Origin of the sequence: Microbacterium gorillae (assembly GCF_000826185.2) — a bacterium.
Taxonomy (GTDB): domain Bacteria; phylum Actinomycetota; class Actinomycetes; order Actinomycetales; family Microbacteriaceae; genus Microbacterium; species Microbacterium gorillae.
Genome location: NZ_LN648871.1, coordinates 1 through 181,670, shown reverse-complemented (window position 1 = coordinate 181,670; position 181,670 = coordinate 1). Strand labels below are relative to the sequence as shown.

Below are 181,670 nucleotides of genomic sequence, written 5' to 3'. Positions count from 1 at the left end.
GAAGTCCGGCGGTGTCCTACTCTCCCACAGGGTCCCCCCTGCAGTACCATCGGCGCTGAGAGGCTTAGCTTCTGGGTTCGGAATGTGGCCAGGCGTTTCCCTCTCGCTATGGCCGCCGAAACACTATTGATGTGTTCGTTCAGCCACAAACGATCAGTTCGTTTGTGGTGTTCTCGACCGTACATCGAGAACCACTCAGTGGACGCGAATCATCCGCAGGATGAAAGTGTTATCAAGTCATCGGCTTATTAGTACCGGTCAGCTTCACGTGTTGCCACGCTTCCACATCCGGCCTATCAACCCAGTAGTCTGGCTGGGAGCCTCTCACCCCGAAGGGTATGGAAATCTCATCTTGAGGCCGGCTTCCCGCTTAGATGCTTTCAGCGGTTATCCATCCCGAACGTAGCTAACCAGCGGTGCACTTGGCAGTACAACTGGCACACCAGAGGTTCGTCCAACCCGGTCCTCTCGTACTAGGGTCAGATCCTCTCAAATTTCCTACGCGCGCAGCGGATAGGGACCGAACTGTCTCACGACGTTCTAAACCCAGCTCGCGTACCGCTTTAATGGGCGAACAGCCCAACCCTTGGGACCTACTCCAGCCCCAGGATGCGACGAGCCGACATCGAGGTGCCAAACCATGCCGTCGATATGGACTCTTGGGCAAGATCAGCCTGTTATCCCCGAGGTACCTTTTATCCGTTGAGCGACAGCGCTTCCACAAGCCACTGCCGGATCACTAGTCCCGACTTTCGTCCCTGCTCGACTTGTCAGTCTCACAGTCAAGCTCCCTTGTGCACTTACACTCGCCACCTGATTGCCAACCAGGTTGAGGGAACCTTTGGGCGCCTCCGTTACTTTTTGGGAGGCAACCGCCCCAGTTAAACTACCCACCAGGCACTGTCCCTGAACCGGATCACGGTTCGAAGTTAGATATTCAGAGTGACCAGAGTGGTATTTCAACAATGACTCCACACTCACTGGCGTGAATGCTTCACAGTCTCCCACCTATCCTACACAAGCCACACCAAACACCAATACCAAGCTGTAGTAAAGGTCACGGGGTCTTTCCGTCCTGCTGCGCGTAACGAGCATCTTTACTCGTATTGCAATTTCGCCGAGTTCGCGGTTGAGACAGTTGGGAAGTCGTTACGCCATTCGTGCAGGTCGGAACTTACCCGACAAGGAATTTCGCTACCTTAGGATGGTTATAGTTACCACCGCCGTTTACTGGGGCTTAAATTCTCAGCTTCGCCTTACGGCTAACCGGTCCTCTTAACCTTCCAGCACCGGGCAGGCGTCAGTCCGTATACATCGTCTTGCGACTTGGCACGGACCTGTGTTTTTAATAAACAGTCGCTACCCACTGGTCTCTGCGGCCACCACACCCTTTCGGAGTAAATCCTAATAAGTGGGTGGCCCCCCTTCTCCCGAAGTTACGGGGGCATTTTGCCGAGTTCCTTAACCACGATTCTCTCGATCTCCTTGGTATTCTCTACCTGACCACCTGAGTCGGTTTGGGGTACGGGCGGCTGGAACCTCGCGTCGATGCTTTTCTTGGCAGCATAGGATCACCCACTTGATACGCATCGTGTCTCAGCCTTGATGAGAGACGGATTTGCCTATCTCTCGGCCTACGCACTTGCACAGCGACAACCATCGCGCTGCTGGGCTACCTTCCTGCGTCACACCTGTTAATACGCTAGCCGCACCAGAATGGGGTCGTACGCTAGGCCCAGACCGTCACCCCGAAGGGATCAGTGACTGGGATTCAGATACTTAGCACTACTGGATTGACTGGGGCGGTTCTTCGCCGGTACGGGAATATCAACCCGTTGTCCATCGACTACGCCTGTCGGCCTCGCCTTAGGTCCCGACTTACCCAGGGAAGATTAGCTTGACCCTGGAACCCTTGGTCTTTCGGAGGACGTGTTTCTCACACGTCATTCGCTACTCATGCCTGCATTCTCACTCGTGTAGCGTCCACGGCTGGATCACTCCGCCGCTTCACTCGCCACACGACGCTCTCCTACCCATCAACACGGCTGGACCACGAAGGCCTACCAATAATGTCAATGCCACAACTTCGGTGGCGTGCTTGAGCCCCGTTACATTGTCGGCGCGGAATCACTTGACCAGTGAGCTATTACGCACTCTTTCAAGGGTGGCTGCTTCTAAGCCAACCTCCTGGTTGTCTGAGCAACTCCACATCCTTTTCCACTTAGCACGCGCTTAGGGACCTTAGATGGTGGTCTGGGTTGTTTCCCTCTCGACTATGAAGCTTATCCCCCACAGTCTCACTGCTGCGCTCTCACTTACCGGCATTCGGAGTTTGGCTGACGTCAGTAACCTGGTGAGGCCCATCGGCCATCCAGTAGCTCTACCTCCGGCAAGAAACACGCAACGCTGCACCTAAATGCATTTCGGAGAGAACCAGCTATCACGAAGTTTGATTGGCCTTTCACCCCTATCCACAGCTCATCCCCTCAGTTTTCAACCTAAGTGGGTTCGGTCCTCCACGACGTCTTACCGTCGCTTCAACCTGGCCATGGATAGATCACTTCGCTTCGGGTCTAGGACACGCGACTGAATCGCCCTATTCAGACTCGCTTTCGCTACGGCTACCCCACACGGGTTAACCTCGCCACGTATCGCTAACTCGCAGGCTCATTCTTCAAAAGGCACGCTGTCACACCTACCAGGGGTGCTCCAACGGTTTGTAAGCAAACGGTTTCAGGTACTATTTCACTCCCCTCCCGGGGTACTTTTCACCTTTCCCTCACGGTACTTGTCCGCTATCGGTCATCTGGGAGTATTTAGGCTTATCAGGTGGTCCTGACAGATTCACACGGGATTTCTCGGGCCCCGTGCTACTTGGGATACTCACCACGCCAGCACACGCATTTCGACTACGGGGTTGGCACCCTCTATGACTGGCCTTTCAAGACCATTCGTCTATACGCTGCTGTCACGTTGAAACTTCGGCAGAAGAATCCGGTAAGTCCCGCAACCCCCTGCATGCAACGCCTGCCGGCTATCACACACGCAAGGTTTAGCCTGATCCGATTTCGCTCGCCACTACTCACGGAATCACGGTTGTTTTCTCTTCCTGTGGGTACTGAGATGTTTCACTTCCCCACGTTCCCTCTACCCGCCCTATATATTCAGGCGGGAGTCACTAGGTCGGCAAGCCGCCCAGCGGGGTTTCCCCATTCGGACATCCTCGGATCAAAACTTGCTTATCAGTTCCCCGAGGCTTATCGCAGATTGCTACGTCCTTCTTCGGCTCCAGATGCCAAGGCATCCACCGTTTGCTCTTAAAGACTTGAATACATGAGTTAAAGAAATCTCAACCCCCACAAAAGTGAGGGCCAAAAATATTTCAAAAACAATCGACCCCGAAGGGTCAGATCATCTTTAAGATGCTCGCGTCCACTGTGTAGTTCTCAAAGTACGGGCGGTACCTTCCACTCCCCGACTCACGCCGGCTCGAAGAAGGCCCAGAGGTACAAACCCACAACCCGAAGGCCATGGTGTCCGGTCCCTCAGGACCCAACAGCGTGCAAGCACCAGCCCCGCCGGCCCCACGTTCCAACACCGAAGTGCGTACTAGCAGAAACCCTTGGTTCTGATGCCATGTCAAATGTTCCACCCATGAGCTCCCAGCGAAGAACGTGTGCCTTCGAACTGGGCTCTGCAGTCCCGAAGGACTGAGATGCTCCTTAGAAAGGAGGTGATCCAGCCGCACCTTCCGGTACGGCTACCTTGTTACGACTTAGTCCTAATTACCGATCCCACCTTCGACGGCTCCCTCCACAAGGGTTAGGCCACCGGCTTCAGGTGTTACCGACTTTCATGACTTGACGGGCGGTGTGTACAAGACCCGGGAACGTATTCACCGCAGCGTTGCTGATCTGCGATTACTAGCGACTCCGACTTCATGTAGTCGAGTTGCAGACTACAATCCGAACTGGGACCGGCTTTTTGGGATTCGCTCCACCTCACGGTATCGCAGCCCTTTGTACCGGCCATTGTAGCATGCGTGAAGCCCAAGACATAAGGGGCATGATGATTTGACGTCATCCCCACCTTCCTCCGAGTTGACCCCGGCGGTATCCCATGAGTTCCCACCATTACGTGCTGGCAACATAGAACGAGGGTTGCGCTCGTTGCGGGACTTAACCCAACATCTCACGACACGAGCTGACGACAACCATGCACCACCTGTAAACGAGTGTCCAAAGAGTTCCCTATTTCTAGGGCGTTCTCGAATATGTCAAGCCTTGGTAAGGTTCTTCGCGTTGCATCGAATTAATCCGCATGCTCCGCCGCTTGTGCGGGTCCCCGTCAATTCCTTTGAGTTTTAGCCTTGCGGCCGTACTCCCCAGGCGGGGAACTTAATGCGTTAGCTTCGTCACGGAATCCGTGGAAAGGACCCCACAACTAGTTCCCAACGTTTACGGGGTGGACTACCAGGGTATCTAAGCCTGTTTGCTCCCCACCCTTTCGCTCCTCAGCGTCAGTTACGGCCCAGAGATCTGCCTTCGCCATCGGTGTTCCTCCTGATATCTGCGCATTCCACCGCTACACCAGGAATTCCAATCTCCCCTACCGCACTCTAGTCTGCCCGTACCCACTGCAGGCCCGAGGTTGAGCCTCGGGATTTCACAGCAGACGCGACAAACCGCCTACGAGCTCTTTACGCCCAATAATTCCGGATAACGCTTGCGCCCTACGTATTACCGCGGCTGCTGGCACGTAGTTAGCCGGCGCTTTTTCTGCAGGTACCGTCACTTTCGCTTCTTCCCTGCTAAAAGAGGTTTACAACCCGAAGGCCGTCGTCCCTCACGCGGCGTTGCTGCATCAGGCTTTCGCCCATTGTGCAATATTCCCCACTGCTGCCTCCCGTAGGAGTCTGGGCCGTGTCTCAGTCCCAGTGTGGCCGGTCACCCTCTCAGGCCGGCTACCCGTCGACGCCTTGGTGAGCCATTACCTCACCAACAAGCTGATAGGCCGCGAGCCGATCCCAGACCGAAAAATCTTTCCAGTGAATGACGATGCCGTCTCCACTCGTATCCAGTATTAGACGCCGTTTCCAGCGCTTATCCCAGAGTCTGGGGCACGTTGCTCACGTGTTACTCACCCGTTCGCCACTGATCCACAGAGCAAGCTCTGCTTCACCGTTCGACTTGCATGTGTTAAGCACGCCGCCAGCGTTCATCCTGAGCCAGGATCAAACTCTCCGTGAAAAACAGTTGCATAACTCCCAGTCGGAAAAAGACCAGAAGAAAGCGAGTTTGAAACTGACCAAAAAAGGATGTCATTACTGACTTCCATATAATTGATCCAAAGGAATCTCTCACCCCAAAAAAGGGATGACGAGGTTATTTGGCATTTGACAAGTGCACGCTGTTGAGTTCTCAAGGATCGGACGCACCCACCAGACCACCCTCCCAGGCAGCCCAACGGGGCAACTTCTCAATCTTAGGACCGTGTTTCGCAGGGCGTCAAACCGACACGCCGTAACGTCTCAGTCGACCCGGAAACCCGATCCAGCACCTCCCCTAGACCTGAAGGTCAGACCCAGCCGAAACTGTTTCTTCTCAGGGGGTGATGTCCACCACTTGAGGGGAGCCAGGCCCGGAGGCCTTCGCTCAACCCTGTGGGGCGAACAAGATGAAAGCTTACGCGCGCTCCCCCGTCCGCGCGAATCGGGTCAGCACCCCGGGCGTGTCGCCACCCTCGCCCATCGACGGTTGGCCGCCAGCCCCGTACTCTCTCGACATGACGAGCCTGCGCGAACGACTCCGGGCCCTGCCGACCTTCGGCGCGGACCTGCCCCTCTTCGACCCGGACACGGCCCCGGCCGATCCGGATGAGCTGTTCCGCTCGTGGCTCGACGATGCGATCAGTGCCGGCATCCGGTTCCCCCACGCCGCAACCCTCGCGACGACGGACGATGAAGCCCGCCCGGACGCACGGGTGCTGATCCTGAAGGATCTGACTCCACGCGGGTACGAGTTCGCGACGCGTACCGACGGCGCGAAGGCGCACCAGTTGGAGGCACACCCGGACGCCGCTCTCGTGTTCTTCTGGAGCGAGCTCGGGCGACAGGTCCGCGTGCGCGGCGAGGTGCATCGCGCGGCGCCCGCGGTATCCGCCGCCGACGACGCGGCACGCGCGCCGCACGCTCGGGCCGCGGCCCGCCTGGGTGTGCAGAGCATGCCCTTGACCTCCCGGACGGACTACATCGCCGCGTTCGAGGCTGAGGCGCGAGCGGTGCTCGCTGATCCCGCGAGTCCCACCCGGACGTGGGCTGTCCACACCGTCGTCCCGCGCACGATCGAGTTCTTCGCGTCCACCCCGGGTGCCGGACAGATCCGACTGCGGTATCGCCGCGACGGCGAGAGCTGGCCGCGCGAGCTGCTCTGGCCATGACTCCCGTGCCGCTGCCTGCTCGGCTGGACGTCGGGAGGCTCGCATCCGACGCGGTGGCCGCCGCGTCGCATGCGGCCGCGGCCTTGGTCGGAGCGGAACACCGCAATGTGGATCCGGTTCGGGTCGCCGCCGCGTACACGAGTGATCGGCACCTGCGCATCGATGGCCATCCGGCGCAGGCATTCGCGCCGCTGTCCGGCTTCTTCGCCTCCGCCGACGGCTGGGTCCGAACTCATGCGAACTATCCCTGGCATCTGGAGGCGCTTCTCCGCGTCCTCGGGAGGGACGACGAGGACCGTGCGGAAGCCGCCGACGTGATCCGCACCCGGTCAGCGCGAGAAGTGGCCCGGGCCGTGACCGACGCCGGCGGACTCGCGGTGGTCGTCGCGAAGGCGGATCAGCCGACCATGGCCCGACTGCAGACGGAACCGCTGGTCCGGGTCGCTCCGCTCGGCACGGGCAGCCGTGCGGCGCCATCCGGGAGCGCCCGGGCACCCCTGATGGGAGTCCGGGTTCTCGACCTCACCCGCGTGATCGCCGGTCCGGTGGCCACGCGGACGCTGGCGCTGCTGGGCGCGGACGTGCTGCGCATCGACCCGCCCGGTCGGCCGGAGATCCCCTGGCAGCATCTGGACACCGGCCACGGGAAGCGGTCGGCGGTCCTGGATGTGAGCGATCCCCTGTTGCGGGAACTCGCCCGCACGGCGGACGTGATCGTGACCGGCTATCGACGCGGATCATTGGAGGCTCGCGGCTTCGACCCCGTTGCGATCGCTGCGGAGGGCCGCGGCATGGTGGTAGCACGATTGTCCGCATGGGGCGATGAGCGGCGTGGCTTCGACAGCCTCGTGCAGGCATCCGACGGCATCGCGATGATCGAATCCGACGATGGGATGACCCCCGGTGCGCTGCCGGCGCAGGCGCTGGATCATTCCGCCGGATATCGCCTCGCCGAGGCCGTCCTGCGCGCACTCGCTCGTCGCGCGGACGGCGGCGTCCTGATCGAGACGTCCCTGGTCCGCATGGCGGCAGAGCTGCTGCGCCTCGGCGACGGGCCCGCCGTGGGACCAGCTGATCCGAGCGCCATCGAGACCCAGGAGGTCACCGTCGGCGCTTCCACGGTGCGAACGGTGGTCCCGGCCATCGCGTACGACGGCGCACCGGACCGGTTCGCGCCGCCACGGCCCTGGGGAGCGGACGAGCCGGCGTGGCTCTGATCAGCCGCGAGCCCGCCGCGCGCGGCTGATGACGATCACGGCGCACAGCACGACCGTCAGGGCACCCCACACCCCGCACGCCTGCGGAAGGGTGGCGTACGCGAGGTGCTGGACGGTGAAGTCCGCCGACAACGGCCCCCATCGGAGGTAGCCGAAGACGGCGAAAGCGACCAGCAGCACGGGCAGCGCGATCCACCACAGGACCCGCGCGATTGCGGGGATCGTGCGCTGCACCTCGTGCGGACGTCGCCGGGACCACCAGCGATACGCCCAGATCCCGATCACCACCAACCCGAAAACGCTCGATCCGTACTGCACCCACTTGTACCCGAGCAGGGGCCCCCACCGGTCATCGAGCGCGGGAATCAGCGACGTTCCTTCGCGGCCCTCGTGCGTGAACGAGTCCCAGGCGATGTGGCTGAGCACACCCAGCGCGAGGGAGAGCAGGAGGAGCAGGCATGTCGGGACGGCGCCGCGCGCACCGACGAACGTCTCATGCACCGTCGCCGTCGAGGACGCCCTCCACGACTCGGGCAGCCGGTCAGCGGTCCACGTCGGGGCGAGGTCCGACAGCGCCGGACGCAGAAGCAGCCGCCAGCCCAGAAGCAGGACGAGCGCGACGACGACGGTCACCGCCAGCCAACGAGGATCGTGCAGCACCCCGTACGGCAGCAGTCGTCGGGCGTTCACCGGCAGGAACAGCGGGAGGTCCGGTGTCATCGAACCGACGGCGATCGCGCCGGGGATCAGCGGCGTGCGCAGGAACGGCAGCGCCACCACCGCATGGCTCGGCGTGAACGGCATCCGTCCTCCTTCGCGTGTGCCGGCACCTCAGCCCGGTGACGGACGACGCGCACGACGCGTCATCCGTCACCGTCGTTCAGGCCGCGAACAGTCCGGCGAGCGTCTTCTTCCCGCGGCGCAGGACGGCTGCGTCACCGGGAAGGGTGAGCGAGACGAGAGCATCGTCCGAGACGACCTTCTCGCCGTTGACCGACACGCCGCCCTGCGCGATCGCGCGGCGGGCGTCGGACTGGCTCGTGCTCAGTCCGGTGTCCACCAGCGCCTGCGTGACGAGCGTCCCGCCGGCCACGCGAGCGTGCGGCAGCTCCTCGAGTGCGGTGCGCAGGGTGTCGGCGTCCAGCGCGGTGAGGTCACCGCGACCGAACAGCGCCTCGGACGCGGCGATGACCTTGTCCGCGGCATCGGTGCCGTGCACCGTGGAGACCACTTCGAGCGCCAGGCGCTTCTGGGCCTCGCGCCGGAAGGGCTCCTCGGCGACCTTCTGCTCGTACTCCGTGATCTGCGCACGGGTCAGGTACGTGAAGATCTTGAGGCGAGTGATCACGTCGGCGTCGTCCGTGTTGAGCCAGAACTGGTACATCCGGTACGGGCTGCACATCTCCGGGTCGAGCCAGATGGCGTTGCCCTCGCTCTTGCCGAACTTGGTCCCGTCACTGTTCGTGATCAGCGGCGTGCCGATCGCGTGCGCGGCGACACCCTCGGCCTTGCGGATGAGGTCGGTGCCGCTGGTGAGGTTGCCCCACTGGTCCGAGCCGCCGGTCTGCAGCACGCAGCCGTACTGGCGGTAGAGCTCGAGGAAGTCCATGCCCTGCAGGATCTGGTAGCTGAACTCGGTGTAGCTGATTCCGGCCTCGGAGTTCAGCCGCGCACTGACGGCGTCCTTCTTCAGCATCGAGCCGACGCGGAAGTACTTGCCGATGTCGCGGAGGAAATCGATCGCGGACAGGGGCGCGGTCCAGTCCAGGTTGTTGACGATGCGGGCGGCGTTCTCGCCCTCGAAGTCGAGGTAGCGCTCCTCCTGCGCACGCAGGCGGTTCACCCACTCCTGGACCGTCTCGCGGGTGTTCAGCGTGCGCTCCGCCGTCGGGCGGGGGTCCCCGATGAGGCCCGTGGACCCGCCGACGAGGCCGAGGGGTTTGTGTCCGGCGAGCTGGATGCGGCGCAGCAGCAGCAGCTGCACGAGGTTGCCGAGGTGCAGCGACGGAGCGGTCGGGTCGAATCCGCAGTAATACACGATCGGGTCCCCGCCGAGCAGCTCACGCAGAGCTTCCTGATCGGTGGACACGTGCACGAGGCCGCGCCAGACCAGTTCATCCCAGACGTTCTCGAACGAGGGATCCCTGGTGGGCGGCGTCGCGATATCGACTGCGGATGCCATGGGTCCACCCTACCGGCGTGCGCGTCGTCCACCCGCCGTCCGGCGTACGCTCGGACCGTGACCCCGCCCCCGGATCTCGCAACGCTGCGGCTGCTGCGCACGGCGCGGGACACGATCGACCGGCGCTTCGCGGACGACCTCACCGTCGGGGAACTGGCGGCATCGGTGCACCTCAGCCCGGCGCACTTCGCACGCCTGTTCCGCGCGATCTACGGCGAGGCACCGCACCAGTACCTCATGACGCGTCGATTGGAACGGGCGGCGTGGCTCCTCCGGTCCGGAACCGGCGTGACCGACGCCTGCACAGCGGTGGGGTTCTCGTCCCTGGGCTCGTTCAGCTCGCGCTTCCGCGAGGTGTACGACTGCTCCCCCAGCGCGTACGCGCGGCTCGATCATCGCGCCGTGGCGGAGCTCCCGCCGTTCATCGCGTCGCGCCTGACCCGACCGCAGCGACACCGCGGCGAGTCGAGCAGGAACGAAGAAGCGTCCGCTGCGGGCGATTCCTAGGCTGGCGGTATGAGCATCCAGTTGCAGTACACGACCGTCCTGTCCACCGACGTGCCCGCGTCCACGGCGTTCTTCCGGGACGCCCTCGGCCTGACGGTGGAGAACGAGGTGAACTACGGCGACCTGTCGTGGATCACGCTCGGGGACCCGTCCTCGGAGGGTGGCAAGATCGTCCTCACCCAGCCGACGGCCGGAGTGGCCCCGGAGGTCGCGCAGGCGCTCACCGAACTGCTCGTCGCGGGCAACCTGCCGCAGCTCGTCTTCCTCACCGACGACGTGGACGCCGCCTACCGCCGCGCGGTCGACGCGAAGGCGGACATCGTGCAGGACGTCCTGGAGCAGGACTACGGAGTACGCGACTTCGCGCTGCGCGACCCGTCCGGCACCGCTGTCCGGGTGCAGCAGAAGGCGTAAGGACGCCGCCGGGGCTTCCGCGGGGTATCGGCCGCGCGTACGATCGGCCGTGACGCGGGTGCCCTCCATTGCTCTGCATCCGCCTGATGCGAATGGAGACACCTATGGACATGACGGCGGACATGATGAAGTCCATGTCGATGAACGACGCGATGTCGGGTATGGACATGATGTCGATGCAGGAGTGCATGGAGGCGTGCTCGGCCGCCATGCAGGCGTGCACGATGTGTTCGGACGCGATGGCCGGCATGGAGGGCATGGGCATGTGCGCGTCGATGTGCGCGAACTGCGCCGACATGTGCGGCACCATGATGCGCATGATGATGCGGCCGATGAGCATGTCGGCCGACACGATGATGCCCATGATCCAGGCGTGCATGGCGATGTGCCGGGCATGCATGGACGAGTGCAACAAGCATGCGGACATGAGCGAGACGTGCCGCATGTGCGCCATGGCGTGCGATGCCTGCATGAAAGCCTGCGAGAAGATGATGGCCTCGATGGGCGCCTGACTTCCGCTGCTCGATTGACGAACGCCCCTCCGCGGAGGGGCGTTCTCGTGTCAGCGGGCGACGTTGAGGTGGCGGCCGGCGGCGACGAGGACGTCGTAGCGCGCGTGCAGTGCGACGGGCTCACCGATGGCGAGGTCCTCGCTCACGTCGGCGTGGTGCCAGACCCGGACGTTCGTACCGTCGGCGATCGCGACGAGGGTGATCCAACCGTCGGCGGTGACCGCGGTGACGACCGCGTCGCGCCAGGCGCTCGGCGTCGCCAGCGCGAGGCGCAGCTGGATGGCGCTCAACCCGTGTCCGGACCGATCGTGCACGCACATCGCACCCTGCTCGCAAGCGGTCGACAGTGACAGCTCCAGGCGCGTGATGGTGGTCATGATCGGGATGGTCCTTCCGGTTCGGTGGTGCCACGCTACGTGGTGATCCGCCGAACGCCGACTGAGGTGACACACGACGTCACAGAGCGCGTCACATCGCGTCATCGACGGCGGGAGCGGACCGGGAAGACGAGAAGGGGGTAGGTCAGGACCAGGTTTCGCGGAGGAACGGACGAGGGCCGTCGGGCGCGGAGCGCCGGCGCGCGCGGGTGAGCAGGGCGGCGTCCTCAGGCCAGTGCACCTCATGCAGCCGTGCCGGACCGATGTGCTCGCGCCAGGCGGTGACGAAGGCTTCCGCGCCCGCGCGGCGGCGGCCGATCTCCGTCGGAACCGGCAGCAGGACGCCCTCCGGCTCGCGCCGGGCGGCGAGGCGCAGCGCGAGGCGGGTGAGCGGGTCATCCGACTCCCCCCGGTCCACCTCCAGCAGGTAGCGGGGCGTGCGGACCGGCTGGCGCAGTTCCACGATGGCGGCGCTGAACAGGCGCTGCTGCGCGTCCGTGCCGCCGGTCACCCGGACGGCGAGCGAGCCGTCGACTTCGCTGACGGCGATCTCCGTGCCGGCGGGGATCCGCCCGGAGCCCACGAGCCCCGCTCGCACGACCTCGGCCAGCTGCCGGGTTCCGCGCTCCGTGCCCCGACGGTCGCGCCCGTACCGCAGCAGGGAGCGCCACGGGCGCACGACCGCGATGGCGGACACGGCGGCGACGGCGAGCAGGACCCCGGCGATCGTCGGATCCTGGAGCGCGAACCAGCTCATTCCGGACGCGACGCCGAACGCCCCCGCGATCGCCGTCCCGGTCGATGCGGTCTCACCGAGGGCGCGCTCCAGGGTGGGCCGGATCAGCACGGCGCGCGGCGACCGCGCGCCGGTCACGACGCTGCGCCCCACGTCGCCGGCGAACGGCTCGCCCAGCCGCCAGCGCTGCCGCGTCTGCGCGCGTGGCTCGAGCGTGCGCAGCGTCTCGGCCGTGAGCGCCGTGGCTGCGTCGCGATCGGCGGTGCCAGCGCGGATGTCGCGGATGATCGCGCGCTGTGCGTCCGTCAGCGCATGCTCGGCACCGCGGACCACGAGCGGTTCGCCCTCGAGGCGCACGCCCCACTGCGCGGCGAGCTTCTTGCGCGTTCGGGTCAGGTCGCTGAGCGCGGCGTCCGTGCGCGCGCCCGGCAGCACCGTCGTCACGGTCCAGTTGTGCGCGACCTTCTCCGGCCAGTCCGGATCCAGTCGCAGGGTCCGCCCGCGCAACTGCTGCGAGGCGGACGACGTGCTCGCGGTGGTCAGATCGATCAGGGTGTTCGCCGCCGGACAGTCCCATCCCTCGCCGAGCAGTCCGCGCGTTCCGACCAGGACGCGCACGAAGCCCTCGCCGATGAGGCGCGACACCGCGGCGAGCACCGCGGAGCGCGACACCCCGGGCACGGTCAGCTCCGTGACATCCCCCGGTGACTCCCCCGGTTCCGGTGCGACGCCGAGGAGGTCCCGCAGGCGCGGCAGGAGCTCGGTCAGCAGACCGGACGGCACGCGCAGGTGGTTCGCGGTGACCATCACCGGCATCATCCCGGCCAGGCGCGGGTCCGCGACGATGGCGTCGAAGCAGCGCAGGGCCCCGGCCCGCATCGTCCCGCGGCCCGCGCGGTGGCCCTGCTCGGCGAAGTCGCACACCACGACGGCACGCACGCGGTCACCGTCCGGTGCGGCGAGCTCGTGCGCCAGGATGTCGGTCACCGCGGTGTCCTTCGCGGCCGAGCTCGCGAGGATCGCGTCCATCGGCCCGCGGGCTCGGCGGATGCCCCGGTCCGTCAGCGCGTAGCCGAAATCCGCGAGAGTCCGGCGTGCCCGGTTCCAGTCCGTCGCGCGGGACGGGTCCGGGAGCACGTGCTCCAGGAGGAATCGGGCGAGCAGGCGCAGCTCACCGTCACCGAGAAGCAGGTCCGCGGCGGGCAGGTGCGTCAGCAGCGGATCGTCCGGGGCGACGATGCGGAGCATGCCGGCCGCGGACTCGGCGAGGGCATAGTCGGCGGCGAAAGCCTCACCGATGCGGGCCGGGAGCTGTTCGGTGGTGAGGTCAGTGGCGGAGCCGCGCAGCAGGTGGTGAAGGAACGACCGTCCCTCCTGGGACCCCAGAGTGTTCGCGACCAGCGCGGCCAGCAGCTCGTCGTTGCGGTCCAGGAAGATCCGCTCGGCGGCGGTGGGCTCGGTGAACCAGACGGCGTCGCGATACGGCGCGAGGTTCCCCTCGCGCACGACCGCCGGCGTGGGCTGCTCGTAGTCCACGTCACCGAGCAGTGCGGTGTAGTTCTCATACCCGGCGGCGTCCTGCGGGCTCGGCACGGTCGCGGTGAGCCCGATCAGCAGCGGGTCCGCGTCCGCGGCGCGGATTCGGGACTCCAGGTACGCGATCACCAGCGCCCAGTGATCGAGCAGGTGATGGCACTCGTCCAGGACCACCGTGCGCACGCCGTGCGCGACCAGGCTGTCCACCAGCGCCCGGGCGTTCGGGTGCAGCGTCTCGGCCAGGCTCTCCGGGCTCTGCGCCGCGAGGCGCTTGCGGACCGCGGCCGCCCGCCGAGCGATGCCGGCGCGGTGCGCCTTCGTGTTGGTCGTCTCCAGCGCGTCCACCCAGGCTTCTGCGTCCGCGTGGTCCCGTCCGCCCTGGACGAGTTCGTCGATCCAGACCCGGCGCGCGAGTGGGGCGAACGCCTCGGGACGGTCCGGCACGCTGACGCGCTGGTACGTCAGCACCGTGAGGTCCCCCGGAGCGGACGGGTCATCGGAAACCGTGTCCGGATCGGGCGCGAGGGCGCGCGCCTGCGTCACCCACTGGTGCTGGATCGTGGTGGTCGGCGCGAAGACGACCGCGCGCGTGCCCCGCCGGACCGCGAGCAGGAGGCCGATCAGCGTCTTGCCGGCGCCGGGCGGGGCGACCAGGTGCAGCGGGTCCGGCGGGTGCACGGTGACGGCGTCGAGCATCGTGCGTTGGGAGGCGCGCAGGACGCCGTCGAAGTGCCAGAAGCTCAGCGGCTCCGGACTCTCCGCGGCGTCGGCCGCCGCCCGACGGCGGGACAGCAGGTGCCGGAACCACGCCTCGTCCGGCTCCGGCGTGTGCGGCGCGTTCTGGCGCGCCCACTTCAGCCAGGCGTCACGCAGTTCGGCGAGCGTCCGGACATCGCCCGCGACCGTCGCCGCGAACCCGTCCGGATCGGTCATGGTGCGCTCAGGCCCAGGCGTTCGCCAGGTCCTGCGTGCGCGCGATCAGTTCGGCGCGCTGCTCGGCCACCCGGACCGGCGCGGTGCCGCCGACGCCGTCTCGGCTGGCGACCGACCCACCGATGGACAGCACGGTGCGGACGTCCGGCGTGAGGTGCTCGGAGACGGAGGCCAGGAGCGCGTCGTCCGCGTCCTCGAGGCCGATGCCCTGCTCCTCGCACGCGCGGACCAGCGCGCCGGAGACCTCGTGCGCGACGCGGAACGGCACGCGCTGCTTCACGAGCCACTCGGCGACGTCGGTCGCCAGGGAGAAGCCCTGCGGCGCGAGCTCGGCCATCCGATCGGTGTCGAAGCGCATCGTGGCGACCATGCCGGCGAAGGCCGGCAGGACGAGCTCGAGCGTCGCGACGGAGTCGAACACCGGCTCCTTGTCCTCCTGCAGGTCGCGGTTGTACGCCAGCGGCAGGGCCTTCAGGGTCGCCAGCAGCCCGGTGAGGTTTCCGATCACGCGACCGGCCTTGCCGCGCGCGAGTTCGGCGATGTCCGGGTTCTTCTTCTGCGGCATGATGCTCGACCCGGTCGAGTACGCGTCGTGCAGCGTGACGAAGCCGAACTCCCGCGTGTTCCAGAGGATGATCTCCTCTGCGAACCGGGACAGATCGATGCCGATCATCGCGAGGATGAAGGCGAACTCGGCGACGACGTCGCGGGCCGCGGTGCCGTCCATCGAGTTCTCCGCCGGGCGCTCGAGACCGAGCTCCCGGGCGACGAGTGCGGGGTCGAGACCCAGAGTCGAGCCAGCGAGCGCTCCCCCGCCGTACGGCGAGACGACGGCGCGCGTGCGCCAGTCACGCAGGCGCTCCAGGTCCCGGACGAGGGGCCACGCCTGCGCCTGCAGATGGTGCGCGAGCAGCACCGGCTGAGCGTGCTGCAGGTGGGTGCGACCGGGCATGATGGCGCCGTCCGCCGCCTCGGCCTGCGCGACGAGCGCGTCGATCAGGCGGGTGACCTCGCGCGCGATGACTGCGGCATGGTCGAGCAGGTACATGCGCACGAGCGTCGCGATCTGGTCGTTGCGGCTGCGGCCGGCGCGGATGCGTCCCCCGAGCTCCGTGCCGGCGCGCTCCAGGAGGCCCCGTTCGAGGGCACCGTGGACGTCCTCATCCGACTCCGCCGCGACGAACGTGCCGTCCGCGACGTCGGTGGCGAGGCGGTCCAGTGCGGCGTGCATGTCACGGAGCTCGTCGTCCGTCAGGTACCCGGCGGCGTTCAGCGCGGCGGCGTGCGCCTTCGAACCGCGGATGTCGTAGGGCGCGAGCACCCAGTCGAAGTGCGTGGATCGGCTGAGCGCCGCGAGCTCCGGGGACGGTCCGTCCGCGAAACGGGCTCCCCACAGCGCGCCCTCGTTCGTGCCTTCGTGCTTGTCAGTGCTCACCGGACCAGCCTACCGGCGGCTTGCCGCAGCCTCAGCCGCCGATACCCCAGAGCGGCCGCGCGGGGCTCAGGCTCACGACCACGGGGATGGGCAGGAAGCCGATGGTGAAGCCGCGGGTGATGATGTGGACGTCACCGACCGTATCCGCCATCAGGTCGGCCTGCTCAGCGCTCACGGCGAACGTTCCGCAGTCGGTCCACAGCTTGTACTCGGCGGCGGTTCCGCTGTGATCCCATCCGTGTCCGGAGACCGCGCACACGCCACGGTCGACCGGGAGCAGCGGGGCGATGATCCCGGTGGCAAGCGCGAGCGCCACGACGACGGCGGTGACGCGGGCGCGGGGCGTGCGGTCCGTCGCCGACCAGTCGACCGCGAGCACCAGGACGACGATGCCGAGCGCCACCGCGAGCGCGGTCATCGGCACGGCGCCATGCTGCGGCCAGAACGCGGTCAGCACGCAGGCGGTCGTCGCCGTGAGCGAATACATCGCCGTCGTGGCCGCGAACCACGGGCGTCCGGTCACGGCGGCCGGTGAGCCCGAGCGGCGCAGGAGCGCGACCAGGATGAGCACCGCGCCCAGGAGGCATGCGGCGAGCAGCATGCTGGCGCCGAACAGCCCCTCCACGTTCGACCAGGAGCTGGGGATCAGCGCGAAGAGGACCCAGCAGCCGAGTGTGAGGAGCGCGCAGGCCCCGACCGCCAGCACCGGTAGGACGGCCAGCGTCGCCGCGAGCGCAACCAGCCGCAACTCGCCTCCCACTTTTTTGAACACGTTCAGAACCTATCGCAGCGAACCCCTCTGCGCAATGTCCCGGCCCGCAGGACACGATCAGCCGACAGTTGCGGTTTGCCGACGCCTCCGGCCGCCTCTACTGTTTTCGGATGGCATCTCGACCGAACCTCACCGCCCGCGCACAGCCCTCCGCGGGACGGGTGGCCGTCCTCGCCGGACTCGTCGCCGTCGCCCTCCTCGGCGGCTTCCTGATGACGCTGGGCTGGGACTTCCTCGGCGTCGGCCTCGCGGCGGTCCCCGGCGCAGCCGTCGCCGCGGCGGTCGTGGGAGTGCGGCTGCGCGGAGCGGCGGCGCTCACGACGCTCGGGGTGTGCGTCCCGTTCCTCTTCGCCGCACCGGCGGCCCTCACGGTTGTGATCGTGGTGCTCGCCTGCGTGGTCGCGGAGCTGCCGGTGGCGATCGGCGGGTGGCGCGTGTTCAGCATCCCCCGTGCCGTGCTCGCCGCAACCCTGCCCTACCTCGTGGCAGCCATCGCAGCCTTCCTCGATGTGACGATCTTCAACATCTGGTTGGGCGCCGACGCGCTGGACGGGCTCGTCGTGGTCGTCGCTCTCATCGGTTTGGTGAGCGCTGCGATCGGCGCCGTCATCACCGCGCCGATCGTGAGGGCGGTACGCCGCCGTCACGATCATGTCGAGTCCACCGCCGCCCAGAGCTGACGCACCGAGGCGAAACACCACGAAGCGCTCGAAACCCTCATGCGGTGCATGGGGTCTCGAGCGCTTGATGGTGTTTCGTCGGCTGGGTTAGGCCGCGGCGCGGGCCAGGAGCCAGACCAGGAGGGCCTTCTGCGCGTGGAGGCGGTTCTCCGCCTCGTCCCAGATGACGGACTGCGGGCCGTCGATGACGGCTGCGTCCACCTCGTAGCCGCGGTCGGCGGGAAGGCAGTGGATGAAGATCGCGTCCGACGCGGCCTCGGCCATGAGCTCGGTCGTGACCTTGTAGGAGCCGAAGGAGTCCAGGCGCGCCTGCTTCTCCTCCTCCTTGCCCATCGAGACCCACGTGTCGGTGACGACGACGTCGGCACCGGCCGCGGCCTCGTGGATGTCGGTCGTGACCGAGACCGAGCCGCCGGTGGTGTCGGCGATCGCCTGCGCGTCGGCGATGACGTCCGCGCGCGGCGCGTAGTCTGCCGGCGAGGCGATGCGCACGTGCATGCCGGCCATCGCGCACGCCAGGGCGTAGGACTGGCCCATGTTGGACCGGCCGTCGCCGAAGAACGCGAGCGTGCGTCCGGCCAGCTCACCCTTGTGCTCACGGATCGTGAGCAGGTCCGCCAACAGCTGACACGGGTGGAACTCGTCGGAGAGGGCGTTGACGACCGGGACGCGCGTGCCCTCGGCCATCTCCTCGAGACCGGACTGCGCGTACGTGCGCCACACGATCGCGGCGACCTGGCGCTCCAGGACGCGGGCGGTGTCCGCCGGAGTCTCCTTGCCGCCGAGCTGGCTCGACGCGGTCGAGATGATCAGCGGCGAGCCACCGAGGTCCGCGATGCCGACGGCGAACGAGACGCGCGTGCGGGTCGAGGACTTGTCGAAGATGACGGCGACCGTCTGCGGCCCGGCGAGGGGCTTCTCCGACCAGCGGTCGGCCTTCAAATGCACGGCGAGATCGAGGATCTCGGCCTGCTCGGCGGGGGTGATGTCGTCGTCACGCAGGAAGTGACGGGTCATGCGCGTGCCTCCTCGGCAGTGGGGGTGCTCACGTCGGCGAGGGCCGCCGCGAACTGTCGGGTGAATTCTTCGACCTCGGCGTCGCCGATCGTGTAGGCCGGGGCGATGCGGATGACGTCGTCCGTCGGAGCGTTGATGATCAGCCCGTGGCGCTGCGCGGCCTCGCGCAGCTGCGCGGCCACCGGCTCGGCCAGGTGGATGCCGATCAGCAGACCCTTGCCGGACGTGCCGGTGACGCCCGGGAGCGCCTCGACCGCGGCGCGCAGCTGCGCACCGCGCGCGGTGACGTTCGCCAGGAGAGCATCGGACTCGATCGTGTCCACGACCGCCTGACCGACGGCGGTGCCGAGCGGGTTGCCGCCGAACGTGGAGTTGTGCGTGCCCGGGTAGAACAGGTCGCTGGCCGCTCCGAACGTGATCATCGCGCCGAGCGGGAAGCCGGCGGCGATGCCCTTGGCGAGTGTCACGGCGTCCGGGACGATGCCCTCGTGCTGGAAGGCGAACCACTCGCCCGTGCGTCCCATGCCGGTCTGCACCTCGTCGACGATCAGCAGCGCGTTGTGCTCGGTGGTGAGCTCACGAGCGCGGCGGAGGAATCCCTCCGGGTGCTCGACCACGCCCGCCTCACCCTGGATCGGCTCGATGAAGATCGCCGCCACGGTGTCGTCGATGGCGGCTTCCAGGGCCTCGATCGTGTTGTCGATGTGGATCACGTCCGGCAGCAGCGGTCGGAACGGATCCTGGTAGATCGGCTTCGGGGTCAGCGACAGCGCACCGACGGACCGGCCGTGGAACGCGTGGTTCAGGCTGATGATCGTGCGCTTGCCGGTCTTGCCGCCGTGCAGGCGAGCGAGCTTGACGGCCGTCTCGTTGGCCTCGGTTCCGGAGTTCGCGAAGAACACGCGTCCGGACTCCCCCGTGCCGGCGAGGCGCTTCAGCGTCGCCGCGAAGGTGAGCTGCTGCGGGGTGGCGAAGTAGTTCGACACGTGCGTGAGCACGGCGGCCTGCTGCGAGACCGCGGCGACGAACGCCGGGTGCGCGTGACCGAGCGAGTTCACCGCGATGCCGCCGAGGAAGTCCAGGTAGCGGTTGCCGTCGGTGTCCCACACCGCGGAACCGTTCCCGCGCTCGAGCAGCGCGAGCCGCCCGCCGAGGCTCATCAGGTCGCGAGCCGCGTCATCCTGCCAGGCGGTCATTTCGCCACCACTTCCGTTCCGATTCCCTTGCTGGTGAAAAGTTCGACGAGGACCGAGTGGCGCACGCGGCCATCGATGATCGCGGCGCTCTCCACGCCGCCTTCGACGGCGTCCAGGCACGCGCGCATCTTGGGGATCATGCCGCTCTCCAGCTTCGGCATGAGCTCCGTGAGCTCCGCGGCGTTCAGGTGCGAGACCAGCGAGTCGCGGTTCGGCCAGTCCGAGTACAGGCCCGGGACGTCGGTCAGCACGACGAGCTTCTTCGCGCCCAGTGCGATCGCGAGGGCGGACGCGGCGGCGTCGGCGTTGACGTTCAGCGACTGGCCGGGGTGATCCAGGTCCGGTGCGATCGAGGACACCACCGGGATGCGTCCGGCGGCGAGGTGATCCAGGACCGGAGTCGGGTCGACCTTCACGACGTCGCCGACGCGACCGAGGGACTCCTCGACACCGTCGATGAGCACACCGCGCTGGCGACCGCCGAACAGCCCCGCGTCCTCACCGGACAGGCCGGTCGCGATGGGTCCGTGCGAGTTGATCTTCGCCACGAGCTGCGGGTTGATCTGACCGGTCAGCACCATGCGGACCACGCTGATCGCCTCGGTGGAGGTGACGCGGTACCCACCGCGGAACTCGCTGGGGATCGCGAGGCGGTCCAGCATGTCGGAGATCTGCGGACCGCCGCCGTGCACGACGACCGGACGCAGACCGACGTAGCGGAGGTACGCCATGTCCTCGGCGAACGCGTCCTGCAGGTCCTCCGAGACCATGGCGTTGCCGCCGTACTTGACCACGATGATGGCGTCACGGTAGCGCTGCAGCCAGGGCAGCGACTCGATGAGCATCGCGGCGCGGTCCGATGCGGTGACCGGATCGGTGTGCTGGAGATTGTCGGCGTCACTCATGAGGCGTAGGCACTGTTCTCGTGGACGTAGTCGTGGGTGAGGTCGTTCGTGAGGATCGTCGCGGTGGCGTCCCCCACCTTGAGGTCGATGACCAGCTGCGTGGCGCGCGGAGTGAGGTCCACATCCTCGCGCGGAGCGTCCGGGCCACCGTCGGTGCAGACGCGGACGCCGTTCATCCACACATCCACGCGGTACGGGTTGAACTCCGCCTGCGTGGTGCCGATCGCGGCGAGCACGCGACCCCAGTTCGGGTCATTGCCGAAGATCGCGGCCTTGAACAGGTTGTTCCGTGCGACCGAGCGACCCACCTCGACGGCGTCCGCCTCGTTCATGGCGTGCTCGACCGTGATGGTGATGTCGTGGCTGGCACCCTCGGCGTCGCTCTGCAGCTGCTCGGCGAGATCCAGGCACACCTCGGTGAGGGCCATCGCGAACTCGTCCAGGCCCGGGGCGATCTCGGACGCGCCGGATGACATCAGGGTGACCTGGTCGTTCGTGGACATGCAGCCGTCGGAGTCGAGGCGATCGAACGTCAGTGACGTGGCGCGGCGCAGCGCGGTGTCGGCCTCGGCGGCGGTGAGCACCGCGTCCGTCGTGATCACGACGAGCATGGTCGCCAGCCCCGGCGCGAGCATGCCCGCACCCTTGGCCATGGCGCCGATCGTCCAGCCGTGACGCGTGAGGACCGACCGCTTCGGACGCGAATCGGTCGTCATGATCGCGAGCGACGCATCCTCGCCGCCGTCCGCGGACAGCGCGGCCACACCCTGCTCGACGCCGGTGAGCACCTTGTCGCGGAAGACCTGGTCACCCGTGCCGATCAGTCCGGTCGAGCACACGATCACGTCCCCCGAACTGACGCCGAGCAGCTCGGCCGTCTTCTCCGCGGTCTGGTGCGAGGTCTGGAAACCGAACGCGCCGGTGAAGCAGTTGGCTCCGCCGGAGTTCAGCACGATCGCCTCGACGACGCCGTCCTTGATGGCCTCCTTCGACCACAGCACCGGGTTGGCGAGAGCGCGGTTGGACGTGAACACCGCCGCGCCGACCTTCTGCGGACCGCGGTTGACGACCACGGCGACGTCCGGCTTGCCGGTCGACTTCAGTCCGACCGCGACTCCGGCGGCCTCGAATCCCTGTGCGGCCGTGACGCTCACGGTGCGACTCCGTTCACGGTGAGGGCCCGGTCCTCGGGGAGGCAGAGCGCGATGTTCATGGATTGGATGGCGGCACCGGCGGTGCCCTTGGCGAGGTTGTCCACCGCGGTGACCACGGTGACGCGGCCGGCATTGCGGTCGATCACGAGCCCGAGGAGGGCGGTGTTGGCGCCGAGGACGTCCGCCGTGCGCGGCACCTGACCCTCGGGCAGGAGCTGCACGAAGGTCTCGCCCGCGTACGCGTCCGCCCACGCCGCGCGCAGCTGCGCGTCGGTGACGCCGTCAGCGATCTTCGCGGTGGTGGTCGCGAGGATGCCCCGTGCCATCGGGACGATCACCGGGGTGAAGCTGATGCGGACCTCGCCCGTGGCACCGGCCCAGCGCAGCCCCTGACGGATCTCCGGGATGTGCCGATGCGTGCCGCCGACCGCGTACGGGTTCGCACTGCCGAGGATCTCGCTGCCGAGCAGGTGCGGCTTGAGGCTCTTGCCGGCGCCGCTCGGTCCGACGGCGAGCACCGTGACGATGTCGTCCGACTCGATCACGCCGGCGGCGATGCCGGGCGCGAGGCTCAGCTCGACCGTGGACGCGTTGCATCCCGGTGCGGCGATCCGGGTTGCTCCGACCAGGTTCTCGCGCTGCTTGCGCGCCCCGCCGTCGATGAGCAGCTCCGGGACGCCGTACGCCCACGGCTCGTGGAACGCGCCGCCGTAGAAGGCGTCCCACGCCTCGCGATCGGCCAGGCGGTGGTCCGCCCCGGCGTCGATCACCAGCGGTACGTCGGCCAGCTGATCGGTGTACTGCCCGGACTGGCCGTGCGGCAGGGCGAGGAACACGATGTCGTGGCCGGCGAGGACCTCCGGCGTGGTGTCCTGCAGCTGCAGGTGGGAGAGCGAGCGGAGGTGCGGCTGATGAGCGACAAGAGGCTGTCCGGCGTTCGAGTGCGCCGTGACGGTGCGGATCTCGACGTCGGGGTGGTTCGCGAGCAGGCGCAGAATCTCGCCACCCGCGTAACCGGATGCGCCGGAAACGGCGACCGAATACGTCATGTTTTCTACCTTATGGTCAGCGGAACAGGGCCGGGAACGGCGACACCGACCTTCCGCCGCATGCAGGCACGACGAACGCGGGGCCGCCTAGATTCGGCGTGCCGGCTGACGTCGACGCACGATGACGCTCGGAGAGAGCGTGAACGAGGAGTGCGCCTGCGGCATGGAGCGAGGTTACTCCGGACGCGCCGCCGCGACCAAATCGATCGAGGCGGCGCGCGGCGATCACACAGCCGGTTCGACCACCGGTTCGGACGCGTCGGGGCGCTGGGCGAGGATCGTCCGGCGGCTCGTCCGGAACAGGATGAGTCCGAGCAGGAACGTCGCCGCCTCGGCGATGGTCATGGACCAGATCACGCCCTCCATCCCGAGCCACAGGTTCGCGGCGAGCACGACGGGGATGAACACGACGCCCTGGGCGACCGACATGATCATCGCCTGCGGCGCGCGTCCGGTGGCCTGGAACACCGCGATGAGGAGCCCTGCGATCCCGTTGAAGATCGTCGACACGAGCATCGCGGTGAGCACCAGTCCGCCGTCGGCGAGGACGGCCGGGTCAGCACTGAACAAGGCGAGCATCGGCTCGCGGAAGACGAACACCAGGGTGGAGAACACGACGGTGACGGCGAGGATCGCGATCGCGCTGGACGAGATCGCGCGCCGCAGTCGTGCCGTGTTGCCGGACCCGAAGGCGTAGGCGAACAGCGGGATCGCACCGATGTAGATGCCCATGCAGATCATCTCGGGCAGCTGAGCGACCCGCAGCGCCACGCCCATCGAGGCCAGCAGAGCATCGCTGTAGGACGCGGCGATCCAGTTCATGACCAGGGACGTGACGATCAGGAAGCCGCTCATCAGCAGTTCGGACGCGCCGACGCCGAAGACGGTACGCAGGATGTCACCGTCCACCCGCAGGTCGCGGAGCGACAGCGAGACGACCTCGCTGCGACGCATCAGCCACCACACGTAGTAGCCGACCATCACGAGGTTGGACAGCCCGAGTGCGAGACCGGCGCCGAGGACACCCCAACCGAGCACGAGGATGAACAGCACGTCCAGGAGGAGGTTCGCGATGGTCGAGGCGATCAGGCCTGTCATCGACGCCACCGCCGCTCCCTCGGCGCGGACGAGCTGCTCGAGCGCGAAGGCGAGGACGAGGATCGGCGTGAACGCGAACATCGCGCCGACGTACAGCGCGGTCGGGGCGAGGCTTGGTCCGGCCGCTCCCAGCAGGCCGGCGATCGGCGTGGCGAACACGAGCCCGAGGATCCCGACGATGACGCCGGTGAACAGGGATCCCCAGAACGTGAACGAGGAGACCTGGCGCGCACGTCCGGCCGTCGCGGTCGGGTCGGCCGCGACCTCCTCGCTGCCGAGCAGGCGCGAGATGTAGGTCCCACCGCCGACGCCGAACACACCGCCGACGGCCATGATCAGTCCGAACACGGGCAGCGAGAAGGTGAGCGCCGCCAGCAGCGGGGTCGAGTGGAGCGCGCCGATGAACCCGGCGTTGATGATGTTGTAGATGACACCGACGGACATCCCGGCGATCATCGGGATGCAGAGATGGATGAGCGCACGCCAGATGGGGGCGGACGCGAGGACGGTGCGGTTGTTTGAAGACATGGGTGATCCTCCGTTCCGAGAACGGCTTTCGTGAGGGATGGATCAGACGCGCGTCAGAGCGGGCGTCTGTCGGGGGTGGCGGTCCGGTCGAAGTCGCGATACTTCTCCGGCACCAGCCGATTCAGGAGCCCGAGCAACTCGCTCTGCTCCGTCTCGCTCAGAGACGAGTAGAGCCGCTTCTGAGCAGCGGCCATCTTCTCGTCGAAACCCGCGACCACGCGGAAGCCCGCTGCGGTCGGGGTGATCAGCTTCACGCGTGAGTCGGTGGGTGAGGGCGCGCGGGTGATCAGCCCGCGGTCCTCCAGCCCCTGCAGGAGGCTCGCCACCGACGCCGGCGTGGTGTGGGACACCGCGGCGAGATCCTTGGCGATCACGCCGCGCTCGTGATTGGCCTCGATGTAGCCGAGACTCATCGCCTGCTGCGGAGTGAGATCGGTCTCGCCGATCGCCTCCATCATCAGGTCGCGCTGCGCGAACGAGACGGCCCGGACGGCCGTCGTGATCTGTTCCGCGATATCCATAGTTAGAACTCTAACAGTATGAGTTCTAACTATCAACATCTCGACGGGAGGTCACCCTCCTCAGCCGAAGGGTGCGAGCTCCGTGCGGATGGCGGCGAAGGAAGCGGCCATCTCCGGACCGCCGAGGAAGTCCTCCAACGCCGCCGGGTGCTGGTCATCGACGGCCTCCAGCGCGAGCCAGGCGAGCCTCCGGGCGCCGTCCTCCGTGTCCCCCGACCGAACCACCGCATACGCCTCCAGCGCGTCCAGGGCGCGGAGCAGCCCCGGATCCATGTCGCCGTCGGACAGGGTCCCGGCATCCACTGCGGCGAGGGCGGCATGGAGCTCTTCGGCCGTGGCGGTGGCGGCTCGAGCCGCCACCGCCTCGAACGCCGCGCGCGCCGGGGGGGGGGGGTCCTCTGCCCGCACGCGACCGCGGTCCACGAGATCGACCCGCTCTGCCGCCCGCCCCGCCTCCCCCCCCCGCGCGCCGGGGGCGCGGAGCGCCCCGGGTCCCTGGCCGCCGTCGGCCGGGGCCCCGGCACCCCCTGGGGGGGGGGCGGCAGGGGGCTCTGCGGCGGGGGGGGGGGCGGCTCGACCCGCCACCGCCTCGAACGCTGCGCGCGCGGGCGGGGTGAGCTCCTCTGCCAGCACGCGACCGCGATCCACGAGATCGACCAGCTCTGCGACCCGTCCGGCAGCGAACCAGCGCCGCACATCCGGCGATGCGGCGTGCACGAAACGTCGCACGTCATCAACGACGTCTTCGTATCTCATGCCGTCAGCGTGGCATGCTCCCGGTCCACTCTCACGAACAGCCTCGGAGGCCTTCGGCGACAGTTCGATAACGGCGGTGAGAAGTCCCACATCTCGCGGTGCCGTCGGTCTCCGACGGTGGGACCATATCCCCCGCCGGCGGAACGCGGATGTCGCGACCGGAGCTGTCATCCGCACGGGAGACCTGCCTCCGCAGTGACAGAAGACGACGGGCCCGAGTCGCCTCGGGCCCGTCGCAACGTGGTTCAGTCGCGGATTTTCGCGCCGAGGTCGCGTTCGGCCGCGGCGACCCCGGCGAGCTTGGCCTCCGTGGCCTCAGCGGCGGTGAGCGTGCGATCGGCCGCGCGGAAGCGCAGGGCGAACGTGAGGCTCTTCGTCCCGTCCTCCAGCCCGGCACCGCGGTACACGTCGACGAGGCGGGCGGACTCCAGGAGCTCCCCCGCGCCGGCGCGCAGCGTCGCCTGCACCGCGCCCGCGGCGACGTCGGTACCCACGACGAGCGACACGTCCTGGGTGGCGGCCGGGAACGTCGCGAGCGAAGCCGCGACCGGACGGTCAGCCGCCGTGGACAGGAGCAGATCCAGATCCAGCTCGGCGACCGTGACCCGGCCGGGCAGATCGGCGTCCGCGGACACCTGCGGCAGCAGCTCGCCAACGTACCCGACCTCAACGCCGGCAGCGCTCAGCACACCCGTGCGTCCGGGGTGCAGCGCAGCGCGCTCGCCCTGGGCCACGTCGATCGTGACGCCGGCGGCGACACCGATCGCGCGGACCGCGTCCAGCGCGTCGACGAGGTCGTAAGCCTCGGCGGCCTGACCCGGCTGCTTGAGAACGCGGTTGCCCGCCAGGAGCACGGCGACGTGGCGCGGCTGCGGAGGGATGGACGCGTTCAGCGCATCGATCACGTCCTGGCCCGGGTGCGCGCCGAGCGGGGGAACCTCGTCGGTGCCGTAGGTGACGCCGGGCTCGGGGAGGAACACCGCCCCGGTCTCGAACAGCGCGAGGTCCGTGAGGCCGCGTGCGGTGTTGCGGTGCGCGACGGCCAGCAGACCCGGGATCAGCGAACGGCGCAGGAACGGCGCCTGGCCGTCCAGCGCGTTCGCGAGCCGAATGCTCGGCAGGTGCTCCCCGGACGCGGAGCCGTGCAGGTCATTCGCCGCCTCGTTCACGAACGGGAACGAGGGCGTCTCGACGAAGCCCGCGGCCGCGAGCGTGTTCGACACGCGACGACGGCCCTGCTGCGCGGCCGTGAAGCCGCGGCCCGACGGCGGCGTCGGCAGCACCGACGGAATGCGGTCGAGTCCGTACACGCGCGCGACCTCTTCGGCGAGGGTCCACTTGTCGGTGAGGTCCGGGCGCCAGGTCGGCGGCAGGACGACGAGCACGTCGGCGTCCTCACCGGACTCGAGCTCGCAGCCGATGGCTGTAAGAGCGGACGTGACCTCGTCCTCGGTGTAGTCCACACCGATCAGCGCGCCGATGAAGCCGCGCGGCAGATCGATGCCGACCTGCACGATGTCGGCGCCGAGGTGGCCACCGAGGGTGTCCAGCGTGCCACCCGCGTGCTCGACCATGAGGTCGGCGACACGGCGGGCCGCGACGAACGCGATCGCCGGGTCCACACCGCGCTCGAAACGCTTGGACGCCTCGCTCGGCAGCTTGTGCCGGCGGGCGGTGCGCGCGATCGAGACGGTGTCGAAGTTGGCCGCCTCGATCAGGACGTTCGTGGTGGTCTCGCTCATCTCGGTGGTGCCGCCGCCCATGACGCCCGCCAGGCCGATGGCGCCGGACTCGTCGGTGATGAGCAGGTCCTCGTCGCTGAGCGTGCGCTCGGTGCCATCGAGGGTGGTGAGCTTCTCCCCCTGCGCGGCACGGCGGACGGTGATGCCGCCGGTGAGCTTGTCCAGGTCGTAGCCGTGGATCGGGTTGCCGAGCTCGAGCATGACGTAGTTGGTGATGTCGATCAGCACACCGAGCGAACGGATGCCGGCGAGGTTCAGCCGTGAGCTCATCCACGACGGCGTCGGGGCGGAGGGGTCGACACCCCGCACGACACGCACCACGAACTCGTTCACGCCGCTGTTGCCGCGGATCGGACGCTCGTCGTCGACGACGATGGAGAAGCCTTCGCCCTCGCCGATCTCGTCGGCGCTGCGGTCGGCCGGGTCGCGATAGTCCTGGCCCGTCGCCAGGGCGTATTCGCGCGCGACACCGCGGAGGGACAGCGCGTACCCGCGGTCCGGCGTGACGTTGATCTCGAACGCCTCGTCGTCGAGACCCAGGAGCGCGATCGCGTCGGCACCCACGGGCGCATCGTCCAGACCGATCTCGGTCAGTCGCAGGATGCCGTTGTGCTCATCGCCGAGGCCCAGCTCACGTGCGGAGGCGATCATGCCGTCGGACACGTGGCCGTACGTCTTGCGCGCGGCGATCGGGAACGGACCGGGCAGCACGGCACCCGGCAGCGTCACGACGACCTTGTCGCCGGGGAAGAAGTTGCCGGCACCGCAGACGATGCCGTGCACGGCCTCGCCGCCGTCCGCCGCCGTCTGCCCCTCCGGGGCGACCTGGACCTGGCACCAGCGGATGGTCTTGCCGTTCTTCTGCGGCTCCTCCTCGAACGACAGCACCTGACCGACGACGATGGGGCCCCGCAGGTCGGCGCGGTGGATGTCCTCCTCCTCGAACCCGACCTGGACGAGTGTGGCGAGGATGTCCTCGCTGGTCGCGTCGGTGGGAACCTCGACGAGCTCCCGCAGCCATGAGAGTGGGACGCGCATCAGACCACCATTCCGAACTGCTCGCTGAAGCGGACATCGCCCTCGGCCATGTCGCGCATGTCTTCCACGCCGCTGCGGAGCATGAGCGTGCGCTCGATGCCCATGCCGAAGGCGAACCCGGAGTAGACCTCCGGGTCGATGCCGCCGGCGCGCAGGACGTTGGGGTTCACCATGCCGCAGCCACCGACCTCGATCCAGCGGGCGCCACCCGGGAAGGTCGGGTGCCACAGGTCCAGCTCGGCGCTGGGCTCGGTGAACGGGAAGTAGTTGGTGCGGAAGCGCGTCTTCGCGTCCGCGCCGAAGAGCTCGCGCGCGACGTGGTCGAGCGTCCCCTTGAGATTCGCCATCGTGATGCCCTTGTCCACGACGAGTCCCTCGTACTGCGTGAACACCGGCAGATGCGTGGAGTCGAACTCGTCGGTGCGGTACACGCGGCCCGGGCAGAGGATGTAGATCGGCACCTCGCGGGTGAGCATCGAGCGCATCTGGACCGGGCTGGTGTGCGTGCGCATCACCAGGTGACGATCGACGGGGTCGACGAAGAACGTGTCCTGCATCTGACGCGCCGGGTGGTCGACGTCGAAGTTCAGCGCGTCGAAGTTGAACCACTCGTGCTCGAGCTCGGGACCCTCCGCGATCTCCCAGCCCATGCCGACGAAGAGGTCTGCGACCTCGTCCTGGACGAGCGTGAGCGGGTTGCGCGCACCGACGCGGCGGCGCGAACCCAGCGCGGTGATGTCCACCCGCTCGGACTCGAGCTTCGCGGCCGTCTCGGCGGCGGCGAGCTCGGCCTCGCGCGCGACGAACGCCTGCGAGACGCGGCCGCGGGCCTGGCCGACGAGCTTGCCGAACCCGGCCTTCTGCTCGGGCGCGACCTGGCGCAGCGAGGCGTTCAGTTTCGCCAGCGGCGAGCCTTCGGCCTGGTGGGCGGCGCGAGCCGCCTTGAGCGCGGCGGTGTCGGCGGCCGCGGCGACGGCGTCCAGCGCCTCGGCGACCGCGGCATCGACCGCTTCGGGGGTGATCAGGGGTGAGTCAGACACAGTAGACGAGTCTACCGGCGCTCCTCCCCCACCCTGGCACGGCGGCGGGACCGACGACGGGCCCGGAGGAGTTCCTCCGGGCCCGTCGTCGTGCTGTGTGTTCGATCACAGGGGGTTGGCTCCCTGGTTCTTGTCGTACAGAGCCATGTTCTGCAGCCCGATCACCGAGGTCTCGGTGCCGTCGTGGAGCAGCGCCGGGTTTCCGCCGCCGCCGGCGGCGTCCGCCTTCAGCGCCTTCTGCCGCTTGGTCATCCGCATCTCCACGAACTTCGCGATGCCGGAGAGGATCAGGCACATCGCGATGTAGATGATGGCGACCACGATGCCCGCCTGCAGCAGGGGACGACCGGGCTGCGAGCTCAGCTGCTTGGCCGTGTACAGCAGCTCGGGGTAGGTGATGATGAAGCCGAGCGCGGTGTCCTTCAGGGTGACGACGAGCTGCGCGATGATGACCGGCATCATGTTGCGCACCGCCTGCGGCAGCAGGATGAGCGTCATGACGCCCGTCTTGCGCAGACCGATCGCGTAACCGGCCTCCTTCTGCCCGCGTGGCAGCGCCTCGATACCGGCGCGCAGCGCCTCGGCGAGGACGGACCCGTTGTACAGGATCAGTGCCAGCACGACCGCGACGAACGGCGTCATCTTCAAATCGGGCAGCACGGACGGCAGTCCGTAGAAGAACAGCATCATCAGGACCAGCACCGGGATGGCGCGCAGGAGCTCAACGATGCCGGTGAAGATGCCTCGCACCCACGCGTGGTCGGACAATCGCCCGACCGCCAGCACGAAGCCGAGGATGAGGCTGCCGACGGCGGCCACGAGGAACGCACTGACCGTGGCCCAGGTCGCCTTGCCGATTGTGAGCCACACGTTGGTGTACGTGAAGATGTTCCACTTCGCCGCCGAGAACTGCCCGGTCTCGATGAAGCGCCAGACGATGAAGCCGACGGCGGCCAGGACCACGAGGACCGTGACGACGCCGAGGATCCGGTTGCGCGCGATGGCGCGGGGTCCGGGGACGTCATACAGGACGGATGCACCGCTCATCGCACGATCCTCCACTTCCGCTCCATGATTCGCTGCACCCAGGCCAGGAGCAGCACCAGCACCACGAAGATGGCCGCGACCCAGAGCAGGATCTCGAGCATCGTGCCGGGCCGATCGTTGTCGGCGACCGTGGCGCGGACGGTGGCGAGCTCGGCGATGCTGAAGCCCGCGGCGACCGTCGTGTTCTTCAGCAGGGCGATGAACACGCTCATCATCGGCGGCATGACAGAGCGGAACGCCTGCGGCAGGACGACCTGGCTCATCACCTGTCCGAACGGGAGACCGATCGCACGGGCCGCCTCGGCCTGTCCGACGGGCACCGTGCTGATGCCCGCGCGCAGCACCTCGGCGACGTACGTCGCGGTGTAGATGCTGATGGCGGCGATGGCGAGGACCAGTGGCGGAAGGTCCGGCAACCCGAGCTTCGGGTAGCCGAAGACGAAGAAGAAGAACACCAGCGTCAGCGGGGTGTTGCGGATGATGTTGACGTACGCGGTCCCGACGGCGCGGGCGACGGGAATCGGTGACACGCGCATGGCGCCGACGAGCAGGCCGAGAACGAGTGCGATCACCCCGCCCGCGAAGAACAGGATGAGCGTGTTGCTCAGTCCCTCAGACCACAGATCGAGGTTGCCGATCAAGGCGTCCATCGATCCTCCTCTCCAGAGAGATGATCCGGGGAGCTTGCGCTCCCCGGATCATCCGAGTGTCACTTGTCGACAGCGGGCTGTTCGACCTTCAGGCCGGACGCGCCGAGGTTGTTGTCGAAGATCTTCTGCCACACGTCGTGACCGTCGGTCAGCGTCTTGTTGAAGAAGTCCTTCAGCGCGGTGTCGTCCTTGGCGACACCGATGCCGTAGCGCTCCTCCGTGAAGGGCTCACCGACGACCTTGAGCTCGTCCGGGTCCTGTGCGGCGTAACCGAGCAGGATGGCCTGGTCGGTGGTGACCGCGTCGACCTGCTTGTTGATCAGGGCCTCGACGCAGGCCGAGTAGAGGTCGAACGCCTGGGTCTTGGTGTCCGGGAAGTTCTGCTCGATGTTCTGCAGCGGCGTGGAACCCGTCGCGGAGCAGACCGTCTTGCCCTTGAGGTCCTTCTCGCTCTTGATGTCCGTCTCGCCCGCGCGGACCAGCAGGCCCTGACCGGTGATGAAGTACGGACCGGCGAAGGAGATCTGCTGCTTGCGCTTGTCGGTGATCGAGTAGGTGCCGACGTAGTAGTCGATGTCCCCGTTCACGATGGCCTGCTCACGGTTGGCCGAGGCGATCGCCTTGAACTCGATCTTGTCCTCGTCGAAGCCGAGCGAAGCCGCCATCCAGCGGGCGATGTCGACGTCGAAACCGGTGCGGTCACCGGTGGCGGCGTCGAGGTAGCCGAGACCGGGCTGGTCCTCCTTGACACCGATGATGACCTTGTCACGCTTGGTCATCGCGTCGAATGTCGGCGATCCGTCGAGCTTGACGTCGGTGGCGACGGTCCAGGGGGTCGACGATCCGCCGTTGCCGGCGTCACCGCCGTCCGTGGCACCGCCGGTGCCACCCGCCGTCGGGCTGCCGCTGTTGCAGCCGGTGAGGGCGAGTGCGGCCGCTGCGGCCAGACCGAGGCCGGCGAAGATGCGGGACTTGCGCATGTGTTTTCCTCCTTGGTGAAAGTGGATGTGCTCCGAGCCGAGGCTCAGTGCGTCAGAAGCTTGGAGAGGAAGTCCTTGGCCCGATCCGTCTGCGGGTTCGTGAAGAACTCCTCGGGCGTGGCCTCCTCCAGGATGCGACCGTCGGCCATGAAGACCACGCGGTTGGCGGCCTTCCGGGCGAAGCCCATCTCGTGGGTGACGACGATCATCGTCATGCCGCTCTCGGCGAGTTCGACCATGACGTCCAGGACCTCGTTGATCATCTCCGGGTCCAGGGCCGAGGTCGGCTCATCGAAGAGCATGACCTTCGGGTTCATGGCCAGCGCGCGGGCGATCGCGACGCGCTGCTGCTGGCCACCCGAGAGCTGCGCGGGCAGCTTGTTCGCCTGCTGGTCGACGCCCACCCGCTTGAGCAGTGTGTGCGCCTCGCGCTCGGCGTCCGCCTTGGACATCTTCTTGACCTTGATCGGGCCGAGCGTGACGTTCTCGAGGATCGTCTTGTGCGCGAAGAGGTTGAACGACTGGAAGACCATGCCGACCTCGGCGCGCAGATTGGCGAGCGCCTTGCCCTCCGCGGGCAGCGGCTCACCGTCGATCGCGATGGTGCCGGAGGTGATCGTCTCCAGGCGGTTGATCGTGCGGCACAGCGTGGACTTTCCGGAGCCGGACGGTCCGATGACCACGACCACCTCACCCTTGTTGACGGTGAGGTTCACATCCTTGAGAGCGTGGAAGTCGCCGTAGTGCTTTTCCACGTCCGCGACGACGACGAGGGGTTGTCCTGACTCTGCCATGCCCCAACCCTAAGAACTTGCTGGGAAAGCGACGGAATTTCCGCGCAGTGGTTACCGAGCCGTAACATGAGGACACTCTCACGCCGGGGACTCCCCCGCGTAGCGGGCAGCGATCACCGCCGCACGATCGTGCAGAGCGCGACGCACCTCTTCCGGTGCCAGCACCTCGACGGCGGGCCCCATCCCCCACAGCGCCCACACCGCGTGGCGCTCGTCTTCGAAGCTCACCGTCATCCGCGTCCGCCCGTCGTGCTCGAGCGCGGACTCCCGCACGGCGCGCACATGGGCGAGCAGTTCGTCACGGTGCGCGGACGCGACGAGGATGTCCACGTCGAGGCGCGCATCGGCGAGGAAGCGTGCGCTGCGGCGCTCCCAGTCCGCGGCGAGGTCCACATCCGCGGGTCGGACCGCCGCGTCCGGGAGGACCTCCGCCGCGCGAACGCGCGACAGCCGATACGTGCGGTCCGCCCCCACCACCGTCGCGAGCAGGTACGCCCGCCCTCGCACCGTGACCAGACCGAGCGGATCGACCGTGCGCGAGGTCGGCGGACTCTCCGGCGCGGCGTACTCGATCCGCAGGCGCAGTCCCTCGACGACGGCACGCCGCACGGCGGTAAGCACCGCCGGTGGGATCTCCTCCGCCGCTCGCGGGCGTGAAAGCAGATCCGTGGCGGGCTCGACAAGGAAGCGCGCCGACGCGTCCTCGATGCCCTGACGGTGGGCGTCCGGCAACGCGTCGCGCACTTTGAGCATCGCCGCCGCCAGCGACGCGCTCATCCCGAAGTGTCCGTCGGTGTGCGCTCGACCGGCGGTGATCAGCGCGACGGCCTCGTCCGGACTCAGACCCGTCAGTTCCGTCCGGAATCCGGGAAGCAGGGAGAAGCCGCCGTGTCGGCCGCGGTCGACGTAGACCGGCACGCCGGCGGTGGAGAGAGCTTCGATGTCGCGGAGCACCGTCCGGGTGGAGACCTCGAGTTCCGCCGCGAGGGCGCTCGCCGTCATCCGCCCCCGCTGCCGCAGCAGGAGCACCAGGGAGACCAGGCGATCGGCACGCATGGTTCATTCTCTTCGGAATACCCGACAGAGGGTGTCGTGATTATCCGGAAGCGTGATCTCAAGGCGTGGTTCCGGGGCAGAGCACCGGACGCCGAGACGGAGGGTGAACATCATGGAACGACGGACGGTCAACCCCACGACCTGGTCGCTGGCATTGGGATTCACGCAGGGCGAGCTGGTGGCCGACGCCACACGCACCCTGTACGTCTCGGGGCAGACGGCGATGGACACGTCCGGTGTCCCCCAGCACCCGGACGACGTCGCGGCGCAGGCCGCGTTGGCGATGGACAATCTGGAGGCGGTGCTGGCTGAGGCCGGGATGACCCTCGCGCACCTCGTCCGTCTCGCCGTGTACGCGACGGACATCGACGGCCTCATGCCGCACTACGGCGTGATCGCCGGTCGACTCGCGGCGGCCGGAGCGACGCCGACCTCGACCATGCTCGAGGTGTCCCGGCTCGCGGTGCCCGGTCAGCTCATCGAGGTGGAGGGCGTGGCGGTGGCGTGACCGACGTCAGGAGCGCTGTGCGAAGGCGCTCTCGTACAGGCACACGCTGGCGGCGGTGGCGAGGTTGAGCGACTCCGCCCGACCGTAGATCGGCAAGCGCAGAGCCGTGTCGGCGGCGGCGAGAGCGTCGTCCTCGAGACCGCGGGCCTCATTGCCGAACAGCCAGGCTGTGGGCCGAGCCAGCACGCCGTCGGCGCGAGCGGCGAGGAGGTCCTCACCCTTCACGTCCGCGGCCACGACCTGAACGCCGGCGGCGTGCGCGTGTTCGATGACCTCATCCAGCTCGACGCCGACGACGACCGGAACGTGAAAAAGCGAACCGGTCGTGGAGCGGACGACCTTCGGGTTGTAGGGGTCCACGGTGCGCCCGGTCAGGATCACCGCATCTGCCCCGGCAGCGTCTGCGGCGCGGATGATCGTGCCGAGGTTGCCGGGGTCCCGGACCTGCTCGCATACGGCGAGCAGCCGCGGCGAGTCAGCGAACACCGCATCGAGGGACGCGGGCGTCTGTCGGGCGACGGCGATGAGTCCCTGCGGGGTGACGGTGTCCGCCATCGCCGCGAGGACCGCCTCGCTCGCGAACGTCGCACGCACACCGGCCTCGTCCGCGGCGGCGCGCAGATCAGCGTGCTTCTCCCACGCGGCCGGCGTGACGTAGAGGTCGATCACGGCGTCGGGTCGGTACGCGAGCACCTCACGGACCGACTGCGGACCCTCCAGCAGGTACGTGCCGGTGTCCGTGCGCGCGCTGCGCTTGGTGAGCTTCGCGACGGCCCTCACACGGGGCGAGCGGGGGTTCTCGAGCACCCCCTCAGTCTATGTGTCCGCGAGGGAAACGAATGAGGCGCCCTCCCGAAGGAAGGCGCCTCATGTCCGAGACGGATGCTTACGCAGCCGTGCGGGGAGCGTTGACGTCGCTGGGCAGCGCAGCCTTGGCGGTCGCGACGAGCGAGGCGAAGGTCGCCGGCTCGTTCACGGCCAGCTCGGCCAGCATGCGACGGTCGACCTGCACACCCGCGAGGCCGAGGCCCTGGATGAAGCGGTTGTACGTCATGCCGTTCTGGCGAGCAGCGGCGTTGATGCGCTGGATCCACAGACGACGGAAGTCGCCCTTGCGCTTACGGCGGTCGCGGTACGCGTAGACGAGCGAGTGGGTGACCTGCTCCTTCGCCTTGCGGTACAGGCGCGAACGCTGTCCACGGTAACCGGATGCGCGCTCAAGAATAACGCGACGCTTCTTGTGGGCGTTTACCGCCCGCTTGACACGTGCCATGTCTGGATTCCTAACTTATTCCGGACGCGTTCAGCGACCGAGGAGCTTCTTGACGACCTTGGCGTCGGCCGGGGCGAGAACCTGGTCCTGGTTCAGACGTGCCTTGCGACCGCTCGACTTGACCTCGAGGTTGTGGCGCATGCCCGCCTGCTGCTTCATGATCTTGCCGCTGCCGGTGACCTTGAAGCGCTTCTTGCTGCCCGAGTGGGTCTTCTGCTTCGGCATCTTCTCTTCCTTACTTTTCCGCCTCGTGGGGCGCGGTTTTCGCCCTGGGGGCGGGGATCTGTGGGGTTATTCCGCAGTCTCGGACGCCGAAGCGCCGCTGCGCTCGGCACGCGCGTCACGCGCGGCCTGCTTCGTCGCCGCACGCTGAGCGTTCTGCTCGGCCTTGGCGTCGGACTTGTTGCGGTGCGGAGCGATCACCATCACCATGTTGCGGCCGTCGATCGTCGGGTTGGACTCGACAGCACCGAACTCGGCGACGTCCTCCGCGAACTTCTTCAGCAGTCGCACACCCTGGTCCGGACGCGACTGCTCGCGACCGCGGAACAGGATCATCGCCTTGACCTTGTCACCCGCCTTGAGGAAGCCCTCAGCGCGCTTGCGCTTGGTGTCGTAGTCGTGCTGATCGATCTTCAGGCGGAAGCGGACCTCCTTGAGGACCGTGTTGGCCTGATTGCGACGAGCTTCCTTGGCCTTCTGGGCGGCCTCGTACTTGAACTTCCCGTAGTCCATGATCTTGACCACGGGAGGCTTCGAGTTGGGGGCGACCTCAACGAGATCGAGGTCGGCCTCCTGAGCCAGGCGGAGCGCAACCTGGATGGCGACAACGCCGATCTGCTCGCCTGCGGGGCCGACGAGTCGGACCTCCGGCACGCGAATGCGCTCGTTGGTGCGGGGATCGCTGATGCGGAACTCCTCTGAAATGGTGGTTTCGGCCACCACGACGCGATGATCGCGACGTGAGCGGAAGAATGATCCGTTTCCACCCGCCGACGTGTCCCCAGCGTCGGCTCGCACCCTGACTACCCCTGACGAACAGGAGCGGAGTGCTGACCCGGTAGCCTGGAACGGCAAGCGCGGGTGGGAATGAATCCTCTTTCGTCTGAAGCAGAAGCTTCAGAGCCCGCAACAGTCTAGCAGAGAGTGACCCGTGAGCACGATTCCCGTAGATCCGTTCCGCGACGACGCCGCTCGGCACCAGCACTGGGCCGAGCAGGAGGAGGCCGCCGCAGCCGCCACGCGCGACATCGCGAGCGTTCCCGCCGTCGAGGTGATCTCCACCGCCGCCGTCCACCTGCTGAGTGCGGCCGCCGTCAAGACCGGCCTCGCGGACGACCCGGACAACCAGCTCGACCTCGACGAGGCGCGCAAACTCATCAACGCCCTCGCCGGCCTGATCACGGCCGCGGCCCCCGAAGTGGGCGACCAGCACGCGCGTTCGCTGCGCGACGGTCTGCGGTCGGTGCAGCTCGCGTTCCGCGAAGCGTCCGCGATCCCGGACGAGCCCGGCAAGGGCCCCGGCGAGAAGTACACCGGCTCCGTCATCTGACCTTCTCCCCCGGTCCGAGGCATCGGACTGCGGCTCGCGGGCGCTCGCTCGGCGAGGACGGGCCGGGGGCTCAGTCGGTGGGAGCGGGCTCCCAGAGTTCGAGAGGCAGGCCCTCGGGGTCGTGGATGCGGGCGAAGCTGCCGTAGGGGGTGTCGGTCCAGTCGTCGCGGCGCTCGACGGGGATGCCGGCATCGGTCAGCGACCGTGTGAGTGAATCGAGGTCGGACACGCGCAGGTTGAGCATGAACGGTTGGTCGGCGGCGAAGTAATCGCTGTCGGCCGGAAACGGCGCGAAGACGGTGGGGCCGGCGGCCTGCTGCCAGGCGCCGTCCTCCCCCGCCGCGATGCCGAGGTGCACGCGGTACCAGTCCGCCCGCGCCTGCGGGTCCCGACTGCGAAAGAAGAATCCGCCGATTCCGGTGATCGTCATGAACTCATCATGGCGCGGTCGCGAGGCGGACCGTGAGCGAATCGGCGAGGGTCGCGATGCGGTCATCGGCGGCCCAGCGCGCGGCGAGGCGCTGCAGGACCGCGTCGAGCTCGCGCTGATCCAGCCCCGCCATCAGGTGCAACGTGACGACGAGCTCCGGCCCGCGCAGTCGTGCGGACGGGTCGCCGTCGGACACCGACACGTCGATCACGGCCAGCTCCGTCCCGACCGATTCCTGCAGCCCGGTGAACACGTCAGGGTTCTGGTGCGCCGGGACCCACGGCTTCTCCTGCGCGACGGCCCACACCGCGGGGCGACGCACGACGAATTCCGTGTCCGAGGCGGGGTCGATGACGATCAGGTCGGTGCCGTCGGACGCCGCCGACAGCGCGGTGCGCGAGCCGGCGACCGGGATCGGCCGAGCCATCGGGTCCCACGCGGACAGCGCCTGCACGCTGGAGAAGACCGGCAGGACGGTTCGTCCGTCCGGTGCGGCGACCGTGACGAGGGAGAGCTCCTGGGTCTTGTCCACCGTGAGGCCGGTGGGCCCGACCCCCTCATCGCCCTTCTCGGCGATCAGCGGAATCAGGACGCGAGCGCTCCGCAGCGCATCGACGACGGCCTCCGCCGCAGCGGTGCCGTCACGGAAGCCCGTGAGCGCCGCCAGCAGCGCGGGATCCGCCGAACCGTCGTCCCCGGCGAACGGGTTGTCCTCGAACTGACGTCCCTCCCAGGGCACGCCCGCCGAGTCACCCCGGTTCTCAGTCTCCGGCGACATCCAGGGCCTCAGCCAGCGTGAACGCGCCCGCGTACAGGGCCTTGCCGACGATCGCGCCCTCGACACCGAGGGGCACCAGCTCGCGCAGCGCCGCGATGTCATCCAGGCTGGACACGCCGCCGGAGGCGACGATCGGCTTCGGCGTGCGCTGCGTCATCTCGCGCAGCAGGTCCAGGTTCGGTCCGCGCAGCGTGCCGTCCTTGGTCACGTCGGTGACGACGTACCGCGAGCAGCCGGCGTCCTCGAGCCGGTCGAGCACCTCCCACAGGTCACCCCCGTCCTGGGTCCAGCCCCGTGCGGCGAGCGTCGTGCCGCGAACGTCGAGACCGACCGCGATCGCGTCGCCGTAGCGCGCGATGACATCGGCGGCCCACTCCGGATTCTCCAGCGCAGCGGTACCGAGGTTGATGCGGCTCGCGCCGGATTCCAACGCGGCCTCCAGCGACGCGTCGTCGCGGATGCCGCCGGACAGTTCGATGCTCACGCCGCGCAGCGACCGGATGACCTTGCGCAGCACAGCCGTGTTGTTGCCGCGTCCGAACGCCGCATCCAGATCCACCAGGTGGACCCACTCGGCACCCTGCTCGGCCCATGCCTCGGCGGCCGCGATCGGGTCACCGTAGCTGGTCTCGGAGCCGGCCGCACCCTGGGTCAGGCGCACCGCCTTACCGTCCGCGACGTCGACTGCCGGCAGCAGCGTGAGGGCGGGAGTGGACGCGAAATCGTTCATGGAATTCCTCGAATGGGGCGGGAGAACAGGATCAGAGCGTAGTCGCGCCCAGGCTGTCGATCCAATTCGACAGCATGCGGATGCCCGCCTGCCCGGACTTCTCCGGGTGGAACTGGGTCGCCGACAGCGGACCGAATTCGACGGCCGCCAGGAACCGGGAACCGTGCTCGGCCCAGGTCAGCTTCGGGTGCGGGAAGCCCTTCGCGATCTCCAGGTCCCACTTCTGGGCACCGTAGGAGTGGACGAAGTAGAAGCGTTCGTGCTCGATGCCTCGGAACAGCACACTGTCCGGCGCCGCCTCAACGGTGTCCCAGCCCATGTGCGGCAGGACCGGCGCATCAAGCTCGGTCACGACCCCCGGCCACTGTCCGAGACCCTCGGCGCCGACGCCGCGCTCGACGCCGCGTTCGAACAGCACCTGCATCCCGACGCAGATGCCGAGCACCTTCCGGCCGCCGGCCAGACGGCGATCGATGACCTCGTCCGCGCGCTGATCTCGCAGCGCCTCAGCGACGTGCGCGAACGCACCGACTCCGGGCACCACGAGGCCGTCGGCGGCCTGCGCGAAAGCGCGGTCGGAGGTCAGCCGCGCGTCGGCGCCCGCCTCCTGCAGAGCCTTCACGGCGGAGTGGACGTTGCCGGAACCGTAGTCCAGCACCGCGACGACGGGTGCACTCACAACGCACCCTTGGTGGACGGGACGCCCTCCACCAGCGGGTCGAGGGCCTTCGCCTGCCGGAACGCACGAGCGAAGGCCTTGAACTCCGCCTCCGCGATGTGGTGCGGATCGCGTCCCGCGACGACGTTCACGTGCACCGTGAGGCCGGCGTTGAAGGTGATCGCTTCGAACACGTGGCGCACGAGCGATCCGGTGAAGTGGCCACCGATGAGGTGGAACTCGAAGCCGGCCGGCTCCCCCGTGTGAACGAGGTAGGGGCGACCGGAGATGTCCACGACCGCCTGCGCCAGGGCCTCGTCCAACGGCACGAGCGCGTCACCGTAACGCGAGATGCCCACCTTGTCGCCCAGCGCCTCGCGGATCGCCTGCCCGAGCACGATCGCGATGTCCTCGACGGTGTGGTGCGCATCGATGTGCGTGTCGCCGTGCGCGCTGACGGTGAGGTCCGTGAGGGAGTGCTTCGCGAACGCGGTCAGCATGTGGTCGAAGAACGGCACGGAGGTGTCGATCGTGCTGCGTCCGGTCCCGTCGAGGTCCACCTCCACCGTCACGGTCGACTCGCTGGTGGAACGCTCACGACGGGCGGTGCGGGCGGTGGTCATGCGGTCTCCCCGATCGAGGCGAGGGCGTCCAGGAACGCCGTGGTCTCCTCCTCCGTGCCGGCACTCACGCGCAGGCTTCCGGGGAGGCCGATGTCGCGGATCAGGACACCGCGGTCGTACAGCTGCTGCCAGGTCGAGGCGGGGTCGTCCACGCCGCCGAAGAGCACGAAGTTGGACCACGACTCGGAGGGCTGGTATCCCAGGGCCTCCAGGGTCGCGGAGATCCGGTCCCGCTGCAGGACGATGTCGTCCACCATGCGCAGCATCTCCTCGGAGTGCTGCAGCGCGGCCAGGGCCGCCGCCTGCGTGAGCGCGCTCAAGTGGTACGGCAGGCGCACGAGGCGGAGGGCGTCGATGAACGCGGGATCGGCGGCCAGATACCCGACGCGGGCACCGGCGAATGCGAACGCCTTGCTCATCGTGCGCGACACCGCCAGCCGCGGTCGCCCTTCGAGCAGCGTCAGCGCGCTGGGCGCATCGTGCGGCGCGAACTCCGCGTACGCCTCATCCACGATGACGATCGCGTCCGTCGCGTCGTAGACGGCTTCGACGACGTCCAACCCGAGAGGCGTGCCGGTGGGGTTGTTCGGCGAGCACAGCAGGACGATGTCGGGGCTCACCGCACGCACCTGCTCCACCGCGGACTCCGCCGTCAAGGTGAAATCGGCTGCGCGCTCACCGTCGACCCACCCGGTGCCGGTGCCGCGAGCGAGCAGGCTGTACATCGAATAGGTCGGCGCGTAGCTGAACCCGACGCGGCCCGGGCCTCCGAACGCCTGGAAAACGTGCTGGAGGACCTCGTTCGAGCCGTTCGCGGCCCAGATGTTGTCGCTCGTGAGACCGTGACCCAGGTAGTCGGCGAATGCCTCACGGAGGGCCGTGAACTCTCGGTCCGGGTAGCGGTTGACCTCGCGCAGCGCCACGGCGATGCCGTCCAGGATGTCCTCGGCGACGTCATCCGGCACTCGATGAGTGTTCTCGTTGACGTTCAGGGCGACCGGCAGGGGAGCCTGCGGGGCGCCGTAGGGCTTCATGCCGCGCAGTTCGTCGCGCAGAGGGAGGTCACCGAGGGAGACAGTCACAGCTCCCATGCTAGGCCGCACCACGGTCCGCTCTCGACTCGAGTGCGGCACATGGCGTCACACTCGAGGGCGAGGAGGGCTGATCAGTCTGCCGTGGTGTAGGCGGTCGGGATCGCCAAGGTCTGCCCGGCCCGCAGATCGGACGTTCCCAGCGCATTCAGCGAGATGATGTCGGCGACGACGTCGCGCGGGTCCGCGTCGGGAGCGATCTCGGTCGCGATCCCCCACAGCGAGTCGCCCGGCAGCACGGTGACGGTCTGGAAGGTGTCAGCCGGCGCGCCGTGCTCGGACGAAGCCATCGCGTTGCCGCCGGAGAGCGCACCGAAGGCGATCAGTGCGACGATCGGCAGCGACGCCAGCACCGCGAGCACGCGACGGCCGCGGACGGTCATCCGCAGCCGCGTCGGCACGGCGGGCGTCGCGGCGATGCGCGGTGCTGCTGCGATTCCGGTGACGGCGATGCTGATCGTGCTCATGGTGGCCTCCTTGGTGGTGTGGTTCGCCTCCTCGCCTCGGCCGGGAGGATCGGAGGCGAACCTACGTTCCGAATCTATGTTCGATCTTCGATTCCGTCAACCTGTTCTTCGAATTTTCTGTCGAGAAAGTCTTCAACACGCTCGAACAAAGGTGCACGGAAAGCTCGAAACTCGGATACGGTTTCGACAGTGGAAGCACACCACGGGCCACCGACATCGGAAGATGCGCAGCGAAGGAGCCAGGTCATGAGCGAGGTCAGCACCGCCGCGGACGGCACGACGGACGCGCCGCGCGAGCGTCCGTCCACACGTCGTCGGAAGAGCCTGAGCGACAAGCAGATGGCGATCCTCGAAGTGATCCAGCGATCGATCGCGCGCAACGGCTATCCGCCGAGCATGCGCGAGATCGGTGACGCGGTGGGTTTGAAGTCCCTCTCCAGCGTCACCCACCAGCTCGGCCAGCTCGAGCTGTCGGGTTACCTGCGCCGCGACCCCGGAAAGACGCGCGCCATGGAAGTGCTGATCGACCTGCCCGGCAGCTCCACGGAGAACCCGGCCGATTCCGCGCCGTCCGTCGGCGACGCCGCGCTCGTGCCGCTCGTCGGCCAGATCGCCGCCGGCGTTCCGATCACCGCCGAGCAGCAGGTCGAGGAGATCTTCCCCCTCCCCCGCCAGCTCGTGGGCAAGGGCGAGCTGTTCATGCTCAAGGTCAACGGCGAGTCGATGATCGACGCCGCCATCTGCGACGGGGACTGGGTCGTGGTGCGGGTGCAGAACGACGCCGAGAACGGCGACATCGTCGCGGCGATGCTGGACGGAGAAGCGACGGTCAAGGTGCTGCGCCGCCGCGACGGTCACACGTGGCTGCTCCCCCGCAACTCCGCCTTCGAGCCGATCCTCGGCGACCACTCCACGGTGCTCGGCAAGGTCGTCGCCGTCCTCCGCGCCGTCTGAGGACGCGCGTCACATCCCGGGCCCTCCGGACGTGACGGCGAGCCGCCTCAGCTCGGTGAGGACAACCGCCCACATGGTGTCCTCGTCCATGCTCAGAGTGGGCCACACGGCGCGCGTGAGCGCGAATCGCAGCCGAAATGGGTCAGGTGAGAGCGGACCAGACCGGTAGCGCGATCAGGTACAGCGGGTACGCGAGCCCGACGATCATCGCGGCGACACCGAGTCCCGCGAGCACGCCCCGGAGCGGACGCCCCTTGGTGCGGGCGCGGAGCCGTGCACCGAGCGCCAGACCGAACGCCACCACGCCGGGAATCCATGTGCCGAGGAGCCACAGACCGAGGTAGGCGATCGGACGATTGTCCTCGTACGGGCTGCCGGACGGTGTGGTCATCAGCCTGATCGCGAACACCAGGACCACGAGCGCGACGGCGGCGAGCACGATCGCGATGACCGTCGCGACGACGGTGCCGCGTGTCGGCGGCAGCGACGCGCGCGCGGAAGACGCATCCCCCGTCTCGTTCTGCTCCCCCACGCCGCCACGATAGCGCGCTGCGGCGCGTACTGCGCGGCGCCTGGCGGTCCCGCGAACACCGCTGATGCGTCAGCGCGGAAGGAAGGTCCAGACCAGAACGGCGATCAAATACAACGGATACGCTGCCCCGGCAACCATGGTGGCGATGCCGATTCGGTTCCATGCTCCCCGCGGAGGACTCCCCTTCGCACGTGCGCGCCGACGTGCGCCGAGCGCCAAGATGAACGCCAAGACGCCCACGAACGGTGTACCGGTGACCCACAGACCGAGGTACACCATCACGCGCGGATCCTCGACCGGGCTTGCCGACGGCCTGGTGAGCAGGAAGACCGCGAGGCCGAGGAAGAGGACCGAGATCAGCGCAAGGAACTCTGCCACAACCGAGGTGCCGGATTCCGATGGTCGAGACTCGACGGCCGCCGGGATGGGCGGCTCCAGCCCGGCCGTTCCCCCGCTGGCACGCACCGTCGGTCGTCCGGACGTCGGCGGGCTCTGTGCGATCCACCGCCGGTGCTCCCCCGATGCCGTCATGTCGTGAGCATACGGACGACGAACAGCACGCGGCCACAGCGTGCCCGAATCGTTGCCCGCTCCGCCAGCCGCCTTGAGCGCGACCTTCCGACCTGAAGACCCCCGGGGCCGGGACCGGAACAGGCGCGGGCGCAGGCCGAGGGCGGGAACGGCGAACGCCCCGGTCCGCGGACCGGGGCGTTCGGGGGTGAGCGTCAGGCGCCGATGGTGGCGCGGACGTTCTTGGTCGCGGTGACCAGGTTGCGGAGAGACTCGACGGTCTCGTCGTAGCCACGCGTCTTCAGGCCGCAGTCCGGGTTGGCCCAGACCAGCTTGTGCGGCAGGGCGTCCACGGCACGCTGCAGGATGGCCTGCTGCTCGTCCACGGACGGCACGCGCGGCGAGTGGATGTCCCAGACACCCGGACCGACACCGTGCGGGAAGCCGGAGTCGCGGATGTCGTCGATGACCTCGCCGCGGGAGCGGGCGGCCTCGATCGAGGTGACGTCGGCGTCCAGGGCCGTGATCGCGTCGATGACGACGGCGAACTCGGAGTAGCAGAGGTGCGTGTGGATCTGCGTCGCGTCGGCGGCTGCCGCGGTGGACAGGCGGAAGGAGCCGACCGACCAGTCCAGGTACGGCTTCTGGTCCGCGCTCTTCAGCGGCAGCAGCTCGCGGAGGGCGGGCTCGTCCACCTGGATGATCGCGATGCCGGCGTTCTCCAGATCGGTGATCTCGTCGCGGAGGGCCAGACCGACCTGGTTCGCGGTCTCGGACAGCGGCTGGTCATCGCGGACGAACGACCAGGCCAGGATCGTCACCGGACCGGTGAGCATGCCCTTGACGTGCTTGTCGCTCAGGGACTGGGCGTACTTCGCCCACTCGACGGTCATCGGCGCCGGACGGGACACGTCACCCCAGAGCAGGGACGGACGCGTGGCACGTGAACCGTAGGACTGCACCCAGCCGTTCTCGGTGACGGCGAAGCCGTCCAGCAGCTCGGCGAAGTACTGCACCATGTCGTTGCGCTCGGCCTCGCCGTGCACGAGGACGTCGATGTCGAGGTCCTCCTGCAGGTCGATGACGCGCTTGATCTCGTCCTTGAGGAATCCCTCATAGGCGGCGTCGTCGATCTCGCCCTTGCCGTGCGCGGCACGGGCCTTGCGGATCTCGCCGGTCTGCGGGAAGGAACCGATCGTGGTGGTCGGCAGCAGCGGCAGACCGAGCTCGGCGTCCTGCGCGGCGACGCGCTCGTCCTCGTTGCCGCGCTCGAAGTCGGCGGCGGTCAGGGCGGCGGTGCGCTCCCGAACGGCGTCCACGCGGACACCGGGGGCACCGGCGCGGTCCGCGAGAGCGGCGGTCGCGGCATCGAGGTCGGCGGCGATCGCGTCGCGACCCTCCGTGAGACCGTTCGCGAGGATGACGATCTGCTCGACCTTCTGGTCGGCGAAGGCCAACCAGGACTTCAGACGGTCATCGAGCTTGGACTCGTCGGCCACGTCGTGCGGCACGTGCTGCAGCGAGGTCGTGGTGCCGGCCGAGACCTGCGCGGCGCCGAGGCTCTTCAGCTGCTCGAGCGTGTCGAACGCGGCGGCGAGGTCACCACGCCAGATGTTGCGACCGTCGATGACACCGCCGACGAGCACCTTGTCTGACAGGCCCTCAGCGGCGGCCGGAACGGAACCGCGGCGCAGGTCGATCGCGATGCCCTCGACACCGGAGGCGGCGAGCGTCGTCCACGCCTCGGTGGACAGCTGTGCGTAACCGGCGGCGACGAGGATCGACGGACGCTCGGTGGCGGCGGTGAGCGCGGCGTAGGCCTTCTCCGCGGCAGCCGCCAGCTCGGCGTCCGAGTACGGCAGGCTCTGGCTGACCAGGGCCGGCTCGTCCAGCTGCACCCACTCGGCACCAGCGGCGCGCAGGGACGCGAGCAGCTCGACGTAGACGGGCAGGATGTCGTCCAGGCGGTCCAGCGGACGGTAGTCCTCACCGGCCTCGTCGCTCGCCTTGGCCAGGGCGAGGTAGGTCACGGGGCCGACGACGACGGGACGCGTGGTGAAACCGGCCTCGCGAGCCTCGGAAACCTGACGGGCGAAGCGGTCGCTGGACAGGGAGAACGTCGTCTCCGGACCGATCTCCGGCACCAGGTAGTGGTAGTTCGTGTCGAACCACTTCGTCATCTCCAGCGGTGCGTTCTCACCGGCACCGCGCGCGGCGGTGAACAGCGCGTCGAGGCCGAACGTGCCGTCCTCCCCACGGAGGTCCTGGAACCGGGTCGGCAGCGCGCCCAGGACGACCGAGAGGTCGAGCACCTGGTCGTAGTAGGAGAATGATTCCGGAATCGACGAGTCGTCCTTCCCGAGACCCAGCTCGGCCAGGCGCGCACGGGTCGCGGCGCGCAGCTCGGCGGCGGTCGTCTCGAGCTGGTCGAGGTCGGTGCGACCTGCCCAGTACGCCTCGACGGCGCGCTTGAGCTCGCGGCGACGGCCGATGCGCGGGTAACCGAGGATCGTCCCGGCCGGGAATGCGGTCATCGTGCGTTCTCCTTCTGTGAGGTGAGGATGCCGGCCTCGCGGAGCACCGCGAGGACCGTGTCATGGTTGTTGAAGGCGTAGAGATGGACTCCGGGAGCGCCACCGTCGACGACGGCTCGCGCCAGCTTCGCGGCGTAGGCGATGCCGAGCTCGCGCTGTCCCTCGGGGGTCGGCTCGACCTCGAGCGCCACCTGCAGTTCGCCCGGGATCTGCTCGCCGCTGAGCTCCAGCACGCGCTTGAGCCGCGTCGGAGCGGTGATCGGCATGATGCCGGGCAGGATCGGGATCGTCACACCGGCGTCGCGGGCACGGGAGACGAAACCGAGGTAGTCCTCGGGGTGGAAGAACAGCTGCGTGATCGCGAGCGTCGCACCGGAGGCCTGCTTGGCCAGCAGGGCGTCGATGTGCTCGCGCGAGTGCCGCGAGCGCGGGTGTCCGTTCGGGAACGCGGCGACGGCGATCTGCACCTTCTCGCGACGGTCCACGCGGGCCGCCTGCGGGTGTCCCGGAATCAGGCCCTCGGTGTACGGCGCGCGCTCGGCCTGGACGCGGTCGATCAGTTGTGCGAGCTGGGACGAGGTCTCCAGGTCACCGACGAACGCGTCCGCCTCGCTGACGCCTGCCGGCAGGTCGCCGCGGAGAGCGAGGAAGCTGCGAATGCCCGCGTCCAGGAACTCCCGGATCAGCGCCGCGGCCCCGGCGTACGTGTTGCCGACGCACGTGAGGTGCGCGAGGGGCTCGACCGGGGTGTTCTCGCGGATGTAGCGGAGTACGTCCAGCGATTTGCCGCCGACGGACCCACCAGCACCGTAGGTGACCGAGATGAAGCTCGGGTCGACCGCGGCCAACTGCTGGATCGTGTGGTGCAGCGCGTCGAGGGATTTCTCGGTCCGGGGCGGGTACAGCTCGAAGGAGAACGGTACGCCCGCGGGCGCAGTGATCTCACTCATGAATGTGCCTTCGTCGCTGGGTTCGCGTCCGTGCGATTGACGGACGGGGCCGGGACCGGCCGCTGCTCTGGCAATAACCCTAGACGGCGGCTCTGAGCGGCCGGACCATGTGACACATTGTGTCGGCTCCGCCCCACGCATCGACGGGTCACGGCCGCATAGGGTCGAGGGATGACGCACCCCTACGGAACCTGGCCCTCCCCCATCTCCGCGGAGGATGTCGCCGCCTCCTCCCTGCGCCTGGACGGAGCCCGCTACGTCGGCGATGAGGTGTGGTGGGGGCAGGCGCTGGCGGCGGAGGGCGGCCGTGGCGCTGTCTTCCGGGAGGGGTCCGACGTCCCCGTGCTGCCGGCGCCGTGGAGCGCGCGGTCCCGGGTCCACGAGTACGGCGGGGGTGCGTGGACGGCGACCCCCGACGGCGTGCTGCTGTTCGTCGAGGCGTCCGATCAGCGCGTCTACGCCCTGGACGCGGACGCCGCCGAGCCGCGTCCGCTCACCCCGGAGGCGCCGGCCTCCCGGTACGGCGGCCTCGTGCTGAGCGGCGGCGAGCTGCTCGCCGTCCGGGAGACGCACACCGATGCCGTGGTCCCGTCCCGCGACATCGTGGCGATCGCGCTGGACGGGTCCGGCGTCCGATCGCTCGTGGCGGGGTCCGACTTCCTCAGCCAGCCGCGACTGTCGCCGGACGGGTCGCAGCTCGCGTGGATCGCCTGGGATCATCCGTCGATGCCGTGGGATGACGCGGAGCTGCGCGTCGGTCACATCACGGACGCCGGCGTGACGACGTGGGACGTCCTGTCCCGCCAGGACGCGACGCAGGTGGAGTGGACCGGTCCGCGCGAGCTGCTGTTCAGCGACGACCCGACCGGCCGATGGAACCTGTACCGCTCCGCGGCGGGAGCCGTGACGCCGGTGTCCCCCGCCGACGCCGACACGGGTGGTCCGCAGTGGGTGCTCGGCAGCTCCTGGTTCCGTCCGTTGTCGGACGGACGCATCGTCGCGGTGCGCACGAACGGCACGGACGAGCTGGTGCTGATCGGCACGGATGCGGCCGGCTCTGTCACCGTGCTGGATGTCCCCCTGACCGCCGGGATCCAGACGTTCGACGTGCGCGCCACCACCGTGCTGCTCACGGGGAGCAGTTCGCTGCACCCGAGCGGGGTGTGGGAGCTCGACGTGGACGACCCGTCCTCGCTGCGCCGCGTGGTCGGTGGCACGGCACCGTGGGACGCGTCCTGGTTGCCGGTGGCGCGCGAGGTCACGTATCCGGGTCGACTCGGGGACGTGCACGCCTTCGACTATCCGCCGACGAACCCGGACGTGACGGCGGACCCGGACGAACGCGCTCCCTACGTGGTGCTCGCGCACGGCGGCCCGACCTCCCACGTCGCCGGTGAGGTGTCACCCGCGGTGGCGTTCTTCACCAGTCGGGGCATCGGCGTGCTCGATGTGAACTACGGCGGGTCCACCGGCTACGGCCGGGCGTACCGCGAGCGCCTCCGCAATTCGTGGGGCGTCGTCGACGTGGACGACGTGCTGTCCGCCGCCACCGGCCTGGCGTCCTCCGGTGCTGCGGATCCGGCGCGTCTGGCGATCAGGGGCGGCTCCGCGGGCGGGCTCACGGTCCTCGGCGCACTGGCCCGCGGCGACGTGTTCGCGGCGGGCATCGACCGCTACGGCGTCACGGACCTGCGCTCCCTCGCCACCGACACGCACGACTTCGAGTCGCGTTACCTGGACGGCCTCATCGGCCGCTGGCCGGAGGATGAGGCCGTCTACATCGAGCGGTCCCCCGTGACGCACGTGTCCGAGATCCACGCCCCGGTGCTGATCCTGCAGGGCGATCAGGACCCGGTGGTTCCACCGAACCAGTCCGAGGCGCTGCGGGACGCTCTCGTGGCCAACGGTGTGCCGCACAAGTACGTCCTGTTCGCCGGCGAATCGCACGGCTTCCGCCAGCGCGAGACGATCGTCGCGGCGGCGGAGCTGGAGCTCGCGTTCCTCGGCGCGGTCTTCGACTTCACCCCCGCCGACGCCCGCCCCCTCACGCTGGACTGACCCCGTCCGGGAAGCTGATCAGACCGCGAAGGGGCGGAGCTCGGCGGCCAGGCGCTCGCCGACGTGCGCGTGCACGCGGGTGCCACCCTCGGTGTGCTCCGAACTCAGCAGCAACCCGGACTCGTGGATCTGCGAGACCAGGTCGCCACGGTCGTACGGCACCAGAGCGGTGATCTCCACCGCCGGCAGCGGCAGCGCGTCCTCGACCGCGGCACGCAGTTCGGCGACCCCCTCACCGGTGCGGGAGGACACGAAGTGCGCGTCCGGCACCAGTCCACGCAGGACGAGGCGCGAGTCGTCGTCGACGAGATCGGCCTTGTTGAACACGACGATCTCGCGGGCGTCGCGGGCACCGGTGTCCGCCATCACATCGCGGACGGTCTGCAGCTGCGCCGCCGGGTCGGGGTGCGAGCCGTCCACGACGTGGACGATGACGTCGGCGTCACCGACCTCCTCCAGCGTGGAGCGGAACGCCTCGACGAGCTGATGCGGCAGGTTCCGGACGAAGCCGACGGTGTCGGTCAGCGTGAACACGCGGCCGTCCGCGCTCTCGGTGCGACGGGTCGTGGCGTCCAGGGTCGCGAACAGCGCGTTCTCGACGAGCACTCCGGCGTCAGTGAGCCGGTTCAGCAGCGAGGACTTGCCGGCGTTGGTGTAACCGGCGATGGCGACGGACGGAATGGTGTTGCGCTTGCGCTCGGCGCGCTTGGCGTCACGGGCGGGGGCGAAGTCCTTGATCTGCTTGCGCAGCTGCGCCATCCGCGTGCGGATGCGGCGGCGGTCCAGCTCGATCTTCGTCTCACCGGGGCCGCGCGAGCCCATGCCCGCGCCGCCGGCGCCGACCTGGCCACCGGCCTGGCGGCTCATCGAGTCACCCCAACCGCGCAGGCGCGGCAGCAGGTACTCGAGCTGGGCGAGTTCGACCTGCGCCTTGCCCTCGCGGCTCTTCGCGTGCTGGCTGAAGATGTCCAGGATCACCGTGGTGCGGTCGATGACCTTCACCTTGACGACGTCCTCCAGCGCTCGGCGCTGGCTGGCGGCGAGTTCGGAGTCGGCGATCACCGTGTCCGCGCCGAGGGCGGCGACGATGTCCTTGAGCTCGGCGGCCTTGCCGCGGCCGATATAGGTCGCGGGGTCCGGGTGCGGACGGCGCTGCAGCAGACCGTCCAGCACGATCGCACCCGCGGTCTCCGCGAGCGCGGCGAGCTCACGGAGCGAGTTCTCCGCGTCGCCCTGCGACCCCTGCGGGTACACGCCGATGAGCACGACGTTCTCCAGGCGCAGCTGACGGTACTCGACCTCGGTGACGTCCTCGAGCTCCGTGGACAGGCCCGGCACACGACGCAGCGCGTGCCGCTCCTCGAGGTCCCACTGCGCACCGTCGCTGTCGCCGTGACCGGCCGTGCGCGTGTCCTGCAGCGCTTGCGCACTGCCGTGCAGGCTCACGCTGGCGCGGCTGCCCGCTCGCGAGAGCACGCGGTCGATCAGGTCGACCTGCGCATCGTCGTCGCGCGGCTCGGTGGTGGTGTCGTCCGGGGACGGGGAATCGGTGTGCTTCATGGGTCCTTTCGGGGCGCGAAAGCCGCGCTCGGGGAAGTTAACCCTATCCCTCGCCGGACTGTTCCCTGCGGTAGTCTGGCTGGTCATGACCGGTGACCACTACTTCAGCGAGACACCGTCGAGCGAAGCCAAGCCCCGACGCATCTCCGTCACCCTCGCCGGACGCTCCGTGGAACTCACCACGGCCGCCGGAACCTTCTCCCCCGGACACCTCGACGTCGGCACATCCGTGCTGCTCTCGCACACGCCCCCGCCACCGCCCGGCGGAGACTTCCTGGACCTCGGGTGCGGTTGGGGTCCGGTCGCGCTCACCATGGCGATGCTCTCCCCGCACGCCCGTGTGTGGGCGGTGGACGTCAACGAGCGCTCGCTCGAACTGACCCGTCAGAACGCCGCGGAACTCGGGCTCGAGAACATCACCGCGGTCACCCCGGATGAGGTTCCGGACGATGTGTCATTCCGCACGATCTGGTCCAATCCCCCGATCCGGGTCGGGAAGAACGAACTGCACGGCCTGCTCGAGCGCTGGATCCCGCGCCTGGACGAGCGCAGCGACGCGTGGCTCGTGGTCGCGCGGCAGCTCGGGTCGGACTCCCTGCAGCGCTGGATGGCGGCCGAATTCCACGACGGTTTCAGCATCCATCGGGCGGCGACCAGCAAGGGCTTCCGCGTCCTGAAGGTCCGCCACCACGGCACCCCGCGCACGGACAGCATCGAGACGGTCTGAGGTTCAGTCCGCGCGCAGGGCGAGGCTCGCGGTTCCGTCTTCCCCGAGCAGCAGGTGCAGGTTCAGTCCCTGCACCCACGCGGTGTCGAAGATGGTCCGACCCGTGCTCGCGTCCACGAAGACGGTGCCGGAGCCGCCCTCGAGCACGAGCTCGGTCTCGGGTCCACCCACGCAGCCGAACAGTGCGATGTTCGCGGACGACGGAACGACGTCGCTGTGCGCGAAGACCCCGCAGTGCGAGCCGTCGGACATCGTCGCTTCCCACACGATGGCGTTGCCGATGATCCCGGCGAGCTGAGCGGAGACCGAGCCGGAGTCCCCGGACAGGCCCGCCACGGCGCGCGCGAGGGTCGCCGGTGTGGTGTCGGTGCCCTTCGCCGCGGTCGCGTCCGGCGCGGGCATGATCGTCCCGCCGGCGTCTTCCAGGCTTGACGTCAACGCGTTCTCCACCTGCAGGCGGCCGTTGAGCCAGGACGCATGGACCTCGAATTCCGCGACGAATGACGTGACCCCGCCGTTGGCGACGAGCGTTCCGAGACTGCCGAGAACGACAGCGGAGTCCGCGGTGATTCCGCACGTCACCTGCACCATCGCCGGATCGATCGCGACCGACCGCGCCGGGTCCGCGTCATCGGGTACGACGAGCGCGCACGTCGAGGACGCGGCCGGTGCCGACCACACCTCGCCGATGGGTGTCGAAGCGACCCACTCGAGCTTGTCCGGGTCGGCGTTCGCGGTCGCGGCGGCGGCAGCCACGGCCGTGCGCATGGCGGCCAACCGGTCGGCGAGCGCGGAGACCCCTGCCTCGGTCGGCGCGGCCCCCCGGGGAGCGGCGACCCAGCCGCCGACGAAGGCGAGCACGGCGACGGCTGCGATGGCGGCCGCGATGACCGGGCCGGTCCGTCGACGTCGCGGTCCGGCCTCGTCCGGGAGGGCGGCCGCCACGGCGACGGGCGATGCACCGCCGTTCGTCGGAGCCGACGCCGCGTCGGCCGCGGGCGGTGGGGCATCCGCGCGGGCTGCCGGACGGGCGAGCGCTGACGGGCGCGATCCGCGTTCCAGCTCGGCCATCCGCCCGGACTCGGCGTCCGTCAACGGCGTCGCGGTCGCGCCGAACGCGAGGCGCCTCAGCTCGCGCAGCTCTGCGCGTTCCTCATCCGTCAGCATGGGCCCATCCTGCCCCACGCGGACTCCCCATCGTGTTTCGTTGCCTTGCCGCGAAGGGTCCGGCAGGGTGGTCGGATGAGCACGAACGACCTCGACGCCCGGATCCAGCGGTACTACCGCGAACAGTTCGACGAGGACGCGCGCCTGACTTCTCGTTCCGCGCAGGGGCCGCTGGAGTTCGATCGAACGCAGGCGCTGCTGCGGGACCGGATTCCGGACGGAGCGAGCGTGGTCGACATCGGCGGCGGCACCGGACGGCACGCGGCGGCCCTCCAGCGCCGCCAGTGCGTCGTGGAGCTGCTGGATCCGATCCCTGGACACGTGGACGCTGCGCGCGGGCTCGGCATTCCGGCCCGGGTCGGGGATGCGCGGGATCTTCCGTTCCCGGACGGCGCCTTCGACGCCGCCCTCCTGCTCGGTCCGCTCTACCATCTCGACGCCGCGGGGCGTCAGGCGGCGCTGTCCGAGGCGGTCCGGGTGACGCGTCCCGGCGGTCTGATCGCGGCGGTCGGGCTCTCTCGGTTGGTCTCGTTCCAGGCGGTCTCGGCCGAACGCGACGCGTCTGCGCCGTTCCCGGCGGCGTGGACCGAGCTCCTCGCGAGCGGAACCCCGTCACCGACCCTCCGCTTCCCGGCCGGGCACTTCCACACGGCAGAGGAACTCGCGAGCGAGCTCAGCGCAGCCGGAGTGACTCAGGTCGTGGTGCACGGCGTCGAGGGTCCGGCCGGGCTGTTCCTGGAGGGCATCGCCACGGCTGACGCGGAGCTCGTCGCGGCAGCGCGCGTGATCGCCGACGCCGCCTCATCGACCCCGGCCATTCGCGACCAGAGCGCCCACCTCCTCGCCGTCGGCACGGTGGGCTGACGCCACCGGGTCACCGTCCGGACGTGCGTCGAGAGGACCCCGCGAGCGTCGTCCCGACACAGGGAAGGTGTCGACATCCACCCGAGCATTGCGCGATGGGACGCTGCTCCGCGACCCGCGGCGGTTCGCACGTCAGAACTCGCAGACACCTGCCGGGCAGCGGGAGCGGAGCAGGGCGCGGGCGGCGGCGATAGACGCTTCCGGGGCGGCGTCGGGATCGTCCCACAGCGCTGCGAAGGAGGCCAGCTGCGACGGCGCGGACCAGTCGGCGTCCTCCAGCACGTCGCCGAGGAACACCTCCGCCGCCATCGCACCGGTGGCACGGACGCGTCCGCCGACGTAGCGCCGCGCATGTCCGGCCGCACAGGCGACCGGGTCCGGGGCGTCGGTGCCGACAACGGCCGCCGTGTACGCCTCGATCTCACTGATGAGGTCATCGCCGGTGACGCCCGCAAGCGCGATCACGTGGTCATCCGCGTGACCGGAGAGCAGGGCCTCCATCGCGATGTGCACCAGCTCGGCCGCATCGCGACGCTCGTGCGCTCGCCAGACCGCAGCGGCGTCCGCGATGGCCGTGCGTGCGCAGGCATCGCAGCGTCGCAGCTCGTGCGCGTCCTCGACGACGGGCTCGTCGGACATCAGGCGACCACGATGGAGCCGGCGTACACCAGTTCCGCGGGACCGGACAGTGCGACGTGCTCGCCCTCTTCGGTCGGGAAGGCTCGCACCGCGAGCGTTCCCCCGGGAACGTGGACGCGCCAGTGCGCGGGGGCGGAGGGTCCGGCCCAGTGACGCACCGCGAGCGCCGCGGCCGCGGTGCCGGTGCCGCAGCTCAGGGTCTCCCCCACGCCGCGCTCGTACACGCGCATGCGGATCTCGCCGATGCCGTCGGTGACCAGCGGGTCCGACGGGACGACGAACTCCACGTTCGCGCCGCCCGGCAGGGCCGGGTCCAGCACCGGCGCAGTGGTGAGGTCGAGCGCCTCCAGTTCGGCGACGGAGCTCAGCGCGACGACGACGTGCGGATTACCGACGTCGATGCCGAGCGAGGGACGTGCCACCTCGAGTCCGCGGGCGCGCACCAGCACGTCGTCGCCGGACAACCGCCAGCGGCCGAGGTCCACCTGGAAGCCGTTCGTCGAGCGGGCGATGTCCTTGACCCCTGCCCGGGTGCCGATCGGCAGCGTGGACCCGGCCGGGATCTCGGCGAGGCCGTTCTCGAGCAGATAGCGCGCGAACACGCGCGTGCCGTTGCCGCACATCTCGGCGATGGATCCGTCCGCGTTGCGGTAATCCATGAACCACTCCGCGTCCGGCTCCTCCGCGAGGATCTCCGCGCCCGCCGGGATCGCGGATGAGCGGACGACGCGCAGCAGCCCGTCCGCACCGATTCCGAACCGGCGATCGCAGAGCGCCGCGACCTGCGCGGCGGTGAGTTCGAGCTCACCCTCCGGGTCGGCGACGATCACGAAGTCGTTACCGGTCCCGTGACCTTTGGTGAACGCGATGGAGGGCATGGAGTCATCCTATTCGCGCCGTCGGGGCACCTCTTCCGTAGGGTGGGTGCCATGGAGAGCACGATGGCACGACCCGGCGCCCGCATCGCACTCACCGACCTCCCCGGTGACGGTCATCCCGTGGTCCTCACCCACGGTGCGGGGATGGACCGCAGCGCGTTCACCGACATCGCGCGTGACCTCAACGACGCCGGACACCGCGTCCTGCTGTGGGATCTGCGCGGCCACGCGCAGTCGGCGCTGGAACCCGGCGCCCGTTTCAGCGCGCTCGGGGCGCTGGACGATCTGGACGCCCTCATCGTGGACCGTGGCCTGGAGCGTCCGGTTCTCGTCGGACACTCCCTCGGCGGCAACCTGTCGCAGGCGCTCGTGCGACGGCATCCGAAACGCGCACGGGGGCTCGTCGTGATCGGATCGACGTCGAACACCGGGCCGCTGACCGCCTTCGAGCGCTTCGCCCTGCGCCGGCTGAGCGGTCCGGCGCTGGCACTGATCCCGGCGTCGCGACTGCCGGGCATGCTCGCTCGCGCCTCGGCGACGACGACGGACGCGATCACCCGCCTCACCGCCCTGTTCGACCGCATGCCGAAGCACACGTTCCTGGACGTCTGGCACGGCACGGCTGACCTCGTCGAGCCGGACCCGACCTATCGCACTCCCGTGCCACTCACGCTCATCCGCGGCGAGAAGGACGACACCGGAAACATCGCCGCCGCGATGACCGCCTGGGCCGAGCGCGACGACGCCGCCGTGCACGTGATCCCCGGTGCCGGACACGTCGTGATGTGGGATGCCCCCGCTGCCACGTCCACCGCCGTACGCGCAGCCGTCGCCGCCATGACAGCGTGACCCGGGAGCCACGTCCCCTTCACGCTGCGCTGCGCCACTGCTCGGCCAGGTCGGCCGCGACGACGTCCGCCCACCGCTGATACCCGGTCGGTGACGGATGGAAGCCGTCGCGGGCGAAGAAGTCCGCGTCCACGACCACCCGGTCGCGCGTCCCACTCCACCGGACCCGGGGCCGGTGCGCACAGACCGTCCGTGCAGCCCCTTCGAGCGCTCGGCCGCGTTCATCCAGGAAGGACCGCAGCGGCCGCGGCAGCGAGGAGAAGGCGTCGAAGGGTGGAATGCCGCTCACGATCACCGCACCGGCCCCGGCCGCCAACTCCTCGACGACCGCGGTGAGGTCGCCCTCCCACTGCGCGGTCGGCGTGCCTCCCAGAATGTCGTTGACCCCGACCAGAAGCACGACGATGTCCCGGACCTCAGGCGCCTCCGGCACGAGCCGGTATCGCACCCGACCGATCGTCGCGCCGGGCCGGCCGAGAACGGTCCACGCGACGGAACCCGAGATGCGCCGCTGCAGGGCGCGGGCGAATGATCCGGCGAAGGCCCGCTCATGAGTGACAGCGCCGCACCCGGCCGCGGTCGAGTCGCCGATGACGAGAACACGGAGCGGCGCCGCCGCGGATCCCTCGATCCCGCTCGTCGGGCCGGTCGCGGCCGGCAGGACCTCTCGTCGCCGCACCCACCAGCCCTGGACGGCGATGAGCGGAAGCAGAAGACGATTCATGATGCCCTTCCCTCTTCGACGTGTTGCATGCACACCGAATGCGACCTACCTTATAAGTAAGCACTTACTTTCGAAAGGGCATTGTGATGAACACCGTGTTGTGGATCGTCCAGTCGTTGCTCGCGGTCGTGTTCCTGGCGTCCGGCGTGGTGAAGTCGATCGCCGGGAAGGAGCGGCTGATCGCCACCGGGCAGACGGGCGTCGCGCCGTACCCGATCGGCTTCATCCGCGTCATCGCCGCGTGCGAGATCGTCGGGGCGCTCGGTCTGATCGTCCCCCTGGCGACGGGCATCGCTCCCCTGCTGACACCGCTGGCGGCGGTCGGGCTCGCGATCATCATGATCGGCGCGGCGTTCTCGCACCTCTCCCTCGGTGAGTGGAAGCAGGCGCTGACCGTCAACCTGATCCTCTTCCTGCTCTGCCTGTTCGTGGCGTTGGGCCGTATTCTCGGCTGGTGACCATCTCGACTCGCGACGACGATCCTGTCGCCCCCGCCGGATCGGCCGCTCGCCGCCGCGTCCTCGCAGCCGGCATGACCCTGTTCGGCACCCGGGGGTACAACGCGACGAGCGTGGCGCAGATCGAGGAAGCGGCCGGCCTCCGCCCGGGCTCGGGCGGGCTGTACCGGCATTTCGCATCCAAGCGGCAGCTGCTCGAGGACGGAATCCGCGAGCAGCTGGCATCGCAGGGTGAGCTGCTCGACGCCATCGGCGATCCCGCACTCTTCGCTGCGCTCCCGCTGACGGACCGCCTCGCCGCCGTCGCCGGCGCGGCGCTGGACCGGCTGGCATCGGAACGGGACCTGAACCGCATAATCCTACGGGACCTGGACCGGTTCCCAGATCTCCTCGACCTCGTCCGCGCGCACGAGATGGCGCGGATCCAGGCCCTCTTCGCCCGATGGCTTCCGGCTCAGACGGAGCGACCTCCGGAGCTGGACTGGGATGCGGTGGCCGCCATGCTCATCGGGAGCATCTCGCATTTCTGGCTTCTGCAGGACATCTTCGGGACCCATCCGTCCGGTCTCGACGCCGAACGATATCTCCGCGGTGTCGCCGAGACGACGGCTCGTATCCTCGACATGGCAGCACCGCCCTCCGCCGAGATCACCCCGTAGTCGGCGGCGATCGCCGTGGAGCCCCCTGGCGCACGACGAGCCCCGGGATTACGGTCTGGTCATGCCTCCGCCATCCCGCGGGACCATCGCGCTCGGCGCCGGCGCGCTGATCGTCTTCGCCGCGGGCCCCCCACGGATGTCAGGCGTCGGGAATGAGGCGCTTACCCATCACGCGCACCTCATCGGTGCCGTAGCCGAGGGCGTTGTAGAAGCCGATCACGGCGTCGTTGTCGGAGCGGACCATGAGCATGATCTTCGGGCACCCGGCGGCTTCCAGGGCGTGCTCGGCCGCCGCCACCAGAGCCCGCCCGATCCCCGTCCCGCGCTGCGCGTCCGAGGTCGCGAGGTAGCTCATCCATCCGCGGTGACCGTCCCACCCGGCCATCACGGTCCCGGCGACGGCGTCATCGACGGTCGCGACGAGGAAGAACTCGGGCTGCTCGGTGAGCTTGCGCTCGATGTCCCGGTACGGATCATTCCACGGGCGCGTGAGCCCGGCCTCGCGCCACAGCGTCACCACGGCCTCGGTGTCGTCGATGCGGAACGGGCGGATCACGGCACTCATCGCCCCATCATTCCAGAGTCAGAACGAATCCTGGCGGTGGCGGGCCCGGTACGCCGCGGCCTTCACACGGTTACCGCAGGTCTGCATCGAGCACCACTCCCGACGATGGCCGCGCGACCGATCCAGGTAGATCTGCGTGCACTCCGGGCGGGAGCACTGCCGCAGCAGCGCGGCTTCGGACCCCCCGACGATCTCGATCGCCTCGCGGGCGAGGGTCGCCAGGCACGCGTTCGGATCGCCGGTCAGGTCGATGCCGTCCGCACGCAGAGCGGGGGCGATCGACCCGCTTGCGGCCACGGCGTTCACATGGTCCATCGCTGCGGCGGGCAACCGCTCCCCCGCGAGTCGATGCCACAGCAGCGTGTAGACCGCCTCGCGGAGTTCGATCGCGGATGCGAGGTCTGCGCTCGAGCTGTCCGCGCCCGCCGTCCGCAACCCGGACTGCGCGAACCAGTCGTCGAGGGCCTCCGGATCAAGCAGCGCCTCGTTCGGCTCGGCGATGTCGCGAGCGCGCAGCGTGCCTGCGAAATCGAGAGCGCGCGTCCCGCAGGGAAACTGATGAATCACGTAACCATCTTGACAGGTGACGGCGGATGAGGCAATCTCGTAACCAGTTGAACAGGTGACGATTTTCGTCGCCCTGACGAAAGGACTTTTCATGACTCAGTCATTCCTCTCCATCGCCACCTCCACCGGTGACGGGCGCAACGGCCACGTCGCCAGCGCCGACGGCACCGTGGACCTCGACCTCAGCCTGCCCGGCACGGGCGGCACGGGCAGCAACCCGGAGGACCTGTTCGCCGCCGGCTGGGCGGCCTGCTTCCACTCCGCCATGAAACTCGCGGCGCGCGGTGCGGGTGCCAAGCTGACCGATTCGGCCGTCGTCGCCGAGGTGACGCTGACCATCGACCCGACCGAGGGCCCGACGTTGAGCGCGGCTCTGCACGCAGAGCTCGGCGGCGTGGACCAGGCGACCGCGGACGCCATCGTGGCCACCGCGCACCAGAACTGCCCCTACTCCAAGGCCACGCGCGGCAACATCGCGGTCACGGTGGACGCCACCGTCATGTGAGCCGAGCGGGCGCCCGCTCAACGACCGCAACGGACGGATCACCACCGAGCGACCGTCTGAACCGGTCGATGAGCGAGGCGCCTGCGCCGACTCGAATCACGACTCTCGCCTGACGGCGCGTGTCCGGTGATCAGTCCGCGCGCAGCTGGTCGAGGTAGACGCGGAGCGCATCCCGACGCGCGGCCATGCACTCGACGCATCGGCACATGCGTTCATACTCGGTCTCGACAGCGGTCACCGTCTCCGCGGTGACATGCTCGGGATAGATCCCTCCGGCATCGGTCAGCACGTCCAGCAACTGCCGCACCAGGGTGGCCGGCATACCCGAGGCCAGCAACGCCTGGATCTGCCGGGCGCGCGGCAACTGCTCCGGCGAGTAGATGCGGTATCCGTTCGTGTCCCGAGATGCGGGCGCGAGGAGGTCCGTGTCCTCGTAGTGCCGCAGCATCCGCGGTGTCGTCCCGGCCTCTGACGCGAATTCCCCGATCAGCATGCGACTCATTCTCCTGGCAACGACACGGCGCGGCAATTTGACCTTCCCACTAGTGAGAAGCGGGGATCGTCATGGCATGAGCTTCGAACTGCACCGTGTCGAGCACGGCACGGGAAAACCGGCGATCTTCATCCACGGGTTCACCGTGGACCACCATCTGCTCCTTCCGTTGGAGTCTGCGTTCGCTGACCGTCACGGCTGGCGGCGCATCTACCTGGACCTGCCCGGTCATGGCCGGACCCCCGCTGGGTGTCCGGCGACGGCCGATGCCGTCGCTGACGCCGTCTCCGACACGATCGCTGAGGTGCTGGGCGATGACGTCCCGTTCGCGGTCTGCGGGAACTCGTTCGGCGGACAGATCGCCCGCGAGATGGTTGCCCGCTACCGTGATCGTGTTCTGGGACTCGCGCTGATCGCCCCCCTCGTACAACCCCGTTCGCGCCGGCGACGAGGCGTTCGTCGGACTTTCCCTTCCGACGCCCCCGCGGTGGATCTGACGAACGAGGACCGCGAACGGGTCGCTGAATTCACCGACACTGCCGTCGAACACACCGCGGTGGCGTGGGCGAACTTCACTCGATACGTCGCACCGGGCCTGAGCGCCCACGACCGGGGATTCGCGACTCGCCTCCTTGAGAAGTTCGATCTGGCGGTCGCCCCGGAGGACCGATTCACAACGTTTGACCGCCCCGGGCTGATGGTCACCGGCCGTCAGGATGACGGCGTCGGATACGAGGACCAGTTCGACCTTCTCAGCTCTTATCCACGCATGACGTACGTCGCACTCGACCGCGCCGGCCACAACGTGCACCTCGACCAACCCGAGATCACTCGTGCGCTCGTCGGCGAATGGCTCGACAAGATGGCATGACACGGGTTCATCGTGCTGCCGCCGCTGCGGCTGCGAAGGAGTTCCCGCGGGCCGGCGGCCGACCACGCTGCGGGTCAGAGGACGTCGGCGGGACGGAACTCGCGCGGATCCAGCCACTGGGCGTCGCGATAGCGGCGGAACCACGAGACCTGGCGGCGCGCGTAGCGGCGGGTCAGGGCCTGCGTCTCCGCGATCGCTTCGCTCTCGGACTGCGTCCCGGCCAGCTGCGCCAGGGCCTGCGCGTAGCCGATCGCGCGTGCGGCGGTCACCCCGAGGCCGGCGCCGTCTCGCAGGGTTCGCGCCTCGTCCACGAGACCGTCGGACCACATGACCTCCACCCGCGCGTCCAGGCGCTGCACGAGTTCGGGGCGCGGAACATCCAGCGCGAACACCCGCTGCGGCGCCCAAACCGCGGGCTCCTCCGGCAGCGCGGCGCCGTGCGTCGCACCGCCGCTCTCCACGATCTCCAGCGCCCGGACGACGCGTCGACCGTTGCGCGCGTCGATCCGCTCCGCCGCGACGGGGTCGGCGGCGCGCAGACGTTCGAACAGCGGGCCGGGGCCGTCCGACTCGAGCTCGGCCTCGAGCCGGGCGCGCAGTGCCTCATCGCGCGCCGGAAAGCGGAAGTCGAACAGCACACTGGACACGTACAGGCCGGAACCACCGACGAGCACGGCGTCCCGACCACGCTCGTGGACCGCTGTGACGGCCGCACGGGCGGCCTCCTGGTACCAGGCGACGGCCGCGTCCTCGGTCGGATCGAGCACGTCGATCAGGTGGTGCGGGATGCCGCGACGATCGGCGACGGGCAGCTTCGCGGTGCCGATGTCCATGCCGCGGTAGAGCTGCATCGCGTCTGCGCCGACGATCTCCGCGTCGCGGCCGCGGTCCCTCAACGCCTCGACGAGGTCGAGCGCGAACTCGCTCTTGCCGGTGCCGGTGGCGCCGACGACGGCGTACAGCAACGGGTCGGAGCTCACGCCCCCGGGCGCATTCCGGGCAGGCCGAGCCCGATCACGCGCTTACCGTCCTCGGACACGTTCGATGGAGCCGGCACGCCGCAGGACTCCGCCTGCGCCCGGTCCCAGGCATCCCCGGCGCGGGTCCGACGAAGGCGGAACGGCGCCCCCTCCGGCTCGTCCGCGATCAGGTAGTGCGGGGCGGCGCGGCTGACGGTGAGCGTCACGATGTCACCGGGCCGCGGCACCTCCGCTCCCTCGGGGAGCGTGAAGTGCACGAGGCGGTTGTCCTCGGCCCGGCCGGACCGACGGCGGGTGGTGGAGTCCTTCTTGCCCTCGCCGGTGGAGACGAGCACGGCGACATCCGTTCCGACGAGCTTGGCGTTCTCCTCCAGGCTGATGCGCTCCTGCAGGGCGAGCAACCGGTCGTAGCGGTCCTGCACCACGGCCTTGGGAACCTGGTCCGCCATCGTCGCGGCGGGCGTACCCTCGCGAATCGAGTACTGGAACGTGAAGGCGGACGAGAAGCGCGCCTGCTCGACGACCCGCAGGGTCTCGGCGAAGTCCTCCTCGGTCTCCCCGGGGAAGCCCACGATGATGTCGGTCGTGATCGACGCGTTCGGGATCTTCGCGCGCACCCGGTCCAGGATGCCGAGGAACTTCTCCGAGCGGTACGAGCGGCGCATGGCGCGCAGGATCCGATCCGATCCGGACTGCAGCGGCATGTGCAGCTGCGGCATCACGGACGGGGTCTCGGCCATGGCGTCGATCACGTCATCGGTGAAGGCGGCCGGGTGAGGGCTCGTGAAGCGGATGCGCTCCAGCCCCTCGATCTCACCGGCCGCGCGCAGCAGCTTGCCGAAGGCCTGGCGGTCACCGAATTCCACACCGTAGGAGTTCACGTTCTGCCCGAGCAGCGTGACCTCGATCGCACCGTCGTCGACGATGAGCTTGATCTCGTTCAGGATGTCGCCGGGGCGACGATCCTTCTCCTTGCCGCGCAGGCTCGGGACGATGCAGAACGTGCAGGTGTTGTTGCAGCCGACCGAAATGGACACCCACCCCGCGTAGGAGCTGTCTCGTTTGGTCGGCAGAGTGGACGGGAAGACCTCGAGCGACTCGAGGATCTCCACCTCGGCATCGTGGTTGTGCGCCGCACGCTCCAGTAGGCCCGGGAGCGAGCCCATGTTGTGCGTGCCGAAGACGACGTCCACGTAGGGGGCCTTGTCGACCACGGCCTGCTTGTCCATCTGCGCGAGGCAGCCACCGACGGCGATCTGCATGCCGTCCTTGCGCTTCTTCAGCGAGGCGAGGTGACCCAGGGTGCCATAGAGCTTGCCGGCGGCGTTGTCACGCACGGCGCAGGTGTTGATCACGACGACGTCCGCCTCGGCACCGAGGTCCGCCCTGATGTAACCGGCGGCCTCCAGCGAGCCGGACAGCCGCTCAGAGTCGTGCACGTTCATCTGGCACCCGAGGGTACGGACCTCATACGTGCGCGCGGAGCCGTCCGGACGCGTCGCCGCGGGCGAGGCCGGGATGATCGTCGGGGCGTTGGATGGCGAAGTCATGATGGCCCCATTCTACGTTCGGTCCTGATGAGAGTCCGCTCCCGGGAACGAGGCGCTTCGGGAGCGCGGCGATGCGAATCCGCGCACCCCGGCCGATGTCGGTGGTGGGATCTAATGTCACGCCATGGTGTATGCGAGCAAGAGTGTCCGGTTCGACGGCGTCGTGCGCATCGATGATCGCGACATGAAGGTGTACCTCGTCGCGCGCGAGCCCGACCTGGTGTCACGCGACGTGGTGGAAGCGGGAATCGCGGCGGCACGGGGAAGCCTTCCCGCTCCGTCGGAAGACAATCCCGCCGCGGGGTGGCTGATCATCCACCAGTCCGGCACCTCGGCATACGTCATGGCGTACTGCTGGACATGGGGGAACGTGGTCGAGTTGCACGCATTCGCCGCCGGGCAGCCCATGCTCGACACCCCGGATGACGATCCGACCCACTTCGTCGCCGTCACCCGCCCCTGGATCGGCTGCGTGTGGGAGCTCGCGACGCTCGAGCACGAGCGCATCGCGTGGATCCGGCACGTCCACGGGCGTGATGACCCCGACCTTGCCGGTTATCTGAGCGACGTGCGGCCGGATGGCCCCACCGAGCCGGTCGGATCCCTCTGATCGCAGCCGTCCAGCCACCGGTCGGGCGCCGCCGGGCGGGTCGGCAACCGGTCTCGGTGGTCCCTCAGGAGCGCGCGGGCACCGCGGCGCGGGCTCTGATGTCGTCCGCGGACGCCACCCGCCCGAACAGCTCACCGCCGGGCTCCATCGGAGCGCTGTCCGCGATCGTACCGAGCCGGACCGGCTCGAAACCTGCCGCGTCCACGATCTCGCCGGCACGCGCGAGGTCGTCGGCGCCGCCGGCGATCGCCATGCCGACCCGCGCCGGGTCCCCCGGCGGTCGCGCGCCGTGATCGAGGTCGTGATAGCCGAGGTGGTTGAACGCCTTCACCACGCGAGACCCACTGAGGAGGTCCGCCACGTACTGCGTCGAGCGCACCTCGTGCGCGAGGTCCTCGAAGCGCCCGTCCACGCTCTCCCAGTGGTTCGTCGCGTCGAGCACGAGCTTTCCGGCGAGGAGGGCCGCATCCAGGTCCCGGATACGGGACAGCGGCAGCGCCAGGATGACGACCTCCGCCTCCCCCACCGCGTCCGCGAACGCCTGGGCGCGCGCTCCGGGAGCGATCACGTCCAGGATGAAGCCCGTGGCACCCGGACCGGAGGCAGAGGTGACACGAACGTCATACCCCGCCGCCAGCAGGAGCCGGGCGATCGTGGTGCCGAGCTTTCCGGCACCCACGATCGCCACGATCGAACCCATCAGGCCGCGACCGAGGTACGGTCGGCCGCCACCGCCGCGCGAACGCGCGGGAAGACCTCTTCGCCGAGCAGGGTGAGCGTGCGCTCCTTCTGCTCCCGCGTGAGCAGCGACCCGTCGTAACTGAGGATGAGCCGGTCCAGCCCCAGGGCGGACACCGTCTCCGTGATCCGCCGGGTGACCGTGTCGACGGACCCGACGAGCTCCAGTCCGTGATCGACCGACTGTTCGAAGGACTCCCGCGACGGCGGCGCCCACCCACGCTCGGCCCCGATGCGGGTGTTGCGTTCGAGATGGCTCGGCCACAGCTCGTCGCGGGCCTGCGCGTCGGTGTCGGCGATGTGGACGCGGGTGGAGAGCCCGATCCGCCCGGCCGACGTACCGAACTGCTCCGATGCGCGCCGGAACAGCTCGAAGTACTGCTGCAGCCGCGGCACATCCATCCCCAGCCCCGCCATCATCAGATCGAATTCGTGATGAGCGACCCGGACGACAGACTGCGGGTTGCCCCCGACGCCGACCCAGGTCGCGAGCCCTCCGGCCGTGTCGCTGCGCGGGAACACGCGCTGAGCGTCCAGCGGCGGACGCGTCGTGCCGGACCAGCTCGTCTCGGCCTCGGCGCGAAGCTGAGCCCACAGCTCGAGCTTCTCCGCGAAGAGACGGTCGTAGTCGGCCAGCTCGAAGCCGAACAGCGGGAAGCTCTCCGTGAACGAGCCGCGCCCGAGGATCACTTCAGCACGCCCCGCGGACAGGCCGTCCAGCGTCGCGAACCGCTCATACAGGCGAACCGGATCGTCGGTGGAGAGCACGGACACGGAGGACGTGAGGTGGATGTCCTCCGTCACCGCGGCGATCGCGGCCAGAACCACATCCGGTGCGGAGACCGGAAAGTCGGGCCGGTGATGCTCACCTACGCCGAACACATCCATGCCGAGGTGGTCAGCCAGCCGCGCGTGATCGACGATCTCGCGCAGGACCTCCCCATCGCTCGTGTGCTCGTGGTCCGGAAGCACACGGACGTCACCGAACGTCTGCACCCCCAGCTCCAGGGTCTGACCGTTTTCGTTCACTGCTCTCCCGTACGTTCTGCGGCCCGAGTGGGCCTGTACGGTACAACGCGAATCTCCCGCCCTTATTCCTGAAATTGAGTCTTCTGGACTCAACTTCAGAGACGGCGGCGGCACCACGCTCGCCGCACTACGGAGCCGGTTCGCCGGCGCCGGTTCGGGTCGCAAGGAACCCCTCTGCGCCGCACGGGGGCGCGCGGCAGCATCAGCGGAAACGCACGCCTGAGCGGGGGTTCTCCCCCAGCGCCGTCTTCGCCGCCGTCATCGCGACGTTGCCCGGAAACCCTCGTCGGCCCAGCTGCCCGACAAGGCGACGCAGAGCGACGTCCGGATCGAGCTTCGCCATCGCGGGCGCCTTCGAACGGGCGAAATCGAGCGCCCGGTCGGCGTCATCGTCGGGCAGATCCGCCAGCGCGGCCTCCACGGTCTCCCGGTCGATTCCGCGCGCCTGGAGCGTCTGCGCGATCGCCCGGCGGCCCTGGTTCTTGCGAGAGATCGACTGGTAGACGAGCTGTTCGGCCAGCACGGCGTCATCCAGATAGCCGAGGCTCGCGAAATGTTCGACGATCTCGTCCACGACCTCGCGATCCACATCCGTGCCGCGCAGATGGGCCCGCGCCTCGGAGACGGACAGTCCCTTGCCGCGCAGCTTCTTCAGCAGCGCGGCCTCACCCCGCTCCCGCTGCTCAGCGGCACTCTCCGGCGCTTCCGCCACCGTTTCCGTGAAGGCCACCACCGCGCGCAGCCGGGGAGCGGTGTCAGCGCGCCGCTCCGAGCCGCGGACGGGGGCACCCTCATCCGCGCCCGCTGCACTGCTCCGCCCCTCCGCACGCCACGGGAGGACAACCGGGTCGGCCGACCGCGGGCCACCGTCCGCGAGCAGGTCCGAGGCTCGCATCAAGCGGGGTCGGTCCCGCTCGACATCGTCTTCGGGCGCGCGAGGCGCATCGTCTCCGGGCGTGCGAGGCGCATCGTCTTCGGACGCCCGAAGCGCATCGAATCGCCCGGTCGCCGCCGCGGTCGCACGGGCACCGGCGCGCTCACGCGGAGCGGGCCGCTCAGGCCGCGCCTCGGGTGCGTCATCCGTCGCGGCATCGGGATCCACCCACCAGCCGTCGTCATCGAACCCGTCCGCACGAGCGGACCCGGGGCCCCTCGACGAGGTCTCCCCGGCACGCGGTCGAGCTCCGCCGGCCTCGCCCACCGGGTGACGCTCGCCGGCGCCGCGCGCCGGGAGGCGTGGCGAATCCTCCTTCGAGGGTTCGGCCGTATTCGCCGTCGCACGTCGGCGCGTGAACAGATCAGTGACGGGCGCGAGGTGCTCCTCGCGCCCGTCACTCGTGTCGCCGGTCATCAGCGGATCACGTTCCGATCGTGTGGGATCAGGCCGACTTGCGTGCCGGCTTGAGGCCCGTGGGCTTGATGTCCGCCGCCGCGACCTCGGCCGGCGCCTCCGCCGCAGCCTCCGCGTCCTTCTTCGCGCCGATGCCCAGCTTGGTGAGGATCTTCGTCTCGATGTCGGCCGCGATGTCGGCGTTCTTGATGAGGAAGTTCCGGGCGTTCTCCTTGCCCTGACCGAGCTGCTCACCGTCGTACGTGTACCAGGCACCGGACTTCTTCACGATGCCCTGGTCGACGCCGTAGTCGATCAGGCTGCCCTCGCGGGAGATGCCCACGCCGTACAGGATGTCGAACTCGGCCTGCTTGAACGGCGGCGCCATCTTGTTCTTGACGACCTTGACGCGCGTGCGGTTACCGACCGCCTCGGTTCCGTCCTTGAGGGTCTCGATGCGACGGATGTCCAGGCGCACCGAGGCGTAGAACTTCAGCGCCTTACCACCGGCGGTGGTCTCCGGCGAGCCGAAGAACACACCGATCTTCTCTCGCAGCTGGTTGATGAAGATGGCGGTGGTCTTGGTCTGGTTCAGGCCACCGGTGAGCTTGCGCAGCGCCTGCGACATCAGACGGGCCTGCAGGCCGACGTGCGAGTCACCCATCTCACCCTCGATCTCGGCCTTCGGCACCAGGGCCGCGACGGAGTCGATGACGACGAGGTCGATGGCCCCGGAGCGCACCAGCATGTCGGCGATCTCGAGCGCCTGCTCACCCGTGTCCGGCTGGGAAACCAGGAGCTGGTCGATGTCGACGCCGAGCTTCTTGGCGTACTCCGGGTCGAGTGCGTGCTCCGCGTCGATGAACGCGGCGATGCCACCGTTGCGCTGCGCGTTGGCGATCGCGTGCAGGGTGAGCGTGGTCTTACCCGAGGACTCCGGGCCGTAGATCTCGATGATGCGGCCACGGGGCAACCCGCCGATGCCGAGAGCCACGTCCAGTGCGATGGAACCGGTCGGGATGATCTCGACGGGTGCGCGCTCGTCGCTGCCGAGGCGCATGACCGCGCCCTTGCCGAACTGACGGTCGATCTGGGCGAGGGCCGCGTCGAGGGACTTCTCGCGGTCGTTTGCTGATGGCATGTCGGGCTCCTTCTGCTCGCGTTCGTTGGGCCTGTAGGCTGTCGTGCTCCGCCCGCTCGGGGAGCGGATGCTGCGACAAGGCGTGGTGTTCGCTGACCTTGTTCACGCTACGAGGGGGCTCCGACATCGCTGCCGGAGTTCCTGCGACCGTGGCGAAGAGTCGAACGAACGACCTTGTGGAGGAGCCTACGCCGATCTCGAACGGAATTTCGAATGCGGGGCGCTCGGCGTGTCGCGTCAGATGGTCTCGTCGCCGGCGATGAACGAGTACTGGAAGAAGTGCACACCCTCGGCGGCGCCACCGTCGTCGTGCTTGTCCGCGAACTCCGAGACCACACCCTGGATGCGCTCCCACATCTCAACGAACTCGGCTCGCGTGAGATTGACCCCGCCGCCGGCCGCGATGCCACGCACCTCCGGGTCCTCGCCGGAGACGAACCGGGGACCCCAGGCCATCACGCGCTGGGTCAGCTCGAGGACGTCCGCCTGGAACCCTGCCAGCGCCATCGCACCGGCGGCCTCATCCACCATCGGGTGCTCCGGGCTGCCGATGTTCGTCGCACCCCGGACCGCTCGCCACACGCGATCTCGCCGATCGCGCGCCAACTCGGGCGCATCCTCGACCCACCCGACATCCGCCAGAACGCGCAAGTGGAAGCTGATCTGGTTCGCCGGCTTCCCGATCGCCTCCGCGAGGTCTGCGGCACGCGACGGACCGAGGCGCGCGAGCTCGCGCAACAGGCGCCGACGCAGCGGATGCGAATAGGCCTTGAGCATCGCCGTCGTCATGAACGACGCCTCATCCTGCCCCGGCCGCTGCGTCATGTTCCGAGCTTATCGAGGCCGCGGAACTTTCGCACCAAAAATTGCGCACGTATAGTTGCGCAAGTTTGCCTGCGGATCTACGCTTCCCCCATGGACACCCAGAACGCCGCGTCGGACACCCCCGACGCACCCGTCATCGCTCCCCTGCACCGGACGCCCTACCCGTTCTGGCTCGCGAGCAACACGGCGACGACCACGTCGATGGCTCTCCTCGGTTTCGCGGTGCCTCTGCTCGCCCTCATGATCACGAACGACCCGGTCAAGGCGGGCGTGATCGCCGCCGTCACCGTCATCGCGCGTCTTGTCGCCACGCTGGTCGGCGGCGTCCTCGCCGACCGTCACTCCCGCGGGCGCATCATGATCATCGGCGGCATCGTGAGCACGGTCTTCTCCGCCGCGTTCACCGCGCTGGCGGTCACCGGCTCGCTGACCTTCACGACACTGCTGGTCACGAGCGTCGTGATGGGATTCTCGTCCACGGTGTTCGATATGGCGTCCGAACCGATGCTCAAGGACATCCTCCCGTCCGCTCTGGTCGGCCGTGCGAAGGCCGCGAACCAGGGCCGCGATGCCGCCCTCAGCCTCGGCGCGGGACCGTTCGGCGGCCTGCTGCTCGGTGTCGGCGGGTGGCTGGTCGGATTGGCCATGACCGTCATCGACGCGGTCGCGCTGGTGTCCTCCGCGCTCCTCGTCCGTCGCGCGCGCCGGTTGGACGCGCCGGCGCCGCCCGCCGAAGCGGAGGCGCCGGGCCGACGCGGTGGGGGTTCGGCCTTCCGCGAGGTCGGGGCGGCGTTCCGCTGGCTGTGGCGCCGGACGGACCTGATGAACATCACCGTCATCGTCACGCTCATCAATCTCGGCCTCGGTGTGATCATCACCACGACGATCTACGCCCTCCAGCAGCACGGCGCGACACCCGCCGTCATCGGGCTCGTGTCCGCGGGATCCGGTGTCGGCGTCCTGGTCGGGGCGATCGGTGCCGGGTGGGCGGTGCGCCACATCCCGACCGGAACCATCGCGGTCGCCGGCCTGAGCCTGGTCGTGGTCGGCACCGCCGTCCTGACCGTCGTCTCGGACCCCTGGGGCGTCGCGATCGTCCTCGCCTGCACGTGCGTGGTGGTCCCGCCCGTGAACGCGAGCCTCGGTGGCTACACCATGGTCGCCACGCCGTCGGCGATGCTCGGGCGCGTGAACTCCGCCACCGCGGTCCTCGGCGGCATCGTCGCACCGCTGGCCCCCCTCGTGGCGGGCGTGGGACTGGCGACCATCGGTCGTACCCCGACGATCCTGATCGGCTGCGTCTTCACGATCGCCTCCGTCATCCTCATGCTGTCCACGAAGCCCACGCGCACCATTCCGGTGGACACCGGGTGGGAGGCGCACGCGGCGGCGTTCGACCGCGCGGCCTGAGGCCGGATCGGGGCGTGAACACGGGCCCACCACAGGGCGCGAGGCCGCGATCGCGCGGTGCACAACGCAAGGACGACGGCCCCGCATCGGAGGATGCGGGGCCGTCGAAACGTCTCAGTGGCGGGTGGTCTCGGGGGGGGCCCCACCCCAGCGACGACTCTCCCGGACTTCGGTCTCCGCGCACAGCGCGCGCCAGAACTGCCTGGGCGGGGGAACCCGGGGCGTGAACACGGGCCCACCACAGGGCGCGAGGCCGCGATCGCGCGGTGCACAACGCAAGGACGACGGCCCCGCATCGGAGGATGCGGGGCCGTCGAAACGTCTCAGTGGCGGGTGATCTCGGGGCGAGCCACACCGTAGCGACGACTCTCCGGAACTTCGGTCTCGGCGCACAGCGCGAGCCAGATCTGCTTGGGCGGGATACCCGCCTCCAGCGCGGCGACGGCGGTGAGGCCGTCGGCACCGACCAGATGAAGGTCCTGGATCAGAGTCTCACCACGCGCGCCGAACTCGTCCGAGACGGCGCGCAGGAATTCACTGCGGCGCACGTCAGCGCAACGAGAGTTCGGGCTCCAGGGACGCGACCAGCTCGTCCGGCACCATGTCCGGCACGGTGGAGATGCCCTCGAGCACAGCGATGCGATCGCCGACCTCACGCATGATCATCGAGATCGGAACATCGAGCGCGTCAGCGAGCGAGGCGAGGATCTCACTGGAGGCTTCCTTCTGGCCACGCTCGACCTCGCTGAGGTAACCCAGCGCAACACTCGCGCGGGAAGCGACCTGGCGCAGGGTCTGGCCCTGCTGCTGACGGAGGTCGCGAAGAACGTCGCCGATCTCCTGGCGAACAAGAATCATTTCGGGCCTCCCTCTCTGTCCGGTTCCACTCAACCCTCGGGTGGATAACAGTACAACACGGACAGAGGACAGATTATCCGTGCGGTGCTGGGCGATTCCCCAGAACAACAGGTGCAACGCCGGGATACCCGAGCACTATTCCCGACGTGAGCTATCAGTCCGCTGCACGATCCAGGATCGGCTGCATCGAGTCGAAGAACCCCTCATACCCGACTCGCAGGCCGGCCTGCGCTTCCTCCGGCCAGCCCGGGGTCCCCTGCTCGAGGCTCACGCGGGTGCCGTCCCCCTCCGGTCCGAGCGTCACCGTGACCCGCAGCCGCTCGGGCTGCGTGGGCTCGTCCGTGAGGTCGAAGACGACGCGCTCGGGCGCGTCCACCTCGTGGAAGGTTCCGACCCACTCCTTGGTCGACCCGTCCGGCAGGTTCATGACTCCGGACCACGCGCCTCCGGGACGGGCATCCATCGCGAACGTCTCGGCGGGCAGCTCGACCTGGTCCGTGCCGAACCACGTGCGGAAGTACTCGGGGGTGACGAACAGTGCGAACACGCGCTCGGGCGGGGCGGCGAACGTGCGCTGCACGGTGACGGACTCGGTCATCAGGACTCCTCGGTGAGAAAAGACCGCGCCAGCTCCAGCACGGCGGTCACGGTGGCGGTGCGGATCGCGGCGCGATCGCCGGACAAGTGCAGCTCGTGCACCACGGTCGCCGCCGCGGTCGCAACGGCGATGAAGACGGTGCCGACGGGGTGACCGTCCTGGGGATCCGGTCCCGCGACGCCGGTCGTGGCGACGCCGATCGAGGCCGGACCGGCGTCGGTGGCGAGCAGTGCGCGCACGCGCTCGGCCATCTGCCGGGCCACGTCGGGGTCGACGGCGCCGCGCGTGGCCAGCAGGTCGCCGTCCACGCCGAGCACGGACGCCTTCACGGCGGTGTCGTACGCCACCACGCCGCCGCGCACGGCGCGCGACGCCCCGGGCACGTCGACGAGGGCCGAGACGACCTGACCCCCGGTGAGCGATTCCGCACACGCGATCGTGAGACCGCGCGCGACGAGCGCGTCCAGCAGGTCGACGGCGACGCTCACGCGGACTTCTGCGTCCGGCGTCCGCGAGCTTCGCTGACGATGTAGTCGATGCCGCTGGCGATCGTGAGCACGACGGCGATGGTCATGAGCACGCCGTTGACCCACCAGATCCACTCGCCGACGAGGTTCCACAGCGGCAGCAGCGCGAAGGACAGTGCGACGGCCTGGAACACCGTCTTCAGCTTGCCCATCCACGCGGCGGCGAGGACGTGGTCGGAGATCACCACGAACCGGTAGATCGTGATGCCGATCTCGCGGACGAGGACGATGATCGTGACCCACCAGGGCAGCTCGCCGAGGATGGACAGCCCCACGAACGCCAGCCCGGTCAGCGCCTTGTCCGCGATCGGGTCGAGCAGCTTGCCGAGATCGGTGACGATGTCGTGCTTGCGTGCCAGATACCCGTCGATGCCGTCCGTGGCGATCGCCACGATGAACAGCACCGCCGCCCACCAGCGCAGCGGACCCTCCGCTCCCCCGTCGGCGAGGAGCATCCACAGGAAGACCGGCGCGCATAGGATGCGCACGATCGTGATCGCGTTGGGGAGCTGCCGGGGGATGGCCATGAACTCAGCGTAGGGCAGAGTCAGTCGCGGCCGGTGAGGTGCCAGGCGTCCTCATCGCCGTCCTCATCCTCATCGTCGACGGGGTGACCGGAGAACTGCGCCTCGATCGGATCGACGTCGTAGCGCTCGTCGTGCGGCTCGGCTGCGGGTGCCTCCTCGACCGCCGGCGCCGCGGCGGCCGCGGGTGCCGGCGGCGGCGTCTCGCCGCGCAGGGTGGCGAGGATGATCGGCAGCTGATCGAGCGTGACGAGCACGTCGCGAGCCTTGGACCCCTCGGACGGGCCGACGATCTCACGCGATTCCATCAGGTCCATCAGGCGCCCGGCCTTCGCGAAACCGACGCGGAGCTTGCGCTGCAGCATCGAGGTGGAGCCGAACTGGCTGGACACGACGAGCTCGGTCGCCGCGAGCAGCAGGTCGAGGTCGTCTCCGATGTCGGCGTCGACCTCCTTCTTCTCCACGGCGGCCTCGACGTCGGCCCGGTACTCCGGACGCGCCTGCGCGGTGACGTGCTTGACGACCTTCTCGATCTCGGCTTCGGTCACCCAGGCACCCTGAACGCGCAGCGCCTTGGACGCGCCCATCGGCAGGAAGAGGCCATCGCCCTGGCCGATCAGGCGGTCGGCGCCGGGCTGGTCCAGGATGACGCGGCTGTCGGTGACGCTGGTGACCGCGAACGCGAAGCGCGAGGGCACGTTGGCCTTGATCAGACCCGTGACGACGTCCACGGACGGACGCTGCGTGGCCAGCACGAGGTGGATGCCGGAGGCGCGGGCGAGCTGGGTGATGCGGACGATGGAGTCCTCGACGTCGCGCGGGGCGACCATCATCAGGTCGGCGAGCTCATCGACCACGACCAGCAGGTACGGGTACGGCTTCAGCACGCGCTCGGAACCCGCGGGCAGCTGCAGCTCCCCCGCGATGACCGCCTTGTTGAAGTCGTCGATGTGGCGGAACCCGAACGACGCGAGGTCGTCGTACCGCATATCCATCTCCTTCACGACCCACTGCAGCGCCTCGGCGGCCTTCTTCGGGTTCGTGATGATGGGCGTGATCAGGTGCGGGACGCCGGCGTACGCGGTGAGCTCGACGCGCTTCGGGTCGACCAGGACCATGCGCACCTCGCTCGGCTTCGCGCGCATCAGCAGGCTGGTGATCATCGAGTTGACGAACGACGACTTTCCGGAACCGGTGGAACCGGCGACCAGGAGGTGGGGCATCTTGGCGAGGTTCGCCACGACGTAGCCGCCGCCGACGTCCTTGCCGATGCCGATCGTCATCGGGTGCTTGCTGCCGGTCGCGGCGTCCGAGCGCAGCACGTCACCGAGGGTGACGACCTCACGGTCGGTGTTCGGGATCTCCACACCGATCGCGCTCTTGCCCGGGATCGGCGCGAGGATGCGCACCTCGTTGGAGGCGACCGCGTAGGCGATGTTGTTGGTCAGTGCGGTGATGCGCTCGACCTTGACGCCGGGGCCCACCTCGATCTCGTACTGCGTCACCGTCGGACCGCGCGAGAAGCCGGTGACCTTGGCATCCACCTTGAACTGCGCGAGCACGCTCGTCAGCGCCTCCACGACCGCGTCGTTGGCCGACGAGTGCGCGACCGCAGGGGCGCCGGTGCCGAGGCTGGTGATGTTCGGCAGGTGGTACGGCTGCAGCGGTGCCTGCGGTCCGGTCGCGCCGGGGCCCTCGGTGCCGAGGCTGGAGATGCCGGGCAGATCGTCGTCGTCGTCCAGGTCCGGATCGAGGTCGTCCATCATGCCCGTCGCGCCGCCGAGGCCGAGCGATGCGGCCACGGCGCGCACGTCCGAGAGCACCTCGGTGGCGGCATCCGGCGAGGGCATCGGCGCCGTCGGTGCCCCGTGGATCTTCGTCGGCGCGGTGATGGCCTGCTCGAAGCTGCCGTCTGCGGACCCGAGCAGCGAGGTCAGGTCGTCCGAGCCCAGGTGGCCGTCGACATCCTCCTCGCGGCCGGACTTGTTCCGCCGCCACCACGGCAGTGAACCGGATTCCGCGTCGTCGTCGTCATCGTTCGACGTGGTCGCGCGCGCGGCCTTGTCCGGGCGCTCAGCCTTCTCGATGCGCTCGGCGCCGAAGAGCCAGGAGTACAGGTCGCCGAGACGCGAGAACACCCTGTTCGGCGGCGTCTTGGTGAGGATCAGGACGCTGAGGATCGCCAGGATCGACAGCACGATGTAGGCACCGACGTCGGTCAGCAGCGACAGCGGCTGGCCGATCATCCAGCCGAACAGTCCGCCGGCGGCACTGAGCTTCGGCAGGCCCGCGGGCGGCTGCGGCTTGCCTCCGGCGATGTGGCAGAACCCGGCGACGGTGAGAGTGAAGAGGAGGTAACCGATCCCGATGCGGCCGTTGTCGTGCACCGAGGACGGATGACGGAACAGCCACCCGGCCAGCAGGACCAGCATCACCGGGAAGACGAACGCAACTCGCCCGATCAGCCCGCCGAAGGAGTACGCCGAGATGTTCGTGGCCACTTCGGTGCCGATGAAGAACCACTCCACGACCGCGCCGGCGATCGCCAGCAGCACCAGGAACAGCGGCAGTCCGTCGCGACGCTGGTCCTTCTCGAGCGTCTCCGGCCCGAACGCGCGGAACAGTCCTCCGACGGCGTGGCCCATCCCGTTCCACGCGCGGACCAGTCCGCCCGGCTTGTCGACGTCGTCGACGTACTTGCGCGGTGTGGGCTCGGCCTTCTTCGCGCGCGACGACGACGCCTTCGCGGGAAGGCGTTCGGTCTTCGCGGTCGAGGAAGCGCGTGGCATGAGTTCAACGGTACGTCGAAGCACCGACGACGGCCCGGATAGACGCGGCTTTCCGCGGATTCGCTCAGCCCAGTCGACGCACCATCGTGTCGTGCCCGTCCGCGCCCCGCTCCCAGACGAAGCCCTCCGAGCGGTAGAGCACCACGGCGGGATTGTCCTCGTGCACATTCAGGCTCAGCCGACCGTGCCCGGCGGCTCGAGCGGTGTGGCACAGGTCCTGCAGCAGGGCGCGTCCCACGCCCTGCGCGCGGTACGGAGCGCGAACGCCGATGACGAGGTCCGGCACGCGGGATCCGGACGCCGCGCGGAACCAGGCCGCGCCGATCGGTGCGTCCGCCCACTCCGCGACGACGCCGGAATCGCCCGGCCGCATCCAGCCGGTGAGGTAGCGCCGGTACGCCGGGTGAGCCAGCACCTCGTGCCGCGGACGCGGGGATCGCGGGTGCCAGTTGGCCGCCGCGACCAGCATCTCGGCGAGGAACAATCCGTCAGTCGGGTTCGCCGGACGCAGGCTCAGGGTGCTCATGCCGCGACGCTACGCTCGCCATCGGTCCCCGCCGTTGCGCCGGTGTTACGGGGCTGTTGCGGGGCGTCCGGTGCGTTTCGGGACCATGACGCAGGGCTGCTCGGCGGTTATCATGACCGCATGCCGCAGCCTCCGGAAGCCGACGCACCGGCCATCCGCGCCACCGATCCCGCACCCCAGGTGCTGATCTCCGGTGCGATCGCCGTGGTGTCCAGCGTGCTCGCGCTGGTCGCGATGCTCCGCGCGCGCCGTCTGAGCACGGTTCTGCTGGCCACGCCTGAGGACCGGCGGCCGTGAAGCTCCGCACCTCGGTGACCGTCGGGGTGTGCGGGCTGGTCGTGGTCGGCCTGGTCGCACTCGCCGTCCCGGCCGTCGGCGCGGTCGGTGACTTCGTCCACTCCGTGGCCACCGCCGCAGCCGCCGCGCGGGCGTCTGATCCCGCCGACGGGGACCTCGGTGCGGGCATCCCGCACCCGGTGAGAGGACCCGACGGATGCGACTCGCTGACGCTCTTCGTGGTCAGCACGAACGACGAAGGCGAAGCGCATGCGCACGTGCTCGGTGATCTCGTGGACACCGGCGCGACGTACGGCGCCGGTGGAGAGGTCATCCGCGACGCCCACGGCATCCACGCGTACGTCGCCACGACCGGTGACGACCTCGCGTCGATCGGCGATCGGTTCTGCCTGCTGTTCCCGGACACCCGCCAGGCCGCCGACATGCAGGGCGACGTCCGGCCCGACCGGGTCCTGGTCCTGCGGCCGGATCCGAACGAGGCCTGGATCCCGTTCTGGCAGGCCACGGAAGACTGATCCGGCGGTGTGACGAGGCCACCGCCGCGGATGACGGGCATCCGGATCCCCGTCGGCTTGCTCGGCTCGGTTACCATTCCCCCGTGACCGAGCCCACCCCGCGCACCACCCGGCCCGCGCACCGGGTCGCGCTCGTCGTGGTGAGTGTGGTGCTGCTGGCCTTCGTCGCGCAGGACATCGCCGGCTGGGTCAGGCTGTGGCACGACGCGGATGCGATCATCGAGTACAGCCGGCTCCTCTACCGGTACCCCTCGCATGTTCCGCTCGTCACGCTGCTCTGCGTGCTCACGCCCGTGCTGTGGCTCGCGGTCACCGGGCTGGTGCTCGGGGTCGTGCGCTCGAGACTGACTCCGGCCGGACGACGGTGGCTCTGGCCCGCCTTCCACGCGCTCAACGCGCTCGCCGCCATCGTGGTTCTCGCCCTCACCATGTGGCACGCGCACAACGCCGGGCTGCAGCTCGCGCTGTTCGGCGCGATCGCGGTGATCGCCGCCGGACTCGCGGTCATGACCGGGTGGTCCGCCCGCGCCACGAACGCCGAGGAGCGAGCGAATCCGGACCTCGACGTGGACGGTGCCGATGCCTGGTACAACCACCGCGGAGATGCGTCGGGGCCGCGCCCGTCCGAAGACGAACGCGGCCCCGACGGCAGCTGAGGGTGCTCAGGCCTCGATGACCAGCGGCACGATCATCGGACGACGACGCAGGCGCTGGTTGACCCAGCGACCGATCGTGCGCCGGACGATCTGCGAGAGCGCGTGCGTGTCACGGACGCCGTTGCTCGCCGCATCCGCGAGCGCGGCGACGATCTTCGGCTTGATGTCGTCGAAGACGGTGTCGTCCTCGGCCACGCCGCGGGCGTGGATGTCCGGACCGGAGATGATCTGGCCGGTCTTGGCGTCCACCACGACGATGATCGAGACGAAGCCCTCCTCCCCAAGGATGCGACGGTCCTTGAGATCGGCCTCGGTGACGCCGCCCACGGACGAACCGTCGACGTAGATGAAGCCGAGGTCGAGCTGACCGACGACGGTCGCGTCGCCGTCCTTGAGGTCGACGACCGTGCCGTTCTCGCCGATGATGGTGCGCTCGGCCGGGATGCCGGTGTCCTGCGCCAGCTTCGCGTTGGCGACCAGGTGACGGTACTCGCCGTGGATCGGCATCACGTTGCGGGGCTTGAGGATGTTGTAGCAGTACAGCAGCTCGCCGGCGGCGGCGTGCCCGGAGACGTGCACCTTCGCGTTGCCCTTGTGCACGACCGTGGCACCGAGCTTGGTGAGGCCGTCGATGACGCGGTAGACCGCGTTCTCGTTGCCCGGGATCAGGCTGGACGCGAGGATGACGGTGTCACCCTCGCCCGGCTCGATCGCGTGATCGAGGTTGGCCATACGGGACAGGACGGCCATCGGCTCACCCTGCGAGCCGGTGGACATGTAGACGATCTTGTCGTCCGGCAGGTCCTTGGCCTTCTTGTACTCGATCAGGACGTTATCCGGCACGTGCAGGTAGCCGAGGTCCTCCGCGATGGTCATGTTCCGGACCATCGATCGGCCCAGCAGCGCGACCCGGCGGCCGTGCTTCGCGGCGGCGTCGAGCACCTGCTGCACGCGGTGCACGTGGCTGGAGAAGCTCGCGACGATGACGCGACGCTTCGACGCACCGATGGCCTGGTCCAGCGCCGGACCGATGGACCGCTCGGTCGGCGTGAAGCCGGGGACCTCGGCGTTGGTGGAGTCGACCAGGAACAGGTCCACACCCTCCTCGCCGAGACGAGCGAAGGCACGCAGGTCCGTGATGCGGCCGTCCAGCGGCAGCTGGTCCATCTTGAAGTCACCGGTGGCCAGCACCATGCCGGCGGGCGTGCGGATCGCGACTGCGAGCGCGTCCGGGATCGAGTGGTTCACCGCGACGAACTCGAGGTCGAAGGGGCCGAAGGACATCTTCTCACCCTCCTTGACCACGCGCGTGTTCGCCTTGATGCGGTGCTCCTTGAGCTTCGCCTCGGTGAGCGCGATGGTGAGCCCGGAGCCGACCAGCGGGATGTCCTGGCGGGTGCGCAGCAGGTACGGCACGCCGCCGATGTGGTCCTCGTGACCGTGCGTGAGCACGAGTCCGACGACGTCACTCATCCGGTCCCGGATGGGCTGGATGTCCGGCAGGATCAGGTCGACGCCGGGCTGGTGCTCCTCCGGGAAGAGCACGCCGCAGTCGACGATCAGGATCTTGCCCTCGTACTCGAACGAGGTCATGTTCCGGCCGACCTCGCCGAGTCCGCCGAGCGGCGTGACACGGAGAGTGGCGGCGGGAAGTGCGGGCGGGTCGATGACGGGATTCGTCATGAGGTCCTTTCAGCGAGTGGTGCCGTGCACCTTCGGCAGGGCTCCACCCGCCGCCGCGTTGCGATCCGGGCGGAAGTTGGAGAAGTCGACGCCCTCGACATCGCGCACGAGCGAGAGCTCGTCCTCGATGATCGCGGCTTCCCACTCCTCCGGCCCCACCAGGGGAAGGCGAACGCGGGGGCTGGAGATGCGTCCCAGCCCGTGCAAGATGTACTTCGCGGCGATGGTGCCGGGCACGTGCGTCATGGTCGCGCGAACCAGGGGTTCGAGCTTCTTGTGCTGTGCCGTGGCGGCCGCGAGATCGCCGCGGTTGACCGCGTCGATGATGGTCCGATACGGCGCGGCAGCGATGTTCGCCGTCACGCCGATCAGTCCGGTGGCGCCGATCGCCAGGTGCGGGAGCACGTTGGCGTCGTCACCGGAGAAGTACATGAGGTCGGTCTGGTTCAGCACCCGGCTGACCTCGCTGAAGTCGCCCTTGGCGTCCTTCACGGCGAGGATGTTCGGGTGCTTGGCCAGACGCAGAATGGTCTCGTACTTGATCGGGACGCCGGTGCGTCCGGGGATGTCGTACAGGATGACCGGAAGATCCGTCGCGTCGGCGACGAGACGGAAGTGCGTGAGGATGCCGGCCTGCGTCGGCTTGTTGTAGTACGGCGTGACGATCATGATGCCGTCCGCGCCGGCCTTCTCGCTGGCCTTGTAGAGCTCGATGGCGTGCGCGGTCTCGTTGGACCCACCACCGGTGATGATCTTGGCCCGGCCGGCGGCGACGTCCTTGCCGACCTCGACCAGGCGGATCTTCTCGGCATCGGTGAGCGTGGAGGTCTCGCCCGTGGTGCCGGTCACGACGATGCCGTCCGCGCCGGAGGTGATGACGCTGTCCATGTGCTTCTCCACGGACGGCCAGTCGACCTCACCGTCGGCCGTCATCGGAGTGACGAGCGCGACGAGCACCTGTCCGAAGGGATTGCTCGTTTGCGTCATGCCCCCAGGCTACCGGTGATCCGGGCCCGTGATGACCGCGATCTCGGCCGTAGGGTGAGGGCATGACCTGGCAGACCCGCACCACGCGCACCGTGTACGAGAACCGCTGGATCAGCGTCCGCGAGGACGAGGTGACCGGCCCCGGCGGCGACGGCATCTACGGCGTCGTCACGATGCGACGTCCGTCCGTGTTCGTGGTCGCGCTCGATGAGGATGACCGCGTCTGCCTGGTGACGCTGGAACGCTATGCCACCCGGTCCGAGTCGATCGAGGTTCCCGGTGGAGGCACGGACGGCGAAGAACCGCTGCGAGCCGCCCAGCGCGAGCTCGCCGAGGAGACCGGGCTGTTCGCCGCGGAGTGGACCGCGATCGGGCGGATGGATGCGCTCAACGGCATTGCGAACGCTCCCGAGCATGTGTTCCTGGCGCGCGGTCTGTCTCCCGCCGCGTTCGATGTCGCGGCGTCCGATGAGCAGCGGCGTGAGGGCATCACACGAGTGTCCTGGGTCCCGTTCGCCGAGGTCCTGGACCTCGCCCGCACCGGCGCCATCTCCGACGGCGAGACCCTCGCGGCCCTGTTCCTCGCCGCCCTCCACCTCGGCCGCGTGTCCTGAGCCCGGGGGTCAGCGGCCGCGGGTGCCGAGGCGGGTGAGGAGGGAGTCGGGGACCACGGAGGTGAGAGCGGCGAGGACCTTGTAGCGGAGGGACGGGATCGAGACGGACTTGCCGCGGGCGAGGTCGCGGAGGGACTCTCGGACCACGAGCGGGGCGTCGAGCCACATCGCGTCCGGCACGCCCTCTTTCCCGGGCGGCAGACCCAGGCGCTCGTGGAAGTTCGTGTGCGTGTAGCCGGGGCAGACCGCGGTGACCGTCACCCGGTCGTAGTACTGGTTCGCCCACCGACTGAAGCTGATCACCCAGGACTTCACGGCCCCGTACGTGGAGCGCGGGATGAAGGCGGCGATCGAGGCCACGTTGAGGATGCGACCCCCGCGTTCGCGCATGACGGGCAACACCGCGTGCATGAGCCGCATCGGCACCTCGACGTGCAGCGCCAGGTGGTCGATCTCACGCTTGATGTCCACGGTCGCGAAATCCAGCGGCAGTCCGAACCCGGCGTTGTTGATCAGCAGATCGATCGGACGCGACGCGTCACGCAGGCGCTCTTCGACCGCCCGCCGTTGACGCGGCTTCAGCAGATCGGCGACCAGCACCTCGACCTCCGCCCCGCGGGCCCGCAGCTGAGTCGCGAGCGCTTCGAGCGCCGCACGATCACGGGCGACGAGGACCAGGTTTCCCCCGCGCTCGGTCAGTTGCCGGGCGTACTCCGCGCCCAGTCCCGAACTCGCACCCGTGATCAGAGCCGTCTTCGCCATTCGCCCAGCCTAGGAGGTCTGCGCCCTTGCTCCCGAGTTCCGCAGTCCCCGGTGTCCGGAAATGCCGAAAGCGGGAGCGACCCGGAGGTTGCTCCCGCTCACGGCAGAAACAGCGGCACAGAAGTGCCGGGAGTGAGAGCGTTACGGGGCGACGCGACCGTTGGCGTCGAAGACGTCCGCCGTGATCGGCATCAGCTCGCGCCAGAAGTTCTCCATCTTCTCCGCGACCATCTCGATCTCACGCTGCGGGAACGAGGGGAACGTGGAGTCCTCGCGCTTGGTTCGCAGCGACAGGAAGTTCATCAGCGACCGCGCGTTCATCGTCACGTACATCGACGAGTACACGTTCAGCGGCAGCACGATGCGGGCGACTTCGCGAGCGACCCCGGCGTCGAGCATCTTCTGGTACGCCTCGAACGCGTGGATCGACGCCTCTCGCGTGGTCTCCTCGACCAGCGCGGTCTGCTCCGCCGTACCGGGGTGGAAGTCATACTTGCCGGGCCGGCCGACCTGGATCAGGTTGCGCTCGGGACCGGGGACGTAGAACACCGGACGCAGCTCGCGGTAGCGGCCCGATTCCTCGTTGTAGGACGCGATGCGGTGCCGCATGAACTCGCGGAACACGAAGATCGGTGCCTGGACGTAGAACGTCATGGAGTTGTGCTCGAACGGGGAGCCGTGCCGGTCGCGCATCAGGTAGTTCATCAATCCGCGGTCGCGGTCGGTGGCACCGTCACCGGACTGCGCCTGCTCCAGGGTCTTCTCCCCAGCGGTGGACACGCGCGCGGCGAACAGGACGTCCGAGTCGGAGGCGCTGGAACGCACCAGCTCGACGGACACGTCACTGCGGAACTCGATGGTCGGGGCTTCTGCGTCAGTCACGGGTCCAGACTAGTGGCCCCCTCCGACCGGCCCGCACCGCCCCACCGCGGCGCGGGCTTCCGTATGATCCAGGTGTGACCACTCTCGTTCTCACCGTCATCGGCGACGATCGCTCCGGCCTCGTCACGCAACTGTCCGACATCATCGCCACGCACGGCGGCAACTGGACGACCTCGTCCATGGCGCGGCTGGCCGGCAAGTTCGCCGGCATCGTCGAGGTGGACATCGCGGAGGATCGTGCCGACGGTCTGCAGGAGGCCCTGGAACCGTTGGCCGGTCTGCTGGAGATCACCGCGCACCGCGGCGCGGTGGGCACCGAGTCGGGAACGCACGTGCGACTCGACTTCGTCGGCGATGACCGCGCGGGCATCGTGCACGACATCACGGCGATCGTGCACCGCTGCGGCGGCAGCATCGAGTCCCTGAGCAGCGAGATCTCCGAGGCGCCGATGAGCGGCGGCGAGCTGTTCACAGCGCACGCCGTGATCCGGGTGCCCGATTCCGAAGCGGCCCGCACGCTGCGCGCCGAGCTGGAGGGCATCGCCGACGAACTGATGGTGGACCTGACCTTCGGAGCCTGACCCGCGGGCACCGACGGACACCGACGGACACCCGCGGACACATGCGGTAACAGGCGTGACGGCGGCGAGCGCACCGACGTAGCGTGGGCGGCACCCTGCGGCATCCCCCCGCACCGAGGAGCGCTCGTGTCCCCCATCACCGCTGTCCTGGTCCTGATCGGCGTGCTCACGCTCGCCTCCGCCATCGGCTTCTGGCAGCGCCACCGGGCCCGGACCGCCCGCACCGTTCCCCTTGCCGCGGCGCTGGATCCGCACGTCCTCGGCGCGCCGGGGTGGGGGTCGGCGGCAACCCTCGTGCAGTTCAGTACGCGCACGTGCGCCACCTGCCCGGGTGTCCGTCGGGTTCTCGGTCGGGTCGCGGACGAACGTGCGGGCGTGGCGGTGGTCGACGTCGATCTGACCGATCGGCTGGACCTCGCCGATCGCTTCCACGTGCTGCAGACGCCCACCGTCCTGCTCCTGGACGCCGCCGGGGTGGTGCGCGCGCGTCTGTCCGGGGCCATCCCCCGCGCCACCGTCGAAGCCTCGATCACCCGTCATCTGGAGAACGCCCATGCCTGAGAACCCGTCCCGCGGCATCGATCCGCGCGCGCCGCGCTTCGGCGCCGCCCTCACGACCGTGCTCACCGCGATCGCCCTGGTCCTCGCGCTGACCGGGTCCCGCTCGCCCACGATCTCCGGGCGTGTGCTCGACCCGGGTTTCGTCGTGCTCGCCCTCGTCGCGCTGCTGTTCCTCTGGGGAGTCCTCGCCCCGCGGACCGCGCCCGCGGGCGTCCTCTACCGTCGCCTGATCGCTCCCCGGCTCGCGCCGCCCACCGAACTCGAGGATCCGGCCCCGCCGCGATTCGCGCAGGGCGTCGGCCTGGTCATCACGGTCGCGGGACTCGCGCTGCACCTGATCGGGGTGCCGCTCGCCCTGGCGGTCGCCGCCGCCCTCGCGCTGATCGCCGCGTTCCTGAACGCCGTCTTCGGGCTGTGCCTGGGGTGCCTGATGTACCTGGGACTGCGCCGCGCGTTCGGCCGGCGCCCCGTCGCGGGGAGCACGACCGCCGGATAGGCTGGCGAACACTGAACCCCATCGGGAGGAGACAAAAATGTCCGTCACGAGCGAAGCCACCACCGTCTGGAGCGGGTCCCTCGCCGAAGGGTCCGGAACCGTGTCCCTGGACACCTCGCACGTCGGCACGTTCGACGTCAACTGGAAGGCCCGCAGCGAGGGTTCATCCAGCACGACCACTCCGGAGGAACTGCTCGCCGGCGCGCACGCCGCCTGCTTCTCGATGGCGCTCTCGCACGCGCTGAGTGAGAACGGCACCCCGCCGACGAAGCTTTCCACGACGGCGTCGGTGACCTTCCAGCCCGGTACCGGCATCACCGGAAGCCACCTGAACCTCAATGCGGACGTCCCGGGGCTGTCCGAGGAGGACTTCCAGCGCATCGCCGCCGAAGCCAAGGCCGGCTGCCCGGTCTCGCAGGCGCTCTCCGGCATCGACATCACGCTGGAAGCCACGCTTGCCTGAGCTCGGTCTCACGGCCGGCGACCGCGTCGTCATCGGGGGCGCGTCCGGACTCATCGGACGCGCCCTCACCTCTTCTCTGCGCGCGGACGGCGTGACCGTCACCCACCTCGTGCGGCGCACACCGGCGGCAGCGGATGAGGTGCAGTGGGACCCCACCGGCCCACTCGACCCGGACGCGCTGGCCGGGGCACGCGCCGTCATCGGTCTGAACGGCGCCTCCATCGGTCGCCTCCCGTGGACCGCTCACTACCGGAGCGAGTTGCTCTGGTCCCGGCTGTCCCCCACCCGCACGCTCGCCGCCGCCGTCGGGATGCTGGGCGCGGACGCACCGCATTTCCTCTCGGCTTCAGCGGTCGGCTGGTACGGGTCCGCGCCCGCCGGGGTGGTGGACGAATCCTCGCGGCGAGGACGCGGCTTCCTCTCCGATCTGTGCGAGCAGTGGGAGGGCTCGGCCCGGCGGGCCGCCGACACCGCCGCGGTCACCCTGCTGCGCACGGCACCGGTCGTCCACCCGGACGGGGTGCTCAAGCCGCTGATCGCGCTCACGCGAGCGGGCTTGTCGGGGCCACTCGGTCGCGGCACTCAGGTCTGGCCGTGGATCTCGTTGCCGGACGTCGTCGGCGCGGTCCGGCACATCATCGAGCACGGCCTCACCGGCCCGGTGAACCTCGTCTCCCCGACCCGGACGACCGCGAATGACATCGGTTTCGACCTCGCGCGGCACCTGAATCGACCGTACGTCCTCCGGGCTCCGGCGTGGGCGCTGCGCGGCGCTCTCGGCGAGGCGGCGGACGCACTGCTGCTCACCGACGCGCGGGTCCGTCCCGCCGTCCTGGACGCGGCCGGCTACCCCTGGGCGTTGCCGAACGCCGACGCCGCGATCGCGGACGCCCTCCCCGCTGCGGAATGAGCCGGGTCAGGCCGACCGGCTGAGCCGGATGGCGCGGCGGATCGCGTCCCGTGCGCGGCGGCGGTCGCCGGCGCCGTCGTAGACGAGTCCGAGGCGGTACCAGGTGCGCCAGTCATCCGGGTGCTGCTCCACCTCGGCCCGGTACTTCGGGAACAGCGCATCGGCGTCCTCCCGGTGCACGCGACCGGAGGCATAGGTGTTGACCTCCTCCGGGGGCAGCCCGCCCTCGGCTTCGAGCCGGGAGCCGAGCTTCTCGGCCTGCCGGCCGAACAGCAGCTCCCGTCCGATGCCCCAGATCGCGATCAGCGGCAGCACGATCAGTGCCACACCCATGATGATCGCGATCGTGTCGCCCGTGGTCAGCATCAGGTAGGCCCGCTGACCGACCAGACCGATGTACAGCGCCAGGGCCAGCGTCATCAGGATGACGCCGACGCGTGCCCTCACGCCTGAGCCTCCGAAGCACGCAGCCCCAGGTCGATGAAGTGGTCCAGCCCCACGACGATGCCGGAGGCGTCGACCGCGGCGCGCACGGCGATGCGGATGCCCGGCGCGTAGGCGGCTGCGGAGTCGACGGTGTCGTGCACGAGGGAGAGCGTCTCACCCGGTCCGGACAGCAGCACCTCCTGGCGCGCGATCACCCCGGGGCGGCGCAGCGAGTGCACGGGGATACCGGCGACCTGTTGACCGCGCGCGCGCTGGTCGGTGTGCGGCGCGGACACGGGCGTCCGGCGTGCCTCGGCGACCAGTTCGGCCGTCCGGACGGCGGTGCCGCTGGGCGAGTCGATTTTGGTGTCACGGTGCGATTCGATGATCTCGACGCTGTCGAAGAACCGCCCGGCGATCGTCGCCAGCGCGGTGCCGAGCACGGAGCCCAGCGAGAAGTTCGGGATGATCACCAACCCGATTCCGGCGGCCTCGACCTCGGGGCGGACCTGAGCGATCCGTTCGGCCGACCACCCGCTCGTGGCCACGAGTGCGTTGACCCCCGCCGCGGCGGCGGTGCGGACGACGTCCATCGAGGCACCGGGCGTGCTGGCGTCGATCACGAGGTCGACATCCGCGATGACGTCCAAGGAGTCCCGCGAGCCGAGGGTGCGGGCGACCTCGAACCCGTCCAGGTCGTCGACGACGCGACGGATGATCCCGCCGAGCTTTCCGGATGCCCCGACGAGGGCGACGCGCGTGGCCATGCTCACCATCCTACGGCGCGGCGTGCACGGCTCAGACGAGGGGGTTCTCCGGCAGACCGGTGCGCAGTTCGAAGGGCAGGTGGGCCAGATCATTGTGGCTGAGCAGCGTCCACGGGCGCCCCTGCCGCTGGGCCAGCACGGTCAGCCCGCAGTTGGCCTGGTTCAGCGTCATCCATCGCCACTCCGGCGCCTGCAGCACCTCACGGACGAACCACGCGATGACGAAGTTGTGCGTGATGAGCAGCTCGTGGACGTCCCCGGGCTTGCGCACCAGGAACTCCCCCACGGCGTCCTCCATCTGCGCGTGCCCGGCTTCGATCTCCGCCTCCGTGACGGAACCGTAGAACGACTCGTAGCCCGCGGGTGTCTCCGGCGTCATGCCGCTGGGAACGCAGTCGAACAGCAGCGCAGACGGTCGCGGATCAGCGGAGGGCATCCGCGAAGCGATCACCTTCGCCGTCTCCGAGGCCCGCACCAACGGCGAGTGCCAGACGGCGTCGAGGGGCACACCGGACAGGCGTTCCGCGATCGCCTCGGCCTGCCGCACGCCCCGTGCGGAGAGGGGCCCGTCGTCGAGTCCGTGCTCGGCATCCTGCTGCTCACCGTGCCGGACGAGGTAGATGTAGTGCGTCACAATCTCTGCCTTCATTGCCGGTCGGGGGACATTCCCACCCTATCGTGGGGTCCGACACCGTGTCGGTCAGGCGGTGGCGCGGGCGAGATCGGCCAGTTGCGCGCGCCCCAGCGAGACGCCGACGCCCTGCACGAGCTCGTCGACATGCCCGGGTGCGTAGGCGTTGGCGATCGGCGCGACGACGTTGCGCTGCGCGCGCAGCCAGGCGATCGCGATCGCGGCGTCCGGCACACCCAGCTCGGCGCCCAGTCCGTCCAGCACCTTCAGCAGCTTCGTGCCGCGTCGGTTGAACCCGCCCAGCAGCTGCACGCCGCGCGTGCCCTGCAACCGGTTGCGGGAACGGTGGATGCCGGAGAGGAAGCCGTGCGCGAGCGCGTGGGACGGGGTCACGGCGAGGGACTGCGCGTTCGCGACGAGGCGGACGTCCCCCTCGTAGTCCTCACGGCGAAGCAGATTGTAGGGAACGTCCAGCACCGTGATGCGCGGATAGCCGGCGGAAGACAGGATGCGGGACTCGACGAGGCGCTCCGCACGGAAACCGTAGGCGCCCAGCGCCCGGATCTTGCCGGACTCCACGAGCCACTCCGCCGTCGCCAGGGTGTCCTCCGTCGGCGTGACGGTGTCGGTGCCGTCCAGGTAGAGCACGTCGATGTGATCGATGCCCAGGCGGGTCAGCGATGCCTCCACCGCGCGCACGAGGTTGACCGAACCGAGCCCCGGGTGGTCGGGGTGGGTGCCGACCCGGATCGCGACGACGGTGTCGTCGCGGGCTGCGCGCGATTCCAGCCACTTTCCGATGATGTACTCGCTGCGCCCGCTGGCGAAGCCGTCAGCGGTGTGCACGACGTTGCCGCCGTGCTCACGGTAGCGATCCATGATCGCGAAGGCGTGCTCCTGATCGACGGTCCAGCCGAACTCGGCGCCGCCGAGGATCAACGGGAAGATGCGAAGACCGGATTCGCCCAGCGGGACGCGAACGCTGGCGCCGAGGGCGGGGCCCTGGGTCGGCAGCGGAGCGGAGGGGTGGGCCTCAGCGATGACGCGCGTCGGCACCGATTCGGTGGCGCCGGGCGTCTGCATCATCTCCCCCAAAGATCCCCTGGCCATACACAATGGAATGACCTTTCCACAAGAGTAGGCACGAATTTCCTGACATCGGTGCCGATTGGCCGCAGAACGTCAAATTGGTGGTCACGATCCCATCACGGCGAACGCCCGCCCCGCTTGCGCGGGACGGGCGTTCGATGAGGTGACGAGGATCACTCCGCGGCGGGAGCGGCCTCCTCGGCCGGAGCCTCGGTCTCCTCGAGCACGGGCTCGAGCGACAGCTTGCCGCGGTCATCGATCTTGGTGATGCGCACCAGGATCTTCTGACCGATCGACAGCACGCTGCCGAGGTCCTCGACGCGCTTGCCACCGTTGAGCTTGCGGACCTCGCTGATGTGCAGCAGTCCGTCCTTGCCCGGCAGGAGCGAAACGAAGGCGCCCAGGCCGTCGCGCAGGTTCACGACCGTGCCCAGGAACTGCTCGCCGACCTCGGGGTTGGTGGGGTTGGCGATCGCGTTGACCTGCGCACGCGCGGCCTCGGCCGACGGGCCGTCGGTGGCGCCGATGTAGACGGTGCCGTCCTCCTCGATGGAGATCTGCGCGCCGGTCTCGTCCTGGATCGCGTTGATCGTCTTGCCCTTCGGGCCGATGAGTTCGCCGATCTTGTCGACCGGGATCTGCACCGAGATCACGCGCGGGGCGGTCGGAGCCATCTCGTCCGGAGCATCGATCGCGGCGTTCAGCACGCCGAGGATCGTCGTGCGGGCGTCGTGCGCCTGCTGCAGCGCGGCGGCGAGGACCGACGACGGGATGCCGTCGAGCTTCGTGTCCAGCTGCAGGGCCGTGACGAACTCGCTGGTACCGGCGACCTTGAAGTCCATGTCACCGAGGGCGTCCTCGGCGCCGAGGATGTCGGTCAGCGCGGCGTAGCGCGTCTCACCGTCGACCTCGTCCGAGACCAGACCCATCGCGATACCGGCGACGGGGGCGCGCAGCGGCACACCCGCGTTCAGCAGCGACAGCGTCGAGGCGCAGACCGAGCCCATCGAGGTGGAACCGTTCGAGCCGAGGGCCTCGGAGACCTGACGGATCGCGTACGGGAACTCCTCGCGGGTCGGCAGCACCGGCACGAGCGCGCGCTCGGCCAGGAAGCCGTGCCCGATCTCGCGACGCTTCGGGCTGCCCACGCGGCCGGTCTCACCGGTCGAGTAGGGCGGGAAGTTGTAGTGGTGCATGTAGCGCTTGCTCGTCGTGGGCGAGAGCGAGTCGATCTGCTGCTCCATCTTGAGCATGTTCAGCGTGGTGACACCCAGGATCTGGGTCTCGCCGCGCTGGAAGATCGCGGAACCGTGCACGCGCGGGATGACCTGCACCTCGGCGTCCAGCGGACGGATGTCCGCCAGCCCACGGCCGTCCATGCGGACACCCTCGTCGAGGATGCGGCCGCGGACGATCTTCTTGGTGACCGACTTGTAGGCGGCGGAGACCTCACCGTTGGCCGACTCGGGCAGCTCGCCCGCCTCGACGGCAGCGGCGACCTCGGCCTTGACGCGGTCCTTGACGGCGTCATCGGCGGCCTGGCGCTCCTGCTTGTCCGCGATCAGGTAGACCTTCTCGAGGTCCGCGAACGCGCTCTTGGAGACGAAGTCCAGCGTCGCCTGCTCGTACGGCAGGAAGACCGGGTAGACACCCGGCTCCTTCGACGAGTGCTGAGCCATCTCGGCCTGCGCCTCGACGAGCTGCTTGAGGAAGGGCTTCGCGGCCTCGAGGCCACCGGCCACGACCTCTTCGCTCGGCTTGACGGCGCCGCCGCGGATCAGGTTCCAGCTGTTCTCGGTGGCCTCGGCCTCGACCATCATGATGGCCACGTCCTGCGTGCCATCGGCCTTGGTGACCACGCGGCCCGCGACCATGAGGTCGAAGACGGCCTGCTCGACCTGCTCCACGTTCGGGAACGCGACCCACTGGTCGGCGTGGTCGCCGTGGCCCGGGATGAGGGCGAGGCGCACACCGGCGATCGGGCCGGAGAAGGGCAGACCGGAGATCTGCGTCGAGGCCGATGCGGCGTTGATCGCGAGGGCGTCGTAGTACTCACCCGGAGCGATCGAGAGGACGGTGACGACGATCTGGACCTCGTTGCGGAGGCCGTCGACGAACGACGGACGCAGCGGGCGGTCGATCAGACGGCAGACAAGGATCGCCTCGGTCGAGGGACGGCCCTCACGACGGAAGAACGAACCGGGGATCTTGCCGGCGGCGTAGGAGCGCTCCTCCACGTCGACGGTCAGCGGGAAGAAGTCGAAGCCCTCACGCGGGTGCTTGCCCGCGCTCGTGGCCGACAGGAGCATGGTCTCGCCATCGAGATACGCGGCGACGGCACCCTGTGCCTGCTGCGCGAGGCGACCCGTCTCGAAGCGGATCGTGCGGGTGCCGAAGCGACCGTTATCGAGAACGGCCTCGGCGGCGGTGATTTCAGGACCTTCCAAGAGGTCTCTCCTTCTTTGTTTTGACTCGTCCACCCGTATGGCGGGCGAGTGTTCCTCGAAGGAGCAGAGCAGACAGATATGGGCGCGTGCGGACATCGCCGGACTCGCCTGCGCTGGCCACCAGTAGAAGACCACCCGGCTTGCTGACGGGGAACCCACCACAGGGGACCAGCTTCCTGCCGGGCCTGCTCCGATCGGTGTTCAGTTGTGCGGCGCCCACGGCGGGCGCCTCCACGATGCTATCAGCGCGAGGTGAATCCGAGCTGATCGCGGGAATCCTGGCGTCCGGTTCTGAATTGCTCGTCCGAGGTCCGATGCGGCGCATGGCATCCGGCTAGGCTGACGGCATGTCCGAACAGAACGACGCTGCCGACGACGTCAAGCGGAAGTTCCGCGAAGCGCTCGAGAAGAAGAACGCCCAGCACAACGGCGCCGGAGAGTCACACCTCGACGGCAAGGGCGCAGTCACCGAGGCGCACGGCGCCGCGGGAGCCAAGCGGCAGTTCCGCCGCAAGTCCGGCTGACACCCGTGGACGAACGCCGGCTGCCCGCTGCTGCGGCACGGGCACTGGCGTTCGTCGCTCGGCGCGCCGTCGACGGTCCCCCGCTCCCGGAGAACGTCCGCGTCGTGCTCCACTTCCACCCGGACGTCGGCGTCGACGGAGCGCCCGTCCTGGAACGGATAGTCGCCGACGGTACGTACGTGTCGCAGTTCGCGACCGGGACCGGGAACGGCGGACTCACCGCTCGATCGGGCGGCGATCGGTGGTCATGGGAGCAGCGCCTCTTCGACGGAGCGTACGACGACGTCGATCCGAGGCAACGGCCGGTGTACGGCGGCGCGTGGGACGGTGTCGATCCGTATGGTGCCGCACCCCGGTTCGGCTCCGCCTATCTCGTCCTCCGACCGGAGGTGAACCTTCGGACCAGCTTCGCGTACCCCGACAGCGGCGCCTCGCCCTCCACGTTCGGCGTCGCGGAGCGCTGTGCGCCATGGCCGCAGTTCGTCGCCGACCGGCCCGAGGATCCGCTGGATCATTACGTCGAGTGCCACGTGCACGCCGGGATCGCCGTGCCGGACGAAACCGCGGCGGTCGTGCTTGACCCGTCGCACCGTGGCACGCCGCTGGCAGAGGCTGCCGAGCGGTCCGGCCTCGTCGTTCGCTGGCATCCGGGGTATGCGCTGGCGGCCGCCGACCTGATTGAGCGAGCCGACTACCGCGGAGCCGCGGTGGTCGCGCTCGCCCCCCGGGTGGCCGAGGACGGCATGCTGACGCCGGCCGTCCTGGGCCGTGCGCGCGCCACCGGCGCTCACGACCCCCAGACGCTCAAGCAGGTGTGGCACTGCCTGGCGCGCTTCGGGCGCGCCGAGGCCTGACCCGGTCAGCCGGCGGCGACGTCCGAACCGGCGGCTTCTCCCCCGGCGGACCACACCGGCAGCTGCTGGAAGGTCCAGAGGTTGCCGTCCGGGTCGCGCAGTGTGACGAAGCGCCCCCAGGCCTGCTCGTCCACGCCGTCGGCCTCGACGCCCCGCGATCGCACGTCCGCCAGGAACGCGTCCGCGTCCGGGATCACCGCCATCACCGCCTCGAGACTGCCGGGCGCCATGTTCCGGCCGAGCCCCTCACCGATCGCGATCGAGCAGGCCGAGCCCGGTGGGGTGAGCTGTACGAACCGAGTGTTCTCGTCGGGCCGTTCGTCGTAGTCGGCGTGGAAGCCGAGCCCCTCGACGTAGAACTGCTTGGCCCGGTCCACATCCGTGACCGGGACGAACACGACTTCGATCTTGATGTCCATCGGTTTCTCCGTTCGTCGGCGTCGGCGCCGCAGGTTCCAGTGTGCGCCCGGCCACGGACATTCGTGCGGGCGCAGCTCAGGCGTCGGATCGGGTGCGGCGCGGGGTGGACGGGCGCAGGTGGATGTAACGGTCATGCTTCGCGGTCAGCCCGTCGCCGGCGCGGCGACCGCGCACCCGACGCCAGGCCCAGGGCAGCGCATGCTCCCGCCACCACGCCGCCCGCGTCGGCGCAGGAGCGCCGTCGTGGAACGCGTCGTCCAGGCCCGCGAGCACGGATGCGTCCGGGACACCCAGACGCTCGGCCGCACGATACGCGAGGAGTCGGTGTCCGCGCGGGCTGAGGTGGACGAGGTCCGCGCCCCAGTGGCCCGGCTCGGCGAGTTCGGGCGTCAGGTCGGTGTCCAGCAGGATCGCGCCGGTGCGCTCGGCGATGCCGACCACGGCTGTGGCGAACCGTGCGAAGCGTCGGGAGAAGACGCCCGCGGCGCGGTGGCCGGGGAGGAATGGCGTGACCAGCAGAACGTCGGCGCCGTCCGCCCGCAGACGCCGCACGGTGTCCTCGAGGCTCGCCGCCAGCACGGTCGGGTCCGCACGAACACCGGCCAGATCGTTCGCGCCGATCAGGATCGCGACGAGGTCCGGGTGCAACCGGCGCGCGGCGGACAGCTGCTCCCCCGCCACATCACGGACGCGGCGGGAGCGGACCGCGAGGTTGGCGTAGTCCAGGCCGTCCCGCGACGCGAGCAGCAGGGCCAGGCGATCCGCCCAACCACGCAACTGCCCGTCCGCGCCGGGATCGCACAGGCCCTCGGTGAGCGAGTCGCCCAGCGCGATGAACGATCGCCACCGGCGCGGCGATGCGGACGGCCGCGGCTCCGGACGGACGGTCCGGGGTGCCCGGCGCTGCGCGTCCACCGTCTGCAGGTCCCGCGCCTCGGCGAAGCGGTCCAGGAGGTCGTCGCAGACGGATGTCCAGGACCGCCCGGCGACCGCCGCACGCCCGGCGGCGCCGAAGGCCCGGCGCTTGCTCTCATCGCCGACGAGGTCGAGCACGCGGGCACGGAGGTCCGCGAGGTCGCCCGGACGGTAGAGCCAGCCGTCGTTACTCGATCGGACGAGGTCGACGGGTCCCCCACGACCCGTCGCGACGACGGGCACGCCGCTGGCATGGGCTTCCTGCAGCGTCTGACCGAACGTCTCGCTCTCGCCGGGATGGACGAAGACGTCGAACGACGCGATCGCGGTCGCCAGTTCGGCCCCGTCCCGGTGGCCGAGGAAGACGGCGTCCGGGAGCGCGCGCTCGAGCGCCGCGCGCTCCGGGCCGTCGCCCACGATCACCAGTCGGGTGCCGGGGATCGCGCCGACGGCGTGGAGGTCCGCGACCTGCTTCTCAGCGGCAAGCCGACCGACGTAGCCGATCACCACCTGTCCGGGCGCGTACGTGGTGCGCCAGGTTTCGGAGCGGTGGGCGGGATCGAAGCGGCCCGTGTCGACGCCGCGTCCCCAGCGCCGGACCCGGTCGACACCCAGTTCCCGCAGTTGGCGCTCGGACGCCGTGGACGGCGCGAGCGTGAGGGTGGCACGGCGGTGCAGGCGCGTGATGTGCGCCTCGGCGAGCGTCGTAGTGGCTCCGAGACGGTACCGCTCGGCGTAGGCGACGACGTCGGTCTGGTACGCCGCGACGACCGGCAGGCCGAGACGTCCGGCGGCCTGCACGCCGCGCCAGCCGAGCGCGAACGGCGAGGCCAAGTGCACGACGTCCGGCGCGAACGCGTCCAGGATGCGCGTGATGCGAGCGGTCGAGGCGGCGCCGACCCGCACGCTGGCGTAGCCGGGCAGCGGAACCGATGGGACCGCGACGACACGCGTCCGACCGACGGCCGTGGGGGTGCCGGGTGCGGCCGGCGCGATGATGAGCGCCTCGTGGCCGTGGGTGTCGAGGTGGGCGGCGATCTCCAGGCCGGAGCGGGTCACGCCATTCATGTGCGGGAGGAAGGACTCGGTGATGATCGCGACTCTCACGCCTCCAGCGTGCGGGAGCGTGGGGCCTGCATCGTGCCGAATCGGTCTCGGACGGCGACTGTTCATCCGTTGCCCGTCGGCCGGACACCGCCGCGGTGCCTGCCGTATGCCGTACGCGTGCTTGCGTGGTCGTGTGCTGGTTGATGAGCTGCTCAGCGCCGTGTCGGGACCGTGGGGACTGATCGCGATGTCCGTGCTGGTGTTCGCGGACGCGTTCCTCGTGGTCGTTCCGGGCGAGGTCGCCGTGACGATGCTCGGCGCGGTCGCCGCGGTGGCCGAGCGTCCGCCACTGTGGGCGGTGATCGGGTGCGCAGCGCTGGCCGCCGTGCTCGGCGACGTCTGCTGCTACCTCGTCGGTCGGACGGTGGGCCTGGATCGCTGGCGGTGGCTGCGCGGCCCGCGGGTGTCCGGCGCGATCACCTGGGCTCGCGGGCGCCTGGACTCCGGCGCCGCCACGGTGCTTTTCACAGCGCGATTCGTCCCGTTCGCGCGGCTCGCGGTGAATCTCGCCGCCGGCGCGACGCGGCTGCGGTGGCGGAAGTACCTGCCGCTGCTGCTGGTGGCGGCGACGGCATGGGCGGCTTATCAGGCGGTGATCGGCGCGGTGGTGGCGAGCCTCGTGCCGGGTATGCCGGTCATCGCGGTGCTGGTGTCGGTCGCGGTAGCGGTCGGCCTGGGCCTGGTGGTCGACCTCGTCGTCACGCGCCGCGCTCGGCGCGCGCGTCCGGAAGCACGAGGTTCCGGGCACCCCGAACGATGATCCAGACCAGGAGGACCACGAGGGCGACGTCCGTCACGATGTACGCGTAGTGCAGGACGGAATCGCCCGCGTCTCCCCCGGCGATCACGATGTCGCTGCGGGCGTTCAGCGGCGGGCGGACCACGAACGTCTGGACCGCCATGACGACCCAGGTGACCGCGAGCAGCATCCAATCCGTCCGACTGATGCGCGGACGGCGGAGGGCGAGGACGCTCATCACGAGCAGCAGGACCCAGCTTGCGATCTCGAGCGCGAAGAACACCAGGCGGCCGATGCCGAGCCCCAGCGCCGTCGTGATTCCCGGTGCCTGGAACTTCAGCGGCGCCTCCAGGAACGCCAGGCCGATGATGAGTCCCAGCCAGAGCGCGGGCACGACCAAACGGAGGGCGATCACGGTGCGGGACATGGCACCAGCCTATTGACGGTGCCCGTCACCTCCGGACGGCGCGTTCGGCCTCCGCGAGGACGGTGGGGTCCGCGCAGCCGCGGGCGAATCCGGCGATGCGCGCGCGGATCTCACGGCCGAGGATGCGTGCGCCGAGCCATTCCGCGATCGGCGCGAGCCACGCGGGACGGCACGCGAAGTTGTACTTCCAGACCGCGAGGGTGCCGTCCCCGTCCGGAGTGAAGCGCCAGCCGCCGCCCATCTTCGCGAAGAACCACGGCCCGCGTTCCATCGTCATGCCGACGTTGGTCGGCGGGGCGTAGGAGACGTAGCGGCTCACCATCGCGGGGCCGAAGCGCTGGCGGGTGAAGGTGCGGACCCCCTTGCCGGCCGCGGTGGCACCGTCGAGGAAGTGCTGCTCGTGGATGAAGACGTCCCAGCGTTTGCGCGTTTCGCCCGTCGTCTGGGAGACGGCGAAGGCGATCTTCGGGCTCACATCGACGTGCACCCGCGCTTCGACCACCGGCATATCGCCCTCCCCCGTCGTGCGTCGAGCGTAGCAATGCGGGGGGCGGGCGTTTTTGCCCCGGTTGTGTTCGTCCGTCTGCGCATGGGGTGGGGCGGGCGGGGGTTCGGATTCCGACGCGCTTCGACTTCTCTGCGGGGTGGGTTTCCTGCGGCTTAAGACGACACGGGTTTCGCGGGTGGTTCCGTCGGCGTATCGGCGCTCGGATCCGGGGGGTGGGTCGGGTGCGCTCGGCCGTGCGGGGGTGCGGTTGCTGCCGCTGTTCGGGGCGTCGGGGGGCTGGGTTTTTCGGCTTAAGACGGCCCGGTGGATGGTGCGTTCCGGACGCCGGCTCACGGCCCGTTCGCGGTCCGCCGGCCCGGCCGTTGAGCGGCCGTCAGCGAGACGAAACGCAGTGGCGTGCGTGGCGGGATCGGGGTGAGAGAAACCTCATCTCCACAGGCCCAAATCCATCCACAGCCTGGGATATCCACCGCCCAATGTCGGCGCCCCGGCGTAAAATATGGGTTATGAACACCACGATGGAACGGACCCGGGAGACGATGGCTCACGCCGTCGCTGACCTCCGTTCCATCCTGGTTTCGGGCACCCTCGATACGGCCGACCGGGACGACATGCTCGGGTTCCTGATCGGGGTCGGGGACCTGTATCGGCAGGTTGAAGCGACCCTGGTGATCGGCACCGGTGTGATCGAGAAGCGCTCCGCCACGGCGGAGCGCTTCGACGTTTCCTCCGACTGCCGGTCTGCGAACGAAGTCCTGCAACGCACCACCGGTGCCGCCCCCACGACCGTCAAGCGGTGGAGCCGACTCGCCGCCGTCGTGAAGCCGGAGCGCACCCTTTCCTCGGGTGAGGTGCGGCCGGCCGAGTTCCCGGCCCTGCGCGAAGCACTCACCACAGGAGCGATCGGGGCGGACGGTCTTGAAGCCGCGACCCGTCCTCTGCGGGAGATCAAGGATCGCGTCGACGCGGCCGACCTCGCGGAGATCGATGAGGTTCTCGCGGCGATGACGACGACGACCGGTGCGCCGGTGATGTGCGACACGCTCCGCGACCTCTCCCTCCGCCTGGCCACAGACCTCGACATCACCGGCGCTGAGGCGGAAGAGGAGAAGGCTTTCCAGGGTCGGGCCTTGCGGCTCGGCGTCAAGCGGAACGGGCTCGTGCCCGTCTCAGGTCAACTCGTCCCGGATGTCGCGGGTGCACTGTCGGTGTTGTTGGATTCGATCAACAACCCCCACGGCCAGCCCGCGGGCGTGAAGTTCCGACCCTCGGACGAAGCCGACGAGAACGCGGATGCGCGGAGCATGGCGCAACGCAACCACGACGCCCTCGGCACCATCCTCGCCGCCGTCCCCAACGCTCCCGACATGCCGACCAACGGTGGCGGCGCACCTGTCCTCGTGATCCACGCGACCGAAGACACCGTTCGTGCCGGACAGGGGTGGGCCACGATCCCCGGAGCCGATGCGACGGGCACGGATGTGCCGGTGCCGTTCGCCGCGGCGAAGCACGTCGGATGCTGTGGCACCATCCAACACCTCACCACCGCCCCCAACGGACGGATCGTCAAGCTCACCATCGACAAGCGCTTCTTCTCCCCCGACCAGCGGCGAGCGATCACCGTCCGGGACCGGTCCTGCGTGATCCCGGGATGCCACACCCCGGCCCGGTGGTGCGAGATCCACCACGTGAAGGAATGGTCCAGGGGCGGTGAAACGGATGTCGATAACGGGGTGCTGATCTGCTGGCACCACCACCGATTCATCGACCGCATGGGGTGGGACATCCGGATGAACGACGGCGTCCCCGAAGTACGACCACCCGACTGGATCGACACCACACAATCCTGGCAACCTACCGGCCCGAGGGCCGCAGGACTGCCGAAGCGGGGTGCGTGATGTCCAGGGAGAACTCCGTCCACACCACGCCCGCCCAGCACCTCCCGACGGTTCGACCCGCTGGTGCTCGCCTAGCGCCCGGAAATGGGCTCGTCACCGGGATCGCGACCGGTATCGGGATCGTGATCGGTGACGGGACGGTGACCGGCGACGGGATGGCAACCGGTGGGGTGGTGGCCACCTCAGGGACGCGAGCCGGCGACGAGAGCCGATCCGTGACGGGCGGTCTTAAGCCGAAAACGCAACCCCGCCGAAACCCGAAGCGCCGAACCCAACGCACCCACACCACCGCGAGCGCACCCGACGCAACCACCTCGCAATCCGTGCCCCGACAGGTGAACCGAACCACCCCGACAACCCGTGTCGTCTTAAGCGAAAAGAACGCGACAACGCTGGAACGGAAGACGGCCACCCGTACCACGCAAGGACCGACGTTCCGACTCGCAGCCGCTCACCTAACGCCCCGCACGGCGACGCACCCCACGGGAACGCGAGACGGCTCCGATGACCGGGCCGTGACGGGCCCGCCTCACGGAACGACGGCCCCTCACGGAACGACGAAGCGGCCGCGGGGACCGAGGTCCACGCGGCCGCGACAGTCGGGATCACTCCCCCGCAAGACCACCCAGAAGGTGTCCGAACGACTGCCCCTTTCCGAGGTAGCTGGCCGGGTCGTACGGGTCGAGCTCGGTGACGGGCTCTCGCGCGGCGATCGCCTCCGCAAGCTCCCGCGCACCCTTCTCGACCCGCGCGGACAGCGGCGCGACATCATCGGCCTTCGCGCCCCAGTCGCTCGAGGCGGCGAACACACCCGACGAGACCGTGTCGGCGTGCAGGTACGCGAACAACGGCCGCACCGCGTAGTCGATCGCGAGCGAGTGGCGAGCCGTGCCGGCGTTCGCACCGATCCACACCGGCTTCCCGGTCAGCGAATCCGGATCGAGCACGTCGATCCACGACTTGAACAGCCCCGAGTAGCTCGTCGAGAAGATCGGCGTCACCACGATCAGCGCGTCCGCGCCCGTGACGGTGTCGATCATCGCCTGCAGCTCAGGCTGCGCGAACCCGGTCAGCATGTTGTCCGTGATCTGGTGCGCGAAGTCGCGCAGCTCGAACGTCTCGACCGTCACGTCGATCTCCCGCTCGGCGAGCCGCGCCACGACGGCGGCGGACATCCGATCGGCCAGCATGCGCGTCGATGACGGGTTCGACAGCCCCGCCGGGACGACGGCGATGGTCCGCGTGCTCATCGCAGCCTCACTTCCGCGTCGCGGCCGCGCCGAACGCGGACCCGGGCTTGGCGTCGTTCACCGCGGCGGTGTCCTGGTAGGGCGAGCCGTCGGTGAGGTTGTCCCCACGGTTGGCCGACGGCACGCTCTGCCGCGGAGCCTGGTCACCGTACTTGGCGGCCACCAGCTGAGCGTGCGTCGGAGCATCCGGAACGCTCGCCGGACGATTGACCGCGAGCTCCTTGCGCAGCACCGGCACGACGTCCTCGGCGAGGATGTCGATCTGCTCGAGCACCGTCTTCAGCGGCAGACCGGCGTGGTCCATGAGGAACAGCTGACGCTGGTAGTCGCCGAACAGGTCGCGCATCCCGGCGTACCGGTCGATGACCTCCTGCGGCGAGCCGACGGTCAGCGGCGTCATCTTCGTGAAGTCCTCCATCGACGGACCGTGACCGTAGACCGGCGCGTTGTCGAAGTACGGCCGGAACTCGTTCTTGGCGTCCTGGCTGTTCTTGCGAATGAACGCCTGACCACCGAGGCCAACGATCGCGGTCTCCGGAGCGCCGTGACCGTAGTGCTCCCAGCGCTGGCGGTACAGCCCGATCAGGCGCTGGTAGTGCTCGGCCGGCCAGAAGATGTTGTTCGCGAAGAACCCGTCGCCGTAGTACGCCGCCTGCTCGGCGATCTCGGGTGTCCGGATCGAACCGTGCCAGACGAACGGCGGCACGTCATCGAGCGGACGCGGCGTCGAGGTGAAGCCCTGCAGCGGGGTGCGGAACTTGCCTTCCCAGTCCACGACGTCCTCACGCCAGAGGCGGTGCAGCAGGTTGTAGTTCTCCAGCGCCAGCGGCAGACCCTGGCGGATGTCCTTGCCGAACCACGGGTACACCGGACCGGTGTTGCCACGCCCCATCATGACGTCCATGCGGCCGCCGGACAGGTGCTGCAGCATCGCGTAGTCCTCGGCGATCTTCACCGGGTCGTTCGTGGTGATCAGCGTCGTGGAGGTGGACACGATGATGCGCTCGGTCTGCGCGGCGATGTAGGCCAGCAGCGTCGTCGGCGAGGACGAGAAGAACGGCGGGTTGTGGTGCTCGCCGATCGCGAAGACGTCCAGCCCCGCCTCCTCGGCGTGCTTGGCCATCGTCACGGCCGCGGCGATGCGCTCCCCCTCGGACGGCGTGCGTCCGGTCGTCGGGTCCTGGGTGATGTCGGACACGGACATCAGTCCGAACTGCATACCCGGCCAGGTCTGGCTCTCGCTCATGATGATCGCTCCTCGCGTTCTATTCAGATGAATATAACTCCTGTAACGCGGACCCCGCGAATCTATTCCCCGGCTCCCGTCGAACTCTCAGCCTCGTCCCACCAGCGGAGCACGCGGAGGGCCTGCAGCGTCAGCCAGCGCGACGGCTCGCCATCCGCGCCGTCCACGGGAAACCGGACGCGGCCGAGCATCTCGCCGTCCTGCAGCCAGCGTCCATCCGCCTGCCGCTTCGACCGGACGAGTCCGACGGCGTCCGCCATCCGCGGGTCGGGCGCGGTCGCTTCCTCCTGCGCGACGTCCCGGAAATGATCGAGGGCCGCGAGCGCGCTGTAGCGGTACCGATTCGGGTACCGGAATTCGGACACGAACGCCCCCACCGGCTCCCCCGTCGACGCGCGGCTCAGCAGCCATCGGCTGAGCAGGTACTCCTCGCCACCATGACGCGCCGCGCGCACGCTCACATCGCCCGTCGTCCTCTCGTAGGCGAGCAGTCCGCGCGCCGCGTTCAGCGTCGAGTGGAACGACGAGCGGACCGAGTCCCCCTCCTCCGCCTCGCAGTTCCAGCCGCCGTCGGCGAGCCGGTGCTCGACGAACCACTGCGCCAGCGCCCGCACGTCCACGCCGAGCCACGCCCCGGTCGCGAGCGTGAACGAGTTGATGCAGACGTCCACCTCGCCGTCCCAGTACGGCCGGTCCTCGTACTCCCAGCGCGAGTTGCGACGCAGGCGCTCGGCGGTGTCGCCCAGTGCAGACGCGCCCACGCCCCACTCGCGCAGGTCCTTCAGCACCCAGGTTGTGGCCGTGAACGGCTGCCCGGGCGCCTCCCGCTCCGGCGAATCGAAGAAGCCGGCCGGGAAGAACGCCCCGCCCGCCCATTGCCCCACCCAGGTTGTGGCCGTGAACGGCTGGGCGTGGGCCTCCCGCTCCGGCGAATCGAAGTAGCGGGCCGGGAAGCGGGCGCCCCGTGCCCATTGGCCGTCATCGTCCTGGTCAGCGAGAAGCCGCGCGCCGAAGCCCTCGGTCGCGACACGCGCGCGAGTGTCCTGCCAGACGTCCGGCGGTGCGTCGAGCAGGTCACGCTCGACCTGCCACTGCACCGCGGGATCACCCGCCATGAGCCAACCCACGACCGTCTCCTGCACCATGCCCTGACGGTACGCCCGACGGGGGACGCCGAACAGTCCCGGCACAATCGTGACGTTCGGCCTAGGTCCGCACGCGCAGAGGTCGCCACGATGGAACCATGAACTCCCGCCCGCACCCGGACGCTCCGGCGCTCAGCCTCCGCGACGTGACCAAGACCTTCCCGAGTCGCGGTGGCACGGTCCACGCCGTCCGCGGCATCACCCTCGACGTCCGCCGCGGCGAGGTGCTCGCCCTCCTCGGTCCGAACGGCGCCGGCAAGACGACACTGCTCGACATGGTCCTGGGCTTCACCGCTCCCACGTCCGGCACCGTCGAGGTGCTCGGGATGAACGCGGAGAGCGCGGTCCGCGCCGGACACATCTCCGCCGTCCTGCAGACCGGCGGGCTGCTCCCCGATCTCACCGTGCGGCACACCGTCGCGATGATCGCGAAGGTCCAGGCCCATCCCCTTCCCGTCGAGGAGACGCTGCGGCGAGCCGGGGCGCTGGAATTCGCGGACCGACGCGTGTCGAAGTGCTCGGGCGGCCAGCAGCAGCGGTTGCGGTTCGCGCTCGCACTGCTCACTGACCCGGACATCCTCATCCTCGACGAACCGACCGCCGGGATGGACGTGACCGCCCGGCGCGAGTTCTGGGCCACGATGCACGAGCGCGCCGCCGAGGGTCGCACGGTCATCTTCGCCACGCACTACCTGGAGGAGGCCCAGGACTTCGCCGAGCGCATCGTCCTCGTCGCCGACGGTCGGATCGTCGCGGACGGCCCCGTGGCCGAGATCCAGTCGACGATCGCCACCAAGACGATCCGCTTCACGCCCCCGGCGGACTTCTCCGCCGACGCCGCGCTCGCCGTCGTGAGCGCCACGCTCGGCCGCCCCATCGACGGCCGACACAGCGTCGACCAGGGCCGGCACACGATCGTCACCGCGGACGCAGACCCGGTCGCGCTGCACCTGCTCGGCACCGTCGGCGCCACCGACGTCGACATCACCCCGGCCGGCCTCGACGAGGCCTTCATCGCTCTCACCTCTCGGGAAGGTAATTGACATGGCCGTGAACGTCCTCGGTTACACCGCCTACGACCTCCGTCGGCACGCGCTGATGATCTCCAGCATGTTCTTCATCGTCGTGCTGCCGACCGCGCTGTTCCTGATGTTCGGCGGACTGTCCGACTACAGCGACGACCCGGTCGGGCACGGCAACGTGTCGTCGTACCTGATGATCTCGATGGCCCTGTACGGCGCGGTCACCGCGACCACGAACATCGCCGGGTCCGCGGCCGTCGAGCGCTCGCACGGATGGGGACGCCAGCTCGCCCTCACCGCCCTGCGCGGACCGCAGTACGTCCTGTCCAAGGTGACCGTGGCCCTCGTCATCGCCGTCCTCCCGGTGGTCGTGGTCTACCTCGCCGGTGCTCTGGTCGGCTCGAAGTTCGACGAGCCGTGGCTCTGGCTCGCCACCGGCGCGATCGTCGTCCTCGGCTCGGCCGTCTTCGCCCTCTACGGCCTGACGATCGGGCAGCTGTTCCGCTCCGAGTCCGCCGTCGGCACGGCGTCCGGAATCCTCGTGGTGCTGGCCTTCTTCGGCAACCTCTTCGTCCCGCTGTCCGGCGTGCTGCTGGACATCGGCCGCTGGACGCCGCTGTACGGACTGGTCGGCCTCGCCCGCTGGCCCCAGACCGAGGGGGTTCTCGTTGCGGCGAACGGCCCGAGCACCGACTCCGACGAACTGTGGCAGCTGCTGCTCAACGTGGGAGCATGGACCGTGATCTTCGCCATCGCCGCCGTCTACACCGCTCGCCGCGGCACCCGGCGGCAGTGATGCTCGACGCCGGGACGGGGCAGCGCGAGACGCCGGAATACCGGTCTGCGGCGCTGTGGCTGGTGTTCCTGGCGATCCCCGCGATCCTGACCGCGATCCTGCCCGCCACGTGGACCGAACGTCTCCTGGCCTGGGCCGCGATCGCGGTCTTCGCGGTCGTGTTCGTGCTGGCCTTCCGCCGCCCGCGCCTGTTCGCCCGATGGCCCCTCGGGGTGAACCTCGCCATCTGGGTGGCCCTGCTGGTCGGGGCGATCCTGCCGGCCGTCCCGGCGATCGGGTGGAACGTCGCCGCCGTCACGCCGTTCGTCCTCAGCGTGATCGCCTTTCACATGTCCTTGATCCCCGGGCTCGTTCTCGGGATCGGGGTCGCGGTGGCGGTGCTCGGATCGGCGATCTTCAGCGCCACCCTCCATCTCGGGAACAGCTGGGGACTGGGCATCGGGGTCGCGACCGGAACCACGTTCGTGCTCGTCATGCGGTTGGATGCCGAGCACGAGGCCCGAAACGAGGCGATCCGCACCGAACTGGCGCGGGTCCGGGAACGCGCCGACTTCGCGCGCGACGTGCACGACATCCTCGGCCACTCCCTCACGGTGATCTCGGTGAAGACCGACCTCGCCCGGCGCCTGGTCCGCAGCGACCCGGACGCCGCCGTGCGCGAACTCGATGACGTCCACGAACTCGCCCGGTCCGCGCTCGCCGACGTCCGCGGCACCGTCACGGAGCTGCGGACCACGGACTTCGCCACACAGCTGGAGGGTTCGCGGCGGGCCCTGGAGGCCGCGGGTCTGGCGGTCTCCGCCGACGGAGATCCCGACGCCCCACCCGAGGGCGCCCTGTTCGTCGCCGCGCTGCGCGAGCTCACCACGAACGTCGTCCGGCACGCGAACGCGGCGTCGGTGCGCATCGGCTGGGACCCGCGCACGCTGACGGTCACGGACGACGGTGACGGCGTCGGCTCCACCGCACCGGGAAACGGCCTGACCGGTCTCCGCGAGCGCGCCGATGCGGTCGGCGCAACAGTGTGCGTCGGTCCGGCACACCCCGGCGCTCTCCGTCCCGGCACGACCGTGGCGGTGAGTGTCCCGTGACCGAGCCCCTGCGCATTCTCCTCGCCGACGATCAGGCCCTCATCCGCGGCGCGATGGCCGCGCTGCTGTCGATGGAACCGGACCTGCAGGTCGTCGCCGAGACCGGCGACGGAACCGACGTGGTCGACCTCGTCCGAGACCACCGCGTCGACGTGGCGCTGATCGATATCGAGATGCCCGGCATCGACGGGATCGCGGTCGTCGCGCGGCTGACCGCATCCGGACTCCCCTGCCGCAGTGTGATCGTGACGACCTTCGGCCGGCCCGGGTACCTGCGCCGGGCTCTGGCGGCGGGCGCGTCCGGGTTCGTGGTGAAGGACACCCCCGCCGATCAGCTCGCCGCCGTCGTGCGGCGCGTGCACGCCGGGCTCCGCGTGATCGACCCGAGCGTCGCCGAGGAGGACGCGCTCGCCGGCGCCAATCCTCTCACCGGTCGGGAGCGGGACGTCCTCCGTGGTGCGCTCACCGGAGCGACCGTGCGCCAGCTCGCCGCCGACCTGCACCTGTCGGTCGGCACGGTCCGCAATCACCTGTCCGCGGCGATCGGCAAGACGTCCGCGACGACGCGGACCGAGGCCGCTGTCGCCGCCCAGCGCCACGGCTGGCTCTGACCCCGCGCATCCCCGGAAACTCTGCCTATGCGAACAGGCCGGCACCGACGTAGGAGCCCTCGGCGGCGCCGGGTGGCACCGCCCAGAGGCCAGAGCCGATGTGCACCAGGTACTCGCCCATCGCGTCCTTCGCGAGCGAGCGCTGCACCGTGATGAAGTCCTCCGGCAAGTGCTGGAACGCCAGGAAGAACAGCCCCGCGGACAGCTTGCCGAGCGCGTCGTTGCCGTCCACATAGTTGTAGCCGCGCCGCAGCATGCGGATGCCGCCGTTGAGGTCCGGGTGCGCGAGGCGGACGTGACTCACCTCGTCGATGAGCGGCTTGCCGTCCTCGCCGGTGGTGGCGAAGTCGGGCTCCGCGGTCTCCGCACCGTCGGGCGCGGACAGCGGCGCGCCGCTGCCCTTCGCGCGGCCGACCACGCGGTCCTGCTCGGCGAGGCGGACCCGGTCCCACGTCTCGATCGTCATGGAGATCTTGCGCGCGACGAGGTAGCTGCCCCCGACGAGCCAGGGCTGGTCGCCCCCCTTCACCCAGACGTGCTCGGCCAGCGCCGACGTGTCCTCGGCGAGGATGTTCGCGGTGCCGTCCTTGAATCCGAACAGGTTGCGGGGCGTGGACTGGTCGACGGTGGTCTTCGACGTCCGTCCGAACCCGAGCTGCGACCACCGGATCGACGCCCGCCCGAACGCGATGCGGCTGAGGTTGCGGATCGCGTGCACCGCGACCTGCGGGTCGTCCGCGCACGCCTGGATGAACAGGTCGCCGTCGCTGGCTTCCGGAATCAGGTCATCACGGAGAAACGCGGGCAGCCGCTTCAGCGCCGTCGGCTGCCGAGCGGCGATCCCGAAGCGGTCCTCCCCGTCCTTCGTGAACAGCGTCGGGCCGAAGCCGAACGTGATCGTCAGCGCGCTCGCCGGCAGGCCGAGCGCCTCCCCGGTGTCATCCGGCGGGGCCTGCGGCGACCCGCCGACCGCGCCCTTCGCGCTCACCTCGAGCCCCTGCGTCATCCGGGCGGCCGCGTACGACCAGTCCTGCAGCAGCTCGATGAGGTCGTCCCGGGACGTGCGCGCCATCATGTCGAAGCTCGCGAAGTGCAAGTGCTCCTGCACTTCCGTGGCGATCCCGGACTGGTGCTCGCCGTAGAAGGGGTGGACGCCACCGCCCGCGCCGCCCGCCGTGCGGGAACCGGTGACAGCGGCGGTGACGGCGCTGCCGCCGCCCGCCCCCAGCACGAGACCGGCCGCACCGGCAAGACCGAACAGCGCACGGCGGGACAGCCCGCGGGACGGCGAATCGCCCACCGTGGGGGGCACGGCGGGCGAATCGTCGGAGAGACCTTCGGTCACATCACTCCAGAATGGTCGAGGTGAGCTTGGAGAGCGGCTCCGCGAGGGCGTTGACCTCTTCGGTCAGCGTCTTGCGGTCGGCGTCGGTCAGCTCGGTGTAGGAGACGAAGCCCTTGTCCAGCGATCCGTAGTTCGCCAGCGCCTTCTCCAGGTTCGCATATCCGGTGGAGATCTCGGACACGAGCTTCTTCGCGTCCGCGCCCTTGGAATCGGCGTAGTCCTGGACCAGCGAGAAGGCCATCTTCGAGCCCTCCACGTTCGCGGCGAAGTCGTACAGGTCGGTGTGGCTCCACCAGTCCTCTTCACCGGTGATCTTGCCCTTGGCGACCTCGTCGAGGAGACCGATCGCACCGTTGGAGATGCTGCCGATGCCCTGCTCCTCCAGCCCTGCGGCGAACTCGTCGCTGTGCACGTGGTCGTACAGTTCCTGCACGTCAGCGATCAGCTTCGCGCCGAAGGCCTTGCGCTCCTCCGGGGTCGAGGGCGTCCAGTCCTTCGAGGCGTTCTCACCGTCGGAGTTCAGGGCGTCCTTCGCCGGCGGCCACAGGTCCTTCTCGATGCGGTGGAAGCCGGTCCAGTCCAGACCCTCCGCCACGGCGTCGACCTCGCGGTAGTCGATGCGCGGGTCCAGGGTGCCGAGCGCCTCGGCGACCGGCTCGATCCGCTCGTAGAACACGCGCGTCGAGGCGAACAGCGACCGCGCCTTCTCATCGTCACCGGACTCGTAGGCGGTGACGAATTCGTTGACCGCCGGAACCAGCTGCGAGACCTGGTCCTTCACGAATGCCGCGTACAGGTCCACGGCCTTCTTCATCTGCTCGGCGTCGTCGCCGGTGGCGGCGATCTTCTCGCCGGAGACGGTGAACGCGGTCTTGCCGACGCCGTCACCGATCATGCCCGGTTTGCACACCGTGAAGTACGACCCCGGCTGGGCCTGCACGGTGAGGGTGCGGGAAGAACCGGGAGCGATGTTCTCGACCTCACCGACGATGCGAAGTCCGTCGTCCGCGAGCAGGTAGAACTCGTTGACCTTGCTCGAGTCGTTCTTGATCGAGAACGTCAGGGTGCCGCTGGTGGCGCTGTCACCGGAGACGGTGCAGGCATCGTCCGTTCCGGTGACGGACAGGGCGCCGGCTCCGGTGGCGTCGGCTTTGGCCACACACCCGGTCAGGGCGAGCGCAGCGAGGGAGATACCGGCGGCCGCGGCGAGAGCGCGGGGTCGGAACGGGGTCATCGGATTCCTTCCGGGGCGGGGACGGCGGCCCCGATGGCCGTCGCCTTCTTCTGCGCCGGGCGCGCAGCACGCACCCGACGGACGAAAATGGTGCCGACGATGACGATGTACAGCGCCCAGGCGATCACCTGGAGCCATGTCATGACGGGCATGAAACCGATCGTCGCCTGGCCGAGTGTGGCCAGCGTGCCGCCCGGAGCGACGGCGGCGGACACGTCGAACGCGTATCCAAACGGGAAGCCGGCCCACCCGGTCGCGATGCCGCCGACGGCGGCCGCTCCCCCTGCGGCGGCCGGGGCGAGATAGCCCCACGGGCCGGGCAGCACGCCCGCCTCCTGCAGATCATGCATCGCGTACGCGAGCACGCCGGCCGCGACGACGACGAGGATTCCACCGGTCCAGGTGAAGAAGCGACCGAGGTTGAGCTTGACGATGCCGCGCGAGAGCAGCGCACCGGCCGTGATCGAGATGGCGAACCCGATGACCGCGCCGACCAGCGCTGTCGGCGCAGAGCCGGCGGACTGCACGACCGACCACAGGATGAGCGTGGTCTCGATGCCCTCGCGCGCCACGGAGATGAAGCCGAGGACGACGATGCCCCACATGCCCCCGGACGCCAGCGCCCGGTCCACCCCGCCGTGCAGCTCCTTCTTGAGGTTGCGTGCGGTCTTCTGCATCCAGAAGATCATCCAGGTGACGAATCCGACGGCCACCAGCGACAGCGTCCCGCCGATGATCTCCTGCGCCTGGAAGGTCAGCTCGTAGGCGCCGAAGGTGAGCACCGCACCGATGCCGAGGGAGAGAGCGACGGCGAGTCCGACGCCGATCCACAGCCGCGGCAGCACATCGCGGCGACCCAGACGGGACAGGTACGCGACGAGAATGCCGACGATGAGTGCGGCTTCGAGACCTTCACGCAGGCCGATGAGCAGGGAGCCGAGCAACCGAGGAACTTCCGACGAACGGGCAGTCGGCAGGGGCACGGCTGCACCCGAAACGGGCGTAACTAAGGTACGCCTTACCTTGGTCTGATGACAAGTCGAGTATCCCCGACCGGCCGGACGGCACCGTGTGTCCCCCGGTGACGTCACGCGAGGTCACAGTCGTTCCGCTCGCACCGCGCCGCCCGTAGATTCGCCGCCATGACCGAGTTCTCGCTGCCCGTGCTGGACCTGTCCGACCTCGACGCCGGGCCGGACGCCGCCGCACGTTTCCGCGACGCCCTGCGCACCGCGACCCACGAGGTCGGCTTCTTCTACCTCGTCGGTACCGGAGTCACCCCGGACCTCGAGGCGCGCCTGCTGGCCGGGGCCCACGCGCTGTTCGCCCTCCCGGACGCGGACAAGTTCGCGATCGAGAACGTCCGCAGCCCCCACTTCCGCGGTTACACGCGCATCGGCGGCGAACGCACGCAGGGCAAGGTGGACTGGCGCGAGCAGATCGACATCGGCCCGGAGCGCGCGGCCATCACCGACCCCGCCGCCCCGCCCTACGCCCGACTGATCGGACCCAACCTCTGGCCCGAGGCACTGCCGGAGCTGCGCGAGGTCGTGACGGCCTGGCAGGAGCACCTGTCCGGCGTCGCCCGGAAGCTGCTGCGCGCCTGGGCGCTGGCCCTCGGCGCGGAGGAGAACTACTTCGATCGCCACTTCGGCGAGCCCTCCACGCTGACGAAGATCGTCCGTTATCCGGGCACGGAGGACCCGACTCCGCAGCAGGGTGTCGGCGCGCACAAGGACTCGGGCGTGCTGACGCTGCTCTGGGTGGAACCGGGCAAGGGCGGACTCCAGGTGCGCCGCGACGGCGAGTGGGTCGACGCTCCCCCGGTGCCGGGTGCGTTCGTGGTGAACATCGGCGAACTGCTGGAGTACGCCACCGGCGGTTACCTGACCGCCACCGACCACCGCGTCATCTCTCCACGGTTCCCGGACGAGCGCATCTCGGTGCCCTTCTTCTTCAACCCCGCCCTCGATGCCCGACTGCCGATCATCGAGCTGCCCGCCGAACTCGCCGAGCGCGCCCGCGGAGTGACGCAGGATCCGAACAACCCGATCCACGCGCTCTACGGCGAGAACGCCCTGAAGTCCCGCCTGCGCGCGCACCCGGACGTCGCCGCCATCCACCACCCCGACCTGGTCGCCACTCCGGCCTGATCTCCCGCCCGGGAGCGGAGCGCCACGACGACGGCGGGCAGAAGTGCGGCGGTCGTCTGGCGATAGCCCGCGGCCGAGGGGTGGAAGCGGTCGATGCTGAACATCTCGTCCGGGTCGGATCGGAACCGGCGACCCACCGCGCGCCGCAGATCCACCGGCACGGCCCCGGCCCGGAGAGCCGCGCGGCGCTGCGCCCCGGCGAGCACGCGCGAAAGAGTTCCGGCGAGGCGGCGCAGCGGTTGAGGCACCGGACGCAGTGCGCCGAGGTCCGGGCATGTCCCCACGACCACCGCGGCACCCCGATCCCGGAGCGCATCGACCGCCGCCCGCAGATGCGCCGCGGACGTGGCCGGCGGCACGCGATGCGTGACGTCGTTGCCACCCACGACGATGACCGCCACGTCCGGCCGGTACCCCGCCGGAAGCGACGACAGCTGCACGGACAGGTCGGATGACTCCGCACCGACGACGGCGGCGGTGCGCAACCGCACCGGATGCGTGATCGCCCGCGCGAGCCCCTTGGCCAAGCGCCCGCCCAGCGTCTGCTTCGGCCGACTCGCGCCGAGTCCGGCGGCCAGGGAGTCGCCCAGCAGCACGAGCTCGACCGGGGGGCCGGGCAGCTTCGGGCGCCAGACCCGGTCCGCATCGACGGCGTCCTCCCCGAGCGGCTTGCCGATGCGTCGCCGGGCGATCGCCGCCTGGCGCCGCAGCCCGCGACGCGCACCGAGCGCGACCGCACCGACGCCGGCGGCGCCGATGGCGAACACCGCGAGTCGACCCACGTAGCTCATGCCCCTCACTCCAGCCATCGCCGATGAACGGGCGGTGACGGCGGAGTTCACCGGAGGCGTCCGGCGGCCGGGAATCACCCGACACGTACGCTGGCACCGACGAAGGGACACGCATGACGATCAGCACCGCCGACCTGTACGACGAGCACGGAGAGGATCTGCAGTCACTCTCGCTGCAGCTGCGCGACTGCGGCGGACGGACGCGATTCGCCGGCGAGATCCGCACCGTCCGGTGTCACGAGGACAACGCCCTGGTCAAGGCGGTGCTGGCGACGGCCGGGAACGGCGCGGTCCTGGTGGTCGACGGCGGCGGGTCCCTGCAGACCGCGCTGATGGGCGACCTCATCGCCGCCTCGGCGGTCGCCAACGGCTGGGCGGGTGTGGTGATCCACGGCGCCATCCGTGACAGCGTCGCGGTCGCATCCCTCGACCTCGGCGTGAAGGCCCTGGGCACGAACCCGCGCAAGAGCGCGAAGAACGGCGCCGGTGAGACCGACGTCGAGGTCTCCTTCGGGGGCGTCACCTTCCGTCCCGGAGCGCACCTCTACGCCGACGAGGACGGCGTGCTGGTCACGCGCTGACGCGCGTCCGGGAACGGCAAGAGGGCCGCCCCACACCTGGGACGGCCCTCTTCAAGAATGTTCTGCGCGATTGTACGCGGCTGCTGCTTATCGACGCAGGCCGAGACGCTCGATCAGCGAGCGGTAACGGTTGATGTCGACATCCTGGAGGTAACCCAGGAGGCGGCGGCGCTGACCGACGAGCAGGAACAGACCACGACGCGAGTGGTGGTCGTGCTTGTGCTCCTTCAGGTGCTCGGTGAGGTCCTTGATGCGCTGCGACAGCATCGCAACCTGCACCTCGGGGGATCCGGTGTCACCGGGGTGCGTCGCGTACTCTTCGATGATCGCCTTCTTGACGTCTGCTTCCAGTGCCATAGGTGATCCCCTCTCTCGTCATTGCGCGGCGCCCGACACCTGATGTGCGAGCTCTCTTTATCCGCGGCCGATCGAACGGCAACCACACGAGTCTACATCACCTCCAGCCGCACCCGGGACACGGGCGGGGTGCGCGACTAGGGTCGGTTCAGCACCATGGCGAACGGGGACGCGTATGATCCGACAGGTCAGACAGGTCGACACCATCGAGCGGTTCGACCGCCTCATCCCCGCGCATCGCGACCACCCCTCCCTGCGTGGCGTCGTGGTCGACTCGGTCGATCTCACCGACCGTTCCGATGCCCTGCTGCGTTCGCTGGTCTCCGGCGCGATCTTCCTGGGGTGCACCTTCCCGCCCGGTGTGGAAGAACGCCTGCGGGACGCCGGCGCGCTGGTGTTCCCCTCGATCCCGGACGTGCCCTTCGATCCGTACCGCGACGAGGCCTACTCCGCCGACGAGCTGTACGGACAGGGACCCTACGCGTCCGGACTCGACGCCGCCGTCTACGCGTGGTCACGACGTCAGAGCCGTCGGCCCTCGGTGGCCGGTTCTCTGGCGAGCGCCCTGCACGACCATGCCATCACCGCCGCGCTCGATGCGGAGCTCGCCGACACCGCGCCGAACCGGGTGGTCGGCATCATGGGCGGACACGGGGTGGATCGCGGAGAGAAGGCCTACCGCGATGCCGCCGAGCTGGCGCGCACCCTCACCCGGGCCGGACGCACCGTGCTCACCGGCGGGGGCCCCGGCGCGATGGAAGCGGCGAACCTCGGTGCCTACCTCGCGGAGGAATCCGATGACGCCCTCGACGACGCGCTGCGCACGCTCGAGGTGGCCCCCTCCTTCGCACCGGACATCGACGACTGGTCGAACGCCGCGCGCGCGGTGCGGGAGCGATATCCGAACGGCGCGCGCTCGGTCGGGATTCCGACGTGGTTCTACGGGCACGAGCCGCCGAACCAGTTCGCGACCGTCATCGCGAAGTACTTCGCCAATCCGATCCGCGAGGCGACCCTCATCGCACGGTGCGGCGGGGGTACCGTCTTCCTGCCGGGAGCCGCGGGAACCGTGTCCGAGATCTTCGCGGACGCCTGCGAGAACTACTACGCCGAGGGGGCGGACGTCGCCCCGATGGTGCTCGTCGGTGAGGCCCAGTGGACCCGGGATCTCCCCGCCTGGCAGCTGCTGAGCACCCTGGGCCGAGGCCGTCCGATGGCAGACGCCGTGCACCTCGTCGCCGGCGTCGCGGACGTTCCCGCGGCCCTTGACATCGGCGATATGGCGCGTTGACCCGTTTTCGGGCTGATCAGAAATCGCTTACGATCGCAGTCATGACGATGACGGGGCTCGATCAGGCGCGCGCGAAAATGCGTGCAGCCGGAGTGGACGAGGTCGCCACAGCGACGTTCGCCGATCACTACGTCCACCTCCAGCGCGGCGAGACCGGGATGATTCCCGAGTCGAGCATTGAGCCGCTGGAGATGGAATCGCTCAGCGACGTGCGGGTCGACGACGCCGTCGCGGCGGAGGCCATCGGCGCGACCGTGGTCATCAAGCTCAACGGCGGACTGGGCACGTCCATGGGGATGGACAGGGCGAAATCGCTCCTCGAGATCGGGGGCGGGCTGACCTTCCTGGACGTGATCGCCCAGCAGGTGCTGCACCAGCGGGAGCAGTACGGCGCCCGTCTGCCGCTACTGCTGATGAACAGCTTCCGCACCTCCGCGGACAGTCTCGAAGCGCTCGAGCGGTATCCCGATCTGCCGGTCGGCGACCTCCCCCTCGAGTTCCTGCAGAGCAAGGAGCCCAAGCTCCGCGCGGACGACCTGACCCCCGTTGACTGGCCCGCCGACCCGGAACTGGAATGGTGCCCGCCGGGTCACGCCGACATCTACCCGGCCCTGCGCAGCAGCGGCCTGCTGGACCGACTGATCGCGGACGGCTATCGCTATGCGTTCGTGTCGAACTCGGACAATCTCGGCGCGATCCCGGACGCACGAGTGGCCGGCTGGTTCGCCGAATCCGGCGCCCCACTGGCGATTGAAGCCGTCCGTCGCACCGCATCCGATCGCAAGGGCGGGCACTTCGCTCGTCGGCGTTCGGACGGGGCGATCGTGCTGCGCGAGACGGCCCAGACACTGCCGGAGGACCGCGTCGCACTGGCCGACCTCACCCGGCATCAGTACTGCTCGACGAACAACCTCTGGCTCGATCTCGCCGCGTTGCGCGACGTCCTCGACGAGCACGACGGCGTGCTCGGGTTGCCGATGATCGCGAACCACAAGACCGTGGACCCGTCCGATCCGTCCAGCCCTGCCGTCATCCAGCTGGAATCGGCGATGGGCTCGGCGATCGAGGTGTTCCCGAACGCCCGGACGATCGCGGTGGGTCGCGACCGCTTCGTGCCCGTCAAGACCACGGATGACCTGCTCGTCCTGCGCTCCGATGTGTACGCCCTCTCCCCCGAGGCCGCGCTGCACCTCGTCAGCGATGCGGTGCCGTTCGTCGAACTGGACCGCCGGCACTTCCGTCTGATCGACGACTTCGACGAACGCTTCCCGGACGGCGTGCCCTCCCTGCGGGACGCGACCAGTTTCACGGTCATCGGCGACGTGCACTTCGGCGCCGGCGTCCGCGTGCACGGGGCGGCGGTCGTGGACGCGGTTGACGGCACCCGGGTCGCGGAGAACAGCGACCTCGGCGATGCCGCACACTCGTCGGTCACGCCGGATGACGTCGCGACCGACCTCCCCCGCGCCGCCGGGTAGCCTCGAAGGGTGCACTTCCGCCCCCGACACCGCACGGACGCCGCATGAGCGGCGCATTCATCGACCTGCGACCGTTCCGAGCCAGCCCGGCCTTCACGCGAATGTGGATCGGCTCCACCCTGTCCGGTCTCGGCGGTCAGCTGACGATCACGGCCGTCATGCTGCACATGTACCAGCTGACCTCATCGACGTTCGCGGTGTCGATGGTCGCGGTCGCCGGCCTCGTGCCGATGATCATCGCCGGCCTGTACGGCGGAATGCTCGCGGACGCGTTCGACCGCCGCAAGGTCGCCCTGATCGCGGCGTCGGTGACCTTCGTCTCCACCGTGCTGCTGGCCGTTCTGGCGTGGGCGAACGGCGAGACGGTGTGGTGGCTGTACGGGCTGTCGATCGTCAACTCGGCCGCGAATTCGATCGTGATGACCACGCGCAGCGCGATCGTGCCCCGACTCATCCCGCGCGAACTCCTGCCCGCGGCGTCCGCGCTCGGCGGTATCACGATGGGCATCATGGTCATGGCCGGACCGGCGCTGGCCGGCGTGCTGGTCGCGACCACCGGCTACGCGTGGACCTACTCCATCGACGTCGTGCTGATGGTGAGCCTCTTCCTGGGTCTGTGGACACTGCCGTCGCTGAAGCCGGAGGGAGAGATCGTCCGACCCGGCCTGGCGTCACTCAAGGACGGGTGGCGCTTCCTGCGCAACGCCCCGAACATCCGCCTGCAGTACATCCTGGACATCATCGCGATGACGTTCGGTCAGCCCATCACCCTGCTGCCGGCGATCGGGGTGACGCTGCTCGGCGGCGGAGCGGTCACCACCGGCGTGCTCACCGCAGCCGTGGCCGCCGGCGCGTTCCTGTCCAGCCTGTTCTCCGGTCCGGTGGGACGGTACCGCTGGCACGGCCGCGGCATCGAGCGCGCCATCATCGTCTACGGCTGCACGATCGCCGCGTTCGGTCTGATCCTGCTCGCCGCCGCATTCGGTTTCTTCTCCCCCGGCCACGTCGATGCGGACACCCCGAACATCGTGCTCATCGTGCTCGCCAGCATCGTGCTCGCGCTGTCCGGAGCGTCGGACAACGTCAGCGCGATCTACCGATCCACCATGATGCAGTCCGCCGTGCCGGACACCATGCGCGGGCGTCTGCAGGGCATCTTCACCGTGGTCGTCACCGGCGGTCCTCGCCTCGGGGCGCTGTACGCCGGCACGCTCGCGACCATCTCCGCCCTGTGGTTCCCACCCCTGCTCGGCGGAATCATCATCGTGGTGCTGGTCGCCACGCTGGTGCGCCTGTCGCCGCGGTTCCGCGACTACGACGCGCAGCACCCGCAGCCGTGAACGCGGAAGACCCCCGGATCATCGTCCGGGGGTCTTCTGCGCCGGGGTGGTTCAGCCGACCTGGAGCAGGTCGATGATGAAGATCAGGGTCTTGCCACCGAGGAAGTGTCCGCTGCCGGCGGGGCCGTAGGCCAGCTGCGGCGGGATGGTCAGCTCGCGGCGTCCACCGACCTTCATGCCGGGGATTCCCTCCTGCCAGCCCTGGATCAGGCCGCGCAGCGGGAACTGGATGGACTCGCCACGGCCCCACGACGAGTCGAACTCCTCGCCGGAGTCGTACTCGACACCGGCGTAGTGAACCGTGACGGTGTCGCCGGGCTTGGCTTCATCACCGTCGCCGACGATGATGTCGCGGATGACCAGCTCCGACGGAGCGGGACCGGTGGGGGCGTCGAATTCGGGCTTGGTGCGATCAGTCATGAGTCCATTCTGACCGACACCGGCCGGACGTGGGCGCCGACCGCCGCCCGAGGTCTTGACTTCCCCGGGATTGCGTCGCATGCTGAGGGCAGATCAACTGAACGCCCGGAGGACTCGCAGGCATCGCCGCGGCACCGGGCGTTCAGTCTGTCCGCCCCGGCGCGGAACCGCAGGCGCGTCAGCGCGACAGCAGCGCCTGACGTTCGGCGGCGGTGCGCGTGAGCAGCGTCCACTCGTCCTGTCCCGCCTGCGCGTCGCGACCGGAGATCGCGCGCTGCCGCGTCGCCGCGAGCGACGCCGAATCCCGGATGAAGGACTTCATGATGCCACCGCGGTCCCCCGGCAGCGCCTTCGCCCATCGCATCCCGGCCCGTCGCCCGGCGGGCGTAGCGAGCATGTCCACCTCCTGTGGCGTGAACCATCCGGCGGTGGCGTAGTCCCCCAGCCGCGTCCGGGTGAGCTTGGCCTCTTCTCGTCGCAGGATGATGATGCCGACGATGAACAGGAGGAACAGCGGCACCTGCACGACGACGTAGAGCAGGAAGAAGTCGAAGAACATCGGCGAGCCGTTCCAGAACGCGTGCAGCAGCGCCGCGATCAGAACGCCGAGCGCGTACATTCCCCACACGTTGCCGCGACGACCGCGCTGGGCCGCCATGCCGACGAGGAATCCGGTCACCGAGGTGAACATCGCGTGGGCGAACGGCGACATGATCCCGCGCAGGAGGAAGGTGAACGTGATCTGTCCGCCGCCGCCCTCGATCAGGCTGATCGCGAAGTACTGGATGTTCTCCGTGAAGGCGAAACCGGCGGCGATGAGCATCGCGTAGACCACGCCGTCCAGCGGTCCGTCGAACGCTCGACGACCCAGGTAGAAGATGATCACGACCCCGAGACCCTTGATGGCCTCCTCGACCAGGGGCGCCTGCACCACCGTGCTCAGGACGTCGGACAGCTCGTTCTTCGGCACGATGACGAGCAGGAGGAGATCGACCAGCAGGGCGACGACGACACACACGATCGCGCCCCATCCCAGCGCGAACAGCACCAGTGACATCGGTTCCGGTTCCCACCGGTCGATGAGGAACGCGCCGACCAGCACGATCGCGAGCGGGACGAGGGCGACGAAGAACGCGACCGTGGTTGCGGTGGGGCCGAGGAAGACCAGGAAGTAGGCGATCAGGCACAGCAGCAGGATCGCCAGCGGCACGAACAGCCAGATGGCGACGTGGCGGCCCTTCGCCTGTGGGACGGGAAGCGCCGGCTGCGCGAGCGCGGGCGCCGGTGCGGGAGCGGCGTATCGGACCGGCTGGCCATACGGCTGCTGCTGTGGCGGCTGGCCATACGGCTGCTGCTGTGGCGGCTGGCCATACGGCTGCTGCTGGCCATACGGTTGCGGCTGCGGCTGTCCATACGGCTGCTGCGGCTGGCCGTACGGCTGCTGCGGGGTGGAACCGGGCGCTGCGGCGGGATCCGGGCCGTGCTGCGGCGTTCCCCCCGCCGGCCGCTGGTACTGACCAGGCTCGAACGTCATGACATCACCCTAGGTGGTCGATCGGTCGCGCCGCGATCACAATGGCCGCATCGGGCGCCCCCAGGCGCCTCACGGGTAGATTGGAGGCATGCGCTTCGCCCATGTGAATCTGTCGGCGAGCTCGGATCCCACCCTCTGCGTGATCGACGGCGACTTCGCCGTGCCCCTTCCCGAGCTCTACCCGAATGCCCCCACCACTCTCAACGATCTCATCGCCGGTGGCGATGCGGAACTGGATCGCGTCCGCGCGGCGCTGCCGGGCGAGCAGCGCGTTCCGGTCGACGGTCTGACGTTCGCCTCCGCGGTGCAGCAGCCGCCGGTGATCCTCGCGATCGGCCTGAACTACGCCGCGCACTCCAGTGAGCTGGGCCTGAAGACCGACACCGCCCCCACGGTGTTCACGCTCTGGCCGAACTCGCTCACCGGACACGACGCGACCACGAGCTGGCCACGATCGCTCAGCGAGTCCGTCGACTACGAGGCCGAGCTGGGTGTGGTCATGGGCCGCCGGGCGAAGGACGTCACCGAGGCGGAAGCGCTCGATCACGTGTGGGGTTACACCGTGGTCAACGACATCACCGCCCGCAACATCCAGTTCGCCGAGGCGCAGTGGTGCCGTTGCAAGTCCTTCGACGGCTTCACGCCCACCGGGCCGTACATCGTCACCGCCGACGAGGTGCCGAACCCGCAGGACCTGCACATCTGGACCAACATCGACGGCCATCTGGTGCAGGACGGCAACACGGACCAGATGGTGCGGTCGGTCGCCAAACTCGTCGCGCACCTGTCCACATCGATGACGATGCTGCCCGGGACCCTCATCTCCACGGGCAGCCCGGGTGGTGCCGGCTACTCGCGCGACCCGCAGATCTTCCTGCGTGACCGCTCCACCGTCACCGTCGGCATCGATGGCATCGGCGAGCTCACCACGCACTGCCGCATTCTGGACTGAGCTCCCACCGGACGTGACGGACGAGTTCGTCCGTCACGTCCTCACGATCAGGCCGTCGGGGTGTCATCCAGCGAGACGACGTTCTCCGCCGGCTGGATCACCTGGATGAGGCCGGTGGCGGCCTCGAGCCCGGTCAGGCGCGCGGGCGAGATCTGCTTCATGACCTCTTCCCGGCTCATCAGGCCGGCCTCGACCACGAGATCGGCGATGTTGTGTCCGGTCATCAGCGCGGTCTTGGCCAGGGCCGCGGCCGACGCGTACCCGATGAACGGCGTCAGCGCGGTGACCACACCGACGGACGAACCGACCATCGCGCCCAGGCGCTCGGTGTTCGCGGTGATGCCGTCCACGCAGTTCACGCGGAGGGTCCACATCGCCTGACGCATCCACGTGATCGACTGGAAGATCGAGTGCGCCATGACGGGCTCGAACGCGTTCAGCTGCAGCTGACCGGCCTCCACCGCCATCGTGACGGTCATGTCGGCACCCACGACGGAGAACGCGACCTGGTTGACGACCTCGGGGATGACCGGGTTGACCTTGCCCGGCATGATCGAGGAACCCGCCTGGCGGGCCGGGAGGTTGATCTCACCGAGACCGGCCTGCGGACCCGAGGACAGCAGTCGCAGGTCGTTGCAGATCTTCGACAGCTTGATCGCGTTGCGCTTGAGCGAGGACGAGAACGACATGAACGCGCCCGTGTCGGACGTGGACTCGACGAGGTCCGTCGCCGTGGTCACGGGGATTCCGGAGATCTCGCGGAGGTGCCGGACGACCGCTTCCGCATACCCGGGGTGCGCCGTGATGCCGGTGCCGATCGCGGTGGCACCCATGTTCACCTCGGTCAGCAGATGCGCGTTCTCCTGCAGGCGCGTGTAGTCCTCGCCGAGGGTGGTGGCGAAGCCGTGGAACTCCTGCCCGAGCGTCATCGGCACCGCGTCCTGCAGCTGCGTGCGGCCGACCTTGAGGATGTCGTGGAACTCGCCGGATTTGGAAAGGAACGACTTGCGCAGCAGGTCGAGCTCGACCAGCAGGCTGCGCAGGGTCAGCGAGAGCCCGATCTTCACGGCGGTCGGGTAGACGTCGTTCGTGGACTGGCTGCGGTTGGTGTGATCCAGGGGCGAGAGGAAGGCGTAGTCCCCCTTCTCGTGTCCGGCCAGCTCGAGCGCGATGTTGGTGATGACCTCGTTCGCGTTCATGTTCGTGGACGTCCCGGCGCCGCCCTGGATGACACCGACCGTGAACTGGTCGTGGAACTCGCCGTCGATGACCCGCTGCGCGGCCGCATCGATGAGGTCGGCCTTCTCCTGCGACAGCACGCCGATCTCGGCGTTGGCTCGCGCGGAGGCCTGCTTGACCATGGCGAGCGCCGTCACGAGGTCCGGATACACCGAGATCGGACGCTTCGCGATCGGGAAGTTCTCCTGCGCTCGAGCGGTGTGGATGCCCCAGTACGCGTCGGCGGGGATCTCCATCGATCCCAGGGAGTCGGTCTCGGTGCGGGTGCGCATCGTTGCGTCCATATGGCGTGTGTTCCTTGTGGGTCACGGGTGGTTCGGGTGGTGGTGGTCCCAGCGTAGTCCGCTCAGGCGGTGGGCTTGCGCGAGAACCGCTCGAGGCGCTCCTCGGGTGTGAGTGCGGCCATCGTCCGGTACCACTCCGGGGTGAAGGACGGCACGGTCTCGGCTGCCGCGACGGGTACGACGGCGTGCGTGATCGTGTCGTCCCAGACGTGGACGAGGTGGAACGACTGACCCGCGTCCATGCCGTTGATCTCCTCGGTCGGGCGCGCGAGGTCCATCGTGTAGCAGGTGGCCGCGGCCACCGACACCGGGATGCCGGCGAACGTGCCGAACGTCGCGTAATGCAGGTGTCCGGCCAGGATCGCCCGCACGTCGGACCCGCGCAGCACCGCGGCGAGCTCATCCTGGTGCTGCAGTTCGAGGATGTCGAAGAACGGGATGTGACTGGGCAGCGGGGGGTGGTGCAACGCCAGCAGGGTGCCGAGCGGGGCCGGTTCGGCGAGCTGCTCGCGCAGCCAGTCCAGCTGCGCGGCGTCGATGTCGCCGTGGTGCCAGCCGGGGACGGAGGAATCCAGCGCGATCAGGCGCAGGCCGTTCAGGTCGACGACCCTCGTGACCGGGTCCTGGGTCGGCGAGCCGCCGAGGAGGTGCTCGCGGAGGGCCGGCCGCTCGTCATGGTTCCCCGCGACCCAGACCAGCTCACTGCCGAGATCGGCCGCGAGCGGGGTCAGCAGCTCCCGCAGGGTGACGTAGGCCTCCGGCTCACCGAGATCGGTGAGGTCGCCGGTGACGACGATCGCGTCCGGCCGAGGATCGAGCGTGCGGATCCGGGCGATCGCCGCGGTGAGGTTCCGGACGACGTCGAAGTGGTCGCCGAGACGTCGCCCACCGCCCAGGAGGTGTGTGTCGCTCAGGTGGAGGATCACCCGGCGCGCGGGCGCGTGGGATCCGAAGCTCAGCCCCGTCATGGCGGCCAGTCTAGGGGTGCCCTCCCCCGCTCACTTGACGAGCAGGAGCAGCACGCCGACGATGACGGCCACGCCGCACATGGCGAAGCACCCGTACGCGCCGACGAGCGCCCAGCGCTTCTGACCGTCGGTGAGCGGGTTCTTCTTCGCGGCCTTCACGGCGGCCCGCTGGGCACGCTGCGCTTCCTTCTCGGTGATCACCGTGATGGCGTCCGTGAACTCGGCCGGACTGACCACGGGCGCACGTCCGCCCAGCACCAGCAGTCGGAGTCCGACGGCGTAGAAGAACACGAGAGCGGACGCGCCGATGAGCGCCACGACGAAGACGTCGAAGAAGGCCTTCCAGTCGATCTCGATCATGATCAGGCGCCCTTCCCGCTCTTGCTCTTCTTGGCCGGCTTCTTGTCGCCGGTCTTCTTCGCGTTCGTCTTCGTCACGCCGGTGTCCTTCGGGGCGCTGTCCGCGGCCTTCTTCTCACCGCGGGTGTCCGCCGTGCGCTCGCGCAGATGCTTGGCGTTCACGGATGCCGCCGCCGCCTTCTCCTTCGCGGCCTTGGCGCGCTTCTCGGCGTCCTTGGCCCGCTTCTCGGCGTCCTTCGCGCGCAGTTCGGCATCGCGAGCGCGGCGGTCGGCGGCCTTCGCGGAGCGCTCCGCCTCGTCCACCTTGCGCTGCGCGTCCTTGCGCGCGCGCTCCTGATGACGCAGGATCTCGCGCTGACGACGCGTGGGCGGCGGGTTCCGCTTGACCTTCACCGCGCCACCGGACGCGGCGACATCGCTCATCGCGTTGGAGCTGTCCACCTGCTGGCGGCGGGAGTAGAGGAACAGCACCACGATGATGATCAGCGCGATGATCGCGTCCACCAGGACACCCCAGTGTCCCAGGGCGATGACCACGAACGCGGCGAGACCACCGACGATCGCGGAGGCGGGCAGTGTCAGCAGCCAGCCGACCATGATCTTGCCCGCGGTTCCCCACCGCACCTTGGAACCGCGGCGGCCGAGGCCGGAGCCGATGACCGAGCCGGAGGCCACCTGCGTGGTGGAGAGGGCGAAGCCGAGGGCCGACGAGGCGAGGATGGTCGCGGCGGTGGAGCTCTCCGCCGAGAAGCCCTGAGCCGGCTTGACGTCCGTGAGGCCCTTGCCGAGCGTGCGGATGATGCGCCAGCCACCGATGTAGGTTCCGGCGGCGATCGTCACGGCACACGCGATGATGACCCAGAGCTGCGGCTCGGCGTGTGCGGAGCTCTGCAGTCCGACCGTGATCAGCGCGAGCGTGATGATGCCCATCGTCTTCTGCGCGTCGTTGGTGCCGTGTGCGAGGGCGACGAGGGACGAGGTGAAGATCTGGCCCCAGCGGAAGCCGTCGCGGCCGTCCGGCTTGCCGTCGTAGCGACGGGTCACGGCGTACGCGATCTTCGTCGCGACGAACGCGATGATGCCCGCGGTGAGCGGCGCGAGCAGCGCCGGGAGCACGATCTTGCTGATCACGACACCGAAGTTGATGGCGCTGAGTCCGACGCCCACGAGCGTGGCACCGATGAGGCCACCGAACAGCGCGTGGGAGGAGCTGGAGGGCAGGCCGAGCAACCACGTCAGCATGTTCCAGGTGATCGCGCCGATCAGCGCCGCGAAGATCAGCGACGGGAACAGCGTGTGCGTCGGGTCGGCGTCTGCGATCTGACCCTCTTGGATGATGCCGTGCGAGACCGTCTGGGAGACCTCGGTGGACAGGAACGCTCCGACGAGGTTCAGCCCCGCCGCGAGGGCGACCGCCGTCTTGGGCTTGAGAGCGCCGGTCGCGATCGGGGTCGCCATGGCGTTCGCGGTGTCGTGGAACCCATTGGTGAAGTCGAAGAACAGCGCCAGTCCGATGACCAGCACGACGATGAGGATTGCGAGTTCCACCGGTCGCTTTCGTTTTGCGTGAGAGGAGGGGGATGTCGTCAGCGCGACGTGCGAACGAAGAGTTCACCTGGTGTTCGAGAACCGGCAACCGGCCATGGAAATCTTCGCATCCGCGCCGAAACCGGTCAACTCGCCACCCCCGCCGGACGGGAGTGCTGAACGGACCCATAGGGTGTCCCCATGCTCATCGTGATGGCGGGACTGCCCGGGTCCGGAAAGAGCACGATCGCCGCCGCGGCAGGTCGAGCGCTCGGCTGCGCGGTGATCGCCGTCGATGCCGTGGAGGCGGCGATGCTCCGCGCGGGTATCGGGACCGAGCAGCCGACGGGACTGGCCGCCTACGTCGTCGCGGACGCCGTGGCGCGGGAGCAGCTGCGCCTCGGACACGACGTGTGCGTGGACGCCGTGAACGATGCCCCAGCGGCTCGCCTCCAGTGGCGAGACCTGGCGGCGGCGGAGCGCGCATCGCTGCTGTTCGTCGAGGTGCTCGCGCCGGAGCCGCAGGAGCACCGACGACGACTCGAGTCCCGCGAGCGTGACCTGGACGGCTTCCCGGAGCCGACCTGGGAGTCCGTCCTCGCGCGGAGGTCCGGCTTCGATGAGTGGACGGACGATCGGTTGCGATTGGACGCGGGCCGACCGGTCGAGGAGAACGTCCGGCTGATCGCATCGGCCGTCGCTCTGCGCCGGGACGGATCGAGCGACTAGCGTGGGGCGGGTGACTGCACGTTCTGACGCCCCGATCGCCGACCGCCGCCCGCAGGACCGTGTCCACCACGGCGACACCTTCTCCGACCCGTACGAGTGGATGCGGGCGAAGGACGACCCCGAGGTCATCGCCCACCTCGAGGCGGAGAACGCGTACACGGCCGAGCGGACCGCTCACCTCGCGCCGCTGCGCGAGCGCATCTTCGACGAGGTGAAGGCGCGCACGCTCGAGACCGACCTCTCCGTCCCCGCCCGTCGCGGTGAGTACTGGTACTACGGACGCACGATCGAGGGTCAGCAGTACGGCGTGCAGTGCCGCGCACCGCTGTCCTCCCCCGACGACTGGACGCCGCCGGAGCTCGACCCGGCCGTGCCGGTCCCGGGCGAGGAGATCCTCTTCGACGGCAACGTCGAGGCCGAGGGCAACGAGTTCTTCTCGCTCGGCAGCTTCGACGTGTCCCGCGACGGCACGCGCATCCTGTACGGCATCGATGTCGCCGGCGACGAGCGCTACCGCGTGCGCGTCCGCGAGATCGCATCCGGCGAGGTGCTCTCGGATGTCCTGGAGGACACCGCGGGCGGCGCCGAGTTCACCCCGGACGGCACCGGCATCGTTTACCAGACGGTGGATGACGCCTGGCGGCCGGACACCGTCTGGCTGCACCGCATCGGGTCCGGTGCCGACGACGTGAAGCTGTTCCACGAGCCGGACGAGCGCTACTGGGTGGGTTCCGGCTTCACCCGGTCGGACGAGTACCTGATCATCGAGAAGGGCTCGAAGATCACGAGCGAGACCCGCTTGCTGCCCGCGGCGGATCTGACCGCCGAGCCGCAGGTCGTGTGGCCGGCGGAGGAGGGCGTGGAGTACAGCGTCGACCACGCCGTCATCGACGGTGAGGATGTCCTGTTCATCACCCACAACGCCGGCGCGCTGGATTTCGAGCTCGTGCGCGTGCCGCTGGCGGACCCCACGGGTCCGCGCACGCCCGTGCTCGCGCATCTGCCCGGTCGTCGAGTGCTGGACATCGATTGCTTCCGTGATTTCGCCACCGTCGATTACCGGCGCGACGGCCTGGAGCGCGTCGGCCTGCTCGATTACGCGACGAACGAGGTCACCGAGCTCGCTTTCGACGAGCCGCTCTACAGCGCTTGGGTGAGCGGCAACTCCGAGTGGGCACCGCCGCTCGTACGCCTGAGCTACGGCTCGTTCGTCACGCCCGCGAGCGTCTACGACTGGGACATCGCGAGCGGCGAGCTGCTCCTGCGCAAGCAGCAGCCGGTGCTCGGCGGGTACGACGCCGCGGACTATGACCAGCGTCGGATCTGGGCGACCGCTCAAGATGGGACGCAGATCCCGGTCTCGCTCGTCTGGAAGCGCTCGTTCGGCGACGTGTCCGACGGCGTCCGGCCCGTGCACCTGTACGGGTACGGCTCCTACGAGCACTCCATCGACCCCGGCTTCTCGTCCATGCGCCTGTCCGGTCTGGATCGCGGTGTCGTGTTCGCGGTCGCGCACGTCCGCGGCGGCGGCGAGATGGGTCGCGCCTGGTACGAGAACGGCAAGACGCTGAGCAAGCGCAACACCTTCACCGATTTCGTGGACGTGGCGCGGCACCTCGTGGATGAGGGCATCACGACGCCGGAGCGCCTGGCCGCCGAGGGCGGCAGCGCGGGCGGTCTGCTGATGGGAGCGGTCGCGAACCTCGCGCCGGAGCTGTTCGCCGGTGTCCTGGCTTCCGTTCCCTTCGTGGATGCGTTGACGACGATCCTGGATCCCTCGCTGCCCCTGACGGTCATCGAGTGGGACGAGTGGGGAAACCCGCTGGAGAACGCCGAGGTGTACGAGTACATGCGCTCCTACACCCCGTACGAGAACGTGCGCGAGGGCGTGACGTACCCGCGCATCCTCGCGGTGACGTCGTTGAACGACACCCGCGTGATGTACGTGGAGCCGGCGAAGTGGGTCGCGCGTCTGCGCGAGGTCGGCGCGGACGCGCTGTTGAAGTGCGAGATGGTCGCCGGTCACGGCGGGGTCACCGGACGCTACAACTCCTGGCGCGAGCGGGCGTTCGAGCTGGCGTGGCTGTTCGACGTCCTCGGCGTCGCCGACGTGGAGGAGGTCTGAGATGGCGCGCTCGGCTCCGGCAGTGATCCTCAACCCGCTGCGGCAGACGGAAGCGGAGGCGTACGTCGCCCCGCGGCGCCGTACCGCTTTGATCATGGTCTACGCCATGATCAGTGGAGCCCTGGTTCTCGGTGTCGTGGTGGCGTTCGTCACCGAGCTGTGGTGGATCGCTCCGATCGTCCTGGTCGTGGATCTGTTGGCGGCCTGGTACCTCTACCGCACGCAGATGCGCGCGGCCATCGCGCTGGCCCCGGATCTCGTGCTGCCCGGCTCGCTGCTGAAGGGCCTGGAGATCCCGGACCGCGCCCCGGACCAGTCCCTCTGGGAGGCCGCAGCCATCATGCAGACCGACGGCGACCGCTCCCGCGCCCAGCAAGCCCTCGGCTTCTGAGGCCCGCGTCCGGTCCGACGCACCACCGCATCCCGCGAGGCGGACCGGACCACAGGCGTACGGCGGTGTCGGTCAGGTGAGCGTGCCGAGCCGCCACTGGGCGGCAGCGGCGTCCAGGTCCGCCGCGAACGTGGAGAGCCGCAGTGCCTTCGTCGTAAGCGCCGTCGCGCGTTCCGGTTCCGTGCCCTCGTAGTCATCCGCGAGGTGCGTGGCCCCCGAGGCCTCCACGCGACAGAACGACGCCGCCCGCTGCAGTGCGACGCCGAAGTCGCCCGTGAACACCCCGCGCAGGATCGCGTCCGCGAGCTGCGTGATCTCCCCCGGTCCGGCCGGCGTCGGAGCCCCCGCGATGACGGGGTCGACGGTGTGCACCTCGCGGCGTCCGCGCTCGTAGACGAGGCTCGTGGTGTGCGGGTCGTCGTGGACCATGAGCTGCAGCAGGTAGATCCGCCACAGTGCGCCCGGCAGTGTGCGGGCCGGCGCCTGCGACCACAGCTGCGCGATGGTGTCGATGCCGTGCTCGCGCGTGTACGTCACGAGGCGGTCGACGGTGTCCGCGTCCGGGTCCTCGCGCACGCGCGACAGCAGCGCCGTCGCGGTGGCGTGCGCGGCGCGCGAGGCCTCGGCGGGGTCGTCGTTGCCGAACAGGCGATCGAGCATGTCGGACGGCCGTCGCACGGGCTTGTTGAACAGAGCAGACATCCTCACCAGGGTACGCGCGGCTCCGAGCCCGGGACGCGTTGTCCGCCGTCCGCGAAGCCCCGCCGTTGCCCCTAGAGTGGAACCCACGGGCCTCTAGCTCAGTTGGCAGAGCATCGGACTTTTAATCCGCGGGTCGTGGGTTCGAGCCCCACGGGGCCCACCGTGACTGTAGGAAACTCGACCCCAGAAATCGCTGGGATAGAGAGCCGTTCCCTCCTCCGCACCACGTGAAAAACCGCGACAACAGTCCCCAGCCTCATCCGCACAGGGGAGCCCGCTGGCTAGCGGAATAGGACGGCATGCCCTATCGTTGCAGCAAGTGGATCGGGAATGCTCGATCGGCGTATGGTCTCCGGGAAGCCCGGGGGCCTTTCGCTTTATGGGTAGACCTTGAGGCCGTAGCCGTCAATTCGCCCCTCTCTTAACCTTACGAGCTTCGGCTCGATGAGCTGCCAAGCGCGATTTCGCTGCTCGGGCCTCATCTCATGCAGGCCGATGGGCCTCGCTGTCATGTCGGCGATCTGAAGGCCCGAACTGTTGGCGCTCTTGGGCGCGCAATGGAACGCGAGGGTCTCCGGCATCCCCCGCATTGCGGTCGTGTCCATGATTCTTCGAAACTCAAGCTCGAGAGCATGGTCCTCTTTGGAACCCCGACTCTCAAACACGACACGGGTCATGCGACGAGCCTGGCCCCGCTGTTGCAGCTGAAGAAACACGCGTTCGAGACCGAACTCTAGGGCTACGTGATATGGATTCGTGTTCATGCCACGACGCTGACGGAACCGTTCTTTGTCGATCACGCAGGCGACAATCCCGAAGCGCGCAGCCTCGATGATGTCGTTCAATGCCCTCATGAAATCCGCGCGAACGCGCTCATTGAGGAGGATGTCGAACGGCGGCGTGGACTTCCGAATCTCGCGCTCATGGAGGACGACCATGTCGTGCCCGAAGAAGTCGAACTTGAGCCGCTGCACACGCGGTACCACGTGGTCGACATACTCATTGACCGGAAAGATACAGAACGACAGCACGAAGTACGGGAACTGCGGGTTCACGTTCACGAGACTGTGATCACCACTCTCGTCGACATAGACGACGTAGTCGCTGAACCTGGGCACGCCTCGAGGGTATATGAGCGGGACAACGTGAGCGGCCTTCGTCAGCGCCGAATCAAGGCCATCCACGACAGCGACGAGGTCGTCACCCGAATACGTCGTCGCATGCCTCCCCCAGTCGCTCCTCGGGGATGCGACAGCGGAGAGGGTTGAGTTCCCAAGCGCAGCTGGCGGGCTGGGAAGTCGTCGTCGAGGTCTTCGATCCACAGAGGCCAGGACGCCGTGCGGAGAATGTCGGCTGGCGCGAGTCCGTGTGTGAGAGAGGCGTCGTGGATCTTCACGACGCGAATGCAGCGATCGCCTCGCGGATCAGTTCCGACCGTGATTTGTGCTCGCGCGCGGCCCGCGCGTCGAGGGCAGCAAGCTCCTCCGCGGTCAGGCGGAGGGCCACCACTTGCGCTGGGTCCGATCCACGCCCCGGCCGCCCGCGTCCACGCTTCTTGATGGCGTCGATATCGAAACCGGCTTCTGCTTCCGCCGACCAGGCCGCGATGTGCTCCTCGGTGACCGCTTCGCCGTTGATCCTCTCGTCGCCCTCCATGAAGAAATCGTAATACGAAAATAGATGCGCAGCAGCGGGGCGACGTGGGCAGAAGTGCTGTGCCTGACGACGAACGCCTATCTTCCTACGACAGGTAGCTCGCCCAGGAACGGCCTTCAGAGGCTGAAGAGGCCGGGGAGTTTGCGGGAGATGCGGTCGTAGCGGACGGTCCACTCGTCGTTGGAGTTGTCGCGCCAGGCGATCGCGGCGCGGTTGACATCCGCGGACCCCTGCTTCAACGCCGCGTGTGCGGCCACCGCGCCGAGCTCGCCGTCCTTGACGAAGGCGAAGATGTTCACCACGATCTTCACGCGGTCGCTCAGACGCTTGCCGCGGTCGAAGCCGTCGACGTAGCCGAGGCCGCGCTCGTCAAGCACGGAGTCCAGCCACTCGGTCGCGTGGGCGATCAGGCGCCGGTCGTACGCGGCGTTCTCGGTCGGGAACTGCACCACCACGTGTGCCGTGTAGCCGTCGTCCGGGAACTCACGGAAACCCCGCGCCAGGAAGGGCGCGGCAAGCTCGGCGACCGAGACCTCCGCCGGCGTGCGGCCGGTCTCGGTCAGCCGCCCGGTGCGGCCGAGCGTGCCCTCGCGGATCACCCACTCCCCCGTGCCCGCACTCTCCCAGATCTGGACGAAACGGGACGGATCGTCGTCGGTCACGAGTTGCATGTCACACCCCGAGCACCCGCATGTCCAGCGGGACCTCGACGCCGGTTTCACCGTCACGCATCACGCGGCGCGCGATCGCGTCCGGACGCTCCGCCAGCGCCTCCACGACCTCGCCGTCGCGGAACACGACGGCGGCGAAATCGTCCACGGCGTGGCCCTCCGGCAGCGTGCCGTCGCCGACCCAGGCGAGGAACTTCTCGCGCCGACCGGGCTCGCCGAGGTAGTGCGGGCACCCGGCGCCGGACAGAAAGCCGAGGCCGTCGCGCAACGGCGCGAGCGGACCGTACGAGTCCGTGGACGACGCCTCGAACCAGCAGTTCATCCCGGCGCTGATGCCGGCGAGGATCGTGCCGGATGCAGCGACAGAGCGCAGCGTGTCCACGATGCCGTGCAGGCGCCACAGAGCCAGCAGGTTCGCGGTGGACCCGCCGCCGACGTAGATCAGGTCCTGCTCGGCGAGGAGGTCCGCACCGCCGTAGCCCCACGGCCCACGGTTGAACAGCGACAGCACGCTGGTGCGCGCGCGACCGTCGAAGGCCGCCTCGAAGCGCTGCGCGTAGCCCTCGGCATCGCCGCTCGCGGTCGGGATGAAGCACACCCGCGGGTTGTCGACCCCCGTCATCGCGAGCAGCTCGTCATCGATCGCGCTCCGCCCGTCGTCGGACATGGAGAATCCTCCCCCGCCGAGCGCGACCACTGTTCCCTGGAATGCGTCAACCATCCGGCGACCCTATCGCGGCTGACATCATGGAAAGGCATCTCGGGAGGACGCATGACCGAAACCACGCTGACCGCCACGTCACAACTCGCGATCTGGCCGGTCGAGAACGCCGCCACCGCCGTCATCGCGGCGGACGGCACGATCCTCGGCACCGCCGGCGACATCGATCGGCCGTTCCCGCTCGCGTCGGTGACGAAGCTCCTCACCTCGTACGCCGCGCTCGTGGCCGTCGAGGAGGGCGTCTTCGAGCTGGACGACCCCGCGGGCCCACCCGGATCAACGGTGCGCCACCTGCTCGCCCACGCGTCCGGGCTCGCCTTCAGCGAGGACCGCGTGCGCGCCGAGCCGGGCACGCGCCGGATCTATTCCAACCGCGGCATGGAAGTGCTCGCCGACACCCTCGCCGCCCGCAGTGAGATCCCGTTCACGACGTACCTGGACGAGGCCGTGCTCGCCCCGCTCGGCATGACCGCGACGCGCGTCGACGGCTCCCCCGCCGCGGGCGGCATCTCCACGACCGCGGACCTGGCCCGCTTCGCCGCCGAACTGCAGCGTCCCGCTCTCCTCGCACCGGAGACCCTCGCCGCCGCCACGACGGTCGTCTTCCCGGGCCTGGACGGCGTGCTCCCGGGGTTCGGGCGACAGAAGCCGAACGACTGGGGGCTCGGCTTCGAACTGCGCGATCACAAGAGCCCGCACTGGACCGGGGCGAACAACTCCCCGCGCACGTTCGGCCACTTCGGTCAGAGCGGCACGTTCCTCTGGGTGGACCCGGAGGCCCACGTCGCGGTCGTGGCGCTCACCGACCGCGACTTCGGCCCCTGGGCCGCCGAGGTCTGGCCGGTTTACGCGGACGCGGTGCTCGCCGAGGTGTCGCCCGCGCGGTGATCCCTCCTCGGGCTCCTGGTACCGCGCTCGCCGAGTGATCATCATCATGCTCGCCGACGCCAGACCGCCTGATCACAGCTCGAACGCCATCTCCTTCTCGTCCCCGACGACGCTGGTGAACTCCACGCCGGTGTCCCGGAACCCGAACCGCCGATACGCCGCCTGCGCGCGAACGTTGTCGACGTGGACGCTGAGGAACAGGCGCCGGAATCCGGCCTCGGTCGCCCACCGCGCGCACTGCCCGAGCAGACCGTCCACCGCTCCGCCGCCGCGCGCCTGCGGAACCACGAACACCCCGACGACGGTGGCGCGACGCTCCGGTCGCGGCCGGAGGCGTTCGTCGAGGCTCCCCGCCTCCTGCACGATCACCGTCGCGGTCCCCTGCCACACACGTCCGGTCAGGGCGATGAACTGCGCCGAGGGGCCCCCGGCCGCCCCCGCCATCGCGCGCGCCCGCCAGTGATCGTCGGGCTGCCCGGCCGCGACCTCGCGACTGCCGATGAACGCCATCGAGGCGTCCGGGTCGGCGAGAGCCTGCAGACGCAGATCCCGGACCTGTCGCCACTCATCGGCGCGAATCCGCCGAACGCGCATCAGGAAGCCGTGATCTCAGCGCCCGCGTGTCCGAGCTCGGCCAGAGCCGCGGCGGACGAGTCCGGCGCGACGCCCGCGATCATGTCCGTGAGCACCCGGACCGCGATGCCGTGCGCGATCGCGTCCAGCGCGGTCGCGCGCACGCAGTGGTCCGTCGCGATCCCGACGACGTCCGCCGACGTCACCCCGGCCGCGGACAGCACGGCCGCCGTGGTCTGACCGTCCTCAGTCGCGCCCTGGAACATCGAGTACGCCGGTTCGCCGCGCCCCTTCAGCACGTGGTGCGTGATGGCCGCGGGCTCCAGCAACGGGTCGTAGTCCGCTCCCGGCGTGCCGGCGACGCAGTGCACCGGCCAACTGTCGCGGAAGTCCGGCTCCGCGGCGAAATGACCGCCGTTGTCGGAGTCGGCGTCGTGCCAGTCCCGCGACGCGACGATCACCGCGTAGTCGCCGGCGTGCGCGGCCAGGAACGCACTGATGCGTTCCGCGACCGCGTCACCGCCGGCGACGGCGAGGGCGCCGTCCTCGGTGAAGTCGTTCTGGACGTCGACGATCAGCAGGGCGCGGGTCATGTCCCGAGCCTACGACCTCCGCCGATCCCGACGGAGCCCCGTGCCCGGCGCCGGCACGCCCTGCTCGGTCGCTCCGGCGCGTGCCGCATCCTCGCGCTCCCGAAGCACCAGGCCGCCGGCAACGGCGTGCTCGTCGACGTGCTTCTTGGACATCGCGTTCGGCCACCAGATGAAGCGGCCGATGTCATACATCAGCGCCGGGATCAGCAGTGACCGGACGATGAACGTGTCCACCAGCACACCGAACGCCACGATGAAGGCGATCTGTGCGAGGAACATGATCGGGATGACCCCGAGCGCTGCGAACGTCGCGGCGAGCACGAGGCCGGCGGAGGTGATCACGCCACCCGTGGAGACCAGTCCGCGCAGGATGCCGGGCCGGGTGCCGTGCGTGCGCGATTCCTCCCGCACGCGACTCATCAGGAAGATGTTGTAATCCACACCGAGGGCGACGAGGAACACGAACCCGTACAACGGCACCGCCGGGTCCGCTCCGGGGAAGTCGAGGATGTGGTTGAACACCAGCGCCGAGACGCCGAGAGCGGTGAGGAACGACAGGACCGTGCTGATGATCAGCAGCACCGGTGCCACGATCGCGCGCAGCAGCAGCATGAGGATGATCAGGATCACCACGAGCACGATCGGGATGATGAGCTCGCGGTCGTGCTCGCTCGTGGCGATCGTGTCGACATCGACGGCGGTGGTTCCGCCTACGAGGGCGGTGCCGGAGCCGAGCTCACGCGTGAGCGAGCCACGCAGATCGGCGATGGTCTTCTTCGCCGCGTCCGAGTCAGCGGTGTCGGACAGGGTCAGCACGAGAAGCACGTCCCCGTCGCGAACGGTCGGCGTCGGCGCGTCCTGTCCGGGCGGGCCGGGAGCGGTGTAGACGGGCTTGCCGTCCTTGACCTCAACGGTGGCCTGACCAGAGCTCGCGTCCTTGCTGGACGCGGCCACCGCCTCGATGCCGCTGATCTTTTCGATCGCGGTCACGGCATCGGCGACATCGTCCTGCGGCACGATGACGTACGCGGGCGAACCGGACCCGCCCGGGAAGTGTTCGGCGAGCTTGGCCTGGCCGTCGCGCGCCTGGCTGGCGCCGAGCACGAGGTCGCTGGTCGCGACACCATCGGCCTTGAGCTGCGTGACTCCGAGGGCACCTGCGAGGAGGACGACCGTGGTGACGATCCAGACGATCCGGAAGTGCTTGGCGACGAGCTTCGCACTGCGCGGCCAGAAACCCTTCACCGGCGCGTCCAGGTCGTGCGGGACGACGTGCGAGGTGTCATCGCGCTTCGGCGGGAACGGCCAGAACGCGGCGCGTCCGGCGAGTGCCAGCATGGCCGGCAGGAAGGTCAGAGCGGACAGCATCGCGAAGGCGATGCCGATGGAGGCGATGGGCCCCAGCGCCTTGTTCGTGGCGAGGTCGCTCAGCAGCAGGCAGAGCAGGCCTGCGATGACCGTGCCGCCGGAAGCGAGGATCGGCTCGAACGCGCCCTTCCACGCCGTCGTCGTCGCGTTCCAGCGATTGAGGCCGGAACCGATCGCCTCGCGGAATCGCGCGACGAACAGCAGCGCGTAGTCCGTCGCCGCACCGATGACGAGGATGAACAGGATGCCCTGCACCTGGCCGTTCAGCACGAACACACCGGCCTTGGCGAGCCACCACACCACCAGCAGCGCCACGCAGAGCGCGAACATCGACGACAGCAGCACGAGGACCGGCAGCAGCGGTGAGCGGTACACGATGATGAGGATCACGAAGACCGCGATCAGCGCGGTGAGCAGCAACGTGCCGTCAATGCCGAGGAAGCCGTTGACGAGGTCGGCGCTGAAACCCGCCGGTCCGGTCACCCACGCGGTGGTGCCGTCCGGGATCTTGTCCTTGAGCTCGGTGCGCAGCTCCCCCACGACGTCGTCGATGTCGCCGGACGAGTCCAGCGGTACGAACATCTGCACCGCTTCTTCGTCATCGGACGGGATCGGCGGCGAGACGTCGCCGTTCACACCCTTCGTCGCGGCGAGGGTGTCCGGCAGATCGGCCAGCTTCTCCAGCTGCGCAGCGGTGAGCTTCTTGCCGTCCTCACCGGTGATGACGACGACGGCCGGGATGCTGTCCTCCCCGAGGAAGTCCGCCGTCCGGTTCTGCACCTGCGTGGACTCGGCACTCGCCGGCAGGAACGTGGACTGGTCGTTCGTGGAGACTTCGCCGACCTTGCCGAAGTAGGGCCCTCCGATCGCTCCTCCGACCAACCAGATCAGGACGAGCACGATCGGGAGTCCGAGGCGCAACCAGCGTGCCGAAGTAGGGCCCTCCGATCGCTCCTCCGACCAACCAGATCAGGACGAGCACGATCGGGAGTCCGAGGCGCAACCAGCGGGAGGGACGGGAGGGTGAAGCCATACTCGCTAGCCTAGTTAGCGAATCCTGATCACGGACCCACGGCCATGATCACGAGGGACGCGATGGTGCAGGCCAGCCACAGCCCGGCGGCGCTCACGGTCGCGACGGCCACCGGTCGCCACGCCGCACCACGGCGCACCCAGCGGAACCGATCGTGCACGTCCGGGCGGACGAAGACGTCCACCTCGCGCTTGCCGATGACGCGCCCGCGATCCTCGGGGCGGACGCGCGCCTCTCCGACGCCGTCGCGGCCGAACCAGCGCAGCACCGGCCCGCTGTCACCGCTCTCGATCACCGCGCGCGCTGGGTGCCACGGCCCCTGCGACAGCGTGAGCACGATCAGGACGATCGCCCCCAGCAGCGCGATCGCTCCCCCGAGCCAGGACAGAACCTCGGCCACTGCGGAGATGACGTCAAGGGCCGGGGACACGTTCAGATCGTAGCGGCAGCCCGTCTTCCGTAAAGCCAGTGCAGGGCCGCACTGACGAGGAGGAGCACGAGCGCTCCGCCGGCGACCAGCGTCGTGGCCAGCGGAACGCCACCGAGCTGGATCATCACTCCGGCGACCGCGCCGGAGACGCTGGCCCCGAGGTTGTGGCTGGTGTTCACCCACGTCGTGGCCGAGTTCTGCCGACTCTCTCCCCCGGCGGCGTGCGCGGCGACGTACGCGACGATCATCACTGGAGAGAAGAACAGTCCGGCCGCCGCCAGGACCGCGCTCACCGCGACCGCGCCGGAGACGAACGCCACGAGCGAGCTCAGCAGCACGAGCGCACCGGCCAGGATGATCAGCTGCACCGCGGCCGGGCCGCGCACTCGGAGAGCGCCGTAGGCAAGCCCGCCGAGCGCGCTGCCGCCGGCGAAGAGTCCGAGCGCGACACCGGTGGCCGCCGGGCCGCCGACCTCCGCCAGCACGACGGGCACGCTGATCCCGACCGTGCCGACCACGAAGCCGGCCACGACCGCCGGCAGCAGCACACCGACGAATCCAGGGTCCAGGATCAGCGGCCGACCGCGGGTGGTTCCCGCGCTCACGCGCGGCACCATCGCCCCGACGGCATCGGTCAGGCAGAACAGGACCCCGCCGACCACCACCAGGGCGGCCGGGACGAGCAGCGCCACGCCCGGCGAGATGACCGCGAGGGCGACACCGGCGAGCGCCGGCCCGGCGAGGTAGAGGAGCTCCTCGACGACCGCGTCCAGGCTCAGGCTCTTGGTGAGAAGCTCCTCCGGGGCAAGACGGCCCCAGGCCACCCGCATGGTGGGCCCGAGCGGAGGCGCGACAGCCCCGGCGAGAGCCGCCAGGGCGATCAGCACGGCGCCGTCCCCGGGCGCCAATGCCGTGACGGCGATCAGGGTCAGAGTCAATCCGAAGGCGAGGACGAGGACGAGGAGCGTCCGCCGGGCACCGTACCGGTCGATGAGCCAGGCGCGCACCGGAGCGAGGAAGCTCGCTCCGGCTCCGTAGAGCCCGACCGCGAGTCCGGCCAGAGCGATGGATCCGGTCGCGTCGGTGACGGCGAACAGGAGCGGAAGGAAGACGAGCGCGTAGGCGCTGCGTCCGACGAGTGCGGCCCCGAAGGTGGTCGGGACGCGCGGGATTCTGAGCACGTCGACATAACGTGCGGTCCGTGTGGACGGCATGGGAAAGAACTCCAGGCGAAGGAGCACGCCGACGGCGTGCTGGTGATGGATGATCAGGCTCCGCGCGACGTCAAGGGTCGCGACTGCCGATCAATCAGTGCCGTGAAGCATTCCCCCACCCTAGGGGTTGGCGCGCCGTCTCGCCCGGCACGCGGGCCGGGAACGACGAAAGACCCCCGGACATGCCGGGGGTCTTTCTGATGGAGCCGCCTGTCGGAATCGAACCGACGACCTAGTCATTACGAGTGACTCGCTCTGCCGACTGAGCTAAGGCGGCGGGCCGTGTTCCAGAGTACAGCATCCGCGGGGGTGCTCCGTACCGTGGGCGGCGTCCGGGCGTGGCGTCCGACGGCGTCAGCAGGTGAGGCCGTCGGTGGGAACGGTGCGCTTCGTGAAGTAGTCGTTCACGGCGTCGTCGACGCAGCTGTTGCCCTTGTTGTAGCCGGTGTGCCCGTCGCCCTTGCGGGTGATCAGCACGCCGCTGGAAAGCTGATCGGACAGCGCGACGGCCCACTCGTACGGCGTCGCCGGGTCGTTCGTCGTTCCGACCACGACGATCGGCGCCGCGCCGTCGGCGGTGATGCGTCCGGCCTTGCCGGTCGGCGGGGCCGCCCAGTACTCGCAGACGTCAGCACCCAGCCAGTACTTCGCGATCGTCGGGGCGACGGCGGCGATCTTCTTCTCCGCGTCCTCGTAGCTGGACTCGGTGTCGGTCTCCTCGGACGGCTGGTAATCCATACAGTTGTACGCGTTGAACGCCTCGGTCGAGTTGTCCTCGTACTTGCCCGGCCCCTGGCGGCCGTTGTAGAAGTCCGCCAGGAAGAACGCCGTGCTCGGGTCGCCCTCCATCGCCTTGGCCAGCGCTTCGGTCAGGTAGGACCAGCTGTCCTCGGAGTACAGCGCAGCGGTGATCGCCAGGGACAGATCCGCGCCGTCCAACTTCCGACCGTCGGAGTTGGGCAACGGGTTCGCGTCGACCGTGTCCAGCAGCGTGCGCAGGTCGCCGAGGGCCTGGTCCACCGTGCCGGTGAACGGGCACTGGGACCCGTCCAGGCAGTTCTGCATGTAGGCGGTCAACGCGGTCTGGAAGCCCTTCGCCTGCACGAGGCCCACCTCGTCGCCGGTCATCTCCGGGTCCAACGCGCCGTCGAGCACGAGACGACCGACCCGCTCCGGGAACAGCCCGGCGTACGTCGCGCCGAGTTTGGTGCCGTAGGAGTAGCCGAGGTAGTTCAGCTTGTCGTCGCCGAGCACCGCGCGCATCACGTCCATGTCCTTCGCCGCGTTCTCGGTCGTGATGAAGGGCAGGATCTTGCCGCTGTTGGCCTCGCACGCGTCGGCGAAGGACTTCGCCCGCGCGTCCTCGTCATCCAGCCACTCCTGCGACCCGCGCACCCCGGCCACCGGCGCGTACAGGTACTCGTCCATCGCCTTTCCGTCCAGGCACTTCACCGGGGAGGACTTCCCGACACCCCGCGGGTCGAACCCGACGATGTCAAAGGCTGCGCGCACCGGAGCGGCGACGGCGTAGCTCAGGCTCGACTCGACGAAATCCACACCGCTCGCACCGGGACCGCCCGGGTTGACCAGCAACGATCCCTGCGGTGTGCCGGACGGGCGGGCCCGCACCAGGGCGAGGTCGATGGAGGCGCCGGACGGGTCGGCGTAGTCCAGCGGAACGCTGACCGTGCCGCACTGCATCGCCTTCGCGCAGGAGGACCAGTCCACGGTCTGCGAGTAGTACTTCTCCAGCCCCGCCGGAACGCCGACCGTGCTCGGCGTCTTGTCGGCACCGCTGTACCCGGCGGACTCCTTCGGGATCTGCGAGTACAGACAACCCGTGAGGGTCAGCGAGGCGACCGCGAGGGTCACGAGGGCGGCGCCCAGCCGGCGGAGGCGAGTGGCGGTCATGGTGTCCTTCCGGTCCCCACGGTGACGAGGAGGCTTTCGATCGCCAGCAGCGGTGCCGCATTCTGCTGCACCGCCTGACGGGTGGCGGTGATCGCGTCGAGCACGGTCAGGGTGCGCTGGTGCGTCCACTCGGCCGTCCGCGCCCGGGCGGTCTCGGCGAGCTCGACGTTGATCAGGTCGTCCGTGCGGCCGAACTGCATCAGCGCGACGTCACGGAACAGCGACTGCATGTCGGTGAGCACGCGATCGATGCCGTCGCGGAGGCTGCGCGTGGCGCGGCGCTTCTGTTCGTCCTCGAGCGCCGAGATCTGCGAGCGCACCGCCGGTGGGACGGGTGCTCCGGGCGCGACGCCCACGGTGCGCAGCAGCGATGCCCGCTCGGCCTCGTCGCGTTCGGCGGTGAGGGCCTTGGCATCATCGGTCGCGGCCTGGACGATGCGACCGGCGATCTCGACCACATCACCGATGCCGCGGACGGACAGCACCCCGCGCAGCGTCGCGTCCCGCCGCTCACGCGAGGCGGCGTCGGTCGCGAGACGCTGCGCCATGCCGATGTGCCGCTGCGCGTGGCGCGCGGACTGTTCGGCGATCTCGGCCGGGACGCCCGTGCGCTGCATGACCAGTCGGGCGACGTCGGCGACCTCCGGTTCCCGCAGCCGTAGCGCACGCACGCGCGAGCGGATCGTCGGCAGCAGGTCGGCCTCGCTCGGCGCGCACAGCACCCACACGGTCTCCGCCGGCGGCTCTTCGAGCGCCTTGAGCAGGACGTTGGAGGTCCGCTCGGTCATCCGGTCGGCGTCCTCCACCACGATCACGCGGTGGCGACCCGCGGACGGCGACAGGTAACTGCGTTCGACGAGGCCGCGAGCGTCTTTGATCGAGATGATGACGCCCTCGGTCCGCAGGGCGGACAGGTCCGGATGCGTCCCGGCGATCACCTGGCGCATCGTGTTCACGTCCTCCGGGCCGGAGGCGATCAGGGACGCGGCGAACGCGTACGCGAGGTTCGAGCGGCCTGATCCGGGCGGGCCGGTGAGAAGCCACGCATGCGTCATCGCGAGCGGATTCTCGGCGGCCGCACGCAGTGTCGCGACGGCCTCGTCCTGCCCCCAGACGTCTCCCCAGGGGAGGGTGCTCGCGGCACTCTCCGTCACGCTCATGCGTCCAGCCTAACGGCGGGCTGAGACAGCGGAGCTCGACCGTCCACCGGTCAGCTCAGGCGCTCGGCGACGCGCGTGCGGATGACCTCGGCGATCTCCGCCACGGGAGCAGCCGCGTCGACGACGAGGAACCGGTCCGGTTCGGCCGCGGCCAGCTCCAGGTAGGCACGCCGAACGCGCGTGTGGAAGGACTCCCCCGCGGCCTCCAGCCGATCGAACGGTTTGTCGGCCGAATCGAGCCGCTCGCGCGCGACCTGCTCATCCAGATCGAGCAGAACGGTGACATCCGGCAAGGCGCCCTCGGTGGCCCACAGCGAGAGGTTGCGGACCTCCGCCGCATCCAGCACTCGTCCGGCCCCCTGGTAGACCACGGACGAATCCAGGTAGCGGTCCTGCAGCACGACCTCGCCGCGCTCCAGTGCCGGCCGCACCACGGTCGCGACGTGATGCGCTCGATCGGCGGCGTACAGCAGCGCCTCCGCCCGGGGCACGATGTCACCGCGGTGATGCAGCACGATGTCCCGGATCAACCGGCCCACCTCCGTGCCGCCCGGCTCGCGGGTGTGCACCACGGTGCGCCCCTGCCCGGTCAACCAGTCCGCGAGCAGGCGCGACTGCGTGGTCTTGCCGGTGCCGTCACCGCCCTCGACGGTGATCCACAATCCGGCGCTCACGCGTCGTCCGCGGCCTTCTTCGCCGGTGCCTTCTTCGCCGGTGCCTTCTTCGCGGGTGCCTGCTTCGCGGCCGCGGTCTTCGCGGCGGTGGTCTTCTTCGCCGCCGCGGTCGTGGTCTTCTTCGCCGTCGTGGTCTTGCGAGCGGCGGTCTTGCGCTTGGGCGCCGGACCCTTCGCACGCTTGTCCGCGAGCATCTGCACCGCGATCTCGAACGTGATGTCGTCCGGGGTCTGGCCCTTCGGGATCGTGACGTTCGTCTCACCGTCGGTGACGTACGGACCGAACCGACCGTCCTTGACCTTGATCGCCTTGCCGCTGACCGGGTCCGCCTCGAACTCCTTGAGCGCCGACGCGGCACGACGAGCACCGTACTTCGGCTGCGCGTACAGCTCGAGCGCCTGCTCCAGCGTGATGTCGAAGATCTCCGCCTCGGTCTGCAGCGAGCGCGAGTCGGTGCCCTTCTTCAGGTACGGACCGAACCGACCGTTCTGCGCGGTGATCTCCTCCTCCGTCGCCGGGTCGACGCCCACGACGCGGGGAAGCTCGAGCAGCTGCAGCGCGGTGGCGAAATCGACGGTGTCGACGGACATCGACTTGAACAGCGACGCGGTGCGCGGCTTCGGCTCGGCGACCTTCTTGGCACCGCGCTTCTTCGGCGCCTCGGCGACCTCGCCGGTCGCGGTGTCCACCTCGTCCTCGTCCGAGGGCGGGTCGATCTCCTGCACGTACGGACCGAACCGGCCGTCCTTGACCACGACGAGCTTGCCGGTCTCCGGAATCTCGCCCAGGACCCGGTCGCCGGCCACCGGCGCCTCGATCAGCTCGGTGGCGCGCTCGGCGGTCAGCTCGTCGGGCGCCATACCCTCGGGGATGTTGACGATGCGCGGCTTCGCGTCCGGGTTCGCGGCGTCGGCGACCTCGAGGTACGGCCCGTAACGGCCGAAGCGGAGGGTGGCGGCGTCGGTGATCCGGGTCGCGTTCAGGGCGCGGGCATCGATCTCACCGACGTTGTCGACGATGTTGCGCAGGCCGGTGTGGCTGTCCGAGCCGAAGTAGAACTCCTTCAGCCAGTCCGCGCGGCGCTGCTCGCCGCGGGCGATGGCGTCGAGGTCGTCCTCGAGCGCGGCGGTGAAGTCGTAGTCCACGAGCTCGGCGAAGTTCTCCTCGAGCAGGCGGACGACGCTGAACGCCATCCACGACGGCACGAGGGCCTGGCCGCGCTTGGAGACGTAGCCGCGGGCGATGATCGTGTCGATGATGCTGGCGAACGTGGAGGGGCGACCGATGCCGCGCTCCTCCAGCACCTTCACCAGTGACGCCTCGGTGTAGCGGGGCTTCGGCGTGGTGCGGTGGTCCTTGACCTCGACATCGGTGACGTCCACGGACGATCCCACGCTCAGCGCGGGCAGGGACTGGTCGGCGGCCTTGTCGCCGTCGGAGCGCTTCTCGTCGCGGCCCTCCTCGTACGCCTCCAGGAATCCCTTGAAGGTGTAGACGGTTCCGGACGCGGTCAGCTCCGCCTTGCGGCCGTCCGCGTTCACGCCGATCGTGACGGTCGTGGTCTCGAACTTCGCGTCCGACATCTGGCTGGCGACGGTGCGCTTCCAGATCAGGTCGTACAGGCGCGCCTCATCGCGATCCAGTGCGGAGGACACCGACGCCGGCGTGCGGAAGGTCTCCCCCGACGGGCGGATCGCCTCGTGCGCCTCCTGCGCGTTCTTGGACTTCGACTTGTACACGCGGGGCTTCAGCGGCACGGCCTTCTCGCCGTACAGCGAGACCGCCTGCGTGCGCGCCGCGGTGATCGCCTGCGTGGACAGCGCGACCGAGTCGGTGCGCATATAGGTGATGTACCCCTTCTCGTAGAGGCGCTGGGCGGTGGACATCGCCATCTTCGCCGTCATCGAGAGCTTGCGTCCGGCCTCCTGCTGCAGCGTGGAGGTCGTGAACGGGGCGTACGGGCTGCGCGTGCCGGGCTTGGCTTCGACCTTGGCGACCTCGCCGGAACCGGCCGTGGTGATCGCGGACGCGAGCGTGGTCGCCTCGGCCTCGTTCAGCACGACGACGGCCTTCTTCAGCTCACCGCGCTCGTCGAAGTCGGTGCCGCGGGCGATGGGCGCACCGTCCAGGCGCACCAGGCGCACGCGGAAGGTGGAGCCGTCCGCGGCGGCGTCGGCCTCAACGTCCCAGTACGCGGCCGAGGTGAACGCCATGCGCTCGCGCTCCCGGTCCACGACCATGCGGGTCGCGGCGGACTGCACGCGACCGGCGGACAGGCCCGGCTGCACCTTGTACCAGAGCACGGGGCTGACGTCCCAGCCGTACAGGCGGTCCAGGACACGGCGGGTCTCCTGCGCGTCGACGAGCGCAAGATCGAGCTCGCGCGTGTTGTCGACGGCGGCGCGGATGGCGTCCTTGGTGATCTCGTGGAAGACCATGCGCTTGACCGGAACCTTGGGCTTCAGCGTCTCCAGCAGGTGCCACGCGATGGCCTCGCCCTCGCGGTCCTCATCAGTGGCGAGCAGGAGCTCGTCAGCGTTCTTCAGGGCGCGCTTGAGTTCGGCGACCGTCTTGGTCTTGCGGTCGGAGACCACGTAGAGCGGGTCGAAGTCGTTGTCGACGTCGATCGAGTACTTGCCGTACGCGGCCTTCTTCTCGGCCGGGATGCTCTTCTTGTCCGCCAGGTCACGGATGTGACCGACCGAGCTCAGGACCTCGTAGTCGTCACCCAGGTAGCCCTGGATGGACTTCATCTTCGTCGGGGACTCGACGATGACGAGCTTCTTACCGTGTGCCACGGAGCGTCCTTTCGTTGTCGACAGCAAGATACACGCCGCCGAAGCGGTCGCGGCTGTGACGAGGAGTCGGCCGGACGAACGGGTCTCGTCCGGATCGGGCCCGCGGCGCCCAGCGCGGGCGGGCCGTACGGTGCAAGCCTACGTCAGCCGAAGCTGAGCGACGGCTCGTCGTCGACGGACAGGGACAGCACCACGGACTCGACGAGCGGATGCGCCTGGATCTCCTGCTCGATCGCACGCAGGCGTCGAGCGACATCGTGCTCGCGCAGGTCACCGACCAGGTCGATCTCGGCGACGACGAACAGCTTGTTCGGGCCGACGTACTCGATGTGCAGATAGGTGATCCGCTCCACGGCCGGGTTGGCGAGGATCGTGCGGCCGGCGTTGACGCGGATGTCCGCCGGCACCGTGGTGCCGACGAGGAACATGAAGTTGCGCTGGATCAGGATCACCGCGACGATCCCGAGCAGGACGCCGACGAGGATCGAGCCGACCGCGTCCCAGATCGCGTTCCCCGTGATCTGATGCAGCGCGATCGCGCCGCCGGCGATCACGAGCCCGATCAGGGCGGCGAAGTCCTCGAAGAACACGGCCCGCAGTGTCGTGTCGCTGGTGTCCAGAACGAAATCCCACGTCGAGCGATTGCGCTGGTTGGCCAGACGTCGCGAGCGGATCAGCGCCTGCGCGAACGACGCGCCCTCCAGCACGAACGCGATCGCCAGCACGGCGTAGGCCCAGCCGACATCCGAGATCGCCTCCGGGTGCGTCAGCTGCTGGATCCCGTTCATCACCGACACGATCGAGCCGGCCGTGAAGATGCCGAACGCCGCGATCAGTGACCACAGGAACGCGCTGCGCCCGTACCCGAACGGGTGGCGGGCGTCCTTCGTGCGCGTGCTCTGCCGGTCCGCGATCAGGAGGAAGATCTCGTTGCCGCAGTCCGCCCACGAGTGCGCCGCCTCGGCGACCATGGCCGCCGACCCGGTGATCACGGCGGCGACCGTCTTCGCGGCGGCGACGAGGACGTTGGCGATGAAGGCGATCACGACGGTCACCGCGTCAGGTTACGCCCGCCGCGCGTTCGACACGGCGCAGCGGCGACCCGCCTCCCAGCCGGATGGGGTGGAATGGATGGCTGGAGGTATGAGGTGGGGTTTTCGGCGAAACGGGCGCTGGTCGTCCGACGCTTCGAGGCTGGACCGCGCCCGCTGCGGATCGGGATCGGCGTCGCCGCGATCATCGGCGGGCTTCTGGTCATCGTCCGCCCCACCACGTCGTTGGACCTGCTCGCGGTGCTCATCGGCATCGGCGCGATCCTCGAGGGCGTGCTCGCCCTGTGGGAGACGGCCGCGTCCCGTCGCTGGCGGATCATCACGGCGATCCTCTGGGTCGCCACCGGAGTGGTGCTGCTCACCATCCCGTGGTTGACGGTCTGGGTGCTCATCGTCGTGGTGTCGCTCGGTCTGATCGTCGTCGGCGTGGCCCGCATCATGCAGGCGTTCCGTCAACGCGGCCGTCCGCGCAGCCTCGACGAACGCATCTCGTCGGCAACGCTGGGAGTGGCGGCCATCGGCTTCGGGGTGGTGGCCTTCGTCTGGCGCGACGCGTCGATGATCATCCTCGGCGTGGTGTTCGCGTTCTGGCTCATCATCACGGGCGTGGACACGGTGTGGACGACCGTGCGCGGCAGCCGGCGCAAACCGCCCCGCAGCGGCAGCGGGTTCCTGCGTCGGTTCCTCCGCTCCCTGATCGCCGCCGTCGCGGTGATCGCGGCCATCGCGACCACGATCGGGACGGTGATCGCCACGCGGGACTCGGTCGTGACGGACGTGTTCTACGCTGCGCCGCGTGACATTCCGGACGAGCCGGGACAGCTGATCCGGTCCGAACCGTTCGAGAACCCCGAGGTTCCCTCCGGTGCTCGCGCCTGGCGCATCCTGTACACGACGAACGACGGCAACGGGGATGTCCGGGTGGCGAGTGCGCTCGTGGCCGCTCCGGACGACGACCTCCTGCACCCTTCCATCACGTGGGGCCACGGCACCACGGGCTACGCCCCGACGTGCGCGCCGTCGTTGCAGGAGCGTCCGTTCAAATCCGGCGGGATGTTCGCGCTGAATCAGATCATCGCGGAGGGCTGGGCGCTGGTCGCGACCGACTACCCCGGCCTCGGCACGGCCGGCCCGAACCCCTACCTGGTCGGGCGGGACAGCGCCTACGCGATGCTGGACGCCACACGGGCCGCCACCCAGCTCACCGAGACGCGGATCAGCCGCTCGACGGTGATCTGGGGCCATTCGCAGGGTGGTCACGCGGCGCTCTGGGCCTCGCAGGTCGCCGCCGATTACGCGCCGGAGCTGTACGTCTACGGCACCGCCGCGATCAGCCCTGCCGTCGACCTGACCGGCCTGGTGGACTCGCTGAGCATGAAGCTCGGCGGGGCCGTGCTGGAATCCTTCGTCCTGACCTCGTATTCGGAGCGCTACGACGACGTCCGGATCCGCGATTACGTCCGTCCCGGATCGGACTTCGCGATGCGCGCTTACCCGCAGCGCTGTCTGGCCGGTCCGGAGATGCTCGTGTCGGTGGCCTCGGTCGCCGCCCGCTTCGCCGATCCGTCGTTCTTCAAAGTCGATCCGCGCACGGGCCCCCTCGGCGCCCGGCTGCGCGAGAACAACCCGGAACCGGTGAGCGGGCGCGGCCTCATGATCGTCACGGGGATGGAGGATGCGCTGATCAGCCCGGCGCTGCAGAAGTCGTACGTGGACAAGCTCTGCAAGGCCGGGGTCAGCGTGGACTATCGCCAGCGCAAGAAGTCCGACCACATCAGCATGCTCTACGGCAACACCGACTTCATGCGGGACCTCATCGCCTGGACCGACGACCGCTTCCACTACGGCCCCACCACCCCGACCTGCAACTGACACCTACCGACGCCTGCCTCTGCCCTCATCCCGTGAACTCCCAGTGCCAGGCCTCGGGGGCGGTGCCGCCCGGTTCGGCCCACGTCGGGTGCGTCCAGCCGAAGCGGCGCGCGTTCGCGACGAGCCACCGGTAGGTGGCGCTGCCGAAGTCCGTCCGTGCGATGCCGACGTCGATCGCGGTGCCCCAGCCGTGGTTCGAGGTCCCGGGCACCGCGGCGAATTCGCATGCTCCGCGGGCGCACCACGCCCGACGCTGCTCCTTCTGCCCGGCCAAGTCCCGGTAGGCGTCCGAGAGGGGAAGGTCCGCACCGTGCTCCGCGCGGTACGCGGTGTTCATCGCGACCAGGGCCGCCGCGGCGTCGCCGCGCAGCAGGAGGTCCGCCCGCCACGGGATGGACCGCAGTACCTCGCGCGGAATCGCTCCGTTGGGGTAGTCGGCTCCCGCCGATCCGTCGTCGGCCGGCGCGCGCGTTCCGGCCCGTGCCGCACCCCTCACCGGCAGCCCGAGGACGCGGGCGGACACGGAGACGGTCGCGATCAGTCCGTTCAGGTCGCACCGATCCAGCGCCGCACCGTTGCGCCGGGCCAGCTCGTCCGCCCGGTCGCAGGGGTCGCCCGTCGTGGCGCCGGCGAGCGTGTCGGCGGCCGCGAGCGCAGCGGCATCCGCCGCCCCGGCGACGCGCTGGCTCGCGGCGGCCGCCTGCCCCACCGCGATCCCGCCCACCAGCAGCACCGTCACCCCCATCAGGGTGCCGATTCCGGTCACCGTCGTGGACATGCACCCGTCCTCCCATGCAGAGCCAGCCGCCGTCCCCGCGGCACGCGTTCGCCCTCAGCGGCCGGCCCCGGGCATGCACCCCACCTCTCGCGCAGGGTCATTCGCCGTCCCCGAGCGCACAGGACCGCGTTCGCAGGTCGACCGTGATCCCCGGCCAGAGGTCCACCCCGGCCGATGCCGTCGCGCAGACGAGGTCTCCCGTCAGATCGACGTCGAGCTCCGCGCCCGCCACCGCGGTGCGCACCACCGCGGCGGCCCGCGCGGGATCATCGCCTCGGGCGACGAGGCGGGCCGCATCGGCGGATGCGTCCTGCAGCAGCACGCGCTGGGTCTGCGCGTGCAGCGCGCCGAACGCGAGAACGAGGATCAGGAGCACGGCGGGGAGAGTGACGGCGAACTCCGCCGCCACCCCGCCCGCCTCCGCGCGTCGCACCCGCGCGGTGACCGGGCCGGGCACCACCCGGTCACCGATCACGGCACCGTGAGCGCGCGCTGCACCAGATCCGTGAGCATCCCGCGCACCTCATCCGAGCGCATGATGATCACGAGCATCCCCGCGAACGCCACCGCTGCCATCGTCGTGATCGCGTACTCCGCAGTCGCCGCACCGGCGGGGTCCCGCAGGATCTCACGCAGTGACCGCACCCGCGATCCTCCCGGCGAGATCGGGGGGCACGCGATCCCGATCTCCCGGTGCATCCTTCTTCGTCCAGTCACACTCATCATCGGTCCCTTCTTCGGTTCACCACGCGAGCTGCGTGGAGGTGATGACGCTCAGCACCATCGGCGCGACGCCGAGGAGGAAGAACGCCGGTAGGGTGCAGAGCCCGAGGGGCAGCAGCATCGCGCTGCCCAACCGGACCGCTCGGATGCGACCCTCGGTGCGCGTGCGCTGCCGCGCGTCGGCGGCACTCGCCCGCAGCAGCGCGGCCGCCGGCACGCCTGCGCGCCGGGACAAGGCCAGTACGCGCTCCACCGCCGCGTCCTCGTCCTGCCCGAGGGCGTCGTCGACGAGCCGGAGCGCCCGGTCGATCGTGGCCCCGCCGCTCAGCGCGACCGCGGCCAACTCGGCCCGCAACCCGGGCGCGATCGGCAGGTCGCGGGCACGCCGGACCAGACGCCGCGTCCATTGCCGGGCGAGGACGACCAGCCCGATGCCCGCGATCAGGCACGTGATACCGAGCGGGTTGCCGATCAGCACACCGATCGTGTCGAATCCGAGGACCGCCCCCAGGAGCAGGCCGAGGACCGGCAGCCAGAGCATGATGCGCGCGGTGACGGTCGGCTCAGCGAGCGCGACCGTCACGTCGTCGGCCGTCTCGCTGCCGTCCTGCAGCGCGCCCGCGATCGCGCGGAGCGTGTCCGCGAGCGGAGCACCGACGGCCTCAGCGATGCGCCAGGCCGCGGCGAGCGGCACCCAGGGTCCGCCCTGCGCCTCAATGGCGTCAGCCGGCCGCGCTCCCCCACTCATCCGCGCGCTGATCGTCGCGACGGCGCCGCCGTCGACTTCCCCGACGTACGTCCAGGCCCGTTCCGGCACGATTCCGGCGTGCAGCAGGACGGCGATCCGTCTGGCGGTGTCCGCGGCTTCTCGCGTCGCGACCGCAGCGTCGCGATCACGCCGCGCGGTCATCACGCCCGGCTGCTCGCGGTTGCGGGATGAAGCCGCCGCGACCGAGCGGCGGCGGCGGCGACGAAACCCGGTCATACCCCCGCACGATCTCATCGAAGGAGGCGCGTTCGTCCGCCTCCGCTGACAGCGACTCGTCACCGACGGAGGGCCGCGCCGGCTCGGATGCGCCCGAACCCGCCGGGGCCGTCACCATCGGTCGGTCCACTCGTTGCGACGGGTGTGTCGCCGGTGTCCGCTCGTCGGCCGCGGGCGCTTCCCAGAGCGCGGACACGGCGAGCCTGCCCTGCTCGATGCGGAACTCCCCGAGCGCGACCACTCGGCGAACCCCATCGGCACCCTGCTCCAGGTGCACGACGAAATCCATCGCGCTGACGACCTGGCGAGCCAACGCGATGTCGTCGAGACCCGCGAGCGCGCCGAGCGCTTCCAGTCGCGCGGGGACATCGGTGAGGCCGTTCGCGTGCACGGTTCCGGCACCCCCGTCGTGGCCGGTGTTCAGCGCCGAGAGCAGTTCTCGCACCTCGCCCCCGCGGCACTCGCCCACCACGAGGCGATCGGGTTTCATCCGCAGGGCCTCGCGCACGAGACGGGCCAGCGAGATCTCGCCCGCGCCCTCGAGGTTGGCCTGGCGAGCTTCCAGCGCGACGTGGTGCGGGTGTTCGATGCGCAATTCCGCCACATCCTCGATCGTCACGATGCGCTCGCCCGGATGCGCCTCGGCGAGCAGCGCCGACAGCAGCGTGGTCTTCCCGACCCCACCGGCGCCGCTGATCAGGAAGTTCGCTCGTGCGCCGACGGCGACGCGCAACCGCTCCTCGATCTCGGGCACGAGCATGCCGCGGTCGGCGAGCTCAGACAGGCGCGCTCGAGTCAGACGCGGGATGCGGATCGACAGCACGGTGCCGCTGGTCGCGATCGGGGAGAGCACGGCGTGCACTCGGATCCCGTCATGCAGGCGGACGTCCACGCACGGGTTGGCGTCATCGACGTGTCGGTCCCCGGCGGACATGAGCGCGGTGGCGAGCTCGCGCACCTCACGTTCGGACGCACGCCAGCCCGGCTGTCGGACCGCCCCCGCGCCGCGGTCCACGAACAGTCCCGCCGACCCGTTGACGAAGATGTCGGTCACGCTCGGGTCGGCGATGAGCGCGGCGAAGGGGGCGAGCACGGTGTGGCTTCGGGGGCGGCCACGAACGGATCGATCATGTCCGGGACGCTAGGCCGCCGCTCCCGGCGTCGGTCCCGCGAGCCGTGCGGTGCGAACGATCAGCCCACGGACACGGGTTGGGGAGGAAGCGCTCCCATGACGAAGAGGCGGCATCCTGTGTGGGGGGAAACAGGATGCCGCCTCATGCGTCGGTCGTCTCTGGGGATCGGCGACCTCGCGTCATGCCGATGACAGTCAGATGATCGGCAGGGCATCAGCATACGGGGCGACGTGCATCGGGCACAATCACCCCCGCCCGCGCCGAACGCGATCATCGCTCACTCCCTTTCGGCAGTATTGGCTGGACCCCCACCCGCCTAGATTCGGGTCAGCCGCGATGTAGCGGCTTTCGTCATTTCCGCGCGAAGGAGCGTCCGTATGAGCAGCCAGATCGACCACCTGCTGAACGAATCCCGGCGGTTCTCGCCGTCACCGGAGTTCGCGGCGCAAGCGATCGGCACCGCTGAGCTGTACGACGAGGCCAAGGCCGATCGGGAAGCCTTCTGGGCGCGTCAGGCCAACGAGCTGATCACCTGGGACAAGTCGTTCACCGAGGTGCTGGACTGGTCGAACCCGCCGTTCGCGAAGTGGTTCGCCGACGGCACGCTCAACGTCGCCTACAACTGCCTGGACCGCCACGTCGAAGCCGGCAACGGCGACCGGGTGGCTCTGCTGTTCGAGGGTGAGCCCGGCGATTCCCGCGCCGTGACCTATGCCGAACTGACCGATCTCGTCAAGCGCGCCGCGAACGTCCTCGAGGGGCTCGGAGTCACGAAGGGCGACCGCGTCGCCCTGTACCTCCCGATGATCCCGGAGGCGGTCGCGGCCATGCTCGCCTGCGCCCGCATCGGGGCGATCCACTCCGTCGTGTTCGGCGGCTTCTCCGCGGACAGCCTGCGTTCGCGGCTGGATGACGCCGGCGCGAAGCTCGTCATCACCGCGGACGGCGGCTACCGCAAGGGCAAGGTCTCCGCGCTGAAGCCGGCCGTCGACATGGCCCTGGCGGACCGCAACGGCGAGGGCGAGCAGGCCACCGTCGAGCACGTCCTGGTGATTCGCCGCGGTGAGAACGAGGTCGAGTGGACCGAGGGACGCGACCTGTGGTGGCACGAGGAGGTCGAGGCGGCCAGCCCCGACCACACCGCGCAGGGCTTCGAGGCGGAGACGCCGTTGTTCGTCCTGTACACCTCGGGCACCACCGGCAAGCCGAAGGGCATCCTGCACACTTCCGGCGGCTACCTCACCCAGGCCGCGTTCACCAACCGCGTCGTGCACGACATCCACCCGGAGACCGACGTCTACTGGTGCACGGCTGACATCGGATGGATCACCGGACACAGCTACGTCACCTACGGACCCCTCGCCAACGGCGCCACCCAGGTGCTCTACGAGGGCACGCCGGAGACTCCGCACCCGGGCCGCTGGTGGGAGATCGTGCAGAAGTACGGCGTGACCGTCCTGTACACCGCGCCCACGGCGATCCGCTCCTTCATGAAGCAGGGTCGCCAGATCCCGCAGGAGTTCGATCTGTCCTCCATCCGCCTGCTCGGCTCGGTCGGCGAGCCGATCAACCCGGAGGCCTGGGTCTGGTACCGCGACGTCATCGGCGGCGGACACGCTCCGATCGTGGACACCTGGTGGCAGACCGAGACCGGCGCGATCATGATCTCGCCGCTGCCGGGCGTCACGGAACTGACCCCGGGCTCCGCGCAGAACCCGATCCCGGGCATCGAGGTGTCGATCGTCGACGAGAAGGGTGAGGAGGTCGAGGACGGCAACGGCGGGCTCCTCGTCGTGACCAGCCCGTGGCCGAGCATGCTGCGGGGCATCTGGGGCGACCCGGACCGTTACGTGGACACGTACTGGCGCATGTTCGCGGACAAGGGCTACTACTTCGCCGGCGACGGCGCCCGCAAGGACGAGGACGGCGACATCTGGCTGCTCGGCCGGGTGGACGACGTGATGAACGTCTCCGGTCACCGCCTCTCCACCGCTGAGATCGAGTCCGCGCTCGTCGGCAATGAGGCGGTCGCCGAGGCGGCCGTGGTCGGTGCGAGCGATGAGACCACCGGTCAGGCCGTGGTGGCGTTCGTGATCATCAAGGAGAACTACCTGCGCGCGCACAAGGCCGACGGCCTGGCGCAGAACCTCCGGCTGTGGGTCGGCGAGCAGATCGGTCCGATCGCACGCCCGCGGGACATCTACATCGTCGGCGAACTGCCGAAGACCCGCTCCGGCAAGATCATGCGACGGCTGCTGCGCGATGTCGCCGAGGGCCGCGAGGTCGGCGACACGACGACCCTCGCCGACACCGCGGTGATGAGCGTGATCTCCAAGCAGGTCAAGTAAGGCTGACGGCGAGCGGTTCCGCAGCTCCCCGAGTTCCGGGAGGCTGCGGAACCGCGTCGTCTTTCCCGGCGCCGGCACCACGCACGCCCCGGCATGACCTACCGTGAGATCCCGTGACCACTCTCGACATCCGCCGGATCGACCCCTTCGACGACGAGTCCGTCGACGCCTGGTGGCAGGCGTACGCCGATGCCGAACGGGCCGAGCGCGGCGCGCACGCCGCCGTGTGGACGCTCGAGGAGAGCCGTCATGAACTGCGTCAGCAGTCCGAGACGATCGAGCGCCGCGCGCACCTGGTCCGCCGCGACGGTGTGGTCGTGGCGTCGGCCCGACTCGCCCTCCCTCGCCGTGAGAACACCGCGCGGGCGGCGCTCGGCGTGCACGTGCCGCCCGCCTTCCGCCGTCAGGGCATCGGCTCGGCCGTCCTGACCGCACTGGAAGCGGAGGCGCGCGTCGAGGGGCGAACCGTCCTCGACGGCGAGGTGTCGTGGCCGTACGCGCTGGGCGAGGACGGTGCGGGCTCACCCGGCCGCTCCTTCGCCACCCGCCACGGTTACGCCCTCGCGCTCAGCGACGTGCAGAGCACCCTCTCGCTGCCCGTCGACGCGCGGATCCTTGATCACCTCGACGCGGAGGCGTCCGCTCGCTCGGCCGGATTCCGCGTCGAATCCTGGAACGGTCCGGTGCCCGAGGACGTGGTCGCGGGGTGGGCCACCCTCGACGCCTCTCTGGAGACCGAAGCTCCCACCGGTGACCGGGTCCTGGAGGCGTCCACCGCCGCCGTCGAGGACGTCCGCGCCTCCGAGCGCCTCCTTCAGGCTCAGCGGCGCACGAGCTTCGGTTCCGTCGCCGTCGACGCCGACGGGCAGGTGGTCGCGTACACGCAGATCGTCGTCTCGGGTGATGACGGCAACGCCTACCAGTGGGGCACGCTCGTGGATCGCAGCCGTCGAGGACACCGGCTCGGGACGCTGGTGAAGATCGCGAACCTCCGGCGGCTGCAGCGCGAGTCACCCGCCACGAGCCAGGTGATCACCTACAACGCCGGCGTCAACGAGCACATGCTCGAGATCAATCGGCGTCTCGGATTCGTCCCGACCGAACGCATGGGCGAATTCCAGAAAGCGCTCTGACCGCCCGATCGACATGCGCGTGCCCCCGTCCGGATCCGGACGGGGGCACGCGCATTCTCAAGCGTCAGGCCGAGTGGCTGAACACGACCTCGACCTCGACGGGCGCGTCCAGCGGCAATGACGCGACGCCGACGGCGGAACGGGCGTGAATGCCGGCATCCCCGAAGATCTCGCCGAGGATCAGGCTCGCGCCGTTGATCACACCGGGCTGACCGGTGAACTCGGGGACGGAGGACACGAAGCCGACGACCTTGATGACGCGGGTGAGGTTGTCCACTCCCCCGACGGCGGCGGCCGCCGCGGCGATCGCGTTCAGCGCGCACTGGCGCGCGTAGTCCTGCGCGTCCGACGCGGGAACGAGACCGTGGCCTTCGCCGACCTTGCCGGTGGCCGGCAGCGCACCGGAGACCATCGGGAGCTGGCCGGACGTGTACACCAGGTCGCCGTGCACCACCGCGGGAACGTAGGCGGCGACCGGCGCGGCGACGGCGGGAAGCTCGATGCCGAGCTCGGACAGGCGGGCGGAAACGGACATGTTCACTCCTCGAACTGGGTGGCTGCGGCCGCCGCGGAAGCGAGACCGGTGTTGGCCGGGGCGGCATCCGAGAGCGGACGCTTGAAGTAGCCGACGAGGCCTCCCTCGGGGCCCGTGACGACCTGGACGAGCTCCCATCCCTGCTTGCCCCAGTTGTTCATGATGGCGGCGGTGTTGTGAATGAGCAGCGGCGTGGTGAGGTATTCCCAGGTGGTCACTTCGTCTCCGAGGGGTCGCGTGTGCAGGCCGTCTTTCAGCCTTCGGCAGTACGATCAAGCCTATGCCTGGAACGAAACGCACAGCCAGCGGTGTGCTCGGCGGACTGCTCGGCCTGCTCGGCCTCAGCGTCGTCGCCGGAATCCTGATCACCGCGACCGTGACGCCCGCGATCGCGGTGAGCGGCCTCGCGGCCAAGAGCGGCATCGACATGTTCGATTCCCTGCCGAACTCGCTCAAGATCGACAAGATCATGGAACCGACGATCTTCTACGCCAAGGACGCCAGCGGCAAGGACGTCGAGATGGCACGGTTCTACCAGCAGAACCGTAAGCCGGTGGCGTACAACCAGATCGCCCCGGTCATGATCGACGCGATCACCTCGTCCGAGGACAACCGGTTCTTCACCCACGGCGGCGTGGACATGCAGGGAACCGTGCGCGCCCTCCTCAGCAACCTCCAGCACAAGGACACCTCCGGCGGTTCCTCGATCAGCCAGCAGTACGTCAAGAACGTGCTCATCCAGCGCTGTGAGTACACCGCCGTGGACGACACGGCGCGAGATGACTGCTACGAGGCGGCGACGAACGCCAAGGGCACGGATGGCCTCAAGCGCAAGCTGCAGGAGATGCGCTACGCCATTTCGCTCGAGACGCAGTACTCCAAGGAGGACATCCTCCTCGGCTACCTGAACATCGCTTCGTGGGGCGGCATCACGTACGGCATCGAGGCCGCCGCGCAACGCTACTTCAGCACGTCGGCGGCCAATCTGACCCTCAACCAGGCGGCCACGCTGGCCGGCATGGTGCAGTCCTCGAACGCGTTCCGCATTGACCATCCCGATTCTGAGGACAACGGCGCGGCGAACGGTTACGCGAAGACCAAGGACCGTCGCGACACGGTGCTCTTCCGCATGCGCGCGGACGGCAAGATCACCAATGCCGAGTACCAGGCGGCGATCAAGGAGCCGATCGATCCGAAGATCAGCGACCCGGTCGTCGGCTGCCAGCAGGCGGTCGGCAAGGAGTACTTCTGCCAGCTCGTCAAGGGCATGCTCCTGGATGACAAGACGTTCGGGGCGACCCTCGAGGACCGCATCGACAAGATGAACAAGGACGGCCTGCGCGTCTACACGACCCTGGATCCCGGCCTGCAGGAGCAGTCCACGGCGGCCATGCATGACCTGGTTCCGGCCTCGATCCCGGGAATGGACCTCGGGTCGGCCGGCGTCCAGTTGGATGCGGCCACCGGCCGAATTCTCTCCATCACGCAGAACACGAACTTCTCGGACTCGGGCGCACCGGCCGGAGCCGACCCGAACGCGTGGTCGTCCATGGTGTACGCCGGCGACCAGCTGCACCTCGCCACCAACGGCGGTGCCGGCTTCATGACCGGATCGACGTTCAAGGTGTTCACGCTGCTGGAGTGGCTGATCGAGGGCCACTCGGTGAACGAGACCCTGAACGCCGTCCACCGCAACAAGGACTACACCTCCGAGTGCGATGGCCTCATCTACTCCGGAAACTCCGAGAACTTCGACCGGAACCCGGGATACCGCGGCAACGTCATGCGATTCACGCGGGATTCGTTGAACACGGGCTTCCTCTCGATGAGTGAGAAGATCAACGTCTGCAAGGTGCGCGACCTCGCGATCAGTCTCGGCGCCGTTCCCGGTGACGGCAAGCAGCTGGAGACGTCCGGCCTGTTCTGGCTCCTCGGTTCCAACAACATCTCGCCGGTTGCCATGGCCAGCGTGTACGCCACCCTCGCGAACAAGGGTTCCCAGTGCACGCCCTACGCGATCGACAAGGTCACCGACTCCACGGGCACGGTGATCAAGGAGTACAAGCCCACCTGCACGCAGAAGATCGACCCCAACGTCGCCGCGACCGCGCTCTACGCGCTGCAGGGCGTGATGGCCTCGGGCGGAACCGGTCAGGACGGCAACCCGTTCGACGGCACTGAACTCGCCGGCAAGACCGGGACCGCGGAGTCCATTCAGACCTGGTTGATCCAGACGAGCTCGCGTATCACGAGCGCCGCGTGGGTCGGCAACGTCGAGGGCCTTGCGGACGTCTACGATTACGATGCCAACGGCCGGCAGGTGAACAGCATCCGCTACGAACTCGGCCGGCGCATGCAGGCTGCCGCCGATGCGTTGTACCCGGCGGGGCCGTTCCCGCAGCCGGATCAGAACCTGACGCGCCTCGTGTACAAGGACCTGCCCAGCGTGGTCGGAAAGTCCATCGATGAGGCGACCAAGATCATCAACGACGCCGGATTCGAGGTCAACGTCGGCTCCGAGGTCGACTCCGACCAGCCGAAGGGCACGATCGCCACGCAGGACCCGGGCGCCGGGTCGGTGCAGGCCGGCACCACGGTCACGATCAACCCGAGCTCCGGTAAGGGCGCGACGGTTCCGGACGTGTCCGGGCAGTCGCTGTTCGATGCGCGGGACGCGCTGAACGCGGCTGGGTTCTCCTCCGTGACGCAGCAGTGCTCCGAGAAGAAGGACGCGCCGAAGGAGGGTCGAGTGACCGGAACGAACCCGGGCGCGGGAACATCCACGTCGAAGGGCACGTCGATCTCGATCAAGGTCCAAGCCAAGAAGTGCCCGGTCGGGTGACGACCGCGACGCACCGCGGCCGCACCGCCCTTGCGGCGGTCGCGGTCGCCGGTGCCGCCGCGGCGACGTGGGGCATCGGCATTGAACGACACCTGTACACGCTGCGCCAGCACACCGTCGCGGTGCTGCCGGCGGGTGCGGACCCGATCCGGATCCTGCACCTGTCCGACGTCCACATGGCTCCCTGGCAGGTTCGCAAGCAGGCGTGGATCGCCTCGCTGGCGTCCCTGCGTCCGGACCTGATCGTCAACACCGGCGACAACCTCGGACACCCGGACGCGCTGCGCGCGATCCGCGCGGCGTATGCCGGATTCCGCGGTGTCCCGGGTGTGTTCGTGTACGGCTCGAACGACTTCTTCGCGCCGACCCCGCGCAACCCGCTCCGCTACCTGACCGGCCCGTCCCAGCGCGGAAACGTCGAGGAGAAGCCGCTGGACACCGCGGCCTTGGACGCCTTCCTGACGGACACGCTCGGGTGGCACTCCGTGGACAACGGCGCCGCGGCCCTGCAGGTGCGGGGGCGGAGGCTGGACTTCTTCGGCGTCGGGGACGCGCATCGCGACTGGGATCGCCTCGATGAGCTCCCGGCCTACGCCGCGAGCGTTCGCAACGAGGCTTCGGACCTCCCCCGCCTGGAGATCGGCGTCACGCACGCTCCGTATCGTCGGGTTCTGGACGCGTTCGCGGCTGAGGGGGCGGACATGATCTTCGCGGGTCACACGCACGGCGGTCAGGTCCGTGTGCCCGGCTTCGGAGCACTCGTGGCGAACTGCGACCTTCCGCTCGATCAGACCCGCGGTCTGTCCTCGTGGGATGCCGGCACGCGCCGCATCCCGCTGAACGTCAGCGCCGGCATCGGGCACTCGATCTACGCGCCGGTGCGATTCGCCTGCCGTCCGGAGGCGTCACTGATCACTCTGGTCCCCCGCGAGGGGTGAGGTTGGTCATCACCACCCTCTTCCATCGGGTAGACTGAGTGAGTTGTCCGGAACCGCCCGCGGATCCGACAACGGGGTGTGGCGCAGCTTGGTAGCGCGCTTCGTTCGGGACGAAGAGGCCGCAGGTTCAAATCCTGTCACCCCGACCAGATCCGAAAGAGCCGGTCCATCACGGACCGGCTCTTTCGTCGTTCGGCGCCGGCATCACACCCTCGCACTGCTCCCGATTCCGGCAGCTTCACGCTCGTGGAAATGCAGACCCTGGGAGCGACCTTGGCGTTACGCGCGAAGGACCTGGGCCGCGAAGTCGGCGAGGAGGTGATCGCGTTCCTCCTCGTGCGCGGTGATGGTGATGACGGCGCCACGTTCGTCGTCCACGACCACGTACTGGCCGTAGCGCCCATCCAGGCGCCAGCACTGCTGTGGGCCGTCCCAGGCGGCGAGACCGTAACGCTGGAACGGACGAGACGCACCCGTGTCGGTCCACTCGCTGTGCATCCGATCGATCCAGCTCGACTCGACCAGCTGTCGCCCCTCCCATCGCCCGCGATCGCGCAGCACCCTCCCGATCCGAGCGAGCTCGCTCGTGCGCAGTTCGAGCCCGCTGCCGCCGACGATCCACCCGCGCGGACACCGGTGCCACTGCGGGTTGTCGATCTCCAGCGGGTCGAACAGCCGCGGCAGCAACCAGTCCCGAACGTCACCGACGATCGCGCCCAGCATCCGCATGGCGACGTAGGTGCTCGCGTCGCTGTATGCGAACGACTCCCCCGGCCCCGCCGTCGGCAGGCGCAGCATCGCCTGCGCCAGATCCGGTCCCGGCACGCGGTCTCCCCCGAACCAGGCGAAATCGATCCCGCTGGTCATCGACAGCAGATGACGGAGCGTCACCTCCTCGACTCCGGATCCGAGTTCCATCGCCGGGAGAAGCTCCGGAACGCGCGTGTCCAGCGACAGGAGCCGTTCGTCGATCGCCATACCGATCGCCAGCGCGCACACGCCCTTGGACACCGAGTACACGTTCACGCGATCATCGCTGCGCCACCGGTGCTCGGCTTCCTCGTCATCGATCCGCACGTGGACGCCGTACGCACTGAGCCGCTGCGCGTCGACGAGCTTCGCGAAGTCGGTGGCCACGGCGTGAGCGGTCGTCATGGGTTCAGCCTCGCACAGGACACACCGGCCACATGACACACCGGCACCGCGGAATACCGGCGGGGGCGGACCGGTTGGCGACGGCATGGTGACGCAAGACTCCCCCGCCTTCGAGCGCATGCTCGCCGCCCTCGATTGGGAGGTTGCGTCCTCCCGTCGCCACGACCGATTCACGGCCTGGCCGGCGCGCCCGGACCCGGACCGCACCGCGGTCGTCTACGTCCGCTCCGGACGGGTGAGACTGACGTTCGGCTCCCCTGACGGCAGGATGTCCGCGAGCTGCCGCGAGACGCTGGACGCCGGCGACATCCTCATCGTCGCCGGGCGCCTCGGCTTGCAACTGCGCGGGGATGCCGACACGGAGGTCATCGTCACCGAACTCGTTCCCGCGCGCGGCGCCCGCACCATCGCGACATCATTCCCCGACCTCATGGTGGTGCGGGACTTCGCCGACGCCGAACCCGCCGTCGCCGGGCTGGCCGCCGCGATGGGACCGAAATCGCCCGGCGCGTCCCGCGTGGGCGATGCGACGGTCTGCGCACGAATCGCGACGACGATCGTGGCGGCGGCGATGCGTGCGTGGACCGAACGCGGGTGCACGACGGAGAGCTGGCTCATCAGCACCGAGGATCCCCACGTCGGACGGGTGATCGACGCGATCCACGACGAGCCCGGGCGGGCGTGGACCGTCGGCAGCCTCGCCACGATCGCCGCGATGTCCCGGACGGTGTTCGCCGAACGCTTCCGCGACCTCGTCGGGCAGTCGCCGGCGACCTACCTCGCGAACGTGCGGATGGACGCCGCGATGACGCACCTCGAGCGCGACGGGCAGACGGTCTCCCAGACCGCGCATCTGCTCGGGTACGCCTCCGAGGACGGGTTCAGCCGCGCCTTCCGCCGCCACACCGGCCTGACCCCGGCGGCCTGGCGCCGCAATCAGCTCGCCCGCGTCTGACACAGCGACACCCGCCGACGTGCCTCACCCCGCGCAGCGGTGCGTGACACCGTGCACGGCCCGGCCGAACAGCACCGCTCCGACCACCAGGACACCGGCGGCGGCGACGAACGTCACCGTCACGCCGAAGCTGTCCACGAGCAGCCCACCGAGCGCGGCCCCGATCGTGATCGCGAGCTGGAACCCGGCGACCACGAGCCCGCCGCCGGCCTCCAGGCGGTCCGGGACGACGCGACCCAGCCAGGTGTTGACGATCACCAGCCAGCCGCCGAAGCCCGCACCCCACAGGGTCACCGCCACCGCGACCGCGACGAGCGATCCGGGCGCGAAAGCGACCGTCGCGACCGACGCCGCCAGAAGCAGCGGCACCACGAAGGCCAGCACCGCGAGTCGGCGATCGACGAGAAGCCCGATGAGGAGGTTCCCCAGGAACCCACCGACGCCGAACAGCACGAGAACGGCGGCGATTCCGGCGGCGTCAAGTCCGTCAACCCGCTCCAGAGCGACGCGCATGAACGTGTACGCGGTGATCTGGCCGAGCACGACCAGGACGTGACCGGCCAGGCCCGACGCGATCCCCGGGCGGCGCAACGTGTCCCAGAGCTGTCCGAGGCCCGTGCCGGCGGACGCGGGAACCCGCGGCAGGGCCAGGCGCAGGACGATCGCGACGGCCAGGCTCAGCACCGCCGCCCCGATGAAGACATAGCGCCAATCGGCGAGCATGCTGACCGCCACTCCGATCGGGACACCCGCGATGGTGGCCACAGAGGTCCCGAGGGTCACCACGGCCATCGCCTTGCCGATGCGTTCCGGGCTCGCCAGCGTGGCGGCGACCGTCAGTGACATCGCCCAGAAGCCACTGAGCGCAGCGCCGAGCAGAACGCGCGCGGCCAAGGCCACCCAGATGTCCGGTGCGATCGCGACGACGAGATTCGACACCATCGCCAGGAGCGCCAGGATGATCAGCAGCCGGCGACGGTCCAGCCGCGGAACCGCCGCCGCGATCGTCGGGGCCACGATGAAGCCGACGACCGCGGTGACGGTCACGGTCTGCCCCGCCTGGCCCGGCGTCACCCCCCAGGAGGCGGCCATCGGAGTGAGGATCCCGCTGGGGAGGAATTCGGCCGTGACGAGCACGAAGCTCGTCGCCAGCATCGCCAGCAGTCCCGTCCACCGCATGCCCTGGCGTGCCGCTGTCGTGGGGACGCCGTCGGTGGCCGGTTCTGCCTGCTGAGTGTCATTCGTCATCACCCGTTCAGCCTGAGCCGCCGCCGCGCTTCGCACCCGACCGCACGTCCGGCGATCACGACCGAACGTCCGCGACCCGGGGCGGCCGATTCTCTGCGCGAGGTGACGGCGTTCTCCCGCCCGCTCCGCTTCCTCCTCGGAGCCGCGGTCATCCTGTCCCGGGCCGAGGCTTCCCGGCGGGCTCGCATGAATCGGCCGCTTAGACTGGATATTCCGCCTCCGGAAGGACCCGCATGACTGCGCCAGAGCTGGTCGCCTTCGACCTCGACGACACCCTCGCGCCGTCCAAGGCCGTCCTCGACCCCCGCATCGCCGACCTGCTCGTGCGTCTCGCCGAGCGGGTCCAGGTGGCCATCATCTCCGGCGGGCAGTGGGAGCAGTTCCGGACCCAGGTCATCGCACGCCTTCCGGAGACCTCGGCCTCGACGCTGCAGCGGATCCACCTCATGCCCACGTGCGGCACGCAGTACTACCGTCACGATGGCAGCGGCTTCGCCACGGTGTATCGCGAGGATCTCGACGAGGCGCAGAAGGCGGCGGCCATCGCCGCGCTCGAGCAGGAGGCACGCCGCCTGGGGCTCTGGGAGGAGAATCCGACCGGCGATGTCATCGAGGATCGCGGGTCACAGATCACCTTCTCCGCGCTCGGACAGCACGCGGCCCTGGCCGACAAGAAGGCGTGGGACCCCTCCGGCGAGAAGCGCCTGCGGTTGCGCGCCGCCGTCGCCGCCTGCCTGCCGGACCTCGAGGTTCGCGCCGGCGGTTCGACCTCCCTGGACATCACGCGGATCGGCATCGACAAGGCCTACGGCATGACGCGGCTCGCGGAAGCGAGCGGCGTGGCTCTGGCCGACATGCTCTTCTACGGCGACCGGCTCGACGAGGGCGGCAACGACTACCCCGTGCTCGCCCTCGGCGTGCCGAGCGTCGCGGTCGAGGGGTGGGAGGACACCGCCGACCGCCTGGACGCGCTGCTCGCGTCGCTGGACGCACGCGTCGCCGGCTGAATCCGGTTCCGTTCCGCGCGCCGACCCGGCCCGATCAGGCCTTCGCGGTGCGGGCCGGCCTGTTCGCCGGGACCGTCTTCGGCTTGCCGGCCGTCATCGCCTCGGCGGCGTCCGCGACGGGCTTCGCGATCGGCTGCAGGCGGGAGAGCTGCGTGACATGGCTCGGGTTCAGCTCATCGACCGTGGCGACCTCGAGCAGCTTCATCGTGCGCTCGATCTCACTGCGCAGGATGGAGATCGTCTTGTCCACTCCGCGTCGTCCGCCGGCCATGAGGCCGTAGAGGTACGCGCGCCCGACCAGCGCGAAATCCGCGCCCAGGGCGACGGACGCGACGATGTCGGCGCCGTTCATGATGCCGGTGTCGAGGTGGATCTCCATGTCCGCCCCCAACTCCTGCACGACACTCGGCAGCAGGTGGAACGGGATCGGGGCGCGGTCCAGCTGACGGCCGCCGTGGTTGGACAGGACGATGCCGTCGATGCCGGTGTCGGCCAGGAGCTTCGCGTCCTCGAGCGTCTGCACGCCCTTGACCATGATCTTTCCCGGCCACATGGCCCGGATGGTCTCCAGGTCCTCGAACGAGATGGTCGGGTCCATCGCCTGCTCGATGAGGTCTCCGACGGTGCCGCCGGTGGAGGTCAGCGATGCGAACTCGAGCGTCGGGGTGGTCAGGAAGTTGATCCACCACGCCGGCCGTGGGATGGCGTTGATGACCGTCGAGAGCGTCAGCTGGGGTGGGATGGAGAACCCGGCGCGCTTGTCCCGCAGGCGGGCCCCGGCGACGGGAGTGTCCACCGTGAAGAAGAGGGTGTCGAAGCCGGCCTTCGCGGCACGTTCGACCAGTCCGTACGAAATGCTGCGGTCGCGCAGGACGTAGAGCTGGAACCAGTTGCGCCCGCGCGGATTCGCCGCCTTGACGTCCTCGATCGAGGTCGTCCCGAGGGTCGACAGCGTGAACGGGATGCCGGCGGCGCCGGCGGCACCGGACCCGGCGATCTCACCCTCGGTCTGCATCATCCGGGTGAAGCCGGTCGGGGCGATGCCGAACGGCATCGACGAAGTCCCGCCGAGGACCGTGGTGGACGTGTCCACCTCCGGCACATTGCGCAGGATCGAAGGGTGGAACTCCACGTCCTGGAACGCCTGGCGAGCGCGGGCCAGCGAGATCTCGCCTTCCGCCGAGCCATCGGTGTAGTCGAACGGGGCGCGCGGGGTCCGGCGCTTGGCGATGTGACGGAGGTCCGCGATCGTCAGGGCCTTCTCCAGCCGACGGTCGGTCGGGTTCAGCGTGGGAGCCTTGAACTGCATGAGCTGCAGGAGTTCCTGCGGGTTGGGGAGCTGGCGCTTCACCATGCGGCGGCGTCCTTTCCGGGGTCGAGGGAGATGGCGGCGTAGTAGCCGGAGATGTGGTCGCGTACCGTACGCGCGGCGGCGGCGTCGTCGCCGGCGACGATGGCGTCGAGGATGGCGCGGTGCTCAGCGCGCAGGGTCGCGGCGGTGGCGTCCCAATCGGCGAGGCGGCCGGCGCCGTCGTGCGCGTAGCTCTCAATGCTGGAGCGGAGTCCGGCCATCGTCGCCAGGAGCACCTGGTTGCCGTGCGCGTTCGCGAGAGCCAGGTGGAAGGCGGTGTCGAGGGCGAGGAAGTCGGCCGTGTCGAGGTCCGGCGCGTCCATCGCGTCCAGGAGGGCGCGAGCCTCGGCGAGGTCGCCCCCGGTGTGCGCGAGTTCCGCGGCGACGGCGGATTCGACGATGAGGCGCGTGCGGACGATGTCCCGGACCGGGAACCCTCGGGCCGCCACCTGCAGCCGCATCAGCGCGCTCATTCCGCCCTCCGGTGTCGCGACGATGATCGCGCCCGCGCTCGGACCGGACCCGGTGGCGGTGCGGATGAGCCCCATGACCTCCAGCACGCGCAGAGCCTCGCGAACGCTGGAGCGTCCCACGCCGAGCTCCGCGGACAGGGCCCGCTCCCCCGGCAGACGATCGCCCGGCACGAGCTCACCGGCGATCAGTCGCCGCTCGATGTGCTCGAGCACGACCTGCCATGCGCGCGTCGCGGCTTCCTCGCTCACTCGTCCTCCTGTGGTCCGACCACACGGTAGCACATGTGGTCCGACCACAGCCAGCGTCGGACGAACCCGTCTTCTACGACACCGACAGGACTCCGCCGGACTCCTCGAGATAGCAGCGGCCGCAGAGCGACTCGTAGGTGACGAAGTGGTCGTCGCGGACGTCGGCGGTAGCGGCGTCGATCGCCACCTGGTCGCCGTCGAAGACGAAGCGGCCGCCGATGACGCGGCCGTTGAAGACGGCCTTGCGGCCGCAGCGGCAGATCGTCTTGAGCTCCTCAAGGGAGTGCGCGATCTCCAGCAGACGACGCGAGCCGGGGAACGCCGCAGTGCGGAAGTCGCTGCGGATGCCGTATGCCATCACCGGAATGTCATCGAGGACCGCGACGCGGAACAGGTCGTCCACCTGCGCCGGGGTGAGGAACTGCGCCTCGTCCACGAGCACGCAGGCGATGTCGCCGACCACGTCCGGAATCAGCGCGGACTCGGCGTCCTCGCGGTGCCGGCGTCGGTGCTCGGCCACGACGGTGCGCGCGTCGTCCTCGGGTCGCAGCAGGAAGTCGACCTCGCGCGTCATGCCGAGCCGGGACTCGACCTGGTTCGCACCCTTGGTGTCGATCGCGGGCTTGGTCAGCAGGACGGACTGACCGCGCTCCTCGTAGTTGTAGGCGGCCTGGAGCAGGGCGGTCGACTTACCGGAGTTCATCGCGCCGTAACGGAAGTAGAGTTTGGCCACCGAACGAGTCTACGAGGTGGGCACCGACGTCAGCCGCCCTGCCTCGGCGGGCACCCCGGGTTCAGCCGCGGAGGGCGAGCGCGAACGGGAGGACGCGGGTGGCTCCGGCGGCGCGCAGCGCGGAGGTCGCCGCCTGGATCGTCCACCGACTGTCGGCGAGGTCGTCCACGAGCAGGACGGGGCCGGCCGGCACGTCCAGACCGACGGCACTGAGCGTCCCCCAGACCCGGGACAGCCGGAAGGCGCTGTTCCCCGGCGGCGCGGGCTCCTGCCCGGCGACGGAGGACGCCAGCTCGCCGAGGTACGGCAACCTTCCCAGTCCGGCGAGGCCCTCCGCCACCGACCGCGTCAGCATCGGACGCGTGCGGGACGGGATGGAGACCACGGCGACCGGACGTTCCTCCCACGGCCACTCCCCCAGGACACGTGCGCAGGCGTTCAGCATCGCCGGCGGCAGCGGACCGTCCACCGCGGAGGGCGCGAACAGCTCGCGCAGGCTCTGGCCCCAGCCGAGATCCGTCAGCCGCGCCAGCGCACGCCCCTCGTCCGGACGCTCATCGACGGGAATGCGTCCGGACAGGGACAGCCCGAATGCGCTCATGCCGGTCGGCCACTGCGCCCGCGGGTCGATCGGCACGCCGACACGATCGAGCGCGGACCCGGCTTGCTGCTGCGCCGCGGCCGGGATGGTGGCGTCGTACCAGGGACCCGCACACCGATCGCAGCGGCCGCACGGCTCGGCGGTCGGGTCGTCGAGGGCCCGCTGCAGGAACATCATGCGGCACTCGTCGGTCTGCTCGTACGCGATCATCGCGTCCTGCTCCGCGCGTCGGGCGGCGGCGATCCGCTCGTACCGATCGGCGTCGTACGACCACGGTTCCCCGGTGGAGACCCAGCCACCGGACACGCGCCGGACCGCGCCGTCCACGTCCAGAACCTTGAGCAGCAGCTCCAGGCGGGAGCGGCGGATGTCCACGCGCGCCTCCAGCGCCGGGGTCGACATCGGGGCGTCCGAGAGCGTGTCGATCACGCGGCGCGCGCGCTCTTCGTCCGGCATGGACGACGTCGCGAAGTACTCCCAGATCTCCGGGTCCTCCGGGCCGGGCAGCAGCAGGACATCGGCGCGCTCGGTGGCACGACCGGCACGGCCGACCTGCTGGTAGTACGCCACGGGCGAGGACGGCGCGCCGAGGTGCACGACGAAGCCGAGGTCGGGCTTGTCGAAGCCCATACCGAGCGCGCTCGTGGCGACGAGCACGCGGAGGTCGTTGCGCCTCAGGCGGTCCTCCAGCTCCTCGCGCTCCTCGGCCGGCGTCTTGCCGGAGTACGCCGCGGCGTCCACCCCGGCCGTGCGCAGCGCCCGCGCGGTGTCCTCCGCGGCGGCGACGGTGAGCGTGTAGACGATGCCGGACCCGGGCAGGGAGTCCAGGTGCGTGATGAGCCAGGCCAGGCGAGTGACCGCGTCCGGCAGTCGCAGCACGCCGAGACGGAGCGAGGCCCGGGCCAGCGGGCCGCGGATGGTGAGCACGCGGTCGGCTCCCCCGAGCTGTTCGGCGACGTCGGCCACGACGCGGCTGTTCGCGGTCGCCGTGGTGGCCAGGACCGGGACGGACGGGTCAAGGGCGGCGACCAGGTCGCGGAGGCGCCGGTAGTCGGGGCGGAAATCGTGCCCCCAGTCACTGATGCAGTGCGCCTCGTCCACCACGAGCAGGCCCATACGGCGCACCAGGTCGGGCAGCTGACGCTCGCGGAACGCCGGGTTGTTCAGCCGCTCCGGTGACACCAGCAGCACGTCGATCTCGTCCGCGTCGAGCGCGGCCTCCACCTCGCGCCACTCGTGCGCGTTCGTGGAGTTGATCGCGACCGCCCGCACGCCGGACCGCGCGGCGGCGGCGATCTGGTCGCGCATCAGCGCCAACAGGGGCGAGACGAGCACCGTGGGTCCGCCGCCGCGGGCACGCAGGAGCGCCGTGGCCACGAAGTACACGGCGGATTTGCCCCACCCGGTGCGCTGAACCACGAGGGCGCGGCGGCGGTCGTCCACGAGCGCGGCGATGGCCTCGTACTGACCGTCGTGGAACGTGGCATCGTCCCGTCCGACCAGGGAACGGAGTGCGCGGAGGGCGTCGTCGCGGGTCGTCGAGGGCATGCATCCAGCCTGCCGCACGGCGCCGACATCGGCGAACCGGTCAGCCCGCGACGCGCTCCCACGATTCGATCGGCCCGGGCCCCACGACGAAGGACGGCGCCGCCTCCGCGGTGACGCGCTGAGCCCACTCCGGCGCCCGTAGGTCGACCTTGGACCGCAGCCACGTCGTCTCGTACGCGAGTTGACCCTCCGTCACCGGGATCGCGGGATTCGCACCGCCCGGCACCGTGATGCGCGACGCGTCGAAGCGGTAGCCGCGGGCGGTCGCCTCGAGCTGCACCTGCGTCAGGAAGTGACCGATCGCTGTGAGCGGGTCCTCCGTCGCCCGGAAGCGCTCCAGCTGCGGATGCCGGGTGTAGCCGCGTGTGAGGCCGGCCAGCACCTTCTGCGCGAGCAGCGCCTCACGCCAGCACGCGACGAGCGCCGCGCGGTCCAGGACCCGCGGGTGCAGCGACCAGAGGCGCATCGCGACTCAGGCGTGGATTTCCAGGATCTTCGCCGTCGCCTCGGTCTCGGCAGCGGCCGCCGCGGGCTTGTCGTTGAGCGTCTCGCCGTAGCTCGGGATGAGCGCGGTGAGCGTCGGCGCCCAGCCATCGATACGGTCCGGGAAGCAGGTCTTCAGCAGCTTCAGCATGATCGACACCGCGGTCGAGGCACCCGGCGAAGCGCCGAGCAGGCCCGCGATGGAACCGTCGGAGTGCGCGACGACCTCGGTGCCGAACTGCAGCGCACCGCCCTTCATCACCTGCGCGCGCTGACCGGCCTGCAGCAGCTGCCAGTCCTCGTCCTTCGCGGTCGGCATGAACTCGCGCAGGCTGTCGACCTTGCGCTTGTGGTTCTTGGCGAGCTCGCTGACGAGGTACTTGATCAGGTCGAAGTTCGTGAAGGCGACCTTGAGCATCGAGCCGAGGTTGTCCGGACGCACCTGCGTGACGATGTCGGTGAGGTTGCCCTGCTTGAGGAACTTCGGCGTGAACGTCGCGAACGGGCCGAACAGGACCGACGTCTGTCCGTCCACCACGCGGGTGTCCAGGTGCGGGACGGACATCGGCGGCGCGCCGACGGACGCCTGCGAGTACACCTTGGCGTGGTGCTGGGCGACGATCTCCGGGTTCGAGGTCATCAGCCACTGGCCACCGATCGGGAAGCAGCCGTAGCCCTTGATCTCGGGGATGCCGGAGTTCTGCAGCAGCTTCAGCGCCCAGCCGCCGGCGCCGACGAACACGAACTTCGCGCGGATCTCGGCCGGCGTGTGACCGAGCGATCGGCGGTAGCGGACGCGCCACGTGCCGTCGCTCATGCGCTTGAGGCTGCGCACCTCCGTGTTGGTCAGGACCGAGGCGCCGCGCTGCTTCAGGTTCTTGAACAGCTGGTGGGTCAGCGAACCGAAGTCGACGTCGGTTCCGGACGGCACGCGCGTCGCGGCGAAGGGCTCGTCCTCCTTGCGGCGCTTCTGCATGAGCAGCGGCGCCCACTTGTTGATCACGCGGGAGTCCTCGGAGTACTCCATGCCGTCGAACAGCGGCTGGTCCTTCAGGATCTCGTACCGGCGCTTGAGGTAGGAGACGTCCTTCTCGCCGCGCACGAAGGTCATGTGCGGGGCGGAGTTGATGAACGTGGAGGGGGCGTCCAGAATGCCGCGTTCGACGAGCGTCGACCAGAGCTGACGGGACTGCTGGAACTGCTCGTTGATGCCGATCGCCTTCGTCGGGTCGAGCGAGCCGTCCTTGCCCTCGGGCATGTAGTTCAGCTCGCACATCGCGGCGTGCCCGGTGCCCGCGTTGTTCCACGCGTTCGAGCTCTCCAGCGCCACGTCGCTCAGACGCTCGAAGACGGTGATCTTCCAGTCCGGCTGCAGTTCGGAGAGGAAAGTGCCGAGGGTGGCACTCATCACGCCACCGCCGATGAGGACGACATCTACCGTTTCAGTCACCATACGATTCTAGGCCGCGATCGGGCGTGCCTTTGCCGGGGGCGGCCTCTGCGGACGAAAGATGCGCCGTTCTTGTCGCGGACGGAAGCGGCGTGATCCCACCCGGGCGCTCGCGACGGTGCTACCGTCGGGCGCATGACCGAGCACACGGCAGCGCCGCCCGCCCCGATGTCGGTCGAGGTCATCGAGCCGACGGACATCCTGCTGCACAGCGAGGACGTCGAAACGGACTCCACAGCGCGGACCGTCGGCCAGGCGGTGTGGTCCGTGATCGCGATCGTCCTGTCGGTGAGCGCCCTGGCATCGGTGATCATCATCGTCCTGGCCGTCCTGTTCCAGGTCCTCGCTCCCGCGCTGTACCTCAGCTGGTTCGCGCAGTTCATGCACACCTGACCCGGCTCAGCCGCTGACCTCGATCTCCGGCACCACGGTGTCGAGAAGCTCGAACGCGAGGCCGGCGAGGTAGGACGCGATCGCGACGAACAGTCCCGTCCCGACGGATCGCACGACCGCCGCCCGGAGGTTTCCACCGCCCGAGATCGCGGAGAGCATTCCGGTGAGGGCGAGCAGCAGGGTCGCCACACCGATGATCACGACCGCCCGCCAGGGGCCGTGGAAGAACAGCATGAACAGCGCGATGGGCAGGGCCCCGGTCATGTAGCCCAGCAGTGCGCGCAGGGCCGCCCACCAGGCCTCGCGCCGCGGCGGCGGGGCGGCGATGATCCCGAACTCAGCCTCGAGGTTCGCACCCAGCGCGTCGCGCGTCATGAGTTGGCGCGCCACGATGTCGGCCAGGTAGCTGGCCAACCCGCGCCGGACGTAGTGCGCGCGGAGGAAGGCCTCGTGTGTCGCCGGGTCCCGGACGACGTCGTCCTGTTCCTCGGCGATGAGCTGGACCTGCGCGGCACGCTCCTGGGCGATCTCCGAGTAGGCGGAGGCGCCGACCGCCAGCCCACCGGAGACCATCAGGGCGGCGGCGGCGAATACGACCACGTTCTGGCTCGCGCCCGCTCCGGCGAAGCCCTGCACGAGCGCGGTCGTGGTCATGACCCCGTCGTGCGCGTCAAGGACCCAGCGACGCCCGATCGGACTGCGCGCCATGTCGACCTCCGTGTCCCCGTCTCCTGCATTATGCAGAGGCGGCACGGGCTCGCGCCGAGCGCGCGGCTACGGAAATCCCGGGTCACGCTACGGAAACCGACTGGGAACAGGGCTCACGAGACGTCGGACGGCTCCCACGGGACCGGCCGCGCGAGCGCGGAGCCGAGCACGCGGGTGTGGTTCCATTCATCATCGACGGAGGTCGGCGCACCGTCCAGCAGTATGCGGACGTCCGGGATCGGGGCGGGCCGGAGCGCGGTGAGGTCCACGAGCGCCGCACGGTCCTGAGCATCGAAGGACCCGCGGTCCAGCGCCGCCCACACCCGGCGGACCGCCGGGAGGAAGCTGTCCGGCGCCCAGAGCGACTCGACCTCATCCCACTCGATCGTGACCGCCGCACCGACGGTGTCCGTCACCGCCGCGCGCAGCATGTCGGCGTAGGGACTGAGCCGTGCGTCCAGCGCATCTTCGAGGATCGGAACCGCCTCGGCAAGGTGGTCGAGGGCTTCCGCCTTCGAGGTGACCGGAGCCGTCGCTTCGATATCGACGTCGTCACGGTCGTCGGGTTCGTCGTCCTCCTCCTCGTCCTCCCCCCACTCCGGTTCGGTGTCGTCGGGTTCGGGCGGGTCGTAGACGTCGGCCGTCACCAGGTCGTCGGATCGGAACAGCGCGAGCCAGAGCAGCGGGACGGCGTTCGCATCGACGGCGATGCCGGACTCCTCCTGCTCGAAATCCGGCAGCACGACAGAGGGGTAGATCGTGTCCGGCTCGGTGGTCGTGAGGTACGCGTTGTTCGACACGGGGTCACGGTAACCCCGCGTCGAGCGCGTGTCGAGGGTGAAGTCGGTGTCAGTCGCCGATGTTCTTCGCGACGACCTCGGCGATCTGGACCGCGTTCAGCGCGGCGCCCTTGCGGAGGTTGTCGTTCGAGATGAACAGCACGAGTCCCTTGCCCTCGGCCGCGGACTGGTCCTGACGGATGCGACCGACGTAACTCGGGTCCTTGCCTGCGGCCAGGAGCGGCGTCGGCACCTCCTCGAGCGCGACACCGGGGGCGGACGCGAGGATGTCACGCGCGCGGTCCGGCGTGATGTCCTCGCCGAACTCAGCGTGGATCGACAGCGAGTGCCCGGTGAAGACGGGGACGCGCACGCAGGTGCCGGCGACGCGGAGGTCCGGGATGCCGAGGATCTTGCGGCTCTCGTTGCGGAGCTTCTTCTCCTCGTCCGTCTCGTTCTCGCCGTCGTCGACGAGGTTGCCGGCGAAGGGCAGCACGTCGAACGCGATGGGGGCGATGTACTTGTCCGGCTGCGGGAAGTCGACGGCGTCGCCGTCGTGGACGAGACCGAGCACGCGCTCCGGGCCCTGCGCGAGGACACCCTCGACCTGACCGAGCAGTTCCTGCGCTCCGGCGAGTCCGGAGCCGGAGACGGCCTGGTACGTCGAGACGATGAGGCGCTCGAGGCCGGCCGCGTCGTGCAGCGGCTTGATCACCGGCATCGCGGCCATGGTGGTGCAGTTCGGGTTGGCGATGATGCCCTTGGGCGGGTTGACCGTGGCCTCCGGGTTCACCTCGCTGACCACGAGCGGGACGTCGGGGTCCATGCGCCAGGCGCTGGAGTTGTCGATCACGACGGCTCCGGCCTCGGCGAAGCGCGGAGCGTGTGCGCGGGAGCCGGTGGCACCGGCGGAGAACAGCGCGATCTGGATGCCGGCCGGGTCGGCGGTGGCGACGTCCTCGACGATGATCTCGACGCCGCCGAAGTCGATGGCGGTGCCGGCCGAGCGGGAGGACGAGAACAGGCGCAGGTCGCGAATCGGGAACGCACGCTCCACGAGGATCTCGCGCATCACGGTGCCGACCTGGCCGGTGGCGCCGACGATCGCAACGGAGAAGCCGGAATCAGAGATGCGCGTCATGTCAGTCCTTGCGGTGGAGGTTCGCGGACGCGGGAACGTGTGCGTCCGCACACGGCGTCCGTGCCGTTGCGGCGATCCTACCGGCCGCACCGTCGATTTCCGTGCCGTGTGACACTGCGCGGCGCATTCGTCCGGATCCCGGCGACGCTCGGCGGGAATGAGCCGGCGGCATTCCACCAACCTCTATAAGTACAAACCTGAATTTGTGTTAGTGTGTGCGCAGAAGATCGAGGAGGACCGACATGAACGCCGAGGCTGCCGTGGACCTGGACCTGGCACTGCGCGCGCTGGCCGACACCAATCGCCGAGCGATCCTCCGCGTGATCCGCACGGAGCCGCAGCCGGTCGGGGCGATCGCCGAGGCGGTCGGACTGTCGCAGCAGACGACCTCCCACCATCTGGGTGTCCTGCGCAAGGCCGGTCTCGCGGTCGGAACGCGGGAGGGTACCCGCCACCTGTTCGCCATCGACACCGACGGGCTGGCCGCGGTGCGGTCCTACCTCGACGACTTCTGGCCTGCGAAGCTCGCCGATCTCAAGTCCGCCATCGAATCCCGACAGCAGGCCTCCGATGGCTGAGTTCCGGGACTCCATCGACATCGCCGCTCCCCCCGAGACGGTGTTCGAATACCTCACCAGCAACGACGGCATGACGGCCTGGATGGGCCAGTACGCCGATCTCGACCCGACGCCGGGCGGACGCTTCGCCGTGAACATCGCCGGACATCCGGTCCGGGGCCGGTATCTGCACGTCGAGCCGCCGAGCCGCGTGGTGGTGAGCTGGGGCTTCCCGGGCAGCGCGGACCTGCCGGAGGGCGCCTCGACGGTGGAGTTCCGGCTCACCCGGATCGGTGGCGGGACGCGGGTCGATCTCTGCCACTCCGACCTGCCCGACACCGAGGTGCGCGGCCACGCCGACGGGTGGGCGAACTTCCTGCCGCGCCTCGCGATCGCCGGCGCTGGCGGAGACACCGGACCGGACGACTGGCAACCCCTGCCGGACTGATCAAGGAGGATCCCATGGACACCGCTATCGACACCGTGAAGAGGTATCACCACGCCTGGACGAGCGGCGACATCGACGCCGCGATGAGCATCGTCGCCGACGACATCACCTGCCGAGCTCCCGGCGTCGATCTGGACGGCAAGGACGCCTATCGGCAGTTCATCGGCGGGTTCGCACCGAGGCTCACCGGCATCGGCGAGATCGCCGAGTTCGTGGACGGCGACCGCGTGGCACTGTTCTACTACCCGCAGACCGCCGCGACCGCGATCACCCCGGCGGCCGAGCTCTTGACCGTCGCGGACGGGAAGATCACGGAGAGCGTGCTCATCTTCGACCGGCTGTCCTACGGTCCGCCGGCGCAGGCCTGAGCATCAGGCTTGTTCACTCCGCCGCCCGAACGGGCGTGAGGCGCGGCACCTCACGGGCCGCGAGGAAGTCGCGGTACCAGAGTGCGCTTCGTTTCGGGATGCGCTGCTGGGTGGCGTAGTCCACGTAGTACATGCCGTAACGACACCCGTATCCCCACGCCCACTCGAAATTGTCCATCAGCGACCACGGGTAGAAACCGGCCAGCGGAACTCCCGCGTGCATCGCCTGCCGGGCGGCGTCGATGTGGGCGCGGAAGTACTCCTCACGTTCGGCGTCGTTGATCGCCCCCGACGGATCCGCGTAGTCGAACAGGGCGAGCCCGGTCTCGGTGACGTACACCGGGAGGGGCGTGTACTCGCGTGTGACACGCTCCAGCACCTCGCGCAGGCCCTGCGGTTCGACGGCGATTCCCGTGATCGTCGGAGACTCCGGCGGGACCCGGTGCCAGCCGCGCACCGGATCGGCCGGGTTCGCCTCGACGGCGTGACGCTCGTAGTAGTTCACCCCCATGAAATCCAGCGGGGCTGAGATGGCCCGCAGGTCGCCGTCCCGCACGAATGCGAAATCGGTGACACCGGCATAGAACGATCGGGCGTCGTCCGGGTATCGCCCGCGAAAGAGCGGGTCCAGGAACAGGCGGTTCTCGAACAGGTCCACGCGCTGGGCCGCCGCGACGTCGTCCGAGTCAGCACTGGCCGGTCGCACGGAAGTGAGATTGAGGGTGATCCCGACCTCGCCGACGACGTTCGCCGCGCGCAACGCCTCCACTCCTCGCGCGTGCGCGAGGAGAAGATGGTGAACCGCGGTGACCGCCGTCGCCTCGTCCCGGATGCCCGGCGCGTGCAGACCGTCCAGGTGGCCGACGAAGGCCGAACAGTACGGCTCGTTGAGCGTGAGCCACTGCGGCACGCGATCACCGAGTCGGTCGGCCACGACGCGGACGTACTCGCCGAACCTGTCGGCGGTCTCACGCGCAGCCCAACCACCCCGCGCTTGCAGCGCCGACGGGAGATCCCAGTGGTACAGCGTCACCATCGGCGAGATGCCGCGTTGCAGCAGATCGTCGGTGAGCCGCTCGTAGAAGTCCAGGCCCGCGCCGTTGATCCGGCCGGCGCCGTCCGGCAGGATGCGCGACCAGGCGATGGAGAAGCGGTAGGCGTTCACTCCCAGCTCATCGAGGAGATCGAAGTCGTCGTGCCAGCGGTGATAGTGATCGCACGCGATGTCCCCGGTGTCCCCACGCCGGACCGCTCCGGGCCTGCGGACGAAGTCGTCCCAGATCGTCGGGCCACGCCCGTCCTCGGCGACCGCTCCCTCAATCTGGTACGCCGCCGTCGCCGTCCCCCATCGGAACCCCGGAGGGAAGTCCTTCTCCGTCATCACAGCCCCTAACGTGCCCCGCCGCGCGTTTGATCGCGCCGCCGGCCGAGCGCGTCCACCGTGACCGCGAGCGCGAGAATGAGTCCGGTGGCGATGTTCTGGATGGCCGCGGGTTGACCGAGCAAGTCGAGACCGTTCTCGACGCTGCCGACAACGAGCGCTCCGAGCACCGCGTGATAGATCCGCCCCCGCCCACCGAACAGACTCGTCCCCCCGATCACCGCAGCGGCGATCGCGTTCAGTTGCAAGGTGCCCCCACCGAGGGCGCTGGAGGCGGAGAACTGACGGGAGGCTTCGATGATGCCGGCGAGCGCAGCGATCACGCCGACGATCACGAACACCGTCACGGTCGCTCCGCGCACGCGGATGCCCGCCCGGCGAGCCGCCTCCTTGTTTCCACCGATCGCGTAGAGGTGCCGTCCGAACCGGGACAGGCGCATCACCGCGCTCATCACGGCCGTCAGACCCAGCAGGATCAGCAGCACCCACGGAATGCCGAAGTACGCGTTCAACAGCCATGTCACGGCCAGGGTGAAGACGACGACGGCGCCGCCGAGCGCCACCGTCGTGCTCAGCGACCGCGCGGCAAGACCGGCCGCCACCCTCCGGGCGCGCCCCACGATCAGGACAACCACGCTCACCAGCGCCACGAGCACGGCAATGACCCACCCGGCGGCGGGCGCAAGATAGGTCGACGCGATCGCTTTGAGGAATGGGTCGTTCAGGGCGATCTGACCGTTGGATCCGATGAGGATCAACTGCACGCCCTGCCAGATCAGCAGCCCCGCCAGCGTCACGATGAACGACGGAATCCCGATGAACACGATGACCAGGGACTGCAGGAGTCCGATGATCGCGCCGAAGAGGAGGCCGGCGAGGATCGCCAGCCACGCCGGAAGACCGAGGTTCGTCGACAGCAGCGCGAGAGTCGCCGCACTCACTCCCGCGATCGCACCGACCGACAGGTCGATCTCGCCCAGGATGAGCACCAGCACCATGCCCACCGACACGGTTCCGAGCACCGCGATCTGCAGAGTGAGGTTGGACAGATTTCGGGGCGAGAGGAAGTTCTCGTTGAGCAGCTGGAACACGATCCAGACCACAGCGAGGCCCGCGACGACGGCATACGGCCCCCAGTCCTGCGGCAGGCTGACGCGTCGCGGCCGGCGCTCGAGCGGGCGGGCGAGAGGAGTCGTCGTCATCTGCCGTGCCCGCCGTTCAGGGTGTCGGCCCCGGTGATGGCGGCGACGACCTGCTCGGGAGTGTTCCGCAGGGGCGAGAATTCTCCCGCGTTTCGACCCAGCCGCAACACGGTGATGCGGTCGGCGATCGCGAACGCATCCGCCATGTTGTGGGTGACCACGACGACGCCGATGCCCCGGTCTCGAAGCTTGCGCACCAACTCATAGACCATGTGGGTCTGCGCGACCCCGAGGGCCGCCGTCGGCTCGTCCAACAGCACGACTCGAGATCCCCACAGCGCGGCACGGGCCACGGCCACGGCCTGGCGCTGCCCGCCCGACAGCCCGGAGACGAGTCGATCCAGACTGGGGATCGTGGCCGCGAGATCCGCGATGACAGCCTGAGCACTCTTCTCCATCGCGATCTGGTCCATCATCCCCAACGACCGCACCCGCAGCTCACGCCCGAGGTACAGATTCGCCGTCACGTCGAGGTTGTCGCACAGGGCGAGGTCCTGGTACACCGTCTCGATGCCGTGGCGGGAAGCCTCGGCCGGCGAGCTGATCGTCGTGGGCGAGCCGGCGATCAGCATTTCACCGCTGGTCAGCTGGTTCGCACCCGCAATGGCTTTGACGAGCGTCGACTTTCCTGCGCCGTTGTCTCCCAGGAGCGCCACGACCTCACCGGCACGCACCGTGAAGTCAACGTCGGTCAGCGCCTGGACGTTGCCGTAGGCCTTCGATGCGCCGCGCAGTTCGAGGAGGGGCGGAGCGTCCGCGTCTGCGGTGCGCGAACGCTCCCGGTCGGTCATTTCGACGGACACAGTGCCTCCGCCGCGCCGACGCAGATCTTCTTCCAATCCGAGAATCCGTCCTTGATCACCGTCGTTGCGATGTTGTCCTTGTCGACCACGACGGGCTCCAGCAGCACGGCCGGAACCTCACCGGTGTCGTTCTTGACGGAGTCCTTGGTGTCGGCCTTCACTGCTGCGGTGTCGCCGTTGAGCAGGGCCACGGCGATCTTCGCCGCGGCGGCGGCTTCGTCCTTGATCGACTTGTAGACGGTCATCGACTGCGTTCCCGCGATGATGTTCGACAGTCCCGGATCGGTGGCGTCCTGGCCCGTCACGATCACCTTGCCCGCCAGATGCTGAGCGGTGAGCGCGGCGATGATCGGGGTCGCCATGCCGTCGTTGGGCACCAACACGGCGTCAACCTTGTTATTCAGCTTGGTCAGCGCCTGCTCCATGGCGGCCTGCGCCTTGGCTCCGTCGAATCCGGAGATGTCGGTTTCGTAGCCTAGTGAGAGCTTGTGCGAGCTGAAGGCGGCATCCAGCACGGAGTGTGCGCCCTTCTTGAACGCCAGGCCCGGTGCGGAGGTGACGTCACCGTTGATCATGACGACAGTGCCGCCGGCGGGCGCATGATCGAGGATGTACTGCCCCTGAAGCTGACCGACCTTCTCGTTCTGGAAGGAGACGTAGGCGGCAGGGATCGCGCCGTCGATCATGCCGTCATAGGCGACGACACTGGCGCCGTCCGCCTCGGCCTTGCTCACGATCGTCGCACCGGCCTTGGCCGTGTAGGGGCTGGCGACGATCACCTTCGCGCCGTTCGTCAGGGCCGACTCCGTCTGCGAAATCTGCTTCGCCTCATCGCCCTGCGCGTTGTTGGCGATGACGGTGATGGACGGGTCGATCGCGTGGACCGCGTCGATGAAGTACGGCTTGTCCTTCGACTCGAAGCGGTCGGCGCAGGTGGAGCATGGCATCAAGAACGCGATGGTCTTCGATTCGCTCGCGGTCGCGCTTCCTCCGGTCGCGGGATTCGTACTGCTGCAACCGCTCAATGCCAGGCCGATCGCGGCGACCGCGACGGCGGTGGTCCAGAGACTCTTCTTCATGATCATTGTCCTTTCGGGTGCTGCGGTGAGATGGTGCGGGATACTTCGGGCGGTGACGATGGTCCGGGCAGGCTTTCGCCCGAGGAGATGAACTCATCCAGGGCGAGGATCGCCGCACCGAGCGCGACGGCTGTGGCACCCAGCGAGGAGCGCCCGATGGTGACGTCTGCGGCGGCGACGGAGAGGCTGTTCTGCTTGACGGCGGCGGTGACCGCATCGAGTCGGTGGGTGGCGATGACATCGCCGAACCAGCCGGCGAGCACGATGTGGCGCGGGTTGTAAAGGTTGACGAGGTTCGACAGCGCGATGCCGAGATGGTCGACGAGGTCTTCCACCGCATGCACGGCGCGAGGTGAGCCGGTCTCGGCCTCGGCGAAGAGTTCTCCGACGGCGTGCGGTTCGGCATTCTCGGTCCCGGCGCCGCGCTCGCGCCAGGCATCGAGCACAGCTGCCGCGCCGACGAACGTCTCCACGCATCCGCGAGCACCGCACCGGCAACGCACCCCGTCCGTGCTGATCTTGGTGTGGCCCCATTCGCCGGCGCTGCTGGATGAGCCGCGCACCAGGGCGCCGTTGGAGACGATGCCGGCACCGGCTCCGGTACCGATCAGCACGACGATGCCATCGGCTTCGCCGCGGATCGACCCGAACCAGGACTCGGCTTCCGTGGTCGTCTTGGCCCCGTTGTCGATGAAGACGCGCATTCCGAGGCGCTGGCTGAGTTCGTCGAATGACTCGCTCTCCCACCCGATCACCTGTGCATGGACGACGTCGTGGCGGTGTCCGTCCTCATCGATGCTCGTCTGAACGATGCCCGGCACGCCCAGGCCCAAGCCCAGCACGGGTGGACGGGTGCCGCGGTGTCCGGCGAGAAGCTCGATCGTTCCCTGCTCGATCAGTCCCATCACCTCGTCCGGCGTGATGCGACGGCTCGGGAACGGGTAGGTCCGCTCGCCGATGCGGTTCATCGTCAGGTCGAACAGTCCGACGGTGACGGCGTTCTCACCGACGTCGGCACCGAACATCCACGCGGCATCGCGCTTGACGTCGACGAGCACCCGCGGACGACCGCCGGCAGGCTTCGTGATTCCTTGACCCTGCTCGATGACGATTCCGTCGGCGATGAGGTCGGAAATGACGTTCGTCACCGTCGCGGGAGACAATCCGGTGACCTCGCCCAGCGCGCTCCGCGAGGATTCGCCGCCGCGCACCAGGTGCCGGAGCAGTTGGGCGCGGTTCGCGCGACGCATGTCTTTGACGGTTGTGGACTCAGACACCTGATCCCCTTCGATTGAAGGGTTACTTTACGCTCAAAAATAAGCTTGTCAAGAGCACCGACTGCCCGGCTTGAAAAGCCTGCTATTTCGCCCGAAGAGGCTCATTTCACGTTTCTTTTGGTCACAAAATATCTGCGTTTTTGTGACGTCCTTTCTTCGCACGCGCGGCTCTGAGCCAACGCCGTCAGATTCCGGCGGTCCGTGGGAATCATCCTGGGTCCATGCGGTTGCATACACGTATGAAGAAGATCGGTTTTCTCTCCTTCGGCCACTGGACCGACCACCCCGACTCCGGCACGCGGTCGGCGTCGGACGTGCTGCACCAGTCGATCGACCTCGCCGTGGCGGCGGAGGAGATCGGCGCGGACGGGGCGTACTTCCGCGTGCACCACTACGCGCAGCAGCTGGGGTCTCCGTTCCCGCTGCTGGCGGCGATCGGCGCGAAGACATCGAAAATCGAGATCGGCACCGGCGTGATCGACATGCGGTACGAGAACCCGCTGATGTTCGCCGAGAACGCCGGGGCCGCGGACCTCATCTCCGACGGCCGACTGCAGCTCGGCGTGAGCCGTGGTTCACCCGAGCAGGTCGTCGACGGCTTCCAGTACTTCGGCATCGGCGCCCCGGAGGGCATGACGATGGCGGACGTCGCCCGGCAGAACACCGAGGTGATGTTGAAGGTCATCGACGGCGCCCGGTTCGCCGAGCCGAACCCGCGACCGATGTTCCCGAACCCGTACGCCGGTCCGCTCGGCATCGAGCCGCAGTCCCCCGGCCTGCGTGACCGCATCTGGTGGGGTGCCGGGTCGGACGCGACCGCGGAATGGACCGCGCAACTCGGCATGAACCTGATGAGCTCGACGCTGAAGAACCACGAGTCCGACGAGCCGTTCCACGTGCAGCAGCGCAAGCAGATCGAGCGCTTCCGCGCAGCGTGGAAGGACGCCGGGTGGGAGCGCGAACCTCGGGTTTCCGTGAGCCGGTCGATCTTCGCGCTGACCACCCCGGAGGACCACCGCTACTTCGGCATCAACCGGGAGAAGAACGACCAGATCGGGATGATCGATTCCGGTCAGGCGATCTTCGGACGCTCCTACGCGGCCGATCCGGAAACGTTGATCGCGGAGCTCGCGGAGGACGAGGCCATCGCGGCCGCGGACACCCTGCTGCTCACCGTCCCGAACCAGCTCGGAGTCGAGTACAACACTCACGTCATCGAGTCGATTCTTCGGGACGTCGCTCCGGCGCTGGGCTGGCGCTGAACCGGCAGGGTTCCCTGCCCTGTCGCTGCAACAGATTCCGTCGTCACAACTAACGTGACGGTATGACGTCAAGCGCTCCCGTTCTTCGGCCGAAGTTCGGTGTGCGCTTACGGGCGCTGCTTGTGGACTATGCACTGATCCTGGGCTGGATGGCGGCGCTCGCCATGGTGATGCTCATCCTCTCCTCCATCACCGGTGAATTCTTCAATTGGTTGGCTCTGGGCGCCCCCGGGGCACAGTTCCTCGGGTTTCTTGTTCTGGTGCTACCTGTGGGCGTCTATCTCTACCTGGGTGAAGCCTCGACAAGACAGGCAACCGTGGGGAAGAGAGCCCTTGGCCTGCGGGTTGTGAATGCGAAGGATGAGGGCCGGCCTTCGCGGGGTCGGATCGCCATCCGCACCGTCGTCAAGCTGCTCCCCTGGGAGATCGCGCACTTCGCGGTGTGGAACATCGTCGCGAATGCCGCGAACGGTGAATACGGGTTCCCGCTCTGGCTGATGGTCACGGTTGTCGCAGCCGACCTGATCCCGCTTGTCTACATCGCGTTCGTCGCATTCCAGAAAGACAGGCGAGGACCCCACGATCTCATCGCGGGCACTCGCGTCGTCGTCAGCACAAGGCAGAAGCGTGACAGCTGAGCCTGGGCGCCCCTCCCGATCAGTTGGCGGGTGGCGGACAACATTCACGCCATCGAGGCGATCCTGAAGCACGTGGCTCCGGCGCTGGGTTGGCCCTGAGGCCGGGACCTGATCGCCGAAGGGCCTCGGACCTCCGGAGCTTTGCCCGGCGAGCGCACGTCGCGTGGATTGCACCATCGTGCACGACGGGCATGGACAGACGAGCGCATCCTGGCTTGCGACGTTTCGTCTCGCTGGCGCTCGCTCACCGACCGAGGTAGGCGGGTCCGCTGGGCGGGGTGAGGCATCTGCGGGGGTCAGAAGGGGCATGGGC

General features: G+C 69.1%; 182 protein-coding genes, 3 tRNA genes and 3 rRNA genes. 61 read left to right on the top strand and 127 right to left on the bottom strand.

All coding sequences use genetic code 11. From position 1 onward, the window contains the following. Window positions 1-3: 3 nt before the first annotated feature. From rrf to BN1193_RS01900, 3 genes are all read right to left on the bottom strand, one after another. A 5S ribosomal RNA gene (rrf, locus tag BN1193_RS01910) occupies window positions 4-120 on the bottom strand. Window positions 121-228: 108 nt separating this feature from the next. Next, window positions 229-3,331, bottom strand: a 23S ribosomal RNA gene (locus tag BN1193_RS01905). Window positions 3,332-3,726: 395 nt separating this feature from the next. Continuing rightward, a 16S ribosomal RNA gene (locus BN1193_RS01900) occupies window positions 3,727-5,249 on the bottom strand. Together the 16S, 23S and 5S rRNA genes form the textbook arrangement of a ribosomal RNA operon. 535 nt (window positions 5,250-5,784) lie before the next feature. On the opposite strand from BN1193_RS01900, the gene BN1193_RS01895 reads away from it, so the two are divergent. Both BN1193_RS01895 and BN1193_RS01890 read left to right on the top strand, forming a co-directional pair. After that, window positions 5,785-6,438 carry a pyridoxine/pyridoxamine 5'-phosphate oxidase gene (locus tag BN1193_RS01895; RefSeq protein WP_040163599.1) on the top strand — a complete coding sequence of 218 codons (654 nt, stop codon included), beginning with the start codon at window positions 5,785-5,787 and terminating at the stop codon, window positions 6,436-6,438. Beyond that, entirely contained in the window at window positions 6,435-7,655 is a 1,221-nt protein-coding gene (locus BN1193_RS01890; RefSeq protein WP_040163597.1) for a CoA transferase, read from the top strand. The genes BN1193_RS01895 and BN1193_RS01890 overlap by 4 nt, the downstream gene beginning before the upstream one ends. On the opposite strand, the gene BN1193_RS01885 is transcribed toward BN1193_RS01890, so the two are convergent. Both BN1193_RS01885 and tyrS read right to left on the bottom strand, forming a co-directional pair. Next, window positions 7,656-8,459 (bottom strand): DUF4184 family protein, encoded by an 804-nt coding sequence (locus tag BN1193_RS01885; RefSeq protein WP_040163596.1) that lies wholly within the window; start codon window positions 8,457-8,459, stop codon window positions 7,656-7,658. A gap of 76 nt (window positions 8,460-8,535) precedes the next feature. Continuing rightward, window positions 8,536-9,837 (bottom strand): tyrosine--tRNA ligase, encoded by a 1,302-nt coding sequence (tyrS, locus tag BN1193_RS01880; RefSeq protein ID WP_040163595.1) that lies wholly within the window; start codon window positions 9,835-9,837, stop codon window positions 8,536-8,538. A 57-nt stretch (window positions 9,838-9,894) separates the two neighbouring features. On the opposite strand from tyrS, the gene BN1193_RS01875 reads away from it, so the two are divergent. The 3 genes from BN1193_RS01875 (at window position 9,895) to BN1193_RS01865 (ending at window position 11,270) form a co-directional block, all read left to right on the top strand. Next, window positions 9,895-10,344: a helix-turn-helix transcriptional regulator gene (locus BN1193_RS01875; protein WP_040163593.1), complete on the top strand. Its 450-nt coding sequence runs from the start codon at window positions 9,895-9,897 to the stop codon at window positions 10,342-10,344. Window positions 10,345-10,353: 9 nt separating this feature from the next. Next, window positions 10,354-10,758 carry a VOC family protein gene (locus BN1193_RS01870; protein WP_040163591.1) on the top strand — a complete coding sequence of 135 codons (405 nt, stop codon included), beginning with the start codon at window positions 10,354-10,356 and terminating at the stop codon, window positions 10,756-10,758. Window positions 10,759-10,862: 104 nt separating this feature from the next. Further along, window positions 10,863-11,270 carry a hypothetical protein gene (locus tag BN1193_RS01865; protein ID WP_040163589.1) on the top strand — a complete coding sequence of 136 codons (408 nt, stop codon included), beginning with the start codon at window positions 10,863-10,865 and terminating at the stop codon, window positions 11,268-11,270. Window positions 11,271-11,320: 50 nt separating this feature from the next. Here BN1193_RS01865 and BN1193_RS01860 read toward each other — a convergent pair whose 3' ends face one another. From BN1193_RS01860 to BN1193_RS01845, 4 genes are all read right to left on the bottom strand, one after another. Further along, on the bottom strand, window positions 11,321-11,647 hold the full coding sequence (locus tag BN1193_RS01860) for a hypothetical protein (RefSeq protein ID WP_052460331.1): 327 nt from the start codon (window positions 11,645-11,647) through the stop codon (window positions 11,321-11,323). A 145-nt stretch (window positions 11,648-11,792) separates the two neighbouring features. Beyond that, on the bottom strand, window positions 11,793-14,852 hold the full coding sequence (locus tag BN1193_RS01855) for a DEAD/DEAH box helicase family protein (protein ID WP_052460330.1): 3,060 nt from the start codon (window positions 14,850-14,852) through the stop codon (window positions 11,793-11,795). A gap of 7 nt (window positions 14,853-14,859) precedes the next feature. Next, window positions 14,860-16,287, bottom strand: a complete 1,428-nt coding sequence (argH, locus tag BN1193_RS01850) for an argininosuccinate lyase (RefSeq protein WP_040163583.1) — start codon at window positions 16,285-16,287, stop codon at window positions 14,860-14,862. A 31-nt stretch (window positions 16,288-16,318) separates the two neighbouring features. Continuing rightward, window positions 16,319-17,059 carry a hypothetical protein gene (locus BN1193_RS01845; protein ID WP_141396601.1) on the bottom strand — a complete coding sequence of 247 codons (741 nt, stop codon included), beginning with the start codon at window positions 17,057-17,059 and terminating at the stop codon, window positions 16,319-16,321. A 110-nt stretch (window positions 17,060-17,169) separates the two neighbouring features. Between BN1193_RS01845 and BN1193_RS01840 the strand changes: the two genes are divergently transcribed. Then, window positions 17,170-17,739: a hypothetical protein gene (locus BN1193_RS01840; RefSeq protein WP_141396600.1), complete on the top strand. Its 570-nt coding sequence runs from the start codon at window positions 17,170-17,172 to the stop codon at window positions 17,737-17,739. Window positions 17,740-17,826: 87 nt separating this feature from the next. On the opposite strand, the gene argF is transcribed toward BN1193_RS01840, so the two are convergent. The 15 genes from argF to BN1193_RS01765 all read right to left on the bottom strand — a co-directional run bounded on the left by argF (window position 17,827) and on the right by BN1193_RS01765 (window position 34,310). Further along, window positions 17,827-18,756: an ornithine carbamoyltransferase gene (gene argF, locus BN1193_RS01835; RefSeq protein WP_040163577.1), complete on the bottom strand. Its 930-nt coding sequence runs from the start codon at window positions 18,754-18,756 to the stop codon at window positions 17,827-17,829. Further along, window positions 18,753-19,952, bottom strand: a complete 1,200-nt coding sequence (locus BN1193_RS01830; RefSeq protein ID WP_040163575.1) for an acetylornithine transaminase — start codon at window positions 19,950-19,952, stop codon at window positions 18,753-18,755. Before BN1193_RS01830 ends, argF begins: the two co-directional genes overlap by 4 nt. Next, window positions 19,949-20,857, bottom strand: coding sequence for an acetylglutamate kinase (gene argB / locus BN1193_RS01825; RefSeq protein WP_040163573.1), 909 nt, complete (start codon window positions 20,855-20,857; stop codon window positions 19,949-19,951). The genes BN1193_RS01830 and argB overlap by 4 nt, the downstream gene beginning before the upstream one ends. Further along, a complete protein-coding gene (gene argJ / locus BN1193_RS01820) occupies window positions 20,854-22,011 on the bottom strand; it encodes a bifunctional glutamate N-acetyltransferase/amino-acid acetyltransferase ArgJ (RefSeq protein ID WP_040163570.1) in 1,158 nt (385 codons plus the stop codon). Before argJ ends, argB begins: the two co-directional genes overlap by 4 nt. Next, on the bottom strand, window positions 22,008-23,060 hold the full coding sequence (gene argC / locus BN1193_RS01815) for an N-acetyl-gamma-glutamyl-phosphate reductase (RefSeq protein WP_040163569.1): 1,053 nt from the start codon (window positions 23,058-23,060) through the stop codon (window positions 22,008-22,010). Before argC ends, argJ begins: the two co-directional genes overlap by 4 nt. 225 nt (window positions 23,061-23,285) lie before the next feature. Next, entirely contained in the window at window positions 23,286-24,686 is a 1,401-nt protein-coding gene (locus BN1193_RS01810; RefSeq protein ID WP_052460329.1) for an MATE family efflux transporter, read from the bottom strand. 53 nt (window positions 24,687-24,739) lie between these two features. Then, window positions 24,740-25,207 (bottom strand): MarR family winged helix-turn-helix transcriptional regulator, encoded by a 468-nt coding sequence (locus BN1193_RS01805; protein WP_052460328.1) that lies wholly within the window; start codon window positions 25,205-25,207, stop codon window positions 24,740-24,742. A gap of 60 nt (window positions 25,208-25,267) precedes the next feature. Then, the gene (locus tag BN1193_RS17785) at window positions 25,268-25,567 is read right to left on the bottom strand and encodes a hypothetical protein (RefSeq protein ID WP_141396599.1); all 300 of its coding nucleotides are present in this window, start codon (window positions 25,565-25,567) and stop codon (window positions 25,268-25,270) included. 641 nt (window positions 25,568-26,208) lie between these two features. Further along, window positions 26,209-28,743: a phenylalanine--tRNA ligase subunit beta gene (pheT, locus tag BN1193_RS01795; RefSeq protein ID WP_040163568.1), complete on the bottom strand. Its 2,535-nt coding sequence runs from the start codon at window positions 28,741-28,743 to the stop codon at window positions 26,209-26,211. Then, window positions 28,743-29,783, bottom strand: a complete 1,041-nt coding sequence (gene pheS / locus BN1193_RS01790) for a phenylalanine--tRNA ligase subunit alpha (RefSeq protein WP_040163567.1) — start codon at window positions 29,781-29,783, stop codon at window positions 28,743-28,745. Before pheS ends, pheT begins: the two co-directional genes overlap by 1 nt. A 105-nt stretch (window positions 29,784-29,888) precedes the next feature. Next, the gene (locus BN1193_RS01785) at window positions 29,889-30,830 is read right to left on the bottom strand and encodes an amino acid ABC transporter permease (protein ID WP_040163654.1); all 942 of its coding nucleotides are present in this window, start codon (window positions 30,828-30,830) and stop codon (window positions 29,889-29,891) included. After that, on the bottom strand, window positions 30,827-31,480 hold the full coding sequence (locus tag BN1193_RS01780; RefSeq protein ID WP_040163566.1) for an amino acid ABC transporter permease: 654 nt from the start codon (window positions 31,478-31,480) through the stop codon (window positions 30,827-30,829). Before BN1193_RS01780 ends, BN1193_RS01785 begins: the two co-directional genes overlap by 4 nt. 59 nt (window positions 31,481-31,539) lie before the next feature. Continuing rightward, complete coding sequence (locus BN1193_RS01775; RefSeq protein WP_040163565.1) at window positions 31,540-32,460, bottom strand: glutamate ABC transporter substrate-binding protein; 921 nt, start codon at window positions 32,458-32,460, stop codon at window positions 31,540-31,542. A 44-nt stretch (window positions 32,461-32,504) separates the two neighbouring features. After that, window positions 32,505-33,254 (bottom strand): amino acid ABC transporter ATP-binding protein, encoded by a 750-nt coding sequence (locus BN1193_RS01770; RefSeq protein WP_040163562.1) that lies wholly within the window; start codon window positions 33,252-33,254, stop codon window positions 32,505-32,507. 78 nt (window positions 33,255-33,332) lie between these two features. Further along, the gene (locus tag BN1193_RS01765; RefSeq protein ID WP_040163560.1) at window positions 33,333-34,310 is read right to left on the bottom strand and encodes a helix-turn-helix transcriptional regulator; all 978 of its coding nucleotides are present in this window, start codon (window positions 34,308-34,310) and stop codon (window positions 33,333-33,335) included. Between the two features lie 112 nt (window positions 34,311-34,422). Here BN1193_RS01765 and BN1193_RS01760 point away from each other — a divergent pair, with 112 nt between their 5' ends. Next, a complete protein-coding gene (locus BN1193_RS01760; RefSeq protein ID WP_040163653.1) occupies window positions 34,423-34,818 on the top strand; it encodes a RidA family protein in 396 nt (131 codons plus the stop codon). 6 nt (window positions 34,819-34,824) lie between these two features. On the opposite strand, the gene BN1193_RS01755 is transcribed toward BN1193_RS01760, so the two are convergent. The 4 genes from BN1193_RS01755 to infC form a co-directional block, all read right to left on the bottom strand. Beyond that, window positions 34,825-35,625 (bottom strand): TrmH family RNA methyltransferase, encoded by an 801-nt coding sequence (locus BN1193_RS01755; RefSeq protein ID WP_040163559.1) that lies wholly within the window; start codon window positions 35,623-35,625, stop codon window positions 34,825-34,827. Between the two features lie 79 nt (window positions 35,626-35,704). Further along, window positions 35,705-36,091: a 50S ribosomal protein L20 gene (gene rplT, locus BN1193_RS01750; RefSeq protein ID WP_040163557.1), complete on the bottom strand. Its 387-nt coding sequence runs from the start codon at window positions 36,089-36,091 to the stop codon at window positions 35,705-35,707. A gap of 30 nt (window positions 36,092-36,121) precedes the next feature. Continuing rightward, entirely contained in the window at window positions 36,122-36,316 is a 195-nt protein-coding gene (gene rpmI, locus BN1193_RS01745; RefSeq protein WP_040163556.1) for a 50S ribosomal protein L35, read from the bottom strand. Window positions 36,317-36,382: 66 nt separating this feature from the next. Next, on the bottom strand, window positions 36,383-37,033 hold the full coding sequence (infC, locus tag BN1193_RS01740; RefSeq protein ID WP_094770219.1) for a translation initiation factor IF-3: 651 nt from the start codon (window positions 37,031-37,033) through the stop codon (window positions 36,383-36,385). 211 nt (window positions 37,034-37,244) lie between these two features. Between infC and BN1193_RS01735 the strand changes: the two genes are divergently transcribed. Beyond that, entirely contained in the window at window positions 37,245-37,643 is a 399-nt protein-coding gene (locus BN1193_RS01735) for a DUF1844 domain-containing protein (protein WP_040163555.1), read from the top strand. 70 nt (window positions 37,644-37,713) lie between these two features. Here the strand turns inward: BN1193_RS01735 and BN1193_RS01730 are convergent, their stop codons facing one another. From BN1193_RS01730 to BN1193_RS01700, 7 genes are all read right to left on the bottom strand, one after another. Next, window positions 37,714-38,073 (bottom strand): VOC family protein, encoded by a 360-nt coding sequence (locus tag BN1193_RS01730; protein ID WP_040163553.1) that lies wholly within the window; start codon window positions 38,071-38,073, stop codon window positions 37,714-37,716. Window positions 38,074-38,080: 7 nt separating this feature from the next. After that, entirely contained in the window at window positions 38,081-38,851 is a 771-nt protein-coding gene (locus tag BN1193_RS01725; RefSeq protein WP_040163551.1) for an SseB family protein, read from the bottom strand. After that, a complete protein-coding gene (gene priA / locus BN1193_RS01720; protein WP_040163550.1) occupies window positions 38,835-39,581 on the bottom strand; it encodes a bifunctional 1-(5-phosphoribosyl)-5-((5-phosphoribosylamino)methylideneamino)imidazole-4-carboxamide isomerase/phosphoribosylanthranilate isomerase PriA in 747 nt (248 codons plus the stop codon). Before priA ends, BN1193_RS01725 begins: the two co-directional genes overlap by 17 nt. Window positions 39,582-39,612: 31 nt before the next feature. After that, a complete protein-coding gene (hisH, locus tag BN1193_RS01715) occupies window positions 39,613-40,260 on the bottom strand; it encodes an imidazole glycerol phosphate synthase subunit HisH (protein WP_040163549.1) in 648 nt (215 codons plus the stop codon). Next, window positions 40,257-40,862 (bottom strand): imidazoleglycerol-phosphate dehydratase HisB, encoded by a 606-nt coding sequence (gene hisB, locus BN1193_RS01710; protein ID WP_040163548.1) that lies wholly within the window; start codon window positions 40,860-40,862, stop codon window positions 40,257-40,259. Before hisB ends, hisH begins: the two co-directional genes overlap by 4 nt. Beyond that, window positions 40,859-41,953: a histidinol-phosphate transaminase gene (locus tag BN1193_RS01705; protein WP_195907779.1), complete on the bottom strand. Its 1,095-nt coding sequence runs from the start codon at window positions 41,951-41,953 to the stop codon at window positions 40,859-40,861. Before BN1193_RS01705 ends, hisB begins: the two co-directional genes overlap by 4 nt. 74 nt (window positions 41,954-42,027) lie before the next feature. Continuing rightward, complete coding sequence (locus tag BN1193_RS01700) at window positions 42,028-42,420, bottom strand: LysM peptidoglycan-binding domain-containing protein (RefSeq protein WP_040163545.1); 393 nt, start codon at window positions 42,418-42,420, stop codon at window positions 42,028-42,030. Between the two features lie 246 nt (window positions 42,421-42,666). Between BN1193_RS01700 and lexA the strand changes: the two genes are divergently transcribed. Beyond that, on the top strand, window positions 42,667-43,374 hold the full coding sequence (gene lexA, locus BN1193_RS01695; RefSeq protein ID WP_040163544.1) for a transcriptional repressor LexA: 708 nt from the start codon (window positions 42,667-42,669) through the stop codon (window positions 43,372-43,374). Between the two features lie 142 nt (window positions 43,375-43,516). Here lexA and BN1193_RS01690 read toward each other — a convergent pair whose 3' ends face one another. The 4 genes from BN1193_RS01690 to BN1193_RS01675 all read right to left on the bottom strand — a co-directional run bounded on the left by BN1193_RS01690 (window position 43,517) and on the right by BN1193_RS01675 (window position 47,900). Continuing rightward, complete coding sequence (locus BN1193_RS01690) at window positions 43,517-43,906, bottom strand: hypothetical protein (protein ID WP_040163543.1); 390 nt, start codon at window positions 43,904-43,906, stop codon at window positions 43,517-43,519. A gap of 69 nt (window positions 43,907-43,975) precedes the next feature. Then, on the bottom strand, window positions 43,976-44,284 hold the full coding sequence (locus BN1193_RS01685; protein WP_141396598.1) for a hypothetical protein: 309 nt from the start codon (window positions 44,282-44,284) through the stop codon (window positions 43,976-43,978). A 347-nt stretch (window positions 44,285-44,631) separates the two neighbouring features. Next, window positions 44,632-46,950 (bottom strand): 5-methyltetrahydropteroyltriglutamate--homocysteine S-methyltransferase, encoded by a 2,319-nt coding sequence (gene metE, locus BN1193_RS01680; protein WP_040163541.1) that lies wholly within the window; start codon window positions 46,948-46,950, stop codon window positions 44,632-44,634. Beyond that, window positions 46,947-47,900: a methylenetetrahydrofolate reductase gene (locus BN1193_RS01675; protein ID WP_040163536.1), complete on the bottom strand. Its 954-nt coding sequence runs from the start codon at window positions 47,898-47,900 to the stop codon at window positions 46,947-46,949. The genes metE and BN1193_RS01675 overlap by 4 nt, the downstream gene beginning before the upstream one ends. Window positions 47,901-48,071: 171 nt before the next feature. On the opposite strand from BN1193_RS01675, the gene BN1193_RS01670 reads away from it, so the two are divergent. Beyond that, a complete protein-coding gene (locus tag BN1193_RS01670; RefSeq protein ID WP_040163534.1) occupies window positions 48,072-49,958 on the top strand; it encodes a S9 family peptidase in 1,887 nt (628 codons plus the stop codon). An 18-nt stretch (window positions 49,959-49,976) separates the two neighbouring features. Here BN1193_RS01670 and hflX read toward each other — a convergent pair whose 3' ends face one another. Further along, window positions 49,977-51,518 (bottom strand): GTPase HflX, encoded by a 1,542-nt coding sequence (gene hflX / locus BN1193_RS01665; RefSeq protein ID WP_040163532.1) that lies wholly within the window; start codon window positions 51,516-51,518, stop codon window positions 49,977-49,979. Between the two features lie 85 nt (window positions 51,519-51,603). Between hflX and BN1193_RS01660 the strand changes: the two genes are divergently transcribed. Continuing rightward, window positions 51,604-52,245 carry a class I SAM-dependent methyltransferase gene (locus tag BN1193_RS01660; RefSeq protein ID WP_040163530.1) on the top strand — a complete coding sequence of 214 codons (642 nt, stop codon included), beginning with the start codon at window positions 51,604-51,606 and terminating at the stop codon, window positions 52,243-52,245. 3 nt (window positions 52,246-52,248) lie between these two features. Here BN1193_RS01660 and BN1193_RS01655 read toward each other — a convergent pair whose 3' ends face one another. After that, complete coding sequence (locus BN1193_RS01655) at window positions 52,249-53,412, bottom strand: hypothetical protein (protein ID WP_040163528.1); 1,164 nt, start codon at window positions 53,410-53,412, stop codon at window positions 52,249-52,251. Between the two features lie 75 nt (window positions 53,413-53,487). Between BN1193_RS01655 and BN1193_RS01650 the strand changes: the two genes are divergently transcribed. Beyond that, entirely contained in the window at window positions 53,488-54,276 is a 789-nt protein-coding gene (locus BN1193_RS01650) for a class I SAM-dependent methyltransferase (protein WP_040163526.1), read from the top strand. A gap of 132 nt (window positions 54,277-54,408) precedes the next feature. On the opposite strand, the gene BN1193_RS01645 is transcribed toward BN1193_RS01650, so the two are convergent. Next, a complete protein-coding gene (locus BN1193_RS01645; protein ID WP_040163524.1) occupies window positions 54,409-54,915 on the bottom strand; it encodes a hypothetical protein in 507 nt (168 codons plus the stop codon). Further along, entirely contained in the window at window positions 54,915-55,793 is an 879-nt protein-coding gene (gene dapF / locus BN1193_RS01640; RefSeq protein WP_040163522.1) for a diaminopimelate epimerase, read from the bottom strand. The genes BN1193_RS01645 and dapF overlap by 1 nt, the downstream gene beginning before the upstream one ends. A gap of 51 nt (window positions 55,794-55,844) precedes the next feature. On the opposite strand from dapF, the gene BN1193_RS01635 reads away from it, so the two are divergent. Next, window positions 55,845-56,642 (top strand): alpha/beta fold hydrolase, encoded by a 798-nt coding sequence (locus BN1193_RS01635; RefSeq protein ID WP_230206376.1) that lies wholly within the window; start codon window positions 55,845-55,847, stop codon window positions 56,640-56,642. Window positions 56,643-56,661: 19 nt separating this feature from the next. On the opposite strand, the gene BN1193_RS01630 is transcribed toward BN1193_RS01635, so the two are convergent. Further along, window positions 56,662-57,366, bottom strand: coding sequence for an SGNH/GDSL hydrolase family protein (locus tag BN1193_RS01630; protein ID WP_040163518.1), 705 nt, complete (start codon window positions 57,364-57,366; stop codon window positions 56,662-56,664). 86 nt (window positions 57,367-57,452) lie between these two features. Here BN1193_RS01630 and BN1193_RS01625 point away from each other — a divergent pair, with 86 nt between their 5' ends. Further along, on the top strand, window positions 57,453-57,824 hold the full coding sequence (locus BN1193_RS01625) for a DoxX family protein (protein ID WP_040163516.1): 372 nt from the start codon (window positions 57,453-57,455) through the stop codon (window positions 57,822-57,824). Beyond that, complete coding sequence (locus tag BN1193_RS01620; protein ID WP_052460326.1) at window positions 57,821-58,483, top strand: TetR/AcrR family transcriptional regulator; 663 nt, start codon at window positions 57,821-57,823, stop codon at window positions 58,481-58,483. Before BN1193_RS01625 ends, BN1193_RS01620 begins: the two co-directional genes overlap by 4 nt. A gap of 139 nt (window positions 58,484-58,622) precedes the next feature. Here the strand turns inward: BN1193_RS01620 and BN1193_RS01615 are convergent, their stop codons facing one another. Further along, window positions 58,623-59,048 (bottom strand): GNAT family acetyltransferase, encoded by a 426-nt coding sequence (locus BN1193_RS01615; RefSeq protein ID WP_040163513.1) that lies wholly within the window; start codon window positions 59,046-59,048, stop codon window positions 58,623-58,625. An 18-nt stretch (window positions 59,049-59,066) separates the two neighbouring features. Then, window positions 59,067-59,615 carry a CGNR zinc finger domain-containing protein gene (locus BN1193_RS01610; RefSeq protein WP_040163511.1) on the bottom strand — a complete coding sequence of 183 codons (549 nt, stop codon included), beginning with the start codon at window positions 59,613-59,615 and terminating at the stop codon, window positions 59,067-59,069. Window positions 59,616-59,706: 91 nt separating this feature from the next. Here BN1193_RS01610 and BN1193_RS01605 point away from each other — a divergent pair, with 91 nt between their 5' ends. Then, window positions 59,707-60,120: an Ohr family peroxiredoxin gene (locus BN1193_RS01605; RefSeq protein ID WP_040163508.1), complete on the top strand. Its 414-nt coding sequence runs from the start codon at window positions 59,707-59,709 to the stop codon at window positions 60,118-60,120. A gap of 130 nt (window positions 60,121-60,250) precedes the next feature. Here BN1193_RS01605 and BN1193_RS01600 read toward each other — a convergent pair whose 3' ends face one another. Further along, the gene (locus tag BN1193_RS01600; protein ID WP_040163505.1) at window positions 60,251-60,613 is read right to left on the bottom strand and encodes a MerR family transcriptional regulator; all 363 of its coding nucleotides are present in this window, start codon (window positions 60,611-60,613) and stop codon (window positions 60,251-60,253) included. A gap of 76 nt (window positions 60,614-60,689) precedes the next feature. Here BN1193_RS01600 and BN1193_RS01595 point away from each other — a divergent pair, with 76 nt between their 5' ends. After that, window positions 60,690-61,484 carry an alpha/beta fold hydrolase gene (locus tag BN1193_RS01595; RefSeq protein ID WP_040163502.1) on the top strand — a complete coding sequence of 265 codons (795 nt, stop codon included), beginning with the start codon at window positions 60,690-60,692 and terminating at the stop codon, window positions 61,482-61,484. Window positions 61,485-61,558: 74 nt separating this feature from the next. On the opposite strand, the gene miaA is transcribed toward BN1193_RS01595, so the two are convergent. After that, complete coding sequence (gene miaA, locus BN1193_RS01590; RefSeq protein ID WP_052460325.1) at window positions 61,559-62,464, bottom strand: tRNA (adenosine(37)-N6)-dimethylallyltransferase MiaA; 906 nt, start codon at window positions 62,462-62,464, stop codon at window positions 61,559-61,561. Beyond that, complete coding sequence (gene miaB, locus BN1193_RS01585) at window positions 62,461-64,014, bottom strand: tRNA (N6-isopentenyl adenosine(37)-C2)-methylthiotransferase MiaB (RefSeq protein ID WP_040163499.1); 1,554 nt, start codon at window positions 64,012-64,014, stop codon at window positions 62,461-62,463. Before miaB ends, miaA begins: the two co-directional genes overlap by 4 nt. A 124-nt stretch (window positions 64,015-64,138) precedes the next feature. Between miaB and BN1193_RS01580 the strand changes: the two genes are divergently transcribed. Further along, complete coding sequence (locus tag BN1193_RS01580; protein ID WP_040163496.1) at window positions 64,139-64,624, top strand: hypothetical protein; 486 nt, start codon at window positions 64,139-64,141, stop codon at window positions 64,622-64,624. A 64-nt stretch (window positions 64,625-64,688) separates the two neighbouring features. Here BN1193_RS01580 and BN1193_RS01575 read toward each other — a convergent pair whose 3' ends face one another. The 5 genes from BN1193_RS01575 to BN1193_RS17780 form a co-directional block, all read right to left on the bottom strand. Then, on the bottom strand, window positions 64,689-65,312 hold the full coding sequence (locus BN1193_RS01575; RefSeq protein ID WP_230206375.1) for an NADPH-dependent F420 reductase: 624 nt from the start codon (window positions 65,310-65,312) through the stop codon (window positions 64,689-64,691). Window positions 65,313-65,323: 11 nt separating this feature from the next. Continuing rightward, window positions 65,324-66,391: an LLM class flavin-dependent oxidoreductase gene (locus BN1193_RS01570; protein ID WP_040163489.1), complete on the bottom strand. Its 1,068-nt coding sequence runs from the start codon at window positions 66,389-66,391 to the stop codon at window positions 65,324-65,326. A gap of 202 nt (window positions 66,392-66,593) precedes the next feature. Next, on the bottom strand, window positions 66,594-67,742 hold the full coding sequence (locus BN1193_RS01565; protein WP_052460324.1) for a regulatory protein RecX: 1,149 nt from the start codon (window positions 67,740-67,742) through the stop codon (window positions 66,594-66,596). Window positions 67,743-67,770: 28 nt separating this feature from the next. Then, on the bottom strand, window positions 67,771-68,862 hold the full coding sequence (gene recA / locus BN1193_RS01560; protein WP_040163486.1) for a recombinase RecA: 1,092 nt from the start codon (window positions 68,860-68,862) through the stop codon (window positions 67,771-67,773). A gap of 237 nt (window positions 68,863-69,099) precedes the next feature. Beyond that, the gene (locus tag BN1193_RS17780) at window positions 69,100-69,687 is read right to left on the bottom strand and encodes a winged helix-turn-helix domain-containing protein (protein WP_040163483.1); all 588 of its coding nucleotides are present in this window, start codon (window positions 69,685-69,687) and stop codon (window positions 69,100-69,102) included. Window positions 69,688-69,777: 90 nt separating this feature from the next. On the opposite strand from BN1193_RS17780, the gene BN1193_RS01555 reads away from it, so the two are divergent. Further along, window positions 69,778-71,097: an MFS transporter gene (locus tag BN1193_RS01555; RefSeq protein WP_052460323.1), complete on the top strand. Its 1,320-nt coding sequence runs from the start codon at window positions 69,778-69,780 to the stop codon at window positions 71,095-71,097. A gap of 323 nt (window positions 71,098-71,420) precedes the next feature. Here BN1193_RS01555 and BN1193_RS01550 read toward each other — a convergent pair whose 3' ends face one another. The 7 genes from BN1193_RS01550 to BN1193_RS01520 all read right to left on the bottom strand — a co-directional run bounded on the left by BN1193_RS01550 (window position 71,421) and on the right by BN1193_RS01520 (window position 76,919). Beyond that, a complete protein-coding gene (locus BN1193_RS01550; RefSeq protein ID WP_040163480.1) occupies window positions 71,421-71,645 on the bottom strand; it encodes a DUF3046 domain-containing protein in 225 nt (74 codons plus the stop codon). Between the two features lies 1 nt (window position 71,646). Next, complete coding sequence (locus tag BN1193_RS01545; protein ID WP_040163478.1) at window positions 71,647-71,955, bottom strand: helix-turn-helix domain-containing protein; 309 nt, start codon at window positions 71,953-71,955, stop codon at window positions 71,647-71,649. A gap of 154 nt (window positions 71,956-72,109) precedes the next feature. Next, window positions 72,110-72,553 (bottom strand): SRPBCC family protein, encoded by a 444-nt coding sequence (locus BN1193_RS01540; RefSeq protein WP_040163476.1) that lies wholly within the window; start codon window positions 72,551-72,553, stop codon window positions 72,110-72,112. Further along, a complete protein-coding gene (locus BN1193_RS01535) occupies window positions 72,553-73,041 on the bottom strand; it encodes a CinA family protein (protein WP_040163473.1) in 489 nt (162 codons plus the stop codon). The genes BN1193_RS01540 and BN1193_RS01535 overlap by 1 nt, the downstream gene beginning before the upstream one ends. Next, window positions 73,038-73,607 carry a CDP-diacylglycerol--glycerol-3-phosphate 3-phosphatidyltransferase gene (gene pgsA, locus BN1193_RS01530; protein WP_040163470.1) on the bottom strand — a complete coding sequence of 190 codons (570 nt, stop codon included), beginning with the start codon at window positions 73,605-73,607 and terminating at the stop codon, window positions 73,038-73,040. The genes BN1193_RS01535 and pgsA overlap by 4 nt, the downstream gene beginning before the upstream one ends. Window positions 73,608-73,627: 20 nt before the next feature. Beyond that, window positions 73,628-76,393, bottom strand: coding sequence for an FtsK/SpoIIIE family DNA translocase (locus BN1193_RS01525; protein ID WP_040163468.1), 2,766 nt, complete (start codon window positions 76,391-76,393; stop codon window positions 73,628-73,630). 64 nt (window positions 76,394-76,457) lie between these two features. Next, window positions 76,458-76,919 (bottom strand): GNAT family N-acetyltransferase, encoded by a 462-nt coding sequence (locus BN1193_RS01520; protein ID WP_040163467.1) that lies wholly within the window; start codon window positions 76,917-76,919, stop codon window positions 76,458-76,460. A 120-nt stretch (window positions 76,920-77,039) separates the two neighbouring features. Between BN1193_RS01520 and BN1193_RS17990 the strand changes: the two genes are divergently transcribed. The 3 genes from BN1193_RS17990 (at window position 77,040) to BN1193_RS01510 (ending at window position 78,387) form a co-directional block, all read left to right on the top strand. Continuing rightward, window positions 77,040-77,216: a hypothetical protein gene (locus tag BN1193_RS17990; protein WP_154670777.1), complete on the top strand. Its 177-nt coding sequence runs from the start codon at window positions 77,040-77,042 to the stop codon at window positions 77,214-77,216. Beyond that, window positions 77,213-77,731, top strand: coding sequence for a hypothetical protein (locus tag BN1193_RS01515; protein WP_040163464.1), 519 nt, complete (start codon window positions 77,213-77,215; stop codon window positions 77,729-77,731). The genes BN1193_RS17990 and BN1193_RS01515 overlap by 4 nt, the downstream gene beginning before the upstream one ends. A gap of 83 nt (window positions 77,732-77,814) precedes the next feature. Further along, complete coding sequence (locus BN1193_RS01510; RefSeq protein WP_040163462.1) at window positions 77,815-78,387, top strand: hypothetical protein; 573 nt, start codon at window positions 77,815-77,817, stop codon at window positions 78,385-78,387. 6 nt (window positions 78,388-78,393) lie between these two features. On the opposite strand, the gene BN1193_RS01505 is transcribed toward BN1193_RS01510, so the two are convergent. Further along, window positions 78,394-80,070: a ribonuclease J gene (locus BN1193_RS01505; RefSeq protein ID WP_040163459.1), complete on the bottom strand. Its 1,677-nt coding sequence runs from the start codon at window positions 80,068-80,070 to the stop codon at window positions 78,394-78,396. A gap of 9 nt (window positions 80,071-80,079) precedes the next feature. Then, a complete protein-coding gene (gene dapA, locus BN1193_RS01500) occupies window positions 80,080-81,057 on the bottom strand; it encodes a 4-hydroxy-tetrahydrodipicolinate synthase (RefSeq protein WP_040163456.1) in 978 nt (325 codons plus the stop codon). A 62-nt stretch (window positions 81,058-81,119) separates the two neighbouring features. Between dapA and BN1193_RS01495 the strand changes: the two genes are divergently transcribed. Then, window positions 81,120-81,671 carry an NUDIX domain-containing protein gene (locus BN1193_RS01495; RefSeq protein WP_040163453.1) on the top strand — a complete coding sequence of 184 codons (552 nt, stop codon included), beginning with the start codon at window positions 81,120-81,122 and terminating at the stop codon, window positions 81,669-81,671. A gap of 9 nt (window positions 81,672-81,680) precedes the next feature. On the opposite strand, the gene BN1193_RS01490 is transcribed toward BN1193_RS01495, so the two are convergent. Together BN1193_RS01490 and thyX are read right to left on the bottom strand one after the other, a co-directional pair. Next, a complete protein-coding gene (locus tag BN1193_RS01490) occupies window positions 81,681-82,433 on the bottom strand; it encodes an SDR family NAD(P)-dependent oxidoreductase (RefSeq protein WP_040163450.1) in 753 nt (250 codons plus the stop codon). A gap of 141 nt (window positions 82,434-82,574) precedes the next feature. Then, window positions 82,575-83,315 (bottom strand): FAD-dependent thymidylate synthase, encoded by a 741-nt coding sequence (gene thyX / locus BN1193_RS01485; RefSeq protein ID WP_040163447.1) that lies wholly within the window; start codon window positions 83,313-83,315, stop codon window positions 82,575-82,577. Window positions 83,316-83,389: 74 nt separating this feature from the next. Between thyX and BN1193_RS01480 the strand changes: the two genes are divergently transcribed. The 5 genes from BN1193_RS01480 to BN1193_RS01460 all read left to right on the top strand — a co-directional run bounded on the left by BN1193_RS01480 (window position 83,390) and on the right by BN1193_RS01460 (window position 86,326). Then, entirely contained in the window at window positions 83,390-83,896 is a 507-nt protein-coding gene (locus tag BN1193_RS01480; RefSeq protein WP_040163444.1) for a glycine cleavage system protein R, read from the top strand. A 126-nt stretch (window positions 83,897-84,022) separates the two neighbouring features. Then, entirely contained in the window at window positions 84,023-84,457 is a 435-nt protein-coding gene (locus tag BN1193_RS01475; protein ID WP_040163442.1) for a TlpA family protein disulfide reductase, read from the top strand. Further along, a complete protein-coding gene (locus tag BN1193_RS01470; protein ID WP_040163439.1) occupies window positions 84,450-84,953 on the top strand; it encodes a DUF4395 domain-containing protein in 504 nt (167 codons plus the stop codon). Before BN1193_RS01475 ends, BN1193_RS01470 begins: the two co-directional genes overlap by 8 nt. A 37-nt stretch (window positions 84,954-84,990) precedes the next feature. Next, window positions 84,991-85,416 (top strand): OsmC family peroxiredoxin, encoded by a 426-nt coding sequence (locus tag BN1193_RS01465; RefSeq protein WP_040163435.1) that lies wholly within the window; start codon window positions 84,991-84,993, stop codon window positions 85,414-85,416. Beyond that, window positions 85,409-86,326: a TIGR01777 family oxidoreductase gene (locus BN1193_RS01460; protein ID WP_040163432.1), complete on the top strand. Its 918-nt coding sequence runs from the start codon at window positions 85,409-85,411 to the stop codon at window positions 86,324-86,326. Before BN1193_RS01465 ends, BN1193_RS01460 begins: the two co-directional genes overlap by 8 nt. Window positions 86,327-86,332: 6 nt before the next feature. Here the strand turns inward: BN1193_RS01460 and BN1193_RS01455 are convergent, their stop codons facing one another. The 5 genes from BN1193_RS01455 to BN1193_RS01435 all read right to left on the bottom strand — a co-directional run bounded on the left by BN1193_RS01455 (window position 86,333) and on the right by BN1193_RS01435 (window position 91,686). Next, window positions 86,333-86,773 (bottom strand): hypothetical protein, encoded by a 441-nt coding sequence (locus BN1193_RS01455; RefSeq protein WP_040163429.1) that lies wholly within the window; start codon window positions 86,771-86,773, stop codon window positions 86,333-86,335. Then, on the bottom strand, window positions 86,770-87,519 hold the full coding sequence (dapB, locus tag BN1193_RS01450; protein WP_040163426.1) for a 4-hydroxy-tetrahydrodipicolinate reductase: 750 nt from the start codon (window positions 87,517-87,519) through the stop codon (window positions 86,770-86,772). Before dapB ends, BN1193_RS01455 begins: the two co-directional genes overlap by 4 nt. A 31-nt stretch (window positions 87,520-87,550) precedes the next feature. Further along, window positions 87,551-88,153 carry a histidine phosphatase family protein gene (locus tag BN1193_RS01445; protein ID WP_040163422.1) on the bottom strand — a complete coding sequence of 201 codons (603 nt, stop codon included), beginning with the start codon at window positions 88,151-88,153 and terminating at the stop codon, window positions 87,551-87,553. Between the two features lie 66 nt (window positions 88,154-88,219). Further along, the gene (locus BN1193_RS01440; RefSeq protein ID WP_040163420.1) at window positions 88,220-89,236 is read right to left on the bottom strand and encodes an aldo/keto reductase; all 1,017 of its coding nucleotides are present in this window, start codon (window positions 89,234-89,236) and stop codon (window positions 88,220-88,222) included. A gap of 176 nt (window positions 89,237-89,412) precedes the next feature. Then, entirely contained in the window at window positions 89,413-91,686 is a 2,274-nt protein-coding gene (locus BN1193_RS01435) for a polyribonucleotide nucleotidyltransferase (protein WP_040163418.1), read from the bottom strand. Between the two features lie 347 nt (window positions 91,687-92,033). Here BN1193_RS01435 and BN1193_RS18110 point away from each other — a divergent pair, with 347 nt between their 5' ends. Continuing rightward, complete coding sequence (locus BN1193_RS18110; RefSeq protein WP_094770212.1) at window positions 92,034-92,210, top strand: DUF5302 domain-containing protein; 177 nt, start codon at window positions 92,034-92,036, stop codon at window positions 92,208-92,210. 5 nt (window positions 92,211-92,215) lie between these two features. After that, window positions 92,216-93,064, top strand: coding sequence for a DUF3626 domain-containing protein (locus BN1193_RS01425; protein WP_040163415.1), 849 nt, complete (start codon window positions 92,216-92,218; stop codon window positions 93,062-93,064). Window positions 93,065-93,069: 5 nt separating this feature from the next. Here the strand turns inward: BN1193_RS01425 and BN1193_RS01420 are convergent, their stop codons facing one another. Continuing rightward, window positions 93,070-93,483 (bottom strand): glyoxalase superfamily protein, encoded by a 414-nt coding sequence (locus BN1193_RS01420; protein ID WP_040163412.1) that lies wholly within the window; start codon window positions 93,481-93,483, stop codon window positions 93,070-93,072. A gap of 76 nt (window positions 93,484-93,559) precedes the next feature. After that, on the bottom strand, window positions 93,560-95,506 hold the full coding sequence (locus BN1193_RS01415) for a glycosyltransferase (protein WP_040163409.1): 1,947 nt from the start codon (window positions 95,504-95,506) through the stop codon (window positions 93,560-93,562). Window positions 95,507-95,639: 133 nt separating this feature from the next. Between BN1193_RS01415 and BN1193_RS01410 the strand changes: the two genes are divergently transcribed. Beyond that, window positions 95,640-96,266: a DedA family protein gene (locus BN1193_RS01410; protein ID WP_052460339.1), complete on the top strand. Its 627-nt coding sequence runs from the start codon at window positions 95,640-95,642 to the stop codon at window positions 96,264-96,266. On the opposite strand, the gene BN1193_RS01405 is transcribed toward BN1193_RS01410, so the two are convergent. Continuing rightward, window positions 96,205-96,672, bottom strand: coding sequence for a hypothetical protein (locus tag BN1193_RS01405; RefSeq protein ID WP_040163403.1), 468 nt, complete (start codon window positions 96,670-96,672; stop codon window positions 96,205-96,207). The two genes, BN1193_RS01410 and BN1193_RS01405, sit on opposite strands and share 62 nt — an antisense overlap. 25 nt (window positions 96,673-96,697) lie before the next feature. Beyond that, window positions 96,698-97,180: an SRPBCC family protein gene (locus BN1193_RS01400; RefSeq protein WP_040163400.1), complete on the bottom strand. Its 483-nt coding sequence runs from the start codon at window positions 97,178-97,180 to the stop codon at window positions 96,698-96,700. A gap of 506 nt (window positions 97,181-97,686) precedes the next feature. Here BN1193_RS01400 and BN1193_RS01395 point away from each other — a divergent pair. After that, window positions 97,687-99,078, top strand: a complete 1,392-nt coding sequence (locus BN1193_RS01395; RefSeq protein WP_040163397.1) for an HNH endonuclease signature motif containing protein — start codon at window positions 97,687-97,689, stop codon at window positions 99,076-99,078. Between the two features lie 605 nt (window positions 99,079-99,683). Here BN1193_RS01395 and BN1193_RS01390 read toward each other — a convergent pair. From BN1193_RS01390 to BN1193_RS01380, 3 genes are all read right to left on the bottom strand, one after another. Then, entirely contained in the window at window positions 99,684-100,328 is a 645-nt protein-coding gene (locus tag BN1193_RS01390) for a CE1759 family FMN reductase (protein ID WP_040163394.1), read from the bottom strand. A gap of 7 nt (window positions 100,329-100,335) precedes the next feature. Continuing rightward, window positions 100,336-101,547, bottom strand: a complete 1,212-nt coding sequence (locus BN1193_RS01385) for an LLM class flavin-dependent oxidoreductase (protein ID WP_407662081.1) — start codon at window positions 101,545-101,547, stop codon at window positions 100,336-100,338. Window positions 101,548-101,636: 89 nt separating this feature from the next. Next, window positions 101,637-102,719 carry a hypothetical protein gene (locus BN1193_RS01380; RefSeq protein ID WP_040163643.1) on the bottom strand — a complete coding sequence of 361 codons (1,083 nt, stop codon included), beginning with the start codon at window positions 102,717-102,719 and terminating at the stop codon, window positions 101,637-101,639. Between the two features lie 98 nt (window positions 102,720-102,817). On the opposite strand from BN1193_RS01380, the gene BN1193_RS01375 reads away from it, so the two are divergent. The 4 genes from BN1193_RS01375 to BN1193_RS01360 are packed head-to-tail and all read left to right on the top strand — an operon-like array spanning window position 102,818 to window position 106,239. Next, a complete protein-coding gene (locus BN1193_RS01375; protein WP_040163390.1) occupies window positions 102,818-103,762 on the top strand; it encodes an ABC transporter ATP-binding protein in 945 nt (314 codons plus the stop codon). 1 nt (window position 103,763) lies between these two features. Beyond that, window positions 103,764-104,537: an ABC transporter permease gene (locus tag BN1193_RS01370; RefSeq protein ID WP_040163387.1), complete on the top strand. Its 774-nt coding sequence runs from the start codon at window positions 103,764-103,766 to the stop codon at window positions 104,535-104,537. Next, the gene (locus tag BN1193_RS01365) at window positions 104,537-105,628 is read left to right on the top strand and encodes a sensor histidine kinase (protein ID WP_052460322.1); all 1,092 of its coding nucleotides are present in this window, start codon (window positions 104,537-104,539) and stop codon (window positions 105,626-105,628) included. The genes BN1193_RS01370 and BN1193_RS01365 overlap by 1 nt, the downstream gene beginning before the upstream one ends. Beyond that, the gene (locus tag BN1193_RS01360) at window positions 105,625-106,239 is read left to right on the top strand and encodes a response regulator transcription factor (protein ID WP_040163385.1); all 615 of its coding nucleotides are present in this window, start codon (window positions 105,625-105,627) and stop codon (window positions 106,237-106,239) included. The genes BN1193_RS01365 and BN1193_RS01360 overlap by 4 nt, the downstream gene beginning before the upstream one ends. Before the next feature lie 25 nt (window positions 106,240-106,264). Here the strand turns inward: BN1193_RS01360 and efeB are convergent, their stop codons facing one another. The 3 genes from efeB to efeU are packed head-to-tail and all read right to left on the bottom strand — an operon-like array spanning window position 106,265 to window position 109,762. After that, a complete protein-coding gene (gene efeB / locus BN1193_RS01355; RefSeq protein WP_230206374.1) occupies window positions 106,265-107,551 on the bottom strand; it encodes an iron uptake transporter deferrochelatase/peroxidase subunit in 1,287 nt (428 codons plus the stop codon). A 34-nt stretch (window positions 107,552-107,585) separates the two neighbouring features. Then, window positions 107,586-108,818 (bottom strand): iron uptake system protein EfeO, encoded by a 1,233-nt coding sequence (gene efeO / locus BN1193_RS01350; protein WP_040163379.1) that lies wholly within the window; start codon window positions 108,816-108,818, stop codon window positions 107,586-107,588. After that, the gene (gene efeU, locus BN1193_RS01345; protein ID WP_040163376.1) at window positions 108,815-109,762 is read right to left on the bottom strand and encodes an iron uptake transporter permease EfeU; all 948 of its coding nucleotides are present in this window, start codon (window positions 109,760-109,762) and stop codon (window positions 108,815-108,817) included. The genes efeO and efeU overlap by 4 nt, the downstream gene beginning before the upstream one ends. Window positions 109,763-109,960: 198 nt before the next feature. On the opposite strand from efeU, the gene BN1193_RS01340 reads away from it, so the two are divergent. Then, window positions 109,961-110,971 carry an isopenicillin N synthase family dioxygenase gene (locus BN1193_RS01340; protein WP_040163374.1) on the top strand — a complete coding sequence of 337 codons (1,011 nt, stop codon included), beginning with the start codon at window positions 109,961-109,963 and terminating at the stop codon, window positions 110,969-110,971. Here the strand turns inward: BN1193_RS01340 and BN1193_RS01335 are convergent. Further along, window positions 110,881-111,762 carry an SGNH/GDSL hydrolase family protein gene (locus tag BN1193_RS01335; RefSeq protein WP_094770209.1) on the bottom strand — a complete coding sequence of 294 codons (882 nt, stop codon included), beginning with the start codon at window positions 111,760-111,762 and terminating at the stop codon, window positions 110,881-110,883. The genes BN1193_RS01340 and BN1193_RS01335 overlap by 91 nt on opposite strands. A gap of 113 nt (window positions 111,763-111,875) precedes the next feature. On the opposite strand from BN1193_RS01335, the gene rraA reads away from it, so the two are divergent. Further along, a complete protein-coding gene (rraA, locus tag BN1193_RS01330) occupies window positions 111,876-112,343 on the top strand; it encodes a ribonuclease E activity regulator RraA (RefSeq protein ID WP_040163371.1) in 468 nt (155 codons plus the stop codon). A gap of 87 nt (window positions 112,344-112,430) precedes the next feature. Here rraA and rpsO read toward each other — a convergent pair whose 3' ends face one another. Beyond that, window positions 112,431-112,700, bottom strand: coding sequence for a 30S ribosomal protein S15 (gene rpsO, locus BN1193_RS01325; protein ID WP_040163368.1), 270 nt, complete (start codon window positions 112,698-112,700; stop codon window positions 112,431-112,433). A gap of 175 nt (window positions 112,701-112,875) precedes the next feature. Here rpsO and BN1193_RS01320 point away from each other — a divergent pair, with 175 nt between their 5' ends. Genes BN1193_RS01320 through BN1193_RS01310 form a run of 3 tightly spaced genes read left to right on the top strand, consistent with a single transcriptional unit; the run spans window position 112,876 to window position 116,809 of the window. Then, window positions 112,876-113,991 (top strand): LOG family protein, encoded by a 1,116-nt coding sequence (locus tag BN1193_RS01320; RefSeq protein WP_040163365.1) that lies wholly within the window; start codon window positions 112,876-112,878, stop codon window positions 113,989-113,991. A 41-nt stretch (window positions 113,992-114,032) separates the two neighbouring features. Continuing rightward, entirely contained in the window at window positions 114,033-115,469 is a 1,437-nt protein-coding gene (locus BN1193_RS01315) for a UTP--glucose-1-phosphate uridylyltransferase (RefSeq protein WP_094770208.1), read from the top strand. A 44-nt stretch (window positions 115,470-115,513) separates the two neighbouring features. Then, window positions 115,514-116,809 carry an MFS transporter gene (locus BN1193_RS01310; protein ID WP_094770207.1) on the top strand — a complete coding sequence of 432 codons (1,296 nt, stop codon included), beginning with the start codon at window positions 115,514-115,516 and terminating at the stop codon, window positions 116,807-116,809. A gap of 51 nt (window positions 116,810-116,860) precedes the next feature. Here BN1193_RS01310 and BN1193_RS01305 read toward each other — a convergent pair whose 3' ends face one another. Further along, a complete protein-coding gene (locus BN1193_RS01305; protein ID WP_040163362.1) occupies window positions 116,861-117,229 on the bottom strand; it encodes an FKBP-type peptidyl-prolyl cis-trans isomerase in 369 nt (122 codons plus the stop codon). A 178-nt stretch (window positions 117,230-117,407) separates the two neighbouring features. Beyond that, the gene (locus BN1193_RS01300) at window positions 117,408-118,763 is read right to left on the bottom strand and encodes a PrsW family intramembrane metalloprotease (RefSeq protein WP_094770206.1); all 1,356 of its coding nucleotides are present in this window, start codon (window positions 118,761-118,763) and stop codon (window positions 117,408-117,410) included. An 88-nt stretch (window positions 118,764-118,851) separates the two neighbouring features. Here BN1193_RS01300 and BN1193_RS01295 point away from each other — a divergent pair, with 88 nt between their 5' ends. Further along, entirely contained in the window at window positions 118,852-119,715 is an 864-nt protein-coding gene (locus BN1193_RS01295) for a fumarylacetoacetate hydrolase family protein (RefSeq protein WP_040163359.1), read from the top strand. Between the two features lie 47 nt (window positions 119,716-119,762). Here the strand turns inward: BN1193_RS01295 and BN1193_RS01290 are convergent, their stop codons facing one another. From BN1193_RS01290 to BN1193_RS01275, 4 genes are all read right to left on the bottom strand, one after another. Further along, the gene (locus BN1193_RS01290) at window positions 119,763-121,238 is read right to left on the bottom strand and encodes an aspartate ammonia-lyase (RefSeq protein ID WP_040163357.1); all 1,476 of its coding nucleotides are present in this window, start codon (window positions 121,236-121,238) and stop codon (window positions 119,763-119,765) included. Window positions 121,239-121,300: 62 nt separating this feature from the next. Further along, window positions 121,301-122,206 (bottom strand): phosphodiesterase, encoded by a 906-nt coding sequence (locus BN1193_RS01285; RefSeq protein WP_094770205.1) that lies wholly within the window; start codon window positions 122,204-122,206, stop codon window positions 121,301-121,303. A gap of 30 nt (window positions 122,207-122,236) precedes the next feature. Next, the gene (locus BN1193_RS01280) at window positions 122,237-122,566 is read right to left on the bottom strand and encodes a peptidase (protein WP_195907778.1); all 330 of its coding nucleotides are present in this window, start codon (window positions 122,564-122,566) and stop codon (window positions 122,237-122,239) included. 2 nt (window positions 122,567-122,568) lie between these two features. Continuing rightward, window positions 122,569-124,113 carry an inorganic phosphate transporter gene (locus BN1193_RS01275; RefSeq protein ID WP_094770204.1) on the bottom strand — a complete coding sequence of 515 codons (1,545 nt, stop codon included), beginning with the start codon at window positions 124,111-124,113 and terminating at the stop codon, window positions 122,569-122,571. A 180-nt stretch (window positions 124,114-124,293) separates the two neighbouring features. Between BN1193_RS01275 and BN1193_RS01270 the strand changes: the two genes are divergently transcribed. From BN1193_RS01270 to BN1193_RS01260, 3 genes are read left to right on the top strand one after another with little or no spacing between them, the layout of a single operon-like run. Beyond that, entirely contained in the window at window positions 124,294-124,821 is a 528-nt protein-coding gene (locus tag BN1193_RS01270; RefSeq protein WP_040163350.1) for an AAA family ATPase, read from the top strand. A gap of 1 nt (window position 124,822) precedes the next feature. Beyond that, window positions 124,823-126,946: a S9 family peptidase gene (locus tag BN1193_RS01265; protein ID WP_040163347.1), complete on the top strand. Its 2,124-nt coding sequence runs from the start codon at window positions 124,823-124,825 to the stop codon at window positions 126,944-126,946. A gap of 1 nt (window position 126,947) precedes the next feature. Then, on the top strand, window positions 126,948-127,337 hold the full coding sequence (locus BN1193_RS01260; RefSeq protein ID WP_040163344.1) for a hypothetical protein: 390 nt from the start codon (window positions 126,948-126,950) through the stop codon (window positions 127,335-127,337). 72 nt (window positions 127,338-127,409) lie between these two features. Here the strand turns inward: BN1193_RS01260 and BN1193_RS01255 are convergent, their stop codons facing one another. Next, window positions 127,410-128,039: a hypothetical protein gene (locus BN1193_RS01255; RefSeq protein ID WP_040163341.1), complete on the bottom strand. Its 630-nt coding sequence runs from the start codon at window positions 128,037-128,039 to the stop codon at window positions 127,410-127,412. A gap of 87 nt (window positions 128,040-128,126) precedes the next feature. Between BN1193_RS01255 and BN1193_RS01250 the strand changes: the two genes are divergently transcribed. Next, window positions 128,127-128,199: transfer RNA gene (locus tag BN1193_RS01250), tRNA-Lys, on the top strand. A 217-nt stretch (window positions 128,200-128,416) separates the two neighbouring features. On the opposite strand, the gene BN1193_RS01245 is transcribed toward BN1193_RS01250, so the two are convergent. The 4 genes from BN1193_RS01245 to BN1193_RS01230 all read right to left on the bottom strand — a co-directional run bounded on the left by BN1193_RS01245 (window position 128,417) and on the right by BN1193_RS01230 (window position 131,087). Next, window positions 128,417-129,157 carry a DUF3800 domain-containing protein gene (locus BN1193_RS01245; RefSeq protein WP_040163628.1) on the bottom strand — a complete coding sequence of 247 codons (741 nt, stop codon included), beginning with the start codon at window positions 129,155-129,157 and terminating at the stop codon, window positions 128,417-128,419. 274 nt (window positions 129,158-129,431) lie between these two features. Continuing rightward, window positions 129,432-129,695: a ribbon-helix-helix protein, CopG family gene (locus BN1193_RS01240; RefSeq protein ID WP_040163338.1), complete on the bottom strand. Its 264-nt coding sequence runs from the start codon at window positions 129,693-129,695 to the stop codon at window positions 129,432-129,434. 116 nt (window positions 129,696-129,811) lie between these two features. Continuing rightward, window positions 129,812-130,366, bottom strand: a complete 555-nt coding sequence (locus BN1193_RS01235; protein ID WP_052460321.1) for a hypothetical protein — start codon at window positions 130,364-130,366, stop codon at window positions 129,812-129,814. Between the two features lies 1 nt (window position 130,367). Beyond that, the gene (locus BN1193_RS01230) at window positions 130,368-131,087 is read right to left on the bottom strand and encodes a Type 1 glutamine amidotransferase-like domain-containing protein (protein WP_040163335.1); all 720 of its coding nucleotides are present in this window, start codon (window positions 131,085-131,087) and stop codon (window positions 130,368-130,370) included. Between the two features lie 51 nt (window positions 131,088-131,138). Between BN1193_RS01230 and BN1193_RS01225 the strand changes: the two genes are divergently transcribed. After that, on the top strand, window positions 131,139-131,975 hold the full coding sequence (locus BN1193_RS01225) for a serine hydrolase domain-containing protein (RefSeq protein ID WP_052460320.1): 837 nt from the start codon (window positions 131,139-131,141) through the stop codon (window positions 131,973-131,975). A 72-nt stretch (window positions 131,976-132,047) separates the two neighbouring features. On the opposite strand, the gene BN1193_RS01220 is transcribed toward BN1193_RS01225, so the two are convergent. From BN1193_RS01220 to BN1193_RS01170, 11 genes are all read right to left on the bottom strand, one after another. Continuing rightward, on the bottom strand, window positions 132,048-132,569 hold the full coding sequence (locus BN1193_RS01220; protein WP_040163333.1) for a GNAT family N-acetyltransferase: 522 nt from the start codon (window positions 132,567-132,569) through the stop codon (window positions 132,048-132,050). Continuing rightward, entirely contained in the window at window positions 132,569-133,141 is a 573-nt protein-coding gene (locus tag BN1193_RS01215) for an isochorismatase family protein (protein WP_040163329.1), read from the bottom strand. Before BN1193_RS01215 ends, BN1193_RS01220 begins: the two co-directional genes overlap by 1 nt. A 9-nt stretch (window positions 133,142-133,150) precedes the next feature. After that, complete coding sequence (locus tag BN1193_RS01210) at window positions 133,151-135,430, bottom strand: MMPL family transporter (RefSeq protein WP_094770203.1); 2,280 nt, start codon at window positions 135,428-135,430, stop codon at window positions 133,151-133,153. Window positions 135,431-135,570: 140 nt separating this feature from the next. Further along, on the bottom strand, window positions 135,571-135,972 hold the full coding sequence (locus tag BN1193_RS01205) for a hypothetical protein (protein ID WP_052460319.1): 402 nt from the start codon (window positions 135,970-135,972) through the stop codon (window positions 135,571-135,573). Window positions 135,973-135,974: 2 nt separating this feature from the next. Further along, the gene (locus tag BN1193_RS01200) at window positions 135,975-137,186 is read right to left on the bottom strand and encodes an MFS transporter (RefSeq protein ID WP_040163326.1); all 1,212 of its coding nucleotides are present in this window, start codon (window positions 137,184-137,186) and stop codon (window positions 135,975-135,977) included. A 201-nt stretch (window positions 137,187-137,387) separates the two neighbouring features. Then, window positions 137,388-137,463 (bottom strand) — tRNA-Thr (locus BN1193_RS01195). A 77-nt stretch (window positions 137,464-137,540) separates the two neighbouring features. Further along, entirely contained in the window at window positions 137,541-139,097 is a 1,557-nt protein-coding gene (locus BN1193_RS01190; RefSeq protein ID WP_040163323.1) for an alpha/beta hydrolase, read from the bottom strand. Then, window positions 139,094-140,257: a DNA polymerase III subunit delta' gene (locus BN1193_RS01185; protein ID WP_094770202.1), complete on the bottom strand. Its 1,164-nt coding sequence runs from the start codon at window positions 140,255-140,257 to the stop codon at window positions 139,094-139,096. The genes BN1193_RS01190 and BN1193_RS01185 overlap by 4 nt, the downstream gene beginning before the upstream one ends. 50 nt (window positions 140,258-140,307) lie before the next feature. Next, a complete protein-coding gene (tmk, locus tag BN1193_RS01180; protein ID WP_040163320.1) occupies window positions 140,308-140,931 on the bottom strand; it encodes a dTMP kinase in 624 nt (207 codons plus the stop codon). Continuing rightward, entirely contained in the window at window positions 140,928-143,729 is a 2,802-nt protein-coding gene (topA, locus tag BN1193_RS01175) for a type I DNA topoisomerase (RefSeq protein ID WP_040163317.1), read from the bottom strand. The genes tmk and topA overlap by 4 nt, the downstream gene beginning before the upstream one ends. 143 nt (window positions 143,730-143,872) lie before the next feature. Continuing rightward, window positions 143,873-144,784, bottom strand: a complete 912-nt coding sequence (locus BN1193_RS01170; RefSeq protein ID WP_040163314.1) for a cation diffusion facilitator family transporter — start codon at window positions 144,782-144,784, stop codon at window positions 143,873-143,875. Window positions 144,785-144,877: 93 nt separating this feature from the next. Here BN1193_RS01170 and BN1193_RS01165 point away from each other — a divergent pair, with 93 nt between their 5' ends. Then, the gene (locus tag BN1193_RS01165; RefSeq protein ID WP_040163311.1) at window positions 144,878-146,653 is read left to right on the top strand and encodes a lipase family protein; all 1,776 of its coding nucleotides are present in this window, start codon (window positions 144,878-144,880) and stop codon (window positions 146,651-146,653) included. 25 nt (window positions 146,654-146,678) lie between these two features. On the opposite strand, the gene BN1193_RS01160 is transcribed toward BN1193_RS01165, so the two are convergent. The 5 genes from BN1193_RS01160 to BN1193_RS01140 form a co-directional block, all read right to left on the bottom strand. Beyond that, on the bottom strand, window positions 146,679-147,431 hold the full coding sequence (locus BN1193_RS01160; RefSeq protein ID WP_052460318.1) for an Rv3654c family TadE-like protein: 753 nt from the start codon (window positions 147,429-147,431) through the stop codon (window positions 146,679-146,681). A gap of 97 nt (window positions 147,432-147,528) precedes the next feature. Beyond that, the gene (locus BN1193_RS01155) at window positions 147,529-147,906 is read right to left on the bottom strand and encodes a TadE/TadG family type IV pilus assembly protein (RefSeq protein WP_230206373.1); all 378 of its coding nucleotides are present in this window, start codon (window positions 147,904-147,906) and stop codon (window positions 147,529-147,531) included. Beyond that, on the bottom strand, window positions 147,903-148,154 hold the full coding sequence (locus tag BN1193_RS01150; RefSeq protein ID WP_407662080.1) for a DUF4244 domain-containing protein: 252 nt from the start codon (window positions 148,152-148,154) through the stop codon (window positions 147,903-147,905). The genes BN1193_RS01155 and BN1193_RS01150 overlap by 4 nt, the downstream gene beginning before the upstream one ends. A 19-nt stretch (window positions 148,155-148,173) precedes the next feature. Continuing rightward, the gene (locus tag BN1193_RS01145) at window positions 148,174-149,064 is read right to left on the bottom strand and encodes a type II secretion system F family protein (protein WP_040163613.1); all 891 of its coding nucleotides are present in this window, start codon (window positions 149,062-149,064) and stop codon (window positions 148,174-148,176) included. Then, window positions 149,048-150,232: a TadA family conjugal transfer-associated ATPase gene (locus BN1193_RS01140; RefSeq protein WP_094770200.1), complete on the bottom strand. Its 1,185-nt coding sequence runs from the start codon at window positions 150,230-150,232 to the stop codon at window positions 149,048-149,050. Before BN1193_RS01140 ends, BN1193_RS01145 begins: the two co-directional genes overlap by 17 nt. A 417-nt stretch (window positions 150,233-150,649) precedes the next feature. Between BN1193_RS01140 and acs the strand changes: the two genes are divergently transcribed. Together acs and BN1193_RS01130 are read left to right on the top strand one after the other, a co-directional pair. Continuing rightward, complete coding sequence (gene acs, locus BN1193_RS01135; RefSeq protein ID WP_040163308.1) at window positions 150,650-152,620, top strand: acetate--CoA ligase; 1,971 nt, start codon at window positions 150,650-150,652, stop codon at window positions 152,618-152,620. A gap of 113 nt (window positions 152,621-152,733) precedes the next feature. After that, window positions 152,734-153,753: a GNAT family N-acetyltransferase gene (locus BN1193_RS01130; RefSeq protein ID WP_040163305.1), complete on the top strand. Its 1,020-nt coding sequence runs from the start codon at window positions 152,734-152,736 to the stop codon at window positions 153,751-153,753. Between the two features lie 64 nt (window positions 153,754-153,817). Here the strand turns inward: BN1193_RS01130 and BN1193_RS01125 are convergent, their stop codons facing one another. Together BN1193_RS01125 and BN1193_RS01120 are read right to left on the bottom strand one after the other, a co-directional pair. Next, window positions 153,818-154,288 (bottom strand): RidA family protein, encoded by a 471-nt coding sequence (locus BN1193_RS01125; protein ID WP_040163302.1) that lies wholly within the window; start codon window positions 154,286-154,288, stop codon window positions 153,818-153,820. Between the two features lie 2 nt (window positions 154,289-154,290). Then, window positions 154,291-154,506, bottom strand: a complete 216-nt coding sequence (locus BN1193_RS01120) for a hypothetical protein (protein ID WP_040163299.1) — start codon at window positions 154,504-154,506, stop codon at window positions 154,291-154,293. A 62-nt stretch (window positions 154,507-154,568) separates the two neighbouring features. Between BN1193_RS01120 and BN1193_RS01115 the strand changes: the two genes are divergently transcribed. The 3 genes from BN1193_RS01115 to BN1193_RS01105 all read left to right on the top strand — a co-directional run bounded on the left by BN1193_RS01115 (window position 154,569) and on the right by BN1193_RS01105 (window position 158,217). Then, window positions 154,569-157,130 (top strand): transglycosylase domain-containing protein, encoded by a 2,562-nt coding sequence (locus BN1193_RS01115; RefSeq protein WP_040163296.1) that lies wholly within the window; start codon window positions 154,569-154,571, stop codon window positions 157,128-157,130. Continuing rightward, window positions 157,127-158,068: a metallophosphoesterase gene (locus tag BN1193_RS01110; RefSeq protein ID WP_040163610.1), complete on the top strand. Its 942-nt coding sequence runs from the start codon at window positions 157,127-157,129 to the stop codon at window positions 158,066-158,068. The genes BN1193_RS01115 and BN1193_RS01110 overlap by 4 nt, the downstream gene beginning before the upstream one ends. Before the next feature lie 72 nt (window positions 158,069-158,140). Further along, window positions 158,141-158,217, top strand: a tRNA-Pro gene (locus tag BN1193_RS01105). A 130-nt stretch (window positions 158,218-158,347) separates the two neighbouring features. On the opposite strand, the gene BN1193_RS01100 is transcribed toward BN1193_RS01105, so the two are convergent. Next, window positions 158,348-159,223, bottom strand: a complete 876-nt coding sequence (locus BN1193_RS01100) for a serine hydrolase domain-containing protein (RefSeq protein WP_040163293.1) — start codon at window positions 159,221-159,223, stop codon at window positions 158,348-158,350. A gap of 85 nt (window positions 159,224-159,308) precedes the next feature. Here BN1193_RS01100 and BN1193_RS18215 point away from each other — a divergent pair, with 85 nt between their 5' ends. Continuing rightward, window positions 159,309-160,178 (top strand): helix-turn-helix transcriptional regulator, encoded by an 870-nt coding sequence (locus BN1193_RS18215; RefSeq protein WP_230206372.1) that lies wholly within the window; start codon window positions 159,309-159,311, stop codon window positions 160,176-160,178. A gap of 24 nt (window positions 160,179-160,202) precedes the next feature. Here BN1193_RS18215 and BN1193_RS01090 read toward each other — a convergent pair whose 3' ends face one another. Next, window positions 160,203-161,426, bottom strand: coding sequence for an MFS transporter (locus BN1193_RS01090; RefSeq protein WP_040163291.1), 1,224 nt, complete (start codon window positions 161,424-161,426; stop codon window positions 160,203-160,205). 233 nt (window positions 161,427-161,659) lie between these two features. Between BN1193_RS01090 and BN1193_RS01085 the strand changes: the two genes are divergently transcribed. Next, window positions 161,660-162,433, top strand: coding sequence for an HAD-IIB family hydrolase (locus tag BN1193_RS01085; RefSeq protein WP_040163288.1), 774 nt, complete (start codon window positions 161,660-161,662; stop codon window positions 162,431-162,433). 34 nt (window positions 162,434-162,467) lie between these two features. Here BN1193_RS01085 and BN1193_RS01080 read toward each other — a convergent pair whose 3' ends face one another. The 6 genes from BN1193_RS01080 to mqo form a co-directional block, all read right to left on the bottom strand. Continuing rightward, on the bottom strand, window positions 162,468-163,787 hold the full coding sequence (locus tag BN1193_RS01080) for an alpha-hydroxy acid oxidase (RefSeq protein ID WP_052460316.1): 1,320 nt from the start codon (window positions 163,785-163,787) through the stop codon (window positions 162,468-162,470). Further along, complete coding sequence (locus BN1193_RS01075) at window positions 163,781-164,506, bottom strand: FadR/GntR family transcriptional regulator (protein WP_040163285.1); 726 nt, start codon at window positions 164,504-164,506, stop codon at window positions 163,781-163,783. Before BN1193_RS01075 ends, BN1193_RS01080 begins: the two co-directional genes overlap by 7 nt. A gap of 73 nt (window positions 164,507-164,579) precedes the next feature. Further along, on the bottom strand, window positions 164,580-165,239 hold the full coding sequence (locus BN1193_RS01070) for a thymidine kinase (RefSeq protein ID WP_040163282.1): 660 nt from the start codon (window positions 165,237-165,239) through the stop codon (window positions 164,580-164,582). A gap of 61 nt (window positions 165,240-165,300) precedes the next feature. Next, the gene (locus BN1193_RS01065; protein WP_040163280.1) at window positions 165,301-167,388 is read right to left on the bottom strand and encodes a RecQ family ATP-dependent DNA helicase; all 2,088 of its coding nucleotides are present in this window, start codon (window positions 167,386-167,388) and stop codon (window positions 165,301-165,303) included. A 40-nt stretch (window positions 167,389-167,428) separates the two neighbouring features. Next, window positions 167,429-167,854 carry a pyrimidine dimer DNA glycosylase/endonuclease V gene (locus BN1193_RS01060; protein ID WP_040163277.1) on the bottom strand — a complete coding sequence of 142 codons (426 nt, stop codon included), beginning with the start codon at window positions 167,852-167,854 and terminating at the stop codon, window positions 167,429-167,431. Between the two features lie 6 nt (window positions 167,855-167,860). Next, the gene (mqo, locus tag BN1193_RS01055) at window positions 167,861-169,324 is read right to left on the bottom strand and encodes a malate dehydrogenase (quinone) (protein WP_040163274.1); all 1,464 of its coding nucleotides are present in this window, start codon (window positions 169,322-169,324) and stop codon (window positions 167,861-167,863) included. Between the two features lie 132 nt (window positions 169,325-169,456). On the opposite strand from mqo, the gene BN1193_RS01050 reads away from it, so the two are divergent. Then, entirely contained in the window at window positions 169,457-169,714 is a 258-nt protein-coding gene (locus BN1193_RS01050) for a hypothetical protein (RefSeq protein WP_040163272.1), read from the top strand. Window positions 169,715-169,720: 6 nt separating this feature from the next. Here BN1193_RS01050 and BN1193_RS01045 read toward each other — a convergent pair whose 3' ends face one another. The 3 genes from BN1193_RS01045 to BN1193_RS01035 form a co-directional block, all read right to left on the bottom strand. Beyond that, window positions 169,721-170,422, bottom strand: coding sequence for a VIT1/CCC1 transporter family protein (locus tag BN1193_RS01045; protein ID WP_052460315.1), 702 nt, complete (start codon window positions 170,420-170,422; stop codon window positions 169,721-169,723). A 113-nt stretch (window positions 170,423-170,535) separates the two neighbouring features. Next, window positions 170,536-171,222 (bottom strand): hypothetical protein, encoded by a 687-nt coding sequence (locus BN1193_RS01040; protein ID WP_040163269.1) that lies wholly within the window; start codon window positions 171,220-171,222, stop codon window positions 170,536-170,538. Window positions 171,223-171,271: 49 nt separating this feature from the next. After that, window positions 171,272-172,342, bottom strand: a complete 1,071-nt coding sequence (locus BN1193_RS01035) for an aspartate-semialdehyde dehydrogenase (RefSeq protein WP_040163267.1) — start codon at window positions 172,340-172,342, stop codon at window positions 171,272-171,274. 242 nt (window positions 172,343-172,584) lie between these two features. On the opposite strand from BN1193_RS01035, the gene BN1193_RS01030 reads away from it, so the two are divergent. Genes BN1193_RS01030 through BN1193_RS01020 form a run of 3 tightly spaced genes read left to right on the top strand, consistent with a single transcriptional unit; the run spans window position 172,585 to window position 173,715 of the window. Continuing rightward, window positions 172,585-172,920 carry an ArsR/SmtB family transcription factor gene (locus BN1193_RS01030; protein ID WP_040163265.1) on the top strand — a complete coding sequence of 112 codons (336 nt, stop codon included), beginning with the start codon at window positions 172,585-172,587 and terminating at the stop codon, window positions 172,918-172,920. Then, window positions 172,913-173,347, top strand: a complete 435-nt coding sequence (locus tag BN1193_RS01025) for an SRPBCC family protein (RefSeq protein WP_040163262.1) — start codon at window positions 172,913-172,915, stop codon at window positions 173,345-173,347. The genes BN1193_RS01030 and BN1193_RS01025 overlap by 8 nt, the downstream gene beginning before the upstream one ends. 14 nt (window positions 173,348-173,361) lie before the next feature. Then, window positions 173,362-173,715 (top strand): nuclear transport factor 2 family protein, encoded by a 354-nt coding sequence (locus BN1193_RS01020; RefSeq protein ID WP_040163259.1) that lies wholly within the window; start codon window positions 173,362-173,364, stop codon window positions 173,713-173,715. A gap of 13 nt (window positions 173,716-173,728) precedes the next feature. Here the strand turns inward: BN1193_RS01020 and BN1193_RS01015 are convergent, their stop codons facing one another. The 5 genes from BN1193_RS01015 to BN1193_RS00995 are packed head-to-tail and all read right to left on the bottom strand — an operon-like array spanning window position 173,729 to window position 179,457. Beyond that, window positions 173,729-175,096: a GH1 family beta-glucosidase gene (locus tag BN1193_RS01015; RefSeq protein WP_052460314.1), complete on the bottom strand. Its 1,368-nt coding sequence runs from the start codon at window positions 175,094-175,096 to the stop codon at window positions 173,729-173,731. An 8-nt stretch (window positions 175,097-175,104) separates the two neighbouring features. Beyond that, window positions 175,105-176,298 carry a sugar ABC transporter permease gene (locus BN1193_RS01010; protein WP_052460313.1) on the bottom strand — a complete coding sequence of 398 codons (1,194 nt, stop codon included), beginning with the start codon at window positions 176,296-176,298 and terminating at the stop codon, window positions 175,105-175,107. Then, entirely contained in the window at window positions 176,295-177,101 is an 807-nt protein-coding gene (locus BN1193_RS01005) for an ATP-binding cassette domain-containing protein (RefSeq protein WP_230206371.1), read from the bottom strand. The genes BN1193_RS01010 and BN1193_RS01005 overlap by 4 nt, the downstream gene beginning before the upstream one ends. Continuing rightward, window positions 177,086-178,180, bottom strand: coding sequence for a sugar ABC transporter substrate-binding protein (locus BN1193_RS01000; protein WP_040163603.1), 1,095 nt, complete (start codon window positions 178,178-178,180; stop codon window positions 177,086-177,088). Before BN1193_RS01000 ends, BN1193_RS01005 begins: the two co-directional genes overlap by 16 nt. 2 nt (window positions 178,181-178,182) lie before the next feature. After that, complete coding sequence (locus tag BN1193_RS00995; RefSeq protein WP_141396595.1) at window positions 178,183-179,457, bottom strand: ROK family transcriptional regulator; 1,275 nt, start codon at window positions 179,455-179,457, stop codon at window positions 178,183-178,185. 239 nt (window positions 179,458-179,696) lie between these two features. Here BN1193_RS00995 and BN1193_RS00990 point away from each other — a divergent pair, with 239 nt between their 5' ends. Then, entirely contained in the window at window positions 179,697-180,719 is a 1,023-nt protein-coding gene (locus BN1193_RS00990; RefSeq protein WP_040163256.1) for an LLM class flavin-dependent oxidoreductase, read from the top strand. Between the two features lie 62 nt (window positions 180,720-180,781). Beyond that, window positions 180,782-181,357, top strand: a complete 576-nt coding sequence (locus BN1193_RS00985; RefSeq protein WP_094770199.1) for an RDD family protein — start codon at window positions 180,782-180,784, stop codon at window positions 181,355-181,357. Window positions 181,358-181,670 lie beyond the last annotated feature (313 nt).

Bases quoted from the DNA above. Each gene is read 5' to 3' on its own strand.
- BN1193_RS01895 (WP_040163599.1), top strand. From the start codon at position 5,785: ATGACGAGCCTGCGCGAACGACTCCGGGCCCTGCCGACCTTCGGCGCG.
- BN1193_RS01890 (WP_040163597.1), top strand. From the start codon at position 6,435: ATGACTCCCGTGCCGCTGCCTGCTCGGCTGGACGTCGGGAGGCTCGCA.
- BN1193_RS01885 (WP_040163596.1), bottom strand. From the start codon at position 8,459: ATGCCGTTCACGCCGAGCCATGCGGTGGTGGCGCTGCCGTTCCTGCGC.
- tyrS (WP_040163595.1), bottom strand. From the start codon at position 9,837: ATGGCATCCGCAGTCGATATCGCGACGCCGCCCACCAGGGATCCCTCG.
- BN1193_RS01870 (WP_040163591.1), top strand. From the start codon at position 10,354: ATGAGCATCCAGTTGCAGTACACGACCGTCCTGTCCACCGACGTGCCC.
- BN1193_RS01865 (WP_040163589.1), top strand. From the start codon at position 10,863: ATGGACATGACGGCGGACATGATGAAGTCCATGTCGATGAACGACGCG.
- BN1193_RS01860 (WP_052460331.1), bottom strand. From the start codon at position 11,647: ATGACCACCATCACGCGCCTGGAGCTGTCACTGTCGACCGCTTGCGAG.
- BN1193_RS01855 (WP_052460330.1), bottom strand. From the start codon at position 14,852: ATGACCGATCCGGACGGGTTCGCGGCGACGGTCGCGGGCGATGTCCGG.
- BN1193_RS01840 (WP_141396600.1), top strand. From the start codon at position 17,170: ATGGCATCTCGACCGAACCTCACCGCCCGCGCACAGCCCTCCGCGGGA.
- argF (WP_040163577.1), bottom strand. From the start codon at position 18,756: ATGACCCGTCACTTCCTGCGTGACGACGACATCACCCCCGCCGAGCAG.
- BN1193_RS01830 (WP_040163575.1), bottom strand. From the start codon at position 19,952: ATGACCGCCTGGCAGGATGACGCGGCTCGCGACCTGATGAGCCTCGGC.
- argB (WP_040163573.1), bottom strand. From the start codon at position 20,857: ATGAGTGACGCCGACAATCTCCAGCACACCGATCCGGTCACCGCATCG.
- argC (WP_040163569.1), bottom strand. From the start codon at position 23,060: ATGACGTATTCGGTCGCCGTTTCCGGCGCATCCGGTTACGCGGGTGGC.
- BN1193_RS01810 (WP_052460329.1), bottom strand. From the start codon at position 24,686: ATGTCTTCAAACAACCGCACCGTCCTCGCGTCCGCCCCCATCTGGCGT.
- BN1193_RS01805 (WP_052460328.1), bottom strand. From the start codon at position 25,207: ATGGATATCGCGGAACAGATCACGACGGCCGTCCGGGCCGTCTCGTTC.
- pheT (WP_040163568.1), bottom strand. From the start codon at position 28,743: ATGCGCGTCCCACTCTCATGGCTGCGGGAGCTCGTCGAGGTTCCCACC.
- BN1193_RS01785 (WP_040163654.1), bottom strand. From the start codon at position 30,830: ATGAGCGGTGCATCCGTCCTGTATGACGTCCCCGGACCCCGCGCCATC.
- BN1193_RS01780 (WP_040163566.1), bottom strand. From the start codon at position 31,480: ATGGACGCCTTGATCGGCAACCTCGATCTGTGGTCTGAGGGACTGAGC.
- BN1193_RS01775 (WP_040163565.1), bottom strand. From the start codon at position 32,460: ATGCGCAAGTCCCGCATCTTCGCCGGCCTCGGTCTGGCCGCAGCGGCC.
- BN1193_RS01770 (WP_040163562.1), bottom strand. From the start codon at position 33,254: ATGGCAGAGTCAGGACAACCCCTCGTCGTCGTCGCGGACGTGGAAAAG.
- BN1193_RS01765 (WP_040163560.1), bottom strand. From the start codon at position 34,310: ATGCGTGCCGATCGCCTGGTCTCCCTGGTGCTCCTGCTGCGGCAGCGG.
- BN1193_RS01760 (WP_040163653.1), top strand. From the start codon at position 34,423: ATGGAACGACGGACGGTCAACCCCACGACCTGGTCGCTGGCATTGGGA.
- rplT (WP_040163557.1), bottom strand. From the start codon at position 36,091: ATGGCACGTGTCAAGCGGGCGGTAAACGCCCACAAGAAGCGTCGCGTT.
- rpmI (WP_040163556.1), bottom strand. From the start codon at position 36,316: ATGCCGAAGCAGAAGACCCACTCGGGCAGCAAGAAGCGCTTCAAGGTC.
- BN1193_RS01730 (WP_040163553.1), bottom strand. From the start codon at position 38,073: ATGACGATCACCGGAATCGGCGGATTCTTCTTTCGCAGTCGGGACCCG.
- BN1193_RS01725 (WP_040163551.1), bottom strand. From the start codon at position 38,851: ATGTCGCCGGAGACTGAGAACCGGGGTGACTCGGCGGGCGTGCCCTGG.
- priA (WP_040163550.1), bottom strand. From the start codon at position 39,581: ATGAACGATTTCGCGTCCACTCCCGCCCTCACGCTGCTGCCGGCAGTC.
- hisB (WP_040163548.1), bottom strand. From the start codon at position 40,862: ATGACCACCGCCCGCACCGCCCGTCGTGAGCGTTCCACCAGCGAGTCG.
- BN1193_RS01705 (WP_195907779.1), bottom strand. From the start codon at position 41,953: ATGGGAGCTGTGACTGTCTCCCTCGGTGACCTCCCTCTGCGCGACGAA.
- BN1193_RS01700 (WP_040163545.1), bottom strand. From the start codon at position 42,420: ATGAGCACGATCAGCATCGCCGTCACCGGAATCGCAGCAGCACCGCGC.
- lexA (WP_040163544.1), top strand. From the start codon at position 42,667: ATGAGCGAGGTCAGCACCGCCGCGGACGGCACGACGGACGCGCCGCGC.
- metE (WP_040163541.1), bottom strand. From the start codon at position 46,950: ATGACCGCATTCCCGGCCGGGACGATCCTCGGTTACCCGCGCATCGGC.
- BN1193_RS01675 (WP_040163536.1), bottom strand. From the start codon at position 47,900: ATGAGTGAGATCACTGCGCCCGCGGGCGTACCGTTCTCCTTCGAGCTG.
- BN1193_RS01670 (WP_040163534.1), top strand. From the start codon at position 48,072: ATGACGCACCCCTACGGAACCTGGCCCTCCCCCATCTCCGCGGAGGAT.
- hflX (WP_040163532.1), bottom strand. From the start codon at position 51,518: ATGAAGCACACCGATTCCCCGTCCCCGGACGACACCACCACCGAGCCG.
- BN1193_RS01660 (WP_040163530.1), top strand. From the start codon at position 51,604: ATGACCGGTGACCACTACTTCAGCGAGACACCGTCGAGCGAAGCCAAG.
- BN1193_RS01655 (WP_040163528.1), bottom strand. From the start codon at position 53,412: ATGCTGACGGATGAGGAACGCGCAGAGCTGCGCGAGCTGAGGCGCCTC.
- BN1193_RS01650 (WP_040163526.1), top strand. From the start codon at position 53,488: ATGAGCACGAACGACCTCGACGCCCGGATCCAGCGGTACTACCGCGAA.
- BN1193_RS01645 (WP_040163524.1), bottom strand. From the start codon at position 54,915: ATGTCCGACGAGCCCGTCGTCGAGGACGCGCACGAGCTGCGACGCTGC.
- dapF (WP_040163522.1), bottom strand. From the start codon at position 55,793: ATGCCCTCCATCGCGTTCACCAAAGGTCACGGGACCGGTAACGACTTC.
- BN1193_RS01635 (WP_230206376.1), top strand. From the start codon at position 55,845: ATGGAGAGCACGATGGCACGACCCGGCGCCCGCATCGCACTCACCGAC.
- BN1193_RS01630 (WP_040163518.1), bottom strand. From the start codon at position 57,366: ATGAATCGTCTTCTGCTTCCGCTCATCGCCGTCCAGGGCTGGTGGGTG.
- BN1193_RS01625 (WP_040163516.1), top strand. From the start codon at position 57,453: ATGAACACCGTGTTGTGGATCGTCCAGTCGTTGCTCGCGGTCGTGTTC.
- BN1193_RS01615 (WP_040163513.1), bottom strand. From the start codon at position 59,048: ATGAGTGCCGTGATCCGCCCGTTCCGCATCGACGACACCGAGGCCGTG.
- BN1193_RS01605 (WP_040163508.1), top strand. From the start codon at position 59,707: ATGACTCAGTCATTCCTCTCCATCGCCACCTCCACCGGTGACGGGCGC.
- BN1193_RS01600 (WP_040163505.1), bottom strand. From the start codon at position 60,613: ATGCTGATCGGGGAATTCGCGTCAGAGGCCGGGACGACACCGCGGATG.
- BN1193_RS01595 (WP_040163502.1), top strand. From the start codon at position 60,690: ATGAGCTTCGAACTGCACCGTGTCGAGCACGGCACGGGAAAACCGGCG.
- miaB (WP_040163499.1), bottom strand. From the start codon at position 64,014: ATGACTTCGCCATCCAACGCCCCGACGATCATCCCGGCCTCGCCCGCG.
- BN1193_RS01580 (WP_040163496.1), top strand. From the start codon at position 64,139: ATGGTGTATGCGAGCAAGAGTGTCCGGTTCGACGGCGTCGTGCGCATC.
- BN1193_RS01565 (WP_052460324.1), bottom strand. From the start codon at position 67,742: ATGACCGGCGACACGAGTGACGGGCGCGAGGAGCACCTCGCGCCCGTC.
- recA (WP_040163486.1), bottom strand. From the start codon at position 68,862: ATGCCATCAGCAAACGACCGCGAGAAGTCCCTCGACGCGGCCCTCGCC.
- BN1193_RS17780 (WP_040163483.1), bottom strand. From the start codon at position 69,687: ATGACGCAGCGGCCGGGGCAGGATGAGGCGTCGTTCATGACGACGGCG.
- BN1193_RS01555 (WP_052460323.1), top strand. From the start codon at position 69,778: ATGGACACCCAGAACGCCGCGTCGGACACCCCCGACGCACCCGTCATC.
- BN1193_RS01545 (WP_040163478.1), bottom strand. From the start codon at position 71,955: ATGATTCTTGTTCGCCAGGAGATCGGCGACGTTCTTCGCGACCTCCGT.
- BN1193_RS01540 (WP_040163476.1), bottom strand. From the start codon at position 72,553: ATGACCGAGTCCGTCACCGTGCAGCGCACGTTCGCCGCCCCGCCCGAG.
- pgsA (WP_040163470.1), bottom strand. From the start codon at position 73,607: ATGGCCATCCCCCGGCAGCTCCCCAACGCGATCACGATCGTGCGCATC.
- BN1193_RS01525 (WP_040163468.1), bottom strand. From the start codon at position 76,393: ATGCCACGCGCTTCCTCGACCGCGAAGACCGAACGCCTTCCCGCGAAG.
- BN1193_RS01520 (WP_040163467.1), bottom strand. From the start codon at position 76,919: ATGAGCACCCTGAGCCTGCGTCCGGCGAACCCGACTGACGGATTGTTC.
- BN1193_RS17990 (WP_154670777.1), top strand. From the start codon at position 77,040: ATGCCGCAGCCTCCGGAAGCCGACGCACCGGCCATCCGCGCCACCGAT.
- BN1193_RS01505 (WP_040163459.1), bottom strand. From the start codon at position 80,070: ATGACGAATCCCGTCATCGACCCGCCCGCACTTCCCGCCGCCACTCTC.
- dapA (WP_040163456.1), bottom strand. From the start codon at position 81,057: ATGACGCAAACGAGCAATCCCTTCGGACAGGTGCTCGTCGCGCTCGTC.
- BN1193_RS01495 (WP_040163453.1), top strand. From the start codon at position 81,120: ATGACCTGGCAGACCCGCACCACGCGCACCGTGTACGAGAACCGCTGG.
- BN1193_RS01490 (WP_040163450.1), bottom strand. From the start codon at position 82,433: ATGGCGAAGACGGCTCTGATCACGGGTGCGAGTTCGGGACTGGGCGCG.
- BN1193_RS01470 (WP_040163439.1), top strand. From the start codon at position 84,450: ATGCCTGAGAACCCGTCCCGCGGCATCGATCCGCGCGCGCCGCGCTTC.
- BN1193_RS01465 (WP_040163435.1), top strand. From the start codon at position 84,991: ATGTCCGTCACGAGCGAAGCCACCACCGTCTGGAGCGGGTCCCTCGCC.
- dapB (WP_040163426.1), bottom strand. From the start codon at position 87,519: ATGGCCACGCGCGTCGCCCTCGTCGGGGCATCCGGAAAGCTCGGCGGG.
- BN1193_RS01440 (WP_040163420.1), bottom strand. From the start codon at position 89,236: ATGATGCAGACGCCCGGCGCCACCGAATCGGTGCCGACGCGCGTCATC.
- BN1193_RS18110 (WP_094770212.1), top strand. From the start codon at position 92,034: ATGTCCGAACAGAACGACGCTGCCGACGACGTCAAGCGGAAGTTCCGC.
- BN1193_RS01420 (WP_040163412.1), bottom strand. From the start codon at position 93,483: ATGGACATCAAGATCGAAGTCGTGTTCGTCCCGGTCACGGATGTGGAC.
- BN1193_RS01405 (WP_040163403.1), bottom strand. From the start codon at position 96,672: ATGTCCCGCACCGTGATCGCCCTCCGTTTGGTCGTGCCCGCGCTCTGG.
- BN1193_RS01400 (WP_040163400.1), bottom strand. From the start codon at position 97,180: ATGCCGGTGGTCGAAGCGCGGGTGCACGTCGATGTGAGCCCGAAGATC.
- BN1193_RS01395 (WP_040163397.1), top strand. From the start codon at position 97,687: ATGAACACCACGATGGAACGGACCCGGGAGACGATGGCTCACGCCGTC.
- BN1193_RS01390 (WP_040163394.1), bottom strand. From the start codon at position 100,328: ATGAGCACGCGGACCATCGCCGTCGTCCCGGCGGGGCTGTCGAACCCG.
- BN1193_RS01385 (WP_407662081.1), bottom strand. From the start codon at position 101,547: ATGCAGTTCGGACTGATGTCCGTGTCCGACATCACCCAGGACCCGACG.
- BN1193_RS01380 (WP_040163643.1), bottom strand. From the start codon at position 102,719: ATGGTGCAGGAGACGGTCGTGGGTTGGCTCATGGCGGGTGATCCCGCG.
- BN1193_RS01375 (WP_040163390.1), top strand. From the start codon at position 102,818: ATGAACTCCCGCCCGCACCCGGACGCTCCGGCGCTCAGCCTCCGCGAC.
- BN1193_RS01370 (WP_040163387.1), top strand. From the start codon at position 103,764: ATGGCCGTGAACGTCCTCGGTTACACCGCCTACGACCTCCGTCGGCAC.
- BN1193_RS01365 (WP_052460322.1), top strand. From the start codon at position 104,537: ATGCTCGACGCCGGGACGGGGCAGCGCGAGACGCCGGAATACCGGTCT.
- efeO (WP_040163379.1), bottom strand. From the start codon at position 108,818: ATGACCCCGTTCCGACCCCGCGCTCTCGCCGCGGCCGCCGGTATCTCC.
- BN1193_RS01340 (WP_040163374.1), top strand. From the start codon at position 109,961: ATGACCGAGTTCTCGCTGCCCGTGCTGGACCTGTCCGACCTCGACGCC.
- BN1193_RS01335 (WP_094770209.1), bottom strand. From the start codon at position 111,762: ATGAGCTACGTGGGTCGACTCGCGGTGTTCGCCATCGGCGCCGCCGGC.
- rraA (WP_040163371.1), top strand. From the start codon at position 111,876: ATGACGATCAGCACCGCCGACCTGTACGACGAGCACGGAGAGGATCTG.
- rpsO (WP_040163368.1), bottom strand. From the start codon at position 112,700: ATGGCACTGGAAGCAGACGTCAAGAAGGCGATCATCGAAGAGTACGCG.
- BN1193_RS01320 (WP_040163365.1), top strand. From the start codon at position 112,876: ATGATCCGACAGGTCAGACAGGTCGACACCATCGAGCGGTTCGACCGC.
- BN1193_RS01315 (WP_094770208.1), top strand. From the start codon at position 114,033: ATGACGATGACGGGGCTCGATCAGGCGCGCGCGAAAATGCGTGCAGCC.
- BN1193_RS01310 (WP_094770207.1), top strand. From the start codon at position 115,514: ATGAGCGGCGCATTCATCGACCTGCGACCGTTCCGAGCCAGCCCGGCC.
- BN1193_RS01305 (WP_040163362.1), bottom strand. From the start codon at position 117,229: ATGACTGATCGCACCAAGCCCGAATTCGACGCCCCCACCGGTCCCGCT.
- BN1193_RS01300 (WP_094770206.1), bottom strand. From the start codon at position 118,763: ATGACGTTCGAGCCTGGTCAGTACCAGCGGCCGGCGGGGGGAACGCCG.
- BN1193_RS01295 (WP_040163359.1), top strand. From the start codon at position 118,852: ATGCGCTTCGCCCATGTGAATCTGTCGGCGAGCTCGGATCCCACCCTC.
- BN1193_RS01290 (WP_040163357.1), bottom strand. From the start codon at position 121,238: ATGGACGCAACGATGCGCACCCGCACCGAGACCGACTCCCTGGGATCG.
- BN1193_RS01285 (WP_094770205.1), bottom strand. From the start codon at position 122,206: ATGACGGGGCTGAGCTTCGGATCCCACGCGCCCGCGCGCCGGGTGATC.
- BN1193_RS01280 (WP_195907778.1), bottom strand. From the start codon at position 122,566: ATGATCGAGATCGACTGGAAGGCCTTCTTCGACGTCTTCGTCGTGGCG.
- BN1193_RS01270 (WP_040163350.1), top strand. From the start codon at position 124,294: ATGCTCATCGTGATGGCGGGACTGCCCGGGTCCGGAAAGAGCACGATC.
- BN1193_RS01260 (WP_040163344.1), top strand. From the start codon at position 126,948: ATGGCGCGCTCGGCTCCGGCAGTGATCCTCAACCCGCTGCGGCAGACG.
- BN1193_RS01255 (WP_040163341.1), bottom strand. From the start codon at position 128,039: ATGTCTGCTCTGTTCAACAAGCCCGTGCGACGGCCGTCCGACATGCTC.
- BN1193_RS01240 (WP_040163338.1), bottom strand. From the start codon at position 129,695: ATGGAGGGCGACGAGAGGATCAACGGCGAAGCGGTCACCGAGGAGCAC.
- BN1193_RS01235 (WP_052460321.1), bottom strand. From the start codon at position 130,366: ATGCAACTCGTGACCGACGACGATCCGTCCCGTTTCGTCCAGATCTGG.
- BN1193_RS01230 (WP_040163335.1), bottom strand. From the start codon at position 131,087: ATGGTTGACGCATTCCAGGGAACAGTGGTCGCGCTCGGCGGGGGAGGA.
- BN1193_RS01225 (WP_052460320.1), top strand. From the start codon at position 131,139: ATGACCGAAACCACGCTGACCGCCACGTCACAACTCGCGATCTGGCCG.
- BN1193_RS01220 (WP_040163333.1), bottom strand. From the start codon at position 132,569: ATGCGCGTTCGGCGGATTCGCGCCGATGAGTGGCGACAGGTCCGGGAT.
- BN1193_RS01215 (WP_040163329.1), bottom strand. From the start codon at position 133,141: ATGACCCGCGCCCTGCTGATCGTCGACGTCCAGAACGACTTCACCGAG.
- BN1193_RS01200 (WP_040163326.1), bottom strand. From the start codon at position 137,186: ATGCCGTCCACACGGACCGCACGTTATGTCGACGTGCTCAGAATCCCG.
- BN1193_RS01190 (WP_040163323.1), bottom strand. From the start codon at position 139,097: ATGACCGCCACTCGCCTCCGCCGGCTGGGCGCCGCCCTCGTGACCCTC.
- BN1193_RS01185 (WP_094770202.1), bottom strand. From the start codon at position 140,257: ATGAGCGTGACGGAGAGTGCCGCGAGCACCCTCCCCTGGGGAGACGTC.
- BN1193_RS01160 (WP_052460318.1), bottom strand. From the start codon at position 147,431: ATGTCCACGACGGTGACCGGAATCGGCACCCTGATGGGGGTGACGGTG.
- BN1193_RS01150 (WP_407662080.1), bottom strand. From the start codon at position 148,154: ATGAGTGTGACTGGACGAAGAAGGATGCACCGGGAGATCGGGATCGCG.
- BN1193_RS01145 (WP_040163613.1), bottom strand. From the start codon at position 149,064: ATGACCGCGCGGCGTGATCGCGACGCTGCGGTCGCGACGCGAGAAGCC.
- acs (WP_040163308.1), top strand. From the start codon at position 150,650: ATGAGCAGCCAGATCGACCACCTGCTGAACGAATCCCGGCGGTTCTCG.
- BN1193_RS01125 (WP_040163302.1), bottom strand. From the start codon at position 154,288: ATGTCCGTTTCCGCCCGCCTGTCCGAGCTCGGCATCGAGCTTCCCGCC.
- BN1193_RS01115 (WP_040163296.1), top strand. From the start codon at position 154,569: ATGCCTGGAACGAAACGCACAGCCAGCGGTGTGCTCGGCGGACTGCTC.
- BN1193_RS01100 (WP_040163293.1), bottom strand. From the start codon at position 159,223: ATGACGACCGCTCACGCCGTGGCCACCGACTTCGCGAAGCTCGTCGAC.
- BN1193_RS18215 (WP_230206372.1), top strand. From the start codon at position 159,309: ATGGTGACGCAAGACTCCCCCGCCTTCGAGCGCATGCTCGCCGCCCTC.
- BN1193_RS01090 (WP_040163291.1), bottom strand. From the start codon at position 161,426: ATGACGAATGACACTCAGCAGGCAGAACCGGCCACCGACGGCGTCCCC.
- BN1193_RS01085 (WP_040163288.1), top strand. From the start codon at position 161,660: ATGACTGCGCCAGAGCTGGTCGCCTTCGACCTCGACGACACCCTCGCG.
- BN1193_RS01080 (WP_052460316.1), bottom strand. From the start codon at position 163,787: ATGGTGAAGCGCCAGCTCCCCAACCCGCAGGAACTCCTGCAGCTCATG.
- BN1193_RS01065 (WP_040163280.1), bottom strand. From the start codon at position 167,388: ATGCCCTCGACGACCCGCGACGACGCCCTCCGCGCACTCCGTTCCCTG.
- BN1193_RS01060 (WP_040163277.1), bottom strand. From the start codon at position 167,854: ATGCGCCTCTGGTCGCTGCACCCGCGGGTCCTGGACCGCGCGGCGCTC.
- mqo (WP_040163274.1), bottom strand. From the start codon at position 169,324: ATGGTGACTGAAACGGTAGATGTCGTCCTCATCGGCGGTGGCGTGATG.
- BN1193_RS01050 (WP_040163272.1), top strand. From the start codon at position 169,457: ATGACCGAGCACACGGCAGCGCCGCCCGCCCCGATGTCGGTCGAGGTC.
- BN1193_RS01045 (WP_052460315.1), bottom strand. From the start codon at position 170,422: ATGGCGCGCAGTCCGATCGGGCGTCGCTGGGTCCTTGACGCGCACGAC.
- BN1193_RS01035 (WP_040163267.1), bottom strand. From the start codon at position 172,342: ATGACGCGCATCTCTGATTCCGGCTTCTCCGTTGCGATCGTCGGCGCC.
- BN1193_RS01030 (WP_040163265.1), top strand. From the start codon at position 172,585: ATGAACGCCGAGGCTGCCGTGGACCTGGACCTGGCACTGCGCGCGCTG.
- BN1193_RS01025 (WP_040163262.1), top strand. From the start codon at position 172,913: ATGGCTGAGTTCCGGGACTCCATCGACATCGCCGCTCCCCCCGAGACG.
- BN1193_RS01020 (WP_040163259.1), top strand. From the start codon at position 173,362: ATGGACACCGCTATCGACACCGTGAAGAGGTATCACCACGCCTGGACG.
- BN1193_RS01015 (WP_052460314.1), bottom strand. From the start codon at position 175,096: ATGACGGAGAAGGACTTCCCTCCGGGGTTCCGATGGGGGACGGCGACG.
- BN1193_RS01010 (WP_052460313.1), bottom strand. From the start codon at position 176,298: ATGACGACGACTCCTCTCGCCCGCCCGCTCGAGCGCCGGCCGCGACGC.
- BN1193_RS01000 (WP_040163603.1), bottom strand. From the start codon at position 178,180: ATGAAGAAGAGTCTCTGGACCACCGCCGTCGCGGTCGCCGCGATCGGC.
- BN1193_RS00990 (WP_040163256.1), top strand. From the start codon at position 179,697: ATGAAGAAGATCGGTTTTCTCTCCTTCGGCCACTGGACCGACCACCCC.
- BN1193_RS00985 (WP_094770199.1), top strand. From the start codon at position 180,782: ATGACGTCAAGCGCTCCCGTTCTTCGGCCGAAGTTCGGTGTGCGCTTA.